The 230,075-nt window shown below is 63.4% G+C and carries 193 protein-coding genes (2 of these 193 running past the window's edge); 90 read left to right on the top strand and 103 right to left on the bottom strand.

The genetic code is table 11. From position 1 onward, the window contains the following. Window positions 1–29 carry the end of a PDR/VanB family oxidoreductase gene (locus ACXZ1M_RS29220; RefSeq protein WP_459051095.1) on the top strand. It extends 910 nt beyond the left edge of the window, so only the last 29 of its 939 coding nucleotides appear in the window; its start codon lies off the left edge, out of view; the stop codon is at window positions 27–29. 10 nt (window positions 30–39) lie between these two features. On the opposite strand, the gene ACXZ1M_RS29215 is transcribed toward ACXZ1M_RS29220, so the two are convergent. The 13 genes from ACXZ1M_RS29215 to ACXZ1M_RS29155 are packed head-to-tail and all read right to left on the bottom strand — an operon-like array spanning window position 40 to window position 14,769. Then, window positions 40–972, bottom strand: a complete 933-nt coding sequence (locus ACXZ1M_RS29215) for an NAD-dependent epimerase/dehydratase family protein (RefSeq protein WP_459051094.1) — start codon at window positions 970–972, stop codon at window positions 40–42. Next, complete coding sequence (locus ACXZ1M_RS29210) at window positions 969–1,949, bottom strand: fumarylacetoacetate hydrolase family protein (protein ID WP_459051093.1); 981 nt, start codon at window positions 1,947–1,949, stop codon at window positions 969–971. The genes ACXZ1M_RS29215 and ACXZ1M_RS29210 overlap by 4 nt, the downstream gene beginning before the upstream one ends. Before the next feature lie 17 nt (window positions 1,950–1,966). Further along, window positions 1,967–2,743 (bottom strand): SDR family NAD(P)-dependent oxidoreductase, encoded by a 777-nt coding sequence (locus tag ACXZ1M_RS29205; RefSeq protein ID WP_459051092.1) that lies wholly within the window; start codon window positions 2,741–2,743, stop codon window positions 1,967–1,969. Beyond that, window positions 2,740–3,318 carry a cupin domain-containing protein gene (locus tag ACXZ1M_RS29200; protein ID WP_459051091.1) on the bottom strand — a complete coding sequence of 193 codons (579 nt, stop codon included), beginning with the start codon at window positions 3,316–3,318 and terminating at the stop codon, window positions 2,740–2,742. The genes ACXZ1M_RS29205 and ACXZ1M_RS29200 overlap by 4 nt, the downstream gene beginning before the upstream one ends. After that, entirely contained in the window at window positions 3,315–4,523 is a 1,209-nt protein-coding gene (locus ACXZ1M_RS29195; RefSeq protein ID WP_459051090.1) for an MFS transporter, read from the bottom strand. The genes ACXZ1M_RS29200 and ACXZ1M_RS29195 overlap by 4 nt, the downstream gene beginning before the upstream one ends. Before the next feature lie 17 nt (window positions 4,524–4,540). Further along, a complete protein-coding gene (locus tag ACXZ1M_RS29190; RefSeq protein ID WP_459051089.1) occupies window positions 4,541–5,671 on the bottom strand; it encodes an FAD-dependent oxidoreductase in 1,131 nt (376 codons plus the stop codon). Window positions 5,672–5,700: 29 nt separating this feature from the next. Next, window positions 5,701–6,039 carry a Rieske (2Fe-2S) protein gene (locus ACXZ1M_RS29185; protein WP_459051088.1) on the bottom strand — a complete coding sequence of 113 codons (339 nt, stop codon included), beginning with the start codon at window positions 6,037–6,039 and terminating at the stop codon, window positions 5,701–5,703. Window positions 6,040–6,049: 10 nt separating this feature from the next. Further along, the gene (locus ACXZ1M_RS29180) at window positions 6,050–6,997 is read right to left on the bottom strand and encodes a VOC family protein (protein WP_459051087.1); all 948 of its coding nucleotides are present in this window, start codon (window positions 6,995–6,997) and stop codon (window positions 6,050–6,052) included. Between the two features lie 18 nt (window positions 6,998–7,015). Beyond that, window positions 7,016–8,176, bottom strand: coding sequence for an alpha/beta hydrolase family protein (locus ACXZ1M_RS29175; RefSeq protein WP_459051086.1), 1,161 nt, complete (start codon window positions 8,174–8,176; stop codon window positions 7,016–7,018). A 15-nt stretch (window positions 8,177–8,191) separates the two neighbouring features. Further along, the gene (locus tag ACXZ1M_RS29170) at window positions 8,192–10,570 is read right to left on the bottom strand and encodes an efflux RND transporter permease subunit (protein ID WP_459051085.1); all 2,379 of its coding nucleotides are present in this window, start codon (window positions 10,568–10,570) and stop codon (window positions 8,192–8,194) included. Next, entirely contained in the window at window positions 10,567–11,754 is a 1,188-nt protein-coding gene (locus ACXZ1M_RS29165; protein WP_459051084.1) for a YCF48-related protein, read from the bottom strand. Before ACXZ1M_RS29165 ends, ACXZ1M_RS29170 begins: the two co-directional genes overlap by 4 nt. Window positions 11,755–11,765: 11 nt before the next feature. Then, window positions 11,766–13,115 carry a DUF1329 domain-containing protein gene (locus ACXZ1M_RS29160; RefSeq protein WP_459051083.1) on the bottom strand — a complete coding sequence of 450 codons (1,350 nt, stop codon included), beginning with the start codon at window positions 13,113–13,115 and terminating at the stop codon, window positions 11,766–11,768. A 10-nt stretch (window positions 13,116–13,125) separates the two neighbouring features. Then, window positions 13,126–14,769: a DUF1302 domain-containing protein gene (locus ACXZ1M_RS29155; protein ID WP_459051082.1), complete on the bottom strand. Its 1,644-nt coding sequence runs from the start codon at window positions 14,767–14,769 to the stop codon at window positions 13,126–13,128. Window positions 14,770–14,895: 126 nt separating this feature from the next. Here ACXZ1M_RS29155 and ACXZ1M_RS29150 point away from each other — a divergent pair, with 126 nt between their 5' ends. Then, window positions 14,896–15,804 (top strand): LysR family transcriptional regulator, encoded by a 909-nt coding sequence (locus ACXZ1M_RS29150; RefSeq protein WP_459051081.1) that lies wholly within the window; start codon window positions 14,896–14,898, stop codon window positions 15,802–15,804. 101 nt (window positions 15,805–15,905) lie between these two features. Next, complete coding sequence (locus ACXZ1M_RS29145) at window positions 15,906–16,697, top strand: cyclase family protein (RefSeq protein ID WP_459051080.1); 792 nt, start codon at window positions 15,906–15,908, stop codon at window positions 16,695–16,697. A gap of 16 nt (window positions 16,698–16,713) precedes the next feature. On the opposite strand, the gene ACXZ1M_RS29140 is transcribed toward ACXZ1M_RS29145, so the two are convergent. From ACXZ1M_RS29140 to ACXZ1M_RS29130, 3 genes are read right to left on the bottom strand one after another with little or no spacing between them, the layout of a single operon-like run. Further along, window positions 16,714–17,928, bottom strand: a complete 1,215-nt coding sequence (locus tag ACXZ1M_RS29140; protein WP_459054090.1) for an ABC transporter substrate-binding protein — start codon at window positions 17,926–17,928, stop codon at window positions 16,714–16,716. A gap of 44 nt (window positions 17,929–17,972) precedes the next feature. Beyond that, complete coding sequence (locus ACXZ1M_RS29135; RefSeq protein ID WP_459051079.1) at window positions 17,973–19,412, bottom strand: sensor histidine kinase; 1,440 nt, start codon at window positions 19,410–19,412, stop codon at window positions 17,973–17,975. A 6-nt stretch (window positions 19,413–19,418) separates the two neighbouring features. Continuing rightward, window positions 19,419–20,102, bottom strand: coding sequence for a response regulator transcription factor (locus ACXZ1M_RS29130; protein WP_373987166.1), 684 nt, complete (start codon window positions 20,100–20,102; stop codon window positions 19,419–19,421). Between the two features lie 197 nt (window positions 20,103–20,299). On the opposite strand from ACXZ1M_RS29130, the gene ACXZ1M_RS29125 reads away from it, so the two are divergent. The 10 genes from ACXZ1M_RS29125 (at window position 20,300) to ACXZ1M_RS29080 (ending at window position 36,054) form a co-directional block, all read left to right on the top strand. Next, complete coding sequence (locus ACXZ1M_RS29125; RefSeq protein ID WP_459051078.1) at window positions 20,300–23,023, top strand: TonB-dependent receptor plug domain-containing protein; 2,724 nt, start codon at window positions 20,300–20,302, stop codon at window positions 23,021–23,023. Window positions 23,024–23,092: 69 nt separating this feature from the next. Continuing rightward, window positions 23,093–25,180 (top strand): bifunctional rhamnulose-1-phosphate aldolase/short-chain dehydrogenase, encoded by a 2,088-nt coding sequence (locus ACXZ1M_RS29120; RefSeq protein ID WP_459051077.1) that lies wholly within the window; start codon window positions 23,093–23,095, stop codon window positions 25,178–25,180. Between the two features lie 9 nt (window positions 25,181–25,189). Continuing rightward, on the top strand, window positions 25,190–26,479 hold the full coding sequence (rhaI, locus tag ACXZ1M_RS29115; protein WP_459051076.1) for an L-rhamnose catabolism isomerase: 1,290 nt from the start codon (window positions 25,190–25,192) through the stop codon (window positions 26,477–26,479). 5 nt (window positions 26,480–26,484) lie between these two features. Further along, a complete protein-coding gene (locus ACXZ1M_RS29110; protein ID WP_459051075.1) occupies window positions 26,485–27,849 on the top strand; it encodes an FGGY-family carbohydrate kinase in 1,365 nt (454 codons plus the stop codon). Between the two features lie 12 nt (window positions 27,850–27,861). Beyond that, complete coding sequence (locus ACXZ1M_RS29105) at window positions 27,862–28,998, top strand: alpha-hydroxy acid oxidase (protein WP_459051074.1); 1,137 nt, start codon at window positions 27,862–27,864, stop codon at window positions 28,996–28,998. Between the two features lies 1 nt (window position 28,999). Beyond that, a complete protein-coding gene (gene tpiA, locus ACXZ1M_RS29100) occupies window positions 29,000–29,740 on the top strand; it encodes a triose-phosphate isomerase (protein WP_459051073.1) in 741 nt (246 codons plus the stop codon). Between the two features lie 119 nt (window positions 29,741–29,859). Next, window positions 29,860–30,615: a DeoR/GlpR family DNA-binding transcription regulator gene (locus ACXZ1M_RS29095; protein ID WP_459051072.1), complete on the top strand. Its 756-nt coding sequence runs from the start codon at window positions 29,860–29,862 to the stop codon at window positions 30,613–30,615. Window positions 30,616–30,626: 11 nt separating this feature from the next. Beyond that, complete coding sequence (locus ACXZ1M_RS29090) at window positions 30,627–32,276, top strand: alpha-L-rhamnosidase-related protein (RefSeq protein WP_459051071.1); 1,650 nt, start codon at window positions 30,627–30,629, stop codon at window positions 32,274–32,276. After that, window positions 32,273–33,529: an MFS transporter gene (locus ACXZ1M_RS29085; protein WP_459051070.1), complete on the top strand. Its 1,257-nt coding sequence runs from the start codon at window positions 32,273–32,275 to the stop codon at window positions 33,527–33,529. Before ACXZ1M_RS29090 ends, ACXZ1M_RS29085 begins: the two co-directional genes overlap by 4 nt. Before the next feature lie 23 nt (window positions 33,530–33,552). Next, window positions 33,553–36,054, top strand: coding sequence for a beta-glucosidase family protein (locus ACXZ1M_RS29080; protein WP_459051069.1), 2,502 nt, complete (start codon window positions 33,553–33,555; stop codon window positions 36,052–36,054). A 129-nt stretch (window positions 36,055–36,183) separates the two neighbouring features. On the opposite strand, the gene ACXZ1M_RS29075 is transcribed toward ACXZ1M_RS29080, so the two are convergent. Together ACXZ1M_RS29075 and ACXZ1M_RS29070 are read right to left on the bottom strand one after the other, a co-directional pair. Further along, window positions 36,184–37,113 (bottom strand): PDR/VanB family oxidoreductase, encoded by a 930-nt coding sequence (locus ACXZ1M_RS29075; protein ID WP_459051068.1) that lies wholly within the window; start codon window positions 37,111–37,113, stop codon window positions 36,184–36,186. Then, entirely contained in the window at window positions 37,110–38,144 is a 1,035-nt protein-coding gene (locus ACXZ1M_RS29070) for a Rieske 2Fe-2S domain-containing protein (RefSeq protein WP_459051067.1), read from the bottom strand. Before ACXZ1M_RS29070 ends, ACXZ1M_RS29075 begins: the two co-directional genes overlap by 4 nt. 100 nt (window positions 38,145–38,244) lie before the next feature. On the opposite strand from ACXZ1M_RS29070, the gene ACXZ1M_RS29065 reads away from it, so the two are divergent. Further along, window positions 38,245–38,862 (top strand): TetR/AcrR family transcriptional regulator, encoded by a 618-nt coding sequence (locus ACXZ1M_RS29065; RefSeq protein ID WP_459051066.1) that lies wholly within the window; start codon window positions 38,245–38,247, stop codon window positions 38,860–38,862. On the opposite strand, the gene ACXZ1M_RS29060 is transcribed toward ACXZ1M_RS29065, so the two are convergent. Further along, the gene (locus ACXZ1M_RS29060; protein ID WP_459051065.1) at window positions 38,816–39,703 is read right to left on the bottom strand and encodes a helix-turn-helix domain-containing protein; all 888 of its coding nucleotides are present in this window, start codon (window positions 39,701–39,703) and stop codon (window positions 38,816–38,818) included. The two genes, ACXZ1M_RS29065 and ACXZ1M_RS29060, sit on opposite strands and share 47 nt — an antisense overlap. 119 nt (window positions 39,704–39,822) lie before the next feature. On the opposite strand from ACXZ1M_RS29060, the gene ACXZ1M_RS29055 reads away from it, so the two are divergent. After that, window positions 39,823–40,992, top strand: coding sequence for a 4-hydroxybenzoate 3-monooxygenase (locus tag ACXZ1M_RS29055; RefSeq protein WP_459051064.1), 1,170 nt, complete (start codon window positions 39,823–39,825; stop codon window positions 40,990–40,992). Here the strand turns inward: ACXZ1M_RS29055 and pcaCD are convergent. The 4 genes from pcaCD to pcaH are packed head-to-tail and all read right to left on the bottom strand — an operon-like array spanning window position 40,989 to window position 44,672. Next, a complete protein-coding gene (gene pcaCD, locus ACXZ1M_RS29050) occupies window positions 40,989–42,251 on the bottom strand; it encodes a bifunctional 4-carboxymuconolactone decarboxylase/3-oxoadipate enol-lactonase PcaCD (RefSeq protein ID WP_459051063.1) in 1,263 nt (420 codons plus the stop codon). The genes ACXZ1M_RS29055 and pcaCD overlap by 4 nt on opposite strands. After that, a complete protein-coding gene (pcaB, locus tag ACXZ1M_RS29045; RefSeq protein ID WP_459051062.1) occupies window positions 42,248–43,459 on the bottom strand; it encodes a 3-carboxy-cis,cis-muconate cycloisomerase in 1,212 nt (403 codons plus the stop codon). Before pcaB ends, pcaCD begins: the two co-directional genes overlap by 4 nt. A gap of 9 nt (window positions 43,460–43,468) precedes the next feature. Beyond that, entirely contained in the window at window positions 43,469–43,969 is a 501-nt protein-coding gene (locus tag ACXZ1M_RS29040) for a peptidase associated/transthyretin-like domain-containing protein (protein WP_459051061.1), read from the bottom strand. A gap of 10 nt (window positions 43,970–43,979) precedes the next feature. Then, window positions 43,980–44,672 carry a protocatechuate 3,4-dioxygenase subunit beta gene (gene pcaH / locus ACXZ1M_RS29035; RefSeq protein WP_459051060.1) on the bottom strand — a complete coding sequence of 231 codons (693 nt, stop codon included), beginning with the start codon at window positions 44,670–44,672 and terminating at the stop codon, window positions 43,980–43,982. A 130-nt stretch (window positions 44,673–44,802) separates the two neighbouring features. On the opposite strand from pcaH, the gene ACXZ1M_RS29030 reads away from it, so the two are divergent. The 5 genes from ACXZ1M_RS29030 (at window position 44,803) to ACXZ1M_RS29010 (ending at window position 50,419) form a co-directional block, all read left to right on the top strand. Continuing rightward, window positions 44,803–45,582 (top strand): IclR family transcriptional regulator domain-containing protein, encoded by a 780-nt coding sequence (locus ACXZ1M_RS29030; RefSeq protein WP_459051059.1) that lies wholly within the window; start codon window positions 44,803–44,805, stop codon window positions 45,580–45,582. 236 nt (window positions 45,583–45,818) lie between these two features. Then, window positions 45,819–46,913, top strand: a complete 1,095-nt coding sequence (locus tag ACXZ1M_RS29025; protein ID WP_459051058.1) for a sialidase family protein — start codon at window positions 45,819–45,821, stop codon at window positions 46,911–46,913. Beyond that, on the top strand, window positions 46,910–47,578 hold the full coding sequence (locus ACXZ1M_RS29020) for a hypothetical protein (protein ID WP_459051057.1): 669 nt from the start codon (window positions 46,910–46,912) through the stop codon (window positions 47,576–47,578). Before ACXZ1M_RS29025 ends, ACXZ1M_RS29020 begins: the two co-directional genes overlap by 4 nt. 34 nt (window positions 47,579–47,612) lie before the next feature. Continuing rightward, window positions 47,613–48,446 (top strand): hypothetical protein, encoded by an 834-nt coding sequence (locus ACXZ1M_RS29015; protein ID WP_459051056.1) that lies wholly within the window; start codon window positions 47,613–47,615, stop codon window positions 48,444–48,446. Beyond that, window positions 48,443–50,419 carry an LTA synthase family protein gene (locus ACXZ1M_RS29010; RefSeq protein ID WP_459051055.1) on the top strand — a complete coding sequence of 659 codons (1,977 nt, stop codon included), beginning with the start codon at window positions 48,443–48,445 and terminating at the stop codon, window positions 50,417–50,419. Before ACXZ1M_RS29015 ends, ACXZ1M_RS29010 begins: the two co-directional genes overlap by 4 nt. 22 nt (window positions 50,420–50,441) lie before the next feature. On the opposite strand, the gene ACXZ1M_RS29005 is transcribed toward ACXZ1M_RS29010, so the two are convergent. From ACXZ1M_RS29005 to ACXZ1M_RS28990, 4 genes are all read right to left on the bottom strand, one after another. Beyond that, window positions 50,442–50,672, bottom strand: coding sequence for a hypothetical protein (locus tag ACXZ1M_RS29005; RefSeq protein WP_459051054.1), 231 nt, complete (start codon window positions 50,670–50,672; stop codon window positions 50,442–50,444). Window positions 50,673–50,766: 94 nt separating this feature from the next. Next, window positions 50,767–51,747, bottom strand: a complete 981-nt coding sequence (locus ACXZ1M_RS29000; protein WP_459051053.1) for a hypothetical protein — start codon at window positions 51,745–51,747, stop codon at window positions 50,767–50,769. A gap of 75 nt (window positions 51,748–51,822) precedes the next feature. Next, window positions 51,823–53,181 carry a hypothetical protein gene (locus tag ACXZ1M_RS28995; protein ID WP_459051052.1) on the bottom strand — a complete coding sequence of 453 codons (1,359 nt, stop codon included), beginning with the start codon at window positions 53,179–53,181 and terminating at the stop codon, window positions 51,823–51,825. Window positions 53,182–53,322: 141 nt separating this feature from the next. Then, window positions 53,323–53,826 (bottom strand): hypothetical protein, encoded by a 504-nt coding sequence (locus tag ACXZ1M_RS28990; RefSeq protein ID WP_459051051.1) that lies wholly within the window; start codon window positions 53,824–53,826, stop codon window positions 53,323–53,325. A 159-nt stretch (window positions 53,827–53,985) separates the two neighbouring features. On the opposite strand from ACXZ1M_RS28990, the gene ACXZ1M_RS28985 reads away from it, so the two are divergent. Continuing rightward, a complete protein-coding gene (locus tag ACXZ1M_RS28985) occupies window positions 53,986–55,518 on the top strand; it encodes a sigma 54-interacting transcriptional regulator (RefSeq protein ID WP_459051050.1) in 1,533 nt (510 codons plus the stop codon). Window positions 55,519–55,526: 8 nt separating this feature from the next. On the opposite strand, the gene ACXZ1M_RS28980 is transcribed toward ACXZ1M_RS28985, so the two are convergent. The 8 genes from ACXZ1M_RS28980 to ACXZ1M_RS28945 form a co-directional block, all read right to left on the bottom strand. Beyond that, a complete protein-coding gene (locus ACXZ1M_RS28980) occupies window positions 55,527–56,075 on the bottom strand; it encodes a hypothetical protein (protein ID WP_459051049.1) in 549 nt (182 codons plus the stop codon). A 24-nt stretch (window positions 56,076–56,099) separates the two neighbouring features. Next, on the bottom strand, window positions 56,100–58,292 hold the full coding sequence (locus ACXZ1M_RS28975) for a protein kinase domain-containing protein (RefSeq protein WP_459051048.1): 2,193 nt from the start codon (window positions 58,290–58,292) through the stop codon (window positions 56,100–56,102). A 154-nt stretch (window positions 58,293–58,446) separates the two neighbouring features. Continuing rightward, the gene (locus tag ACXZ1M_RS28970; protein ID WP_459051047.1) at window positions 58,447–59,823 is read right to left on the bottom strand and encodes an extracellular solute-binding protein; all 1,377 of its coding nucleotides are present in this window, start codon (window positions 59,821–59,823) and stop codon (window positions 58,447–58,449) included. A gap of 12 nt (window positions 59,824–59,835) precedes the next feature. Further along, window positions 59,836–60,672: a carbohydrate ABC transporter permease gene (locus ACXZ1M_RS28965; RefSeq protein ID WP_459051046.1), complete on the bottom strand. Its 837-nt coding sequence runs from the start codon at window positions 60,670–60,672 to the stop codon at window positions 59,836–59,838. Further along, entirely contained in the window at window positions 60,669–61,679 is a 1,011-nt protein-coding gene (locus ACXZ1M_RS28960) for a carbohydrate ABC transporter permease (protein ID WP_459051045.1), read from the bottom strand. Before ACXZ1M_RS28960 ends, ACXZ1M_RS28965 begins: the two co-directional genes overlap by 4 nt. Then, window positions 61,676–62,797: an ABC transporter ATP-binding protein gene (locus tag ACXZ1M_RS28955; RefSeq protein WP_459051044.1), complete on the bottom strand. Its 1,122-nt coding sequence runs from the start codon at window positions 62,795–62,797 to the stop codon at window positions 61,676–61,678. The genes ACXZ1M_RS28960 and ACXZ1M_RS28955 overlap by 4 nt, the downstream gene beginning before the upstream one ends. Further along, a complete protein-coding gene (locus ACXZ1M_RS28950) occupies window positions 62,794–63,888 on the bottom strand; it encodes a glycoside hydrolase 5 family protein (protein ID WP_459051043.1) in 1,095 nt (364 codons plus the stop codon). The genes ACXZ1M_RS28955 and ACXZ1M_RS28950 overlap by 4 nt, the downstream gene beginning before the upstream one ends. Before the next feature lie 32 nt (window positions 63,889–63,920). Then, the gene (locus ACXZ1M_RS28945) at window positions 63,921–65,183 is read right to left on the bottom strand and encodes a sialidase family protein (protein WP_459051042.1); all 1,263 of its coding nucleotides are present in this window, start codon (window positions 65,181–65,183) and stop codon (window positions 63,921–63,923) included. 167 nt (window positions 65,184–65,350) lie between these two features. On the opposite strand from ACXZ1M_RS28945, the gene ACXZ1M_RS28940 reads away from it, so the two are divergent. From ACXZ1M_RS28940 to ACXZ1M_RS28930, 3 genes are all read left to right on the top strand, one after another. Then, window positions 65,351–66,280, top strand: coding sequence for an ArsR/SmtB family transcription factor (locus ACXZ1M_RS28940; protein WP_459051041.1), 930 nt, complete (start codon window positions 65,351–65,353; stop codon window positions 66,278–66,280). Between the two features lie 301 nt (window positions 66,281–66,581). Further along, a complete protein-coding gene (locus tag ACXZ1M_RS28935) occupies window positions 66,582–69,323 on the top strand; it encodes a TonB-dependent receptor (protein WP_459051040.1) in 2,742 nt (913 codons plus the stop codon). An 86-nt stretch (window positions 69,324–69,409) separates the two neighbouring features. Further along, window positions 69,410–70,930, top strand: coding sequence for an RICIN domain-containing protein (locus ACXZ1M_RS28930; RefSeq protein ID WP_459051039.1), 1,521 nt, complete (start codon window positions 69,410–69,412; stop codon window positions 70,928–70,930). A 620-nt stretch (window positions 70,931–71,550) separates the two neighbouring features. Here ACXZ1M_RS28930 and ACXZ1M_RS28925 read toward each other — a convergent pair. The 3 genes from ACXZ1M_RS28925 to ACXZ1M_RS28915 form a co-directional block, all read right to left on the bottom strand. Next, window positions 71,551–72,144, bottom strand: coding sequence for a hypothetical protein (locus tag ACXZ1M_RS28925; RefSeq protein ID WP_459051038.1), 594 nt, complete (start codon window positions 72,142–72,144; stop codon window positions 71,551–71,553). 15 nt (window positions 72,145–72,159) lie between these two features. Beyond that, window positions 72,160–72,627 (bottom strand): DUF3592 domain-containing protein, encoded by a 468-nt coding sequence (locus ACXZ1M_RS28920; protein WP_459051037.1) that lies wholly within the window; start codon window positions 72,625–72,627, stop codon window positions 72,160–72,162. A 259-nt stretch (window positions 72,628–72,886) separates the two neighbouring features. Further along, window positions 72,887–75,565 carry a bifunctional acetate--CoA ligase family protein/GNAT family N-acetyltransferase gene (locus tag ACXZ1M_RS28915; protein WP_459051036.1) on the bottom strand — a complete coding sequence of 893 codons (2,679 nt, stop codon included), beginning with the start codon at window positions 75,563–75,565 and terminating at the stop codon, window positions 72,887–72,889. 105 nt (window positions 75,566–75,670) lie between these two features. On the opposite strand from ACXZ1M_RS28915, the gene ACXZ1M_RS28910 reads away from it, so the two are divergent. From ACXZ1M_RS28910 to ACXZ1M_RS28890, 5 genes are all read left to right on the top strand, one after another. Further along, entirely contained in the window at window positions 75,671–76,810 is a 1,140-nt protein-coding gene (locus ACXZ1M_RS28910; protein WP_459051035.1) for a DUF1624 domain-containing protein, read from the top strand. 86 nt (window positions 76,811–76,896) lie between these two features. Beyond that, window positions 76,897–77,136, top strand: a complete 240-nt coding sequence (locus ACXZ1M_RS28905) for a hypothetical protein (protein WP_459051034.1) — start codon at window positions 76,897–76,899, stop codon at window positions 77,134–77,136. 21 nt (window positions 77,137–77,157) lie between these two features. Beyond that, complete coding sequence (locus tag ACXZ1M_RS28900) at window positions 77,158–77,685, top strand: (2Fe-2S)-binding protein (RefSeq protein ID WP_459051033.1); 528 nt, start codon at window positions 77,158–77,160, stop codon at window positions 77,683–77,685. Continuing rightward, window positions 77,682–78,704 (top strand): FAD binding domain-containing protein, encoded by a 1,023-nt coding sequence (locus ACXZ1M_RS28895; RefSeq protein WP_459051032.1) that lies wholly within the window; start codon window positions 77,682–77,684, stop codon window positions 78,702–78,704. Before ACXZ1M_RS28900 ends, ACXZ1M_RS28895 begins: the two co-directional genes overlap by 4 nt. A gap of 65 nt (window positions 78,705–78,769) precedes the next feature. After that, window positions 78,770–80,995: a xanthine dehydrogenase family protein molybdopterin-binding subunit gene (locus tag ACXZ1M_RS28890; RefSeq protein WP_459054089.1), complete on the top strand. Its 2,226-nt coding sequence runs from the start codon at window positions 78,770–78,772 to the stop codon at window positions 80,993–80,995. Here the strand turns inward: ACXZ1M_RS28890 and ACXZ1M_RS28885 are convergent. Next, window positions 80,988–82,283: a cation:proton antiporter gene (locus ACXZ1M_RS28885; protein ID WP_459051031.1), complete on the bottom strand. Its 1,296-nt coding sequence runs from the start codon at window positions 82,281–82,283 to the stop codon at window positions 80,988–80,990. The two genes, ACXZ1M_RS28890 and ACXZ1M_RS28885, sit on opposite strands and share 8 nt — an antisense overlap. Before the next feature lie 75 nt (window positions 82,284–82,358). On the opposite strand from ACXZ1M_RS28885, the gene ACXZ1M_RS28880 reads away from it, so the two are divergent. Next, on the top strand, window positions 82,359–82,793 hold the full coding sequence (locus ACXZ1M_RS28880; protein ID WP_459051030.1) for a nuclear transport factor 2 family protein: 435 nt from the start codon (window positions 82,359–82,361) through the stop codon (window positions 82,791–82,793). Further along, the gene (locus tag ACXZ1M_RS28875; RefSeq protein ID WP_459051029.1) at window positions 82,793–83,479 is read left to right on the top strand and encodes a pentapeptide repeat-containing protein; all 687 of its coding nucleotides are present in this window, start codon (window positions 82,793–82,795) and stop codon (window positions 83,477–83,479) included. Before ACXZ1M_RS28880 ends, ACXZ1M_RS28875 begins: the two co-directional genes overlap by 1 nt. Before the next feature lie 8 nt (window positions 83,480–83,487). On the opposite strand, the gene ACXZ1M_RS28870 is transcribed toward ACXZ1M_RS28875, so the two are convergent. From ACXZ1M_RS28870 to ACXZ1M_RS28850, 5 genes are all read right to left on the bottom strand, one after another. Then, on the bottom strand, window positions 83,488–85,191 hold the full coding sequence (locus ACXZ1M_RS28870; protein ID WP_459051028.1) for a tannase/feruloyl esterase family alpha/beta hydrolase: 1,704 nt from the start codon (window positions 85,189–85,191) through the stop codon (window positions 83,488–83,490). 88 nt (window positions 85,192–85,279) lie between these two features. Next, window positions 85,280–86,455, bottom strand: coding sequence for an ABC transporter substrate-binding protein (locus ACXZ1M_RS28865; protein ID WP_459051027.1), 1,176 nt, complete (start codon window positions 86,453–86,455; stop codon window positions 85,280–85,282). A gap of 22 nt (window positions 86,456–86,477) precedes the next feature. Then, a complete protein-coding gene (locus ACXZ1M_RS28860; RefSeq protein ID WP_459051026.1) occupies window positions 86,478–88,334 on the bottom strand; it encodes a feruloyl-CoA synthase in 1,857 nt (618 codons plus the stop codon). A gap of 9 nt (window positions 88,335–88,343) precedes the next feature. Next, entirely contained in the window at window positions 88,344–89,789 is a 1,446-nt protein-coding gene (locus ACXZ1M_RS28855; protein ID WP_459051025.1) for an aldehyde dehydrogenase, read from the bottom strand. A 33-nt stretch (window positions 89,790–89,822) separates the two neighbouring features. Beyond that, window positions 89,823–90,656: a p-hydroxycinnamoyl CoA hydratase/lyase gene (locus tag ACXZ1M_RS28850; RefSeq protein WP_459051024.1), complete on the bottom strand. Its 834-nt coding sequence runs from the start codon at window positions 90,654–90,656 to the stop codon at window positions 89,823–89,825. A gap of 91 nt (window positions 90,657–90,747) precedes the next feature. On the opposite strand from ACXZ1M_RS28850, the gene ACXZ1M_RS28845 reads away from it, so the two are divergent. Beyond that, window positions 90,748–91,206: a MarR family winged helix-turn-helix transcriptional regulator gene (locus tag ACXZ1M_RS28845; RefSeq protein ID WP_459051023.1), complete on the top strand. Its 459-nt coding sequence runs from the start codon at window positions 90,748–90,750 to the stop codon at window positions 91,204–91,206. On the opposite strand, the gene ACXZ1M_RS28840 is transcribed toward ACXZ1M_RS28845, so the two are convergent. Next, window positions 91,203–91,745 (bottom strand): thioesterase family protein, encoded by a 543-nt coding sequence (locus tag ACXZ1M_RS28840; RefSeq protein ID WP_459051022.1) that lies wholly within the window; start codon window positions 91,743–91,745, stop codon window positions 91,203–91,205. The genes ACXZ1M_RS28845 and ACXZ1M_RS28840 overlap by 4 nt on opposite strands. Before the next feature lie 93 nt (window positions 91,746–91,838). Here ACXZ1M_RS28840 and ACXZ1M_RS28835 point away from each other — a divergent pair, with 93 nt between their 5' ends. Further along, window positions 91,839–92,810, top strand: a complete 972-nt coding sequence (locus tag ACXZ1M_RS28835) for a GlxA family transcriptional regulator (RefSeq protein WP_459051021.1) — start codon at window positions 91,839–91,841, stop codon at window positions 92,808–92,810. A 7-nt stretch (window positions 92,811–92,817) separates the two neighbouring features. On the opposite strand, the gene ACXZ1M_RS28830 is transcribed toward ACXZ1M_RS28835, so the two are convergent. Beyond that, window positions 92,818–94,209 (bottom strand): amino acid permease, encoded by a 1,392-nt coding sequence (locus ACXZ1M_RS28830; RefSeq protein ID WP_459051020.1) that lies wholly within the window; start codon window positions 94,207–94,209, stop codon window positions 92,818–92,820. A gap of 195 nt (window positions 94,210–94,404) precedes the next feature. On the opposite strand from ACXZ1M_RS28830, the gene ACXZ1M_RS28825 reads away from it, so the two are divergent. Together ACXZ1M_RS28825 and ACXZ1M_RS28820 are read left to right on the top strand one after the other, a co-directional pair. Then, complete coding sequence (locus ACXZ1M_RS28825; RefSeq protein WP_459051019.1) at window positions 94,405–95,559, top strand: glycerate kinase; 1,155 nt, start codon at window positions 94,405–94,407, stop codon at window positions 95,557–95,559. Between the two features lie 38 nt (window positions 95,560–95,597). Beyond that, window positions 95,598–98,054: a response regulator gene (locus ACXZ1M_RS28820; RefSeq protein ID WP_459051018.1), complete on the top strand. Its 2,457-nt coding sequence runs from the start codon at window positions 95,598–95,600 to the stop codon at window positions 98,052–98,054. Here the strand turns inward: ACXZ1M_RS28820 and ACXZ1M_RS28815 are convergent. The 9 genes from ACXZ1M_RS28815 to ACXZ1M_RS28775 all read right to left on the bottom strand — a co-directional run bounded on the left by ACXZ1M_RS28815 (window position 98,051) and on the right by ACXZ1M_RS28775 (window position 114,954). Next, a complete protein-coding gene (locus ACXZ1M_RS28815) occupies window positions 98,051–98,965 on the bottom strand; it encodes a diguanylate cyclase domain-containing protein (protein WP_459051017.1) in 915 nt (304 codons plus the stop codon). The genes ACXZ1M_RS28820 and ACXZ1M_RS28815 overlap by 4 nt on opposite strands. Continuing rightward, the gene (locus ACXZ1M_RS28810) at window positions 98,962–102,084 is read right to left on the bottom strand and encodes a hybrid sensor histidine kinase/response regulator (RefSeq protein WP_459051016.1); all 3,123 of its coding nucleotides are present in this window, start codon (window positions 102,082–102,084) and stop codon (window positions 98,962–98,964) included. The genes ACXZ1M_RS28815 and ACXZ1M_RS28810 overlap by 4 nt, the downstream gene beginning before the upstream one ends. A 4-nt stretch (window positions 102,085–102,088) precedes the next feature. After that, the gene (locus ACXZ1M_RS28805; RefSeq protein WP_459051015.1) at window positions 102,089–104,296 is read right to left on the bottom strand and encodes a TonB-dependent receptor; all 2,208 of its coding nucleotides are present in this window, start codon (window positions 104,294–104,296) and stop codon (window positions 102,089–102,091) included. 169 nt (window positions 104,297–104,465) lie between these two features. Continuing rightward, entirely contained in the window at window positions 104,466–107,495 is a 3,030-nt protein-coding gene (locus ACXZ1M_RS28800; protein WP_459051014.1) for a sensor histidine kinase, read from the bottom strand. 2 nt (window positions 107,496–107,497) lie between these two features. Next, window positions 107,498–110,497 (bottom strand): sensor histidine kinase, encoded by a 3,000-nt coding sequence (locus tag ACXZ1M_RS28795; protein ID WP_459051013.1) that lies wholly within the window; start codon window positions 110,495–110,497, stop codon window positions 107,498–107,500. A 68-nt stretch (window positions 110,498–110,565) separates the two neighbouring features. After that, entirely contained in the window at window positions 110,566–111,900 is a 1,335-nt protein-coding gene (locus ACXZ1M_RS28790) for an amino acid permease (protein WP_459051012.1), read from the bottom strand. A 51-nt stretch (window positions 111,901–111,951) separates the two neighbouring features. Beyond that, complete coding sequence (locus ACXZ1M_RS28785; protein ID WP_459051011.1) at window positions 111,952–113,319, bottom strand: amidohydrolase family protein; 1,368 nt, start codon at window positions 113,317–113,319, stop codon at window positions 111,952–111,954. Between the two features lies 1 nt (window position 113,320). Next, the gene (locus ACXZ1M_RS28780; RefSeq protein ID WP_459051010.1) at window positions 113,321–114,472 is read right to left on the bottom strand and encodes a dipeptidase; all 1,152 of its coding nucleotides are present in this window, start codon (window positions 114,470–114,472) and stop codon (window positions 113,321–113,323) included. Between the two features lie 26 nt (window positions 114,473–114,498). Beyond that, a complete protein-coding gene (locus tag ACXZ1M_RS28775) occupies window positions 114,499–114,954 on the bottom strand; it encodes a RidA family protein (RefSeq protein ID WP_459051009.1) in 456 nt (151 codons plus the stop codon). Window positions 114,955–115,043: 89 nt separating this feature from the next. Here ACXZ1M_RS28775 and ACXZ1M_RS28770 point away from each other — a divergent pair, with 89 nt between their 5' ends. From ACXZ1M_RS28770 to ACXZ1M_RS28755, 4 genes are all read left to right on the top strand, one after another. Further along, window positions 115,044–115,754 (top strand): helix-turn-helix transcriptional regulator, encoded by a 711-nt coding sequence (locus ACXZ1M_RS28770; RefSeq protein WP_459051008.1) that lies wholly within the window; start codon window positions 115,044–115,046, stop codon window positions 115,752–115,754. Window positions 115,755–115,801: 47 nt separating this feature from the next. Continuing rightward, window positions 115,802–117,022, top strand: coding sequence for a cyanophycinase (locus ACXZ1M_RS28765; RefSeq protein WP_459051007.1), 1,221 nt, complete (start codon window positions 115,802–115,804; stop codon window positions 117,020–117,022). Between the two features lie 82 nt (window positions 117,023–117,104). Further along, entirely contained in the window at window positions 117,105–118,004 is a 900-nt protein-coding gene (locus tag ACXZ1M_RS28760; protein WP_459051006.1) for a MurR/RpiR family transcriptional regulator, read from the top strand. 95 nt (window positions 118,005–118,099) lie between these two features. Then, complete coding sequence (locus tag ACXZ1M_RS28755; protein ID WP_459051005.1) at window positions 118,100–120,424, top strand: GH92 family glycosyl hydrolase; 2,325 nt, start codon at window positions 118,100–118,102, stop codon at window positions 120,422–120,424. A 79-nt stretch (window positions 120,425–120,503) separates the two neighbouring features. Here the strand turns inward: ACXZ1M_RS28755 and ACXZ1M_RS28750 are convergent, their stop codons facing one another. From ACXZ1M_RS28750 to ACXZ1M_RS28740, 3 genes are all read right to left on the bottom strand, one after another. Beyond that, the gene (locus tag ACXZ1M_RS28750) at window positions 120,504–120,875 is read right to left on the bottom strand and encodes a VOC family protein (RefSeq protein WP_459051004.1); all 372 of its coding nucleotides are present in this window, start codon (window positions 120,873–120,875) and stop codon (window positions 120,504–120,506) included. Between the two features lie 50 nt (window positions 120,876–120,925). Next, window positions 120,926–121,771, bottom strand: a complete 846-nt coding sequence (gene ppk2 / locus ACXZ1M_RS28745; protein WP_459054088.1) for a polyphosphate kinase 2 — start codon at window positions 121,769–121,771, stop codon at window positions 120,926–120,928. Between the two features lie 343 nt (window positions 121,772–122,114). Continuing rightward, window positions 122,115–123,467, bottom strand: a complete 1,353-nt coding sequence (locus ACXZ1M_RS28740) for an MFS transporter (RefSeq protein WP_459051003.1) — start codon at window positions 123,465–123,467, stop codon at window positions 122,115–122,117. A 131-nt stretch (window positions 123,468–123,598) separates the two neighbouring features. On the opposite strand from ACXZ1M_RS28740, the gene cyoA reads away from it, so the two are divergent. The 9 genes from cyoA (at window position 123,599) to ACXZ1M_RS28695 (ending at window position 131,879) form a co-directional block, all read left to right on the top strand. Next, window positions 123,599–124,597, top strand: a complete 999-nt coding sequence (cyoA, locus tag ACXZ1M_RS28735; protein WP_459051002.1) for a ubiquinol oxidase subunit II — start codon at window positions 123,599–123,601, stop codon at window positions 124,595–124,597. A 2-nt stretch (window positions 124,598–124,599) separates the two neighbouring features. Continuing rightward, window positions 124,600–126,600 carry a cytochrome o ubiquinol oxidase subunit I gene (gene cyoB, locus ACXZ1M_RS28730; RefSeq protein ID WP_459051001.1) on the top strand — a complete coding sequence of 667 codons (2,001 nt, stop codon included), beginning with the start codon at window positions 124,600–124,602 and terminating at the stop codon, window positions 126,598–126,600. Continuing rightward, on the top strand, window positions 126,593–127,222 hold the full coding sequence (gene cyoC, locus ACXZ1M_RS28725) for a cytochrome o ubiquinol oxidase subunit III (protein WP_459051000.1): 630 nt from the start codon (window positions 126,593–126,595) through the stop codon (window positions 127,220–127,222). The genes cyoB and cyoC overlap by 8 nt, the downstream gene beginning before the upstream one ends. Then, window positions 127,219–127,623: a cytochrome o ubiquinol oxidase subunit IV gene (cyoD, locus tag ACXZ1M_RS28720; RefSeq protein WP_459050999.1), complete on the top strand. Its 405-nt coding sequence runs from the start codon at window positions 127,219–127,221 to the stop codon at window positions 127,621–127,623. Before cyoC ends, cyoD begins: the two co-directional genes overlap by 4 nt. Continuing rightward, window positions 127,623–128,426 (top strand): SURF1 family protein, encoded by an 804-nt coding sequence (locus tag ACXZ1M_RS28715; RefSeq protein WP_459050998.1) that lies wholly within the window; start codon window positions 127,623–127,625, stop codon window positions 128,424–128,426. Before cyoD ends, ACXZ1M_RS28715 begins: the two co-directional genes overlap by 1 nt. Window positions 128,427–128,451: 25 nt before the next feature. Then, the gene (locus ACXZ1M_RS28710; RefSeq protein WP_459050997.1) at window positions 128,452–129,771 is read left to right on the top strand and encodes an ATP-binding protein; all 1,320 of its coding nucleotides are present in this window, start codon (window positions 128,452–128,454) and stop codon (window positions 129,769–129,771) included. A gap of 5 nt (window positions 129,772–129,776) precedes the next feature. After that, the gene (locus ACXZ1M_RS28705; protein ID WP_459050996.1) at window positions 129,777–130,316 is read left to right on the top strand and encodes a response regulator transcription factor; all 540 of its coding nucleotides are present in this window, start codon (window positions 129,777–129,779) and stop codon (window positions 130,314–130,316) included. Further along, the gene (locus ACXZ1M_RS28700; protein WP_459050995.1) at window positions 130,313–130,897 is read left to right on the top strand and encodes a 2'-5' RNA ligase family protein; all 585 of its coding nucleotides are present in this window, start codon (window positions 130,313–130,315) and stop codon (window positions 130,895–130,897) included. The genes ACXZ1M_RS28705 and ACXZ1M_RS28700 overlap by 4 nt, the downstream gene beginning before the upstream one ends. A gap of 112 nt (window positions 130,898–131,009) precedes the next feature. Continuing rightward, window positions 131,010–131,879, top strand: coding sequence for a transposase (locus ACXZ1M_RS28695; RefSeq protein WP_459050994.1), 870 nt, complete (start codon window positions 131,010–131,012; stop codon window positions 131,877–131,879). Window positions 131,880–131,931: 52 nt separating this feature from the next. Here ACXZ1M_RS28695 and ACXZ1M_RS28690 read toward each other — a convergent pair whose 3' ends face one another. Further along, a complete protein-coding gene (locus ACXZ1M_RS28690) occupies window positions 131,932–133,623 on the bottom strand; it encodes an MFS transporter (protein WP_459050993.1) in 1,692 nt (563 codons plus the stop codon). 217 nt (window positions 133,624–133,840) lie between these two features. On the opposite strand from ACXZ1M_RS28690, the gene ACXZ1M_RS28685 reads away from it, so the two are divergent. From ACXZ1M_RS28685 to ACXZ1M_RS28660, 6 genes are read left to right on the top strand one after another with little or no spacing between them, the layout of a single operon-like run. Beyond that, on the top strand, window positions 133,841–135,019 hold the full coding sequence (locus tag ACXZ1M_RS28685; RefSeq protein WP_459050992.1) for an acetyl-CoA C-acyltransferase: 1,179 nt from the start codon (window positions 133,841–133,843) through the stop codon (window positions 135,017–135,019). A 5-nt stretch (window positions 135,020–135,024) separates the two neighbouring features. Then, window positions 135,025–136,872 carry an acyl-CoA dehydrogenase gene (locus tag ACXZ1M_RS28680; RefSeq protein ID WP_459050991.1) on the top strand — a complete coding sequence of 616 codons (1,848 nt, stop codon included), beginning with the start codon at window positions 135,025–135,027 and terminating at the stop codon, window positions 136,870–136,872. Window positions 136,873–136,885: 13 nt separating this feature from the next. Then, window positions 136,886–137,665: an SDR family oxidoreductase gene (locus ACXZ1M_RS28675; RefSeq protein WP_459050990.1), complete on the top strand. Its 780-nt coding sequence runs from the start codon at window positions 136,886–136,888 to the stop codon at window positions 137,663–137,665. A gap of 16 nt (window positions 137,666–137,681) precedes the next feature. Next, on the top strand, window positions 137,682–138,680 hold the full coding sequence (locus ACXZ1M_RS28670; protein WP_459054087.1) for an NADP-dependent oxidoreductase: 999 nt from the start codon (window positions 137,682–137,684) through the stop codon (window positions 138,678–138,680). Beyond that, complete coding sequence (locus ACXZ1M_RS28665; RefSeq protein ID WP_459050989.1) at window positions 138,677–139,588, top strand: SDR family oxidoreductase; 912 nt, start codon at window positions 138,677–138,679, stop codon at window positions 139,586–139,588. The genes ACXZ1M_RS28670 and ACXZ1M_RS28665 overlap by 4 nt, the downstream gene beginning before the upstream one ends. Further along, a complete protein-coding gene (locus ACXZ1M_RS28660; protein ID WP_459050988.1) occupies window positions 139,585–139,998 on the top strand; it encodes a GNAT family N-acetyltransferase in 414 nt (137 codons plus the stop codon). The genes ACXZ1M_RS28665 and ACXZ1M_RS28660 overlap by 4 nt, the downstream gene beginning before the upstream one ends. Before the next feature lie 2 nt (window positions 139,999–140,000). On the opposite strand, the gene ACXZ1M_RS28655 is transcribed toward ACXZ1M_RS28660, so the two are convergent. From ACXZ1M_RS28655 to ygfZ, 4 genes are all read right to left on the bottom strand, one after another. After that, window positions 140,001–140,363 carry a flagellar protein FlaG gene (locus ACXZ1M_RS28655; RefSeq protein ID WP_459050987.1) on the bottom strand — a complete coding sequence of 121 codons (363 nt, stop codon included), beginning with the start codon at window positions 140,361–140,363 and terminating at the stop codon, window positions 140,001–140,003. A 74-nt stretch (window positions 140,364–140,437) separates the two neighbouring features. Continuing rightward, window positions 140,438–141,181, bottom strand: a complete 744-nt coding sequence (locus ACXZ1M_RS28650) for an NRDE family protein (RefSeq protein ID WP_459050986.1) — start codon at window positions 141,179–141,181, stop codon at window positions 140,438–140,440. Beyond that, complete coding sequence (locus ACXZ1M_RS28645) at window positions 141,172–141,459, bottom strand: DUF4936 family protein (RefSeq protein WP_459050985.1); 288 nt, start codon at window positions 141,457–141,459, stop codon at window positions 141,172–141,174. The genes ACXZ1M_RS28650 and ACXZ1M_RS28645 overlap by 10 nt, the downstream gene beginning before the upstream one ends. 1 nt (window position 141,460) lies before the next feature. Further along, the gene (ygfZ, locus tag ACXZ1M_RS28640) at window positions 141,461–142,468 is read right to left on the bottom strand and encodes a CAF17-like 4Fe-4S cluster assembly/insertion protein YgfZ (protein WP_459050984.1); all 1,008 of its coding nucleotides are present in this window, start codon (window positions 142,466–142,468) and stop codon (window positions 141,461–141,463) included. Window positions 142,469–142,624: 156 nt separating this feature from the next. Between ygfZ and mltG the strand changes: the two genes are divergently transcribed. From mltG to ACXZ1M_RS28615, 5 genes are read left to right on the top strand one after another with little or no spacing between them, the layout of a single operon-like run. After that, window positions 142,625–143,614 carry an endolytic transglycosylase MltG gene (mltG, locus tag ACXZ1M_RS28635; protein ID WP_459050983.1) on the top strand — a complete coding sequence of 330 codons (990 nt, stop codon included), beginning with the start codon at window positions 142,625–142,627 and terminating at the stop codon, window positions 143,612–143,614. A 19-nt stretch (window positions 143,615–143,633) separates the two neighbouring features. Continuing rightward, window positions 143,634–144,239: a dTMP kinase gene (gene tmk, locus ACXZ1M_RS28630; RefSeq protein ID WP_459050982.1), complete on the top strand. Its 606-nt coding sequence runs from the start codon at window positions 143,634–143,636 to the stop codon at window positions 144,237–144,239. A 16-nt stretch (window positions 144,240–144,255) separates the two neighbouring features. Further along, the gene (locus ACXZ1M_RS28625; RefSeq protein ID WP_459050981.1) at window positions 144,256–145,281 is read left to right on the top strand and encodes a DNA polymerase III subunit delta'; all 1,026 of its coding nucleotides are present in this window, start codon (window positions 144,256–144,258) and stop codon (window positions 145,279–145,281) included. A 10-nt stretch (window positions 145,282–145,291) separates the two neighbouring features. Then, window positions 145,292–145,675, top strand: a complete 384-nt coding sequence (locus ACXZ1M_RS28620; RefSeq protein WP_373987073.1) for a PilZ domain-containing protein — start codon at window positions 145,292–145,294, stop codon at window positions 145,673–145,675. A 16-nt stretch (window positions 145,676–145,691) separates the two neighbouring features. After that, on the top strand, window positions 145,692–146,198 hold the full coding sequence (locus ACXZ1M_RS28615) for a GNAT family N-acetyltransferase (protein WP_459050980.1): 507 nt from the start codon (window positions 145,692–145,694) through the stop codon (window positions 146,196–146,198). Here the strand turns inward: ACXZ1M_RS28615 and ACXZ1M_RS28610 are convergent. Together ACXZ1M_RS28610 and ACXZ1M_RS28605 are read right to left on the bottom strand one after the other, a co-directional pair. Beyond that, on the bottom strand, window positions 146,173–146,727 hold the full coding sequence (locus ACXZ1M_RS28610; protein ID WP_459050979.1) for a DNA-binding protein: 555 nt from the start codon (window positions 146,725–146,727) through the stop codon (window positions 146,173–146,175). The genes ACXZ1M_RS28615 and ACXZ1M_RS28610 overlap by 26 nt on opposite strands. A gap of 19 nt (window positions 146,728–146,746) precedes the next feature. Beyond that, entirely contained in the window at window positions 146,747–147,955 is a 1,209-nt protein-coding gene (locus ACXZ1M_RS28605; protein ID WP_459050978.1) for a cation:proton antiporter, read from the bottom strand. Window positions 147,956–148,097: 142 nt separating this feature from the next. Between ACXZ1M_RS28605 and ACXZ1M_RS28600 the strand changes: the two genes are divergently transcribed. The 6 genes from ACXZ1M_RS28600 (at window position 148,098) to ACXZ1M_RS28575 (ending at window position 152,518) form a co-directional block, all read left to right on the top strand. Then, window positions 148,098–148,877 carry a TatD family hydrolase gene (locus ACXZ1M_RS28600; protein ID WP_459050977.1) on the top strand — a complete coding sequence of 260 codons (780 nt, stop codon included), beginning with the start codon at window positions 148,098–148,100 and terminating at the stop codon, window positions 148,875–148,877. Further along, window positions 148,877–149,560: an ankyrin repeat domain-containing protein gene (locus ACXZ1M_RS28595; protein ID WP_459050976.1), complete on the top strand. Its 684-nt coding sequence runs from the start codon at window positions 148,877–148,879 to the stop codon at window positions 149,558–149,560. The genes ACXZ1M_RS28600 and ACXZ1M_RS28595 overlap by 1 nt, the downstream gene beginning before the upstream one ends. A gap of 213 nt (window positions 149,561–149,773) precedes the next feature. After that, window positions 149,774–150,697 carry a methyltransferase domain-containing protein gene (locus ACXZ1M_RS28590; protein ID WP_459050975.1) on the top strand — a complete coding sequence of 308 codons (924 nt, stop codon included), beginning with the start codon at window positions 149,774–149,776 and terminating at the stop codon, window positions 150,695–150,697. 60 nt (window positions 150,698–150,757) lie between these two features. After that, complete coding sequence (locus ACXZ1M_RS28585; RefSeq protein ID WP_459050974.1) at window positions 150,758–151,006, top strand: hypothetical protein; 249 nt, start codon at window positions 150,758–150,760, stop codon at window positions 151,004–151,006. Between the two features lie 86 nt (window positions 151,007–151,092). Then, window positions 151,093–152,016 carry a LysR family transcriptional regulator gene (locus tag ACXZ1M_RS28580; RefSeq protein ID WP_459050973.1) on the top strand — a complete coding sequence of 308 codons (924 nt, stop codon included), beginning with the start codon at window positions 151,093–151,095 and terminating at the stop codon, window positions 152,014–152,016. Between the two features lie 121 nt (window positions 152,017–152,137). After that, window positions 152,138–152,518: a hypothetical protein gene (locus ACXZ1M_RS28575; RefSeq protein ID WP_459050972.1), complete on the top strand. Its 381-nt coding sequence runs from the start codon at window positions 152,138–152,140 to the stop codon at window positions 152,516–152,518. A gap of 318 nt (window positions 152,519–152,836) precedes the next feature. Here ACXZ1M_RS28575 and ACXZ1M_RS28570 read toward each other — a convergent pair whose 3' ends face one another. Together ACXZ1M_RS28570 and ACXZ1M_RS28565 are read right to left on the bottom strand one after the other, a co-directional pair. Further along, the gene (locus ACXZ1M_RS28570) at window positions 152,837–154,495 is read right to left on the bottom strand and encodes a methyl-accepting chemotaxis protein (protein ID WP_459050971.1); all 1,659 of its coding nucleotides are present in this window, start codon (window positions 154,493–154,495) and stop codon (window positions 152,837–152,839) included. Window positions 154,496–154,680: 185 nt separating this feature from the next. Further along, complete coding sequence (locus tag ACXZ1M_RS28565; protein ID WP_459050970.1) at window positions 154,681–156,405, bottom strand: tetratricopeptide repeat protein; 1,725 nt, start codon at window positions 156,403–156,405, stop codon at window positions 154,681–154,683. Window positions 156,406–156,536: 131 nt separating this feature from the next. Between ACXZ1M_RS28565 and ACXZ1M_RS28560 the strand changes: the two genes are divergently transcribed. After that, the gene (locus ACXZ1M_RS28560; RefSeq protein WP_373987062.1) at window positions 156,537–156,734 is read left to right on the top strand and encodes a hypothetical protein; all 198 of its coding nucleotides are present in this window, start codon (window positions 156,537–156,539) and stop codon (window positions 156,732–156,734) included. Here ACXZ1M_RS28560 and ACXZ1M_RS28555 read toward each other — a convergent pair. Further along, a complete protein-coding gene (locus ACXZ1M_RS28555; protein WP_459050969.1) occupies window positions 156,731–157,747 on the bottom strand; it encodes a phospholipase A in 1,017 nt (338 codons plus the stop codon). The genes ACXZ1M_RS28560 and ACXZ1M_RS28555 overlap by 4 nt on opposite strands. Before the next feature lie 223 nt (window positions 157,748–157,970). Between ACXZ1M_RS28555 and fusA the strand changes: the two genes are divergently transcribed. Continuing rightward, window positions 157,971–160,079 (top strand): elongation factor G, encoded by a 2,109-nt coding sequence (fusA, locus tag ACXZ1M_RS28550; protein WP_459050968.1) that lies wholly within the window; start codon window positions 157,971–157,973, stop codon window positions 160,077–160,079. 6 nt (window positions 160,080–160,085) lie between these two features. Here the strand turns inward: fusA and ACXZ1M_RS28545 are convergent, their stop codons facing one another. From ACXZ1M_RS28545 to ACXZ1M_RS28535, 3 genes are all read right to left on the bottom strand, one after another. Continuing rightward, complete coding sequence (locus ACXZ1M_RS28545; protein WP_459050967.1) at window positions 160,086–160,868, bottom strand: sterol desaturase family protein; 783 nt, start codon at window positions 160,866–160,868, stop codon at window positions 160,086–160,088. A 43-nt stretch (window positions 160,869–160,911) separates the two neighbouring features. Beyond that, complete coding sequence (locus ACXZ1M_RS28540; protein WP_459050966.1) at window positions 160,912–161,631, bottom strand: PEP-CTERM sorting domain-containing protein; 720 nt, start codon at window positions 161,629–161,631, stop codon at window positions 160,912–160,914. A gap of 162 nt (window positions 161,632–161,793) precedes the next feature. After that, on the bottom strand, window positions 161,794–162,282 hold the full coding sequence (locus tag ACXZ1M_RS28535; RefSeq protein ID WP_459050965.1) for a hypothetical protein: 489 nt from the start codon (window positions 162,280–162,282) through the stop codon (window positions 161,794–161,796). A 58-nt stretch (window positions 162,283–162,340) separates the two neighbouring features. Between ACXZ1M_RS28535 and ACXZ1M_RS28530 the strand changes: the two genes are divergently transcribed. Next, a complete protein-coding gene (locus ACXZ1M_RS28530; RefSeq protein ID WP_459050964.1) occupies window positions 162,341–163,570 on the top strand; it encodes a hypothetical protein in 1,230 nt (409 codons plus the stop codon). On the opposite strand, the gene ACXZ1M_RS28525 is transcribed toward ACXZ1M_RS28530, so the two are convergent. The 3 genes from ACXZ1M_RS28525 to ACXZ1M_RS28515 all read right to left on the bottom strand — a co-directional run bounded on the left by ACXZ1M_RS28525 (window position 163,542) and on the right by ACXZ1M_RS28515 (window position 166,369). Continuing rightward, entirely contained in the window at window positions 163,542–164,321 is a 780-nt protein-coding gene (locus ACXZ1M_RS28525; RefSeq protein WP_459050963.1) for a sterol desaturase family protein, read from the bottom strand. The genes ACXZ1M_RS28530 and ACXZ1M_RS28525 overlap by 29 nt on opposite strands. 52 nt (window positions 164,322–164,373) lie before the next feature. Continuing rightward, complete coding sequence (locus ACXZ1M_RS28520; RefSeq protein WP_459050962.1) at window positions 164,374–165,099, bottom strand: PEPxxWA-CTERM sorting domain-containing protein; 726 nt, start codon at window positions 165,097–165,099, stop codon at window positions 164,374–164,376. Between the two features lie 208 nt (window positions 165,100–165,307). Further along, entirely contained in the window at window positions 165,308–166,369 is a 1,062-nt protein-coding gene (locus ACXZ1M_RS28515) for an acyltransferase family protein (RefSeq protein WP_459050961.1), read from the bottom strand. A gap of 124 nt (window positions 166,370–166,493) precedes the next feature. Between ACXZ1M_RS28515 and ACXZ1M_RS28510 the strand changes: the two genes are divergently transcribed. The 3 genes from ACXZ1M_RS28510 to ACXZ1M_RS28500 all read left to right on the top strand — a co-directional run bounded on the left by ACXZ1M_RS28510 (window position 166,494) and on the right by ACXZ1M_RS28500 (window position 171,472). After that, the gene (locus ACXZ1M_RS28510; protein WP_459050960.1) at window positions 166,494–168,221 is read left to right on the top strand and encodes a methyl-accepting chemotaxis protein; all 1,728 of its coding nucleotides are present in this window, start codon (window positions 166,494–166,496) and stop codon (window positions 168,219–168,221) included. 2 nt (window positions 168,222–168,223) lie between these two features. Then, window positions 168,224–170,014 carry a sensor domain-containing phosphodiesterase gene (locus ACXZ1M_RS28505; RefSeq protein ID WP_459050959.1) on the top strand — a complete coding sequence of 597 codons (1,791 nt, stop codon included), beginning with the start codon at window positions 168,224–168,226 and terminating at the stop codon, window positions 170,012–170,014. A gap of 84 nt (window positions 170,015–170,098) precedes the next feature. Continuing rightward, window positions 170,099–171,472: a DUF2799 domain-containing protein gene (locus tag ACXZ1M_RS28500; RefSeq protein WP_459050958.1), complete on the top strand. Its 1,374-nt coding sequence runs from the start codon at window positions 170,099–170,101 to the stop codon at window positions 171,470–171,472. Here ACXZ1M_RS28500 and ACXZ1M_RS28495 read toward each other — a convergent pair whose 3' ends face one another. Next, window positions 171,473–173,677 (bottom strand): TonB-dependent receptor, encoded by a 2,205-nt coding sequence (locus ACXZ1M_RS28495; protein ID WP_459050957.1) that lies wholly within the window; start codon window positions 173,675–173,677, stop codon window positions 171,473–171,475. A 132-nt stretch (window positions 173,678–173,809) separates the two neighbouring features. Between ACXZ1M_RS28495 and ACXZ1M_RS28490 the strand changes: the two genes are divergently transcribed. From ACXZ1M_RS28490 to ACXZ1M_RS28465, 6 genes are read left to right on the top strand one after another with little or no spacing between them, the layout of a single operon-like run. Beyond that, complete coding sequence (locus tag ACXZ1M_RS28490) at window positions 173,810–174,970, top strand: PepSY-associated TM helix domain-containing protein (RefSeq protein ID WP_459050956.1); 1,161 nt, start codon at window positions 173,810–173,812, stop codon at window positions 174,968–174,970. Then, window positions 174,967–175,149, top strand: a complete 183-nt coding sequence (locus ACXZ1M_RS28485) for a hypothetical protein (RefSeq protein WP_459050955.1) — start codon at window positions 174,967–174,969, stop codon at window positions 175,147–175,149. The genes ACXZ1M_RS28490 and ACXZ1M_RS28485 overlap by 4 nt, the downstream gene beginning before the upstream one ends. A gap of 51 nt (window positions 175,150–175,200) precedes the next feature. After that, window positions 175,201–176,142 (top strand): phosphate acetyltransferase, encoded by a 942-nt coding sequence (locus ACXZ1M_RS28480; protein ID WP_459050954.1) that lies wholly within the window; start codon window positions 175,201–175,203, stop codon window positions 176,140–176,142. A gap of 3 nt (window positions 176,143–176,145) precedes the next feature. Further along, window positions 176,146–177,402: an acetate/propionate family kinase gene (locus ACXZ1M_RS28475; RefSeq protein ID WP_459050953.1), complete on the top strand. Its 1,257-nt coding sequence runs from the start codon at window positions 176,146–176,148 to the stop codon at window positions 177,400–177,402. Further along, window positions 177,399–178,175 carry an enoyl-ACP reductase FabI gene (gene fabI / locus ACXZ1M_RS28470; RefSeq protein ID WP_459050952.1) on the top strand — a complete coding sequence of 259 codons (777 nt, stop codon included), beginning with the start codon at window positions 177,399–177,401 and terminating at the stop codon, window positions 178,173–178,175. Before ACXZ1M_RS28475 ends, fabI begins: the two co-directional genes overlap by 4 nt. Window positions 178,176–178,188: 13 nt before the next feature. Continuing rightward, window positions 178,189–178,476, top strand: coding sequence for an RNA-binding protein (locus tag ACXZ1M_RS28465; protein WP_459050951.1), 288 nt, complete (start codon window positions 178,189–178,191; stop codon window positions 178,474–178,476). 3 nt (window positions 178,477–178,479) lie between these two features. Here ACXZ1M_RS28465 and ACXZ1M_RS28460 read toward each other — a convergent pair whose 3' ends face one another. From ACXZ1M_RS28460 to ACXZ1M_RS28430, 7 genes are read right to left on the bottom strand one after another with little or no spacing between them, the layout of a single operon-like run. After that, on the bottom strand, window positions 178,480–180,141 hold the full coding sequence (locus tag ACXZ1M_RS28460) for an FAD-dependent oxidoreductase (RefSeq protein WP_459050950.1): 1,662 nt from the start codon (window positions 180,139–180,141) through the stop codon (window positions 178,480–178,482). Between the two features lie 39 nt (window positions 180,142–180,180). Next, window positions 180,181–181,554 carry an FGGY-family carbohydrate kinase gene (locus ACXZ1M_RS28455; RefSeq protein ID WP_459050949.1) on the bottom strand — a complete coding sequence of 458 codons (1,374 nt, stop codon included), beginning with the start codon at window positions 181,552–181,554 and terminating at the stop codon, window positions 180,181–180,183. Next, on the bottom strand, window positions 181,551–182,549 hold the full coding sequence (locus tag ACXZ1M_RS28450) for an ABC transporter permease (protein WP_459050948.1): 999 nt from the start codon (window positions 182,547–182,549) through the stop codon (window positions 181,551–181,553). Before ACXZ1M_RS28450 ends, ACXZ1M_RS28455 begins: the two co-directional genes overlap by 4 nt. Further along, window positions 182,546–183,541, bottom strand: coding sequence for an ABC transporter permease (locus tag ACXZ1M_RS28445; RefSeq protein WP_459050947.1), 996 nt, complete (start codon window positions 183,539–183,541; stop codon window positions 182,546–182,548). The genes ACXZ1M_RS28450 and ACXZ1M_RS28445 overlap by 4 nt, the downstream gene beginning before the upstream one ends. Beyond that, a complete protein-coding gene (locus ACXZ1M_RS28440; RefSeq protein ID WP_459050946.1) occupies window positions 183,538–185,055 on the bottom strand; it encodes a sugar ABC transporter ATP-binding protein in 1,518 nt (505 codons plus the stop codon). The genes ACXZ1M_RS28445 and ACXZ1M_RS28440 overlap by 4 nt, the downstream gene beginning before the upstream one ends. Window positions 185,056–185,067: 12 nt before the next feature. Beyond that, window positions 185,068–186,075 carry a rhamnose ABC transporter substrate-binding protein gene (gene rhaS, locus ACXZ1M_RS28435; RefSeq protein ID WP_459050945.1) on the bottom strand — a complete coding sequence of 336 codons (1,008 nt, stop codon included), beginning with the start codon at window positions 186,073–186,075 and terminating at the stop codon, window positions 185,068–185,070. Continuing rightward, window positions 186,072–186,941 (bottom strand): DeoR/GlpR family DNA-binding transcription regulator, encoded by an 870-nt coding sequence (locus ACXZ1M_RS28430; RefSeq protein ID WP_459050944.1) that lies wholly within the window; start codon window positions 186,939–186,941, stop codon window positions 186,072–186,074. Before ACXZ1M_RS28430 ends, rhaS begins: the two co-directional genes overlap by 4 nt. A gap of 269 nt (window positions 186,942–187,210) precedes the next feature. Between ACXZ1M_RS28430 and ACXZ1M_RS28425 the strand changes: the two genes are divergently transcribed. The 3 genes from ACXZ1M_RS28425 to ACXZ1M_RS28415 are packed head-to-tail and all read left to right on the top strand — an operon-like array spanning window position 187,211 to window position 190,931. Then, a complete protein-coding gene (locus ACXZ1M_RS28425; RefSeq protein ID WP_459050943.1) occupies window positions 187,211–189,298 on the top strand; it encodes a bifunctional rhamnulose-1-phosphate aldolase/short-chain dehydrogenase in 2,088 nt (695 codons plus the stop codon). 19 nt (window positions 189,299–189,317) lie between these two features. Continuing rightward, window positions 189,318–190,613: an L-rhamnose catabolism isomerase gene (rhaI, locus tag ACXZ1M_RS28420; RefSeq protein ID WP_459050942.1), complete on the top strand. Its 1,296-nt coding sequence runs from the start codon at window positions 189,318–189,320 to the stop codon at window positions 190,611–190,613. Window positions 190,614–190,637: 24 nt separating this feature from the next. Then, window positions 190,638–190,931, top strand: coding sequence for an L-rhamnose mutarotase (locus tag ACXZ1M_RS28415; protein ID WP_459050941.1), 294 nt, complete (start codon window positions 190,638–190,640; stop codon window positions 190,929–190,931). On the opposite strand, the gene ACXZ1M_RS28410 is transcribed toward ACXZ1M_RS28415, so the two are convergent. After that, complete coding sequence (locus ACXZ1M_RS28410) at window positions 190,919–191,836, bottom strand: alpha/beta hydrolase (RefSeq protein ID WP_459050940.1); 918 nt, start codon at window positions 191,834–191,836, stop codon at window positions 190,919–190,921. The genes ACXZ1M_RS28415 and ACXZ1M_RS28410 overlap by 13 nt on opposite strands. Before the next feature lie 10 nt (window positions 191,837–191,846). Between ACXZ1M_RS28410 and ACXZ1M_RS28405 the strand changes: the two genes are divergently transcribed. The 3 genes from ACXZ1M_RS28405 to ACXZ1M_RS28395 all read left to right on the top strand — a co-directional run bounded on the left by ACXZ1M_RS28405 (window position 191,847) and on the right by ACXZ1M_RS28395 (window position 195,817). Next, window positions 191,847–192,479 carry a 3-keto-disaccharide hydrolase gene (locus ACXZ1M_RS28405; protein WP_459050939.1) on the top strand — a complete coding sequence of 211 codons (633 nt, stop codon included), beginning with the start codon at window positions 191,847–191,849 and terminating at the stop codon, window positions 192,477–192,479. 287 nt (window positions 192,480–192,766) lie between these two features. Beyond that, window positions 192,767–195,226, top strand: a complete 2,460-nt coding sequence (locus tag ACXZ1M_RS28400) for a cellulose binding domain-containing protein (protein WP_459050938.1) — start codon at window positions 192,767–192,769, stop codon at window positions 195,224–195,226. Between the two features lie 9 nt (window positions 195,227–195,235). Further along, window positions 195,236–195,817: a PEP-CTERM sorting domain-containing protein gene (locus tag ACXZ1M_RS28395; RefSeq protein ID WP_459050937.1), complete on the top strand. Its 582-nt coding sequence runs from the start codon at window positions 195,236–195,238 to the stop codon at window positions 195,815–195,817. Here the strand turns inward: ACXZ1M_RS28395 and ACXZ1M_RS28390 are convergent. Both ACXZ1M_RS28390 and ACXZ1M_RS28385 read right to left on the bottom strand, forming a co-directional pair. Continuing rightward, the gene (locus ACXZ1M_RS28390; RefSeq protein WP_459050936.1) at window positions 195,806–196,447 is read right to left on the bottom strand and encodes an NrsF family protein; all 642 of its coding nucleotides are present in this window, start codon (window positions 196,445–196,447) and stop codon (window positions 195,806–195,808) included. The genes ACXZ1M_RS28395 and ACXZ1M_RS28390 overlap by 12 nt on opposite strands. Continuing rightward, a complete protein-coding gene (locus tag ACXZ1M_RS28385) occupies window positions 196,444–197,016 on the bottom strand; it encodes a sigma-70 family RNA polymerase sigma factor (RefSeq protein WP_459050935.1) in 573 nt (190 codons plus the stop codon). Before ACXZ1M_RS28385 ends, ACXZ1M_RS28390 begins: the two co-directional genes overlap by 4 nt. 127 nt (window positions 197,017–197,143) lie before the next feature. Here ACXZ1M_RS28385 and ACXZ1M_RS28380 point away from each other — a divergent pair, with 127 nt between their 5' ends. The 3 genes from ACXZ1M_RS28380 to ACXZ1M_RS28370 are packed head-to-tail and all read left to right on the top strand — an operon-like array spanning window position 197,144 to window position 198,822. Continuing rightward, complete coding sequence (locus ACXZ1M_RS28380) at window positions 197,144–197,764, top strand: cytochrome b/b6 domain-containing protein (protein ID WP_459054086.1); 621 nt, start codon at window positions 197,144–197,146, stop codon at window positions 197,762–197,764. Window positions 197,765–197,780: 16 nt separating this feature from the next. Continuing rightward, window positions 197,781–198,545 (top strand): molybdopterin-dependent oxidoreductase, encoded by a 765-nt coding sequence (locus ACXZ1M_RS28375; RefSeq protein ID WP_459050934.1) that lies wholly within the window; start codon window positions 197,781–197,783, stop codon window positions 198,543–198,545. A 34-nt stretch (window positions 198,546–198,579) separates the two neighbouring features. After that, the gene (locus tag ACXZ1M_RS28370; protein ID WP_459050933.1) at window positions 198,580–198,822 is read left to right on the top strand and encodes a pentapeptide MXKDX repeat protein; all 243 of its coding nucleotides are present in this window, start codon (window positions 198,580–198,582) and stop codon (window positions 198,820–198,822) included. A gap of 51 nt (window positions 198,823–198,873) precedes the next feature. Here the strand turns inward: ACXZ1M_RS28370 and ACXZ1M_RS28365 are convergent, their stop codons facing one another. The 5 genes from ACXZ1M_RS28365 to ACXZ1M_RS28345 form a co-directional block, all read right to left on the bottom strand. After that, window positions 198,874–199,620: a PEP-CTERM sorting domain-containing protein gene (locus ACXZ1M_RS28365; RefSeq protein ID WP_459050932.1), complete on the bottom strand. Its 747-nt coding sequence runs from the start codon at window positions 199,618–199,620 to the stop codon at window positions 198,874–198,876. 19 nt (window positions 199,621–199,639) lie between these two features. Then, a complete protein-coding gene (locus ACXZ1M_RS28360; RefSeq protein ID WP_459050931.1) occupies window positions 199,640–202,795 on the bottom strand; it encodes a S8 family serine peptidase in 3,156 nt (1,051 codons plus the stop codon). Then, window positions 202,792–203,511 carry an NF038120 family PEP-CTERM protein gene (locus tag ACXZ1M_RS28355; RefSeq protein ID WP_459050930.1) on the bottom strand — a complete coding sequence of 240 codons (720 nt, stop codon included), beginning with the start codon at window positions 203,509–203,511 and terminating at the stop codon, window positions 202,792–202,794. The genes ACXZ1M_RS28360 and ACXZ1M_RS28355 overlap by 4 nt, the downstream gene beginning before the upstream one ends. A gap of 278 nt (window positions 203,512–203,789) precedes the next feature. Then, window positions 203,790–206,870, bottom strand: coding sequence for a di-heme oxidoredictase family protein (locus tag ACXZ1M_RS28350; protein WP_459050929.1), 3,081 nt, complete (start codon window positions 206,868–206,870; stop codon window positions 203,790–203,792). Between the two features lie 323 nt (window positions 206,871–207,193). Beyond that, window positions 207,194–209,164, bottom strand: a complete 1,971-nt coding sequence (locus tag ACXZ1M_RS28345) for a peptidase U32 family protein (RefSeq protein ID WP_459050928.1) — start codon at window positions 209,162–209,164, stop codon at window positions 207,194–207,196. A gap of 174 nt (window positions 209,165–209,338) precedes the next feature. On the opposite strand from ACXZ1M_RS28345, the gene ACXZ1M_RS28340 reads away from it, so the two are divergent. Further along, a complete protein-coding gene (locus tag ACXZ1M_RS28340; RefSeq protein ID WP_459050927.1) occupies window positions 209,339–210,514 on the top strand; it encodes a tyrosine-type recombinase/integrase in 1,176 nt (391 codons plus the stop codon). Window positions 210,515–211,279: 765 nt separating this feature from the next. On the opposite strand, the gene ACXZ1M_RS28335 is transcribed toward ACXZ1M_RS28340, so the two are convergent. The 8 genes from ACXZ1M_RS28335 to ACXZ1M_RS28300 form a co-directional block, all read right to left on the bottom strand. Next, entirely contained in the window at window positions 211,280–212,173 is an 894-nt protein-coding gene (locus ACXZ1M_RS28335) for a rolling circle replication-associated protein (RefSeq protein WP_459050926.1), read from the bottom strand. Window positions 212,174–212,737: 564 nt separating this feature from the next. After that, window positions 212,738–213,007 (bottom strand): hypothetical protein, encoded by a 270-nt coding sequence (locus tag ACXZ1M_RS28330; protein WP_459050925.1) that lies wholly within the window; start codon window positions 213,005–213,007, stop codon window positions 212,738–212,740. 49 nt (window positions 213,008–213,056) lie between these two features. Then, complete coding sequence (locus tag ACXZ1M_RS28325; protein ID WP_459050924.1) at window positions 213,057–214,169, bottom strand: zonular occludens toxin domain-containing protein; 1,113 nt, start codon at window positions 214,167–214,169, stop codon at window positions 213,057–213,059. 8 nt (window positions 214,170–214,177) lie between these two features. After that, window positions 214,178–214,480, bottom strand: coding sequence for a DUF2523 domain-containing protein (locus ACXZ1M_RS28320; protein ID WP_459050923.1), 303 nt, complete (start codon window positions 214,478–214,480; stop codon window positions 214,178–214,180). A gap of 4 nt (window positions 214,481–214,484) precedes the next feature. Beyond that, complete coding sequence (locus ACXZ1M_RS28315; RefSeq protein ID WP_459050922.1) at window positions 214,485–215,771, bottom strand: virulence factor TspB C-terminal domain-related protein; 1,287 nt, start codon at window positions 215,769–215,771, stop codon at window positions 214,485–214,487. Window positions 215,772–215,958: 187 nt separating this feature from the next. Then, window positions 215,959–216,150 (bottom strand): major capsid protein, encoded by a 192-nt coding sequence (locus tag ACXZ1M_RS28310; RefSeq protein ID WP_459050921.1) that lies wholly within the window; start codon window positions 216,148–216,150, stop codon window positions 215,959–215,961. 369 nt (window positions 216,151–216,519) lie between these two features. Further along, window positions 216,520–216,855, bottom strand: a complete 336-nt coding sequence (locus ACXZ1M_RS28305; RefSeq protein ID WP_459050920.1) for a hypothetical protein — start codon at window positions 216,853–216,855, stop codon at window positions 216,520–216,522. Between the two features lie 61 nt (window positions 216,856–216,916). Further along, window positions 216,917–217,120: a hypothetical protein gene (locus tag ACXZ1M_RS28300; RefSeq protein ID WP_459050919.1), complete on the bottom strand. Its 204-nt coding sequence runs from the start codon at window positions 217,118–217,120 to the stop codon at window positions 216,917–216,919. 264 nt (window positions 217,121–217,384) lie between these two features. Between ACXZ1M_RS28300 and ACXZ1M_RS28295 the strand changes: the two genes are divergently transcribed. The 3 genes from ACXZ1M_RS28295 (at window position 217,385) to ACXZ1M_RS28285 (ending at window position 218,779) form a co-directional block, all read left to right on the top strand. Further along, window positions 217,385–217,882, top strand: coding sequence for a DUF2726 domain-containing protein (locus ACXZ1M_RS28295; protein ID WP_459050918.1), 498 nt, complete (start codon window positions 217,385–217,387; stop codon window positions 217,880–217,882). Between the two features lie 141 nt (window positions 217,883–218,023). Next, window positions 218,024–218,401: a helix-turn-helix domain-containing protein gene (locus ACXZ1M_RS28290; RefSeq protein ID WP_459050917.1), complete on the top strand. Its 378-nt coding sequence runs from the start codon at window positions 218,024–218,026 to the stop codon at window positions 218,399–218,401. 198 nt (window positions 218,402–218,599) lie between these two features. Next, entirely contained in the window at window positions 218,600–218,779 is a 180-nt protein-coding gene (locus tag ACXZ1M_RS28285) for a hypothetical protein (protein ID WP_459050916.1), read from the top strand. Between the two features lie 264 nt (window positions 218,780–219,043). Here the strand turns inward: ACXZ1M_RS28285 and ACXZ1M_RS28280 are convergent, their stop codons facing one another. From ACXZ1M_RS28280 to ACXZ1M_RS28260, 5 genes are all read right to left on the bottom strand, one after another. Further along, the gene (locus ACXZ1M_RS28280; protein ID WP_459050915.1) at window positions 219,044–222,079 is read right to left on the bottom strand and encodes a glycosyl hydrolase family 28-related protein; all 3,036 of its coding nucleotides are present in this window, start codon (window positions 222,077–222,079) and stop codon (window positions 219,044–219,046) included. A 19-nt stretch (window positions 222,080–222,098) separates the two neighbouring features. Beyond that, window positions 222,099–223,406: a GntT/GntP/DsdX family permease gene (locus tag ACXZ1M_RS28275; RefSeq protein ID WP_459050914.1), complete on the bottom strand. Its 1,308-nt coding sequence runs from the start codon at window positions 223,404–223,406 to the stop codon at window positions 222,099–222,101. Window positions 223,407–223,419: 13 nt separating this feature from the next. After that, window positions 223,420–226,371: a TonB-dependent receptor domain-containing protein gene (locus tag ACXZ1M_RS28270; protein ID WP_459050913.1), complete on the bottom strand. Its 2,952-nt coding sequence runs from the start codon at window positions 226,369–226,371 to the stop codon at window positions 223,420–223,422. 125 nt (window positions 226,372–226,496) lie between these two features. Further along, the gene (locus tag ACXZ1M_RS28265) at window positions 226,497–228,971 is read right to left on the bottom strand and encodes a glycoside hydrolase family 95 protein (RefSeq protein ID WP_459050912.1); all 2,475 of its coding nucleotides are present in this window, start codon (window positions 228,969–228,971) and stop codon (window positions 226,497–226,499) included. 145 nt (window positions 228,972–229,116) lie between these two features. Next, a protein-coding gene (locus ACXZ1M_RS28260; protein WP_459050911.1) for an RHS repeat-associated core domain-containing protein crosses the window boundary here: on the bottom strand, window positions 229,117–230,075 show its 3' end. It continues 5,185 nt past the right edge of the window; 959 of the gene's 6,144 nt are visible here — the last part of the coding sequence; the start codon falls outside the window, past its right edge — the gene reads right to left on this strand; its stop codon occupies window positions 229,117–229,119.

Below are 230,075 nucleotides of genomic sequence, written 5' to 3'. Positions count from 1 at the left end.
GGACTGCGGCGCTGGTGCTGGACCTTTAGGACCAGGAGGCTAGGTAGCCTGCAAAGCCGCCACGATCAGGTGATCCGCATCCTTGTCGTGGCGGAATCCGGCGGCCAGCGCCTGCGGTGTGTGCAGCGGAGGCAGGCGGCCGAACAGCGCTTCGATCCGCTCGTCCGGTGCAAAGCTGATCAACTCACGGCGCTGCGGGCCATAGCGCCACGTCAGCGCATCCAGCACTTCGCGCAGGCTCAGATGGAGTACCGGTAGCTGCCACACGCGCGAGGCCGGCGCATCGGCGGTTGGCATGGAGGCCGCGTGCAGCAGGTTGTCGATACAGCACGGCAGCGACATCCACCACGCGGTCGCCTTCGGCCCCACGGGGCAGACATACGGCTGCCCGGCGGCAAGCTTGTGCATTACGAGGCTCATGAAGGCCGAGCCGTGGCCGGACTCCGACGGCGGCCGGGCGACGATGCCGGGCAGGCGCAGGCTCACCGCATCGATCGCGCCGCGCCGGCTCAGGTCCGCCAGTTCGATTTCCGCCATCAGCTTGTGCGCGCCGTAGCTGAGGGCGGGACGGGCTTCCTGGTCCTCGTGCACGTCGCCGGGGCCGAGGGCGCCGTACACCGCCACCGAGCTGGCGAACACCAGCCGGGCCTTTCGTTCCTGCCTGGCCAAACGGTGGGCCAACGTCAGCGTCGCCAGCAGGTTGACCTGATAGCCGAGTTCCGGCTCGCGCTCGGCCAATGCACCTGGAACGCTGGCCAGGTGGAACACGATATCGGCAGGCGTTTCCAGCGCCGCATCGAGCGCGGACTGGTCGCCGAATGAACCGGCGATGCGCCGCGCGCGCGGATCGGCCGCAGCGTCGTCGAAGGACTGGTCGATCAGCGTCAGCGTGTGGCGCGTTTGCGCCAACAAGCGCTTGACCAGGGCGCGGCCGACAAAGCCATTGGCGCCGGTGATGACGATATGACTCACGGCGCCGCCACCACTTTCTGGTCGATCACGCCGAACGGCCCGGTGTCCTGACCGGGCACGCGCGCCTGCATGCGCACACGGTCGCCGAAGCGCATAAAGCCGGTGCGCGCCTCGCCGTGGTCGATCATCTCGATCACGCGCCGCTCGGCGATACAGGCGGAACCCACGGCGCGGCTGGTGTTCGATACCGTGCCGGTGCCGATAATGGTGCCGGCCGTCAGCCGCCGCGTGCGCGCGGCGTGGGCAATCAGGTCGCCGAAGCCGAAGCTCATCTGGCCGCCGTGCGGATGGCCGAAGTGCGCGCCGTTCCATTCCACGTGCAGTTCCATATGCACGCGGCCATCGCGCCAAGCGTCGCCCAGTTCATCGGGCGTGATGGCTACCGGGGCGAAGCTGGTGGACGGCTTGGCTTGTAAAAATCCGAAGCCGGTGCGCATTTCGCGTGGTCCCATGGCGCGCAGGCTCCAGTCGTTCAGCTGCACCAGCAGGCGTACCTGCTTGAGCGCGTCCTGCGGCGTGCTGCGCATCGCCACGCTGTCGAGAACCACGCCGAACTCGCCCTCGAAGTCGATGCCATCGCTTTCGCTGGGCAGCGGCACGTCGTCATGCGGGCCGAGGAAATCGTCGCTGGCGCCCTGGTACATCAGCGGGATGCTTTCGAGATCCGGAATCGGCGGCGTCTTGAACGCCTGCTCCATCAGGTTGGCGTGGTTGAGGAAGGCCGAACCGTCGCACCACTGCGGGCTGCGTGGCAGCGGTGCGCTGCAATGCTGCGGCTCGAAGGACCGGCCGGCGGTCGCGCCGTTGTTCAGGCTATCGTAAAGCTGGCGCAGCGCGCCTTCCACTTCGTCCCAATGCTGGACCGCGTGCAGCAGGGAGGGCGCGATGGCGCTGGCATCCACGCAGCGCGACAGGTCGCGCGAGACGATCAATAGGCGTCCATCCGGAGTTTGATCTTTGAGGGTGGCGAATTTCATGATGTTCCTTTGATTGATTAGTTTCCGTCGCTGATGGTGGTGCCGCCGTCGACCACCAGGGTCTGGCCGGTGATGAATGCGCCAGCGACGCTCGCCAGCATGACGACCACGCCGGCGATTTCGTGCGGTTCGCCGGGCCGTCGCAGCGGTGTTTGCACCATGCGGCGCGCCATGAAGGCGTCGTCGGCCAGCAGGCCGGCCGCCAGCGGCGTGCGGATCAAGCCTGGTGCAATGGCGTTGACCCGCACATTGTGCGGCCCCCATTCGACAGCCAGATTGCGCGCCAGCTGCGCCAGCGCCGCCTTGGACAGTCCGTACAAGCCGATCGCCTTGTTGCCGCGCAGGCCGGCGATGCTGGACATCAGGATCACGCTGCCGCCGCCGGCTTCCGCCATGGCCGGCAACAGCAAGCCGCACAGCGTTGCGGCGCTGCGCAGGTTGATGTCCATGACCGCGTCCCATTGCTGCGCATCGATCGCGTCTAGCGGACCAGCCGGCCCTTGTATGCCAGCGTTGCAGATCAAGACGTCGACGCGGCCATGCAGTTGCAGCGCCGCTGCGGCCAGTTGGCGCACCTGGTCCGGCTGCGACAGGTCGCAAGGCAGGGCATGCGCCTGATGGCCTTGTGCGCGCAGGGTTTGCGCCAACGCTTCGCAGTCGCCGGCGTGGTGGTCGGAGAGCAGGAGCGTGGCGCCATGCGCCGCCATGGCGTGCGCGATCGCCACGCCCAGGCCGCCGGCCGCGCCGGTGAGCAGGACGATGCGGTCGCGCAGATCGAACAGGAACGGCGTCATGCTTTGTTCAGCGCGGCGGCGATGGCCGGGTCGTAGGCACCGTCGATCAGCACGAACAGCATGCGGCAAGGGGCCAGCGAGCGGTTGGCCCAGGCGTGGTTGGTGCCACGCTGGATCACCACGCTGCCCGGCTTGAGCTGGACTTCGGAGTCGTCCAGCACCAGTGTCAGTTCGCCTTCGATCACAATGCCGTAGTCGACTGACTCGGTGCGGTGCATCAGCGGGTGCGGCGAATCGGCTTTCACGGTCGATGCGGCGGTGTCGCCGATTTCGCTGAAGGCGTCCTGCATGCGGGCGGCGCCGTGTGCCAGATAGTCCGCCGTATCGGGCGGGATGTCGACAAAGCGGATGCGCGTGCCGTGCGCCGGCGGCGGCAACACCAGCGGACCGGCGCTCGGGTCGGCGCCGTTGTCGACGCGGACCGGCGTGGCGGCGGTGCTCCACACTTCATGGAACACGGTACCGGGTATGGCCGCCAGTTCGATCACGGTGGGCAGTGCGCCGTTCGAGGTGACAATGGCCTTGCCGGCGGCGTCGTGGCCGGTGACGACGCGGTGGATGGGAGGGAAACTCATGGCAAACTCCTGACGATAAATTGACGGCCGGCGCGGGCGAAGCAAACGACGGCGATGATGGCGATAACCACGGCGGCGGTGCCCAGCATGCCGTAGCCGGCCTGCTGAACCAGCGTGCCACCCAGTACTGGGCCTATCGCCGCGCCGACCATCAGCATGGCCGGTGTGGCGCTTAGTGCGCGGCCGCCGGGTTCTAGCTGCGCCACCAGGCCGAAGGCGAAGGTGTGGGTGAAGATCATCACGGCGGCAAATACCGCGCCGGCGCCGGCATAGCTGGCGAAGCTGCCGCCATGTGCGATGGTCAAGGCCAGTGCGGCTTGTAGCACTGGGCCGGCCAGCACCACCAGGCGTGCAGGCCAGCGCTTTTCCAGCAGTGCGGCCAACGGCGCCGGAAACAGGTTGACGAAGCCCAGGGCGATAAGCACTCCGGTAACGGCGGCCGTGGTGTAGCCGCGATCCGCGCCGATACGCTCCAGGAAGCTGAACATCATGGCCTGCACCAATCCCATGCAGCCGATACCCAGTGCCGCGAACCACACGGCGCTGCTGACAGGCGCGGGCGGCGCGGCGGCGTCGCTGGCACCGGCGCTGGGATGTGGCGATGTGGCGGCCCCGCCGGCGCGGCCAGCGCGGCCCGTGGCGTCGGCGCCGCGCGGGAACATCGCGGCGCTGGTGCACGCTGCCACCAGCATCACCGCCGCCAGCGCGATGAACAGGGCGGTGCCTTCGTTGGCCGCCACAATCCCCGGCAGCGTGCCGAGAAAGACGATGGCAAACACGCCCAGCGCCATGCCGCACAAGGCGAACATGCGGTGCGGATTGGCGCTCAGGCCCGCCGTGCCGTGCGTGACGCTCAATGCGCTGCCGGCCGCGACTCCGGCCAGCCCGTGCAGCCCAGCCATCACCGTATACTCACTGGTGGTCGCCAGGCCGAGAAAGGCCAGCGCGGAAACCGCGAAGCCTGCGGTGGCCACCGCCCGCTTGTCCAGCCGCTGGAAGCGTGGCGCGCAAAACAGGCTGCTGGCGACTGCGCCGAGCAGGAATAGCGTCACCAGCGTGCCGGCCTGCTGCGGCGCCATGCCGTAGCGCGACATCAGCGTGCCGATCCAGACCGGCAGCGCCACCAGATCTACCATGCCTGCGCAGTGGGCGACCATCAGGGCGATGCGCCCACTCCAGTTTTCGTTGGTCTCGCGATTGTTCATGGCGGGGCTCCGGGCACTCAGATCGGTTCAGCCAGCGCGGCCAGCGTGGTGCGCATGATCTGCGCGTGTTCCGCCTTGTCGCCACCGGTGATTTCGATCTCGCCCAGACGGCCCGAGTTCTCAACCACCATGCGGCAGCGTTCCCAGCGGCGCGCGCCGAACTGCGTCAGCGCCTGCTCGACGCTGTCGGCGCGTTCCAGTTCCTCGGTCAGCACCAGCGCATCCTCGATGCCGATACAGGCGCCGGACGCCAGATGCGGCGTGGTGGCGTGCACGGTGTCGCCGATCAGCACTACGCGGCCGCGATGCCATGGCAGCTGCACCAGCAGCGATTCCAACGGGCGGTAGACGATCTGCGCATGGTCGCTGATTTGCTCGCGGCATTGCTGCATCAGCGGCGCGGAGAAGGGCGCCAGCAGTTCCGACAGCATGGGCGCGAACAGCTTGGGATCGACCATCACGTTGTCCACGCGGTCTTCGGTGACGAACAGGTACATCTCGTCCTTGGACACGGGATTGAGGCCGGTCTTGATCTTGGGACCGAGCCACATGCTGGCGCGATCCATGCCCGGTGTGCGCGGCAGCACAGCGCGCCACACGCACTGGCCGCTGTACTTCGGCTTCGCCGCCTCCGGCATGATGGCGGCGCGGGTATTGGAGTACAAGCCGTCGGCGCCGATCACCAGGTCGTACTCCTTGGTGGTGCCATCGGTGAAGGTGACTTCCACGCCGTCGTCGTGCTGGCGCAGCGCCGTGAAGGTGCAGCCCAGGCGCACATTGGCGCCGCTGGCGGTGGTCACTTCCGCCAGGATCTTGGCCAACACCGGCCGCATGATGGCGCCGCCGCCCGGCACGTCGGGACCGGCGATGCGCGGCGTCGGCAAGGAGGCCACCTGCTGCCCATGCGGCAGGAAGATGTCGACGCCGTCGTCTGCCGCGCCGCGTTCGAGGAACTGCGGCAGGATGCCCAAGGTCTTGAAGGCGCGCAGCGTCGCGCCGCCCAGGCTGATGCCAGCGCCATATGAGCGCCAGCCCGGATCGATTTCCACGATGTCGACGTTTAGCTGCTGCTTGCGCAGCTGGATGGCGGCCGCCATGCCTGAAAAGCCGCCACCGATGATGAGGATGTTTTTTGCTGGTGATGCCATTTTTGTCTCCGTTGCTTGTTGGTTCGGACCTACATGAGGTGTACTTCGCCGTCACCGTTGATGGTGATCGGCACCGGGGCCAGCGCCTCGCCAAGGCACGGGCCTTGCAGGCACACGCCGTCCTCGATGCGGAACAGCGCGCCGTGCGCGGCGCAGACGATGCGGCTGCCGTCGGCGTTGAGGTAGGCGTGCCGGCGCCAGGCCATGGGCGTATCGCCGTAGTGCGGGCACTGGTCGCGGTAGGCCAGCAGCCGGCCGCCCTGGCGCACCACGAACAGGCTGTCTTGCCCGCTGCGCTCGGGATCGAAGCCGCGTGCCTCGCCGTCGGGCAGGTCGGCCATACGGCACAGGAAGGTGGATGCCGGCATGGCCGCCTCCTTAGTGCGCCGCGCCCGGTGGCGGCGGGCCGCCCGGCGCCCATTTGTCGCGCGACTGGAACAGGAACAGTTGCGAGGCGTCGGCGCTCATCGGCGCGGTGCGCGCAGTCCATTCGGCGTCGTGCAGGTCCATGTCGGCGTCGTACTCGACGTGGCAGCCCAGGGGGCTGTTGAAGTACCAGAACCAGTTGGAGCCGAACTTGTGGCGGCCCGGCCCCCAGAATGATTGATAGCCTTTGTTGACGAAGCGCGTGCCGGCCTGCATCAGCTCCGTCGGCCCGCCCAGGTGGAAGGTGAAGTGCTCCACGCCCTGCATGAACGGCGGGGTCTGGATCAGGAACAGGGTGTGGTGGTCCAGCGTGCCGGCCGGTTGCAGGAAGGGACCGGCGCCGGCCAGACGGTCGGTGCAGCGGAAGCCGAGGCGTTCGGCGTAGAAGGCTTCGGCCTTGGCGGCATCCGGCACGAAGTACACCACGTGCGACAGCGTACGCGGCACGATGACCGCCGCTTCGTCCACCGCCACCACATTGGCAGCGCGTTGCGCCGGTGCGCCCGGCGCGTTGACGGTTTCGGCGGCGAGGCTGATGGTGCGGCGCACCGTCACCTGGAAGCCAAGCACGAAGCCCGAGTCGTCGCGGGCTTCGAACGAGCCGTCCGGCAGGCGGCGCACGTCGCGGTCCTTGCCCAATTCCGTCGCGATGGCGTCCAGCGTGGCGGCATCGGCCACGCCGTAGACGGTCTTGCGCAGCATGCTGCGGGTTGGCAGCGGCGCCGGCAGCGAAGCGTCGCTCTGATGGGCGATGACGATGGCGGTGCCGTCCAGCGCTTCGAAGCGGCCGCCGGCTGCGGTTACGCCGACCGGCGTCAGGCCGTAGTCGGTCAGGTATTGGGCGCAGGCGGCGACATCGTCAACGCCGAAGATCAGTGCATCTGGTCCGATAATTTTCATGAGTGTTCCTTGTTTGGTTCAGAGGGCGGTACGGCCGCCCAGGTTTTCCGCTACCCAGTCGGCGATGCAGGCGCCGGCGTTGGCCGAGTTGTCGAAGCTGGAGTGCTGCACGCCGCCTTCTCGCTCGGTGAAGATCTTCAGTTCGCGTTTGGGGCTGTTGACCAACTGGTCGTAGGTGCGCTGCGCCCAGTGCAGCGGGATCTGCGAATCCTTCTCGCCATGGGTGACCAGGAACGGCACCTTGATCTTTTCGACCACGCCGTCCAGGTGGACGTTTTCAGCGATGGCCATGAAGTCGTCCATGTCCTTGGCGCCCCATACCCAGCGCACGTGTTCCCAGTAGTGCGGCACCGGGAAGCTGCCTTCCTTCAGCAGTCGCTTCTTCTGTACGTCGCGCCAGTCATGGTTGGCGCCCCACACCACGCCGAGGGCGAAGCGCGGTTCGAATGCCACCGCGCGCGGGCAGTAGTAGCCGCCCAGCGATACGCCTTCCAGGCCGATGCGTTTGGCGTCGACGTCGTCGCGCTGTTCCAGCCAGTCGACCACTTTGCTGGCCCACAGTTCGCTGTTGTAGACGGCGGTCATGCCGTGCAGGCGCAGGGCTTCGCCGGTGCCCGGCTGGTCGATCACCAGCGAGGACACGCCGCGCTGCGCTAGCCAGCGTGGCAGGCCGACGCGGTATTTCATCTCCTTGGTCGAATCGAGGCCGTTGACCTGCACCAGGATAGGCGCGCGGCCGCTCACGCCCTCGGCGCGTACCAGCAGGCCGGAGATGTGGGCGTCGCCATATGGGATCTCGACGCGCTCGCAGTTTTCACCGGCCAGCGTGATGCCTTTGTTGAACACTTCGATGAAGCGCTGGTACAGGGCGGTGCGGCCTGCCGCGCCGTGGGCCTGCAGGCGTTCGGCGGTGAGGTAGTAGGTGGCGGCGCGGCCGTATTTGTCGCCGGCCGAGATCAGGCGGCCCTTGGTTTCGTCTTCTGCTGCCAGGTCGCACAGCTTGTCGGCCATGCGCGCCCAGGTGGCGCGGAAGGCTTGCGTGCCGGCGGCGTCGGGCTGCTTGGCCGCGTCCTGCAGCGGTGCGCACATCTCTTCGATCTCGCCGATGCGGGCGCCCATTTCAATGGCCAGGTCTACGGACAGGTTCCAGACGTAGTTGGTGGGGAAATAGCGAAACATTTGTACTCCTTGTGGTTAATTCGGTTGTTGCGGTGTGTGCGTTTTCAGCAGGAAGTGGCCCAGCGCCGGCACCAGGATCAGCGCGCCGAGCATGTTCCAGATGAACATGAAGGCCAGCAGCAGCCCCATATCGGCCTGGAACTTGATCGGGCTGGCGACCCAGGTGATGACGCCGATGGCGAGCGTGACGCCGGTCAGCATCACCACTTTGCCGGTGAAGAGCAGCGCGCGGTAGTAGGCGGCCGACAGGCTTTCGCCTTGGCGCAGCTGGGCCAGCGTGATGCTGAGGATGTAGAGCGCGTAGTCGACGCCAATGCCGACGCCGAGCGCGATCACCGGCAGCGTGGCGACCTTGACGCCCATGCCGAATGCGACCATCAGCGCTTCCGCCATGACGGAGGTCAGCATCAACGGCAGCACGGCCACCACCACCGCGCGCCATGAGCGGAAGGTGACGAAGCACAGCAGGATCACCGCGCCATACACCAGCAACAGCATGCTGCGCCAGGCTTCGCGCACCACGATGTTGGTGGCGGCCTCGATGCCGGCCGAGCCGGCGGCCAGCAGGAACTGGGTGTCCTTTGTGTTGTTGGCGGCGGCGAAGGCTTCCACGTGGCCGGTGACGCGCGCCAGCGTGTCCGCCTTGTGGTCGCGTAGATAGACGTAGACCGTCAGCAGGTTGCAGCTGTCGTTGTACAAGCCGCGCGGGGCGCCGGCGGTGACGGTGTTGAGCATGTCCTGGTTGGGCAGGAACTCGTACCATTTCGGGTTGCCTTCGTTCAGGCCGGCCAGCACGCGGCGGTTCAGCAGCGACAGGCTGTTGGTGCTCTCGACGCCGTCGATCTGGCGCAGCTGCCATTCCAATGCATCGATCTTGTTCAAGGTGTCGTATTGCGAGCATTGGCCGTCCGGTGTCTTGACCATGATGGCGAGGACGTCGCTGGAGGCGCCGTAGGCTGCGCTGAGCGCCGCCACATCGCGGTTGTAGCGGCTATCGGCGCGCAGCTCCGGTGCGCCGGGATCGAGGTCGCCGATCTTGAGCTGGGTGCTCATCGCATACGCGCCTGCGGCCAGCACCAGTGCGACAGCGATGGCGCCAGTGGCCCAGCGGCGGCTGGTGAAGCGGTCCAGGAAGGCCCACATGGCGTGGCGTTTGCGGCCGGCGGCGTCGCCGGCTTCGGCCTGCAGGCTGCGCGCCGCCGCCGAGGCGCTGACGCCGGTGTAGCTCAGCATGATGGGCAGCAGGATCAGGTTGGTGAAGATCAGCATGGCCACGCCCAGCGAGGCGGCGATGGCCAGTTCGCGGATGACGGCGATGTCGATGGTCGAGAGCACCGCAAAGCCGACGGCGTCCGCCAGCAGCGCGGTGAGGCCGGCCAGGAACAGGCGGCGGAAGGTGAAGCGCGCTGCGACCAGCTTGTGCATGCCGCGTCCGACGTCCTGCATGATGCCGTTCATCTTCTGTGCGCCGTGACTCATGCCGATGGCGAATACCAGGAAGGGGACCAGGATCGAGTACGGGTCCAGCGCGTAGCCGAGCAGCGGCAGCATGCCGAGTTGCCAGACCACCGCCACCAGCGATGCCAGCACCACCAGCGCGGTGGAGCGGGCGCAGCGCGTGTACCAGTAGACCATGGCGGTGGCGATGGCGACGGCGATGGCGAAGAACAGCAGCACCGCGCGCACGCCGTCGATCAGGTCTCCCACTAGTTTGGCGAAGCCGGTGATGTGGAGCTTGACGCCTTGCTGTTCGTATTTGGCGCGCAGGGCTTCCAGTCTTTGAGCGAACTGGCCGTAGTCGAGCGCTTTGCCGTCGCTGTCCTTGACCAGGATGGGAACGTAGATAGCGCTGGAGCTGGCGTCGAAGGCGACCAGTTGGCCGATTTCGCCGGAGCGGGCGATGTTGGCTTTCAGTTGCGCGAGGCTGGCGGCGCCGCCGTCGTAGCCGTCCGGGATGACCGGCCCGCCTTCGAGACCGTCTTCGGTGACGCCGACCCAGCGGGTGCCGGGCGTCCACAGGGATTTCATCTGATTGCGCGCCACGCCGGGGATGAGGAAGACTTCCTCGCTTAGCTTGCGCAGGGTTTCGAGGTAGGCGGCGTCGTAGATGCTGCCTTTGGGATTGTCGACCGCGATGCGTACGGCGTTGCCGAGGCCCGTTAACTCGTTCTGGTATTGCAGGTAGTTGGCGATGTAGGGATGGCTGGCCGGGATGGTTTTTTCGAAGCTGGCGTTGATGGTCAGTTTCGTGGCTTGCCATCCGAGTGCGATGGTGAGCAGGGCGCAGATGATTACCACCAGCAGGCGATGGTTGAACAACAGGCGTTCGATCAATGAGCCGGATTTGGTGTCGAACTGCGACAGTTCGCCGGGGGAGACGTCGTGCAGGTTCATTGCTTGGCTCCTGCGACAGGTTTGATGCCTTGGATGCTCAGCGCGAGCAGGCCTCCGTTATTCAGGGCCAGGATGGCGTTCAGTGGTGGCATCGGGGCGGCGTTGGTCGGCACCAGGGCCTGGTCGCGCACGGTGAGCAGCATGCCGGCTTGGTTGGCCAGGACCAGCGTGCCGTCGGCGCGGGCGGTGGAGGCGGTGATCGAGACTGGCATGGGGCTGGCCAGTTGCTGCCAACTGCGTCCCGCGTCGGTGGAGCGCCAGGCGTTGCCGCGCAAGCCGGCTATCAGCATGTCCGTGGCGCTGGTAAGTTCCGAGGTGAAGAAGCTGCCCTGGTAGGGCACGGTCAACTGGCGGAAGCTGCGGCCGGCGTCGGTGGAGAGCAGGGCCAGACCGCGTTCGCCGGCGAGCAGGATGGTGTCGCCGTTGGCGCGCACGGTGTTCAGGTGCAGGCCTTTTGGATTGCTAATGCGATCCATCCATGGCGTCCAGGTGCGGCCGTTGTCTTCGCTGGCGAGGGCGATGCCGTAGGCGCCGACCGCCAGGATGCGGCCCGCGCCGAGCAGGCAGACGTCCAGCAGCGGTTTGTCGGCGCCGTCGGCCACCAGGCGTTCGGCGTCGCGCAGGGCGAAGGCATCGTTGGATTTCTTGGCTGCCTCCAGCGCCAGCGCCGCCAGGCGTTGGCCGTCCAGCACGCGCTGCCAGTGGGCGCCGCCGTCGCTGGTGGTCAGTACGACGCCGGCGTGGCCGACGGCGACGCCATTGCGGGCGTCGGCGAAGCGGACGGCGGTCAGGGTGACGCTGACCGGGACATCCGCCTGCTGCCAGCGTTGGCCGTTGTCGTCGGTGAGCAGGATGATGCCGCGCTCACCGACGGCAACGACGCGCGATCCGGCATGCGCCGCGCCCAGCATCACCGACTGCGCCGCCTGCCGCGACAGCACGGCCGGCCGCAACTGCGCCGCCACGACTGCCTCCGCCTGGCGCGGTTGCACCGTGGGCTGCGATTGCGCTGGCATCGCTGCTACCGCATCGCGCGGCTGCGCGGCTTGCGTGGTCGCGAGCGCGTTCGGCGCGGCCTCGCGTGGCGTGGTCTGCGCCGCGCCTGCCGCCGTCGCTGCGGCTGGAAGCAGCGATGCCGCCAGCGCGCCGCAGAGCAGGCCGCTACGCAGCCCGCGTATATTCATCGACCGCTGCATCAACGCGCACCTTCCCCGGCCATGGCATCCGGCGTGAACACGCTGTCCTGATAGCGCGGTTTCAACGGATACTGCGCCGCCTTGGCGTTATACAGATTCCCCACAAAGCCCGTTCCCGAAATCAGATCCGCAAAACCAAACGCGCCAATCACGTTGCCCGGCAAATCCGGCGCCACGAAAGTCTGCGACCACAGCGTCTTCCACAGCTGACCATTGGCATCCCAGCGGTCGCCGAGCACGCAGTTCCAGGTGTCTTCGTCGCAGTAGTAGCGGCTCTTCGGCGCCTGATGCCGTTGGCCGGCGCGCAAAGTCGCTTCCACCACCCACACACGGTGACGCTCCCAACGCACATGATCCGGATTCAGATAAGCCTTGCCCATCACCTCCGCATCGGTCTTTGGCTGCAGCAGCTTGTTGCCGTTGTACGGAATCAGCATCTCCTGCTTGCCGATCAGCTTCCAGTCGAAACGGTCGGTGCGGCCGTTCCAGGTTTCGATCTCGTCGAAGCTCATCACGCCCGCCGTCGATGGCGTCGGCGTGTCGCAGCAGGGATTCGGCAGCTTGCGCACGCGACGCTGGCCGGTCAGGTAAACCCAGGCCTGGTCCTTGCTGGTGTCGATATTGGTGCGGCCGACAATCGCCTCGCCGGCGCGGATCGGCGGACCGGAGTTGATCAGGCGCAGAAGCCAGAATTCGTTCGACTTCGCAAACTGCTCCGGCGTGCCGTCCTGCAGGTAGTACGGCATCTGCTGATCGCCGATGCCGCTGGTGGTCAGCACGGCTTTGCCGTCGGCGGTCAGCTGGTACTGGTTGACGTGGAACTGCCACGACGTGCCGCGCCAGCGCAGCATGTGGTTCCACATGACTTCCGCACCGGTCTTCGGCAGCGGGAAGGGAATGCCGCCGTAGGCGCCGGCCGGAATATCGCCATTCAGCTTGGCGCGCGTGGCGTTCTTGAAGGTGTTCTCATACACCCATGCCGGCGCTGCGGCCGTGCGGTGGGTAGGATAGACGTCGAGCCGGAATTCCGGATACTTCTTCAGCAGCGCCTTGGTGCCATCGGTAAGAACGGCAGCGTACTGTTCGGCGTTCTTGGCACTCACCACGTACAGCGGCTTCTCGTCCTTGAACGGATCGCCGCGACGGCCGCCGGCTTTGTCGCCGGCGATGGCGTTGGTGTGGCCGCCGGTCCAGGCGGGAATGCTGCCATCCTTGTTGCCGGCTTTTTCGCCGCCCAGCGGTGTCAGTTCGGATTTCAGTTTCGCCGCTTCTTCAGGCGTCACGCCGGCAAAGGCGGGAAGGGTGGCCAGCAGCGCGGCCAGCATGGCGATGTTCAAACGTGGGTTCATTCTTGTCTCCTTAGAAGGTGCGGCGCACGGACAGTGCGATGTAGTCGCGGTCGGCCAACGGATTGCCGCTGCTGTAGACGGCGTGGCCGCCGGTCAGCAAAGGCTTGTAGTTGACGAACGGTTCGGGCGCACCCAGATATTTGTTGTAGTTGATGCTGAACTGCCATACACCCTGCCAGGTGCCTTCCAGTCCCAGCGTGGCGGTGCCGGTATGCTCGGCGCCCCAACCGAGGCCGGTCACGGACGAATTGCCATCGACGACATAGCGCAAACCCAGCGGCACGTTCACGTCCAGGCCAGGCAGCACCTGGCGATAGCTCGGCGAGAAGATCACCTGCAGCGCAGTGGCGTCGCGCGTGCGCAGCTCGTCCAGCATATGGTCCGGATCATCCTTGGACAGTGCGCGGTTCCAGGCCAGTTCACCGACCAGCGTCGATTCGCGCGCCAGGAAGTTGGGCGCCAATGACGTCAGCCACGAGAGGTTGATGTGCGCCGTGCGGCCGGTGGCGTAACGCGGCGCCGCCTGCACGTTCGGGTAGACGATGTTCGCGTTCGTCAGCGGCATGTTGTTGCGGGCCGAGACTTCCAGCGACAGGTTGGTATTGCCGATCGACTGCGTGGCGCTGAAGCCGGCCGTGGTCACCGCATCCGGGAACACGTAGTACCAGCTACCCGGCGCCGGACTGGTGACGTTCAGCTTCGAATACAGCACGCCCGACTTGTCGTGATAGCGCGCCGCATAGAATCCCAGGTCGGTTTCGTCCAGCCGCCATTTGAGCTGCGCGCCGAACTGGCCGCTGTCGGAAGGCTTGCGTTCGCCGCCGGCCAGCAGCACGCTGGTGGTGATCACCTCCGGCATGCTGGAACCCCAGATCGGATTGGCGGTGCTGAAGTAGCTGCCGGCCGGCGCCATGCGGTCGGCCTCCCAGTGGAACTGGTAGTAGGCGCCGAGCATGACGTCGCGGCTCAGCTGCACTTGTCCGGACAGTTGCGGCACCGGGCGTATGATCTCCTTGAACTGCGCGTTCGGCGAGGATTGCAGCTTCCACACGTCGATCGGTCCCTGCGCGCGGGCGATGCCGTTATCGCCGAAGAACAGGGTTTCGCCGTACACCAGAGCGTGCTGGCCCAGGCGCGCGGTAAGCTTGCGGCCTTCGTCCAGCTGCCAGCCGCCGAAGATGAAGGCGTCCAGCAGCTCGGCCTTGCGGCCGGCCAGCTTGCGGGTGTCTCGCGGGAAGGCGTTGAACGGCGATTGGCCGTTCAGCGTATCGGCGGCGTCGCTGGCGCCGTCATAGGAAAAGTCGTACCAGGCGGCGCCGCTGACGCGCAGGCCGAAGTCCTTGCGGAACACGGCGTCGAATTCGGTCAGCAGGTCCACGCGCTTGGACACCACGCCCTGGTTGCGGAAGTTGTCGTCGCCGGCGTTGAAGTTCAGCGCCTGCGGGAAGGCCGATGCGGGAACGCCGGGCACCAGCAGTCGCGTGCTGTTGACCAGCGCCGGATCGGCATCGTGCAGGCGGTACAGGGTACTGGCCTTGATCGTGTTATCGAAGCGCAGGCTCCAATCGGGATTGTCGATCTCCAGTTCCGTAGCCTGGGCGTAACCGGCGGCCAGCATGGCGGCGGCTGCCCAGGTGAGGTGCAGTTTTCTCATTCACGTCTCCATCAATATTTTTGTAGTTGGAGATCGCAGTTTGCGTCAGCGCGTTATATGTGTAAAATTGATTGCATGCATTCGTAGTATCGATTTTATGGATACATATAAAAAACAGGAGACAGAATGCGTTTCAATAAGCTGGATTTGAACCTGCTGGTGGCGCTGGACGCCATGTTCAGGCTGCGCAGCGTGAGCCGCGCGGCCGAGCAGCTGCACATGAGCCAATCGGCGCTCAGTAGTTCGCTGGCGCGCCTGCGCGAGTATTTCGATGATGAGTTGCTGGTGCAGGTGGGCCGCCAGATGGAGCTGACGCCGCGCGCCGAAGTGCTGCGCGAGGCCGTGCGCGATGTGCTGGTGCGGGTCGACACCACCATCACCGCGATGCCGAGCTTCGATCCCACGCAGTCGGACCGCGAGTTCCGCATCTTCGTATCGGACTTCACGATGGCGGTGCTGATGCCGCATTTGCTGTCGTTGGCGCAGGAGGAGGGCAGCACGGTGCGCTTCCACCTGATGCCGCAAACGCGCCAGCCGCAACGCACGCTGGAGCAGGGCGACGCCGACCTGCTGGTGATCCCGCAGGATTACTGCTCGGCCGACCATCCGACCGAGATGCTGTTTGAAGAAGAGTTCTGCTGCGTGGCGTGGGACCAGAGCCGCTTCGCGCGCGATGGCCTGACGCTCGATCAGTACAAGGCCGCCGGCCACGTGGTGATGCAGCCGCCGGGCATGGACCGCTCGTTCGAAAACCGCTTCATGGATGGTGCAGGCATCTCGCGCCGGGTGGAGGTGACGTCGTACAGCTTCCTCACGGCGGCCTATCTGGTGCTCGGTACGGAACGCGTGGCCACCATCCATCGCCGCCTGGCGGACCTGATCCAGCGCGGGCTGCCCTTGAAGGTGATGCCGCTGCCGGTGAAGATGAATAATATGGCGCAGGTCATGCAATGGCATAAATACCGCACGCAGGACCCAGGCCTGGTATGGCTGCGCGGCCTGCTGCATCAGGCAGTGCTGAGGATGGATGCATGAATCGATGGCGTCGATAACAGCAATCGATATAAATCATTGTACAGCGGAGGAGGCGCTCCTTAGCATGCGTCAGCCTATACGCATCAATGAAAGGAAGTACCATGCCTCGCCGTTTTGTCGATCTGTCGATTTACCTGGAAAACGAAGTGCTGTCCGATCCGCCGATACTGGCGCCGAAGATCGAGTACCAGACCCACAAGGAAACGGTGGGTGAATTCATGCACATGCTGCCGGGGACCAAGGCCAGCGATTTCCCCGACGGCGAAGCCGCCGCCGCCGAGTGGGTGCGCCTTACCACGCACAGCGGCACGCACCTGGACGCGCCTTACCACTTCCACTCGACCATGAACCGTTCGCTGGGCGAGGCGGAACGCTCCATCACCATCGACGAAGTGCCGCTGGAATGGTGCTTCCAGCCGGGCGTGAAGCTGGACTTCCGTCACCTGCCGGACGGCCACGTGGTCAGCGCCGCCGAGGTGGAAGCGGAATTGAAGCGCATCGGCCACACCTTGTCGCCGCTGGAAATCGTGGTGGTGAACACGCGCGCCGGCTCGCGCTACGGTCAATCGGACTATGTCAACTGCGGCTGCGGCATGGGCTACGAAGCCACCATGTACCTGCTCGAACGCGGCGTGCGCCTGACCGGCACCGACGCCTGGAGCTGGGACGCGCCGTTCAGCTACACGGCCAAGAAAATCGCCGAGACGGGTGACGTCAGCCTGATCTGGGAAGGCCACAAGGCCGGGCGCGACATCGGCTACTGTCACCTGGAGAAGATGCACAATCTGGAGTCGCTGCCGCCGACCGGCTTCACCATCAGCTGCTTCCCGCACAAGATCCGCCGCGCCTCGGCCGGCTGGACCCGCGCGGTGGCGATCTTCGAAGACGCCTGATTCTTCGGCGCTTCCCTCAGCGCGCGGCCGGCGCCTGCGCCGCTACTTTGGCCAGGCGCCGCATGGCTTCCTTGGCGCTCATGCTGTCCTGGTTCCAGTACTGGCGGATCACGTCCCAGATCGCCAAGGTCGTAGCGTAGGGCAGTCCCATGCCATGCGTGAAGCTGGGCAGCAGCGTGCCCCGCTTGGCGCTGGCGGCGAAATCCTTGCTGGACTGGCGCGCGCATTCATCGAAACGGTCCATCTTCACGTCCTGTCGTACCGGGATCGATCCCTTGGCCAGATTGAAGGCCTGCTGGAAGTCCTTGCCCATTACCGCTTTCGCCAGGTCCTGTTGCGCGGCCTGATTGGCGGCGCTCACCTTGAACAAGGCCAGCGAATCGATATCGAAGGTGAACGCGCCCGCCGATCCCGGCGCGGGAGTGCACAGGATATCGATGCCGGGCACCTTGCCGGCGGCGGTGATCTCGCTCTTGGCCCAGTCGCCCATCAACTGCATGCCCGCATCGCCTTTGATCAATGCGGCGGTGGCGGCCACCCAGTCGCGATTCTTGTTGTGCGGTTCGGTGTACTGCTTGATGCGCTTGAAGGTCAGCAGCACCTGTTCCATCTGCGGGCTGTCGAGCGCCGCCGGATCGCGCTGCATGAAGGCGCGGCGATAGAAGTCCGCGCCGGCGATGCCGATCACCACGGTCTCGAATGTGCCGAGGTCCAGCCAGGACTGGCCCGAATAAGCCAGCGGCGCAATGCCCGCCTTGCGCATGGACTCGGCCACGGTAAAGAACTCTTCCCAAGTGGCGGGCAGTTTGGCGTTGACCTTCTTCAGCGCGGCGGCGTTCACCCACAGCCAGTTCACGCGGTGTACGTTGAGCGGCGCGGCGACATAGTGGCCATTGAACTTCATAGTGTCGATGACGATCTTCGGCAACAGCGCGTCCCAGTGCTCGGCGCGCGCCAGGGCGTCGATATTGGCCAGCTTGCCGGCGTTGGCCCATTCCTGTATCGACGCGCCCTTGATCTGCGCGGCGGTGGGCGGGTTGCCCGACATGACGCGGGAGCTGAGCAAGGTCATGGCGAGCCCTCCGCCGCCGTCGGCCACGGCGAAATCCTTCCATGCGTGACCCTTGCTACGGATCGAGGTTTTCAGCTGCGCCAGCGCGCTGGCCTCGCCGCCGCTGGTCCAGAAGTGGAGCACTTCGACTTCGCCGGCGTGGCAGTGCGTGGCCAGCATGGCGCATGCGGCTATGTTGACGGCTGCGGGGATGAGCCGGCGCTTCACGGCTGTGCTCCAGCAACCGGCTCGGCCGCCGGGGCCGGCGAAAGCGCGAGCCGCACCACCACGCGCAGGCCATGCGGCTGCAGGTTCTCAAGCGTCACGGCGCCCTGATGACGCTCAACGATCTCCTTGACGATCGCCAGCCCAAGGCCGCAACCATTGCCGCCATAGGTGGCGCGCACGAAGCGTTCAAACACGCGGCCATGTTCCTCGGGCGGGATGCCGGGGCCGTTGTCCTCGACGATCAGCAGGCCGGCGCCATCCTCTTCGCGCACGCGCACTGTCAGTTCGGCGCGCACGCCTGCATACTGGATCGCGTTGTCGACCAGGTTGCTGAGCGCTTCGCGCAACAGCATGGCGTTGGCGAGCACCGTGACGGCCGCTTCGCCTTCATCCAGGCCAAGATCCTGGCCGGCCCGCAGCGCGCGCGGCACCATCTGCGCCACCATGTCGCGCGCCACCAGGCGCAGGTCCACGCGTTCCCGCGCCAGCGTGGCGGCGGCTTCCGGTTCGGCGTGGGCCAGCGCCAGGAGCTGCGACACCAGGTGCGCGCTGCGCGTTGCGCTCTGGTTCACCAGCTCCAGGCGCTTGCGCTGTTCATCATCGGTGGCCGCCGCCAGCGCCAGCTTGGTCTGGCTCTGCAAACCGGCCAACGGCGTGCGCAGTTGATGGGCCGCGTCGCCGATAAAGCGTTTCTGCGCGCCGATCTGCCGCTGCACTGCCGCCAGCAGGTCGTTCAAGGCGCCGGCCAGCGAGCGTAGTTCCACCGGGGCCAGGTCCAGCTTCAGGGGCGTAAGGTCGTTCGGTGCGCGGCTCTCCACCTCATGCCGCAAGCGCGCCAGCGGCGCCAGGCCGGCGCGGATGCCGTAGCCGACGATCATGGTCGTCAACAGCACCAGCACGGACAAGGGCAGCAGCGTGTCGGCCAGGATGGCGCGCGCCAGCTCCTCGCGATTGGCGCTGCTGCGCGCCACTTGCACCAACATGGTTTGCCTTGGCGCGCTGATGTCGCCGAAGCCCACATACAGCGCGACGATGCGCATCGGCTTGGCCGGCCCGCTGGCGCCTTCGGCCGGCGCCACCATGCTGTCGTAGAAGTAGGGCGTGTCGAGCAGGCGCTTGGCCACCGGCGGCGGCGCCGGCAGGTTGTTATTCCCTAGGATGAAACTGCCGGGCGGCGTGCCCACCGTGTACATCAGGCGGTCGTTGGGATCGGCCTCCAGCACGTCCTGCGCGGCGCGCGGGAAATCGATCAGCAATCCCTGGTCGATGGGCTTCAGTTGCCGCAGCAGCGCGCGCGATGCCTGTACCAGGCTGGCGTCGATGGCGCGGTTAGCGTACTTCTCCACCAAACGGTAGGTCGCCAGGCCGCCGGCGAGCCACAACACCAATTGCGGCAGGATGAGCCACAACATCAGCTTGCGCGAGAGGGAGACCATGCCTGCCTAGCCGGCGGAGTTGGATTCTTCGAGCAGGTAGCCCAGGCCGCGCACGGTGCGGATGTCCAGGCCGGAGCCTTCAAGGCGGCGGCGCAGGCGATGGATGTAGACCTCAATGGCGTTGCCGGCGCCGACACCACCGCCGTCGTTGGCCCACACCTGGGTAATCTGGTCCTTGGTGACGACGCTGTCGCGGTGGATCAGTAGCAGTTCCAGCAGCGTGTATTCGCGCGGACTCAGTTCCAGCGCCTGGCCATGCACGGCGGCGCGGCGGTTCTTGGCGTCGAAGATCAGGTGCGCGCAGCTCAGTTCCGCGCTGGCGGTGGCGGCTTTCGCACGGCGCAGCAAAGCGCGCAGGCGCGCTTCCAGTTCCGGGAAGTCGAATGGCTTGGTGATGTAGTCGTCGGCGCCGGCGTTAAGGCCGGCGACGCGACTCTCCAGCGCGTCCTGCGCGGTGAGCACCACCACCGGCATCTGCTGGTTCCCCGCGCGCAGTTCGCGCAGCACGGAGAGGCCGTCGACCATTGGCAGGCCCAGATCAAGGATAGCCAGGTCGAAGTGATGGCGCTGTAACAGGTATTGGGCGACCGGGCCGTTCGGCGCCAGTTCCACCGCGTAGCCAAGGCCGCGCAATTGCGCGCTCAGGGCGTCGGCCAGCATGGTGTCGTCTTCTGCGAGGAGTATTTGCATGGGCAAAGTTTAACAATATATGAACCGGGATACCACAAACATCGATCATGAAACTGATTGTATGTGCAACTTCACATTTTCAAGATTTACATGAGATTAATGCGATGCTATATTTTATTAACGATTGTTAATGTTAAGTTTAAACTGAAAACGATCCGAGCAAAAAACTAATAAATAGACGATCTAGGAGACCCAAGTTGAATAAAACGCCATACAAGCAAAAAGCCCTGGTAGCGGCCATCAGCGCCATCCTGGCTGGTACTTCCGCCTTCGCCAGCGCCCAGAGCGAAGCGCCGCAGGACGCCGCCAACGAAGCCGCCAATCAAGCCGCAGCGAAGCCGGTACCGACCGATAACGTGGTCACCGTGACCGGCACCAGCATCCGCGGCATCGCGCCGGTGGGCGCGGGCCTGACCAAGATGAGCATCGCCGAAATCGCCGCCACCGGCGCCACCACCGGCACCGAAATGCTGCGCGCGCTGCCGCAACTGAACAACTTCAACACCACCGGCAACAACACCGGCAGCAACCAGGCCAACTTTGTCGACCAGCCAGCGGTGCACGGCATCGGCGTCGGCAACGGCGGCGGCGGCCTGACCCTGCTGCTGCTGGACGGCCACCGCTTGCCCGGCGCCGGCATCAACCAGACCGCACCGGACGCCGGCGGCATTCCGCTCTCCGCCCTGCAGCGCGTGGAAGTGATGGCCGATGGTGGTTCCTCGATCTACGGCTCGGACGCGATCGCGGGCGTGGTCAACTTCGTCACCCGCCGCAATTTCAACGGCGCCGAAACGGGCTTCAACACGGGCGCCAGCAGCGGCTACCGCACCACCAATTTCAGCCAGCTGCTCGGCAAAACTTGGGAAGAGGGCGGCTGGCTGCTGTCCTACGAACATACGCACAACACCGCGTTGAACGGCACCCGGCGCGATTACATCGTCAACGACCAGCGTCCTTACGGCGGCGCGGACACCCGTTCGACCAGCTGCGTCCCTGCGAACATCTCGATGAACGGCGCGGCCTACAAGTTGAGCGCGGCCGGCGCCATCACGCCGGGCACCAACACCTGCGAGGCCAATCGCGCCACCGACCTGTATCCGGCGCAGACCCGCGATTCGCTGTTCAGCTCCGTGCGCCAGCGTGCCGGCGAGAGCGTTGAGCTGTACGGCAGCGTGCTGGCTTCGCACCGCGAAGTGAAGAGCGGCGTGGCCGGCGACGGCATCACCAGCGGCGGCACCACGGTGAACGTGCCATCTTCCAGCCCGTTCTACCTGCCGATCAACGGCTCGACCGCGACGCAGTCGGTCACCTACAATCCATCGGGTGACTTCGGCCCGGTCTTCACCAACAACATCAAGACCAAGACGCTGTCGGTGGTGGCGGGCGCCAACGTCGAGCTGTCCGGCGGCTGGAACGCCAAGGTGGAACTGAACTACGGCCTGGAACGCGACGACGTGCGCAACCACGGCATCGACCAAGCGTTGGCCAATACCAGCGCGGCCAACGGCATCTTCAACCCATACGGCGTTGGCGCCGCCACCGACAAGGCCCTGCTGGCCCGCATCGGCAATTATGAAACCCGCTACTACGCCCGCCAGACCTTGAAAGAGGCGCAGGCCAAGCTGGATGGCGGCCTGTTCGCCATTCCCGGCGGCGAAGTGAAACTGGCGGTCGGCGTCGACGTGCGCCAGGAAGGCTTCGACGGCCTGGTGGTCACCGGCCAGCGCGATGCCGGCACGCCTTACAGCGCCGGCGGCACCCGCACCAGCCGCTCGGTATTCGGTGAATTGTTCTTCCCTGTGGTGGGTAGCGCCAATCGCATGGCCGGCGTGCAGAAACTCGACTTGTCGCTGGCCGCGCGCTACGACAACTACAGCGACGTCGGCGCCACCACCAATCCAAAGGCCGGCGTAACCTGGACCGTGGTCGATGGCGCGCAGATCCGCATGAGCGCCGGCCGCTCCTTCCATGCTCCTAGCCTGGCCGATGCCGGCACCGCCATCGACACCCGCGCGATCCGCTTCCCTTGCGTACCGGGCGCCTACATCGGCTGCAACAGCGCCGGCGCGTCCGACTACACGGTGGTGCTGGCAGGCGGTAACAGCAGCCTGAAACCGGAGAAGGCCAAGACTTTCAACGCCGGCTTCGACCTGTCGCCATCGATGCTGAACGGTGTGAAGCTCAGCATGTCCTACTTCCTGATCGACTACAAGGACGTGATCACCTTCCCGACCTTCGGCCCGGTGGTCAATCCGCTCGGCGCCTATGACAAGTACCGTACCACGCGTCCCGCCGGCACCACCGATGCGCAATGGCTGGCGATCATCCAGCCATTGCTGAATGGCTTCCGCCACGACGGCCAGGTGTATCCGGACGTCAGCGGGCTGCCGACCGCCGTGTATGACCTGCGCCGCCAGAACTTTGCCGATGAACGCATCCACGGCATCGACTTCGATATCGGCTACGCCTTCCGCACGGACCTGGGCAAGTGGAACCTGAACCTGGCCGGCACCCGCATGCTGAAGTTCGACCAGATGGTGCCAGGCGTGGCCGACACCATCGACCTGCTGGGCACCAGCTACGCCATCAAGATGAAAGCACGCGCGCAGCTTGGCTGGTCGAGCGGCAACGTGGCCGGCAGCGTGTTCTTGAACCACACCGGCGGCTATCGCAACGCCATCTCCAGTGGCGTGCAGAAGGTCACCTCGTTCAATACGGTGGACACCAACTGGGCCTGGACCCTGCCGAACAACGACGGCTGGTTGAAAGGCCTGAAGCTGACGGCCAACATCAGCAACATCTTCAACCGCAATCCGCCGGTGTTCTACACCAGCGGCACCAACGGCATCATCGGCTATGACGCCAGCGTGGCTTCGGCGCTGGGCCGCGTGGTCTCGGTCGGCGTGCACAAAGACTGGTAAGCAGCACCCACGGCGGGCGCGGTTGGCGCCCGCCGTGTTCCTTTATTTTTACTGATTGAGAGATTAAACGTGATCCCATTTCCGACCTGGAACGATGAAACAACCGCTGGCATGAGCGAGCCGGAACTGCTGCTGTACCGCTCCAACCTGCTGGGTTCCGACCTGCGCATCACCAACTACGGCGGCGGCAACACGGCCGCCAAGGTGACGCTGCCGGACCCGGTGACCAAGGAACCCACACAGGTATTGATGGTGAAAGGCTCCGGCGGCGACCTGGGATCGATGAAGATGGACGGCTTCTCCACGCTGTATATGGACAAGCTGAATGGCTTGAAAAAGCTGTATCGCGGCGCCGAGCATGAAGACGAGATGGTGGCCTACCTGCCGCACTGCACCTTCAACCTGAATCCGCGCGCGGCCAGCATCGACACGCCGCTGCACGCCTACCTGCCGTTCCGTCACACGGACCACATGCACCCGGACGCGCTGATCGCCGTCGCCGCCACCGCCAACAGCGAGCAACTGACGCGCGAGATCTTCGGCGGTGAACTGGGCTGGATGCCATGGCGCCGTCCGGGCTATGAACTGGGCTTGCAGCTGGAAGCCTACACTAAGGCCAATCCCGGCATACGCGGCTTGATCCTGGCCGGCCACGGCCTGTTCACCTGGGGCGACACCGCCCGCAGCTGCTACGAAAATACCGTGGCCGTGATCGAGAAAGCCTCCGCATGGTTGGCGGCCAAAAGCGCCGGCCGTTCGGCCTTCGGCGGCGAGAAGACCGCCAGCCTGGCCGAAGCCGATGCCGACGCGGTATTGGGGCGCGTGCTGCCGGTGCTGCGCGGCCTGGCCTCGGCCAACGGCGTCTATAAGCTGGCGCACGTCGACCTCAGCGCGGTGGTGCGGCAGTTCGTCAATTCGCAGGACCTGGAGCCGCTGGCGGCGCTGGGCACCTCGTGCCCGGACCACTTCCTGCGCACCAAGATCCGCCCGGCCGTGGTGCCGCCTTCGGTATGGTCGCTGGACGAGGCGGAACTGCGCCCGGCGCTGGAGCAATTGCTGGCCGACTACCGCGCCGATTACACGGCCTATTACGAGCGCTGCAAGCGTGACAACAGCCCTGCGGCGCGCGACGCCAACCCGGTGGTGTTCCTGCTGCCGCAGATCGGCATGGTCACGCTGGCCAAGGACAAAGCCACCGCGCGCATCGCCGGTGAGTTCTACGTCAACGCCATCAACGTGATGCGCGACGCCAACCTGGCCGACAAATATGTCGGCCTGCCGGAACAGGAAGCCTTCGATATCGAATACTGGTTGCTGGAGGAAGCCAAGCTGCAACGCATGCCGGCGCCGAAGGCCCTGGCGGGCAAGATCGCGCTGGTGACCGGCGGCGCCGGCGGCATCGGCCGCGCCATCGCGGAGCGCTATCTGAAGGAGGGCGCTTGCGTGGCGGTGGTCGATATCGACGCCAAGGCGCTGGAACAGACCAGCGCCGAACTGGCGAAGAAATACGGCAAGGACGTGGTGCATGGCGCCGTCTGCGACGTAACGCAGGAGGAATCGGTGCGCCTGGCGCTGCGCAGCACCGCGCTGGCGTTCGGCGGCGTCGACCTGCTGGTATCGAATGCCGGCATCGCTTCTTCGGCGCCGATCGAAGACACCAGCCTGGAACTGTGGAACCGCAATCAGGCGATCCTCGCCACGGGCTACTTCCTGGTTGGCCGTGAATCCTTCCGCACCATGAAGGCGCAAGGCGTGGGCGGCGCAATGGTCTTCATCGCCAGCAAAAACGGCCTGGTGGCGTCCAACCAGGCGGCCGCTTACTGCGCCGCCAAGGCGGCCGAGATCCATCTGTCGCGCTGCTTCGCGCTGGAAGGCGCGCCGCTGGGCATCCGCTCCAACGTGGTCAATCCGGACGCGGTGATACGCGGTTCGCGCATCTGGTCCGGCGACTGGAGCAAGGAACGCGCACAGGCCAACAAGATCGAGGAAGACGACCTGGAAGAGTTCTACCGCCAGCGCTCCATGCTGAAGCGCAGCGTGCTACCGGAGGATATCGCCGAAGGCGCCTACTTCTTCGCGGCCGAACACCTGTCCGGCAAATCCACCGGCAACATCCTCAACGTGGATGGCGGCAATCTGATGGCATTCACACGCTAAGGCAAGACCATGACTTTAATTACCACCTCTGTAGTAGAAGCGAGCAATGCGGCGCTGGCGCAAGCCGTGCGCGAGGACTATGCGGCGCTGGGCCAGCAACTGGCCCGCCGCAATCTGGATATCGATGTGATCAAGGCGCAGGCGGGCACGTTCGCCGTGGCGCTCCCCAGCTGGGGTGTCGGTACGGGCGGTACGCGTTTTGCCCGCTTCGCCGGCGTCGGCGAGCCGCGCAATGTGTTCGACAAGATCGCCGATTGCGGCGTGGTGCATCAACTGACACGCGCCACGCCGACGGTGTCGCCGCATCTGCCTTGGGACAAGGCCACCGATTACCGCGAACTGCGCGAGCATGCCGCCAGCTTCGGGCTGGGCTTCGATTGCGTCAATTCGAACACCTTCCAGGACCAGCCGGGCCAGCCGCTGTCGTACAAATTCGGCAGCTTGAGCCACGCCGATGCGGCCACGCGCCAGCAGGCCATCGAACACAATATCGAATGCATCGAGATCGGCAAACAGCTCGGCTCCAAGGCGTTGACGGTATGGGTGGGCGACGGCTCCAACCTGCCGGGCCAGAGCAATTTCACGCGTAGCTTCGAGCGTTACCTGGAAAGCTGCCGCAAGATCTACGCGGCCCTGCCGGGCGATTGGAACGTCTTCCTCGAACATAAAATGTTCGAGCCGGCGTTCTACTCGACGGTGTTGCAGGACTGGGGCAGCAGCTTCCTGGCGGCCAGCACGCTGGGCGACAAGGCGCGCTGCCTGGTCGACCTGGGCCACCATGCGCCGAACGTGAACATCGAGATGATCGTGGCGCGGCTGGTGCAGTTCGGGAAGCTGGCCGGTTTCCACTTCAATGACAGCAAGTACGGCGACGATGATCTGGACAGCGGTTCGATCAATCCTTATCAGCTGTTCCTGATCTTCAATGAGCTGGTGGATGCGGCGGCGCGCGGCGCGGCCAATTTCGAACCGGCCTACATGCTGGACCAGTCGCACAACGTGACCGATCCGATTGAAAGCCTGATGAACAGCGCCATGGAAGTACAGCGCGCCTACACGCAGGCCTTGCTGGTGGACCGCAACGCGCTGCAGCAGTTCCAGGACGGGAACGATGCGCTGTCGGCTACGCGCAAGCTGAAGCAGGCCTACACCACCGACGTCGCGCCTATCCTTGCCATGCTGCGGCTGGAACGCGGTGCGGCCATCGATCCTATCGCCGCCTATCGTGCGGACGGCTATCGCGCCCGCGTGGGGGCGGAACGTCCCGCAGTGCGCAGCTCCGGCGGCGGCATCGTCTGACAGGCATGGTCGAGGTTTATATTGTTCTTGATATTGGCAAAACCAATATCAAGCTGACGGCGCTCGACGATGGCGCGCGCGTGCTGGCGGAGGCGCGTTGCGCCAACACGGCGGTGAACCTGCCGCCATATCGCCAGCATGATGTGGAGCGGATCTGGCACTGGCTGCTGGAGACGCTGGGCGCCTGGGCCGGGCGGTTCGATGTACGCGCCATCGTGCCGGTGACGCATGGCGCAACGGCCGCGCTGGTCGGCGCCGGCGGCCTTGCCTTGCCGGTGCTGGACTACGAAGCGGATCTGCCGGATTCCGGCTATCAGGCCGTGCGTCCGTCGTTTGCCGATACCTGCTCGCCCGCGCTGCCGGCCGGCCTGAATCTGGGCCGCCAGCTGCACCGGCAGCAGCAAGCGCATGGCGACAGTTTTCAGCACGCGCGCCACATCCTGATGTATCCACAATACTGGGCTTGGCGTCTGAGCGGTATCGCCGCCGGCGAGCTGACTTCGCTGGGCTGCCATACGGATCTATGGCAGCCGCACGCACGCCAGTATTCCTCGCTGGTGAGCGCCATGGGCTGGGCGCCGCTCATGCCGCCGTTGCAGCCAGCCGGCGCGGTGCTGGGCGTGCTGTTGCCGGAACTGGCGCAACAGACCGGCATACGTGCGGACTGTCGCATCATCTGCGGCATCCACGACAGCAACGCTTCGCTGCTGCGCCATCTCGATGGCGGCAGGAAGACCGTGCTGTCGACCGGCACCTGGGTGATCGCCGCCGCCATCAACGCACCGCCGCAAACCCTGAACGAAAGCCTGGACATGCTGGCCAACGTCAGCGCGCACGGCACGCCGGTATCCTGCATGCGCTTCATGGGCGGCCGCGAGTTCTCGATGCTGACCGGCGCCGAACAGCAGGTGTGCAAGATCGCCGACCTTGTCCACATCATCGCGCGTGGCACGCTTGCCACGCCGAGCTTCGCCGCCATCGGCGGGCCGTTCGCCGGCCAGCAAGGCCGCTTGCGCGGTCCGCAGCCGCGCACCGCGCCGGAGCGCTACGCACTGGCCACCCTGTACTGCGCGCTGATGACCGACTATTGTCTCGCGCAGCTGGACCCGGATGCACCGGTGGTGGTGGAGGGCAGCTTCACCGCCAATCCCTATTTCGCCGGCGTGCTGGCGGCGCTGCGTCCCGGCCGGGAGGTCACCGTCTCGGAAGACGCCAGCGGCACCACCTCGGGCGGCTGGATGCTGGCGACCGGCAAAGCATTGCCGGCCGCGCCGGAACTCCGGCCGGCAAGCGCGCTGCACCTGCCCGGGCTGGACAACTACGGCCGGCATTGGCGGGCCATCTGCGCCGCGCCTCCCGCAACCCTGTAAGGAAACACACCAATGACAGTCATCACCTGCGTTGAAGACTTGCGACTGCTGGCGCAGCGGCGCGTGCCGCGCATGTTTTACGATTACGCCGATTCCGGTTCCTGGACCGAGTCAACCTACCGCGCCAACAGCGACGATTTCGCAGCCATCAAGCTGCGCCAGCGCGTTGCGGTCAACCTGGAAAATCGCACGCTGGCTTCCACCATGGCCGGACAGGCGGTCAGCATGCCGGTGGCGCTGGCGCCGACCGGTCTCACGGGGATGCAGCACGCAGATGGCGAAATCCTGGCCGCGCGCGCCGCCGAAAAAGCCGGCGTGCCATTCACGCTGTCCACCTTGTCCATCTGCTCGATCGAGGACGTGGCGGCGCATACCAGCGCGCCGTTCTGGATGCAGCTCTACGTCATGAAGGACCGCGACTTCATCCACCGCCTGATCGACCGCGCCAAGGCGGCCAACTGTTCCGCGCTGGTGCTGACGCTGGACCTGCAAATCCTCGGCCAGCGCCACAAGGACATCCGTAACGGCCTTTCGGCGCCGCCGAAGCTGACCATCCCCAACATCCTGAACCTGATGACCAAGCCGCGCTGGTGCGCCGGCATGCTGGGTACGTCGCGGCGCGGCTTCGGCAACGTGGTGGGCCATGCCAAGGGCGTGTCGGACATGTCGTCGCTGTCGGCATGGACTTCGCAGCAGTTCGATCCGGCCTTGTCCTGGGACGATGTCCAGTGGATCAAGCAGCGCTGGGGCGGCAAGTTGATCATCAAAGGGATCATGGATGAGGAGGATGCGCGCCTGGCCGTCGACAGCGGCGCCGACGCGTTGATCGTTTCCAATCACGGCGGCCGCCAGTTGGATGGTGCACCGTCGAGCATCGCGGCGCTGCCGGGCATTGTGGAGGCGGTGGGCAAGCAGATTGAAATTCATATGGATGGCGGCGTGCGTTCGGGCCAGGATGTCATCAAGGCGTTGGCGCTTGGCGCGCAAGGCGTCTATATCGGCCGCGCATTTCTGTATGGCCTGGGCGCCGGCGGTGAGCAGGGTGTCAGCACCTGCCTTGAACTGATCCGCAAGGAGTTGGACCTGACCATGGCATTTTGCGGCCTGCGCGACGTGCGCCGAGTCGACCGTTCTATTCTGCGAGGCTGACATGCTCATCGTCGGCAATTGGAAAATGAATGGCGACCTGGCCGCCAACACGCGCTTGCTGGACGGCTTGCTCGAGGTAGGCGAGCCGCCGTGCGAGATGGCGGTGTGCGCGCCGCACGTGTACCTGTCGCCATGCGCGCGACTGCTGGAGGGCAGCGGCATCGCGCTTGGCGCGCAGGATGTGTCGCAGCACGCGGGCGGCGCCTATACGGGCGAAGTATCGGCCGGCATGCTGGCCGATATCGGCTGCCATTATGTGATTGTGGGGCATTCCGAACGCAGGGCCGGCTATGGCGAATCGCACGCGCAGATCGCCGCCAAGTTGCGGCGCGCGTGGGATGCCGGCCTCACGCCCATCCTTTGCATCGGCGAGACGCTGGCCGAACACCAGGCGGGCCGCAAGCGCGCCGTGCTGCGGGAGCAACTGCGTGGCGCGCTCCCGGACGTCCTGACCGATGCCGCGCAACCGCTGGTGCTGGCCTATGAGCCGGTATGGGCCATCGGCAGCGGGCTGGCCGCCGCGCCGGATGTGGTGCAGGAGGTGCACCGGTTCCTGCGTGACGAACTGTCTTCGCTGGGTGCACCGCGCACGCCCATCCTCTACGGCGGCAGCATGAAGCCGGAAACGGCCAGCGCACTTTTGGCCTTGCCGGACGTCGACGGTGGGCTGGTCGGCGGCGCCTCCCTGAGCGCACGTGACTTCATAGCGATCGCCAATGCGGCCAAACAATCATCCGCATGATTCTTTCGTATTAATACGTTTACGTGACGTTAATGAATAGGTATATTGCATTAACAAATATTAATAATGACCAGAGCAAGGAGGAGACAGCAATGGATCATCAAGACCGGCATAAACGGATGCTGAAACTGATTAGCGAGCGCGGTTCCGCCACGGTGCCGCAGTTGGTGGACTGGCTGGGTGTATCGATCGCCACGGTGCGGCGCGACCTGCGCCTGCTGGACGCCGCCCAGCACCTGCGCCGCACGCGCGGCGGTGCGCGCCGGCTGGAATCGAAAGGCTCGCCGCGCCTGAAAAGCATGTCCTTTCACGGCAACCTGCACCTGAATGTGGAGCGCAAGCGCGCCATCGCCCGCCGCGCGGTTGAAATGTGCGCCGATGGCGACACGGTGCTGATCGGCGGCGGCACCACCACGTTCCAGATGGTGGACTTCATGGCGTACCGGCGCATCCGCGTGATGACCAATTCCTTCGAACTGGCACGCCACGCGCTGGCCAGCAGCGACAACGAAGTGATACTGGCAGGCGGCAAGATCTATCCGGAGCAGGGCGTCATCCTCAGTCCCTTCGAAGGCGAGGATATGCGCTACTGCTACGCCAACCACCTGTTCATGGGCGTGCACTGCATGTCGTCGCTGGGCATGATGGAAGCCGATCCCCTGTTGATACAGGCCGGCCACCGCCTCATGCCGCAAGCGCAGCAAGTCACCGTGCTCGCCGACTCGTCCAAGTTCGCCAACAAGGGCGGCATGTTCCTGTGTGCGCTCGAAAAAATCGCCTGCGTCATCACCGACACCGCCGCGCCCGACGCCGGCGTGCAAATGCTGGAGCGCGCGGGAGTGCGGGTGCTGGTCGTCGCGCCGCATATCAATTAATAGAGGAGTACATGAAACCAAGCCCAGAAGAAATCGCGCGCGCCAACGCTATCGAGGAAGCGAAGCGGATCAATCTGCCGGCCGGCGAACCGGTGCCGGCGTTCCTGCAAAAAGCGCAGGCCCTGATCCCCGCCTTGGTCGAGCGCCGGCTGACGGTGCGCTCGCTGGTCGAAGCCCAGCCGCGCCCGGACCTGCCGCTGCGCTTCGCCATGCGGGCGTTGGCCGATGGCGCCGAATTTCCGCAAAGCGAGTGGCGTGAGGGAGATGCGTTCATCGTCGATTTTGGCGAGCACCTGGCGGGTTATCTGTCGTTTCGCGTCAGCCCGACCGGCAGCGTGGCCGATAGCCCGATCCGCCTGCGGCTGACTTTCGGCGAAGTGCCGACCGATGTCGCCGAGCCGCTGTATCCCTACCATGGCTGGGTGAGTGCGGCCTGGCTGCCGGATGAAGTGATCACCATCGACGACCTGCCGTCGGACTGCCACCTGCCGCGCCGCCACGCTTTCCGCTACGTGAAGGTGGAAGTGCTGGCCGCCTCGCGCCGCTTCGGCGTGCGCTTCGAGCAAATGACCGCGCATGCCGTCACCTCGGCCGCCACCGTGCCGCCGCCACTGCCGGACGGCTACCCGGAATGGATACGCCGCGTGGATGAAGTATCTCAGCACACCCTGCGCGACTGCCTGCAAACCTGCTTCGAGGACGGCCCGCGCCGCGACCGCCGCCTGTGGGTAGGCGACCTGCGCCTGCAAGCACTGGCCAACTACGCCACCTTCGGCGCCAACGACGTCGTCAAGCGCTGCCTGTACCTGTTTGCCGGGCTGCCGCGTTCCGATGGCCTGGTCAACGGCTGCGTCTACGAGCGGCCGGTGCCTACCTATGCCGATACCACAACGCTCGATTACGCCGCCTTGTACTGCGTGACCCTGCAGGAATACGTCGCCGCCACCGGCGACTTGGAATGCGGCCGCGACCTGTGGCCGGTCGCACGCCGCCAGATCGACTGCCTGCTGGCCCGCCTGGACGATAGCCTGATGTTCCATGACAGCGGCGAAACCTGGTGCTTCATCGACTGGGCCTTTGGCCTAGACAAGAGCGCCGCCACGCACGCGGTCATCGTCTTCGCGCTGCGCCGCATGGTGACGCTGGCCGGCGCGCTGGGCCACTCCTCGGAGATAACCCACTACCAGCCGTTGATCGAGAAAATGTGCGCCGCCGCGCGCGAACAGCTGTTCGACGCCGGCCGTGGCGTCTACACCAGCGGCCCGGCGCATCAGGTGTCTTGCGCCACCCAGGCGTGGATGGTGCTGGCCGGGATACCGGAAAACACCGCCGTTGCGCAAGCCGCGCTGCGCAACGCGCTGGCCGATCCGGCCGCCATCCGTCCGATCACGCCCTATGTCTACCACTACCTGGCGGAAGCGATGCTGGCCTGCGGCATGCAGGACGAAGCCCTGCAACTGGTGCGCTCTTATTGGGGCGCCATGCTGGATGCAGGCGCGGACACCTTCTGGGAAGCCTTCGATCCGCTGGACCCACTGACGTCGCCGTACGGCGACATCCACGCCAACAGCTACTGCCATGCGTGGAGCTGTTCGCCGACCTGGCTGTTCCGCGACTGCGGATTGGGCGCACCGGGCGATAATAACTTGGAGACCGCATGAAAGACGTAACGATCACGGAAACGCGGCTCAGCGAGTTGCCGCGCTCCGCCTGGCGCGTGGCCATTTTGGCCGGCATGGCGTCCTACCTGGACGCCGGCGCCATCATCACCAGCGGCGGTGCGCTGGTGCTGTACAAGGAATACTTCGGCCTGACGCTGACGCAGATCGGCCAGCTGTCCGCCGTGCTCACCGGCCTGTTCGCCATCGGCGCCCTGGTCGGCGGGCGTCTCGGCGACCGTTATGGCCGCCGCAAGGTATTCACCGTCACCATGATCGGCCTGGCCGCCGGCACGGCGATGCTGACCTTCGCACCCAGCGTGGCGATGCTGTACGCGGGGACGGCGGTGGTGGGCTTCTGCATCGGCGCCGACCTGCCGGTCTCCATGGCCATGATCGCGGAAGAAGCGCCGCCCGGCTACAAGGGTAGGCTTATCGCCTTCTCGCACGTGCTGTGGATGGCCGCCATCTGCGCCGCCTTCGTGATGCAGGTGCTGGTGGGCGACATGGGCGTGACCGGTGGCCGCATCATGTGGGCGCACATCCTGCTGGTGACGTTGCTGGTGCTGGCGCTGCGTTCGACCCTGCCGGAGTCCCAGGAATGGACCAGGGCGCACGCCCGCCGCAGTAATACGATCGGCAGCGACGACGCGCCAGCCACCGAAGGCCTGCGGCAGCTGTTCAGCCGCCGCTATATCGGTCCCTGTATCGCGCTGTCGCTGTTCTACGGCGTGTTCAATCTGGCGGCAAATACCGGCGGCCAGTTCGGCACCTTGCTGTACACCGAACTGGCGCAGACCTCCGTATCGGTGGCCGGCATGATCAACACCGTGCAGTTCGGGATCTCCTTCTGTTGCGCGGTGCTGTTCATGCGCACCGTGGACCTGCCTTCGCGCATGACATGGTTCCTGCTGGGCGGCCTGCTGGTGATCGCGGGGCAGATTGTGCCCGTGGTATTCGGCGTGAACGTGGTATCGCTGGCCGCATGGCAGATCCTGCAAGGCGTGGGCGGCGCGTTCGCCGGCGAATCGATGTGGAAGGTGTGGAGCCAGGAGCTGTTCCCGACCTTGCTGCGCTCGACCGCGCAAGGCGCGGCAACCTTCTTTACCCGCATGTTGGCCGCCGTCTGCGCGCTCGGCACTCCGTATTTGATCCAGAGCGGTCCTTCAACGCTCTTCATCACATTGACTTTGGCGGTGACATTCACCACCGCCCTGGGCTGGCTGTATATCCGCAGGCTACCTGCGGTACATTAATCATACTAACAAGGAGCGAGACAATGAAGATCAAACAAAGCCTGCGCCGCAGCGCCCTGATGGGAATCTGCGCGGCGGGCATGGCGCAAGCGGCCGATGTGGGCGCCGGAGCTGCCGCTCAGCCGTGGCGCGATGCCACGCAAACGCCGGATGTGCGTGCAGCGCAGCTGCTCAAGGCCATGACGCTGGAGCAGAAAGTAGCGCTGGTCAATGCCACCGATCCCGCCGAATATGCGCCGCTTGCTCCACTGGGCATTCCGCCGTTGACCCGAGTGGATGCTTCGTCCGGCCTGCGCGGCGATCGTGGCGTGACGGCGTTTCCGGTGCCGCTGCAACTGGGCGCCACTTTCGATACCGAGCTGGCGGCCGAATACGGCAAGGCCATCGCGCAGGAAGCGCGCGGCAAGGGCTGGAACGTGATCCTCGGGCCGACGGTGGACGTGGCGCGCGACGGCCTGACCGGCCGCCTGACCGAATCCTTTGGCGAAGACCCGCTGGTCAACGCGCAGATGGGCACCGCCGTAGCCGCCGCCATGCAGGGGCAGGGCGTGATCGCCATGGCCAAGCATTACACGTCCTACCAAACGGAACGCGAACGCCTGACCATGGGCGTGGAAGTATCGCAGCGCGCACTGCGCGAGGTTTACAACCTGCCGTTCTACTATCTGGTCGAGAAGGCGCAAATCGGTTCGCTGATGGGTTCTTATCCTCAGGTGAACGGGAAATTCATGCTGGAGAACGCAGAGCTGATCGCCCACATCAAGCAGCACGGCTTCAAGGGCTACATGGCGACCGACTTCATGGGTGGAAAAGACGGCGTGGCGCAGATCAACGCCGGCATCGATTCATGGTCGCTGCAGCCATTCTTGCGCCAGCCGGCAGCCCTGCGCGATGGCCGCGTGCCGGCCGCGCGCCTGGATGACGCGGTGCGCCGCACGCTGTGGACGGTGTTCTCGACCGGCGTCTTTGATAGCCCTGTGACCGGAACCCCGGCGGCCGTGGTCACCACGCCCGCGCACCAGGCCCTGGCGCTCAAGGTGGCGCAAAGCGGCACGGTGTTGCTGAAGAACGAAGGCGGCGTGCTGCCGCTGAAGCGGAGCGGCCAGATCGCGGTCATCGGCCCGGCGGGCAAGGAAACCGTCACCGGCGTGATGTGGTCCAGCTTTGTCGATCCCGGCCAGTTCACGCCGCCGGTCGATGCGATCGCCGCTACGGCCAACGGCGCCAAGGTGGTGTATGCACAAGGCTCGCTGGGCGACATCGTGCTGCCGGACTTCGCGGCGGATGCGGGCATGTTCTCGCCGCCGGTCAGCCTGACCACGCCGGACGGCAAGCCTGGCTGGCAGGCGCAATACTACGCCACGGAAGACTTCAGCGGCGCCGTCGTTCGCCAGGACATCGTGCGTGAGATCGACGTCAAGGTGAAGCCGGATATGACGCTTCCGGCCAAATGGTCGGCGAAGTGGTCGGCCGATTACACGCCGATGGCCGATGGCCTGGTGCGCCTGGCCGCCTCGCTCAGCGGTGTGGTCAAGGTCACGGTGGACGGCAAGACCGTGATCGACGGCCTGCGTTCGACGGCGGAGGGCTTCCCCGGTTCCGGCCCGTTGACCTATCCGCTGCAAGGCGCGGTACAACTGGCGGCTGGACGCAAGGTGCGCATCGAAGTCGAATACGCGACGCGTGGTTCCTTCACCGGCGCCCGCATGCAGCTCGGCTGGCAGCCAGCATCGCAGATCGCCGAAGCGGCGGCATTGGCCGCCAAGTCCGATGTGGCGGTGGTGTTCGTCAACCAGGCCACCGGCGAGGAAATGGATCGCGACAGCTACGCGCTGCCAGCCGATCAGGACGCGCTGGTGGAAGCGGTGGCTGCCGCCAACCCGAACACGGTGGTGGTGCTCAACACCGGCGGCGCCGTCAAAATGCCTTGGCTGTCGAAAGTCAAAGGCGTGGTGCAGATGTGGTATCCGGGCGCCGCCGCCGGCACCGGTATTGCCAGCGTGCTGTTTGGCGACGCCGAGCCGGGCGGCCGCCTGCCGGTCTCCTTCCTGGCTGACGAAAGCCAGGGCGTGCGTCCCTATCGCGGTGGTGGCGTCATACGCTATGACGAAGGCGTGATGGTCGGCTACCGCTATCTGCAACAGCAGAACCAGAAGCCGCTGTTCCCGTTCGGTTACGGCTTGTCGTATTCGACCTACAGCTACAGCGACATGGTGGTGCGCACCTCGCCGCGCGGCGACGAGGCGGCGCAGGTATCGGTGAAGGTGAAGAACACCGGACCGCGCGCCGGCTCCACCGTGGTACAGGTCTACAACGGCCAGGCGCCGGCGGTAAAGCTGGTTGGCTACGCCCGCGTACAGCTGGGGCAGGGCGAGGAACGCGTGGTGACGGTGCCGGTCGAGCGTCGCCTGCTGTCGACCTGGGACGAGAAAGGGTCGCAGTGGATTGCACCGAAAGGCAAGGTCACCTTCAAGGTCGGGCCGAACAGCGCCGACCTGCCGTTGACCAAAGACGCGCAGTTCTAACGTCAGAGAAATCCACCAAGGACAGCGATTTCTCCGAGCGCCAAGTCGCCGCCGGCTGGAGTGGTTCTTCCAGCCTGGCGTGAAGTTGACTTCCGCCATGTGTCAGACGGCCACGTGGTCAGCGCGACCCTACAGATCGAGTACCAGCAGCCGGGTAAGCGATCGCGAACAACACGGCGTGAGCTGGTCGTTTCGCGCCTTTTCCTCGTCGCTGAAGTAGACGTCGCGGTGATCCGGGATGCCGTCGAGTACACCGGTGATGCAGGTTCCGCATACGCCCTGTTCGCAGGAGACGGGAATCACCACGCCATGCCCGGCCAGAGCCTGCACGATGCTCTCGCCGGTGGCGACGGCATACGTCTTGCCGCTACTGGCAATGCGTACCTCGAAAGCTGCATCGCCCCCTATCCCTGCCTGCGTATTGCCGAAGTATTCGCGGTGCAGGGCTTCGGGCGGCCAGTTCCTGGACATGACAAATTCGATAAAGCCGGCCGGCCCGCAGACGTAGATGTGCGTGCCGGGCGGCGCCGCTGCCAACACCGCGTTCAGGTCGAATTTCCTTTCAGAGTCAAAATGCATGTGCACCCGTTCCTTGTAGGGCGACGAGCGTATCCGCTCGCGGAACGCGGCGTGATCGGGCGAGCGGCTACAGTAGTGCATCTCAAATTGCGCGCCATTGCTCGCCAAATGCTCGGCCATGCTGATGATAGGTGTGACGCCGATGCCGCCTGCAAGCAGCAGGTAGTTTTCCGCCGCCTGCAATGGAAAGTGATTCCGGGGCTCGCTGATGCGGATGATCTGTCCCTCCACAAAATCCTCGTGAACCGCCGTCGAGCCACCGCGTGAGCGCGCATCGCGCAGCACGGCGATCTGGTAGCGGTGCCGCTCCTGCGGGTGATTGCACAGAGAGTACTGGCGTACCAGGCCGGGACGAATTTCCACATCGATGTGCGCGCCGGCCGAAAACGCCGGAAGCGCGCCGCCGTCAACCGGCGCGAGATCGAAGCCGGCGATGTCCTGCGCCTCCAGGCGCCGGCAAATCACCCTCACGTTCATCATGCAGCGGTCTCCTGCTCGATCATTTTATCCAACACGCGGCGCGCCCGTATCGCACCGCCATCGCCCGCCAGCAATACCGGCTTGAGCGACCAGAAATCGGCATCGCCCATCATTTGCTGCTGCGCTTCCAGCATGGGCAGGTCTTCATGAGTGAATGGGATGCTCAGTCCTTGCACCTGTTCCTCGGCGACCTGCATGCCGAATTCGCCCAACGCTTTCGGCATGCAGAAAGCGAACCAATAATGGGTGGACGTCTCGGTTTCCGGGGTGAAGAGGTGCGGCAGCGGGAATGACTTGCCTTCTTCCCTTGGCCGACCGGTGGCTACCGCTCCCGCATCAAGCAGCATATTGGCCGGAGCGTTCCAGCGCACGTCGACCCAGCGGTCGACCGGCAGGCCGTTGGGGAAGCCCATGTTGGTGTAAAGGTAGTCCGGCATGATTTCCGCCACTGTCTGGCGATTGGAATACACCGTGTTTCCGTCCTGCCTGACACTAGTAATGGCATCCGACACGGTGCTGCTGCCCAGCGTACCCGGATGCAGGTACTGGATATGGCTCAGGTCCATGATGTTGTCCGTCTCCAGCACGTAGTTGGCTTTGGCGTGCAGGTAGCGTTTTCCGACATAGAAATGGTCTGGATCCATGCAGGAGAAATCCGGAATTAGCTGTTGATCGGCCATGTCGGCATCGCCCATCCAGATCCAGATGGCGCTGTACTTCTCTGCCACCGGATAGCTTTTGACCGAAGCCGCAGCCGGGATCTTGCCGTCGCCATGCGGATTGCCCATGCATTTGCCGCTGCCGTTGAACTGCAAACCGTGGTACGGGCACTGCACGCCGTTGGCTACGCGCTTGCCCATGTGGAGCGGGGCGAACCGATGCGGGCACCGGTTCGAAATCGCCTGCACCACGCCGTCGTCGTCACGGAAAAATAGTACAGATTCATTCAACAGGGTACGCTGAAACAACGCGTCGACCGGGATCTCGTTGTCCCATGCAGCGACGTACCACGCATTGCGCAGATATGCCATGAAAGTCTCCTTTTGATTATTTGATTGATGTAAGCGGAGCATACATTAAGCAAATGATGGCACAATTGCGCTTATTTGCAAACGGATTTCTACGGGATTTATGGCTACAGAACGCACGTATCACCATGGAGACCTGCGGGCTTCGCTACTCGCCAGCGCGCTGACGGTGGTGGAAGCCGAAGGGTATGAAGCAGTGTCGCTGCGCGGATTGGCGGAGCAGTTGGGCGTGTCGCGCGGTGCGCCGTACCGTCATTATCCGGAGCGCGACAAGTTGCTGGCCGAGTTGGCGGAAGTGGGCTTCAACCGCCTGAACGAGTTTGCGCAGCAGACTTCTGCCAAGGCGCGCGATCCGGTTGCGAGCCTTGTTGGAGCGGCACAACAGTTCCTGCAATTCGTTGATGAGCATCCGCAGCTGTTTCGTCTCATGTACGAATCCGGGCTATTGCAGCGCATCGACGATTTCCCCAGCCTCGCGCAAGCGCAAAGCAGTGTGTATGAACGGATCGCCGCCATGTACGCGGCGGCGGCCGGTGCGAAGAACAAGAATGTGCAAGCGAGGGTGATTGCGTTCTGGTCGACGATCTTCGGCTACGCCAAGATCCGCCAGTCGTCGCTGCTACAGCCGTACATGACGCGTGATCTCTCGGCCAAAGAGATCGAGAAGGAAGTGATCAGGGCCGCGATTGGGCCTGACCTGGCCGGTGGCGGAAGTGTTTAGGCGTTGCGCCTATGCGCTTCTTGAACAGGCGGCTGAAGTAGGCCGGGTCCTGGAAGCCTAGTTCGTAGGCGATGCTCGCAATGCTGGCCGGCAGATAGGTCAGCTTGCGGCAGGCTTCCAGCATCAGGCGGTCCTGCGTCAGGTCGAAGGCCGACTGGCCGGAGAGCTTGAGGCATAGCCGGTTCAGGCGCGTGGGCGTCACGCGCAGCGCTTCGGCGTACTGGCCGACCTGCCATTGTTCCTTGTAGTGCTGTTCCACTTCGGCGCGGAAGCGGCTGAAGAGTTCAAAGTCGCTGCGGCCGGATTGATCGGCCAGCGTGTTCTCCGCTTGCGCGCGCACCAGCAGCAGCAGGGCGCTGCGCGCCAGCCATTCCAGCATCAGCGTGTGGCCGTATTCCGGCCATGCCGCTTCCATGCTCAGGTTCTCCAGCAGCGCCACCAGCCGCTGATGTATCTTATCCAGACCGATCGCCAGCGGCTGCACGAACAGCGGCGAATACAGGTCGCCCTGGCCGTGGGCCGCCGAGAAAATCACGTTCTGGTCGACTGTCAGCACGTAGCCGTGCGCCTCGGGCGAGAAGTCGAAGCCGTGGATCACCGACGGGTGGATGGTGATGGCGACCGGGCCGCTGCGCTGCCAGACGGCATCGCCGATGTTGGCGCGGACTTCGCCGCCGAGTAGAAAAAGTACCTGAAACAGTCCAGGATGCGTGTGGTTGTCGATGTGCCAGTCGTACAGCCGGCTGCGCGTCTCGATCAGCTCTATGTGGACGAACTCCGCATTGGCGTTGCGGGTCTGTTCGCCGTACAGGGCGAATTGCGGGATATCGGTGGTCGGCATGGTGGGATGGTGTAAAGTGGTCTGTCAAAATAGTACAAGTTTTAGCATTTTTCATCCATGTTTTTTGCGCGCCATCGGGGCTACGATGACGTCATACCTACACAACACTGGAGATAAACATGCGTACTCAAGTCGCCATCATCGGCGCCGGTCCTGCGGGCCTGCTGCTGTCCCATCTGCTGCATTTGCAGGGCATTACCTCGGTCGTACTGGATACGCGCTCGCGTGCCGACATCGAGGCCACCATACGCGCCGGCGTGCTGGAACAAGGCACCATGGATGTGCTGAGCGCAGCCGGCGTCGGTGATCGCATGTGCAAGGAAGGCGCGCTGCATCATGGTTTCGAGCTGGCTTTCGGCGGCAAGCGCCATCGCATCGATTTGTTGGGATTGACGGGCAAGTCGATTACCGTCTATCCGCAGCACGAGGTGCTGAAGGATTTGATCGCTGCGCGGCTGGCGGCGCAAGGGCAGATTCTGTTTGAATTGAGCGATGTGGCCTTGCATGAGGTGTCCAGCACCACACCGTATGTCACGTTCACTCACGGCGGCGAGGCGTCGCGCATTGATGCGGATTTCATCGCCGGTTGCGATGGTTACCACGGCGTTTCGCGTCCATCGATGCCGGATCAGGCCAAGCGCCAGGATTATCAGAAGATTTATCCGTTCGGCTGGTTCGGGATTCTGGTGGAGTCGGCGCCGTCGTCGGAAGAGCTGATCTACGCGCAGCATGATCGCGGTTTTGCGCTGGTCAGCACCCGTTCGCCGACGGTGCAACGGCTGTACTTCCAGTGCGATCCGAAGGATAACGTCGATAACTGGTCGGATGACCGTATCTGGGCCGAGCTGCATGGGCGGTTGGAGAACCACGACGGCTGGAAGCTCAAGGAGGGCAAGATCTTCCAAAAGAACATTATCGGCATGAGGAGTTTTGTGTCGACGCCGATGCAGGCCGGGCGTTTGTTCCTGGCTGGTGACGCGGCGCACATTGTGCCACCGACCGGGGCTAAGGGTTTGAATCTGGCGGTGTCGGATGTGAAGGTGCTGGCGCAGGGGCTGGAGCAGTTCTATCGTAGTGGTAGCGAAACGCTGTTGCAGGGTTACGGCGAACAGGCCTTGAAGCGCATCTGGCGTGCGGAGTGCTTCTCGTGGACCATGACGCGTTTGCTGCATACCTTCGCCGACCACACCCCGTTCGAACGCGAGATGCAGCGCGCGGAACTGGAAAACATCGTCAACTCGCCAGCGCTGGCGACAGCGCTGGCCGAAAACTACGTCGGCGCGTTCTAAACCTGCGCCAGGAACTCCTGCACCAGTGCCGCGAATGCCGATGGCTGTTCGATGGCGCTGATGTGGGAGGCTTGCGGTATCACCCGCAGTTGTGCGCGTGGTAGTTGTTTGGCCAGTTCTTCGGCCATCGCCGGCGGCGTGCCTGCATCCAGTTCGCCCGCGATCACCAGCACCGGCACGCCGATGCCCGGCAGGCGCGCAGTCGTGTTGACGCCGCCCACCGCCGCGCAGCAGGCCACATAACCTTCCGTGTCGGTGCTCAGCAGCCGGCGGCGGAAGCGTTCCACCGTGGCCCGTTTCTCGTTGCGGAAGCCTTCGTGGAAGTAGCGCCCCATCACGGCTTCGGCAATCGCCTCGATGCCGCCTTCACGCACGGTTGCGATGCGCTGTTCCCACATCGCCTGCGCCGCCGGTGGATAGGACGAGGTGGTATTGGCCAGGACCAGCGCCGACACCAGCGCCGGATGGCGCAAGGCCAGCTCCTGGCCCACCATGCCGCCCATCGACAAACCTATCCACGTCACCGGACCTGAATCCAGCTCGCGCAGCAGACGCGCGGCGTCGTCGGCCAGATCGGCCATGGCGTATGGGCCGGCCGGCGCGTCCGAACTGCCATGCCCGCGATGGTCGTAGGCGATGACGCGGCTGTCTTCCGACAGCAGATTGGCCAGTTGATCCCACATGGTCAAGTCGCAGCCCAGCGCGTGGCTCAACACCACGGTGCGGCGCGGCGTCTTGCCGTTGCGCGGCTCGCGCAAGCTGTAGTGCAGCGCCGTCAGGCCGGCCGTGCGGCCTTCGCGGCCGATGCCGGGATGCGCGGTGGCGCCGGGAGCCAGTGACTCAAGCTCGTAGCCGATCTGCGGACCGACTTCGCGCAGGATCGCCAGCGCGTGGGTGAAGGCCGTATTCGCGGCCGGCACGCCGGCGTAGATGGCCGACTGGATCAGCACTTCCTTCAATTCGTCCGGCGTCAGGCGGTTGCTGTCTTCGCCCAGCAGCGCGGCGCGCACGTGCAGGTCGTATTCCTCCCAGCGTCCCAGCGCGATGGTGATGGACAGGACGATGGCGCGGCGGGTCTTTTGCTCCAGGCCCGGCCGGCCCCAGATCTCGTTCCACGCAAAACGCGTGATCAGGTTCTGGAATTCGGCATTGAAGTTGTTGGCGTTGTTCAGCGAACGCTCCACCCAGGCGTCGCCGAGGATGGCGCGGCGGTTGTGCAGGCCGCGTTCGAAATCGTGGTCGATGGGATCGTAGCTCATGTTGGTGTCGAGAGATGTGTGATGTCCGCGCGCAGTTGGCGCAGTTGTTGTTCGGCCAGGCGCTGGGCGGGCCGGGCGAGTTGCGCCGCATCCTTGTCGGCGCCTGGGTACATCAGTTCCTTGAAATCGCCGATATTGCGCAGCATGCGCGCGCTGTCGACCTGCAGACCGGCGAAAGCTTCGTTCAGCGCGGACAGGGAGCCGTGAGCGCTGAGGAATAGCGACGGCCATTCCGCCAATTCCGCCTGCCAGTTGCCCAGGCCACGTTCATGCTGCTGGCTCATCGCCGCCAGCAGCGCGGCGGCGTGCTGCGGTGTGCGTGCTGCGGCGGCCAGCGCGATCATGGACGATACCGGATTGCGCTTGTGCGCCATGGCCGACGAACCGCCACGGCCTTCGCCGGACGGTTCCGCCAGTTCGGCGATTTCGCCTTGCGCCATCAGGCTCAGGTCCGTGGCGATCTTGCCCAGGCTACCGGACAGCAGCGCGACTTCGAGGCCGAGGCGCACCCACTCGTCGCGCTGCGTGTGCCAGGCGGCGTCCGGCGCGCGCAGGCCGAGGATGGCGGCCATGTGTTCCGCCACTGCCGGGCCTTGTTCGCCCATCACATCGAGCGTACCGACCGCGCCGCCCAGTTGCAACTGCAGCGCGCGAGCGGACGCATCGCGCAGGCGCGCGCGTGCGCGGACCAGCGGCGCCAGCCAGCCGGCCATCTTGAAGCCCAGCGAGGTGATTTGCGCCGGTTGCATCAGCGTTCGCGCCAGCACTGGCGTGGCGACGTGCTGCTCCGCCAGTTGCAGCAGGCGGCCGGTGAGGTCGTGCAGGCCGTCGTCCAACAGCTGCACGGCTTCGCGCGTGGCCAGCACCATGGCGGTGTCGATCACGTCCTGGCTGGTGCCGCCGAAATGGACCTTGGCGGCGGCCGGCTTGTCGCTGGCGGCCACGGTCTCTTTCAACGCCTTCACCAACGGAATGGCGAGGCTGCCGGCGCGGCGGCTGGCGATAATCAGCGCTTGCACGTCGTAGTGCTGCACGTCGCAGGCGTCGGCGATGGTTTGCGCGGTGGCTTGCGGCAGCAGGCCGACATCGGCCTGCGCTTGCGCCAGCGCTTGTTCGAAGCGCAGCATGGATTGCATGATCGCGGCATCGTCGAATACCGCGATCATGTCGCTGCTGGTGAGGAAGCTGTCGAAAATCGATACGCTCATATATCCTGGTTACTCATAGTCGAAGAACACGGTCTCGCGTTCGCCCTGCATGTGGATGTCCCAGCGGTAGCTGCCGTCGGCGTTGCGCTCGGCCAGCAGCGTGGCGCGGCGCGCGGATGGTACCTGGTCCAGTATAGCGGACTGCGACAGGCCGGCGTCGTCGGCCAGGAACACGGCGGTGAACTGGTGCTTCACCAGGCCGCGCGCGAAAACGGTGATGTAGGCCACCGGCTCGCCCGGCACCTGCTCGCACTTCGAGAGCTGGAAGCGGAAGCCGCCGTCCTCGCCGCTCGGCACGCGGCGGAAGCCTGGGATCTCCTGCGCCGACTCGGCATCGGCGGCGGCGGGCTGCCACGATTCGATCTGGGCGTCGTTGATCGGCACACCGGCGCCATCGTAGATGATGCCGCTGATGGTGATGGCGCCGGCGGCGGTGTTCAAGTCGGTCGCCCACTTCCATGCTTCATGCGAGAACGGGCCGATGGTTTGCGAAGTAGTGATATTGCTCATGCGTGTCTCCTCAGATGCCGAAAGGCGTGGCGTCGCGGCCGCGCAGGACGATGTCGAACTCATAGCCCAGCATCTGGTCGCTCACGGTCTGCTCAAGGCTGAAGCGCGAGATCAGGCGCTGGCGCGCGGCCAGGTCTGGAATGCTCTGGAAGATCGGGTCGTAGTCGAACAGCGGATCGCCGGGGAAGTACATCTGCGTCACCAGGCGCTGCGCGTACACATTCCCGAACAGCGAGAAGTGGATGTGCGCCGGGCGCCAAGCCTTGTCGTGATTGCCCCAAGGGTAAGGACCGGGTTTGATGGTGACGAGTCGATAGCGGCCGTCGTCGTCGGTCATCATCTTGCCCCAGCCGTTGAAGTTGGGATCGAGCGGCGCGTCGTGCTGGTCCTTCTTGTGGCGATAGCGGCCGGCGGCGTTGCACTGCCAGACCTCCAGCAGCGAATTGCGCACCGGTTTGCCGTCTTCATCGACGATGCGGCCGGTGACGACGATTTTCTCGCCGATCGGCTCGGCGTCGCCGTGGACGGTCAGGTCGGCGTCGTTGGGCAGCAGGATGCGCGACGAAGGGGCGATGTTTTGCGATACGGGCACTGGCGCGTCGAGGCGCAGCAGTGGCTGGCGCGGGCCGCGATGGGTGGTCGATTTATAGGGTGGATAAACCAGTTCCGGATACACACCGGGGGCGATGGCGTCGAATTTCACAGCTAGTCTCCTCTGATTGAATGTAATGATGGTACGAAGCGGGCGCAAAGCGGGCAAGATGGTCGCGCCGTGGTATATTCGCTATACGCACATATTGTGCGCATAACGCACAAAATCACATTTATTTGGCATGGATACCGAAGACCAACTCATTGTGCCTGCGCCGCGCGACCTGGTCGCCGGCCTGGAAAAAGGCCTGCAGGTCATCGCCACCTTCGACCAGGAGCGCAGCCGGCTGAGTATCGCCGAGGTGGCCGCGCGCACCGGACTGACGCGGGCGGCGGCGCGGCGTTACCTGATCACGCTGACCCACCTCGGCTACATGCGCCACGAAAACAAGCTGTTCTCGCTGACGCCGATGGTGTTGCGACTTGGGCAATCCTACCTGCACTCCGCGCGCCTGCCGCGTCTGGCGCAGCCGCTGCTGTACCGGCTGGCGTATGCGCAGGGGGAGGCGGCCTCGGTCGGTGTGCTCGATCATGACCAACTGGTATGCGTGGCTGCGGTCAGCGCCGGGCAACTGGTGTCGGTTACCTTGCAGCCGGGCACCCGCGTGCCGGCCTGGTGCACGGCCAACGGCCGCATGCTGCTGGGCAGCCTGCCGCCGGCGCAGCTGGACAGTTATCTGGAGAGGGTGCAGCTGGAGCCGATCACCGAGCACAGCATCATCGACAAAAAGCGCCTGGCCGAAGCCATCCACCGTGCCCGCAGCCAGGGCTACGCCTTGGTCGACCAAGAACTGGAGCTCGGACTGCGCACCATGTCCGTCCCGCTCAAGAACTTCCGTGGCGAAGTGGTGGCCGCGATGAACATCAGCGTGCACGCCGGCCGCATGACGCTGGAACAAATGGTCGACCGCTGCCTGCCGGCGCTGCTCAAGATACAAGTCGAGCTCAACGCAATGTTGTGAACTTATAAATTTGGGGTCAGCTCTGTCATTTGGACATTGCGGAACTTTTGCGCCCTCAATAAGTTCCCGAATGTCCAAATGACAGAGCTGACCCCGAAGTAGAGTTTTTCCTGTAGGATATCGTCTTCCTCCGACTGGGGGCGGTGATGTTTGGAGACGGAATGGGAGTTTTGCGCCCACCAAGGCAACGGCCAGCCAAGCTGGTTGTCGTAGCGTGTATTCTTGTAGTTGCAACCGTGGTGGCCTCGGAGGCGTGGCGCTGGTCGCGCTCGTCGTCGCATCACGCCAAGCCGGCCAGCATCAGCACCGCCAAGCCGGTGCCGGTCACTTTGACCGAGATGTCCCGCACTATTATTCCTATGCCCAAGGGCGTGCCGTCCGCGCATGCCAGCGCGCTGGCGCAGCTGCCGCACGGCGATCTGATTTCCTTCTGGTGGGCCGGTAGCCGCGAAAGCGGCCCCGATGTCCAGGTCTATGCTTCGCGCTGGTCCGACGGCAAGTGGAGCGATAACTGGGTGGTCGCCAGCCGCGAGTCGCTCGGCAAGGCGCTCGGCCACGGCGTGCGCCGCATCGGCAATCCCGTCGCCTGGACCGCCGCCGACGGTACCGTGCACCTGTACGTGGTGGCGACAGGCCTTGGCGGCTGGGCCGCTTCGCGCGTGGTGCAGCTGGAGTCCCACGATCAAGGCAAGAACTTCAAGGTGCGCCGCGTGCTGCCGATGTCGCCCGTGTTTAATACCAGCGTCTTGGTGCGTTCGACCCCGGTCGGCCTGGCCGACGGCGGCTGGTGGCTGCCCGTGTATTTCGAGATCGGCCACAAATACCCGATGCTGGTGTCCTTCGACGCCCACGGCGATCCGCAGCGCCTGAGCCGCATCGGCGTGCGTACCCGCTCGCTGCAGCCTACCCTGGTGCCGGTGTCGCCCACCGAGATCCGCGCCTGGATGCGCGACGCGAACAAGGACCATTCGATGGTCCAGCAGGCCGTCAGCCACGATGCCGGCGCCACCTGGGAAGACCTGGGCCCGACCGCGATCCGCAATCTCGGCACCTCGCTGGCCGTGCTGCGCCTCGATAGCGGCAGCCTGCTGATGCTGGCCAACCAGGGTACCAGCCGCAAGACCGCGCGCAGCACGCTGTCGCTGTCGATTTCGGCCGACGGCCAGACCTGGACGCCGCTCACCGACATCATCGCCGGCCAGCCGGGCGACGAGTTTTCGTATCCCGCCATGTTCCAGGTGGGCGACGAGCTGCACATCACTTATACCCATCAGCGGCAGGCCATCGCGCATCACCGTCTGAAAATCCACGACGGAAAAGACCTGTTATGAGTTTGCCCGATCTTGAACTGCAAATCTGGTATGCGCGCATCGCCTGGGGCCTGGTCGCGGCGTCGATCGTGCTGTCGGTGCTGCCAACGCTACTGCCTAGAATCTTCCCGCAACTGGCGCGGCGCACCAAGGCCATCGTCATCGCCACTGTGGCGGTGATGATGCTGCTGCCCGGCGCGGCGTCGCCTGCGTACTGGCTCACGCTGGTGTTCCAGTATCCTAGCGGCCTGCTGACCGGTTACAGCCTGGTGGCGCTGGCGGCGCGCTGGCGTGAACGGCCAGTGATCTTTTCGCTCAATCCCGTCTTCGCGCTGCTGCTGACCCTCGCCGGCGCGCTGCTGTACCTGGACGCATTCGGCGTGCTGGCGCTGGAAATGTATTATCGCGGTTTCGATTCCGGCGCCGTTGCGCTGCTCAGTTGCGCCGCCGCTGCGGTTGCCGCCATCGCCGTGTTCTTCCGCTATGCCGGCGCCGCCGGTGCGGCCCTGTTGACCAGCGTGCTGCTGTTCTCCGTGCTGCGCCTGCCGACCGGGAATCTGTGGGACGCCGTGCTCGATCCGCTGTTGTGGGCCTGGGCTTTCGGTTCGGTGATCGTGGCCGGGATGCGCATCTACGCGGCGCGCAAGGCGGCGCGGCCGCAGGCCGTCGCGGCGCCCAGCTGGTAGAGTATCAACAATATAATAAACAAGGGAGTAGTACATGGTTGCGACGAAGTGGTACGTTCATCCGGTGATCGCCGTCGGTGTCATCATCAATGTCTTCATACTGGGCCTGGCGTTATTCTGGGCGCACGACCCGCAACCGCTGTGGCGTTTGCTGGTGGAAGACGGCATCGTCGAGTGGATGCAGTTCCTGTGCTTCGTCTTCCTGGCTGGCCTGCTGGGCTTTTTGGCGGTGGAACAATGGCAGCGCGAACCGAAGATCAACCTGCAGCTGCTGGCCTTCGTCGGCCTGACCGCGCTGGTTGCACTGGCCGCGCTGGAGGAAGTGAGCTGGTTCCAGCGCGTACTGCACGTGGTGCCGTCCGAGTTCTTCGCGCAGAATAACCGCCAGGGCGAGACCAATCTGCACAATCTGGCGATGGGCAAGAGCAGCCTGCACAAGGCCGTGCTGTTGAAACTGATCGCCGTCGTCGGCCTGACCCACAACCTGATCCTGCCGCTGTTGGCGCGCAAGCGTCCGGCCGTCCGCACCTTCGTCGAGAAATTTGGCCTGTACCTGCCGCCGCTGTCGGCCTCCATCATTTACATCGTTCTGGTGGCGCTGTCGCACCTGCTGATCGATCATCCACGCAAGGGTGAACTGGGCGAGGTGTTCGGCGCCGTGCACTACCTGGTGACCGTGGTGGCCGCGTACTTCTTCGGCGTCGGCTACGGCAAGAAGCCGGTGTTCGCCGAATCGCGCGACAGCCGCAACATCGCCACGCTGTTCTGTATGGTGCTGGTGTTCATGCTGATGACCGGCTGGATCCTGAGCTCCGGCACCGGCGCCGCCGCCTACATCGCTACCCACCCTGGCTTCGGGGCCGAATGATGCTGCAGCGTTTCGCCTCCCGACTGGAAAAACTGACGCTGTGGGCCGGCCCGTTCGCCGGCGTGCTGCAGTTGCTGCTGCTTGGCCTGATCATCTTTTCGCTGTCGCGCCTCGGCTTGATGGCGTGGCAGTGGGAGCGCGTGAGCGCCACCGGCATTCCCGGCCAGATGATAGTGCAGGGCGTGCGCGCCGACTTGATCATGCTGGGCTACCTGATTGTGCTGCCGCTGGTGCTTGCACCGCTGCTGGCATATAAGAAGACTTTGGGCTTGTGGCGCAATGTGACGGTGGCGTGGGGCACGTTTGCGCTGATCTTCATCGTGTTCATGGAGCTGTCGACGCCGCAGTTCGTGATGCAGTACGACGTGCGTCCGAACCGCCTGTTCATCGAGTACCTGTCGTATCCGGCCGAAGTGATGTCGACCCTGTGGCATGGCTTCCGCATCGCGCTGATTCTGGGCGTGGCGTTCACCATCCTGCTGGGCACCGGCATCTACAAGCTGCTGAAGGCAGCTTCGGCCAACATCGTCACCTGGAAGCCGTGGAAGATGCTGGCCCTGTGGCCACTGTTGGTGCTGCTGGTGGCGTTCCAGATCCGCTCCACCATGGCGCACCGTCCGGCCAATCCGGCGATGTTCGCGCTGACCGGCGACGCCATGGTGAACTCCCTCATCATCAATTCGCCATGGTCGGTGCTCGACGCGTACAACGCCATGAGCCACGAAGCCAATTCGTCCGAGATCTACGGCAAATACCCGCGCGATAAAGTCTTTGAAGTGGTGAAGAGCGCGCCGTGGCTGCGCGACGTGCAGTTCACCAATGCGGAGCTCCCGACGCTGCACAAGCAGGTCGCGGCGATGCAGCGCGAGCGTCCGCTCAACCTGGTTATCGTGCTGGAGGAAAGCCTGGGCGCCACCTTCGTTGAATCGCTGGGCGGCTTGCCGGTGACGCCGGAGCTGGAAAAGCTCAAGAAGGAAGGCTGGTGGTTCGAGCAGCTGTACGCCACCGGCACCCGTTCGGTGCGCGGCATCGAGGCGGTGGTCGCGGGCTATCCGCCGACGCCTGCGCGCAGCGTGGTCAAGCTGTCGCTGTCGCAGCAGAACTTCTATACGCTGGCTGCGGGCTTGGGCAAGCAGGGCTATCACACGGAATTCGTCTACGGCGGCGAAGCGCACTTCGATAATATGCGCAGCTTCTTCTCCGGTAACGGCTTCCAGAAGGTGGTCGACCGCCGCGATATGAATCCGGTATTCGAAGGCAGCTGGGGCGCTTCGGATGAGGACTTGTTCGACAAATCGCTGGAGCGTTTGAAAACGCTGCACGCCAGCGGCAAGCCGTTCTTCAGCCTGATTTTCTCGTCGTCGAATCACGAGCCGTTCCAGTTCCCGGATGGCCGCATCAAGCTGCACGACGCCGAGAAGCAGACCGTCAACAACGCTGTCAAGTACGCCGACTATGCGCTGGGCCGCTTCATCGCCGAGGCCAAGAAGCAGGCCTATTGGAAGGATACGGTATTCCTGATTGTGGCCGACCACGATAACCGCGTGTATGGCGACAGCCTGGTGCCGATCAAGAAGTTCCACATTCCGGGCCTGATCCTGGGTGCGGACGTGCAGCCGAAGCGCATCACCACCATCGCCAGTCAGGTCGACCTGGCGCCGACGCTGTTGTCGATTATCGGCGTATCGAGCGAGCATCCGATGATAGGCCGCGACCTTGTGCGCGACAGCGAAACGCCGGGCCGCGCCTTGATCCAGTTCGATAACTACTTTGCGTGGCTGGAAGGATCGTCGGCGACCATCCTGCGGCCGAACCAGGAGCCGTTGGCCGGCCAGTACGATGCAGCCACCGGCGTGCTGACCACCGGCGGCGTGCCTGATGCGCAACTGGTGGACAAGGCCATGTCGCACGTGGTGCTGCCGTCGATCCTGTACCGCGAGCAGCGCTACAAGCTGCCGCCCGCCGCGAAATAAGCGTTCCGCAGGCGCGGCCCGCTCAGGACATGATGGAGCCGATCGGCACGTTCTGATGGCCGCTGCCATGCGCCGCATCGTAGGTGATGTCGACGCTGGTGGCGCCTTGCAGCGCGGCCAGCGGATTGCTGCACGAGAATTGAATCGCGCCGCCATTCAGGTTGGCGATGTTGATGTTCTGCGGCCGCGCGGTCATCAGGTGAATGCCGTTGGCGTCGTAGGATGCTGCGTGCTTGAGCGTGATGGTGGTCATGATGTTCCTCTTATCGGTGAAGGTTGGAAGTCGTCGACTGGCGCCGTTGGCAGTCCAGTCCTTCCAGAGTAGTGTTTCGCTTCCGCTTCGGCCATTACCGCCGATTACATCGCATTACGCCCGCTCCATACACCGCCGCCGTCACGCCCAGCACATATGGCGCACTGGTGTTGTCGCACAGTGTCAGCAAGTTGCCGCAGGTGCTGACATCGGTGTGTGCACGGTCGAAGCACACGCCCGCAACGCGCAGCGCACCGTCGCCGCCTTGCGTTGCCAGCGCGGCGCAGCGGTCCAGTTGCGTCGGCGGGAGCTGCAACGTGAGCTTGCGCTGCACCGCCACCAGGATTTGTGTGGTGCGCAGATTGAGCATGCCGTCCGGCCCGAACAGCGGCTTGTTGGCGAGCGCGGAAGCCGGGTCGATACGGTCGCTGTAACCGGCGATCATGGCCGAGTCGAACCAGCGTCCCGGCTCCGCCCGGAACACCTGGGCCGACTGCGCCGAAAACTCCAGTTGCGCACAACTCCCGCCGACGTTCAGCTCCACACTGAATTCCAACTGCGGCTGCTTGTTGATCATGCTTTGCAGACTGGCCAGCAGGAAGTCGTTCAATCCCGGCGTGATGCGGTAGGCCGGCCACTGCGTGCCCATGCGGTCGAGTGCGAGCTGGCTGCTGGCGCGGTCCAGCACCCGCCTGTCGCGTGAGGAAGCCTTGAGGGCGTTGATGAAGGCCGAATACTGGCTGTACCAGCTGTTCCCCGGCAGGTAGCTGGCGGAGGAGTAGTCGGGCATGGTGTCCGCCCACTGGTAGATGTTTTCGTAGATGGGCGTACCAGGCGTTCCGCTGCCGGACAGGCCGGTGTAGTTGATGATTTCCCAGTCGGCGATGGAGAGGCCGCTGCTGCTTTTGAAAGCGCCGCAGCCGCCGCCCATCTGCAGCTGGGCCGCCAGCGCGCGCGCATAGGCGGTCCAGCAGTCGGCGTCGGCCGGCGCAGGCGCAGCGTTTGCGCCCAGGCCGCGCAAGGGCGACGCCAGCATGGCCAGCGCAAACATGGTCTGGCGTCTGCGGATATGCATGTGGCGCTGGCCTTCCTTGGCTGAACGGCATCCGCCGCCGGCGCAGTTTCTGTACCGTAGGCGGGACCGTTTGCATCAGGTTTTCGCTTTACCCAGCGAGACCGGCACCACGCCCAGCACTTTAGGCGCATTGGTGTTGTCGGTGATGGTGATCGACGTGCCGTCGGCCGACATGGTGACGTCGCTGGTGAACTTGCTGGCGCCCTGCGCGTGGTTGGCCTGCGCGCTCCAGCAGAAACCGCCCACCGAAATGCTGCTTGCGCTGTTTTGCTGCATCTGCGTGTACAACTGCTGGATGGAGGCCTTGGACGCGGTCAGCGTGACCGATGGTTTCAGTACCACCAGCACCTGGCCGGCGCGCAGGTTCAACATGCCGCCGTCGCCGAACAGAGGCTTGTTGGCCAGCGCGGAGCTGGGCGAGATCTGGTCGTAGAAGTCGGCCACGATGCTGGAGTTGAACCAGGTGCCCGGCGCAATCGTGAACAACTGCGCGGCTTGCGCGGTGTAGGTCATGGTCATGCCTTCGACCAGGTTGGTCAGGTCCTGCGCGCCTTGCGACTGGCTGTAGGAAGCGGCGACCGAACCGCCCCAGAAGAAGGCGTTGTAGCCGCCGCCGGCGCTGACGTTGACGTAGCTGCTGGTTTGCAGGCCGGTGGAGTGCGAGTCATCCAGCGTGATGGTGATGTTGATGGCCGGCGCCGCGCCGCTGCTGAGCGTCTGCAGCGACGACACGTACCAGTCGTTCAAACCCGAGGTGATGCTGTAGCCCGGATACAGCGAGCCGTCCAGGCCCACCAGGCCGTTGCCGCGCGCTGCGGTCAAGGCCACCGCCGCCTGGGCGTTGGCGATGGTCTGGTAGTCGGGACCGCCGACGGCGGCCAGCGCCTGGTTGTACAGCGTGGTCTGAGCCGACAGCTGGTTCTGGTCCAACGTGATGACTTTGTCCCAGCCGTTCTGCGAGTACCATTGCTGGAAGGTGATCTGCGCCGATGGTGGAGCGCTGGCTTGCGCGGTGTTGAAGCTACCCCAGTCGCTATACAGCTTGATGCTGTCGGCGCTCAGCTTTTGCTGCGCCTTGGTGACGTTGATGGCGTAGCCGTCGGCGATTTGCTGCAAGGCCGGATTGCCGCCCTTGAGCGCGATCGAGTACAGGAAGGCACTGTACTGGTCGTAGAAATTCAGCGCCGACGGCGCATACGATGGCGCCCATGCAGGCATGATATTGGCCCATTTTTCCAACGAGGCCACCACCGTGGTGCCGGGAGCGGGACGGCTGGCAGGCGCCGGCAGGCCGGTCACGTCCATCACTTCCCAGTCGGCGTTGGTCAGGCCGCCGGTGGCCAGGAAGGTGGCCGGGTCCAGCCCTTTGCCGACGGTGGTGCCGTTCAGTCCTGCCACGAATTTTTGCCACATTACTTGCGATTGGTTTGCCATGATGCTGCTCCTCGTTGGTTGGGATTCGATGGTCATGCGTGCTTACACCTGCATGCGCCGCGTGGTGTTGGGCGGCGCTGTGATGTGCAGCCATCTTGGGCGCTGGCGTCGCTGCGGTCCATTACGGTTGATTACCGCCGATTACTCTGCATTACAGGCCATTACATCGCCCGGCATCAGCAACAGCGCCGGTTCCCAATCCGCCCGTGCCGGCACAGGCGCCGGCGTGAAATCGCCTTCGACGCAGGAGCCGCGCACGATGCGGAACGGCAGTGCGCCGAAGCGCACTTCACCGCGCCGCCGTTCCAGCAGCATCGCGGCGTCGGCGGACGGCGCCAGCGCGCGTGCCAGGTGCTGGCGCGCGCGGTAGATCTGGATGTTCAGATGTGCCGGGTCCAGGCCCAGCATGCGCGCCAGCTCGTCGACCGCCAGCCAGCCCTGGCTGCTCGGATCGAGTCCGCGCCCGGCGTCTTGCAGGCGTTGGCGCGCCAGCGTCACCAGGCAGTAGTGGTGGGCGCGCTCACCCATGTCGATGCGGCGGCCGCTCGCGGTCTGCACTTGCAGGCAGATGTGCTCCTCATTCAGGCTTACCTGGAAATGCAGCAGCGGCAAGGTGATGGCGCTGTTCAAACGGGGAATGTCCATGGCGTGGTTTTGTCCGGTGGGTGGAAGGCTGGGTGAGGTGATCAAAAAACATGCCATGAAGACCATCCGCGCTATCATGGCTTCCGCGCCGGTGACGCTGTAAAGCGGTGGCCGGCGTTGACACCTGCTTTACACCTTGCTTTACACATGAGGAGTGACATGGCGGCCACGCCCGACGACAACGACTACACCCTGACTTCGCCGCTGGCCGGCGGCGCCGACCTGGGCGCGCCGGTGCTGGCCCTGACCATCATCTGGCACCCGGACCAGGGCCGCATCGGCGCCCAGTACCTGAGCAGCGGCGCGCGCGGCACGGTGGAGGTGGGGCGCTACACGCCGCTGTTCCGCCATCCGGACGAGGAGGGCGTGGCGCTGGGCTTTGGCGGCGTGTCGCGGCTGCCGCTACGCATCGAGAGCGATGGCGAAGGCCGGCTGCAGGTGATTCCGCCCGAGAGCCGCATGGTGGTGGAGCTCAACGGCCAGGAGATCGCCGGGCCGGCCCGGCTGGAGCCGGCGCAGTTGGTGGCCGGCGTGATGATAGGCCTGGGCCGCGCCGTGCTGCTGTGTGTGCATTGGATGCACTGCCTGCCGAGCGTGCACCGGGTCGATGGCCTGATCGGCGTGAGCGGGGCGGCGGTGCGCACCCGCGAGCAGATCCGCGCGGCGGCGGCCACCAGTCTGCCGGTGCTGTTGTTGGGCGAGACCGGCACCGGCAAGGAGGTGGCGGCGCGCGCCATCCATGCGCTCAGCAAGCGTTCGGGCGCGCAGCTGGTGACGGTGAACATGGCGGCGTTGGGCGAGTCGCTGGCGGCGGCCGAGCTGTTTGGATCGGCCAAGGGCGCCTACACGGGCGCGCAGTCGGCCCGCGCCGGCCTGTTCGGCGAGGCCGACGGAGGCACCTTGTTCCTCGACGAAATCGGCGACACGCCGGCGCTGGTGCAGCCGATGCTGTTGCGCGTGCTGGAGAGCGGCGTCTATCGGCCGATCGGCGCGGCGGCGGATCGGCATAGCAGCGCGCGGCTGATCACCGCCACCGACCAGGATCTGTATGGCGCGCAGTTCAACCAGGCGCTGTTGCGGCGGCTGGAAGGGTTCGTGATCGTGCTGCCCCCGCTACGACAGCGGCGCGAGGATATCGGCGTGCTGCTGTGGCACTTGTCCTCGGTGGACCGGGCGCTGAACGGGCCGGCGCCGGAGATCGGTTTCGCGCTGGTGAGCGCGCTGGCCAACCATGATTGGCCGGGCAATGTGCGGCAGTTGGGGCACGTGGTGGGACGCGTCCTGCTGGCGCTGCGGCTGGGCGAGACGCCGTCGCTGGAGATGTTGGGCGCTGGCGCTGCTGGCGTCAGCGCCAGCGCTAACGCCAGTGGCGCGCAGCCGCCGGCGGCCATGGCAGATGCGGCGTCGCCGGCCGCCAGGCCGGCAACCGCCGTCACCGATGCGCTGGACGCGCTGGAAGCCAACGGCTGGTTGATCCAGGGCGCGGCGCGGGCGCTGGGCGTGTCGCGCCCGACCATGTACAAGCTGATTGAATCGCATCCCGCCATCCGCCGTCCGGAGCTGATCGGCGAACCGGAACTGCGCGCCGCGCTGGCGGCCGGCGGCAACGACATCCGCCGCTGCGCCGCCGTGCTCAAGACGCCGGCCGAGGCGCTGCGGCGTCACCTGCGCGCGCTCGGCATGGTGGAGTGAAGCGTCGCTCAGCCGCCGGGTGGGAAGGCGCCGGTGCTGACCTGGCTTTCCGGGTCCAGTACAAATACACGGAAGCGCCGCTCCTTGGCCTTGGTGTTGTCGGTGATGGCTGCCGTCATGTACAGCGAGGTGCCCCAGCGGCCCTGGTTGCGGCATACAAGTTGGCGCGTCGAGGTCCAGGTTTGCATGTGAGGCGTGCCTTCAGTCCTGCCGCGACCGAGGCCGATTGTGCCGCCTTCGCCGCAGTCGGCCTTGGCCGGATCGAAGAACGGCGACGGGTACGGATACAGGCCGGCGGTCTCCGGCCGGTAGTGCGCGTACTGCAGAATCGGCACCGTCACGATATGGCAGTCGATGATATCGGCGGCGACCAGGCGGCCCTTGTAGCTGTTGGCGGTGACCAGGAGCGAGATGTTCCAGTCCTTTTCAAACACGAACATCCCGGTCTCCATGCGCGTGCTCTTGTGCATGGGTTCTCCGTCTTCGAGGAATTCCCAGTTCAGGCGCTTGCCTTCCTGGTCGATGTCGAACGACACATGCAATGTGATATCTCTCATGACTCACTCTCCTTGGTTGCGATGCTAGTGGTAGCGGACGTCGCGGCGCAGCGCCACGAAGTCCGGCTCGTTCTCGATGGCGCTTGCCGGGTAGCCTAGCCGCCTCGCCTGCGCCAACTGGCGCAAGGCCAGTTCCCGCTTACTGAGCAATTCGTATGCCAGCGCCGCGCGAAACGCCACATGGGCGTCGTCCGGTGCGGCGGCCAGTGCACGTGCCAGCAGGTCGAGTGTGCGCGCCTCGTCGCCGGTGCGGGCGGCGTAGACGCCCATGCGCGACAGCAGGGTGGCGTCCTTCGGTGTGCTGATCAGCCTTGGCTCGAGCAGCGCGATCGCTTTGCGGTAGGCGGTGCGCGCTTGCTCCTGTTGGCCGGGCAGCCATTGCAAGGCGTCGCCGAGGTTGGCCCAGGAGACGTAGTTGTTGGGATTGCCGATGGGTGGCGTCACGGCGTGCTGGAAGGCGGCGGCCGCGCCGGTGTAGTCGTTGCGGCCGAACAGGGCGTTGCCCAGGCTGTCGTACAGGGCGGCGGTCGGCCGCACCTGCAGTCCCTGCTGGATCACCTTGAGGGCTTCGTCGCCGCGATTCAGCTTGAGCAGGGCGGCGTTGAGGTTGGCGTAGGCCTGCACCGAATCCGGTTCCAGCGCGATGCTTTTGCGGAAGGCCTGTTCGGCGCCGGCCCAATTGGCTTGCCGGAAGTAGACCACGCCGAGGGCGTCCGCAAATACGCGCTCGTCGGGCAGGCGCTGCATGGCGGTTTGCAGCCAGCTTGCGGCGTCGTCGTAGCGATGCAGTTCGGTCAGGAAGGTGGCTTTGCAGAGATGGGCGAAGTAATCGTCCGGTGCTACGGTGAGGGCTTGTTCGCAGTCGGCGAGGGCGGCTTTGAAGTCGCGCTGGTTGGCTTTCACCCAGGCTTGCGCTACCTGCGCCAATGCGAGGGAGGGCGCCAGGCGCAAGGCTTGCTGTGCGGCGGCGTCGGCGCGCTGGCGCCAGGTGTTGTCCTGGCGCGTGCTGGCGTAGCGGAAGCTGTACACCAGCGACATGCCGGCAACGGCGGCGGCCTGCTCGGGATTGCGCGCCAGTATGGCGTGCAGTTCGGCTTCGGCGGCGTCGAGCCGGTCGGGGCGGTCGAACTGCTTGAGGTGGTTCAGCGTCTGTTCGATGGCGCGCGATTCGGAGTAGGTGGACAGCGCGGGCGGCAGCGGCAGGTAGCTGTCGGCCAGCTTCCATGCCAGAACTCCCGTGGCGGCCAGCGCGGCGGCGAGCAGTGCGAGGCGACGGGCGCGTGGCGGTGCCGGTAGCGTCGGCGCTGCAGTCGCCGTTGCGGTGGCCGCGCTGACCACGACTGCAGCGGTGGCGGGCGCCGCGCCGCTGGCATTCGCGCAAGCCGCGATCAGGCGGGCGGCGGCGGCCATGTCTGGCGGCCGCCGTTCTGGCCGGCGAGCCGCCAGCGCCTGAATCAGGTCCACCACGTGCGCCGGCAACGTGGACGGAAACGCCCACGTATCGGACGACGATTGCATCTGCGCTGCCGCCAACGCCAGGCCCGCCAGCGGCCCATGCGGCCGGCGGCCCGTGCTCAATTCGTACAGAATCACGCCCAGCGCATAGATGTCCGACTGCCGCCCCGGCGGATTTCCAAGAAGGCACTCGGGCGCCATGTAAGCGATAGTGCCCAACTGTTCCAGCGCCATCACCGAAGTCGTGGCCTGCGCGTCATCATGGAAAGACAATCCGAGATCCAGTATGCGCAGCGCCCCCGAAGGCTCGATGATCAGGTTGGAGGGCTTGAGGTCACCGTGCACCAGCGACGAGGCATGCGCCGCCTGCATGGCTTCGGCGAGCTGCAACGTGATCTCCAACGCGCGTTCCAGCGGCAGGGTGCCGGTATCAAGCGTCTGCCGCAAAGTGGGACCGGGAATCAGCTCCATGACGATGGCATGACCATCGCCGTCCGCTTCGAAGGAATAGATCTTCACGAACGCCGGATGTCCGATCGACGCCGCCAGCCTCGCTTCCTTGAGCAGGCTCGCATCCTTGTTCGGGCCCGTCCAGGTTTTTACGCGCTTGATGGCGACGCGCCGTTGCAGGCGGCTGTCCCAGGCGGCGAACACCTCGCCATAGCCACCCTCGCCAAGGCGCTGCTCCAGCCGGAAATGTAGCAGCGCCGCAGGCTCGGCCAAAGTGGCGACATCAGGCACGATATGGTCTGGAGTGCTCAATTTATCCTGCCTGGCAAGAGTTGCTGTCGATAGGAATTAGATTGTGATTTGCATAAACTTGATCATATGGAACTAGCTAAGTCTCGCATAGTGCTCATGCTTTTGCACTATATTTTTCGAGAGGAGGATTTGACGTTGCTTGCGCTTTAAAAGGCTACTTGGCTGCCGCACCCCCTGACGTACCGCCGTTGAATTGGGCGTCGCGCGCCAGCATGCGGTTGATACTGATTTCGGCGCTGGCCAGGGTTTTGTTCACATTGGCGCCGTAGACGATGGCCGCAGTCAGCGCATCGCCCAATGTTTTGCCGACTATCGCCTGCCGCGCCACCTCGATCGGCAACGCCACGCCGTCCCGTGAGATGGTGGCGATTTCGCTGCGCAGCGGCAGTTGGCGGAACGCCGCCGATTCAATCACCGAGCGCCGCGTCGGCAACTGCCCGGTGCGTGCCCACACGCCGCCTTCGTCATACAGGAACTTGAGGAACGACACCGCCGCCGCGCGGCTGCGCGCATCGGCCGTGCCGCCTTTCAGCATCACCATCACATGATTGTCCGCCCACACCGCTCTGGCGGCGTACAACTGCGGGAACGGCGTGGCCGTGTAGCCCTTGTAGGTGGCGCTGTCGGCTTGCTTGGCCTGCTTGAGCAGGTCGCCGGTGATCCACGTGCCGTTCACCATCACCGCACCTTCGCCGGCGGCGAAGCCTTGCAGCGCCACGCCATAGTCCATGCCGCGCGAGGTCAGTCCCTCTTCATACATGGTTTTTAGCAGCTTCACCGTGTCGCGCACAGCGGGGCTGTGCAGGTCGATGTGGAAGTCGTCCTTGGGGAACAGGCTGCCGTTCTGCTGCCGCAGCATCGACAACAGCGTGCGCGGGAAAAACGCCGGGTCGTTGGAAGTGAGCCAGATGAAGTATGGCTTGCCCGTCGCCCGCTTGAAGCGGCGCGCCTGCTCCAGTAGCTGTTGCGGTGAATCCGGCAGCAGCGGCTTGCCGTCGGCTTTCACCAGACCCGCGCGGCGCATCAGGTTGACGTTGACGTGCCACAGCCAGGAGTGCGTGTCGAAGGGCAGGGCGTAGCGCTGGCCGTCCACCGTGACCGCCGTTTCAGCCTGCGGCGTGAAGTCGCCGCTGTCGATGCCGGCCGTGCGGAATTCCTGGTCCAGCGGTGCGATCAGCCCGCGCTTGACGAAGTCGTTCAGCGCGGAGCTGTGCAGGATGGCGACCGCCGGCACGTCGCGCCCGACGATGCGCGCGCCCAGCTGGCTGTAGTAGGAGCCATGCTCCACCACCTGTGTGCGTACCACAATGTCGCCGCGATGCGTCGCGTTGAACTTGTTGACCAGGGCGGTGATGATGCCGCATTCGCCGGTGGCCTGCGATGGATCGGTTACGTTGCCGTAGTCCGCTTCGCAGGAACCGAAGAAGCGCGCGAACGATATTTCAGTTGGCGCGGCGAGCGCGTTGCCGCCGGCCGCCTGCGCGGCGACCAGCAGCAGCGCCAGCGCCGCGCGGAGTGGGGGGAGTCTCATGCTTGATGTACCTTAGCGGACCTTCGCGCCGGCGACGGCGGCGACGATGTATTGTTGGAAGAAGGCGTACAGCACCAGCACCGGCGCCGCCGCGAACACCGCCTGCGCCATCAGGAAGCCCAGGCCTTCGGATTGGGCGAAGTTGGTCTGGGTCGAGGCCAGCCCCAAGGTCAGCGTGTAGTGGTCCGACTGGGTGGCGGAGATCAAGGGCCACAGATAGTCGTTCCAGGAACTGAGGAAGGTGACGATGCCCAGCGTGGCCTGCACCGGCAGCGACAGCGGCAGGATGATGCGCGTGAAGACGGTCCAGCGCGAGGCGTTGTCCAGCAGCGCAGCTTCTTCAAGATCGCGCGGGATGGCCTTGAAGTATTGCGTCATCAGGAATACGCCGAACGGCGCCGCCAGTCCCGGCAGGATCAGGCCCGGGTAGCTGTTGTGCAGGCCCCAGTCGGCGAACATGCGGTGCAGCGGGATCACCACGGCGGTCTGCGGCACCGCCAGGCCGGCCAGCACCAGGCCGTAGATCCACTTCTTGCAGGGGAACTCCGTGCGCGCGAAGCCGTAGCCGGCCAGCGACGATAGCAGCAGCACCAGTATGGTCTGCCCGAACGCCACCACGCAGGAGTTGGCGATCCAGCGGAACACCAGCGAGGTACCGAGGATGTCGCTGTAGTTCTTCAGCGTGTAGGGTGGTGCGAACAGGATGTCGGTGCGCTGCGCCAGCAGCTCGTTCGGCTTGAACGATAGCGCCATCACCCACACCAGCGGTGCGATCCAGGCGATGGCGGCGAGGATGGTGGCGCCGAGGATGGCGCGGTTGCCCCAGCGGTTGCTCAGGTTGGGATTCATGATTGCGCCTTTCCTGCGCGTCGTTCCAGCCAGCCTTGCAGCGACATGCCGGCCAGCATCAGCAGGAACAAAGCCTGTGCGCCGGCGGCTGCGTAGCCGAGCTGCCATTGTTCGAACATGGCTTCGTAGACAAACATCACCAGCGAACGGGTGCTGTTATTCGGGCCGCCTTGGGTAAGCAGCTGTACCTGGCCGAACACCTGCAGCTGCGCGATCATTTGCGTGACCGCCACCAGGATCACGCTGTGGCGAATCGCCGGCAGGGTGATGTGGCGGAAGCTGCGCCAGCGGCTGGTGTTGTCCAGCGCTGCGGCTTCGTAGACGTCCTGCGGGATCTGCTGCAGCGATGCGAGGAACAGCATCATCGGCATGCCGATGCCCCACCAGACGGTGGCCAGCGCCACGGCGGGCAGCGCGAGCCATTCGTTGTTGAGCGGGGCGACGCTGGCCAGGCCCATGCCGTGCATGGCGTTGGCTAGCAGGCCGCGCTCGGGCAGCAGCACCAGCCGCCAGATCAGCGTGACGATGGTGACCGACAGCACGCCTGCGCCGAAGAACACGCCGCGCAGGATGGCGGTGGTGCGGCCGGGGCGGTTGAGCGCCAGCGCCAACGCCAGGCCGGTGATGACCATGACCGGTGTGCACAGGGCCGCGAACAACACGGTGTTGAAGGTGGAGCGCACGAACATTTCGTCTTGCAGCAGGTCGACGAAGTTGGTGGCGCCGACCCAGCGGCCGATGTTGGACAGCAGGTCGATGGCGTGGAAGCTGAGCCAGACGCCGTTCAGCAGCGGCCAGACCAGCAGCGTGAGGTAGCACAGCAGGAAGGGCGCGATGAAGAGCAGGCCGATCCAGCTGGTGGAGAAGCTGCGGCCGGCGGCGGTGCCGGAGCTTGGCCCTGCGCCCGAGCTTCGGCTGGAGCTATCGGCTGCGCCGGGGCTGGAGCCTGCGCCGGTGGCGGCGGGATGCGCGGCGGCCTGCGCGGGAGTGGTCAGGTCGCGCATCATGCTGGATGATGCGCGATGCCGGCCGCGTCGAACAGGTGGGCGCGTTGCAGGTCCATGCGCAGGCGGATCGCGGAGCCGATGGCCGGTTCCGCATCGCGTGGCGGCGCGTCGGCGACCACCAGCAGGCCGTCGGCCAACTGCACGTGCAGCAGCGTGCGGTCGCCTAGGCGTTCGATTACTTCGACCACGCCTTGCAGCTGCCCGTCCTCCGCCGGCGTCAGCGCGTCGGGACGCAGGCCCAGCTCCATGGCGCCATCCGTAGCGGCCGGCGTGGCCGTCGACAATGCGGACGCCGGCACGGCGGTGCGCACGGTCGCGCCGTTCGACAGCACCACCGCGCAGCAGCCCTCATCATCAGCCGCGCGCCGCACCGGCAGGAAGTTCATCGACGGACTGCCGACAAAACCAGCCACAAATCGCGTGGCGGGCCGACGATACAACTCCATGGGCGCGGCAAACTGCTCGATCCGTCCCTGATGCATCACCGCGATACGGTTGGCCAGCGTCATCGCCTCCACCTGGTCGTGCGTGACGAACAACATGGTTGCGCCCAGCCGCTTATGCAGCCGCGCCAACTCCAGCCGCGTGCGTGTGCGCAGCGCCGCATCCAGATTGGACAACGGCTCGTCGAACAGAAAAGCCAGCGGCTCCTTCACCACCGCACGCCCGATCGCCACACGTTGACGCTGCCCGCCGGACAGCTGCACCGGCTTGCGCTCCAACAGCGCTTGCAGCTCCAGCATCTGCGCGGCGGCATCCACACGGCGTGCAATCTCCGCTTCATCCATGCGCACGTTGCGCAACCCGAACGCCATGTTGTCGCGCACCGTCATGTGCGGATACAGGGCGTACTGCTGGAACACCATGGCGATGCCACGCTGCCCCGGCGCCAGGTCGGTCACATCGCGACCACCGATGGCGATGCGGCCGCTGGACACCGGCTCCAGCCCCGCCAGCATGCGCAGCAGGGTCGACTTGCCGCAGCCCGAAGGCCCCAGCAGCGCGATAAACTCGCCGGCCGCAATCGACAGGTTGAAGTTCGGGATCACGGTGTGCTGGCCGTAGCTTTTGCTGACGTCGCGCCACTCGATGCCGCCCAGTTCGTGCGTCATCTTCATACGGCGTTCACGTGCCGCCGCAGCAGCTCGATCTCGTGTGCGCGGTACGGCGTGCCGTCGGTATGCAGCACGTCGTGGAACCAGACCGACGGCGGCGCAAAGGTGTAGGGATTCTTCCACGAGTCCCACGGCATATTGGTCTGGCTCTTGCCGGCCACGAAGCCCCAGTTGATCATGCCGATGCTCTCGGAGCGGGCGATCGGCAAGGTGGTGTCGAAGGTCGAACCCATGCCACGCGCCATGTACTCGGTGCACACCAGCGGACGGCCATAAGCCTGCAACTGGCGCACACGCGCCAGGAATTTCTCCGGCCAGCTGTAGTCGTGGAAGGTGACGATGTCCGACAGGGCCAGCTGCGCCTTCTGCACATCGTTCATCACCGTCGATTCCGGCGACCAGTCGTCACCGAACCATACGCCGCTGGTCAGCGGCTGCGATGGCGCGCAAGCCTGCGCCCAGCCGAACACCTGCGGCAGCAGCTGCGCCACCAGCGCGATCTTGTCTTTTGCTTCGAACTGCTGGTAATACCCCATGCCGCCGCCCTGGTTGTCCGGTTCATTCCACAGATCCCAGCACCACACGCGCTCATCGCGGCCGAAGGTGGTGATGATGTCTTCGACGTAGGCGCGCAGCGCCGGGTAGCTGCCCGCATCGGCCAGTTGCGCCGCGCCGGGACTCTGCACCCAGCCCGAGTTGTGGATGCCGGGCATGGGTGCGCGCTGCGTGCCCAGGGCCGGACGCGGGTCCCAGCACGAATCGAATAATACCAGCATGGTGCGGATCTTATGGCGCTCGGCGATCTCCAGGTAGGTCTCGATGCGCTGCTTGAAACCGGCGGCGTCGCTGGCCCACAACAGATCGTGCAGGAAGACCCGCATGGTGTTCATGCCGAGCGACGCCGCCCAGCCCAATTCCAGGTCGATGCGCTCGACGTCAAAGGTCTCGGCTTGCCACATCTCCAGCTGGTTGATGGCGCTGGCCGGGAGGAAGTTGGCGCCGAGGATGCGCGGCTGAGCCGCATACCAGGCATGCGCGGCCGAAGCGCTCCACGTTGGGGCTTGTGGAGCGGCGGGGGCGATTGCTGTAGTCATCGTAAATCTTTCTTGGTCAGGTTGGGTGAGGTTCAAGGCGCGAGGGCGGCGCTGCCGAAGCGCGTGCGGCAGGTGGTGTCGGCGCCGCCGTCGGTTTGCAGCACGATCAGGCCCTTGTTGTCGGCGGTCGGCAGCAGGGGGCTGGAGTAGTTCTGGCACCAGTTGGTGAGCAATGGCGGCGAGGGCAGGGCCAGCGGCGCGTCGACCATGCGCCATGGACCGCTGCCATCGGCGGTGGTGTTGGTGAACATGACTTTGCCGTTGCCGCTGGCATCCGGCACGCCGTTCTTGTCGACCAGGATCTGGCCGACGGCGATCAGCATGCCGTTCGGCTGTCCGGCCACCGGCACCCAGGTGAAGGTGGGCGCGTGGCGGAAGAACTGGCCGCTCTTCGTTTCGAGGCGGAAGCCGGGATCATTGGCGGCGCCCCAGTTCAAGCCGTCCGGCGAGCGCTTGGCGCGCAGCGCGCAGTCGAGCGGGCCGCCGTAGCAGTTCTCATAGGTCATCAGGTAGGCGCCGGAAGGCAGGCGACGTACAATCGGCATGCCCGGACGCGCGTTGGGATCGTCGCCGGCGACGATGGTTTGCGGCGCGCTCCAGTTGACGGCGTCGCGGCTGGTGACCTGTACCAGGATCTGCGACTTGCCGGCCAGCGTTTCGTCCGAGTAGTAGCAAACCAGTTCGCCCGATTTGGCGATGGCGAATTCCGGTTCCCAGATGCCCGACGGGTCTTTCAGGTTCTTGGCAATGCGGCCCTGGCCGCACAGCGACAGGTAGTTCCAGGTGGCGCCGCCGTCGGCGCTCTGGTAGATGCGGTTTTCCATCGGCGCGGCGCGCTCCTGGCCCACCGAGGCGGCATACAGCAGCGTGCCGGCTGGGAGGGCGCCGATCTTCACCGGCAGTTCAAACAGCGTGCCGCAGCAATGGCCTTGCTTGAGCGCGGGATCGGCAATCGCGCCGATGCGGCTGAAGGTCTTGCCGTCGTCGCTGCTGGCGTAGATGCCGCCGACGGACTGCCCGCCCTCGGTCGAGGACATGCTCGCCACCAGCTTGCCGTTCAGCGCCGCGTTCTGGTGATAGCTCTGGCGGATCAGGCGCGGATAGGCACCGAAGACGTCGGCCAGCAGCGTGCCGCGCGGCGCACCGGCGGTTGGCGGTTGCGTGGTTGCAGGTGGCGTGGTTACAGGTGAAGCGGCGATGGCGCTGCTGCCGCCGCAGGCGCTCAATAAAAGGCTGGCGCAAAGCGCGCTAGCTGTAACGATAGCTGCGGCAAGAATGCCGGTTGGCTGGGTCATGCTGTCTCCTTGGTGGTTGGACTTTGAAAGTCACAATAATTTTTGTTGGATTAATTATCGCAACATTCCTCATTAGTGACAACAATATTTGTTATAAATTTTGCCGCGCTGGGGTTTTCGCCACGCTGTATCATGCGAACTAACAAACTAATTCAGAGGAAAAGGACATGGATGCAGGAAATCGGGCGTTGCTGGTTGAGGGAGATGCCGTACTGCCGCTGGTGAAAGCGCTGTCGTCGGACACGCGGCAAGCGATGCTCGGCCTGTTGACGCACAAGGTGCTCAATCTCTCCGAGCTGGCGGCGGCCATGAACCTGCCGCATTCCACCGTTAGCTTCAACGTCAATCAACTGGAGGCGGTGGGCCTGGTGGTGGTGGAGACCGAGCCGGGCACGCGCGGCATCCAGAAGCTGTGCTCCAAGCGTTACGACGAAGTGCGCATCCGCTTGCCCGGTGCGGCGGTGGAGGCGGAGCAGAACACCGTCACCATCAGCATGCCGATCGGCAGCTACCGCAGCGTCGAAGCCAGCCCCACGTGCGGCCTGGTGAGCGAGACCAAAATCATCGGCATGCTGGATGATCCGCGCTCCTTCTTCGAACCGGAGCACGTCAATGCCCAACTGCTGTGGTTCGGCGCGGGCCATGTGGAATATGCCTTCCCTAATAATGTACCTTACGGCGCGGTGACCACCGAGCTGTCGCTGTCGATGGAGCTGTGCTCCGAAGCGCCCAACTACAATCCGGATTGGCCGTCCGACATCACGCTGTGGATCAACGATGTGGAAGTCGGCACCTGGACCTCGCCCGGAGACTTCGGCGGCAAGGCCGCGCTGCTTACGCCATCGTGGTGGCAGATCGAAGGCACCACCTACGGCGTGCTGAAACAATGGAGCGTCAGTGAGCGCGGCGCCATGATCGACGGCGTATCGCTGGGCGCGACCACCATCGCGGACCTCAAGCTGGCGCAGGCCAATCACATCCGGGTGCGCATCGGCGTCAAGGAAGATGCGCGCAACAAGGGCGGCTTGAACCTGTTCGGCCGCAAGTTCGGCAACTATCCGCAAGACATCGTGATGCGACTTGGCTTCGAAATTTGAAGCGACGTGACGTTTTTCCAACAAGTTTTGTTGTTGCTTAGGCGTGACTGCAGCGTATTTTCATGATTTTTCGCCATTAGTCGCAAATAATCTTGAAATAAAAATGAAATAGCTTCACTATTGCTTCGTTACTAGGAGCACTGTCGCAAATAAGTTTGCGAGATTGCCCGCCCATAACGAATACATATAAAGCGATGACGCGCCGTGCGTGCGCTGGAGGCATCCGGTATCAGTAGCTCGCCAGGGCATACCGGGTCTGCACGGGAGCAGTCGTCCGATATAAATAGTGGAGACAACAGTCATGCAACAGTTCAAAAGAACGCCTATCGCAGCGGCGTTGCTGGGCGCATTAGCAAGCCTTCCGGTGTCGGCGCAACAGGCGCCGGCCGACAGCGCGACCGAGAGCACGACCGTGGTGGTGTCGGGCATCCGCCAGAGCGTGCGCAAGGCCGAGGACATCAAGCGATCCGCCGACCAGGTGGTCGATTCCATCAACGCCGAAGACATCGGCAAATTCCCTGACCGTTCGGTGGGCGAAGCGCTGCAGCGCATCCCCGGCGTGCAGGTCGGCCGCACCGCCAGCGAAGTAAACAGCGTGTTGATTCGCGGCCTGCCGGACCTGGCCACCACCATCAACGGCAACGAGATCTTCACCGCCGACGGCCGCCGCCTGTCGTACCAGGATCTGCGCATCGAAGGTGTGGCCGGCCTGGACGTGTTCAAGTCCTCCACGCCGAACCAACAAGAGGGCGGCATCGCCGGCCTGATGGACGTCCGCCTGCGCAAGCCGTTCGACTTCAAGGGCTTCAGCGCATCCGGCTTTATCGACGGCGTCAACATCCACCCGCGCGGCACCAGCGCCAAGTCGTACACCGATCCATCGCTGGGTGGCCTGCTGTCCAACCGCTGGAAGACCGAGCATGGCGACGTCGGCGTTCTGCTGGACGGCACCTATGTGAAAGACCGCTTCGTCAATCCGGTGCAGTGGTTCGCGGAGCCGGGCGGCCCCGGCCTGTGGTCGGTGCGCGCGGACGGCACGGCCTACCGCAACGATCCCAGTAATCCCAACCTGGCGGCCGAACAGGCCAAGGGTGTGGGCACCGCCACCGGCGTGATGCCTTTCCCCGGCGGCGTGTACAACTCCGGCGAACGCGAACGCCAGCAACTGCACGGCGCACTGCAATGGCGTCCGAATGACAAGCTGGAACTGGACAGTCAATTCATCTACATGGGCTTCCGCAACCGCAGTGCGGAGGACTATCTGTTCGCCGTGGCGCGCGACGGCAACAAGGCCACCAACGTGGTGCTGGTGCCGGACGGCCCATACTGCAACACCAGCCGTGGCAAGGCCTGCCCGATCGCATCGGCCGACGTGCTGGCGGAACCGGATGGCGTAGCGCCTTACACCGCGTCCAGCACGCAGGCTTACCAGCAGAAGACCGACACCGCCTATGGCAGCATCGGCGCCAAGTACAAGGACGGTCCGCTGCAGGCCAGCACCGACCTGGCGTTCACTTACTCGAAGTTCGTCAACGACCGCATCATCGTCGACCAGAGCGTGCCGTTCGCAACGCTGCACGTGGTCGGTCTTGATTCGCAAGGCCACGGCGGCTTCACCGCATCGACGCCAGGCCATGCGAATGCGCTGAGCGATCCAAGCCAGTACGTGTTGCGCGGCTTCTTCCAATCGTGGAACGAGAGCAGCGGCCGTCAGGCGCAGTGGCGCAATGACGTCAGCTACCGTTTGGGCGATGGCTTCATCACCAAGCTGTCCGGCGGCCTGCGTTTGTCCTCGCGTGACGCTGAATACCATGGCGCCGAAGGTGGCGCCGATACGCCTGGCGGCATTCGTCCGATTCCGGTCAGCGTATTCGGCCCTTCGTTCAACGACGTGGTGCCGGGCGTGGCCCGCCTGGGCGGCGCGTTCGCCACGCCAGCCACCGATTTCCTGCTCGATAACCGCGACCAGGTGCGCAAGTACTACGGCCTGTCGGCCGGCCGTTTGCCGGATGATCCGAACCGCCTGTTCAAGCAGACCGAGAAAACCACCACCGTCTACGGCATGGCCAATTACGGCTTCGACGTCGGCTCGGTGAGCGTATCGGGCCTGGGCGGCGTGCGCGTCAGCCGCCTGCAGCGCGACTTGAGCGGCAACAGCCGCATTGGGGATGTCATCAGCAATGTCGACATCAGCACCTCGCACACCGACGTCCTGCCTAGCGTCAGTGCCAAGGTCGACTGGGCCAGCGACTGGATGTCGCACATCGGCTGGGGTAAGACCGTCACCCGTCCGGACTTCGCCTCGCTCAATCCGGCGCTGTCGCTGACGCCACCGTCGATCAATCGTCCAGGTTACGGCAGCGCCGGCAATCCGGAACTGAGCCCGGTGGAATCGAAGTCCTTCGACATCACGCTGGAGCGCTACTTCGACAACAACGGCTACGCTTCGGCTGCCTTCTTCGACCGCCGCATCGACGGCTACCTGCAACCGTTCTCGCAGGTGGAGAGCATCGGCGGCCTGCCGTACACCGTCACCCGTCCGCAGAATGCCGGCAAGGGCAAGTTGCATGGCTACGAGCTGTCGGCGCAGAAGTTCCTCGACTTCCTGCCGGGCGTGTTGTCCGGACTGGGCGTGCAGGCCAACTTCACCTGGATCACCGGCACCACGGAAACCGCCAAGACGCTGAACGGCAGCGACTTCACGGTGACGCCGCTGACCAACGTCGCCAAGAAGAACGCCAACCTGGCGCTGATCTACGAGAAGTTCGGCGTCAGCGGCCGCCTGGCCTACACGCGCCGCGACAGCTATGTGGAGTCGCTCAACAACGGCGGCATCCAGCTGCCGGCGACCAACGTGGTGCGTCCGCGTAACCAGCTCGATTTGTCGATCGGCTACGAGATCAACAAAAACCTCTCCCTGCAATTCAACGCGTGGAACCTGACTCACTCGGCCTACGAGAGCTACAGCGGCTACGAGCAGTTCGCGCGAGACATCCGCTACGACCCGGCAGTGTATTCACTGGGCCTGCGCTTCAAGTTGTAAACGTCGTTTCAACCGTTCCAGTGTAGTACCTTGGCAGGGAGCCCGCTCCCTGCTTTTTTTCGTCCAAAGAAAAAGGAGACATGCACATGAAATCCCGTTTTTACGCTTTGCTGCTGGCGATGTTTTGCTGGCTCGACGCTGGTGTCGCCGGCGCCGCCGTCACACTCGGCAATCAGGCATCCTACTATCCGCGCATGCTGCGGCTGGCGGCGGAAAACCGCCTGATCGCCAGCTTCGACTACGGCAACACGCAAAGCACCATCTGGGAAAGCACCAACAACGGCGCCAGCTGGAGCCAGATCGCCACCATCAACTTGACGGAGCCGGGCCACTGCTGTAGCGGCCTGTATGAAATGCCGCAAGCGGTGGGCGGCACACCGAAAGGCGCGCTGCTGTGGACCACCTCCACCACCAACGGCACCGCGCACACCATCAAGATTTATCGTAGCCTGGATAAGGGCCACACGTGGAGCCTCCTGTCCACGCCCGTCACCGGCAGTACCGGCGTATGGGAAGGGGAGTTCGCGGTCGACAGTAGCGGGCGGCTGGTGCTGTACTACTCCAGCGAAGAGTACAAGGGCAGTGGCTACAACCAGCTGATCGCGCACCGCATCTCCACCGACGGCGGCGTTACGTGGAGCGGTGACACCATCGACGTCGGCGTCAGCGACGGCAACGTGCAGCGTCCCGGCATGCCGCTGGTGGTGCGTCTGCCGAACGGCAGCTATGTGATGACGTATGAAGTATGCGGCGCCTCCAACTGCGAGGCCTTCATCCGCACTTCGGCCAACGGCGTAAGCTGGGGCACGGCGTCGAACATGGGCACGCGCATCGAATCGAGCTCCGGCAACCACTTCACGCAAACGCCGACGGTGCGCTGGTATAACGATGGCAGCGCCAACGGCCGCCTGCTGGTAACGGCCATGGTCCTGCGCCGCAACGGCGACAACAGCATCGCCGCCAACAACGGCCAGGTCTTCATGTACAACACCAACAACGGCAGCGGTGTATGGACCGAAGGCGCTACGCCGCTGAAGGCTGCGACCACGGGCGGCATGGACGTCTGCAACGGCTACACCACGCAGCTGCTGCCATCTTTGGACGGTACGCAGTTGTATGAGCTGGTGAATGTAGGCTGCTCGATCAAGTTCGCATCGGGGCCGATGGACAATCCCGTCGCCAGCGGCATCTACACGCTGATCTCCAAGAACAGCAGCCTGGCACTGGACGTCGCCGCCTGCTCGAACGCCGCCGGCGCCAACGTGCAGCAATGGACGCCGACCGGCGGCAACTGCCAGCGCTGGAATGTGCAGAACAAGGGCAACGGCGACTACGTCCTGACCGCCATGAACAGCGGCCTCGCGCTGGACGTGGATGCCTGCTCCACCGCCAACGGCGCCAACGTCCAGCAATGGACCGTGAACAACGCCGCCTGCCAGGCGTGGCGTCCGGAGCCGGTAGGGGATGGCTACTTCCGGCTGGTGTCGAAGAATAGCGGGCTGGTATTGGACGTCGACGCCTGCTCCACGACCGCCGGTGCCAATGTCCAGCAATGGCAATGGCTGGGCGGCGATTGCCAACGCTGGCGCCTGCAATCGTCGCCGTAAGCCTTAGCCGGTAGCCGCCATCACCGGCGGCTATCGCTCCAAAAGCGGACTGCAAAGACGGGTGGCGGCGCCATGCGAATGCAGGGTAGTCCTAAGTCGTTGGGATGAAGATGTAGGCACCGAGCGCACAGATCAATAAGGCCCAACCTAGTATGAAGGTCCAACGGGCAAACCGCTTGTAGTTGATTTCATTATCCCGCTTATCGTAGTGGTCAACCACGACAGAGCACATGTTGAGCACTGCGGCCAAAGCGGCCGCGCTAAGCAAGATTGCAGCGACTCCATGGAAATGGATCCCTGGGCCTCTCTTACCAGGAAGGTAAATATCATCAACGTAGAGGCCATAGGTCGCGTAGGCAGCAACTAAAGAGGCTTGAAACATGTACTTAACGCGAAGCGCACGCGGTACGTGGTTCGGGCAATGCAATTGGCCGTGTTCGTCAAGTATCCGACGATGTCGACGAGCTTCATCCACGAGCTGAGATAGTTCCTCCTCCGCCGAGCTCTCCGGGCCTAAATGATGCATATCGCTGTCACTACTTATCGCTATTTAAAGAATCGATGAATAAAAAAGCGGCCATAAGCTGCCGTGTTGGTTATGTTGAAGCGGCGGTGTCGATTCACTGTCCTGCAGAAATAACCTCAAACGAGGTAATTTGCATGCCGTACTGCGTGAACACTCCATATGCCCTGATCAATCCGCCTTCACGAAGTTGCTGTGTTTCGCTGTCAGATATCTGGCAAAGTCTAGAAGTCCAGATAGCATTCTCGCCCAGTTGCAGGGTCGCGTTATTTCCGCAACGCCTATGACCTACACTTGCTCTAATCACTGAAATCGTTTTTACTGTATCTACCTTTTCAAGGCTTATATGTGAAATGTAACTCATTATGCCGGAAAAGAATTCAAATGTAATGAACCAGATAATGACCCCAGCAATGATGAAATTCGCGATAGGGCCTGCAATCAAATTGCTGTTTCTTTTCTTTAGCCCGGCCTTCAGTTCCTTAATTTTTTTACGAGCGTAAGAGTGGACGAGACCTGACATCATTAGCAACCAAGTAGGTAGCAGTACCGGCGCTAGCTCTTGCGTTGAAATAAACTCGGGCCGAATCACAGCATAAGCCAAAACGCTAACTGCCATTCCTGCCAAGCATAGTATCGTGGCCGTCGTGATGATGCTTAATTCGTACCTGTCCCTTTGGTTGAAGCTCATTATCTTGCTGTTACTTTAATTGACGACGGATCGAGTATTGGGTTTTCTGGTAAGCCAAGCGCCTCCCAAGAGGGCTATCGCAACGCCCCACATTCCGAACACAACTCCCCAACCCAAGCCGGTACCTGAAGTGGCATTAGAAACGGTCACACTGGAGAAATCCGGTTTCTTCGCGAGAAAGTTCACCGTAACCTTTGTCCCTAGTGGCAATAGACTAGCTTCCGCGCCCGACCCCTGGACGCTTTGCAAGAATGCGTGATTGCGTACTGTATAGCGGATAGACGCAGTGTAGACGGCGCGGTTGTTACGCCTGATGACGTCGTGATCAACGACCTCACCAATTGTCTGACGTCCGTTTTTGAGAAGCTCTTCTTGATCGATCGCCGTTGCGATAAATATAGGAGACCACATCAGGCATCCCAAAACTCCCACCATACCCATCAATGCTAACGGTGTACTTATTTCAGACATAGATTTTCTCATATCACTTCCACTTCAACGCCATACTCTTACCAATCCACAACGCCTAATTTCAGCGCAAGGCGAAAACCCGCATTCCTCACTGTTCTTCCCAGTGAACTGGGAGGGTCCAACTCCTTAGCGAATCAGAAAATTCCCGACGCGTTTTAAAATAAGAGCATGCATTGGACGTCCACGAGCAAAAGTTTACTCCGGCCGATAGACCAGTATTGGCACGGAGAATAACATGTTGCCACTCTTGAAAATACGTGCAATCTCACATCTACAACGCCTTGCTGCATAGCTGGAATTCCGGATCGTCCTCGTAAGGACGCATCTGGAATCCGAGGCTGCTCATCAGCTTGAGCATGCCGCGATTCTTGCGCAGCACCAGGCCGACGATCTCGCTCAATCCACGATCACGCGCCACGTCCATAATCTCCAGCATCAGGCGCGTGCCCAGTCCCTGGCCGCTGAACTTGTCGTCCACCAGCAGCGAGAATTCGCAGCTGCTGCGGTCCGGATTGGCGATGTAGCGCGACACGCCGATGATGCTTTCGCTTTCGTTGAAACTACCGTCATCCTCCACCGTGCGCGTGGTCAGCACCGCCACCAGCGCCATCTCGCGGTCGTAGTCGATCAGCGTATAGCGCGCCAGCATTTGCGCCGACAGCTCGCGCAGCGACGATGCGAAACGGTTGTAGCGCGATTGCTCCGACAAGCCACGCACCAGCGACTGCAGCATCTCGGCATCCGTCGGCTGCACGGGACGCAGCGCGTATTCGCCGCCGCCGCGCATCGGCCACTCGCTGCTGTAGTTGGCCGGGTAGGGCATGATCGCCAGCTGGTCGAAGCGCTGGGCCGACGGCGGCGCGGCGCCCACCACCACGCGCGCATCCACCGCCAGCACGCCGTGCTGGTCGACGATGATCGGGTTGATATCGAGTTCGCGCAGCTGCGGCAGTTCGCACACCATCTCGGACACACGCAGCAGAATGTGTTCTATCGCCTGCAGATCCACCGCCGGCGCGCCGCGCCACTCGCCCAGCGTGGCGGCGACGCGCGCCCGGGCCACCAGCCGCTGCGCCAGGAACTGGTTCATCGGCGGCAGTTCCACCGCACGATCGTTGAGCAGGTCGATCATGGTGCCGCCGGCGCCAAAGCCGATCACCGGTCCAAATAGCGGGTCGCTGGCGACGCCAATGTACAGTTCCCGGCCATCGCGCTTGCCCGCCATGCGCTGTACCGTCACGCCGTTGATGCGCGCGCCCGGCTGCAGGCGCTGCACATTGGCCAGCATGTCGCTGTAGGCGCTGGACAGCGCGGCTGCATCGACAAGGTTGAGCACCACGCCTTGAACTTCCGATTTGTGACTGATGTCGGGCGAGTCGATCTTTAACGCCACCGGATAGCCCAGCTGCGCGGCGATCAGTTGCGCCTCGGCCGCGCTCCGCGCCGGCATGGTCGGCGTGATCGGGATGTGGAAGGCCGCCAGCAAGGCCTTCGATTCCATCTCGGTCAGCACGCTGCGACGCTCGGCCAGCACGCTTTCCACTAGCCGGCGCGCGCCGTCCAGATCGGGCTTGGCCAATTGCGACAAGGGCGGCGGCGTCTGTTGCAGCAGTTGCTGGTTCTGGTAAAACACCGCGATATTGCTGAAGCCATCGACCGCCGCTTCCGGCGTGCGGAAGTTGGCCAGCCCGGATTGTGCGATCAGCTGGCGTGCCGGCGTCACGCGCTCGTCGCCCATCCAGCAGGTCAAAAGCGGCTTGCTCAAGCCGCGTCCCGCCTCGGCCACACCCTGCGCCACGGCCACCGGGTCGCCATCGAGCTTGGGTGAATAGATCACCAACAGGCCGTCGATATTCGGGTTCCGCGCGCAGGAGCGGATGGCGGCGGCGTAGTGCTGCGGGCCGGCTTCCTCGGACAGGTCCAGCAGATCGGTCAGCGTGGCGTGCGGCGGCAGTTCCGGCGCCAGCGCCAGCGCAGCTTCGGCGCCGGGCACGCCCAGTTGCAGGCCAAGCTTGGCCAACCAGTCGGCCGCCAGCACGCCGGGACCGCCACCGTTGCTGATCACCGCCAGGCGCGGTCCCACGGGACGGTAGCGCGAAGCCAGGCATTTGGCGGCCGAGAACAGCTGCACGAAAGTGTTCACGCGCACCGCGCCGGTACGCCGCAGCGCCGCGTCGAACACTTCGTCGCTGCCGATCAGGGTGCCGGAGTGGGTGGCGGCCGCGCGCGAGGCCGCCGCGCCATTGCCGGATTTGATGATCACCACCGGCTTGGTATTGGCTGTGCCGCGCAGCGCCGACAGGAAGCGCCGCGCGTCGGTAATGCCTTCCATGTAGATGACGATGCTTTCGGTGGCCGGATCGGTGGCGAGGAAGTCCAGCGCCTGCGCCAGGTCCACCGCCGTATTGGGGCCGAGCGACACCACGGCCGACAAACCCACCGCGTTGGTGCCGGCCCAGTCCAAAATGGCGGAGGTGAGGGCGCCGGACTGCGAAATCAGCGCCAGGCTGCCGGGCTGCGCCAGCTTGCCGGCCACGCCGGCGTTCAGTCCAAGTCGCGGACGCTGGTAGCCCAGGCTATTGGGGCCAAGCAAATGCATGTCGTGCTTGCGCGCGATGGCGTGCAGTTCGGCCGCCTGCTCCGGCGGCACGCCGGACGACACGATCAGCGCTGTCTTGCACTGAATGCGGCCGGCCACCTCCAGCGCGAACGCCAGTTCGTCGTTCGGCAGGGCGATGATGGCGAGGTCGGCGCGCGAGTGAACCAGATCGGCCAGGGTGCCGGTCATGCCGACGTCAAGGAAGGTCAGCGCGCCCTGGTAGCCGCCCTCGCGCAGCTGTCCGCAGACCGTGCGTCCGAAGGCATTTTGTCGCTCCGGCTGGTCCGGCGGGCCGGCAAACACCACGATGGATTTGGGAGCGAACAGGGGGCTCAGATAGTGCAGGTCCATGACATCCTTTCTCAACAGCGACAGACAAACTACACTATACACCGGCGTGTATTGTGTATCATGCCGCCCATTTGCATTCTGCGCCGCTGGTGATTAAGGAATTTCATGGTTACTAACAAACGGGTCGCCTCCATCGATGTGATGCGCGGACTGGTCATGATGATCATGATGGTCGATCACGTGCGCGAGACCTTTTTCCTGCGCTTTCAGGTCAGTGATCCAATGAACGTGTCCGACACCGATCCCTGGCTTTTCTTCAGCCGCCTTGCCGCTCACTTCTGCGCGCCGATGTTCGTCTTCCTGACCGGTTTATCTGCATGGCTGTATGCGCACCCGGTCGGCGGGCAGCGCTCGCCGGCCGGCTTCCTGTTCAAGCGCGGGCTTTTCTTGATTCTGCTGGAAATCTGTGTGCTCAGCGTGGCGTGGAGTGGCCGCATTCCGCCGCCCACCATCTATCTTCAGGTGATCTGGGTGATCGGCCTGGCGATGATCGCGCTGGCACTGCTATATAGACTGCCACGCGGCATATTGGTCGCGCTAGGTCTGGTCATCGTCTTCGGCCACAACGCGCTCACGCCGATCAGCTTCGTGCCGGGCGAAGCGGGCTATATACCGTGGACCATTCTGCATGACCGTGGCTTCCTGGTGGCCGAAGGCGCGCTGAAGATTAAAGTGAGCTATCCGTTGCTGCCGTGGATAGGCGTGATCGTGCTCGGTTACGTTGCCGGCCCCTGGTACGCTTCCGCCACCGCGCCGGAGCAACGCCGTCGGCTGCTGGCCGGCGCCGGCGCGCTCGCCCTAGTGTTGTTTGCGGTGTTGCGTGGCCTGAATATCTACGGCGAGACGCTGCCTTGGCAGGAGGGGAAAAACGCCCTGCATACAGCGATGTCCGTTCTCAACGTGACCAAGTACCCGCCATCGCTGGCCTTCCTGTTGCTGACATTGGGTATGGGCCTGTTGCTGCTGGCATTACTGGAGCGGCGCGACAACGTCTTCCTGAGGATTTGCGCTACCTTTGGCGGCGCGCCGATGTTCTACTACCTGCTGCACCTGTTCGTGCTGCTGGCGTTGCAGAACGCTGCCGTAGCCTGGCTGGGGACGAACCACGGGGCACGCTATGAGTTCGAAAGCCTGTGGAATGTGTGGGCGATGACATTGCTGCTGATACCGCTGCTGTATTGGCCGTGTCGCGCTTTCGGCAACTTCAAACGGCGCACCAGCATGGAGTGGGTGCGCTACCTTTAATTTGCGCGCGTCCGTGATGTGCCGCACATACGCCCGGCGGCCGCTCGGCGATGCTGGGCCATGTGAACGAACATAGATGGTTGCAAATGGGTGACTGGATCGATCTGCTGCAATGGCCTGCGATGGCGGTGACGGTTGCGGCGGGATTGCTGGTCGGGTCCAAATCGCCGGCGCGTCGCAAGGCCGGCTTTTTTGCATTCTTGCTGAGTAACGCCTTATGGATAGCATGGGGATGGCATGACGAGGCCTGGGCCCTGATTGCATTGCAGCTTTGTCTGGTCGTGACCAATCTACGTGGCGTCCTGAAAAACGAGGATGCCGACTGACCCTAGTTACGAAAGCACGCTATGCAAGATACTTATCCTGTGCGACTGCACATCAACGGCAAACCTCACCAGTTTGAAGTCCAGGCGTGGGTGACGCTGCTCGACCTGCTGCGCGAGCAGGCCGGCCTCACCGGTACCAAAAAGGGCTGCGACCACGGCCAGTGCGGCGCCTGCACCGTGCTGGTGGACGGCGTTCGCATTAATTCCTGCCTGACGCTGGCGGTCATGCGCAACGGCGCAGACATCACCACCGTCGAAGGGCTTGCCGATGGCGCCGACCTGCATCCACTGCAGCAGGCCTTCATCGAGCACGACGCATTCCAGTGCGGTTACTGCACGCCCGGCCAGCTGTGTTCCGCTGTGGGGTTGATGAACGAAGGCCATGCGCACACCGCGGCCGAGGTGCGGGAGCTCATGAGCGGCAATATATGCCGCTGCGGCGCTTATCCAGGCATCGTCGCCGCAGTGACCGAGGTATTGGGCCTCGATCCTGCGCAACGACGCGATAATATCGAGCGGCCCTACACGCCGGGCACGGTGCCGGCATGAATCCATTCTCCTATTTCAGTAGCAGTGATGCCGCCGAAGTCCTGGCTCACGCCGACGCCGGCGCGCGCTTCGTCGCCGGCGGCACTAACCTGATCGACCTGATGAAGGAATTCGTCATGCGTCCGCAGGCGCTGGCCGATGTCAATGGTCTGCCGTGCGCCGACATCACGGCCAACGACGGCGGCGGCCTGCTGCTGGGCGCCACCGCGCGCAATGCGGCTACCGCTTACCATCCGGCGGTGCGAGAGGCTTATCCTTTGCTGACGGCGGCCATCCTGGCTGGTGCTTCGCCGCAGATACGCAATATGGCCAGCAACGGCGGCAACCTGCTGCAACGCACGCGCTGCCACTATTTCTACGACATTGGCACGCCGTGCAACAAGCGCGAACCGGGTAGCGGTTGCTCGGCCATCGGCGGTTTGACGCGGCAGCACGCCATCCTCGGCGCCAGCGCGCATTGCATCGCCACCCATCCATCCGACATGTGCGTGGCGCTGGCCGCGCTGGAGGCGGTGGTCCACGTGCGCTCGTCCAGCGGCGAGCGACGCATCGCCTTTGCCGACTTCCACCGTCTGCCGGAAGACCGGCCCGAGATCGACACCACGCTGATGCCGGGCGAACTGATTACCCATATCGAACTGCCGCCTGCCGCGCAATTCGCCGCCCACTCTTGCTACCTGAAGCTGCGTGACCGCGCTTCATACGCGTTTGCGCTGGTGTCGGTGGCCGCCATGCTCGATATAGGCGATGACGGCGTGGTGCGCGAGGCGCGCATAGCGCTGGGCGGCGTGGCACACAAGCCGTGGCGCGTGCCGCAGGCAGAGGCTTTGCTGGCCGGTCACGCGCCGGAAGCGGCGCGCTTCGCCATGGCGGCGGAGGCGCTGCTCGAAGGCGCTCAGGGCCAGGGCGACAACGACTTCAAGATTTCGCTGGCCCGCCGCGCCATCGTGGGCGCACTCGAACGTGCCGTACAGGGCACGCATGACAACACCAGCAGCGAAGAGGAGCGAGCACCGTGACCGACCTGATTGAAGAACTCCGCACACCATCGGCGGAACCCGGCACCGGTGCGGTCAGCATCGGCATGGCCGTCTCGCGCGTGGACGGCCGCGACAAAGTCACTGGGCAGGCGCGCTACGCGGCCGAGTATCCTGCGGCCGACCTTCTGTACGGCGTGGTCGTCAGCGGCACCATTCCGCGCGGACGCATCACGGCCATACGCGCCGACGCGGCGCTGGCGGTGCCCGGCGTGGTCGAGGTGATTTCGCACCTGAACCGGCCCCGCATCCGCTCCTTCGACATCTTCTACAAGGACATGACGGCCCCCGGCGGGTCGCCATTCCGGCCGCTGTACGACGAAAAAATCGCCTACAGCGGCCAGCCGGTGGCGCTGGTGGTGGCCGAATCGTTCGAAGCGGCTCGCTATGCCGCACGACTGGTGGAAGTGGACTACGAAATCGAACCTCACGCCACCTCGTTGCTGGAAAACCGCGAGCGCTCCTACAAGCCTAGTCGAATGAAGGCGGGATTCACGCCGCCGCCATCTCCCAAGGGACACGCCGATGAAGTGTGGGAAAAGGCCGCTATCAGGATGGAGGGTGAATACTACAGCGGTGTAGAGCATCACAACCCTCTCGAGATGTTCGCCAGCACCGTGATACGCGGCGCCGACGGCCACCTCACCATCTACGATAAAACCCAAAGCTCGCAGAACAGCCGCTGGTATGTGTCGCACGTGTTCGGCCTGGCAAAGGACAAGGTCACGGTGCGTAATCCCTACGTCGGCGGCGCTTTCGGCTCCGGCCTGCGGCCGCAATATCAACTGCCGCTGGCAGTGATGGCTTCGATCAAGTTGAAACGTTCGGTGCGTGTGGTGCTGACGCGCCAGCAGATGTTTACCTTCGGCCACCGGCCCGAAACGCAGCAACGCGTGCGGCTGGCGGCGGAGCCGGACGGCACGCTGAGCGCCATCATTCACGAAGCGGTAGCCGAAACATCGCGCATGGAAGATTATGTTGAAGTAGTGGTCAACTGGTCGGGCGAGCTGTATGCCTGCGAACATGTGCGGCTGGGCTATCACTTGGTCGATCTGGATCACGCCAGCCCGATGGACATGCGCGCCCCCGGCGCCGCCCATGGCGTGTATGCGCTGGAAGTGGCGATGGATGAACTGTCCTATGCGCTGAAGATGGACCCGCTGGCGTTGCGGCTGAAGAATTACGCCGAGATCGATCCCACGCACGGCCTTCCATACTCCACCAAGGAACTGCGTGCCTGTTACCAGCAGGGTGCGGATCGTTTTGGCTGGAACAAGCGTCCGCTGGAGCCAGGCACGATGCGCGAAGGCCGGGAATTGATCGGCTGGGGCATGGCGACCGGCGTGTGGGACGCGATGCAGATGTTCGCGCGCGCCAGCGCCGTGCTGCATGCCGACGGCACGCTGGTGGTCAGTAGCGCTGCTTCCGACATCGGCACCGGCACTTACACGGCGATGAGCATCATTGCGGCCGATGCCATGGGCCTGCCGTTGGAGAACGTGCGCTTCCAGCTGGGCGACTCGACGTTGCCGGTGGCGCCGATCGAAGGCGGTTCCTCGCATGTGGCCACAGTTGGTTCGGCGGTGCAGGGCGCTTGCGAGAAGCTACAAAAAACGCTGTTCAAGCTGGCGCGCAAGATGCCCGAGTCTCCGCTGGCCAAGGCGCGCCTTGCGGACATCGAATTCAAGGGCGGCCGCTTACGGTTGGCCGCGCGCCCGGAAATCTCGGTAGCGCTGGTGGACGTCATTGCCTCCAGCGGCGAACTGCGGTTGGAAGAAAAGTATCTGCTGCTGCCTAATATGCTCAAGCAGATGAAGTACCAGCGCTCCACGCATTCCGCCGTGTTCTGCGAAGTGAGGGTGGACCCTGAATACGGCACCGTGCGCGTCACGCGCGTGGTCAGCGCCATCGCCGCCGGCCGCATCATCAACACCAAGGCGGCGCGCAGCCAGATTATCGGCGGCGTGGTGTGGGGCATCGGCCAGGCGCTGCACGAGGAAACCCTGTGCGACCACAATCTGGGCCGCTTCATGAATCACAATTTAGGCGAGTACCACGTCTCCGTCAATGCCGATATTCACGACATCGACGTCATCTTCGTAGAGGAGGACGACCGCATAGTCAGCCGCATCGGCGCCAAGGGCGTGGGCGAAATCGGCCTGGTAGGCGTGGCGGCGGCGGTCAGCAACGCCATCTATCACGCCACCGGTCGCCGCGTTCGCAGCACGCCGATGACGCCCGATAAGGTGGCGGCCGGCGAGACGTCTATTTAGCGTCGTTGCTGTCGATCAGGGGCTTGACGCTGAAGCCATGCACCAGGATCGACAGCATGATCACACCCAGCGAAATGCCGGTCAGCTCGCGCGCCAGGTTGGGCGGTAGCCCGGCCTCGATGGCGAACACCAGGTAGAAGATAGAGCCGATGCCGCGCACGCCGAACCAGCCGGTGACGCAGCGCATACGCTTGCCGACGCCACTGCCCATCAGCCCCACATACACCGCCAGCGGCCGTGCGACCACGAACAGGAAGGCCGCCACGCCGATGGTCTCGAAGGGCAGGTCACGCAGCGAGATCATGCCGCCCAACAGCAGCACCAGCGTCAGCTCGGACAGGCGTTCCAGGTGCTCCTTGAATACCAGCGATTCCGCGCTGACCACCATGGGCACGCCGTTGGTGTCGTTGTCGTGCGCTGCTTTGGACTTGCTCATGTCCGGCTCCATCAGGCCCTGTCGGTCCTTGGGCGCGCCGGCCAGCTTCAACTCGGTCTGCCGCAGCGCGACGGCGGCAAAGAACACGGCCAGGTAGCCGGACGCTTTGATCATGCTGGCCGCGCCGTACACCACGGCGATCATGCCCAGGCCCACCAGGTCATCCATGATCTCGTGGCGTGGCTTGACGATGCGCAGGCGCCACCCCAGCCGCGCCAGGCCGGCGCCGGCCAGCACGCCCACCGCCACCGCGCCGGCCGTGCCCCAGACCACGTCCACCAGGAACCAGTGCAGATAATTCACCTCCGGCGTTCCGATACCCAGCATGGCAAGGCCGAGCAGCACAAAAGGGAAGGCGCTGCCGTCGTTCATGCCTGCTTCGCAAGTGAGATTGAAACGCAGCGCGTCCTTGTCGCCGGCGTGGCGTACCTGCACGTCGGTGGCCAGCACCGGATCGGTGGGCGCCAGTATCCCGCCCAGCAGCACTGCGGCGCCGGGCGGCATGTGCAGCACGTAGTGGGCAAACAGCGCCACCAGCCCGACGGTCAACGTCATGGAAATCCAGGCCATGCGCAGCGGCGCGTTCCAGCGTGACAGCTTGAAGGGCACGGGCATCTTGATCCCGGCGGAGAACAGGGAGATTAGCAGGGCAATCTGGGTCAGCATCTCCAGCAGCGCAGACTGCTCAAACGGATCGATGTTGAAGAGATTGAAAAAGCTGGGGCCGAGCATCAGCCCGACGCCCAGATAAACGATGGCCGACGTGAAGGGCGAACGCGATATCGTCGTCGCCGCCAGGCCGCGCGCCAGCATCAGCAGGCCGACCAGGAGGAACCATTGATTTGTGCTCATTGTCCCAGACTAAGAGGTTTTCTTCAAATTGTCTGTGGGATGGCCCACGGTGGAGCGGTTATACTCAACCCTACCATGAAAAAAATCCTGATCTCCCTTTTCGGTGCATTGCCCTTGATCTCTTCGGCGGCGCCGTGCCTGCCAGCACCCGCCCTGATCGAGCGCGATTCCCAATACGAAGAAGCGCTGCGCACCGGCGACGTGCCGTTTTTACAATCCCTGCTGGCCGAAGAATATGTGTGGGTGCATTCACTCGGTTCGCAGATTGAAACGCGTCCCGGCCTGCTGGCGCGGCTGGCGAAGCCGGTAGTCTACAAGGCGCGCAGCACCAGCGACGTGCATGTCCACGTGCAGGGCGACACTTCCGTGGTGCGCGGCGTGAGCACCACCGAGCAGTGGAATCCGGATGGCGCCACCTGGCGCACCAACCGCTACCAGTTCATGCGCACCTACGTCAACGTGGCGGGCCAGTGCAAGCTGCTTTCTGTACAAACCATGAATCTGAAGTGATGGAACAATCGCATACCAACGCCGTCTCCGGCGTGGCGCTGTCGCGCGCCGAACTGGAAGACCACCTGTCGCAGGGCGTGCGCCGTTTCGAAAGCTGCGCCTTCGACGACGAGGACTTGTCACGCCTCGACCTGCAGGGCTGCGTGTTCGAGCGCTGCACCTTTGCCGGCACATCGCTGTTCGCCAGCAAGCTGGCGCGTTCGCAGTGGCTGCGCTGCCGTGCCGGCGGTGCGGATCTGGAATCGATCGATGCGGTCGACGCGCGCTTCGAAGGCTGTGACTTGAACAACAGCAAATGGCGCCGCTCCAAATTGGCCTCCGTCGCTTTCCACGGCTGCAAACTGACCGGCGCTTCGTTTGAAGAGGTGGCGCATCTCGGCATCCACTTTGAGGAATGCCTGCTGGTGGGCGCCGACATGCGTGGCTTCACCTTCCGGAAGGCGACGCTCAAGGAGTTGGATTTCTCAGACGCCTACCTGTCCGGCTGCGACTTCCGTGAAGCCGTGTTCGAAGGCGGCAGCTTGCGCAACGCTGTGCTCAAGCTGGCCAAGCTGCAGGGCGCCGACCTGCGCGGCGCCGATATCGAAGGCATCAAGCTCACCGAGGGCGGCTTGTTCAAAGGCGCCATCATCTCGCACGCGCAGGCTGCGGCCTTCCTGCGCGAGCTCGATCTGATCGTCGTCTAAATTCCCGCTTACGACTCGCAGCTGAAGTTGGCGGCGTCCTCGACGCTGCCGCTGCCCTTGTATTTGGCCGTTTTCGGATAAGGGCAGAGCGGCCGCGTGCGCGTCGCGGACCAGTTGGGCGGCAGGTCGGCGTTGACGCCGCCCGCGTTGCCGGCGCCGCGCACGCTCGCTTGCACGCTGTCCGGCGCCTTGCCTCGTTCCACCCATTCCACCAATGGCGTCAGCATGTCGAATTGGTCGGCGGTCGGCCCGCCGGAGCAGTGGTTCATTCCTGGCACGTTGAAGTAGCGCGAGAAGTTGGACGCGTCGCCGCCGTTGGCGGTGCGCAGCGCGTTGTACCACGCCACGGTGTCGTCGGCGGAGAAGATAGGATCGCTGGCGCCGTGATAGACCATGATCTTGGCGCCACGGTTCTTCAGCGTGGACAGGTCGGACGGATTCGGCGGCAGCATGAACGACAGTGCGCTTTCGGTGTAGGTCGCGTTGGTTGCGCCCACCTTGAGCAGCATGCTTGCCAGGTCGCCGGTCAGCGCGAAGTTCGGGCCGTTGAAGGTCGCCGGGTCTTCGGGCGGCGCTTCCCAGATCAGGCCCACCGCGCCGGTATCCAGGATCAGCGAACTGCTGAACTTCCACCACGACCAGCCGTCGGTCGCCAGCCCTGCGTCATAGGGGAAGCTTGAATAGATCTTCGCGCCGTTGGGTATGGTCGCGCCGGCGAAAAGGCCGCCGATGGTGGTCTTCTGCGCCGCGCTCAGGCAGGTGCCGTCACGCGATGCGCTGCAAGTCGGCACATCGCGATTCAGGTCGAAGACGGCCTGGCAGGCTTGCGTGTTCTGCACCAGTCCATCGGCCGCGCCGTCGAGCGCATCGCACTTGGCCAGCACCGCGTTGGAAACCAGCTTGCGTTCGGCCAGCGTGAAGCCGGTCGACAGGTCGCCCGGCGTGGTGGCCAGCGAGTTATACGCCTTGGCGCCCGCGATGTTGGCGATGGCTGCCAGTGGCAGGCGGTAGCCGGGATTCCCGACCAGGAAACCGTCGTACTGGTCGGCATAGCGCGCCGCCGCCACCATGGTGTGGCGGCCGCCGTTGGAGCAGCCGCCGATGTAGGAGCGGTCCGGCTTCTTGCCGTAGGCGGTTTCGATGATGTACTTGGCCATCGGCGTCAGCTTGCCGACCGCCTGGTAGCCGTAGTCCAGCCGCGCCTGCGGATCCAGGCCGAAGAAGGGCGTCGCTGCACTGTGTCCGGCGTCCGAACTGATGACGGCGAAGCCCTGGTTGAGCGCATGGTCCAGCGGTCCGCCGCCGCCCACCGGGCCGGTGGCCGGGACCACGCTGCCGTCCACGCCGCCGTTGGCCTGGTAGAAGAAGCGGCCGTTCCAGTTGTTCGGCAAGCGCATCTCGAAGCCGATGGCGTAGCTCTTGCCATCCACGCTGCTGGTGCGCTTGTACATCTGGCCGGTGACCTGGCAATGCGCGGGCACCGGTTTGCCGGCCACCGTCAGCGTGCCGGCCGCGATGGCGTTTGCGGCGGCGATGGTGGTGTTGGCGAAGTTGATTTTGGCCGCCAGTTCGGCGCAGGACGCCAGCGATGCGCCGGTGGCGGCGCCCAGTTGCGGTAGTCCGCCGGCGTTTGCCTTGACGTTCGATCCGCCACAGGCGGTGAGCAGCAGGGCGGCGCCGGCCGCCGTCACCAGTGAGAGTTGTTTGTTCATAGGGTGTCTCCTCTATAAAGCGATGGACGTGCCGGTCCGCGCAGCCTCTGTGGGCCGCGTCAGACCTGCGTTTGGTAAAGCGGAGGGCTTAGTTCGGCTGCACGTCTTTGAGGACGCCAACTGGCTGGTTAACCAGCTTGCCGTTGACTTTCTTGACTTCGCGGATGTACATGTTCTGGATGATGTCGCGCGTTGCCGGGTCGATGCTGATCGGACCGCGCGGGCTTTCCCACTTCATGTTCGACAGCACCTTCATCGCTGTGTCGCCGGTGACTGTGCCATTCAGCTTGCGGATGGTTTCGTAGATCATGCCCATGGTGTCGTAAGCCACCACGGTAACGAAGGTCGGCGGCAGCGCCTTCGGCAGGGCGGCGGCATAGGCGGCCAGGAAGGCCTTGTTGGCTGGATTGTCCAGCGCCGTCGAGTAGTTCAGCACCGTGATCGCACCCAGGGCGCGCTCGCCCAGCGCTTCCAGCGTTGGCGAATCGCTGGTCATGTCACCCACGCCCAGGAACTTCACTCCGGCCTTGTCCAGCCCCTTGTCGCTGAAGGCTTTCAGCACGGCGGTGCCATCTTCGGCGCCGGGCGCGAAGAAGAACAGCGCGTCCGGTTTTTCATCCTTGATGCGTTGGATGAAAGGCGAGTAGTCCGGATTTGCCAGCGGCACGCGCGCCGAACCGATGACCTTACCACCGCCGGCTGTGAAGCCCTTGGTGAAGCGCGCCTCGGCATCGATGCCGGTGCTGTAGTCGCTGACCAGCGTATAGACTTTGCCGACCTTGTTGGCCGCGCTCCAGGTGCCGAACGGTTCGGTCATCTGCTGCATGGTCATGCTGGTACGCAGCATGTACGGTGATTTCGCCGTGATGCCGGTGGTGACCGCGTTCATCACGATCATCGGGATCTTGGCCTGGGTGGCGATGGGCGCTACCGCCAGCGCGCTTGGCGTCAGCGAGAAGCCGATCAGGAAGCTGACCTTCTCGCGGGTGATCAATTCCTGCGCGGCGCGCTTGGACAGGTCGGCGTTGGAGCCGCCGTCGTCGCGGTAAATGATTTCGATCTTCTTGCCGGCTACCTTGTCGCCATACTGCTGCATATAAGTCTTGATGCCGTCCTCGAACGGCTTGCCGGTGTTGGCGAAAGGTCCGGTCAGCGCGGCGATCACGCCGATGCGGATGGTGTCCTGCGCCTGTGCTTGACCCAAGCCGCCTGCGAACACCATGCCGACCGCTACGCTGATACCTGCCAGTTTTTTCAGTTTCATATTGTCTCCGTTGGTTTTATATTTATGCAGCGATGATGACGTTTGAATCCGTACCTTCATAAAGCGATGAAACGACAGCCGCGCGGCGCGTGAGCACTGCCCCCTGGTTGATGGAGCCCTTGTCGGTCAGCTCGCGGTGGTCGATCGACGGCGGCTCGGCCTGCAGCAGCAGGCGGTCGATGCGCATCGAGGAACCGCTGGCATCCGCGTTCAGGCGGTTCAGCAAATCCTGGAAGTAGACCCGCACCGGCGCGCTGGCCAGAACCTGATCCACGTCGGCCTGCGGCCCGAGACCGGACAGCGGCAGGCAATGCTCCATGCGCGGGAACACCAGCAGGCCGATGGCGTGGCGGTCGATGCCGGTGACCACCGCATCCATCACATACGGCGCCGCCGCGCTGATCACGCGCGCCCGCAGCGGGCCTACGCTGACGAAGGTGCCGGTATTGAGCTTGAAGTCTTCGGCGATGCGGCCGTCGAACATGAAGCCCAGCTCGCGGTGTTCGGAATCGACAAAGCGAAGGGCGTCGCCAGTGCAGTAGTAACCTTCGTCGTCGAAGGCCGCCGCCGTCAGGTCCGGTGCGCGCCAGTAGCCGGGCGTAACGTGCGGGCCGTGGAAGCGTGCTTCCAGCTTGTCGCCGGACGGCACCAGCTTGACCTTGCAGCCCGGCGCCGGCACGCCGACGTAGCCTGCCTTGACGATGTCGCCGGTGCCGAAGGTGCAGGACGGCGCCGTCTCCGTCATCCCCAAACCGGTCATGATGCGGATCGACTCGCCGCAGTGGGCGATGGCGATGGCGTCCAGCCGGTCCCACGCTGCCTGTGTCAGGCCGGCGCCGGCGCAGAAGAACAGCTTCACGCGCGAGAAGAATACCTCGCTCAGCTGCGCATCCTCCTTCAGCGCATCGGTCAGCATTTCCCAGCCCTTCGGAATATTGAAGTAGATGGTCGGTGCGATCTCGCGCAGGTTGTCCAGTGTGACCTGGAAATCGCGCGGCGTTGGCCGGCCGTCGTCCAGGTACAGCGTGCCGCCGTTGTACAACACGATGCCGACGTTATGGCTGCCGCCGAAGGTGTGGTTCCACGGCAGCCAGTCCAGCAGCACCGGCGGTTCGTCCGCCATGAACGGGAAGGTCTGCAGCAGCATCTGCTGATTGCTGCATAACATACCGTGCGTGGTGATGACGGCCTTGGGCTTCTTGGTGGAGCCGGACGTGAACAGGAACTTGGCGATGGTCTGCGCGTTGACGTTGGCGTGCGCCGCTTCCACCGTGGTTGGCGTGGCGTCGAGCAGGGCATTGAAATCGGTCGCACGCTGGCCGGGCACTTCGCCGTGCGCCAGGATCAGTTCCACGCCGGCGGGCAGCACGGCCGTGATGGCGCGGCTGAAGGCATCGCCGTCGGAGGCATACACCGCGCCCGGCGTGAGCTGTTTGACCAGCTCCGCCAGTTTGCCGTAGTCGGTGGCAACCAGCGAATACGAGGGCGACACCGGCGCATACGGAATGCCGGCATACATGGCGCCCAGCGCCAGCTGGAAGTGTTCCAGGTCGTTCCCGGACAGGATCAGCAGCGGGCGCTCGGCCGACAGGCCGCGATCGAGCAGCGACTGGCCGATGCGGCGAGCGCGGTCCAACACGTCGGCGTAGGACAAGCGTATCCACTCGCCGTCCGCACCCCGACGCGCCACCAGCGTGCGTTCCGGATGTTTGGCGGCGCCGGATTCCAGGCGGTCGGTGAAGCGCGGCGGGAAATCGTCCAGCGGCGTGACGGCGTCCACATGCCACAAGCCGCTTTCCTGATAGACCGCGATCTCCGGGTTGCCCAGCTTGACCGCGCGGCACCGCACTTCAGGCACCGCACTCCTTGCTTGGTTCATGCGGCCTCCTTAAATCGGGTAATGGCGCGGCGTGGTCTGGATCGTGATCCAGCGCAGCTCCGTGAATTCTGCGATGGCCGCCTTGCCGCCGAAACGTCCCTGGCCGCTGTGCTTCACGCCGCCGAACGGCATCTGCGCCTCATCATGCACGGTGGGCCCGTTGATGTGGCAGATGCCCGACTCGATGCGCTTGGCGACCGCCATGGCGCGGCCGATATCGCGGCTGAACACCGCCGACGACAGGCCGTACTCGCTGTCGTTGGCGAGGCGTACCGCCTCATCCTCGGTATCGAAGCGCAGCAGCGATACGATGGGACCGAAGGATTCCTCCTGGTAGACCTTCATCTCCGCCGTCACGCCGTCGACGATGGCCGGCTGCATCAGGTTACCCTGCACATCGGACGAGGATTGCAGCACGCGCGCGCCGCGTTCCTGCGCATCGCGCAGCATGCCGCTGACACGCTGGACGGCGCTGGCGTCGATCATGCCGGTCAGGGGCGCGTCGGCGTGCGCCGCTTTCAAGGTGCTGGTCTTGGCTGCGAACTTGTCGAGGAATGCGTCGGCGATTTTGTTGTCGATGATGATGCGGTCGGCCGACATGCAGATCTGGCCCTGGTTGAAGAAGGCGCTGAAGGCCGCAGCTTCAACGGTGGCGTCGATATCGGCGTCATCCAGCACGATGATGGGATTCTTCCCGCCCAGTTCCAGCAGCACCGGCTTCAAATGCGTGGCGCAATGCTGGGCGATGATGCGGCCCACATTGGTGGAGCCGGTGAAGTTCACGCGGCGCACTGCCGGCGCGGCGATCAAGCGTTCCACCACTTGTGGCGCATCCTGCGGCGCATTGGTGATGACGTTGACCACGCCCGGCGGGAAGCCCGCTTCATCGAACACGCTGCCGATCAGGCGGTGCAGGGCAGGGCACAACTCGGAAGCCTTGAGAATCACGGTATTGCCGCAAGCGAGCGGCATGGCCACTGCACGGGTGCCGAGGATGACCGGCGCATTCCACGGCGCGATGCCGACCACCACGCCGCAGGCCTGGCGCATGCCCATGGCCAGCGAGCCCGGTACGTCGGACGGTATGACTTCGCCGCCGATCTGGGTGGTCATGGCGGCCGCTTCGCGCAGCATATTGGCCGCCAGCGTCACATTGAACTGATACCAGACCGGGGCGCCGCCCGCTTCGGCGATGCCGCGTTCGACGAATTCGGCGCGGCGCGATTCCATCACTTCCGCCGCCTTCAGCAACAGCGCGCGGCGTGCGCCCGGCAGCATGGCCGACCAGGCCGGGAAGGCCGCCTGCGCGGCTTGCACTGCGCGGTCCACATCTTCCAGCGTGGCAGCGGCTGCGCGCGTGGCGACCTCGCCGTTGGCCGGATTGCGGCGCTCGAAGACGGCGCCATTGGTGGCAGCGCCGGTGGCGCCGCCGATGAGCAGATCGGTATTGAACATGCTGGTCTCCTTGGATTTTTTTATTGTAGAGGCTTAACCGCGTTTGTAGGTTTGCAGACCGGGTTTGATGGTCTTATCGTCCAGGAACTGCTTGAGGCCCTGGGCGCGGCCCTTTTCAGGATCGCGGTAGTTGGACTGGTCCACCTTGGCGTACAGGTAGTCCTCGTTCTGGTCCCAATTCAGTTCGCGGCAGCGTTTGAAGCCGTTCTTGGCGATGCGCAGCACGGTCGGCGATTTGGCCAGCAGCTTTTCGGCCAGTGCGATGGTCTCCGCGCGTAGCTCGGAACGCGGCACGCTCTTGTTCACCAGGCCCATGGCGGCGGCTTCCGGACCGGTGAAGGTATCGCCGGTCATGATGTAGTGCAGCGCCTGGCGGTGGCCCATGGTGTCGGCGACGGCCTTGCTGACCAGGTTACCGGGCGGGATGCCCCAGTTGATTTCGGACAGGCCGAACACCGCTTCATCGGCGGCAATCGCCAGGTCGCAGGCCACCAGCGGCGAGAAGGCGCCGCCGAAGCACCAGCCGTTGACCATGGCGATGGTCGGCTTGGAGTACATGCGCAGCAGCTTCCACTGCCATTGCGAGCAGTCGCGGCGCAGGCGTTCCTGGAAGATCTCCGGCTTGCCGTCGTTCTCGCGGAAGTACTCCTTCAAATCCATGCCGGCGGTCCAGCTGTCGCCGGCGCCGGTCAGCACGATGACCTGCGCTTCTTCGTCCAGCTCCAGCGTTTCCAGCACGTCGATCATCTCGCGGTTGAGCGTCGGGCTCATGGCGTTGCGCTTTTCCGGACGGTTCAGGGTGATCCAGCCGATGTTGTTTTCGATCTCGACTTTGACGGTATCCCATCGGTCTGCGTATTTGGACATACAATATCTCCTGTGTGTAAGTTTGTTATCAGGCTACCTGATATGTGCCTTATACTATACCCACCTATTACGTTTTACAAGATGATTTTTTATGGTTAAAGCAAATTCGGCGAATTCGGAACACCGGCCTGCGGGGCTGGCCTATCTGGTGGGGCGTCTCGATCACATTTTGAACAAGCGGCTGCGCGACTGCGTGGCGCCGGCCGGGCTGACGGTGCCGCAGTACACGGCGCTGTCGGTGTTCCGCGCGCACGGCGTGCTGTCGAACGCGCAGCTGGCGGTGCGCATCATGACCACGCCGCAGTCGGCGAATGAGATGGTGAAGTCGATGGAGGGCAAGGGCTGGATCGAGCGCACGCCGGACCCGGCGCACGGGCGCATCATCCAGATTCAGTTGACGGCGGACGGTCACGCCATCCTGGGCCAGTGCGATGCGAAAGTACGGGAAGTGGAAATGCAGATGTTCCCCGGCACCACCGAGGAGGAGCGCGCGCTGCTGCACGCGCAGCTCAAGGGCGCGGTGCGCGCCCTGAGCCTGGAAGGGCTTTAAGCTTTCTCTTCGTCGCGCAGCTGGACGCTCATGCCGTCGCAGCTGTCAGACCACGCGGTCAACCATTGCGGCAGTTCCGGCGATTGCTCCGCCATGCCGAGATCCTTGACGATGTCGGCCGGCGGCACCGTGCCTTTGGATGAGCGGAACACGCCGCGCATCACCACCACGCCGGCCACGCGGCCGTCCTTGACGAAGCGGTGCTCCAGGAAGCTCCACTTGTCGTCCCAGCCCAGCATGCGGGTGTGGATTTCAAACGACTCGAACAACTTCAGCTCGCGGCGGAACTTGCCCCATGCATCGCCGACGATGGGCACGGCCTTGTGGCGCAGCGCGGTGCGGAAGGCGCCGGTCTTGAGCACGAAATCCATGCGGCCGATATCGGCCAGCGTGAAATAGCGGCCGTTGGTGACGTGGCGGTTCAAATCCAGGTCCAGCGGCCAGACGCGCATGCGCACCACGGTGTTGGAATAAGGATCGGCGGTCTTGCGCCAAGGGCGATGCAGCAGCATCCAGATCAGTCGAAACCAGAGATTCATGATGTACAGGCCAGTAGAGGATGGCCACCACTATAGGCGAGGCGGATCTGATAAGGTAGGTGCAGAAATGACTTTTTTCATGCGATATATGCCATGCCCGCTCCCATGCACCTGACCATCCTGTTTGCCGACCTGTGTTCGGCCGCCAGCGCCACCACCGCGCTGGAACTACTCACCGCCGCCAACCTGTTTGCCGAGGAACCGGTGTTCGACGTGGTGACCGCCTCGCTGGACGGCAAGCCGGTCACCACGCTGCGCGGCCAGACCTTGCAGCCAGACGTGGCGCTCGCCGACATCAAGCAGACGGACCTGGTGCTCATCCCCGGCTTCCTGTTCACGCTGCGCGAGGCCTTGCCCGGCTTTGGCCGCTACAGCGATTGGCTATGCGCGCAGCACCGGCAAGGCGCGGTACTGGCCACCATGTGCACCGCTACCTTCATGCTGGCGGAAACCGGCCTGCTGTCCGGCGCGCGCGCCACCACCCACTGGGCTTTCGCGGACCTGTTCCGCAAGCGCTATGCCGACGTGCGCATGGATGAAGGCGAAACCCTGTGCGAAGATAATCGCCTCATCACCAGCGGCGGCGCTACGGCGGCCATGGACCTGCTGCTGCATCTGATCCGCCGCTACGGTTCGCTGGACCTGGCGCAGAAGTGCAGCCGCTATCTGCTGATCGATAATGCGCGCAGCGAACAGTCGGTGTATGTGTTGTGGTCCATGCCCAAGAGCCATGGCGACGCCGATATCCTGCGCGTGCAGAACTGGCTGGAGGAGCACTACGACCAGCCGCTGTCGATAGACGAACTGGCGCCGCGCTTCGGTTTCGGCGTGCGAAATTTCATGCGCCGCTTCAAGGAGGCGACCGGTTACACGCCGCTGGCCTACCTGCAAACGCTGCGACTGGAGAAAGCCAAGCACCTGCTGGAGTCAACCCGCATGAGCCTTGACAGCATTACGTTCAAAGTGGGATATGAAGACAGTAACTCGTTCCGCCGTTTGTTCCGGCAGCGGGTGGGACTGCTGCCCGCGTCGTACCGGAAGAAGTTCCAGCCGCGGGCAGCGTAAAGCAGATTTACTTGTTCAGCAGCGAGTGCTTGCGTGCATAGCCGAAATAGACGGCCAGGCCGATCACCAGCCAGATGCCGAAGGCAACCCAGGTGACCCAGCTCAGGTAGCACATCAGCGTCACGCAGAAGATCACGGCCAGCGCCGGCACATAAGGCACGCCTGGGCAGCGGAAGGCGCGCTTCAGGTCCGGACGGGTCTTGCGCAGGATGATGATGGCGATCGACACCAGGCTGAATGCGGCCAGCGTACCGATGTTAACCAGCTCGCTCAACACGTTCAGCGGCACCACGGCGGCCAGCAGGCCGAACACGATACCGACGATCCAGGTGGCCAGGAACGGCGTATGGAAACGTGGATGAACGTTCGACAGGCGTTTCGGCAGCAGGCCGTCGCGCGACATGGCGTAGATGATGCGGGTCTGGCCGTATGCCATCACCAGGATCACGGTGGTCATGCCCAGGATCGCGCCCAGGTCGACGAAGCCGGCGAACCAGTTTTCACCGGCGCGCTGCAATGCCAGCGTCACCGGGTGGTCGATGCCGAGGAATTCCTTGAACGGGACGATGCCGGTCATGATGGCCGAAACGATCACGTACAGCACCGTGCAGCCGGCCAGCGAACCGATGATACCGATCGGCAGATCGCGTTCCGGACGCTTGACTTCCTCGGCCGCCGAGGTCACGGCGTCGAAGCCGATGAAGGCGAAGAACACCAGTGCCGAAGCGCTCAGCATGCCGTTGATCCCGTAAGGCATGAACGGCTGCCAGTTCGACGGCGTCACATGACGCGCACCGACCACGATGAACAGCAGCACCACGGTGATCTTGATGACCACCATGATGTTGTTGACGCGCGCCGATTCACGCACGCCGATGCTCAGCATCGCCGTCAGGATCAGCATGATGCACAGCGCCGGCAGGTTGATGTAGGTGGTCACGCCGGGCAGGGCGCCGGGCGCCGCCGACAGCACCACCGGCAGGTGGATGTCGAAACCGGACAACAGCGACTGGAAGTAACCCGACCAGCCCACCGACACGGCCGACGTGGCCAGGCCGTATTCAAGCAGCAGGTCCCAGCCGATCATCCAGGCGGCCAGCTCGCCCAGGGTGGCGTAGGAGTAGGTGTAGATGGAGCCGGCCACCGGAACGGTGGAGGCGAATTCGGCGTAGCACAGGGCGGCGAAACCGCAGGCGACGGCCGCCACTACAAAGGACAACGTCAGCGCGGGGCCGGCGGTGACGGCGCCGGTACCGGTCAGCACAAAAATACCGGTGCCGACGATGGCGCCGATGCCCATCAAAATCAGGTCGAAAGGCCCGAGTACTTTTGCCAGTCCGCCCGGCTTGCCGGCGTTGGCGATCATCTCATCCAGATTCTTCGTTCTAAAAATGCTCAAAGTCGCTCCTGCTTTTTTGTGTTTTATCGTAGTCCCGGCTGGGCGGCCTTGTGAGCCAAAGTCGGGCAAGCGCAAATAATACAGTATGTTTTCGGCATTTCCGAGCCTGTTGTTTTATGTGTATCAATGTGTATCAAGCCGCTTATTTGCTGGACAACCGTACCGAAATGGCGATAGTCGCCATAGAATAGGCCGATGAAAATAGTCATAGCCCCGGATTCGTTCAAAGAGAGCCTGTCGGCGATGGCCGTCGCCGACGCCATCGAGGCCGGATTCCGCGACATCTTCCCCGATGCGGAATACATTAAACTGCCGGTCGCCGACGGTGGCGAGGGCACGGTGCAGGCCATGATCGACGCCAGCGGCGGCACGCTGGTCGAGCTGCCGGCGCAAGGCCCGCTGGGCGCGGAGGTCGCACCGGTGGCCGCGTTCTACGGCATGATGGGCGACGGCGTCACCGCCGTTATTGAAATGGCGGCCGCCAGCGGACTGGAACTGTTGACGCCAGCGCAGCGCGATCCGCTGCGCACCACCAGCTATGGCACCGGTGAATTGATCAAGCACGCGCTGGACGCCGGCGCGCGCCGCTTCGTCCTGGGCGTGGGCGGCAGCGCCACCAACGACGGCGGCGCCGGCATGCTGCAGGCGCTCGGCGGCCGCCTGCTGGACACCCACGGCGACGACCTTGCGCCGGGCGGCGGCGCGCTCGATGCGCTGGACCGCATCGTCTTGTCCGGCCTGGACGTCCGCATCAAGGATTGCGTGTTCGATGTCGCCTGCGACGTTAGCAACCCGCTGGTCGGCCCGGAGGGCGCCTCCGCCATCTTCGGCCCGCAAAAAGGCGCCACGCCCGACATGGTGGCGCGGCTGGACGACAATCTGCGCCACTACGCCGCCATCATCGCGCGTGACGCCGGCCAACATGTGGCCGATGTGCCGGGCGCCGGCGCCGGCGGCGGCATCGCCGCAGCCATGCTGGCCTTCCTCGGCGGCCGCCTGAGCCCGGGCAGCGAGATTGTCACCGACGCCGTCGGACTGGACGCGGCGGTGGTCGATGCGGACCTGGTCATCACAGGCGAAGGCCGCATCGACGGCCAGACCATCCACGGTAAAACGCCCATCGGCGTGGCGCGCGTGGCGCAGCGCCATGGCAAGCCGGTGATCGCCATTGCCGGATCGCTGGCCACGGGGGCGGCGGCGGTGCACGGTCACGGCATCGATGCGGTATTCGCCGCCGTCAGCGGCGTGTGCACGCTGGAACAGGCGCTGGCCGCCGCAGCGGACAATGTGCGCAGCGCAGCCAGGAACATCGCCGCCACATTGCGGTTGGGAGCGGGACTGGGCTTGTGATAAAGTCATTGCTCATATAAGCAGCGGGAACGACTTTCATGGCGCGAGGCAGACTGCCGTCGATCAAGGTGCAAATCTATACGCTCGTATGGGCTTGCGCCTTGCCGGCCATCGTCGGTTTTTTTCTGCTGACGGCCCACTTCATCGAGCGCGAACGGGAACAGATCAAGTTTGATACGCTGATCGCCGCCCGCGCACTGATACAGGCGGTGGACCGCGATCTGAACACCGGCATCACCGTGGCGCTGGCCCTGTCCCATTCGCCCAGTATCGATAAAGGCGACTTTGCCGCCTTCCATGCGGAAGCCACGCAGGCGCTGCGGCCCGAATTCCCCGGTTTTAATTTCGTCCTCAGCGATCGCGATTCGATGCAGCTGCTGAACACCGCGCGGCCGTATGGCTTGCCGATCCCCGATCCCGGCAGCGCAGAACGCATCCGCAAGGTGTTCGAGACCGGCAAGCCTGTGATTTCCGATGTGTTCATCGGCGGTGCGCTGAAACGGCCGCTGGTCGCCATCCACGCGCCGGTGCTGCGCGATGGTAAAGTCATCTACTGCATATCGACAGCGTTCGTGCCGGAACGCCTGGGGCAAGTGCTGAAGGAACCGCGCCTGCCGCCGGACCGCGTGGTGGCCATCTTCGATTCGCAGGGCACCATCGTCGCCCGTTCACACGATGCGGAACGATTGGTGGGCAAGAAGGGCGCCCCGTCCTTGCTGGTGCAAATGCCTGCGAAGATGGAGGCGGCAGTGGAGGCCACCACGCTGGAAGGGCTGCCGGTGTATTCGATGTACAGCCGTTCGGCGTCCAGCGGTTGGTCGGTGGTGGTCGGCGTGCCGCGCAGCGTGGTGTGGTCGGAGATGCTGGCCTCGATCAAGTGGATCAGCCTTGGCGTGACTGCGCTGCTGCTGGCCGGCTTCTGCGTGGCCTGGATCTACGCCCGCAACATCAGCCGCTCGCTGGAGCAGGCTAACGCCGCCAAGGACGCCTTCGTCGCCAACATGAGCCACGAACTGCGCACGCCGATGAACGCGGTGCTGGGCATGGCGCATTTGCTGGGCACCACCCGGTTGTCGCAGGAGCAGGGCCGCTATCTGGAGATGATCCGCGCCTCGGGCCAGTCGCTGCTCGGCATATTGAACGACATCCTGGACTTCTCCAAGATGCAGGCCGGGAAGGTCGAACTGCATCCGGTACGCTTCGAGCTCGATGACGTGATGCACTCGGTGGCCACCATCATGAGCGTCAACGTGGGCGAAAAGGAACTGGAACTCTGCATGGCGGTGGAGCCGGAAGTGCCGCGCGTGCTGGTGGGCGACGCGCTGCGTCTGCAGCAGGTGCTGGTCAACCTGGCCGGCAACGCCATCAAGTTCACCGAGCGGGGCGAGGTGTCGGTGCTGGTGCAGCGCATGACGCGCTCGCCGCTGACCTTACGCTTCAGCGTGCGCGACACCGGCATCGGCATGAGCCAGGAACAATTGGCGCGTTTGTTCTCGCCGTTCACCCAGGGCGACCTGTCGTTCACGCGCCGCTTCGGCGGCACCGGCCTGGGACTCACCATCACCAAGAACCTGATTGAGCTGCTGGGCGGGACCATCCAGGTGGACAGCGAATCCGGCAAGGGCAGCGAGTTCCGCGTCACGCTGGAGTTCAAGGAAGCCGAGGAGGCGCCAGCCGCGCTGGCCGCGGGTTCATCGCGCAAGCTGCACCTGTTGGTGGTGGACGACAACCGCACCAGTCGCACCTTCATCGGCACCACCATCCGGGGCTGGAACTGGACCAGCGACCGCGCCGCCTCCGGCGACGAAGCGCTGGCGAAGCTACGCGCCGGCACGCACTACGATGTGGTGCTGGTCGACAGCGTGATGCCGGACATGGACGGTATGGCCACCATGCGCGCGATACAGGAACTGTCGCCGGTTCCGGTGATTTGCATGCTCAACGCCTACGCGCGCGGCAAGCTGATGGAGGAAATGGCCGGCTCCAGCGCGGCGGCTTTCCTCACCAAGCCGGTCACCGCATCGAGCCTGTTCGACGCCGTGCAGACCGCGCTGGCGCCCACCGTGCCGGATGGCGGCGTGGCCGACGTGTTGCCCATGCCTGCGCTGGACGGCGTGCGCATCCTGCTGGTGGAGGACAACCCGATCAACCAGAACGTAGCCAGGGGCATACTGGAACAGGCCAACGCCGTGGTATCGGTGGCGGACAACGGCCAGCTGGCGCTCGATCAGTTGAAGGCCGGCGCTTTCGATCTGGTGCTGATGGACGTGCAGATGCCGGTGATGGACGGATTTACCGCCACCCGCAAGATCCGCGAGGAGCTGGGCTTGACGCTGCCCATCATCGCCATGACGGCAGGCGTGATGGAGTCCGAGCGGGAGCAATGCACCAGCGCCGGCATGGACGACTTTATCGCCAAGCCTATCGATGTCGAACAGATGTTCGCCACCCTGGCGCGGCACATCAAGGCCGATTCGGTCGACTCGGTAGATTAAGCCACCGGCCGCCACACCACGCGGTTGCGGCCCGATTTCTTGGCTTCATAGAGCAGGGTGTCGGCGGCGGAAAACAGTTCGGCGCCGCTTTCGGTGGTGGCGGTGTTCAACGTAGCGCCGCCGGCGCTCACCGTCAGCATCGGCGCGACGCCCGAGGCCTCGTGTGGAATCTGCAGCTCTGCGATGGCGCTGCAGATGCTGGCGACCACCTGTTGCGCCTGCGCCGCTTCGGTATCGGGCAGCAGCAGCACCATTTCCTCGCCGCCGTAGCGCGCCGCCAGGTCGGCCGGGCGGCGCAGGCCGGAGGCGGCGGTGCGCGCCACCGCGCGCAGCGCGCGGTCGCCCGCCGGATGGCCGTAGAAATCGTTGTACTGCTTGAAGGCGTCGATATCGAGCAACGCCAGCGACAGCGGACGGCCGCTGCGGCGGCTGCGCTGCCATTCGGCTTCATACACTTCGTCAAAACGGCGGCGGTTGGCCAGCTCGGTCAGGCCGTCCACGTGCGCCAGGTGCTCCAGCATGCGGCGCTGGCGCACCATCTGCAAATGCATGGCCACGCGCGCCATCACCACGGTTTCGTTGAAAGGCTTGGAGATGTAGTCGGCCGCGCCCATCTTCAAGCCATTGGCCTCGTCTTCCGGCCGTCCCAGGCCGGAGATGAAAATCACGGTGATGTGCGCGGTCTGCGCGTCGGCGCGCAGGCGGCGCAGCACTTCGTAGCCGTCCATGTCCGGCATCACCACGTCCAGCAGGATCAGGTCCGGCAGATGGCGGGCGGCGCGCTCTAGCGCCTGCTCGCCGTTCTTCGCCAGCAGCACTGTGTGCTCGGGTTTGAGCAGCTCCGCCAATACCTGGCGGTTGACGATGTCGTCGTCGGCCACCAGGACCTTTTGGGTTCCCGCAAAGTTCATGCGTTTTCTTCCAGTTCGTTGTGCAGGGCGCGCGACAGCACGCCCAGCGGCGCCAGCGCCGCGTGATATTCGATGTCGTCCACGGCCCGCTGGATCAACGACAGCGGCTCCGCATGGCGGCGCACCGCCGGCAGCGCACGCAGTTCGCCCAGTACGTCCTCGGCGCGGGCGTCGTCGCTGCGCAGATAAGCTTCCAGGCGCGTAATCAGCAGGCGCGCGTCGCTGTCGCGGTAGCGCATCTGCGCCGGTTCCTGCTCCAGCTGCGCCAGGCCGTCGACCACCTGTTCAAGGCCCTCGGCCAGTTCGCCCGCGAGTGCGTCGATGCGCTCGCCGCGTTCGGTGCGCATGGCTTGCTCCAGCGCTTGCGCCTGCGCGGCCAGCTGCAACGCCCCGATATAGGCGGCGGTCGATTTCAGGTTGTGCGTGAGGCTGTAGAGCACTTCGTGCCGGCCGCTGGCGACTGCTTCGCGCACGGTACCGGCGGCGTTGCGGTATTCCTGCAGGAAGCCGCGTATGCGTTTGTCCAGGCGGGCACGCTGGCGGTCCGCGCCTTCCAGCGCGACGTGCCAATCCACGCCGGGAATTGGCGGCAGCGGCGACTGAGGCGACTGCGACGTGCCATGGCCGGCATGACTCGCGTAGTCGGCGTGGTCGGCAGATGGCGTCACTTGCAGCGCGGCGCTGGCCTGCGCGCGGCGCGCGGCCAGCCGCGACGTCGGTATCCATTTGATCAGCGCGCGGAACAGCTGCTCCGGCGCGATAGGCTTGGTGAGGTGATCATTCATGCCGGCCGCCAGGCTCTTGTCGCGGTCCCCGGCCATGGCGTAGGCGGTCATGGCGACGATGGGCAGGTGCCGGCAGCGTTCCATGGCTCGGATGCGGCGCGCTGCGGTGAGACCGTCCATTTCGCGCATCTGCACGTCCATCAGCACCAGGTCGTAGTCGGCCTGCTCAAGCATATGCAGCGCCTCGGCGCCATGCTCCGCCACGTCGATCTGCATGCGCGCGGCGGACAGGAAATCCAGCGCCACCTCGCGGTTGTTGGCGTTGTCCTCCACCAGCAGGATGCGGGCGCCGTCCAGCGCGGACAGGTCGCGCAGCGCCAGTCCGGCGTTGTCCGAGCGGCGCAGCGGGCGCGCCGCTTGTGCCGGCTGCGCCGGCGGCTGGTGATGCAGCGGCCAGTCGACCGGCGCGGCGCTCTTTTCGGCGATGCCGAGACGGACGATGAAACTGAAACGGCTGCCGATGCCGGGGGTGCTCATCACCTGGATGTCGCCGCCCATCAGCTGCACCAGCTGGCGCGAGATGCTCAGTCCCAGGCCGGTGCCGCCGTATTTGCGCGAGGTGGTGTCGCCCGCCTGGTTGAAGGACTGGAACAGGTTCTCCAGCTGCGCGGAGCGCATGCCGATGCCGGTGTCGCTGACCGAGAAGCGCAGCGCCACGGTGTCGGCGGTCTTGTCCATCAATTCCACGGCGACGATGATCTCTCCGCGCTCCGTAAATTTGACGGCGTTGCTGGTCAGGTTGATCAGCACCTGCGTCAGCCGCAGCGGATCGCCGGTCAGGCGCGGCGGCACGCTGCCGTCGACGCGCATCTTCAACTCCACGCGCGCGGCGTCGGACTTGATGACGGTCAGGCTGGTCAGGTGGTCCAGCATTTCCTGCAGCTCGAACGGCGCGGACTCCAGCCGCAGCTTGCCCGCCTCGATCTTGGAGAAGTCCAGGATGTCGTTGATCACGGCCAGGAGGTGCTCGCCGGCACCGAGGATCTTGCCCAGGTAGTTCTGCAGCTTGGGATTCGGTTCGGTCATCAGCGCCAGGCGGCTCATGCCGATGATGGCGTTCATCGGCGTGCGGATCTCGTGGCTCATGTGGGCCAGGAATTCGGACTTGGTGCGGGTGGCTTCTTCCGCGCGCAGCATAGCGCTCTGCATGGCCTTGATGCGCAGGCCGAGGATGCGGGTGAACACCAGCATGTCGATCATGTTCCCGAACTGCAGCGCGTGCATAGTCCAGAAATTAGCGCCCACCTTGCCGCTGACAACCTGGCTCAGTATCGCCGACGAAGCGAAACTCACGGCCCAGCCGAACAGAAAGTAGATGCCGACCGCGTCGTCACGGCGCGCGCGCAGGTAGGCGCCGGGCAGTCCAAGCAGCATGGGCATCACGCCCAGCGAACTGACCACGATGACCAGCGTTTCCACGCTCATGATGTCGGTGACGTAGGCGAGGGCGCTGAGTGCGCACAGGGCCGCGCCGCCGTACATCAGGCGGCTGAACATGCGGTCCTTGCCCGGCCGTGCGAGCGCCTGTTCCACGAACAGATAGGCGCCGGCGGACGCCGTCAGCGCGAACAGGCCGCCGGCGTGGATGCTCATCCAGTAGTTGTTCTTCCACAGGTACTGGTTGCCCAGCCCGAAGAATTCGACGGAGAACAGCGTGGTGCCCAGTACCAGCAACGCGAACTTGCCGAACAGCGGCTCGCGCAACGTGACCCATTGCGTGACGCTGTACAGCAGCAGGCACAGACTGAGGCCGGTCAGCACGCCTTGCAGCATCTGTTCGTTGAGCGAGTCGCCGTGGAAGTTGGCCGGCCGCGCAAGGCTGATCGGCAGGATCATGGCGCCGGTATTCTGCACGCGCAGCAGCAGTACATAGTCCGCGCCCGGCGTCAGGTGCAGCAAGGCCGCCGGCACGCGGCCGCGCGAAACGCCTTCCGCATCCGGTTGCAGATTGCCGATGACCGTATGCCGGGCGATGTGGCCCGCGCTGGCCACGTAGACGTCGATGCGGTTCAGCACCGCGTAGTCGATATTCAGTATCCAGTCGCCCCGGCTGCCGGCCGGCAGCGAGACCGGAATGCGCAGCCATACCACGTCCTTTTGCACACCCAGCGTGGCGTAAGCGAAGTTGGGCGCGGCGTAGCGCGCCTCGGCGGCCAGCGCGGCTTCCGGCGTCAGGCTGGCATCGGGATCGAGCATGATTTGGACGGCCGGCCATGCTTCCACATAGTCATGCTGCGCGTCGAGCACCAGCGGACCGGGAGCGGCGTTGACCGCGCATGGGATCAGCGCCAGCGCAAGGATCAGGAGAAGGTAGCGGGTCAGATGTCTCAGCATGGGATCAGAAGCGGTAGTCCAGCCGCACATCGAGCGTGCGTGGATCGCTCGGCGTCAGCATGCCGAAGCTGTCGATGTTGATGGGGTGGACCTTGTTTTCGAGATTCTTCACGCGCGCCATCACGCTCCATGCGGCGCCTTGGGGGCGATAGCGCAGGTTGGCGTCGGTCTGGGTATAGGCCGGCACGCGGTACTGCAGCAGCTGCGACGGCACGGCGATGATGTAGGCCGCACTGCGGCGCGCGCCGAGGCCCGCAGTCAGGTCGCCGAAGGTGCGCTCATAGCCCAGCGAAAGCGTGTTCGATGGCGCGCGGTCCAGCTTATTGCCGGCCCAGTTGTGCAATCCGTCGGGGCTGTAGCGGACATAGTGCGCGTCCAGCAGCGAGACGGCGTAGCTGATGCGGTCCTGCGGCGTCGCCGCCAGCTGGCCTTCGGCCTCCAGTCCCTTGACGCTGGCCGCGCCGGCGTTGGCGGTGACGAAGCGCGGCGCGCCGGCGACGATGGCGACCCCGGAAAGCTGCAGGTTGTTGTAATCGTAGCGGAACACCGATAGATTCAGGCTGGCGCGCTTATCCCAGAAGCGTGTCTTGACGCCCGCTTCGTAGGAACGCACGGTTTCCGGCTGATAGAACAGCGTGTCCGCCGGTACGGCCAGCGCAGCCGGGCAGCTCAGGCCCAGTTGCACCGAGCCGGCCAGGCAGCCGTCATTGAAGCCGCCGGCCTTGTAGCCGGTGGAGACGGCGCCATACAACATCGTCGATGGCGCCAGGTCGTAGTCTGCGCCCAGGCGCCAGGTGGTCTGGTGCGTTTTCATGCTGGCGTCGTTCAGCAGCGCGAAGTCGGTGGCCGGATTGAACACCGGACCTTGCTGGAAATTGGTCGAGCCGAGGCGCGACTTGTCGTCCGCCGTGTAGCGCGCGCCGGCGGTGGCGCGCAGCCGTTCCGTGACGCGGTAGGTGGCCTGGCCGAATATCGCTTTGCTGGTCGAAACGGTCGGGCCGTGTGGGAACACGTAGTACGGCGGCAGCCCGATCAAGGCCAGGTCGCGGAAGGTGTACAGCTGCGACGACTCTTCGCGGAAGTAGTACAGACCTGCCTGCGCGCTGAGCGGGCCGTCGCCGTTGGTGGCCAGGCGCAGCTCGTGCGAGTTCTGCGTGTAGTCGCCACGGAAGTTCTCGCGCACGCCCAACGCCAGCGTCGGCGCCACGCGGTAGTAGAAGTTGGCCAGGGCATCGTGATCATAGTCGCGGTGCGCGCCCAGGTAGTACAGCGTGGCCGGGCCCAGGTCCAGCGTCAGGTCGGCGCTCAGGCCGGAGGTGGTCTTGTGGCTGTAGCCCTGTTCCGGCAAGCCGTTCGGCGGCACGAAGCCGTTGGTCAGCTGCGCGCCGGTGCCGCTGCCATACCAGACCGGATTGCCGCCGGCGACGCCGGTATAAAAATTGGTGTCGGGGACGAAGCTGTCGTTGTTGTCGTCCACCTTGCTGCGGTCGTAGCGCAGCAGCAGGGTGGCGTCGCGCGTGATTTTCAGTTTCGCCGAAAGACGTGCCGACAGGTCGTCGCGGTCCTTGCCCAATGCGTGCGTGGTGTTCTGGCCGTTGGTCAGGTAGCTGTCGTGGCGGTTGAGGTTCAGCGCGGCGCGCAGCGCCAGCATCTCGTTCACCGGCACGTTGAGCATGGCGCTGGCCTTGCGGCTGTTGTAGTTGCCGATTTCGGCGGCCACGCTGGCTTCATAGCGATTGATTGGTGCCTTCGACATCACGCTGACCACGCCGGCCGTGGTGTTGCGGCCGTACAGCGTGCCTTGTGGGCCGCGCAGCACCTCCACGCGTTCAAGGTCGTAGAAGCTCAGGTTCTGGATTTGCGGGCGGGCGATGTAGATCCCGTCGAGCAGGAAGGCGGCCGAGGGATCGCCTTTTTCGGTGGTGTCCGCGCTCGACACGCCGCGCATGGTGATGCGCAGGCCGTCGGGCGCGTTGTCCAGCTCCACGTTGGGCAGGCGCGCACCGATGTCGGCCGGGCTGTCGATGCCGGCGTTGGTCAGCTGCGCGGCGCTCAGCGTGGACATCGAGACCGGCGTTTTAGATTCCAGCGATGGCGCGCGCTGCGCCGTCACCGTCACTTCCTGAATCTGCGCGCGCGCCGAAGCCGCGAACAGCAGCGACAGGGAAAGCAGCAGGAGTTTCGGCGTGGCGGATGGCGGTGCGGTCATCATTGCTATTTTAAAAACGATAGTTGCGTTCGAGATGCAAAGCCGAAGAGTGTATCAGGTTGCCTTGCGAAGGCGTAGCTATCCTGGCAACTATCTGTATAAAAAATTCACACTCCCGGTGGCGCGCCCTGGCGGGATGTCGGCAACGAACAACACTTGGGCCGCGCCGATCTCAGGCGCCGCCGCGCCGCCACCAGCGCTTGGTGTTGGCGTTGGCGTAGGCGGCACGGGCCGGCACCGTGAGTGTGACGCGGGTGCCGCCGCCGGGCGCGGCGTCGATCTCCAGCTTGCCGCCGGCGCGGGCGGCGCGTTCGTGCATGCCGGTCAAGCCGTAGTGCTTTTGCTTGGGCGCGGCGTCCGGCGCCATGCCGGCGCCGTCGTCGACGACCTGCAGGATGAAGTGTTCGCGTTCGTAGCGCACACGCGCCTGCACGCGCGCGGCGCTGGCGTGCTGGAAGGCGTTGCGCAGCGCTTCGCGGGCGATCTCGCAGGCTTCCTCCGCCACCGTGTCGCGCAGTTTGCGGCGCTGGCCGCTCACGGCGATGTCGAACAGCGTCGCCGGATGGTCCGCGTGCAGCTGCCGGCCCGCTTCGCCGGCGGCGCTTTCGACATCGTCCACCCGGCCGGTGCGAAGCTCATAGACCTGGTCGCGACCTTCGACGATGGTGTCGCTGGCCTGGTCCAGTATCGGCTCCAGCTTGCGGCGCGCGTCTTCCGGCAGGCCGGCCGAGACGATATCCAGCCGCAGGATCAGCGCCTGCACGCTTTGCAGGAAGGTGTCGTGCAGGGTGCGGGCGATGCGTTCGCGTTCGGCCATGCGCACGGTCAGCTGTTCGGCCACGCGCCGGGTGGCGGCGCGCAGGCGGTACAGGTAGAGCAAATACAGCAAGGCCGCCGCCGCCAGCCCACACAGCAGCTTGAACCAGATGGTCTGCCAGAAGCGCGGCGCGATCTCGAAGTCGAGCTGCGCCTCTTTCTTGCCCGGCACGCCGTCCTCGTTGAAGGCGCGCACGCGGAAGGTGTAGTGGCCCGGCGCCACATTGGTGTAGTAGGCGGCGCGGCGGTCGCCGGCTTCCTGCCAGTCGTCGTTGATGCCGGAGAGCTGGTACTGGAAGCGCATCGCTTCCGGCTTGCCCAGTCCCGGCGCGGTGAAGCGCAGGCTGAAATTCTGCGATCCGGGCGGCAGGCGCAGTCCCGGCACGGCGTCGTGGTGCACCTCGCCGGCGTCGAGCCCCAGCACGAACGGCGTCGGCGCGATAGTGTTGCGGCGGATGCGGCCAGGCGACAGGCGCAGCACGCCGCCGCTGGTCATGAACCACAGCTGGCCGCCGGAATCCGAGAATACGCTGGGCAGGCGCATTTCAAGCATGGCCTGGCCGGTGTAGCCGTCCAGGATGCCGAACAATTCATAGCGCAGCAGGGTGCCGGGCGTGGAGACGGCGGCCTGCCAGTCGGCCCGCTTCACATGGACCACACCCTGGCCACCGTTGAACCAGCGATCGCCGTCGGCGCTGATGGCCATGCCGGAGATTTTGGCCAGGGCCTCTGGCCGCAGCGCCGGCAGCATGCGGAAGCCGCTGCCGGTGAATACCGCCAGTCCCTGGTCGCCGCCCAGCAGCACGTCTTCGTTCACCGCCACCATGGTCGGCAGTCCGACGCCGCCGGCATTGTAGGTGGTCAGCTTGCCGTTCTGGTTGAAGACCATGGTGCTGTCGCCGGTGGCCATCCAACGCTCGCCCGGCTTGCGGCCGGCGGCCGCCATGAAAATGCGGTCCGGCAGGCTGAAGGCGCTGCGCGGATGCCACTGGCCGTCCAGCAGTCCTATCAGGCCGGTCTGCGCGGTGGCGGCCCACAGCACCTTGCCGTCGTCCTGCATGCCGGCGACGTCGAGATCGGCCGGCTTGCCGTCGCGGCCGGGCGGCAGCGGGATCTGCGTGACAGCGCCCCGGTAGCGGCGTTCGATGCTGCGTTTGTTCGACATCAGCAGCGCGCCGTCACGGTCGTTGGCCAGCACGTCATAGTGTTGCGGCGAGCGCTCCGGCGGGCGGTCCGCATGCAGGCGCCAGGTGACGCGGTTGATGATATCCGACAGCCATACGCCGCCTTCGGTATCGCCGGCCATGCTGAACATGCCGCTCGCCTGCGGCAGCGGCACCGGCGTCAGGCTGTTTTCGCGGTAGCGTTCCAGCCCACTCTGGGTGGCGACCCACAGATTGCCTTCCAAATCCTCGAGCAGCGCGTTGGTCACGCGCGATGGACCGGTGGCTTGCGGCGCCCGGCGCTCATCGGCATCGCGGCGTGAACGCAGCGTGCCCGCAGGACGGCCGCCGGCGCGCGCCACGCGGCACAGCATTTCCGGGCAGAGGCGGGTCCACAGATTGCCGTCGCGGTCGAACAGATTGCGGGCGCGCGATTCGAGCGGCGCATACAGCGCGGGACGCGGCAGCGGGGCGGTGGCGGCGGTCGGCAGGGTTTTCTCCAGCGGCAGCGGCGCAATGCTGTCGCCGTCGGATAGCCACAGGCGGCCGTCCGGCGACTGCACCAGCGCGTCCTGGTTGGCCTGCGCGTGCACCAGCGTGAACTTGCCGCTGGCGCGGTCCAGCCGGTACACGCCGGTCTTGAACGACACCCATAGCTGCTGGTACTGGTCGAGCAGCACGCTGTGCGCGTTATCGTACGGCAGGCCCTGTTCCGGCCCCAGCTTGCGCAACTTGCCCTTGGCTTGCACGAAGAAGCCGCGGTCGGAGGTAATCCACACGCTGCCGTCGCGGTCCACGGCCAACGCCTCGATGCTGCCGGACGGCGAATCGAGCGGGACCACGTGCTCGATGCGGCCGTTCTTGCGCAGCACCGATACGCCGCCGACCGAATAGCTGATCCACAAATCGCCGTTGCTTTCGGCGCGCAGTTCGTTCACGCGGCGGCGTGCCACTTCGCCTTCGGAGGCGGGCGCGTAGCGTTCGAAATGCACGCCGTCGAAGCGGAACAAACCGGTGGAAGTCCCAAGCCACAACCAGCCGTCCGGCGTCTGCGCCATGGTTTTGATTTCGGCAGGCGCGCCTTCGCGTATGCCCCAGGCGGCGTGGTTGTAGTCGCGCAGCGCGACGTCGGGATTGAGGGCGAATGCCGGGCCGGCCAGGCAGAGTGCGAAGAGCGAGGGGGGCAGCGCGCGCAGGCGCCGGCCGTTGTTAAATAACTGCATGCTTACTTTCGGAAGAGACGGCGCCACCATGGAAGAGTCTTGTGCGCGTAGGCGCGATGTGCCGGGAGCGCCATTTTAACGTGGGCGCCCTGATTCGGTGTACTGGCGATTTCCAGCGCCGCGCCGATGCGGGCCGCGCGCTCGCGCATGCCCACCAGCCCCCAGTGTCCCGAAGCCGGCGCCGGCGCCATGCCCTTGCCGTCGTCGCGCACCAGCAGCGTGAATTGCTGCGCTTCGTAGCCGAGCCGCACGTCGATGTGCGCGGCCTGGGCGTGCTGGTAGGCGTTGCGTATCGCCTCGCGCCCGATTTCGCTGATTTCGTCGATCACGCCGGGGCGCAGCGCGCGATGTTCACCTTCCACAGTCAGCGTGAAGGCCAGGCCGGGATAGCTGGCCGCCAGCAGGGCGGCGACCTCGCGCAGGCCGCTCTCCACTTCATCGGCCGGCGTAGAGCGCAGTTCCTGGACTTGCGCGCGGCCTTCGTTGATGCTGGCGCGCGCGCTGTGCAGCACCGGCGCCAGCGATCTGCGGGCCGCGCTGTCGTCCGGCAGGGAATCGACCGCCGCGTCGAGCCGCAGCACCATGCCCTGCACGGTTTGCAGGAAGGTGTCGTGCAGCGCGCGGGCGATGCGTTCGCGTTCGGACAGCCGCACTTCCAGCCGCTCCTCCAGCCGTGCGGTGACCACCCGCATGCGGTACAGGTAGAGCAGGTACAGCGCGATGCCGACCGCCAGCGCGCAGGCGGCCTTGAACCAGGCCGTTTGCGTGAACGTGGCGGGAATCTCGAAGTCCACGGCTGCCGGTTGCGCGCTCCACACGCCGTCCTCATTGGCGGCGCGCACCTGGAAGCGGTAGGCGCCGGGGCCCATATTGGTGTAATAGGCGGCGCGGCGCGGGCCGGCGTCCTGCCAGTCGCTGTCGGCACCTTCGAGCCGGTACTGGAAGCGCACAGCTTCCGGCTGGCGCAGGCTGGCGGCGGTGTAGCTGATGTTGAGATTCGTCGAACCGGGCGGGAGCCGCAATCCGGAGTCGCCCTTGTAGCTGGCCGTGCCGGCGTTCACCGCCAGCACGCCGGCCACCGGCGCCACGTCGTTGCGGACCACGTTGCGCGTATCGAAGCGCAGCACGCCGGCGGTGCTGACCAGCCATAACTGTCCATCCTTATCCAGCTTTGCGCTCGGATGGCGGCTGACCAGCATGGCCTTGCCGACGTAGCCATCGTTCATGCCGAACAATTCATAGCGCAGCCGTAGTTCCGGGTTGGCCACGCTGGCCTTCCAGTCGGCGCTGCGCACATGGACCAAGCCCTTGCCGCCGTTCAGCCAGCGATCGCCGTCGGGCGTGACGGCCAGGCCGGAGATGTCCAGCAGGACTTCGGCGTCGGCGGCGTGCAACTGGCGGAAGGCGCCGTCGACGAACACCGCCAGCCCGCGGTCGCCGCTGGCGACGACCTCGTCGCCGACGTAGATGCCGGTGGCCAGGCCGATCATGGCGGCCGGGTAGTGCATGCGCTTGTCGTTCTCGTCGAGCAGCGCGATGGTGGCGTCGCCGCAGGCGATCCAGAGCTGGCCGGCCTTCCTGCCCGGCACGCCCATCACGATATTGGGCGGCAGGTTGAACTTGGCGCGCGGCAGCCACTGGCCGTCACGCCGCCCCATCAGCCCCGTTTGCGCGGAGACCATCCACAGGCGCTTGCCGTCGTCGGTCACTCCCGCCACCATCAGATCCTGCGGCTTGCCGTTCGGGCCGGGAAGCTCGGGCAGGGCGATCTTCTCGGTCTTGCCGCGATAACGGCGCTCGATCTCGCGCGGGCCGCCCAGCAGCAGGGCGCCGTCGAAACCTGCGCTCACCACGAAGGCGTTGACCGGATCGCGTTCGGGCTCCGCGCCCGCCTTCAGGCGCCAGATGGCGCCGTTGAAGGGATCGGCGGCCCACGCCTGGCCTTCGCCGTCGGTGATCATGGAATAGGCGGTGCGGCTGCTGGACAGGCGGATATGCTGCAGGCGGTTGTCGCGGTAGCGGTCCACGCCGTCAATGGTGGCCACCCAGATATTGTGCTCGCGGTCTTCGATGATGACGTTGCCGGCCGGGTTGTTCGCGCCCGGTGCAGGCTTGAGCTGGTCCGGCGCCTGCGGCGGCACGGCGATGGTGTCGGTGGCGGCGACCACCTGGGCCGGTGTCACGCACAAGTCGTTCGGGCACTTGAGTTGCCACAGGTTGCCGTCGCGGTCGAAACGTCCCACCCAGTCGGAGCCGAAGCCGGGCGCGCTCGCGGCATTCGGCGCCGCCATGCGGGCGGCGGGATCGGCCGGCGCGGGCAGGGCCTGGATCTGCTGGTAGTTGGCGGTCCAGATCCGGCCATCGGGCGATTCGATCAGCGCGGAGCGCATGGGCACCGGCCGCACCTGCACGAACTTACCGGTGGCGCGGTCGTACAGGTGCAGCATGCTGGCGCTGACGGCCCACAGGCGGCCGTAGCGGTCGATGCGCACGTCGAGAATATCCTTCGGCAGGCCCTGGTCCGCACCGAAAAGCTGGAGTTTGCCCTGGCGGATGCGGAACAGGCCCGCAATGCTGGAGGCCCAGATATCGCCGTTGTCATCGAAGGCCAACTGCGAGAAGGGCGACATCTTGTCGGCCGGGATGATGTGTTCGAGCTTGCCGTCCGGGTGCAGCACGGACAGGCCGCCGCCAAATCCATACGACAGCAACAGGTCACCGTTGGGGTGGGCGCGCACAAAGACGATGCGCCGGCGTACCTGCGCCTCGCTGTCCGGCAGCGGATATTTTTCGAAGCGCACGCCGTCGAAGCGGTACAGGCCTGCGGGTCCGGCCATCCACAGCCAGCCATCCCTGGTCTGCGCCATGCTGTGGATTTCTGGCGGTGCGCCATCTTTGGTGGTCCAGCTGGCGCGGTTGTAGTCGCGCAGCGGCGTCAAAGGGTTGAGCGCGTGCGCGCTGATAGGCAGCAGGGCAAGCAGCAGGAGAAATCGAGATAACATAAAAAATCCCGGAAGGCCGGCACGCGCCGGAGCATCCGGGATTTTAGCTTGAAATCGATATCAAGCGATCAAGCTTTTTTCACTCCCACCTTGTAGCCGATGGCCAGTGCGGCCAGCCATGCCGGGATCAGATATACCGAAAGTTGCAGGTCCGGCGTCAGGTACATCACCACCAGGATGCCGGCCAAAAAGGCCAGGCACAGGTAGTTGGTCAGCGGGTAGCCCAGGCTCTGGAATTGCGTGACCAGGCCGGCGGCCTTCTTCTGCGCGCGGAAGCGCAGGTGGATCCAGCTGATCAAGCCCCAGTTGATGATCAGCGCCGACACCACGAGGCCCATCAGGAAGCCGAAGGCCTTGGCCGGCATGAAGTAGTTGACCGCCACGCAGATGCCGGTGGCCAGCGCCGACACGCCCAGCGCCGTCAGCGGCACGCCGCGCGCGTTGACTTTCAGTAGCGCCTTGGGCGCGTTGCCTTGCTTGGCAAGACCATACAACATGCGGGTATTGGCGTACACGCCGCTGTTGTAGACCGACAGCGCGGCCGTCAGCACCACCACGTTCAGCACGTGCGCAACCATATTGCTGTTCAGCGCATGGAAGATCAGCACGAACGGGCTGCCGCTGGTGACCACTTTCTGCCAAGGATAGAGCGACAGCAGGATGGCCAGCGCGCCGATGTAGAAGATCAGGATGCGGTAGATGGCCTGGTTGGTGGCCTTGGGAATGGAGTGCGACGGGTTGTCCGCTTCGGCGGCGGTGATGCCGATCAGTTCCAGCCCGCCGAAGGAGAACATGATGACGGCCATCGCCATCACCAGGCCGCTGACCCCGTTGGGGAAGAAGCCGCCGTGCTGCCACAGGTTGGCGACCGAGGCCTGCGGGCCGGCGTCGCCGGAGATCAGCAGGTAGGCGCCAAATAGGATCATGCCGACGATGGCCAGCACCTTGATGATGGAGAACCAGAATTCCATCTCGCCGAAGGCCTTGACGTTGAACAGGCTGATGGCGTTGATGATGACGAAGAAGGCCAGCGCCGACATCCAGGTCGGTACCGCCGGCCACCAGTACTGCACATAGATGCCCACCGCCGACAGTTCGGCCATGCTGACCAGGACATACAGCACCCAGTAATTCCAGCCCGCCGTAAAGCCGGCCCACTGGCCGCAGTATTTGTCGGCGAAGTGGCTGAACGAGCCGGCCACCGGTTCGTCCACCACCATCTCGCCGAGCTGGCGCATGATGAAGAAGGCGATCAGCCCGGCCACGCCATAACCAAGCAGCACGGACGGACCGGCCATTTGTATCGTCTGGGCGATGCCGAGAAACAGGCCGGTGCCGATGGCGCCGCCCAGCGCGATTAACTGAATGTGCCGGCTTTTCAGGCCGCGCTTAAGTTCACTCATCTGCTTCCTTGTGCGAGATTATCGAAAAATTCGAATTAATTCTCGCACAACTCAGTCTTCATGGACAGGCAAAGGGGTGAACTTGTAGTCGGCGCGCGCAAACTCGTGGCCGCGCTTGACGGTCAATACAACGGAACGCAGGTTGCCGATATCCTGCAGCGGGTCGCGCTGCACGAACACCATGTTGGCCAGCTTGCCCGCTTCCAGCGTGCCGAACTCCTTCTGCTTGCCGAGCGCCTCGGCGGCGTTGGCGGTGGCGGCGATGATGGCTTCCTGCGGCGTGAAACCGGCGTACTTCACCAGCTTTTCCAGCTCGTGGTCCACCACCGGGAACGGATCTTCACCGGTGTTGTCGGTGTCGGTGCCGGCGATGATCTTGATGCCCGCCTTGTGCATGGCGCGGGTGATGTCGCCGGCCAGCTCGATGCGACAGCGCGGGCCTTCGGTCTTGTACACGCTCAGGGTGGCGTCCATGATGGTGCCGGACTTCGCCAGCGCGGCGATGTACTTCTTGATGCCCGGATCTGCGGCGGTCAGTCCTTCATACGAGGGCTCGCCGCCATGGCCGTAGGCCGCCTTGTCCGACTCGCGCACATAGCGGGCGATCATGCAGACGTGGGAAATGGCGGTGGCGCCCAGCGAATCGTAAGGCGAGGCCGGATACACCTGCATGTGGGTCCAGACCGGGAAGTTCTGCGCCTTGCTTTCGGCGATCAGCTTGCGCACCAGGGTGCCGGGCAGGTTGGCGTAGATCTTCATGCCGGTGGCGCCGGTGCCGCGCGCCTGGGCGATCGCCAGCGGCATTTTCGTTTTGTCGTCGATGGCGTACAGCCACGGCACGGTGCCCGGCTGCGTGCCCAGCGCCGCCACCACGGTGCGCGGGTCCTTGAAGAAGCTCGGACCGGCCACCAGCGAGGCGTAGAACACGTCCGGCGAAGGAATGCGGTTCAGCAGCGCCTCGCGCGACAGGCCGGCCAGTTCACGGGCGTCGCCCGCCATGTCGCGCACGCCGGTGACGCCGCCGTAGATATTGCGCTTCAGCTCAGCCTCGGCGTAGGGCCGGTCCGGATTGGTGGCGTAGTGCACGTGCGAGTCGATCAGGCCGGGCAGCACATACTGGCCCGTCACGTCGACCATGCGGGCGTTGGCCTTCTGCGCCTCGCTCAGCTGAGCGCTGGGCAGCACGGCTTCGATGCGGTCGTCGCTGACGATGATGCTCATGCCGGTGCGCGGCGCGGCGTTGGTCCCATCGATCAGGGTGGCGCCGCTGTAGATCACGCGGCCCAGGGCCTTGCCGTTGAGTTTATTCAGGCGGTCTTGTTGGACGTTGGCCTTCGGTTTTTCTTCCGCCGCATGGACGGAGGCCACGGCGCAGGCGTTGGCGACGACGAGGGCGATTGCTGCATACTTCAAGGTCATATTATCTCCATACTCCATCGGCCACGCGCAGGAAGTTCGTGCCGAGGATTTTCTCAATGCGGCTGCTGCTGTGGCCACGCTTGGCCAGCAGGTCGGCCAGTTTCCAGAATTTCTCGCGGCCCGTCAGGTCGGGCAGGAAGGGCACGATGTCCGGCCGTTCGCCCGGCGCGCTGATGCCGGCGGCGCGGCGCTGGCGCACTTCCTCTTCCAGTCCTTTCATGTAGGCGGCCATGTCGTCGATCTGTGGCACGGTGCCGTCGGTGCCGATGCCCACGTGGTCTTCGCCGCAGATGTTGATGGCGTGCTCGATGTGGGTGACCAGGTCGGCCGCCATCGGCTGCCGGCCCACGGCCAGGAAGGGCATGAAGTAGATGCCGACAAAGCCGCCTTTTTCCGCCACCAGGCGCAGTTCCTTGTCGGTCTTGTTGCGCGGCAGGTCGGCCACGGCGCGGCAGCCGGTGTGACTGATGATGATGGGCGCGGTGGACGCGGCGGCGGCGTCGAGGCAGATTTGCTCGCCGCTATGGCTCAGGTCCACCAGCACGCTGTTGCGGTTCAGTTGCGCCACCACGTCGCGGCCGAAATCGGACAAGCCCTTATTGGTGGGGACCATGGAACCGTCGCCCAGTTGATTCGGTCCGTTGTAAGTCAGCTGGATCACGCGCACGCCTGCCTTGGCAAAGCCCTCCACGCGGCGTGCGTCCTTGCCCATCATGGCCGCGTTCTGAAAGCCGAGGATGACGCCGAGGCGGCCGTCGGCCTGGGCGCGCTTGATGTCTGCGGTGCTGCGCACCAGCAGGAAGTCGGCGGAACGCCTTTTGATAAAGGCGTTCCAGGCGTGGACGTCGGATACCGTCTTCTCATACGGATCGCCGTCGCCGAAGACGTGGCCGATGGTCATGTTGAACGCATTCAGGCCGGAGGCTTTGGCGTCGGCCAGCGCGCGGGCGTCGATGCCGAAGTCGTTGGCGGCGCTGTCGTGGCCCACGCCGCGCAGGTTGATGTTGTCGATACCGCCCAGCGCATCGATGATGAGCGGTCGTTTGTCGCGCAAGGCCGCGGTGCTTGTCGCGGGCTTGCCGAGTACGGGCAGGCCGATGGCGGCAAGGCTGGCGGCGGCTGCGCCGTGCAGGAAGATGCGGCGATTAGTCATGCGTTCCCCATTTGATGTGCGCCCCGTTATTTGCCGGCCGGCGCGTAGGCCAGACATTCGATTTCGATTTCCCCGCCCAGCGCCAGGCCATTCACGCCGAAGGCGCTGCGTGCAGGCAGACGGCCCGGTTTGAAGTAGGTGACATAGACCTTGTTAAAGTCCGGCCATTTGTTCATGTCGGCGATCATGACGGTGCACTTGACCACGCTGTCCATGCCCAGGCCCATGCCCTTCAGGATGTCGGCGATGTTGTCCATGGCCTTGCGCGACTGCGCTTCAAAGCCGCCCGGCACCAGGCCTTTGTCGTCCGTGCCCATCTGACCGGACAGGTGAATGAAATCGCCGGTGCGCACGGCCAGCGAGAACGGGCGGCCCGGCGGGTTGCCCTTGTTGTAGAACTCCGGCTCGGCGGCGCCGGCGGGGTTCACCAGGCTGGCGCCGGCCAGCAGCGCCATTGCGGCGGGGATGTGTTTAAAAGTCATGGCGATCTCCTTTAAGTGCAAAAAATTATAAACAGTTTGTTTAAAAAATGGGAAAATATACGCATCAATCAACAAAATGTCAGATTTCAATGAAAGCTGTTTCATTGGCCGCCGAGCGCGCGGCCGTCATCAACGCCCTGCGGCCGGTGGTTCCCATGCTGGCGGCGATGGCCGGGCCGCATCTGGAGGTGGTACTGCATGACGTCAGCAAGCCGGAGAACTCGGTGGTCGCCATCGCCAACGGCCATATTTCAGGCCGCAGCGTGGGCAGTTCGGTGCTGGAGGGACCGCAGAACGATCGCGGATTTGCGGCGGCCACGCGCATCAAGTCCAAGGACGGCGCGGTGCACAGCCTGGTGGAGGATTATGTAACGGTGACGGCCGACGGCCGCGAACTGCGCTCGGCCTCGGCGATTTTCCGCGACGCCAGCGGCGAACCGTTCGCCACGCTGTGCCTGAACGCCGACCTGTCGGGCTTCCAGGCGGCGCACGGCTGGCTGTCGCAGATGCTGAAGCCGATGGTGCAGGCCGCCGTGCCGGCGATGGCCGCACCGGTCGCCGCACCGCCCGAGTCGCAGATGGACACCCTGATGCAGGAGATCATCAACGAAGCGGTCAGCCCCGGCGGTAGCGCCGACGCCATCACGCGCGAGGAAAAAATCCAGGCGGTGGGCGCCATGCAGCGGCGTGGCCTGTTCATCGTCAAGGGCGGCGTGGAGCGGGCGGCGGCGGCGCTCGGTGTTTCGCGCTTCACCGTCTATAACTACATGGAGCAGCTGCGTCGCCGCGAACAGGAATAAGCGGTATCATTCCATCTCAGTACCTTTCTTGAGACAGGAATGAACGTATGACGATTTTGGTAAAAGCGGTGCGCGCCATCAGCATCTCCCTGGTGGCCTTTTGCATGCAGGTTTCCATGGCGGCCGAAGCGCCGCCGCAAGGCAACCTGCTGATCGCCGGCGGCGCGGTGCGCGCCGATAACACGATCATCTGGCAGCGCATGGTGCAACTGGCCGGCGGGCAGGGCGCCCGCATCGCGGTGATGCCCAGCGCGGCCGGCAATCCGGAGCGCTCCGGCGCCAACCTGGCCGCCACGCTGAATAAATACGGCGCCTCGGCCTTCGTGGTGCCGGTGGCCGTGCGGCTGAAAAACAGCGACTACGCGCGCGCGGCCGAGGATGAAACACTGGCGCGCTCGATCCGCGAAGCGGGCGGCGTCTACTTCGCCGGCGGCGACCAGGGTTACATCACCAAGGCGTTGGTGAGGCCGGACGGCTCGCGCACCGCCGTGTTGCAGGCCATCTGGGACGTCTACAACAAGGGCGGCGTGATCGGCGGCAGCAGCGCCGGCGCGGCCATCATGAGCAGCACCATGTATTACGAAGCCAAGACCGTGATCGGCACGCTGGCCGCCGGTGTCAACGACGGCCTCGAACTGGCGCCGGGCCTGGGCTTCGTCGGCACCGACGTCTTCGTCGACCAGCATCTGCTGGCGCGCGGCCGCTTCGCCCGCATGCTGCCGGCCATGCTGAAGAAGAATTACAAGCTGGGACTGGGTATCGACGAAAACACGGCAATGATCATCAACGCCAAGCGCGAGGTCGAGATCATCGGCTACCAGGGCGCGCTGCTGCTGGACCTGACGCAGGCCAAGACCAACGGCGACATCAAGGAATTCAACCTGACCAACGCCCGCATCAGCTACCTCGATCGCGGCGACCGCTACAACCTTGTCACCGGCCAGTACACGCCATCGGCCGACAAGGCGGACGGCAAGCTCGATCCAGCCAAGCCGTACTTGAATGAGCAAGTGTATTCGGCCGACGCGTTGGGCCACAACACCGTGCTGGTGATGATGGAAAAGCTGATCAACAACAGCCGCAGCGAAGCGATCGGCATCGCCACCGCGCCACCGGGCGAGCCGCGTGAGGACTTGGGCTTCGAGTTCAAGCTGACCCGCGACGCCGCCAGCGTCGGTTATGAATCCGCCACCTCGGACGCCTACACCATCCTGAACCTGCGGCTGGACGTGCGGCCGCTGAAGATCACGCGGCCCTGGTACCAATAAAACCCGGCTACGGGTTAATACGTAGTTCACAGTTGCCTGTAATGTACGTATGCTTACACCTTTTTAAGAAGTTGAGAGCGGTATGACGGCAGGTAATGCGGTTTCGGCGGACGTGGCATTTGTACAATCGGCGCTGGGCAAGGTACTGGCCGGCGTGCGCGCCGAAGGTTCCGCCTCCCATCGCAGCATCGCCGATTACCTGATGCGTAATCCGATGCGCGGCACCGCGCTGAAGATCGAGGAGATGGCCGAGGGCTGCAAGGTATCCACCGCCACCATCAGCCGCTTCTCGCGCGACATCGGCTTCTCCAGCTACGGCGCCATGCGCAGCGCGCTGGCCGAAACACTGCACACGGCCATGCAACCGGTGGAAAAGCTGCGTTCCTCCATCGCACGCCGCAAGGCCGCGCAATCTCCCGGCGAGGCGAGCATGGAATACGCCAAGGCCAACCTGGCCTCCGCCCACGAGGTGCTGGCGTCCAAGGTGATGGAGACGGTGGCGCAAAAAATCAGCAAGGCGCGCACGGTCTACGTGCTGGGACTGGGCATGTCTTCCAGCCTGGCGTCGATGCTGGCGCTGCATCTGCAGCCGTTCTGCCGCAACGTGGTGGAGATGGCCGGCAGCGGTGGCACCGAGATCGCCGCCGGCCACCTGGTCCACGTTGGCCGAGGCGACTTGCTGGTGGTGATGTCCTTCCCGCGCTACACCAGCGATGCGATGCGGCTGGCGGAGTTCGCGCGCGGCCGCAAGGCCACGGTGGTGGCGATTACCGATGCGCCGACGGCGCCGATGGTGCCCTTGTCCGATCACGTGCTGTACGCCAGCGCCGCGCATGGCGTGCTGCCCAGCAGCGCGGTGGCGGCGGTGGCCGTGATCGAGGCGCTGGTGGTGTCGCTGATGGTGTCGAACAAGGCCAACGTCCGCAAGGCGGCCCGCCTGAGCGAGGTGATTGAAGAATATACCGTCACCACCGCTGTTTAGCGGATTTACTAAACTTCGCCCCTTATTTGTTTCGTGGATTGACCGTCACCGGGGCAAGCGCTATAAAGTCGGATCGTCTTGATAGCGGGTGATGAATGAACGCGACTAAACTTCTTTCGGCCGGCGCCATGGCGCTGGTCCTGGCATTCCCGGCGATCTCCATCGCCCAATCCACGCCGGCGGCGGCGGTCGATGTCTTCATCGGCACCGGCGGCGACGGCCATACCTTCCCGGGCGCCACGCGCCCCTTCGGCATGGTGCAGCTCAGTCCCGACACGCAGGTGCGGCCGTTCCGCCAAAGCTATCCGTGGGCGGCCGGCTACCGCTATGACGACGACAGCATCCTCGGTTTTTCGCACACCCACTTTTCCGGCAGCGGCCACTCCGACCTCGGCGACCTGCTGCTGATGCCTTACAGCGCGGAGACCAAATGGGAGCCTGGCTACCCCGAGCGGCCTTTCAGCGGCTACCGCTCGCGCTTCAGCCACAAGAACGAGCGCGCGGAGCCGGGCTACTACGCGGTCAAACTGGCCGACAATGAAGTCGATGTCGAACTCACCGCCAGCGAGCGCGTGGGCCTGCACCGCTACCGCTACGCCAAGGGCGCGGAGGCCAAGGTGATGCTGGACCTGCGCGCCAGCATCTACGACTACGCCGCCAAGAACCTGTGGTCACGCCTGCGCGTGCGCGACAACACGCTGATCACCGGCATGCGCGAGACGCGCGGCTGGGCGGCCGGTCGCCAGCTGTATTTCGCCATCCAGTTCTCGCATCCGCTGACATCGCGCTCCCTGCGCAATATGGAGCGCGATGTCGAGTACAAGGGCTTCGCCGGTCCGGGCAGCGGCCCGGGCGACAAGGCCGTCGTCGAGGGCAAGGCGCTGGTCGGCTCGCTGGAGTTCGGCGTGCCGGCCGACGGCCAGCTGCAAGTGAAAGTGGCGATATCGGCGGTGAGCGAGGAGGGCGCGATCGCCAACCTGGCCGAGATGCCGGGCTGGGACTTCGACGCTGAACGCGCCAAGGCGTCGGCCGCGTGGAACGAGGCGCTGGGCGCGGTCGCCATCGAAGCCGAGCCGGAAATGCGCAAGATGGTGTACACCGCGCTGTATCACAGCATGCTGGCGCCTAGCCTGTTCATGGACCGCGACGGCCGCTATCGCGGGCCGGACAACGAGGTGCACCAGGCCACCGGCTTCCGCTACCACTCCACCTTCTCGCTGTGGGACACCTACCGTGCGCTGCATCCCTTGCTGACGCTGATCCAGCCGGAGCAACGCAACGTCGATTTCGTGCGTTCGCTGGTCGAGTCGCAGAAGGCTAGCCCGTACGGCATCCTGCCGGTGTGGTCCTTCCACGGCCTGGAAACCTGGTGCATGATCGGCTACCACGCGGTGCCGGTGATCGCCGACGCCTACATGAAGGGCTTGAAGGGCTTCGATGCCGAAGAGGCGCTGAGAGCGATGACCAGCAGCGCGGAATACGGCCCGTACGGCGGCCTGCAGCACTATATGAAGCTCGGCTACGTGCCGATCGACCTGGAGCCGGAAGCGGCGTCGAAGACGGTGGAATACGCGTTCGACGACTGGACCATCGCGCGCATGGCGGAAAAGATGGGCAAGAAGGACATCGCCGCGCGCTACTACAAGCGGGCGCAGAACTACCGCAATTCCTTCGACGTGAAGACCGGCTTCCTGCGGGCGAAAAAGTCCGACGGTACCTTCCGCGAGCCGTTCAGCCCGGTGCAGTCGAACTTCGGCAGCGACTACACCGAGGGCAGCGCCTGGCAATACTCCTGGTATATGCCGCACGATAACGCGGGCCTGATCAAGATGCTGGGCGGCGATGCCGGCCTGCAGAACAAGATCGACATGGTGTTCGACGCCAAGGTGGACGATAACGTCTACGCGCACATGGAGGACATCTCCGGCCTGATCGGCCATTACGCGCACGGCAACGAACCGTCGCACCATGTGGCCTACCTGTACAACTACGCCGGTGCGCCGTGGAAGACGCAGAAGCGCTTGAGCCAGGTGGTGTCGTCGCAGTACAACACGACGCCGGCCGGTTTGTCGGGCAACGACGACCTGGGGCAGATGTCAGCCTGGCTGGCGTTCACGGCGCTGGGTTTCTACCCGGTGGCTCCCGGCAGCAATGAATACGTGATCGGCCGTCCGTTCCTGGACCAGGCGGTGTTGAACCTGCCCAACGGCAAACGCTTCACCATCCGCGCGGTCGGGCTGAGCAAGGAGAACGCCTATGTGGCGGGCGTGACGCTGAACGGCAAGCCGCTGGCGCAGACCTATTTGCGGCACGACCAGATCACCGCCGGCGGTGAACTGGTGTTCACCATGTCGCGCGAACCCAACAAGGAATGGGGCAAGTTGCCCGCCAGCCGCCCGTACACCCAGACTGCCTACTAGCTGTAGGTCATGTGGAGATTTCGGGCTCGCGGTTGTAGAAGGTGGGGCGATTGCTGGTGCCCAGGCTCATGGCGCGGCCTCAAACATGCTGGTCGAACAGCACCGGATTGCCGTCCGGGTCGACGACGATGAAGCTGGCCGGGCCGGTGGTGCTGTCGTCCGCTTCCATCTCCAGCGCCAGGCCTTGCGCCTTGAGCTGACGCTGGATTTCGCGCACGTCGGTGAAACCGTCGAGCGGCTGGGCGTTCTGGTCCCAGCCGGGATTGAAGGTCAGCATATTCTTCGGGAACATGCCCTGGAACAGGCCGATCACATGACTGCCATTCTTCATGATGAGCCAGTTCTGTTCGGCATGGCCGCCGAACTGCGTAAAGCCCAGCGTCTCGTAAAACGCGCGCGAGGCGGCCAGATCCTTGACCGCCAGGCTGACGGAAAATGCGCCAAGTAGCATGACAAACTCCCAAGCGTGAGTGATTGTCAACTCTAGCACAGCACCTGCGCTCAGTACACTTCGGGCACGATGATTTCGGCCGGCACCGGACGGCGCACGTAATCGTCGTGGTATTCGCGCTCTGGCAGTTCGATGGCCGGATGCGTCACCTCTTCGTACGGCATTTGACCGAGCAAGTGATGGATGCAATTGAGGCGCGCTTTTTTCTTGTCCACGCCTTGCACCACCCACCATGGCGCTTCGGGAATATGGGTACGTTCCAGCATCACTTCCTTCGCGCGGGTGTATTCCTCCCAGCGGCGGCGCGACTCCAGATCCATCGGGCTCAGCTTCCACTGCTTGAGCGGATCGTGGATGCGGCCGAGGAAGCGGGCGTTCTGTTCTTCGTCGGAAATCGAGAACCAGTATTTGATGACCTGGATGCCGGAGCGCACCAGCATGCGTTCGAACTCGGGCACGGTCTGGAAGAACTCCTCGTACTGGTCATCGGTGCAGAAGCCCATCACGCGCTCGACGCCGGCGCGGTTGTACCAGCTGCGGTCGAACAGCACGATCTCGCCGGCGGCCGGCAGATGCGAGACGTAGCGCTGGAAGTACCATTGCGTGCGTTCGCGGTTGTTGGGAGCGGGCAGGGCGGCGACGCGGCACACGCGCGGATTCAGACGCTGGACGATGCGCTTGATGACACCGCCCTTGCCGGCGGCGTCGCGGCCTTCGAACAGGATCACGACCTTGTGGCCGGTGTGGACCACCCAGTCCTGCAGCTTGACCAGTTCGGCCTGCAGGCGGAACAGTTCGCGGAAGTAGAGGCGGCGTTCCTCCTTGGCCTCGGCGCTGCGTTCGCGCTCCACCACTTCGCGGGTGTGCGGATCGATCTCGCGGTCTTCGAGCTCCATTTCGAGCTCTTCGTCATAGCTGTCGGTCAGCTCGCGCTGGACGCGGTCCAACAGTTCGTGCTCGTTCAAGTTCACGCAATACTCCTCATTGTGGAATGAGGGTAGCTTAGCGGACGATTATTACGCCGTCATGACCGCAGGTAGGGTTGCTTTCGCGCAGCGATAACGTGCGGGCGGGGGAAATGCCGACGGCACCGTTCGGGGTGCTTTTTAGTGCGCATGAGGTGCGTTCCGGGTGCTCAACATGTTACCCCATTGCTGCTCCGCAGCAACGTTGATAAATGCTCAAAACAACAACGGCCGCGAGGGCGGCCGTTGTTGTTTTTCTGTTGCAGGATCGGTACTAGTTGTCGCGAATGCTCCAGGCGCGGTTGATGCTCAGCGCCGCCAGCGAGCTGACTGCGCCCGACAGCAGGTACAGCCCCGCATACGCCAGGCCGAAGTGCGACGAGACGCCCAGCGCCACCAGCGGTGCGAAACCGGCCCCTACCAGCCAGGCCAGATCCGAAGTCAGCGCTGCACCGGTATAGCGGTACTGCTGCGGGAAGTTGGAGGTCACCGCACCGGCGGCCTGGCCGTACGACAGGCCCAGCAGCGAGAAGCCGATCAGGATGAAGGCGTCCTGCCCAGCCTCGCCGCCGTCGATCAGGAACGGCACGAACAGGCTGAAGATGCCGATCAGCGTGGCCAGGGTGCCTAGCGTGCGGCGACGGCCGACACGGTCAGCCACGAAGCCGGAGATGATGATGCCGACCGCCATCAGCGCCACGCCCACCATCTGCACCTGCAGGAAGCCCGCCAGCGAGCGTTGCGAGGTGAGGGTGATCCACGACAGCGGGAATACCGTCACCAGGTGGAACAGCGCGTAGCTGGCCAGCGCGGCCAGCGCGCCGATGATGACGTTGCGCGATTGCGAACGCATCAGTTCGCCCACCGGCACCGGGTCGAGCTGGTGCTCGTCCAGCAGGTGCGAGTATTCATGCGTGGTCACCAGGCGCAGGCGGGCGAACAGCGCCACCACGTTGATGGCGAACGCCACGTAGAACGGATAGCGCCAGCCCCAGTCGAGGAAGTCCAGCGAGCTCAGGTTGGTCAGCATGTAGGCGAACAGGCCGGCGGCGATGACGAAGCCGATCGGCGCACCGAGCTGGCCCAGCATGGCGTACCAGCCGCGCTTGTGCTCCGGCGCGTTCAGCGCCAGCAGCGACGGCAGGCCGTCCCACGATCCGCCCTGGGCGATGCCTTGCCCGATGCGCAAGATGGACAGGATGACAATCGACCACGTACCCAGGCTGGCGTAGTCGGGCAGGAAGGCGATGCCGGCGGTGGACACGCCCATCACCATCAGCGCCAGGGTCAGCTTGGCTTCCCGCGTGAACCGGTGTTGTACTGCCATAAATGCCACAGTTCCTATCGGACGGGCAATAAATGCGAGCGCGAAAATCGCAAAAGCGTATAGTGTTCCGTCAAGCCGGCTCTCGTAGGGGAAGAAGACCGACGGGAAGACCAGCGCCGAAGCGATGGCGTAGACAAAGAAGTCGAAATATTCGGAGGCGCGCCCGATGACCACGCCAATCGCTATTTCCCCGGGAGAGATATGTCCGTCCCTGGCGTTGATGTTGCGTGCACCAGGGCTTGTTTGAGGATGTTCGTGGACGCCAGCTTGGACGCCACTGATAGAAGTCGTGTTAGCCATAGTCTCTTGTCTCGTGTTAGTTGTTATCACAAGGGCTGTTCCGGCGGGTAGGACAAAGTGTCCAATAGCAAGAACAGTCCTTAGTGAGTACAGTAGCATGTTCCCAATATTCTGTAACGTACATTACTCGCATGATTCCTCCTATCGTTCGTCGTGGATTGCTCCTCGCACCGTTAATGTGGCTCGCTGGCTGCGATACGGTCGTGCTCAATCCTTCCGGAGATATCGCAGCGCAGCAGGCACACCTTGTGGTTGTGTCAACATTGCTGATGCTGTTGATTATCGTACCTGTCATGTTCCTCATCTGTCTGTTCGCTTGGCGCTATAGGAAGTCAAATACCGCCGCCGAATACAAACCAGATTGGGACCATTCCACCAAGCTCGAACTGCTGATCTGGGGCGCGCCGCTGCTGATCATCATCGTTCTGGGCCTGATTACCTGGATTTACACCCACTTGCTGGACCCGTACCGTCCGCTGAGCCGCATCGACGAAAACCGTCCGATCGCCGCCGGCATCAAGCCGCTGGAAATCCAGGTGGTGTCGATGGACTGGAAGTGGATGTTCATTTATCCGGAGCAGGGCATCGCCACCGTGAACGAACTGGTGACCCCGATCGACGTGCCGGTACGCTTCCACATGACTTCGAGCACCGTCATGAACGCGTTCTACATTCCTGCGCTGGCCGGTATGGTCTACACCATGCCGAGCATGGAGACGCAGCTGAACGCGGTCATGAACAAGGTGGGCGTGTACGACGGCTTCTCGGCCAACTACAGCGGCGCCGGCTTCTCGGACATGCGCTTCAAATACCACGGCGTGAAACAGGCTGACTTCGACGCCTGGGTCGCCAAGACCAAGGCCACCACCACGGCGCTGACCCGCGCCGAGTTCCTGGCGCTGGACAAGCCGTCCATCAAGCATCCGATCATGCACTTCGGTAGCGTGGACAAGGGCTTGTACGACCGCGTGCTGAACCGTTGCGTGGCGGAAGACGCCGTCTGCATGAACACGATGATGCATCAGGACGCCACCCGCATCAAAGCGGCTGCAGCGGCCAAGAAACTGCCAGAAGACGTGTGCGAGCCGACCACGGTCGCCGCCACTGCTCAACCTATCCGTAAAGAATGACCATGTCTGATCTCAACTTGACCAACCTGATCTTTGGGCGGCTGTCGCTGGATTCCATTCCATACCACGAGCCCATCCTGATCGGCACCTTCGCCATGGTGGCGATCGGCGGCCTCGCGCTGCTGGCCGCCATGTTCAAATTCCGCCTGTGGGGCCCGCTGTGGCGCGACTGGATCACCTCCATCGACCACAAGAAAATCGGCATCATGTACATGATCCTGGGCATCATCATGCTGTTGCGCGGCTTCGCCGATGCACTGATGATGCGCGCCCAGCAGGCCATGGCCTTCGGCGACAATCCGGGCTTCCTGCCGCCGCACCACTACGACCAGGTGTTCACCGCCCACGGCACGATCATGATTTTCTTCGTCGCCATGCCGCTGGTTACCGGCCTGATGAACTACGTGGTGCCGCTGCAGATCGGCGCGCGCGACGTCTCGTTCCCGTTCCTGAACAACTTCTCGTTCTGGATGACCACCTTCGGCGCCATGCTGACGATGGTGTCGCTGTTCATCGGCGAATTCGCCAAGACCGGCTGGCTGGCGTTCCCGCCGCTGTCGGGCATCGGCGCCTCGCCGGACGTGGGGGTCGACTACTACATCTGGTCATTGCAGATTGCCGGTGTCGGTACCACGCTATCCGGGGTCAACCTGATCGCCACCATCGTTAAAATGCGCGCGCCTGGCATGTCGATGATGAAGATGCCGGTGTTCACCTGGACCGCGCTGTGCACCAACGCGCTGATCGTTGCTACTTTCCCGATCCTGACCATCACCCTGGCGCTGCTGTCGCTGGACCGTATCGCCGGCTTCAACTTCTTCACCGCTGAACTGGGCGGCAACCCGATGTTGTACGTCAACCTGATCTGGATCTGGGGCCACCCTGAGGTGTACATCCTTATCCTGCCGGTGTTCGGCGTGTTCTCGGAAATCGTTTCGACCTTCTCGGCCAAGCGTTTGTTCGGCTACACTTCGATGGTGTATGCGACCGTCGTGATCACCGTGCTGTCCTACCTGGTATGGCTGCACCACTTCTTCACCATGGGCTCCGGCGCGAGTGTCAACTCGTTCTTCGGCATCACCACTATGATTATCTCGATCCCGACGGGCGCGAAGATTTTCAACTGGCTGTTCACCATGTACAAGGGCCGCATCCGCTTCACCGTGCCGATGCTGTGGACCGTGGGCTTCATGCTGACCTTCGTCATCGGCGGCATGACCGGCGTGATGCTGGCCGTTCCACCAGCCGACTTCGTGCTGCACAACTCGCTGTTCCTGATCGCCCACTTCCACAACGTGATTATCGGCGGCGTGGTGTTCGGTCTGTTCGCAGGTATCAACTACTGGTTCCCGAAAGCCTTCGGCTACACGCTGAACGAATTCTGGGGCAAGGTTTGCTTCTGGTGCTGGCTGGTCGGCTTCTGGGTTGCCTTCACGCCGCTGTACATCATGGGCTTCATGGGCGTTACCCGCCGCATGAACCACTTCGACGATCCGTCGCTGCAGATCTACTTCATCGTCGCTGCCTTCGGCGCGCTGATCATTGCCGGCGGTATTGGCGCCTTCCTGCTGCAGCTGTATGTCAGCTTCCGCGACCGCGCCAAACTGCGCGACGTCACCGGCGACCCATGGGAAGGCCGTACCCTGGAGTGGGCGACCTCGTCGCCACCACCGGACTACAACTTCGCGTTCACCCCTGTTGTGCATGAGAGCGACAGCTGGGCCGACATGAAGGCCAATCACTACCAGCGTCCGCTCAAAGGCTTCGTGGACATCCACATGCCGAAGAACACCGGCGCCGGCTTCGTGATCTCGGCCCTGTCGTTCGGCTTTGGCTTCGCCATGGTCTGGCAGATGTGGATTCCGGCCGTCCTGGGCTTCGCCGCCATGATCGCCGCGATCGTCATCCACACCTTTAACTACAAGCGCGACTACTACATCAAAGCCGATGAAGTAACTCGTACCGAAGATGCGCACACTCGTTTGCTGGAAAGCCATGTCTGAAATTACCGCTAATGGCGCCGTGAGCGCCGATCCAAGCGCGCGTTACTACGTGCGTGACCACCATCCTGAAAACGGCACCCTGCTGGGCTTCTGGATCTACCTGATGAGCGACTGCCTGCTGTTCGCAGGCCTGTTCGCCGCTTACGCAGTCCTGGGCCGCAGCTATGCGGGCGGCCCGTCGGGCGCGGAACTGTTCGACCTGTCGCTGGTGGCCATCAATACCGGCTTCCTTCTGCTGTCGTCGATCACCTATGGCTTCGCCATGATCGCCTCGCAGCGCAAGAACCTGAAGGCCACCATCATCTGGCTGCTGATCACCGGCGTATTCGGCCTGGCGTTCCTGTACCTGGAAATGTACGAGTTCCTGCACCTGATCCACGAAGGCGCCGGTCCGCAACGCAGCGCGTTCCTGAGCTCGTTCTTCGCGCTGGTCGGCACCCACGGTCTGCACGTGACCTTCGGTACGCTGTGGCTGATCACGCTGGTGTTCCAGCTGAAGAAGCACGGCCTGACGCCTGAAAACAACCGTCGCCTGATGTGCCTGTCGATGTTCTGGCACTTCCTGGACGTGATCTGGATCGGCGTGTTTACCTTTGTTTATCTGATGGGAGTTCTGCCATGAGCGCACCACACAACCACTCTGAGCACGGCCACCACGACGATCATGGCCACGGTGACGACGGCCACCACGGCAGCCTGAAGGACTACGCGATCGGCTTCGTGCTGTCGGTGATCCTGACCGCGATTCCATTCTGGCTGGTGATGACCCATGCGTTCGACAAGTCGAGCACCACCGCCATCGTGGTGCTGGCGTTTGCCGCGATCCAGGTGATCGTGCACATGGTCTACTTCCTGCACATGAACGGCAAGGCCGAAGGCGGCTGGTCGATGTTGGCCACCGTGTTCACGGTCGTGCTGCTGGTCATCGTACTGGCTGGTTCGATCTGGGTCATGTACCACATGAACGCGAACATGATGCCTTCCATGGGCAACGACGTTCACAACATGCAAGACATGCAATGATGACGGGCGCGACTCAGCGCCAACGTCCCCGCGCCCTGCGCGTCATCCTGGCCCTCGTGGCCGGGGTGATGTTCGCAGGGTTTTTTGCTTTAGGGACGTGGCAGGTAAGCAGGCTGCAATGGAAACTGGCGCTGATCGAGCGCGTCAACCAGCGCGTGCACGGCGCGCCGGTGCCCGCGCCATCGATGGCGCAATGGCCGCAACTCAACGCTGAAGCCGACGACTACCGCCCGGTGCAGCTGAGCGGCGTGCTGCTCGACGGCGCCAGCACGCAGGTGATGGCCTCGCTTGAACGCGGCATTGGCTACTGGGTGGTGACGCCGTTGTGCACGGCCGACGGCGGGATCGTCATGATCAACCGCGGCTTCATCGCCGCCGGCCTGGGTGGCTGGAAGCCGCAACCGGCGCCGCCGGCCGCCGCAGCCGATGCCTGCAAGACGGCGACGGCACCGGCGGTATCGATCACCGGCCTGCTGCGCCTGAGCGAGATCGCCGGCAAGCTGCGCGCCAACGAACCGGCGCGCAACTACTGGTACACGCGTGACGTGCAGGCCATCGCGCGCGCGCGCGGCTTGTCGGATGCGCCGGTGGCGCCGTACTTTGTCGATGCCGACGCGGCCAGCGCCAAGGTGGCGGGTCCGGTGACGGTGGCAAGCGATGCGGTGCAACCGGCAGGCGGATTGACAGTTATTTCCTTCGTGAACAACCACTTGGTTTATGCTGTCACCTGGTACGCGCTGGCCCTGATGGTGGCCGCTGCGACCGTATGGGTAATCCGAGATGCGCGCAAACAAAAATCCTAATCCTTATGATCGTGGCCGGCCGGGTATGCCGGTAGTCGAACCGCTGGCGGCGGTGAACGCCTCCGCCAACACCATTACCTCGGCGGCCGGGCACAAGAACATGCAGCAGCTGATCCAGCTGCGCTGGATCGCGGTGATCGGCCAGATCACCACCATCGCCACGGCGTCGATCCTGCTCGGCGTGCAGCTGCCGATGCCGGCCATGCTGAACGTGCTGGCGTGCCTGATCGCGTTCAACGTCGCCAGCATCCTGCGCTGGCAGGAAAACCAGGTGGTGTCCAACAGCGAACTGCTGCTGGCGCTGACGGTGGACGTGGCCAGCCTGACGGCGCAGCTCTACCTGAGCGGCGGCGCCACCAATCCCTTCGTATTCCTGTACCTGCTGCATGTGATCCTGGGCGCGGTGCTGCTGGAGACGTGGTCGACCTGGACCATCGTCATCGTCACTGGTGCCTGTATCGCCGGGCTGGCGCTGTTCTCCGAACCGCTGCCGCTGCCGCAGGACCACGCGCTGGGCATCTTCAGCCTGTACGTGCAGGGCATGCTGATCTGCTTCATTCTGGATGCGGCGTTGCTGGTGATTTTCATCACGCGCATCACTCAGAACATGCGCGGCAGCGCGGCCAAGCTCGCGGATTTGCGCCAGCGGGCGGCCGAGGAGGAGCACATCGTGCGCATGGGTTTGCTGGCCTCGGGCGCCGCGCACGAGCTGGGCACGCCGCTGGCGACGCTGGCGGTGATCCTCGGCGACTGGAAGCATATGCCTGAATTCAAAGGCAATCCTGTGCTGCTGGAAGAGATAGCGGAGATGCAGACGCAGCTCAAGCGCTGCAAATCCATCGTCAGCGGCATCCTGCTGTCGGCTGGCGAGGCACGCGGCGAATCATCGGCGGCCACTACCATCAACACCTTCCTGTACGAAGTGACGGAAGAGTGGCGCGTGGGGCGTCCGGTGATCGAGTTCGAGTTCTACAACCGGATCACGCCGGACCATCCGGTGGTATCGGACTCCACGCTCAAGCAAATGATCTGCAACGTGCTCGACAACGCGCTGGAAGCGTCGCCGCAATGGCTGCGCATGGAAGCGGTGGTGGAGGGCGACACGCTGGTGCTGCAGGTAACGGACCAGGGCGCGGGCTTCGATCCATCTATACTGGCGCAGTTCGGCAAGCCGTACAACTCCAGCAAGGGCCGCCCCGGTGGTGGACTGGGCTTGTTCCTGGTGGTGAACGTGGCGCGCACGCTGGGCGGCGAAGTCACGGCGACCAACCTGGAGCAGGGCGGTGCGATGGTGCGGCTGACGCTGCCCTTGTCCGCCATCGAAATCAAATCGGAACATCAATAAACGACATGAGAACAGAAGAGCGCGTATTGCTGCTGGTGGAAGACGACGCGGCCTTTGCCCGTACCTTGGGGCGTTCTTTCGAGCGTCGCGGCTACAAGGTGCTGCTGGCAGAAAACGTGGACGAAGCCAGCGCGATGCTGGTCGACCACACGCCGGGCTATGCGGTGGTGGACTTGAAACTGAAGGGCAACTCATCCGGCCTGGCCTGCGTGCAGATGCTGCACGAGCATGATCCGGAAATGCTGATTGTGGTGCTGACCGGTTTCGCCAGCATCAACACGGCGGTGGAAGCGATCAAGTTGGGTGCGTGCCAATACCTGGCCAAGCCGTCTAACACCGACGACATCGAAGCCGCGTTCGAACACGTGGCGGGAGCGGCGGAGCTGGAACTGACCACGCGCGCCACGTCGGTGAAAACGTTGGAATGGGAGCACATCCACGCGGTGCTGGCGGAGACCGACTTCAACATCTCGGAAGCCGCACGGCGACTGGGCATGCACCGCCGCACGCTGGCGCGCAAGCTGGAAAAGCAGAGGGTCAAATGAGCGGGCAGGGATCGTTATTCGACTTTGAACCACCGCCGAAGCTGACGGACCGGATCTTCTTCGCCATCGCACCGGACGCCGGGGCGATAGGACGGATCAACGCGTTGACGGCGCAACTGAAGTCGGAGCACGGCATGCAAGGCCGTCCGATCGCCGACGCCAAGTTGCATTGCACCTTGTGCAACCTGGGCGACTTTCCCGGCATGCCGGATGCGCTGTTGGCCCGCGCCTCGCAGGCGGCAGCGCTGGTGGCGGCAGGCACGCAGCCGTTCACTGCGGGATTCGACGTGGCGCAAACCTTCATCAACCGCGCGCGCAACCGGCCATATGTACTGACCGGCGGCGAAGGGGTTGTGGGGGTAGCGGCGCTCTACCGCAACCTGGCAAGCGCGCTATTGAAAGCAGGCATCACAGGCAACCCGCCCAGCTGCACGCCGCACATCACGCTGCTCTACGACGACATCACAGCCGCCCCGCAAAGCGTGGAGCCGATAGAGTGGAAAGTAGGGGAACTGCTGCTCCTGCACAGCCACATAGGCCAGGCGCGTCCATACAACATCTTGGGACGCTGGCGTTTCTAAACCGGGGTCAGTTCTGCCAATCGCACACGACCTCGTCAGTTACTGGGCATTTCGCAGGCCAAGCGCTGATTAAAGTCATGGTGAAGCATCTCGGTTGATGTAAGTTGCTCGAATGAGCCGCCCACTAAGACTTCAGTTTGCTGGTGCTGTCTATCACGTCACTTCAAGGGGCGATAGGCAGCAGTTGATCTACCTCGACGATACCGATCGTCTGGCGTGGATGGAGATGCTCGCCAGTACTTGCGCACGATTCAACTTTGCAGTTCATAGTTTCTGCCAAATGACGAACCATTACCATTTGGTGATAGAGACTGGCGATGCGAATTTATCCCGGGGAATGCGCCAGCTTAACGCGTTGTATGCACAGTATTTTAATCGGAGGCATCAGCGCGTCGGTCATGTCTTCCAAGGCCGGTACCACGCGATTTTGATTCAAAAAGAAGCGCATTTGCGGGAGGTTGCACGCTACGTCGTGTTGAATCCGATACGCGCCCGGATGGTGACGACGTTGGAAGACTGGCCTTGGAGCAGCTACCATCTGATGACGCGGGCGGCGGAACCCCCGGGCTGGTTGCAAACCGACTGGATGCTTGGCTTGTTCGGCGAGCATCAACAAGAAGCCATCGATGCATTTCGATTGTTTGTTGCTGCCGGGGTCGATGCCAGCAATCCTATCAAGAATGCGCGTCATCAACTTCTGCTTGGTGATGACGTCTTTGTTGCTCGCCATCGAGATTCACACGCTGCTGCTGTTCTGAATGAGGTAACGAAAGAGCATCGACAGGCACTCGCATTGTCGCTTGCAGAATATCAGGCCAAGTTCCGAGACCGGGACGAGGCGATTTCTGCTGCCTATTACAGCACCGCTTATACAATGGCGCAGATCGCCGCCCATTTTAAAATATCGTATCGCACCGTCAGCCGTATTATCCGCAGGATGGATGCTGCAACAGCTGTGGTCGTGTGCGATTGGCAGAACTGACCCCGGATGAAAAAAGCCGCCCGGAGGCGGCTTGGTTGTTGCCAGCGGGGGCTTAGTCCGCTGCGTAGATGTTGTTGTCCTTGGTTTCACCCACGAACAGGACACCAATTACGGCAGTGATCAGCGCGATGATGATCGGATACCACAGGCCGTAGTAAATGTCGCCCTTGAACGCCACCAGCGCGAACGAGATCGTCGGCAGCAGGCCGCCGAACCAGCCGTTACCGATGTGATACGGCAGCGACATCGAGGTGTAGCGGATGCGGGTCGGGAACATTTCCACCAGCATGGCGGCGATCGGGCCGTACACCATGGTCACATACAGCACCAGGATGAACAGGATCAAGACCATCATCGGTTTGTTGATCTGCGCTTCGTCCGCTTTGGCTGGGTAGCCGGCCGCTTTCACTGCGCCTGCAACTTCTTTCTTCAGCGCCGCATCAGCATCCTTGGAGGCTTTGTCGAAGGCCAGGCCGTCCGCAGTCAGCACCGCGTTGAAGGCGTTGATTTCCTTTTCACCCACTTTGATCTTGGCTACGCTGCCGGCCGGCGCGTCCTGCTTGCTGTAAGCCACCGAAGCGTTGGACAGGATGCTGGTCGCGATGTCGCACGAGGTCGTGAATTTCTTCTGGCCCGTTGGGTTGAACTGGAAGTTGCACGATGCAGGATCGGCATACACCACCACCGGCGAGTTTTTCAGCGCTGCTTCCAGCTGCGGGTTACCGTAGTGGGTCAGGGCGGCGAACAGCGGGAAGTAGGTGAGGGCGGCAATCACGCAGCCGCCCAGGATGATGTATTTGCGGCCGATCTTGTCCGACAGCATACCGAAGATCACGAAGAACGGCGTCGCCAGAATCAGCGACAGCGCGGTCATGACGTTGGCGCTGGCGCCGTCGATCTTGAGCACCTGGGTCATGAAGAACAGGGCGTAGAACTGGCCGGTGTACCACACCACCGCCTGGCCCATGGTCAGGCCGACCAGCGCCAGGATCACGATCTTCAGGTTTTTCCATTGACCGAAGGCTTCGGTCAGCGGCGCTTTCGAGGTTTTGCCTTCGGCTTTCATCTTGGCGAAGGCCGGCGATTCATTCATCGACAGGCGAATCCACACCGAAATACCCAGCAGCAGTACCGAGACCAGGAACGGCACGCGCCAGCCCCAGGCCTGGAACGCTTCCTCGCCGATGGCGGTACGGGTGCCCAGGATCACCAGCAGCGACAGGAACAGGCCCAGGGTCGCGGTGGTTTGAATCCAGGACGTGAACGAGCCGCGCTTGCCGTGCGGCGCATGTTCCGCCACATAGGTTGCTGCACCGCCGTATTCGCCGCCCAGCGCCAGCCCCTGCAAGATCCGAAGCGAGACGAGGATGATGGGCGCCGCGATGCCGATGGCCGCGTACCCGGGTAGTAAGCCGACCACAAAGGTGGACGCACCCATGATCAGGATGGTGATCAGGAAGGTGTATTTACGGCCGATCATGTCGCCGAGGCGGCCGAAGACCACCGCGCCGAACGGACGCACGATGAAACCGGCGGCAAACGCCAGCAGTGCGAAAATGAAGGTGGTGTTAGGGTCGCCGATAAAGAACTGCTTGGCGATGATCGGTGCGAGCGAACCGTATAGATAGAAATCGTACCATTCGAAGACGGTACCGAGCGAGGATGCAAAGATAACCTTGCGTTCCTCGGCGGTGATTGGCGCCTTGGCCGCAGTGCGCGGGTCGGCTGTTCCTGTATTTGCCATAATATGTGTCTCCTTTTGATTTTGTAGGATGTTTTTTCCCCAGCCGAGATAGTTACTACTTCGTCAGCTTGAGCCCAGTCTGTACCCTTAACCTTACGGCATTCTTGCACCAAACTTACGCGAAACTTACGCCGCAACGCCGCAAATATTTGCGAACGACCGTACTAAAAATATGCTATTCTGGTTTGAATAACACCACATTCCATAGGAGACTCTCATGATCGACGCCGTCATTGTATCTACCGCCCGCACGGGTCTGGCCAAGTCCTGGAAGGGCGCGTTCAACATGACGCACGGCGCCACCCTGGGCGGCCATGTGCTGCAAGCGGCCATCGCCCGCGCCGGCATCGAGGCTGGCGAAGTCGAGGACGTGCTGGTCGGCTGCGCCAATCCCGAAGGCGCCACCGGCGGCAATATCGCCCGCCAGATCGCCATACGCGGCGGCTGCCCGGTGACCACCGCCGGCATGACCATCAACCGTTTCTGCTCCTCCGGCCTGCAGACCATCGCCACCGCCGCCCAGCGCATCATCGCGGGTGAGGGCGATATCTATGCCGCCGGCGGCGTCGAATCGATCTCCTGCGTGCAGCAGGAAATGAATATGCACATGTACAAGGAAGTCTGGCTGTCGCAGCACAAGCCGGAAATCTATTGGCCTATGCTGCAAACCGCCGAGACCGTCGCCAAGCGCTACAGCATCAGCCGCGAGCGCCAGGATGAGTACGGCGTGCAGAGCCAGCAGCGCGCCGCCGCAGCCCAGGCCGCCGGTCTGTTCGACGCGGAAATCGTGCCGATGACCACCGTGATGGGCGTGGCCGACAAGGCGTCCGGCCAGCTGCTGTCGCGCGAAGTAACGATTTCGGCCGACGAAGGCATTCGCGCCGATACCACGTATGAAGGCGTATCGAAGATTCGCACCGCCGTGCCGGGCGGCGTGATCAGCGCCGGCAACGCCAGCCAATTCTCGGACGGCGGTTCGATGTCCATCGTGATGAGCGCGGACGTCGCCGCCGCCAAGGGCTTGCAACCGCTGGGCGTGTTCCGTGGTTTCGCCGTGGCCGGTTGCGAACCGGATGAAATGGGCATCGGCCCGGTGTTCGCCATTCCCAAGCTATTAAAGAAAGCCGGCCTGAAGGTGGAAGACATCGGCCTGTGGGAGCTGAACGAAGCCTTCGCCGTGCAGGTGCTGTATTGCGCCGACAAGCTGGGCATCCCGATGGACCGCCTGAACGTGAACGGCGGCGCCATCGCCGTCGGCCACCCTTACGGCGTATCGGGCGCGCGCCTGGTCGGCCATGCGCTGATTGAAGGCAAACGACGCGGCGTGAAATATGTGGTGGTCACCATGTGTATCGGTGGCGGCCAGGGAGCGGCGGGCCTGTTCGAAGTGGTGTAAGCCGCATGGACTCGACCATTCTGTCGCGCCGCGACCTGGCTTTCATGCTGTACGAATGGCTGGACGCGGAGGCGCTGACACGGCGCGACCGCTTCCAGGACCACAACCGTGAGACCTTCGACGCCGCCATCGACACGGCCGAGCGTCTCGCGACCGACCTGTTCGCCACGCACAACAAGAAGGCCGACAGCAACGAGCCGCACGTGGTGGACGGCAAGGTCCGCATCATCCCGGAGGTGAAGACGGCGCTGGACGCCTTCAGCGCCGCCGGCCTGATGGCGGCCGGGCAGGACTACGAACGCGGCGGCATGCAGCTGCCGGTGGTGGTGGAGAAGGTGCTGGCGGCGTACTTCACGGCCTCCAACGTCAGCACTTCGGCCTATACCTTCCTGACGATGAGCAACGCCAACACCTTGCTCAAGTGCGGCACGCCGGACCAGATCAAGCGCTTCGTCAATCCGATGCTGGAAGGGCGCTTCTTCGGCACCATGTGCCTGTCCGAGCCGCAAGCCGGCTCCAGCCTGTCGGACATCACCACCCGCGCCGTGCCGGACGGCGAACACCAGTACCGCCTGATCGGCAACAAGATGTGGATCTCGGCCGGCGAGCATGAGCTGGCGGAGAACATCGTCCACCTGGTGCTGGCCAAGATTCCCGGCGAGGACGGCAAGCTGATTCCTGGCGTGAAAGGCATTTCGCTGTTCATCGTGCCCAAATTCCTGGTCAACGACGACGGCAGCCTGGGCGAGCGCAACGACGTCGCGCTGGCCGGCCTGAATCACAAGATGGGCAATCGCGGCACCACCAATTGCCTGCTGAACTTCGGCGAGAAAGGCGGCGCCATCGGCTACCTGGTCGGCAAGCCGCATCAGGGCCTAGCCAATATGTTCCACATGATGAACGAGGCGCGCATTGGCGTCGGCCTCGGCGCGGCGGTGCTCGGCTACACCGGCTATCTGCACGCGCTGGACTATGCGCGCAACCGGCCGCAGGGCCGTCATCCGGCGCAGAAGGACCCCGCGCAGCCCCAGCTGCCCATCATCGAACACACAGATGTACGGCGCATGCTGCTGGCGCAGAAGGCTTACGTGGAAGGCGCGCTTGGCCTTGTGCTGTATAGCGCCCGCCTGGTCGACGAGCAGCACAGCGCGGAAACGCCGGAAGCGCGCGAACATGCGGCGCGGCTGCTGGACTTCCTGACGCCGATCACCAAGTCGTGGCCGTCGCAGTGGGCGGTGGAGGCCAACAGCCTGGCGATCCAGGTGCACGGCGGTTACGGCTACACGCGCGAGTACAACGTCGAGCAGTTCTATCGGGACAACCGGCTGAACGCGATTCACGAAGGAACGCACGGCATCCACGGGCTGGACCTGCTGGGACGCAAGGTGTCGATGCAGGACGGCGCCTTGTTCAAGGCGTTTGGCGCGGAAGTGCGCAAGACGGTGCGCAAGGTGCGCGGCAGCGTTGGCGCACCGGAGACTGCACCGGATGGCATGGCGGAGATCAGCCGGGAACTACTGGCGCACGCCGGCGAGCTGGAAGGCGCGTGGGCGGCCTTGGAACAAGTGACGCAGAAGCTGTATGCTGTCGGCGACATGAACAAGACGCTGGCCAACGCCAGCATCTATCTGGAAGCATGCGGTCACGTGGTGGTCGCCTGGATCTGGCTGCAGCAGGCGCTGCTGGCTGCAGCGTCGTTGGAACAGGCCGGCGCGGATCAGGATTTCTATCGGGGCAAGCTGCAGGCCTGTCGTTATTTCTTCCGCTGGGAGCTGCCGAAAGTCGGGCCGCAGCTGGAGCTGCTGGCCAGCATAGACACCACCACGCTCGATATGCGCGACGCGTGGTTTTAAAAAAGGAGACAAGATGCGTACTACCCAAGAACTGTTTTCGCTGGCCGGCAAGACCGCGCTGGTTACCGGCGGCTCGCGCGGCCTGGGCTTGCAGATGGCCCTGGCCCTCGGCGAGCAAGGCGCCAGGATTGTCGTCTCGGCGCGCAAGCAGTCGGACCTCGATGAAGCCGTCGCCTTCCTGTCGCAACGCGGCATCAGCGCCCACGCCATCGCCGCCGACCTGTCGCAGGACGAGCAGGCGGCGCAACTGGTGGACGGCGCCATTGCCCACCTCGGTCACATCGACATCCTGATCAACAACGCCGGCGCCAGCTGGGGCGCCCCGGCCGAAGACCATCCGGTCGAAGCCTGGGACAAGGTCATGGACCTGAATATCCGCAGCATCTTCGTGGTCTCGCAACTGGTCGGCAAGCGCACCATGATCCCGCGCGGTTACGGCCGCATCATCAACATCGCTTCGATCGCAGGATTGGCCGGCAATCCGCCGGGCACCATGCAGACCATCGCCTACAACACCTCGAAAGGCGCGCTGGTCAACTTCACCCGCACGCTGGCCGGCGAATGGGGCCGTCACGGCATCACCGTCAACGCGCTGGCGCCGGGCTTCTTCCCGTCGAAAATGACCAAGGGCCTGCTTTCGCAGATGGGCGACGAACTCATCAGCCATGCGCCGCTGAATCGCCTAGGCGACGACGAAGACCTGAAGGGCGCAGCGGTGCTGTTCGCCTCGGATGCAGGCAAACACATCACCGGCCAGATCCTGGCGGTGGACGGTGGCGTATCGGCGGTTTAGGCATAGCATGATCGAGATTCCCGAGCATTACCGGCGCATTGTGCTGGCGGCGCGTCCGCGCGGCCCGGTCGCGCCGCACAACTTCCGTATCGAAACCGTGCCTGTGCCGCAGCTGGCCGACGGTGAAGTGCTGATTCGCAATCACTACCTGTCGCTGGACCCGTACATGCGCGGCCGCATGAGCAAGAACGCCGGCTATGCCGCCTCGCAAGCGCTGGACGAGACCATGATCGGCGGTACCGTCGGCCAGGTGGTGGCGACACGCAATGAGTTCTTCAAGGTCGGCGACCATGTCAACGGCACGCTGGGCTGGGCGGAAATGGCAGTCTCCGACGGCTTGCTGCTGCGCAAGCTCGATACCACGCGCATACCGCTGTCGGCCTTCCTCGGCGTGGTCGGCATGCCGGGCATGGCGGCGTGGTACGGCTTCAACCAGATCATGGAGGCGGCCGCCGGTGAAACGGTGGTGGTGTCGGCCGCCAGCGGCGCAGTCGGCAGTGTGGTCGGACAGTTGGCGCGGCTGCGCGGTTGCCGCGTGGTTGGCATTGCCGGCGGTCCTGAAAAATGCGCCTACGTGGTCGATGAACTGGGCTTCGACGCCTGCGTCGATTACAAGGCCGGCAACCTGGAGGCCGACCTGGCCGCTGCCACGCCGGATGGTGTGGATGCCATCTTTGAAAACGTCGGCGGCGTGTGTTTCGACGCCGCGCTGGGCCGCACCAACGCCTTCGCCCGCGTTGCGCTGTGCGGATTGATCGGCGGCTTCAACGGCGCCGACATGGCCATCAAGAATACGCGCGCGCTGCTGCTGAACCGCCTGACCTTGCGCGGCTTCATCATCACCGAGCACATGGAGTATTGGCAGCAGGGCTTGCAGGAACTGGCCGTGCTGGTCGCCAATCGTCAAATCAAGTACCGCGAGTCGGTGGCGGAGGGGCTGGATGCCGCGCCGGAAGCGTTTATCGGCCTGCTACACGGGCGTAATTTTGGCAAACAACTGGTGAAGCTCATATGAAAACTATTCGAGACAAAGTCGCCGTCATCACCGGCGGAGCAAGTGGTTTGGGTCGTCAATTCGCCAACGTGGCCGCACGCGAGGGCATGAAGCTGGTGCTGGCCGATGTGCAGACGGACGCGCTGGACCGCGCCGTCGAGGAATTGCGCGCGCAGGGGGCCAGCGTGATCGGCCGCCTGTGCGACGTGCGCAAGGGCGAGCAAGTGCAGGCGCTGGCCGATGCGGCCGTGGCCGAGTTCGGCGCCGTGCACCTGGTGTTCAATAACGCCGGTGTTGGCTCCGGCGGCCTGATCTGGGAAAACACCGAGGCCGATTGGGAATGGGTGATGGGCGTGAACGTTTGGGGCGTGATTCACGGCGTGCGCATCTTCACCAAGCTGATGTTGGCGGCGGCCGAGAAAGATCCATCGTTCGAGGGCCACATCGTTAATACCGCGTCGATGGCCGGGCTGCTGAATGCGCCGGCGATGGGCGTCTACAACGTCTCCAAGCATGCGGTGGTGTCGTTGACGGAGACGCTGTACCAGGACCTGCAGCTGGTGGGGGCGCCGATCGGTGCTTCGGTCTTGTGCCCGTACTTTGTACCGACCGGCATCAGCCAGTCGCACCGCAATCGTCCCAAGGACGTGCGCATGTCGGCCGGGCCGACCGCCAGCCAGTTGGCGGCGCAGGCCATGACCGACAAGGCGGTGACGTCTGGTAAAGTATCGGCGGAAGACGTGGCCGAGATCACGTTCAAGGCCATCGCCGATGGCCAATTCTATATTTACTCGCATCCGGACGCGCTGGCCGGCGTGCGCGAGCGCATGGAGCACATCGTTGCCGGCACCAATCCCGCCGATCCTTACGCCGCCGCACCGCAACTGCGCGAATCGCTGCGGGCCAAGATCAAGGGAAGCAAGCAATGATTAAACTGGGAGACTGGACCACGCTGAGCGAAGATGCCAAGCTGGTCCGCTTCGAAGTGTTTGTGCAGGAGCAGAACGTTCCGGCCGAGCTGGAAATGGATAGCATGGATGCGGTGTGCCTGCACGCCGTGGCCTACGATGCGGATGGTACGCCGGTTGGCACCGGCCGTTTGCTGCCGGATGGTCATATCGGCCGCATGGCGGTGCGCAAGCCTGGTCGCGGCAGTGGTGTCGGCGGGGCGCTGTTGCAGGCGCTGATGGCGCAGGCCAAGGCGCGCGGCGACAAGGTGGTGATGCTGAGTGCGCAAACCCATGCGGCACCGTTCTACGAGCGCCACGGTTTCCGCATCGAGGGAGATGAGTTCTTCGAGGCAGGCATCGCGCATATCAATATGCACTACTCCTTTTAAGGTCAGGCTTCGCTGTCGATCAGCAGGCCTTTGAGGTTGCCGAGGTTTTTACCGATTTCCAGCGACTGTTCGGAAGGGAACTGGCGTAATACTTTTTTGGTTTCGGTATCGACCACCTTGACGACGGACCGGCCGCTGTCCTCGTCGATGCTGAATCGGACTTCGCTGTTGTCCTGCAGGAAGCGGTTGATGGCGTCCACGGAGTTCTTGATATCTTCCTTGGTGGGCGCGCGGGGAGTGGCGGCGTCCTTGGGCTTGACGGTGTCTGTCGCCACAGGTGGCGCGGACGCGGGCACAGGCGCCGGTCCGGCCTGGGCGGCGGTAGCGGGCGGCAAGCCCGGGCGATTAATGCTGCTCGTGTCCATAATGACCGTTTTCCTTCTTGTAATCGGGATACATCATCCCGCTACAGGTCATAACGGCAGCTTTGGCGAAAAGTTTAATGAATCAGCATCTCATGCAGCGTGGCTGGCGCGTTGGCGTAGAGTTTGACCACGGTCGAGGTGCGGGTGCCGTATTCCGGGCTTTCGATCCGCACAGCCGATAACATGCGCTCCACTTCCAGCGGCACACCCGTCTCCGGCAACCGCAGGTCCGGTGCTTGCGTGGTGTCGGACAGCATTTCGAAAAACGCGTCTTCCGGTGCGCCCAGGCACAGCAGGCTGGCGAATTGGGCCTTGGTTTTCAGCACTTTTGGCCACGGCGCATCCAGCAACGCGTTAGACAGTCCATACACCCCGGGCTCCAGCGGCTTGCCGTTGCGCGGGTCGCTGTCGCCTTTGTTGGAATACCAGATCAGCGTGTCACGGTCGCCCAGCACCAGGTTGAAGCCGTTGTACTCGTGGGCGTTGGCGCGGATCGATTCCACGTATTCCTGCGGCGTCATGCTGCCGGCCAGGTAGTCGGATACCAGCTGCCCACGCGACGGCGCATCGTCCCTGTGCTCGGACGGCGCGCGGATGTTGGTGATGGCGGCAAAACGCGACGGTCCGCCGTCCTCGCCCGGCTGCGTGACGCCCATCCAGCTGCCGCCGGCCTTCAAGTCGCGCCCGGCATAAATCTGCGGATGCTCCGGCCATGCGGCGGCCGGCGCAGTGGCGCGCTGATAAAACTCGTCACGGTTGGCTGCTGCGATCAGCGGCACCGAAGGCACGACCTGCCATGCGAAAACGATCAGGCACATGGCGCGACATCCATAAAGACTTCGGTGTGGCGCTCGCCAGCGATCCAGGTGGACAGGCCGGCCTGCGCAGCCGCTTCATCGAGCGCCGCCGAAAAGGAATCAGGCGCGGACGGATACACTTCCATCCACGTCTGCATGCCGTCCTTGCCTTCCGGCCGGCGTTTCAGTTGGCCGGCAACGCCGTGGCGCTGCGCTAGCGTGGCTTGCATGGCGGCGGCAGCCGTCCGCAAGGAAGCCGCGTCGGCGTCCTTGACCTTGTAGTAAATATAGAGATCCATGCTAGAGGTCGAGTGGTTCCAGCACGTATGGCATGTCGAGGAAGGTCAGCGCCACGCCTTCGGCCGAGCCGAGACGTACCGAGCCCGCTTCGATGGCGGCCAGCTTCATTTCCACCAGCGCATCCACGCCGCCGTTGCCGTTAGGCGCGGCGTTGACGATCATGCCGCATGGCTGCTCAGGGTCCGCCGTGGCAAAGACTTCCATGCCGGCCGCCGCCGTCGCGTCCGGAATGCTGACCAGGGTGGTGCGGCGCTTGAGCTTGCCCAGATACTGGCTGCGCGCGACGATTTCCTGGCCGGGGTAGCAGCCTTTCTTGAAGTTGACGCCGCCTAGCAGTTCGTAATTCACCATCTGCGGCACGAATTGCTCCTGCGTCGCCTTGGCGATTTGCGGGATGCCGGCGTGGATTTCGGACAGGTGCCAGGCATCGGTGGTGCCGGCGGCCAGCTTGGCGGCCAGCGCGGCGACCACGGTTTCCGCAGTCTCGGCCGACATTAACCACTGGTAGCGCGGCGCACCGAAGGCATCGGCTACGCGAATCAGGCTGCCCAGTGCGTGATCGATTTTAGTGAACGGTTGCGCCGGCAGGGTGTCGAACCAGGTTTGCAGCGTGGCCGGCGCGGCGCCGCCGCCCAGGCCGAACACCACCTGGTTGGCAGGCGCCTCGGTGGCGTCGCTCAGCTTGGTCTTGGCGCGCAGCACGAACATGGACAGGCGCTTCTGCACCGGCGCCTGAATGTCGCGCGGCAGTTGCAGGTAAATAGTCGAGGCGCTGCGCCACATCAGGAACGAGGCCAGCAGGCGGCCCTTGGGCGAGCAGTAGCCGGCCAGGCGCGCTTCGCCCAGGCCCAGGTGCTCGACGTCGTTGGTGAGCTGGTTGTGCAGGAAGCTGGCCGACTCCTCGCCGTCCAGCGCAATCAGCCCCAGATCGGTGATCGGGGCGAAAAATCCCGCAGCAATCTGCGTGGTATTCAGCGGTTGGGCGTTCAGTTCGTTCAAAGCAGGCATAATTTTCAATATTTTAGCGGTGGAAGCATTATCATTACGGGCTCATTATAGTGATGTCGCGGAGATCGCGTCGGAAGCCGCGCAAAACACGGCACTGGCGAACAGCGCCAAGAACTGGCAAGCTGTGCGACTTGACCCAACAATACGGCTTTAACAATGGCTTTTATCAAAAAAATAATCGGTCTGTGTGTCCTGTTCGTCATCCTCGGTGGTGCTTATTTCATGTACTGGTCGCAAAAGCCGATTATTCCGGAGGATGCCGAAGCCATTGAATTCAGCATTACGCCGGGCAGCGGCGCCCACGCCGCCGGCCAGCAGATAGCGGCGGCCGGCGTGCCGATCCAGCCTTTGCTGTTCAACCTGCTGGCGCGCGCGACCGGCAAGAGCGGCCGCCTGAAGGCCGGTTCGTACGAGCTCAAGCCAGGCTCCACGCCGCTGCGCCTGATCGACCAGCTGGCGCGCGGCGAGTACGCGCAGGAGCAGCTGACCATCATCGAAGGCTGGAACTTCCGCCAGATGCGGGCAGCCATCGCCGCCCACAAGGGCCTGAAGCACGACACCGTGGCCATGAGCGACCAGGAAGTGATGAGCGCCATTTCGTCCGAATACACGCAGGCGGAAGGGCTGTTCTTTCCCGATACCTATTTGTTCGCCAAGGGCGCCAGCGACCTGCAGATCTACAAGCAGGCCCACGCGATGATGCTGGCACGCCTGGCCACCGCCTGGGAAAAGCGCGATCCGGCGCTGCCGTACAAAAAACCATATGAGGCGCTGATCATGGCGTCCATCGTGGAAAAGGAAACCGGCCACAAGTCCGAGCGCGCCATGATCGCCGGCGTGTTCGTCAACCGCCTGAAGATCGGCATGATGCTGCAAACCGATCCGACCGTGATCTACGGCATCGGCCCCAAGTTCGACGGCAACATCCGCAAGAAGGATCTGGAAACCGATACGCCGTACAACACCTACACCCGGTCCGGCCTGCCGCCGACGCCGATCGCCTTGCCGGGCGTGCAGTCGTTGACGGCGGCGCTTGCGCCGGCCAAGACGGGCGCGCTGTATTTCGTCGCCAAGGGTAATGGCACCAGCCAGTTCTCCGACAACCTGAACGACCACAATCGGGCAGTCAATCAGTATCAAAGATAAGTAGTCAGAAAAATAACACATGGGTAAATTCATCACCTTTGAAGGCATCGATGGCGCGGGCAAATCCACGCACATCGCCTTCGTCAGCGAATACATCAAGGCGCGCGGCGTCGAACTGGTCAGCTCGCGCGAGCCGGGCGGCACGCCGCTGGGCGAGAAGCTGCGCGAAATCGTGCTGCACGAGAAGATGCACCTGGAAACCGAGGCCCTGCTGGTGTTCGCCAGCCGCCGCGAGCATATCGCCCAGGTGATCGCACCGGCGCTGGCGCGCGGCGCCTGGGTCATTTCGGACCGTTTCACCGATTCCACCTTCGCCTACCAGGGCGGCGGACGCGGCACCAGCCTGGAAAAGCTGGAAGTGCTGGAGCAGTGGGTGCATCCCGAGCTGCAGCCCGACCTGACGCTGTTGTTCGACGTGCCGCTGGACGTGGCCCGTGCGCGCCTGGACGCCACCCGCGACCTCGATAAATTCGAGCAGGAAAAGGCCGATTTCTTCGCCGCCACCCGCAACGAGTACCTGCGCCGCGCTGCCCAGTTCCCGCAACGCTTCCGCGTGATCGACTCGACCCAGGGCATCGCCGCGATTCAGCTGGAAATCGCCGCCATCCTCGATGCGTGCTTTTGAAATAGAATACTGAATAATGAGTAATTCCATCTACCCGTGGCAGGAATCGTCGTGGCAGCAGCTGCAAGCGCTGCGCCCGCGCATGCCGCACGCCATCCTGTTCCATGGCGCCGCCGGGATAGGCAAGTCCGACTTCATCGAGGCGTTTGCGCAGGGACTGCTGTGCGAGGCCGTGCTGCCGGACGGCCATGCCTGCGGCCAGTGCGCGTCCTGCGGCTGGTTCTCGCAGCACAACCATCCGGACTACCGCCGCGTGCGGCCGGAATCGATGGAAGACGAGATCGCCGACGAAGAGGGCGATGGCGAGTCGAAAAAGGCCGCCAAGACCAAGACGCCGTCCAAGGAAATCAAGATCGAGCAGATCCGCAATCTGGCGGATTTCATGAATATCTCCACCCACCGCCAGGGCTTGCGCGTGGTGGTGCTGTATCCGGCCGAGGCGCTGAACATGCCGGCCTCCAACGCCTTGCTGAAGACGCTGGAAGAGCCGCCGCCGGGCACCGTGTTCCTGGTCGCCTCCAACAGCCTGGACCGGGTGCTGCCGACCATTTTGTCGCGCTGCCGCAAGTTCGCGCTGCCGATGCCCAGCCACGCCGAAGCGCTGGCCTGGCTGAAGGCGCAGGGCGTGGCCGATGCCGACAGCTGGCTGCGCGAGCAGGGCGGTGCGCCGCTGGCCGCCATGGCCCAGGCCGAAACCGGCAGCCGCGAGGAACTGGAAACGCTGTTGCAGCTGCTGGCCCATCCGAGCATCGAAGGCGCCCTGAAAGTGGCGGACAAGTTGCAGAAAGTGCCGCTCAACCAGCCCGTTTCATGGTTGCAGCGCTGGCTTTATGATGTGTTTTCCTACAAACTGGCAGGCAACATCCGTTACTATCCTCGCTACCAGAAAGAGCTGGCCGGCCTGGCGGACAAGATCCACGTCAGCCGCTTGCTGGCTGCGATCAAGGGCGCCAACGAACGGCGTGCGACGGCGGACCATCCGCTGTCGCCGAAGCTGTTCCTGGAGGATATGCTGCTTGAGTACACCAACTGCTGCGCCTGAAAGGGAGTTCATGTCCGCTGCCAGCCCGCTCGATCCGAACACCGTGCCGTTGACGCCACGGCCGACGGTGTTGTCGCTGGCGATCAAGGAAAAGGCTGCGCTGTATGCGGCCTACATGCCTTTCCTGAAGAATGGCGGCATGTTCGTGCCGACCCAGAAACCGTACAAGCTCGGCGATGAGATCTACCTGATCCTGGCGCTGATGGACGACACCAATAAATACCCGATCGCAGGCAAAGTCGCCTGGATCACGCCGCCCGGCGCGCACAACAACAAGGCGCAGGGCATCGGCGTGCATTTCCCGGACGACGAGAGCGGCCAGCGCGCCCGCCTGCGCATCGAAGAAATCCTCGGCGCCGCGTTGCGTTCATCGCGCGCCACTCACACCCTGTAACCTCGCTTTCCTCCACATGACTTTTCGCCATCGCTTAGCCACGCTCGACGACCTGCCAACCATCGTTGCCATTTACAACACCACCATCGCCTCGCGCGAAGTGACCGCCGATACCGAACCGGTGTCGGTCGAGTCGCGCCTGCAGTGGTATCACGACCATACGCCCGAAAAACGGCCGCTGTGGATTATCGAATCGGAAGAGACGGGCAGCGAGATCCTGGGCTGGATGTCGTATTCGAACTTCTATGGCCGTCCGGCGTATTCGGGCACGTCGGAGATTTCGATCTACATCGCCGAAGACTGGCGCGGCAAGGGCATAGGCCGTTACTGCATCGAGCAGGCGATTGCCTTCGCGCCGCAGATCAAGGTGCATACGCTGCTGGGATTCATTTTCGGCCACAACAAGCCGAGCCTCGGCCTGTTCGCGAAGTTCGGCTTTGAAACCTGGGCGCATCTGCCCAAGGTGGCCAATCTGGACGGCGTGGAACGCGACCTGATTATCCTTGGAAAACGCGTGGCGTAAGCTGGATTTGCGGGCTGTCGAAGTCGACCACCGCTGAGCGGCCGCCGTTCATCAACATGCTGAACGGCGTGTTGTCGTTCAAGCCGCAGCGCAGGCTGGACTGCAGGTGGGAGAAATGGCCGAAGCCGTGATCGTGCGGCTGGCTGGCATAGGCATCCACTTCCAGTTCCTGCACGCGCTCGCTCAGTTGGGCGACCTTGCGGCGCAGCTGGATCAGTTCCAGCTCCTTCTGTTCCAGCTGTTCTTCATATTCCGCGCACAGTGCCTGGAAGCGCTGCTCGGCGTCCAGGTGTAACCGGTCGGACAGTTGCTCGACCAGCGTTTGCAGGCTGCGCGCGGTGTCGTCGCGCTTGAGACCGGGGCCGTTGCCTTCCTCCGCCAGTTCCTTCAGGTACTTGTGGATGGTCGACTTGGAACCGGTGTCGCCGAGCGCATGGCGCACCGCATCAACGGAGGGATAGCGCCCCTCAGCCAGCAACTGGTCCCGCGTTGTTCTGACTTGTGATTTCGTTAATCCGGTACGCGCCATGTTTCTATCCTTTTAAAGCTCAGGAGCTGGCTTGACCCACCAGTCCACGATTCTGTGCACGATTGAGTTTAGGGTGCACAACAGGAATCGTCAACATGGTACTGCCGATTGCCATCAGCAGCAGGGCCGTGAAGGTCTCGCTGGTGATGATTTGCTTGTCCAGCAGGATGTTGGCGAAGATGATTTCGATCAGGCCCTTCGATTGCAGCAGCCAGCCGATGATCGAGGCTTCACCGTCTTTCCATTTCAGGATCTTGCCGGCCAGGTGGGCGCCGGCCAGTTTGCCGCCGACCGAGGCGAACAGCAGCAGGCCACCGACGAAGAACACCGAAGCGCCGCCCATGTCCCACTTGGTGCGCAGGCCGGTGCTCAGGAAGAACACCGGCATCAGCACCAGCAGCACATTCTTGAACAGCGCGTCCAGTTCTTCCTGGCCGAACCATTCAGCATCCATCACCACGCCGGCCAGGAAGGCGCCGACCATGTAGTGCAGGCCGGCCCAGTCCGCCGTGAAGGCGCAGGCGATCAGCCAGATCATGGCGGCGGCCCAGCGGTCGTTCTTTTGCAGGCGTACCATCAGCTTGCGGAAGACGTAGGTCAGCAGGGCGAAGCCGACCAGGAAGGCTGCTTGGCGGCCGACGCGTTCCCAATCGAGCATGATCAGCGCCAGCACGCCCCAGATGGCGACGTCGTCCAGGCTGGCGTAACGCAGAATGCGCTGGCCCATGGGCTGGCGCAGGATGTCCAGTTTTTCCAGCAGCAGCACCAACACCGGCAGCGCGGTGACGGCGCAGGCCATGCCGGTGCCGACCATGAATTGCCATTTGGCCGCTTTCACGCCCATCCAGCCTTCGTAGTTCATCAGCAGCAGGGCGGCGGCGCAGCCGAAAATCAGCGGTGCGCACAGCGACAGGCCGGCCGTGGTGATGCTTTCGCGGCGATATTGCCAGGTCTTTTTCAGGTCCAGCTCGATGCCGGCCAGCATCACGAACAGCATGACGCCCCACATGGCGATGCCGCTCAAGGTTTTCACGACGTCAGGATTGAAGACGAATTTATGGTATTCGGGAAACAGGTTGCCCATCACGCCTGGGCCCAGCACGATGCCCATGATGATCTGCACGATGACCAGCGGGGCGAAGTAGTCGGTCTTGAACAGGCGCCAGATCAAGTAGGGGACGACGAAGATCAGCAGCATCTCCAGCAGGAAAATTTCGGTAGTACTCATGGGCCTCCTTTTTTATCGTAACGTTATTACGTAATGCATAACGAATACTAACCTGACAATTGGCAAGTTGAAAAGCTTTTTGCGCGCGGCGTCGCATCGCTTCCACAGGGAAGCAGGCGGCGGGATCGCTTATAATTCCCGCATGTATATCGACTCTCATTGCCACATCAATTTTCCTGAGCTGGCCGCTCGCATGCCCGAAATCCTCGCCAAGATGGCTGACAACAAGGTGACCCATGCCTTGTGCGTGTCGGTCGACCTGCCGGATTTCCCGCAGGTGCTGGCGCTGGCCCATCAGTATCCGCACATCTACGCCTCGGTCGGCGTGCATCCGGACTATGAAGACACGCCCGAACCGTCGGTGGAGCAGCTGGTGCAGCTGGCCGACGATCCGAAGATCATCGCCATCGGCGAGACCGGGCTGGACTACTTCCGCCTGCAGGGCGACCTGAAATGGCAGCGCGAGCGCTTCCGCACGCACATCAAGGCGTCGCGCATTACGCGCAAGCCGCTGATTATCCATACTCGTGCCGCCAGCGAAGATACGATACGTATCATGCGCGAGGAGGGCGCCGGCACCGAGGCGGGCGGCGTGGCGGGCGTGATGCACTGCTTTACCGAATCGCTGGAAGTGGCGCGCGCGGCCATCGAAATGGGCTTTTATATCTCCTTCTCCGGCATCGTGACCTTCAAAAGCGCCAAGGATCTGCAGGCGGTGGCGCTGGAGCTGCCGCTGGACCGCATCCTGATTGAAACCGATTCGCCGTACCTGGCGCCGATGCCGCATCGCGGCAAGATGAACGAGCCGGGCTTTGTAGCGCATGTGGCCGAGTACATCGCCAAGCTCAAGGGCGTCACCGTGGAGGAAGTGGCCGCGCAGACCACGGCCAACTTCCGTCGCCTGTTCAACGTGGCGGCCTGATGCGGGCCGCGCGGCGTCTTGCGGTGTTGGCGTTCGGCTTCGGCCTGGCCTCTCTGACTACGCCGGCGCTGGCCGACAAAGCAGCCGAACAGCTGCGCGATGAAACAGTAGAGTTCTTCCGCGCCGCTCAACTGGACGGCGCCAGCCGCGTGGCGCAAGCGATTGCGCGCGGCGTCAATCCCAACGTGCGCGACGCCAACGGCGAAACCGGCCTGATCGTCGCCATGCGCTACGAAGCGCCGAAGGTCGCCAAACTACTCATGAATCAACCCGGCATCGACCTCGAAGCCAAGGCGCCGAACGGCAACACGGCCTTGATGATGGCAGCCTTCCGCCAGAACAAGGCGGCGCTGCTGGAACTGATCAAGCGCGGCGCCCAGGTCAATCAGAAAGGCTGGACCGCATTACATTACGCGGCCGCCGCTGGCAGCGTGGAAATCACCACCATCCTGCTCGACAAGCACGCCTACATCGACGCCGAAACACCGTCCGGCATGACGCCGCTGATGATCGCCGCCCGCGAAGGCCAGGAAGACGTGGTCGCACTTCTGCTCGACCAGGGCGCCGACGCCACGCTGAAAGACGGCGGCTTCCACCTCACCGCCGCCGAATTCGCCACCAAGGCCGACAAGCCCTGGATCGCCAAAACCATCAATGCCTTCCTGGCCAAAAAAGCACGCTAGGCGCGAGATAGCAAGACGATGTACTGCAGGTAGGCAAAGCTACGATTCTTGCGCTGTCCGCCCCTTTAATACGCAGATTCATATTAATGGTTTCTTTAATATCATCAAGCTTCGCAACGGAATGAATTGGCGGGTGTTTTGTGTGCAGTTCCTCGCATGGTGCATCAACAATATTAACGATAATGGTCCCAGAGCACTCACCAAGGGACGACCATGCTGAACGAACGCGAAATTGAAAGCTGCTATCTGGGGCAGTTTATTCCAGTCCACTACCATCACAATATGCTGATGGACCAAAACCGCATGCACGGCTTTAAGTCGGCCATCGACTACGCCGTCAAGCCGGGCGCGAAGGTGCTGGAGCTGGGCGGCGGCACCGGTGTGCTGTCGTGGTTCGCGGCGGCCAAGGCGGCCAAGGTGTATTGCGTCGAGTTCAATCCGGACATGGTCAAGGAAGCCCGCAAGTTCCTGGCCAAGAATCCGAACGGCGAAAAAGTCGAAGTGGTCCACGCCGACGCCTTCGAATACCTGCCGCCCGAGCCGGTCGATGTCGTCATCTGCGAGATGATCCACGTCGGCATGCTGCGCGAAAAACAAGTGGAGGTGATCGAATCGTTCAAGCGCCGCTATCTGGAACGCTTCGGCGGCCCGCTGCCGGTGTTCCTGCCGGAAGCGGTCATCATGGCCGTCCAGCCCCTGCAGCAGGAATACGACTTCGAAGGCTTCTACGCCCCAATCGTGCAATTCCAGGAAACCACGGTGATCTATCCCGGCACGGTGGAGATGGCGCAGCCGGCCGTCTACAGCATCATCGACTTCAACCAGCAGAACGAGCTGGTCTACACCTGGCAGGGTAAGTTCGTGGTGGAACGCAACGGCGAAATCAACGCCATGCGCTTCGTGACCAAGAATATCCTCGCCGTGGTGCAGGAGCGCTCGACCACCATCGACTGGCTCAACCATTACATGACGCTGCCGCTGGCCACCCCGGTCAAGGCGCGCGAAGGCGATGTGTTGCAGGTCAGCTTCCAGTACCGCGCGGGCGGCTCGATTCCGTCGCTGCAAGCGTCGCTGAAGGCCGAAATCCTGTACGAAGCCGTGCTGCAGGCGGCCCCGCAAGTGCCGGCATTCGCGTAAAAAACCCTTCACGAAGGTCGTTCTTGAGCGTATATTTCGCCTTTTACGTGCGAGAAATGTATGTCCGAGATCGACCAACGCTACCTTATCCAGCAAAACAAGATTGCCGACGGCGAGAGCAAGCCGCCGGTGTTCGCCAAAGTCATGCGCAGTAAAGAGGGCGTGTTTGAAGGCGTTTCCTTCATCAAGTCCAAGGAAAAAGCGTCCGTGCTGACTATCGACGAGGCCAACGAGGCTGTTGCCTGGGCGACCAAGAAGAAGCCGAACGCCAAGGAATACGTCACCAAGATTATTTGCGTCGGCCAATGACGAAACGCCTACACTCGAAAGAGTAGCGCACGGAAACAATTTTGGCGGCATCCTATCCGATGAACATTGGATAAGACTATTCAGCCATGCTATCTGAAGACGAACTGGCACTGATCGAAGCAATCCGCAAATGCGGCAGCCTGTCGCGCGCCGCAGTCAAACTGGGCAAAGCGCCGTCCACCGTCTCCTACGCCGCGCGGCAGCTTGAAGAACGCTTCGACGCGCTGCTCTTCGACCGCCGCCACTATCGCCTTGAACTCACCCCGGCGGGCTGCCTGCTGGCCAACGAGGCGGCGCGCGTGATGCAGGAATCTTGCCGCATCACGCAGCGCGTCAAACAAATCGCCAGCGGCTGGGAAGAACGGCTGTGGATTGTCAGCGATGAAATCTTCGACTTTGAGCTGATCGCGCCCTTGATCGGACAATTCGACTGCCTGCAGTCCGGCGTCGACCTGCGCTTCACCACCGAGGTGCTGGGCGGCACTTGGGAGGCGCTGCGCGACGGACGGGCCACGCTCATCATCGGCGCCACCAACGAGCCCAGCGGCATTTCGGATCTGCGCTGGTTCGAGATGGGGCAAATGGACTGGGTGTTCGCCGTGGCCCGCAATCATCCCTTGGCCCGCGTGCAGGGCGCGCTGCCGCGTGAAGCCATACAGGCGCACCGGGCCGTGGTGGTGGCCGATTCCTCACGGGACACTCAAGGGCGAATATACGGCACGCTGAATGGGCAGCGCACCCTGGCGGTACCGAGCATGCGCGCGAAGATCCACGCCCAGAGTCTCGGCCTTGGCGTCGGCTGGCTGCCGCGCAAACGGGTGGCGAGCTTGCTCGCGCGCGGAGAAATGATCGAGAAGTGCACCGTCGACCCGCGCGAGCCCAACGTCATGTATGTGGCCTGGCGCGGCGACCGCGAGGGGCGGGCGCTGGCGTGGTGGCTGGACCGCCTGCGCGACCCGAAACTGGCGGCGGCGCTGCTGGACGGCCGCGATGTCTGCGCTCCCGACTGAACAATCGGTAGTGCCCGCACACAGGATGCTGGACATGCCGGCATAGGCGTATTGCCGCATGATGCCGGCGTGCGTGCCATCCTTGCGCATAGATGCGCACGCCGTCCGCCAACGGTCGGCGGTGATCGGATCCAGGTTGCGCGGCGCCGCCAGATACTGTTCCATCTTCTGCAATACCGCGCCGCTGCGCAACGCCTCGACCTTGCCGCCGGTGCGGCGCTGCTCGAAAGTGGCGATGCTCCACGCTGTGATCCAGACGTCGATGCGGCCCAGCGCCAGCTTGCGGGCATTGCTGCCGGACTCGGAGACGGTTTCGATGTGCGCAAATCCCAGCCGCCTGGCCAGCGCTTCGGCCGGGCCGCCCAGCAGGACGCCGACGCGCAGCTGCCTGGCTGCCTCGGCGCTGGAGATGTCCAGCTTGCTGTCGGCGCGGGCAATCAAGACTACCTGGTCGTCCGCCAGCTTGCACAACCACTGGTATGACGATTCGATCTCAGGATAGCGGGCAAAGGTGGCCATGGTGTCGGGCTGGCTCAGCGCCATCTGCTGGGCGCGACGCAGCGGCACGGGGATGACGCCGCCGGCGTTGCCGGTCCGGCGATTCAGTTCGGTCAGCATGTCATACAGCAGCCCGCGATAGGCGCCGTTTTCCTGATAGGCGAACGGCGCCACGCCGTTGACGTACACGCGGGTGGCGGCGCTGGCGTCGCCCGCCACGGCGGCACAGGCAAATGCGGTCGCCGTGGCGAGGGTGGCGGCACAGGCAGCGGCGTCGCGGGCTGCGGTTGCGCAGGCCGATGGGCAAAGGCGGCGCATGATGTCACGCTGCGGCGATGGCTTGCAAGCCCAGTGCGGGACGCGCGGCCGGCTTGGCCGCCGGCATCCGTTGACGCCCGATGGCGGCCGTGGTGGCGGATTTTGCCGGCGCGGCTGCGGCCAACTTGAAGATGCTGACCGCCGCCACCAGGGACATGGCCTGTTCACGCATGCTTTCGGCAGCGGCGGCCGCTTCTTCCACCAGCGCGGCGTTTTGCTGGGTGGTGTTGTCCATTTCCAGCACGGCGGTGTTGATCTGGTCAATGCCGTCGCTTTGCTCACGGCTGGCGGCGGCGATCTCGTTCATGATCAGGGTTACCTGTTGCACGCTGTCGACCACTTCCTTCATGGTCAGCCCGGCGCGGTCGGCCAACTGGCTGCCTTGCGCCACTTGCGATACCGAGTCGTTGATCAGTTCCTTGATTTCCTTGGCGGCCGCCGCACTGCGGTGGGCCAGATTGCGTACTTCGGTGGCGACGACGGCAAAGCCGCGTCCCTGCTCTCCGGCACGGGCCGCTTCCACCGCCGCGTTCAGGGCCAGGATGTTGGTCTGGAAGGCGATAGCGTCGATGGTGCCGATGATTTCCGAGATCTGACGCGAGCTGTGGAGGATGCCGTTCATGCGCTGGACCATGTCGCCCACCACGGCGCCGCCCCGGCCGGCAACCGCGCTGGCTTCCAATGCCAGGGCGTTGGCTTGGCGGGCGTGATCGGCGGTCTGACGCACGGTGCTGGTCAGTTCTTCCATCGAGCTGGCGGTTTCTTCCAGTGCGCCGGCCTGGTTTTCGGTACGGGTCGACAGATCGGCGTTGCCGACGGCGATTTCGCAGGAGGCGGTGCCGATGGCGTCGGAAGCGCTGCGCACGCCGCTTACCAAGGAAGCCAGCCGGCCGCTCATGTCGCCGAGCGCGGTCAGCAGCTGGCCGGTTTCGTCCTTCGCACTCGTGTGGATGACGGTGCTCAGGTCGCCTTCGGCCACCCGGCGGGCCAGCTGCACGGCGTGGGTCAAGGGCTTGGTGATCGATTGCGAGATGAGCCAGGCGCATACCACCACGAACAGCACCATCAGCACGGTCAGCAATATCATCAGTTGGCGGCTGCTGTCATAAGTCTGCTGGATGCCGGCGGCCATTTCGGTGATATGGTCGCGCTGCTCCTGTTGCAGCTCCTGCAGCTTGTTGCCGTAGGCCTCGGCCAGCGGGGCGAAGCGGCTGGCGAACAGGGCTTCGGACTCGGCCGTTTTACCTTGCTTTTTCAGCTGGATGGCCTGGTCGCGCACGCTCACATAGTCCTTGCGGGCCACCATCGCTTGGTCCCACAGCACGCGTTCGCGCGGCGTGTCGATGTGTTTCTCGATCTGCTTTTGCAGCGCCAGCGCCTGGCGCGTGGAGTCGGCCACCTCTTCGGCGAAATACTCGGCCAGGGTGCCGTCGTTGTTCTTGACGATGGCGAGGTTGCGGCGGATGCCGGCATAGATGACGCGATACCAGTCGCTGACCAGGCGCTCGGTGGCCAGCGGTTCTTCCAGCAGCTCGCGGCTGGCGTCGGCGACGGCGCCGAGGCGTGATAGCGATGTGCCGACGGCGATCAGTGCGCACAAAAGAATCAGTGCAAAACCCAGCAGCAGACGTTTTCCAATATTCATCCGGTTCAAAATCGACATCTCGTTCTCCTCGTTGATTGGGTGGCTAACGGGATCAAGTTAACACGCCCAGCGGAGACGAAAATGAACAAACGGACAAGATTACTGCGGCGACCCTAGGCGCTCCCTCTGGCGCGCGCGAGGGGGCGGGAAAGTCGTTCGATACGTTCGAAGGTTTGCGGCGGAACAGTGGAACGTCCGGAAAATCAGCGCCTACCGAATGTCGATCCCAAGGCCTGGTCCGGATTGACGGGATTCACGCCTTGCTGGTCGAGGTGGCCGCGGGCGTTCTGCAAGCCGGCGTTGTATTCCACCTCCCGCATGACCAAGGCGTTGGCGATGGTCCATTCGCGGAAGGCCGTACCGGCCGCCGGTTGCACGCGCATTTCGGCCAGCAGCTCGTCCTGGGAGACGCCGGTGCTCAATTTGCCCAGCCAGGTTTTGGCCCAGGCCGCCAGTTGCGGCTCGCGGATGTTGTGCGCCATCAGTTTGAGGGCGTTGCGGGCGCGTGGCGTGTCGCCCGCATAGGCATAGGCCAATGCCGCCGACCGGGCCAGTGTGTTGACCTCGCGCGCGTTCTTGAAGGCGTTGATCGCCGCCTGCAGCGTGGCTTCGTCAGGCGCCGCACTCGCTTGCAGGCCGGCCTGGAACAGGGCATAGGCGGCTTCGGCCGATTTCGGTTCCAGGCCCAGGGACTGCGCCAGATAGCCGCGCGCCTGGTCCGGCTGCGACAGCTTCAAGTGCGCCTGGCCCAGCAGGTAGAGCACTTCCGCATCAGGTTTCTTGGCCGCCGCATTCAGGTAGGACAGCGCGTCCTGGGGATTGCCCCAGTCCACCTGCGCGCGGCTCAGCACGCGCTGGGCGTAGTCGTTGGAGGGATAGCGCTTCGCCGCTTCGGCCGTCTGGCGCAGCAGCTTTTCGCCGGCCTTGGGCTCCGGGCAGGATTTGAGCGCGGCTTCCGCCAGCACGAATTCGCCCGAGGATTGCGGCAGCTTGTTGAACTCCATGGTCGCCACCGGCAAATCGGCGACGTCGACCTTGAGTACCTTGATCGACTGCAGGCGATAGCGCCACAGCGTCGTGCCGAGGTCGCCGACCTTGATGCCGTAGGCCTGTTCGAAGGCACCGGTGATCGGCGTGTCGCGGTAGACCGCGCTCAGGTAGTTGACCATGCGCTTGCGCGTGTCTTCCGTCGACAGCATGTAGTGCATCAGCACCCAGGAGCGCGCCGCGAATTCCAGCTTGATGCCGCGCGTGGAGGCGTAGTTGACGCCGCGCGAGTCGTTCTGCTCCAGCACGTCCTTGTAGTCCAGGCTGTAGCGGTGGCCCTCGTCGAGGAAGCCCAGGTAGCGGCCGACGTTGAGCGGGGTTTTACCGATCGACATCTGGGTATCGGTGAAGCGCACGCTGGCGAAGTAATGGGCCAGGCCGTCGATGTACGACAGCGGCGCGCGGATATCGGTGTAGCGGTAGACGAAGTGGCGGGTGTAGGCCTCGTACAGATAGGTCAAGCCTTCGTCGGTGCTGTCGTCGAGCTGCACGCCGAAGCCTTGCACGCCGGCGCTGCAGCTGTTGTACAGGCCGATGGCGTCGGCCGGCTGGTTGAGCGCCAGCGCGTTCAGCGCCACCGCGCCGTCATGGTAGTAAAAGGTCAGCTTGGGTTCGGCGCCGCTGGACTTCATGAAAGGCTGGGTGTAAATCCGCAGCATGAAATCGAGCTTTTCCAGCTGGTTCAGCAGGGTGGCCACGGCGTCGTTGCTGGTGTTGGAGTAGACCACGAAGTGCTGGCTCTCGACGCGGAACCATTCCGAAGCGTTGCGCTGGCCGGCCACCACCACGCTGGGCGCGGCCGGCTCTGGGGATTGCGCTTGGGCGTTCATCAGGCAGGCGCTGCCGAGCAGTACCGCCGCGTACCAGGATTGCTTCATCATTTTCCGTTCGTCCCCGAAAACCGGCGCTTGATCGCCGTTATCCGCAGCTGGTCGCACGGGGATTGCCCCCGGCCCGCCACTCTATTAGAGTGACATTATAGACAATAAATCAACCGCGTCGGGAGCGTCTTATGCTGAGTTTTATCCTTTGGCTGGGCTTGCTGTTCCTCTGTTGGCCGCTGGCCTTGCTGGCGCTGCTGCTCTATCCGCTTTTATGGCTGATCACCTTGCCATTCCGCCTGATTGGCATCGGCGTCGAGGGCGTATTCGAGCTGCTGCGCGCCATCGTTATGCTGCCGGCGCGCATCCTCGGCGGTAATCCACGTTAAAAGTCGACCAGGAAGCCGGCGCCGATGGATTTCTGGCCGTAGTTGTAGTCGATCAGGCTTTGGCCGTAGCCGGTGAAGCCTTGCACGTAGCCTTTCAGATTGGCCGCCACCGGGAAGGCCCAGCCGACCCGAAGCGCGCCGTGGCTGGTGCTGAAATTGCGCCGCGCCATCAGCGACAGCTCGTGGCCGTCGAAGCGGTAGCTCGCCGTCAGGTCGCCGTGGCCGAGGAAGTCGGTGATGTCGATGTTGTCGTTGTCCGAACGCGCGTTGTCGAGCCGCTTCCACAGCCGGAACGACACGGCGAACTTGCCTTTCTCCGCCCCCATCTCCGCATAAACCCGGTTCCAGCTGCGCGACAGGTTGGACGTCTGGCCGTTGGACTGGTGGTTCAGGCCCAACGTCAGGTAGCGCACGTCGAGGATGCCCAGGTCCAGGCTTAGCGGTGTGGTCAACATCATTTCCGGTTGATAGTTGGTCTCGCGGAAGGGGCTGGAGGCGGCCCGGTTGTAGGCTTGCCAGAAGCTGTTCTGCGTGTAGCCGAACCACAGGTCCACCGGAGTGCTCAGCAACTGCTCGATCAGCTTCATCTTGAAGCTGATCTGGTAGGTCAATTCCACGTGTTTTGATTTCAGGCCGGCAGGCGTAGTGTCGCGAAAAGGCGCATCATTGGAGCTGGTGCTGTAATTGGCCAGAAGCAGATAGGTATCCTTGTGCGGGCGGAAGTTGAACACGCCGCGCTTGGCGGAACGGTCGAGCTCCCACTCCTGGACCATGCGCGAGACGCTGGCCTCGGGCTTGATGGTGGTTAGCTCCGCCACCTTGGCCGGGACCTTCGGTTCGGCCGGCGGCGCCGAAGGCTGGGTGCGCGCGGGCTCGCTGCCGGCGGCCGGCGCCACGATGGCGTTTTCGCCCGCTGCCTTGACCGCAGGCGTGGTCTTGGAAAGGCCATCGTAGCAAGCCAGCCGTGCACTGGCGTCGCCCAGCACGGCGCAGCGCTCCAGCCGCAGTTCCATGTCGGAAGCCTGGGCCAAAGCAAGAGCTGGAGCCATGCCTAAGGATAGGAAGAGGGTGGTTTTGACGTGCGCTCGCATGCGGATGGTTCCATTCAGAGGTAAAGTTAAGCAAGAGGTTACATTAATTGCCACTAGTCATGTCGCACACTTAGCAAGCTCTTGAATTCAGGCGAACACGCCGCACCTGAGAGCTCCCATAGCAGTCTGTACAAGGAGATCTGTGATGACCCGCAAGACCCCAATTGAGCGTTACCGCAATATCGGCATCAGCGCCCACATCGACGCCGGTAAAACCACGACCACGGAACGCATTCTGTTTTACACCGGTGTAAACCATAAGATCGGCGAAGTGCACAACGGCGCCGCCACCATGGACTGGATGGAACAGGAGCAGGAACGCGGGATCACCATCACCTCGGCCGCCACAACCGCGTTCTGGAAGGGCATGGCCGGGAACTTTGCCGAGCACCGCATCAACATCATCGATACGCCGGGCCACGTCGACTTTACCATTGAAGTGGAGCGTTCGATGCGCGTGCTCGACGGCGCCGTCATGGTGTACGACGCCGTGGGCGGCGTGCAGCCGCAATCGGAGACCGTCTGGCGCCAGGCCAATAAATACCATGTGCCGCGCATCGCCTTCGTCAACAAGATGGACCGCGTCGGCGCGGACTTCTTCCGCGTGCGCGATCAGATTGCCAATCGCCTGAAGGGCGTGGCCGTGCCGATCCAGATTCCGCTCGGTGCGGAAGACAACTTCCATGGCGTGGTCGATCTGGTCAAGATGCGGGCCATTAACTGGGACGACGAGTCGCTGGGCGTTAAGTTCACCTATGAAGACATCCCGGCCAATCTGCAAGGACTGGCGCAGGAGTGGCGCGACAAGATGGTGGAGGCGGCCGCCGAAGGCACGCCCGAGCTGCTGGAAAAATACCTGGACGGCGGCGTGCTGACCGAAGAGGAAATCAAGACCGGCCTGCGCCTGCGCACGGTGCGCAACGAAATCGTGCCGATGCTGGCCGGTAGCGCCTTCAAGAATCGCGGCGTGCAGGCCATGCTGGACGCGGTGATCGAATACCTGCCGTCGCCGCTGGACGTGCCGGCGATCGCCGGCCACGATGAGGACGACAACCCGATCGAACGCCATCCGAACGACAGCGATCCGTTCTCCGCGCTGGCGTTCAAGATCATGACCGATCCGTTTGTCGGCCAGCTGACCTTCTTCCGCGTGTATTCGGGCGTGGTGAATTCCGGCGACACCGTGTACAACCCGACCAAGTCGCAGAAGGAGCGGCTGGGCCGCATCCTGCAGATGCACGCCAACGAGCGCAAGGAGATCAAGGAAGTCTACGCCGGCGACATCGCGGCGGCGGTGGGCCTGAAAGGCGTGACCACGGGCGATACCTTAAGCTCGCCGGACCACGTGATCGTGCTGGAGAAGATGATCTTCCCCGAGCCGGTGATCTCGCAGGCGGTGGAGCCGAAGACCAAGGCCGACCAGGAAAAGATGGGCATCGCCCTGAATCGCCTGGCGCAGGAAGACCCGTCGTTCCGCGTGCATACGGACGAGGAATCGGGCCAGACCATCATGTCCGGCATGGGTGAGCTGCACCTGGAAATCCTGGTGGACCGCATGCGGCGCGAATTCGGCGTCGAGGCGACGGTGGGCAAGCCGCAAGTGGCCTACCGCGAAACCATCACCAAGAGCGCCACCGATGTGGAAGGCAAATTCGTCAAGCAGTCCGGCGGCCGGGGGCAATACGGCCACGTGGTGCTGACGCTGGAGCCGATGGAGGCGGGCGGCAAGGGCTATGAATTCGTCGATGCGATCAAGGGCGGCGTGGTGCCGCGCGAATTCATCCCGGCGGTGGACAAGGGCATCCAGGAGACGCTGCGTTCGGGCGTGCTGGCCGGCTATCCGGTGGTGGATGTGCGTGCGACGCTGACCTTCGGCTCGTACCACGACGTGGACTCGAACGAAAACGCCTTCCGCATGGCCGGTTCGATGGCCTTCAAGGAGGGCATGAAGCGCGCGGGTCCGGTGCTGCTGGAGCCGGTGATGCAGGTGGAAGTGGAAACGCCCGAGGAGTTCATGGGCAACGCCATGGGCGACCTGACGTCGCGGCGCGGCATGGTGCAAGGGATGGATGAAATCCCGGGCGGCGGCGGCAAGATCATTCGCGCCGCCGTGCCGCTGGCCGAGATGTTCGGCTACTCGACCACCCTGCGTTCATTGACGCAGGGCCGGGCCACCTACACGATGGAGTTCAAGCACTACGCCGAGGTGCCGAAACACATTCTGGAGCAAATCGCTGTGAGCAAGGCGCGTTAAGTCAAGTTAGGTTGGCGCGCAGCCGTAGTCCTGTGGCCAGGACTGCGGCAGATGCCAGGTGCCGAAGAGCATATCGAGCACCGGCAGTGTTGACGAGAAGTTGCGGTTCAGTGGTGCGCTTTTGCTGTGGTGCCAGTGGTGAAAGGCCGGCGTGGCGACCAGCCATTCCAGTGGCCCCAGCCGCACCCGCAGATTGGCGTGGATGAAGAAGCCCCAGATGGTGCCGACGATAATCGCTAACACCGGCGTGGCGCTGCCTGCCGCGCCGGTGCCGGCCAAGCCGAGGCAATACAGCGGCGTCATGCCGCACAGCCGGGTCACGATCATGTCGACCGGATGGGCATGGGTGTTGACCAGGAAATACAAGTGTTCCGGCTGGTGGTGCACCGCGTGGTAGCGCCATAGCCAAGGCAACTGGTGGCTCAGCCGATGGCCCCAGTAGAATCCAAGTTCGGCGATCAGCAAGGCAAGCGTCAGCCGTGCCGCCAGCGGCAAGGCCGCGAGGGCGGCTGGAATGGCGGCGGGCAGCAGCATGCGTGCGCCGGCCGCCACCGCCGACATCAGCACGCCGAGTATGGCCGCAGGCAGCAGGCTGTTGACGAAATACATGGCAAGATCGACCGCCAATGCGCGACGCGTCAGCCTGTCCTTGCGTACCGCGAGCCAGCGCTCAAGCGGAATAAACAGCAGCGACAGCAGCATCAGCCAAACGCCGAGGCGGGCGATGTCGATCACCAGCGCCGGCCAGTGGGAGAGGGGGGCAGGAGCGTGTTCATGAGCAGGATTCAAAAGACAAAAAGACGGCGCCAGGCGCCTGACGCCGTCAAGCCGATTAGGCTGCGCCAGCCTTACGGCGGCGGGCGGTGAAACCCAGCACGCCCAGGCCCAGGGCCAGCATGGCCCAGGTCGACGGCTCGGGTACGGCGGCGGTCATCGAGACACCGTCCAGCAGCGAGAACGGCGGTACGCCGGCAGGCGTACCGATGGCCAGGAAACTCAGCGCTTCGCTGGTATTGGCGGCGGTGAAGGTCATGGTCTCCTTTTGCCAGCCGGTGAAGCCATGGTTCAGATTGTCCCGGACGGCGGTTTCCTGGAAATTGCTGCCGAAGCCGACCACCCATTTTTCCGTGGTTGGGCCATCGAAGCCGTATTGCTGTGCGCCGGCCCAGTAGAAACTCAGCGTGTATTGCTGGCCGGGCACCAGGCCGTTGACCATTTGCGAGATCGGCCCGATCTGGAAGCCGCCGTCGGCGGCGATGAAGCTGCCGCCGGCCGGGCTGGCCGTCAGGCCGTTGTTGGCGCCGTTGCCGGGTCCCCAGAGCTTGAGCGGTCCATATTCGCTGGTCGTGCCTGTCGTGTCGGCGCCGGTGGCGTTGAACAGGAAGTTATAGCTGTTGCCGTTGTACCAGCCGGGTACGCTGGCGTTGTAACCGAGTTGGCCGACGGTGCCGTTTTCAAAACCGCCGTTGGTGATCAACTCGCCTGCTTGGGCGGCACCGGCGGCAAGCATTGCCGCCGTGGACAGTGCCAGTAAGGTAGATTTAATATTCATGCATTCTCCAGATTAAACTGTGAATCGTCAGGCATTTCGCCTGACGAACCGAAGAAAGCACGGATGCGCGCGCATTCCAGACTTTCGATCCGGATGTTAACACATCAATGTGGCAATTAATACATCATTATTTCTCAGATAATTAATGTGTCTTAATGACACTTAAAATGGTCGCAGTTTCAGCTGTATGGAGATGGCGCCGTACAGGCGATCCTTGTACGACGGCACGATGGCGACGTTGACGCCGACGCGTTCGTATTCAAAACTGGCGGTCGGAATCACGGCCGGGAACCAGCCGCCGTTGCGCATCTTGGGATAGCCGTCGAAGGCGCCGGCGACGGCGCCCAGGCGCACCGGCCCGACCTTGAACGGCTGGTAGTAGACCCCCGCGTAATTGGAATAGGCGCGGTCGCTGTTGTAGAAGCGACCGACCGTGGCCGAGGCCACCGTTGAAAAACGCCATTCGGCGCCGAGGCCTGGATTGCTGTCGTTCAGGCCTTTGTAGCGCTGGAAGTGATACGAGTAGAAGCCGCCGTTCAGCCAGACTTCATTCAGCGGCGCGTTGTCGATGGTCTCGAAGGTGTCGGCCATGGCCGCGCCGGACATGCAGGCCAGCAGCACCAGGGCGCCATTACGCAAACTGTTCATCATCCGAAGCTTTCTTCGTCGTTGGTTGAGAGGGGCGATTATAGCCGTGTATGATGCTGGAATGAAATTGCTAACTACTCCATTGATACTGGCGCTGGCCGTCGCTGCGGGCGACGCGCAGGCGGTTGAGTGGCGCGGATTACTGGACGTGCGCGCCGTCGATTCCAACGCCGAACGCAGTTTTCTGGACAGCGGCTTGGGCAAGACCCGCTACGACGCCGATTCGCCGCGCCTGAGCATCGGCCAGGCCGTGCTGCGCGGCGACGCCGACCTGAGCGACAGCATAGCCGCCAGCGTCGAACTGAGCGCGGACCAGCAGCATCGCGGTGTGGTCGACGTGCGCGAAGCCTTCCTGGTCTGGAACCCGGTGCCGGAAGGCGCTTGGAAAACCCGCGTGCGCGCCGGTTTCTTCTTCGCGCCCACCAGCGTGGAACTCGATTACGACAGCGTCGGCTGGGTGCCCAAGCACACCATTTCCAGTTCCGCCATCAACAGCTGGATCGGCGAAGAGCTGCGCACCAACGGCATCGAATGGAGCGCGCGGCGGCTGGGCCGATACAGCGGCGACGCCTTCGACGTCGGTGTACTGGTGGCCGCCTATACAGGCAACGATCCGACCGGCACGCTGTTGACCTGGCGCGGCTGGTCCATCAGCGACCGCATCGCCGGCCGCGCCGACACGGTGAAACTGGCCGATTTACCGGTGTACCGGGCGCCCAACGGACGCTTGCTGAAGCAGTCGCGCGACATGCACGCCTTCCGTGAATTGGACGGAAAGCTGGGCTACTACGCGGGCGCCAATCTGAACTTCGGCTCGCGGCTGGAATTCGCCGCGCTGCACTACGATAACCTGACCGACCCGCAGGTGGTGAAGGATGGCCAGTACGGCTGGCGCACGCGTTTCGACCACATCAGCGCGGTGTGGCGTCCGCAGGGCACATGGGAACTGTCGATGCAATCCATGCGCGGCGATACGTATATGGGGCGGAACGGCGCCGGCGTCGATTTCCAGTCTTGGTTCGTGCTGGCCAGCCATCCGCTCGGTCCCGGCACGGCGGCGGTGCGCTACGACCGCTTCAGCGTCACCGAGCACGATAATATTCCGTCCGATCCGAATGGCGAAACAGGCTACGGCGTGGCGCTGGCCTATGACTGGCCGCTGGCCGAGCAGCTGTCGCTGATGACGGAGGCGCTGCTGGTGCGCAGCGACCGTCCGGCGCGCGTGCTGATCGGCGAGACGCAGCTGCAGAAGGAGCGCAGTCTCACCGTGTCGTTGCGTTGGCGCTTTTAAGCACGGTTTCCTGATCGGCGATGCCGTAGTTCTGCGGCCAGCTGGCGGGCAGATGCCAGGTGCCGAACACCAGGTCCATGAGCGGCAGCGTCGAGGCGAAATTGCGGTTCAGCGGCGCGCTTTTCGTGTGATGCCAGTGATGGAAAGCCGGCGTGGCGACCAGCCATTCCAGAGGGCCCAGGCGCACGCGCAGGTTGGAATGAATAAAGAATCCCCAGACCGTACCGATGAGCACCACCAGCACCGGCGTGACGCCGCCGTTGAGGCCCAGGCAATACAGCGGCGTCATGCCACACAAGCGGGTGAAGATCATGTCCACCGGGTGGGCGTGGGTATTGACCATGTAGTACAGATGCTCCGGCGCGTGATGCACGGAGTGGAAACGCCACAGCCAGGGCAGGCGGTGACTGAGCCGGTGCCCCCAGTAAAATCCGGTTTCCGCGATCAGCAACGCCAACACCAGCCGCGCCGCCAGCGGCAGGGCGGTCAGTGTGGCCGGCACGGCGGCCGGTATCACCAGGCGGGCGCCGGCCGCCACGGCCGACATCAACACGCCCAGGATGGCGGCGGGCAGCATGCTGTTGACGAAATACATGGCGAGGTCCACCGTCATTTCGCGGCGCGACAGCCGGGTGCGGTGCACCGCGAACCAGCGCTCAAGCGGAATGAACAACAGGGACAGCAATATCAGCCACAGCGCGAGCCGGGCGATATCAACCATGAGGGTGCTCCAGTGGGAAATTGCGTTCATGCGATACTCAAAAAAAAGACGGCGCCGGTACGCCGTCGGTTACGCTAGTCGCTTAGGCTGCTTGTGCTGCCTTGGCCTTGCGGCGGCGGGCGACGCATCCCAGCAAACCCATGCCGAGCGCCATCATCGCCCAAGTATCGGGCTCCGGTACGGCGGCTGCCATCGTCACTCCGTCCAGCAAGGAGAACGGCGGCACGCCAGCCGGCGTACCCACGGCCAGGAAGCTCAGCAATTCACTGCTGCCGCCGGCGGTGAAGGTCATGGTTTCTTTCTGCCAGCCGGTGAAGCCGTGCTCGGCATTATTGAGGATGGCTGTCGACTTGGTGTCGTTGCCCAGGCTGACGATCCACTGCTCGGTGGTGGGGCCGTTGTAACCGTACTGCTGCGCGCCGCCCCAGTAGAAGCTGAGCGTGTACTGCTGACCGGCGACCAGGCCATTGACCTGCTGCGAGATGGGAGCGACGCCGCTGCCGCCGTCGTTGGCGACGAAGCTGCCGCCGTTCGGGCTGGCGGTCAGGCCGTTGTTGGAGCCGTTGGCTGGCCCCCAGAGCGAAACGTTGCCCCACAAGCCGGTCGCGCCAGGGCTGTCGGCGCCGGTGGCGTTGTACAGGAAGTTGTAGCCATCGGTGAACCAGCCGGGCACCGAGGCATTGATGCCGAGTTGACCGACGTTGCCGCCTTCGAAGCCGCCGTTGACGATCAGCTCGTTAGCGTGGGCTACGCCCGTAGCCAGCAGGGCCGTAGCGGACAGGGCCAGTAATGTAGATTTGATGTTCATGTATAAGCTCCAGATTAATGATGAGAACGGTAGATAGCGTGTCTAGCGGGATACGAGAAAAGCGCAGAGGCCTGGGCTTCTGCGAATTCCGATGTTGATCGTAGCACATCATTATGGTAATTTATACATCATTATTATTCAGGCAGTTAAGCTGCTTTAATGACAATTAAGTAGCCCTGGAAGCAACAGCCAGTTTGGCGTGTTCGGCCTAGATCGACACGCGCCAGCCTCGCTGGTACGCGTAACGCATCGCTAGCCAGAATGCCGCGGTGAAGCAGACGGCGAACGCCATCGATGCGAACTCGGGGCCGAACAATGGCGCCAGCGGCGCGCGGAACACATTTTCATACAGAGGGTGCATCACACCGGTGGCGACCAGCGCGCAACTGGCCAGCCACGATCCGGCGTAGGCGGTGATGGCATTCACGCCCATGGCGCGTCCAACCGCCGGCCAGCCTTGCACATCAATCAGCTGGTGGGCAAGGGCGAGGGCAAGCATGCCGAAACCACCAGTCCACAGCACGAAAGACGAAGTCCACAGCTGCTTGTTCAGCGGCAGGGCCAGCGACCACAGGCCGCCGATCAGCATCGCCAGCACGCCGGCGATGGCGAGGTCGCCGATGCGGCCCTTGCGCAGCCAATCCCCCGCGCGCATGCCAAGAAGGACGGTGGCCAGCGAAGGCAGCGTGCTTAAGACCCCTTCCGGTTCGTGCGCCAGGCCGCTGGCCGCGTCATATTGGTAGGACAGGCTGCCCAGCACTGCGGTGTCGATGCGGTCCGCGAGATTCAGGTGCGGTTCAACGCCGCCACCGCCGGCCAGCAGCGCCCAATAGCCAAGCAGGATCGCCGACAACAGGACCCATTGCGCGCGGGCGCCCTGGATGTAGATCGCGATCAGTCCCGCCGCCGCGAAGCAGATGCCGGTGCGTTGCAGGACGCCCAGCAAGCGGAAGCCGTGGCCGTCCATGGCCAGCATCGAGACCACATTCAGGGCCACGCCGAGCAGCACGATGCGCACGCCGCGCAGCACCACGGTGCTGGCCATCGGGCCGCGCGGCGAGAACATCTCCAGCTGCCGGCCCATCGCCAGTTGCAGCGACACGCCAACAATCAGCATGAACACGGGGAAGATGAAGTCGGCCGGCGTGCAGCCATGCCACGTTGCGTGCTCCAGCCAGGGATAGATATGGGACCAGTCGCCGGCATCGTTCACCAGCAGCATGGCGGCCACGGTCAGGCCGCGCACGGCATCGACGGAAGTTATTCGCATAGCGTTTTTTATATTGTTTTTCCAGCGCGAACAGTAGCACACCATCTCTCCTTAGAGAGGTGTTTTACCTGCCTTCAGGTAGTAAAGTTTCAACCAGTTTCACAAATTGGTCTAAGGAGCTGCAATGGAAGTCAATAAAAACGAGATCAGCGTCGCCGCCAGGCTAGGCATCGGCTTCGGCATCATTCTCGCGATGATGCTGGTGCTGTCGGTGATGAGCGTGTTCAAGGTGAACGCCATCGACAACAGCTTGCTGCACATCAGCGAAGTCAATAACGTCAAGCAGCGCTATGCGATCAATTTTCGCGGCAGCGTGCACGACCGCGCCATCGCTTTGCGCGACGTGACGCTGGTCGGCGATGGCGACCTGGCCGGCGTGACGGCCTTGATCGACAAGCTGGATCAGGACTACCAGCAGTCCGCCAAGCCGATGGAGGTGTTCTTCAATGGCGCCAAGGCCAAGATCACACCGGCGGAACGCGGTTGGCTCGACAAGATCAAGCAGAGCGAAGCCCGCACCGTGCCGCTGATTAAAAAGATCATCGAAGCGCGCCGCGCCGGCGATACCGAAGGCGCGCGCAAGATGATGCTGGAGCAGGCCAAGCCGGCGTTCGTCGATTGGCTGGCCAGCATCAACGGCTTTATCGATCAGGAAGAAGACATGACCGAGGCCGAATCCGCACTGGCGCGGCATGGCGCGCACAACTTCCAGTCGCTCACGCTGCTGGCGGTGGCGATTGCGGTCGCTATCGGTGCGGTGGTGGCTTGGCGCGTGACGCAATATCTGCTGCGCGCGCTGGGCGCCGAGCCGGCCGAGGTGAAGGCCTTGGCCAATGCGGTCGATCGCGGTGAGCTGTATCACGAGGTGGCGCTGCGCGACAAGGACCAGGACAGCATCATGGCGGTATTGGTGAAGATGAGCCACAACCTGCGCCACACGGTGACCGAGGTGCATGACGCGGCCGTGGCAGTCGGCAGCATCAGCGACCAGATCTCCGAGCAAAACCAGAATCTGTCCAGCCGCACCGAAGACCAGGCCAGCTCGCTGGAGGAAACCGCGTCGGCCATGGAGGAGCTGACCGCCACGGTGCAGCAGAACGCCGCCAGTGCGCGCGACGCCAACTCGCTGGCGCAGAACGCGTCCGACATCGCCAGCAAGGGCGGCGAGATTGTCGGCGAAGTGGTGCAGACCATGAATGCCATCGACGAATCCTCGCGCAAGATTGAGGTGATTATCAGCGTGATCGACGGTATCGCCTTCCAGACCAATATCCTGGCACTGAACGCCGCTGTCGAAGCGGCGCGCGCCGGCGAGCAGGGACGCGGCTTCGCCGTGGTGGCGACGGAAGTGCGCAACCTGGCGCAGCGCAGCTCGACCGCCGCGCGCGAGGTGAAGTCGCTGATCGATGAATCGGTGGCCAAGATCCACGCCGGCACGCGGCTGGTGGAACACGCCGGCAGCACCATGCGCGACATCGTCGATAGCGTGAAGCAGGTCAGCGACATGGTCGGCGCCATCACGATGGCGAGCGATGAACAGCGCCAGGGCATCGAGGAGGTCAACCGTGCGATCTCGCAGATGGACCAGGTGACGCAACAGAATGCGACGCTGGTGGAGCATGCGGCCGGTGAAGTGGAGGTGCTACAGGATCAGGCGGCGCAACTAAATCAGGCGGTCAGCGTGTTCAAGACGCAGCCCGACGAGTGGAGCGCGCAGACAGCGCACGGTTCATCGCGCGTCGCGTCGCACGGTTCGGCGTCGGCGTCGGCGTCACGCGCTGCCGGCGGCCCGGGTGCGGGAACCGGCGCGCGCGCCTCGGAGCGTCTGCTGCCCGCACCGGCGGGAGCATGATAATGCGGGACATACTGCTAAAACACTCCGAGCCTGAGCGCCTGCAAGCGCTCAAGCAGCTCGGCATCCTGAACACCAACACCAGCGAATACTTCGACGCCATCACGCGGCTGACGATGGACATGTTCGGCGTCGCCGGCTCGTACATCTCCCTGATGGACAGCGACCGCCAGTGGCTGAAATCCACCGTCGGCTTCTGCCCACCCAACACGCAGCGCGACCAGACCTTCTGCAACTACACCATCCAGCAAGCCAGCGTCCTGGTGGTCGAAGATACCTTGTTGGATGCGCGCTTTGCCGACAACCCGATGGTCACCGGCCCGCAATCCGTGCGCTTCTATGCCGGCGCGCCGCTGATTACGCAGGACGGCTACGCCATCGGCGCGCTGTGCGTCATCCACACGCAGCCACACAGCCTGACCGCCTCCGAACAAGGCACGCTGGCCAACCTGGCCGGCATGGTGATGTCGCACATCACGCTGGGCCGCGCGGTCGGCCACGTCGACGCCGTCAGCGGCATGCCGAACAAATACCAACTGTTCGAAGACCTGACCGAGCAAGCCCGCGCCAACAGCGGCGAGCACCGCGTGCTGGCGGACATCGACATGCCGGATTCCGCCAAGGCCTTCGAGATCATCCGCGTGCTCGGCGCATCGATGTATGATGAACTGATGCGCGAAGTCGGCGCACGCCTGGTTGGACTGTTCGAGGGCAGGGCGCAGGTCTATCACCTGACCGACGCCCGCTTCGCAATCCTCTCCCAGGACAAGGACAACGATGGCTTCATCAGCTACCTGCATAGCCTGGAGCCGGAGCTGCAAGCGCCGTTCAACAGCCTGAATATTCCGATGGTACTGCCCAGCTTCGGCGGCATCGTCCAATTCAACTTGTGCACCAACTCGGCCAAGGATGCGCCACGCAAGGCCGCTGCCGCCGTCAACCAGTCGCTGGTCAACCAGCAGCGCTGGAGCTGCTACAGCAACGCGGAAGACGAAAAGCAGCAGCGCGCCTTCCGCTTGCTGAACGACGTGCGCCATGCCATCGCCAACGACCAGTTCGAACTGTTCTACCAGCCCAAGCATGAGCTGTGCAACGGCGCCTGCCTGGCCGCCGAGGCGCTACTGCGCTGGACGCACGCGGAGCTGGGGCCGGTGTCGCCGGCGGAATTCATTCCGCTGATCGAAAAGACGGCGTTGATCGGCCCACTGAGCCACTGGGTGATCCACACCGCCATCAAGCAGATCGCGGAATGGCACGCGGCCGGCCATCCGATCAAAGTGGCGATCAATCTCTCCGCTTACAACTTTGAAGAGGAAGACATCGTGGAACGGCTGCACGCGACCTGCCGCCAGTTTTCCGTCGATCCGCGCTACGTGGAAATCGAATGCACGGAAGGCATCTGGATGGAAGGCCCCGGCATCCTGAAGGCGCTGCACGGCATCCGCGACCTGGGCATGAGCCTCGCGCTGGACGATTTCGGCACCGGCTACAGCAACTTCGCGTACTTGCAGAAGGTGCCGGCCACCGTGGTCAAGGTCGACCAGTCGCTGATCCGCAATGTGGACGCCAATCCGCGCGACCAGCGCATCGTGCGCTCGCTGATCGCGTTGGCGCGCGAGCTGGATTACCAGGTGGTGGCGGAGGGCGTGGAGACCGAACAGTCACTTGGCCTGATCCGCGACTGGGGCTGCGATCTCGCACAAGGCTATCACTTCGCCAAACCGCTGACCGCGACCGCCTTCCTGGCCCACGCCATTCAGCATCGCGATAGCCACATGGCGATCGCCGCCTGAGCCACACAGCACGGTTACGATCGGTTACCAAGCTTACCGCCGATCGCTGGCCCGGATTATAAAACTGGCACTATAATCCGGGTCATGAAAACCTCATTGCGCCTGATTCCTCTCCTACTATTGCTGGCCGGCTGCCAGTCCCACATGCAGCGCGTGGCCGACTGCAAGGTCGGCGACTGGACCGCCATCGGCCACAAAGACGGCAAGTCCGGCGAGCCGGCCAACTACGCGGAGCGCAAGGACTTCTGCGATGACCACGCCGACAAGCCGGCCATAGCCGACGCTTCCTCGCGCTACACCGCCGGCTGGGCGCAAGGTAATTGGGACCTGTGGTACGCGTTGGGCGGCAAGGACGGCGAGCAGGGCGCACAGCCGCAGTACGCCAGGCACGCGGCCAGCGAAGACGTCCGCAAACACAAGACGCCACTCAATCCCAACGCCTACGACGCCGGCTGGACCACCGGGAACTCCACCTACTGGAGCGACACCGGCAAGCGCGAAGGCACGGCCGGCCTGCCGCTGACACAAAAGGAAGCCAGTCGCAGCAAGGCCGACTCCACGCAGTTGCGCTTTGACGACCAGGCCTACACCAACGGCTGGCGCGCGGGCAACCGCACCTTCTGGTCGGACGCCGGCTACAGCGACGCCCGCAACGGCACGCCCGACAGCGAATTCCGCAACCGCGCCGCCGCCGCGCGCAGCGCCGGCGTCGATGTGCAGGAAGACTCCTACCGTTCGGCATGGAACGTGGAGATCGTCAACTACTGGCGCAATCTGGGCACCACCGACGCCACCAACGGCAGGGAGTTCGGCACGCGCGGCCGCGAAGCCAAGGCCAAGGGCCTGAAGATCCACGAGCAGGAGTACCGCCAGGCGTGGGAAGCGCGGCTAGTCGCCTATTGGCGCGACACCGGCGCGGCCGACGGCTACGGCCAACCCTTCATGCTGGAACAGCGCATGAACAACGCCAGCCGCGACAAGGTGTTCGTGATTCCGGAAACGCGCGACGCCTACACCAACGCATGGCGCCAGGAGAACGCGCGCTATTGCACGCCGGAGAACGCTTTTGAACGTGGTCGCGCCAGCACCGGCATGGCGGTGGAAGTGTGCGCGCCGGCTGCGCAGAACCAGTTAAAACACGCCTACGTCAGCGGTCAGGATTTTGAGGTGGTCGCGGCCAAGCAGCAGCATGCGGTAGCGGAAGCGAATGAACTGGCGAACCGCGTGCGTGATGCGCGCGGGCGCCTGGGACGGTTGGAGCGCGAGATCCGCTCCAATCTGGAAGCGAAAGACCGTCCCGTCAACGACGAAACGGCCAAGCAGGATCGTCGCCGCGAGCAAGAGCGGCGCGAACTGGTCGACTATCTTCAACGGCTGGAGCGTCAGCTGGATGACGCTCGCCGTTGGGTCGAGCGTCATGACCAGCAGATGCAGCGCCTGCGCCGCGAGATCTATTAATTAGAAGTCGACGCTGGCCGATACCGAAGCCGTGCGCGGTGCGCCCAGGATCAGGTAGTTCGCATTCGGATAGCCGCCGGCCGAAGCCCAGTAGCTCTTGTCGGTGACGTTGTCGATGCGCGCGCGGAAGGTGACGTTGCGGTCCATGATGCGGGCCACGTAGTTGGCGCCGATATCGAGGCGGGTCCAGGCCGGCAGTTCCTGCTTGTTGGCGCCGTCCGCATATTGCGACGAGGTGTAGACGGTGCGCGCGTTCAGGCTCAGGCCGCGCACGCCCGGCACATCCCATTCCGCGCCGAGGTTCAGCTGCGTATCCGGTACGCCGATGACGTCCTTGCCTTGGTTTGTGCCGCTTTTCGTCACGCTCTGGCTGGCGTCCAGTAGCGTCAGGCCGCCCAGCAAACGCAGGCCGCGCGCCGGCATGCCGTACACCGTCAGCTCCATGCCCTGGTTGCGCTGTTCGCCGTACACGCCGAAGATACCGTTTTCGACATAAGCCGATGGCTGCTTGGTGCGGAACAGCGCGGCGGTCGCGCCCAGCGTGCCGTGTTCATACTTCACGCCGACTTCCTTCTGCTTCGACACGTAGGGCGCGAAAATCGCGTTAGGATTGAGCACGCCCTGACCACCGGCGACAGGGCCTTGCTGCAGGCCTTCGATGAAGTTGGCGTAAAGCGAAACGCCTTTCACCGGCTTGTAGACAATTGCGGCTACGGGCGTCACTTTGCTTTCGTTGTAATGGGCATCGGAGACGCCGGTGTCGTAGTTGTAGCCCTCGGACCTGATGGTCTGGTGGCGCGCGCCGACGGTCAGCAGGACTTTATCGTCCAACATGGACAGGGTGTCGGAGATGGCGTAGCTGGTCAGGATGCTTTTGCTGGTGACGCGTGGATCGCTCAACACGCCGCCGGTGAAGAAGTTCGCCACTGGCGCGGCCACGTCAACCGGGTGATAGATGTTGGTACCGATGCCGCCGAACAGGCTGAATGCATAGGCGTTCTTCGATTCCAGCCAGTAGCCCGATGCGTTGGCGCTAATGGTGTGACCGACGCTGCCGGTGCGCAGCTTGGTGCGCACGCCGACTTCGCCGCTGCGTACATTGTCGTGGCGGACGTTGTCGAAGCGGTAGGCGGTGGCGCTGCCATCGGCCTTGTTCACGCTCGGCTCGGACAGGATGTTGTCTTCATCGCCGCTGCGCGCGCCGAAGGCGGCCCATGCCACGGTGTCCTTGTTCAGATCCCATTCGCCGCGCAGGGTGCCGAAGGTGTTGCGTTCATTCGAGTGCGTCCAGTCCTGCGCCCAAGTGCTGTCGCTGTCCGGTGCTGCCGGCAGCGCGATGTCGGCGCCTGGCGTAACGGCCGGACGAGGGCTGGTCAATTTGTGGTCCTGATAGCCGATATCGGCGGACAGGCGGAAGCCGCGGCCCTGGAAGTCCAGGCCGACCGAGGCCACATTCAGTTCGCGATGTTCTTTATCGACGCCGGTGTCGCCGTCGCGGCGCGCGGCGTTGACGCGGATGCCGGTGTTGCCGTCGGTGCCGAAGCGGCGCGCGATGTCGACCGCAGCGTAACCCTGGCCGCCGGTTTCAACGCCGACCGTCACGCGCGTCAGCGGCGTGCCGCCGGCGCGTTTTGGCAGCAGGTTGATCGAGCCGCCGATGCCGCCACCACCAGGCGCCGCGCCATTCAGGAAGGAGTTCGCGCCACGGAAGACTTCCACGCGTTCCAGCAGTTCCGACGCCACGAACTGGCGCGGCAGCACGCCGTACAAGCCGTTGTAGGCCAGGTCGTCCGAGCTCACGGCGAAACCGCGAATCATGTACAGCTCCTGGAAATTGCCGAAGCCACGCGCCACGCGCACCGATGGATCGTTTTGCAGCACGTCGCCGACGCTGCGCGCCTGCTGGTCCTGGATCAATTCCGAGGTGAAGTTCAGCGTGTTGAAAGGGGAGTCCATGATATCGACATTGCCCAGCAGGCCCGCGCGACCGCCGCGCGCCACTTGGCCGCCGGCGAAGTTCTTGGACAAGCCTTCGGCCGAAGCGTCGGCGGAGGCGCTGACGACGACCGTCTGAACGCTCGAATCGGCGCTATCGGTGGCAGCTGCGGCCTGGCTTTGCGCTTCTACGGCGGTAGCAGCAGTGGCCGCAACCAACAGCATGGCTGCGAGGGCGAGCGGGGACAGTTTCAGATGCGGTTTTTGCATGGCGATTTGCTAAGTAGATGAGAATGATTCCTAATTATAGCGTTTTCCGCCATTTTTTGGCTCTGAATGAGAGTAATTTGCATTATCATTGAGACCTGAGTACCGATCTGGGTACGGCAACTGGACCACAACATGACACCTAACACCGTTCGCCGCTGGGCATGGATACACAAATGGAGCAGCTTGGTCTGCACCGTGTTCATGTTGCTGCTGTGCGTAACCGGCCTGCCGCTGATCTATCACCACGAAATCGATCACGCGCTGGGCAACGCCATCGAAGCGCCGGCGATGCCGGCCAATACGCCCAAAGCCAGCCTGGACGACGTGATCGCCGCCGGCAAGGCGCTGTATCCGAACAAGATCGCCATGTACCTGTCGCAGGAAGCGGACGATCCGGCGATCTGGTTCCTGACCATGGGCGACCATCCGACCGATGAAAAATTCAAGTCCATCGCCGTCGATGCGCGCACCGCCAAGGTGTTGGGCGAGCCGAGTTTCGAAGGCAGCTTCCTTGGTGTGATGTTCCACCTGCACGTGGATTTGTACGCGGGCTTGTGGGGCAAGCTGTTCCTCGGTTTCATGGGATTGCTGCTGGTGGTCGCCATCATTTCCGGCGTGGTGCTGTATGCGCCGTTCATGCGCAAGCTTGAATTCGGCGAAGTGCGGCGCGAACGTGGACCGCGCGTGAAATGGCTGGACCTGCACAATATGCTGGGCATCGTCACGATGACCTGGGCGCTGGTGGTGGGCGCCACCGGCATGATCAACACCTGGGCCGATCTGATGCTGAAGTATTGGCAGGTGACCGAGATGTCGCAAATGATCGCGCCATATAAAGGCCTGCCGCCACCGGCGCAACTGGGCTCGATGCAGAAATCGCTGGAACACGCGGTGGCTGCGGAACCGGGCATGAAGATCGGCTTTGTCGCCTTCCCGGGCACGGCGTTCTCCAGTCCTCACCACTACGGCATCTTCATGCGCGGCGACGAGGCGCTGACTTCGCGCCTCTATAAGCCAGTGCTGATCGATGCGCAGACCACCGAGATCACCGACCGCCGCGAACTGCCGTGGTATCTCACCGGTTTGCTGATTTCGCAGCCACTGCACTTTGGTGACTACGGCGGCGCGTGGATGCAGTTCCTGTGGGCGGCGCTCGACGTCATTACCATCTTCGTGCTGGGCAGCGGCCTGTATCTGTGGCTGAAGCGCGGCGTGACCGCACCTGCGCGCAGCGCCGCCGCTAAGGATGAAGCGCAGGGCGTGCCGGTGCTGGCCAAGGAGTTGGCACGATGAGCACTCCATTCATGCGCATGTGGGCCGCGCCTATCGTCTTGGCGATCCTGACGCTGGTCGGGCTGATTTCGGCTTTGGTGGGCGATGGCGTATGGGACCTCGTGTCCGCGTTCGCTCTAGGCGTGCCGGTGGCGCTGTGCCTTTGGTTTGGTTTGCGGCGTCGCACAAGAAACAATTGATTTATTTGCATTAGTTGCTATGATTCCTGTGCCGTCCACCAAGGAGATCGCATGGAAGTCTTGCAGCCGCATTACGATAGATTGATTGCCGCAGCGCGGCAAGTGGGGCCGGTGACAGTCGCCGTGGCTCATCCCTGTGACCGCAATGCGCTGGAAGCCGCGCTCGATGCGGCCGCGCTGGGTTTGATCACGCCGATACTGGTCGGTCCGAAAGCGCGCATCGCGCGTGCGGCAGATGAAGCGCAGCTCGATATCTCGGCGCTGACGCTGATCGATACGGAACACAGTCATGCCTCGGCGGCACGTGCCGTGCAGCTGGTGCGCGAAGGCCAGGCCGCCGCACTGATGAAGGGCAGCCTGCATACCGACGAGTTGATGGGCGCCGTGGTGTCCACCGCCACCGGCCTGCGCACCGCGCGCCGGCTTAGCCACTGCTTCGTGATGGATGTGCCGGGCCGCGCCGAGCCGCTCATCATCACCGATGCAGCCGTCAACATCAATCCCACGCTCGATGACAAGGTCGATATCGTGCAAAACGCGATCGACCTGGCGCAGGTGCTGCGCTTTGATCCCGTGAAAGTCGCCATCCTCGCCGCCGTGGAAACGGTCAGCTCCAAAATGCCTTCCACCATCGACGCCGCCGCCCTGTGCAAGATGGCCGATCGCGGCCAGATCACCGGTGCGCTGGTCGATGGTCCGCTGGCGATGGACAATGCCATCGATCCAGGCGCCGCCGCCATCAAGCATCTGGTGTCGCCGGTGGCGGGACAGGCCAATGTATTGCTGGCGCCGGACCTGGAGGCGGGCAATATGCTGGCCAAGAGCCTGACCTTTATGGCCGGTGCCAGTGCGGCCGGCATCGTGCTCGGCGCGCGTGTACCGGTGATACTCACCAGCCGTGCCGATACTGTACAGGCACGCCTGGCGTCGTGTGCGGTGGCTGTACTGGTGGCGCACAGCAAACTGTCCGGTGCGCGTATTCTCGGGAGCTGAACCATGCACGCCAACGACAGCATCATCGTCATCAACGCAGGATCGTCGAGCATCAAGTTCTCGATGTTCAGCGGCCCGGCGCTGGATTTGACCTTGCGCGGCAAGATCGAGAATCTGTATTCAGGCGTTGCGCGCTTCATTGCGCAGGACGCGCAAGATAATGCCGTGGCCGAGCGCGAATGGCGCGACGGGCCGCTGAACCATGAAGGCGGCATGCGCTTCCTGTTCGACTTCGCGCACACGCATCTGGACGGGCACCGGGTGCTGGCGGTAGGCCACCGGATTGTGCACGGCGGCGTCGCCTACAGCGGGCCGCAGCTGTTGGATGCCGCGATGCTCGATGCGCTGGACAAGCTGGTGCCGCTGGCGCCGCTGCACTTGCCGCACAACCTGGCGCCGGCGCGGTCGCTGATGGCGATGGCGCCGCACGTGCCGCAGGTGGCGTGCTTCGATACCGCGTTCCACGTCGGCCAGCCGGCGGAGGCGCAGGAATTTGCGCTGCCGTCGCGCATCACGGATCTGGGCGTGCGGAGGTATGGCTTCCACGGCCTGTCATATGAATATATCGCCAGCGTTCTGCCGCAGATGGATGCCGAACTGGCCGGCGCGCGCGTGGTGGCTGCGCACCTGGGCAACGGCGCCAGCATGTGCGCCATCGACGCCGGCCGCAGCGCGGCGAGCACCATGGGCTTCACGGCCGTCGACGGCCTGCCGATGGGCACGCGCTGCGGCGCGCTCGATCCGGGTGTGGTGCTGTACCTCATGCAGGAGTTGAGTATGGATGTGGCGGCGGTGCAGAAACTGATGTACCAGGAATCCGGGCTGCTGGGCGTTTCCGGCATTTCGTCGGACATGCGCACACTGGAGCAGAGCAGCGATCCGCGTGCGCGCAAGGCTATCGATTTAATGATCTATCGGATAGGCCGCGAGCTTGGTTCGTTGGCCGCTGCGCTGGGCGGGCTGGATGCCCTGGTGTTCTCGGGCGGCATAGGCGAAAACAGCGTCGCCCTGCGCGCCGCAGTCTGCCGGGATGCCGCGTGGCTGGGCGTGCAACTGGACGACGCCGCCAACGCGGCCGCAGTCGGCGGGCTTGGCGGAGCCGGTGCGACTCGCCGGACGGGCAAGCCGGGCGAGGGCGCCGCTGGCATCGCGCGCATCAGCGCCGCCGGCAGCAAGGTGGCGGTGTGGGTGGTGCCGGCCAACGAGGAGCTGATGATCGCGCGCCATGCGCTGGAACTGGTAGTGAAGGAGGCCACATGAACACCGAAACGATCTATCCCATCCTGACCGGCAAGCGCGCGCTGGTGGTCGGCGTCGCCAACGACCATTCCATTGCCTGGGGCTGCGCGCTGGCCTTCCGCAAGCTCGGCGCCGAAGTCGTGCTCACCTATTTGAACGACAAGGCGCTGCCGCACGTCGCCCCGCTGGCCGCCGAAATCGACGCGCAGCTGCTGCGGCTGGACGTCACGCAGCCAGGCCAGCTGGAAGCCGTATTCGCCGCGCTGGCCGGGAAGGGCGCGCTCGACATCCTGGTCCACTCCATCGCCTTCGCGCCGAAAGCCGATTTGCAGGGCGGCCTGCTGGACTGCTCGGCCGAAGGCTTCCTGCAAGCCATGGACGTCTCGTGCCACTCCTTCATCCGCATGGCCAAGCTGGCAGCGCCCTTGATGACCGCAGGCGGCAGCATGTTCGCCATGAGCTACCACGGCGCGGAAAAGGTGGTCCCAAACTACAACGTCATGGGACCGGTAAAAGCCGCGCTGGAAGCCTCGTGCCGTTATCTGGCGTATGAACTCGGGCCACGCAAGATCCGCGTCCACGCCATTTCGCCGGGACCGCTGCAGACGCGCGCCGCCTCCGGCCTGAAAGACTTCGACCACCTGCTGGCGGACGCCGTGGCCCGCGCCCCGCTTGGTGAACTGGTGGACATCATCGACGTCGGCAACACCTGCGCATATCTGGCCTCGCCATACGCCAAACACCTTACCGGCAGCACCGTGTACGTGGACGGCGGCCTGAATATCATCGCTTGAAAGGAGCACGCATATGCAAGTAATCCTGACCGGTTTACATGGCGACGCCAGCGAAACCAGCGTGGCCGAAGGCCTGGCGCGCTTCTTTCACGTGAAGCACGTGAGCATGGTGCGCGAAGGAATAGGCGACAATCCCTGGGCGTTGATCGAAGTGGACGATTCATACGAACGGGTATGGAACGTCTGCAACCAGCTGCGCGGCGTATTCCATCGCGGTAAAGTCCTGCATCTCTACATACCGCTGCACCAGGAAGGCGTGTTCCACGACCTGGAACCGCACCAGCGCATTGACATTACCTAGCCTCTAGCGCTGGCTGGCGAGGAAGGCGTGAATTTGCGCCACCACCGCCGCGCCTTCGCCCACGGCTGCCGCCACGCGCTTGGTGGAGTTGGCGCGCACGTCGCCGATGGCGAACACGCCCGGCACGCTGGTTTCCAGTCCGGTGCGCGCAACGGTGCAATCGCCCGAGGTGTCGGAGCCGGTAAGGATGAAGCCTTTGTCATCCACCTCCACGCCGCAATCGCCCAACCAGCCGGTGTTGGGATCGGCGCCGATAAACAGGAAAACACGGCAGATGTCGTAGTCGGTTTCCAGACGCGAGCGATTGTCGCGCACACGGACCTGCTGCAGGCCGTCGTCATCGTTGCCCTCAAGCGCAATGATCTCGGAGTGTGTATGTAGCTCGATGTTGGGCGTGGCCGCGATGCGTTCGATCAGATAGCTGGACATGGTGGACGCCAGGCTGTCCTTGCGGATCAGCATATGCACCTTGGCTGCATGGGCGGCGAGGTACACCGCCGCTTGGCCGGCCGAGTTGCCGCCGCCGACCAAAATCACTTCTTCGCTGGCGCACATGCCGGCTTCCAGCGGCGAGGCCCAGTAGTACACGCCCCGGCCTTCGAACAATTTCAGGTTGGCCAGCGCAGGGCGGCGGTAGCGCGCGCCGCAGGCCAGCACCACGCTGCGCGCCTGCAGTAGCGTCAAGCTGCCGCACATTTCGACTTGCAGCGGGTGGCTGCCGCAGAGCAGACGGCCGGCCGGCGCGGGAATCGCCAGCTTGACGCCGAATTTCTGCGACTGCACGAAGGCGCGGCCGGCCAGCGCGCCGCCCGAAATACCGGTCGGGAAGCCAAGGTAGTTTTCAATCCGCGCGCTGGCTGCGGCCTGGCCGCCGTAGGCGCGGGTTTCGAGCGCCAGTACCGACAGGCCCTCCGAGGCCGCATACACGGCGGCGGCCAGGCCGGCGGGGCCGGCGCCCACCACGATGATGTCCCACACCGCGTCCGGGCTCAATGGCGGCAGCGTGCCGAGGCAGCGCCCCAGATCGACCGTGGTCGGATTTTTTCGCACGCTGCCATCCGGGCAAACGGCCAGCGGCCAGTCGTGGGCTTGCGGCTGGTAGCGCTCCACCAGCGCAACCGCCTGCGGGTCCAGCGACGGATCGAGCAGTCGATGAGGCAGGCCATTACTGTTCAACCATCCCTGCAAGGCATGCAGGCGTGGATGTCCTGGCGCAGCCACCAGCACCACGCCGCCATCCTTGTTGCTCAGCTGTTCGACGCGACGCAGGATGTAGGCGCGCACGATGCGTTCGCCCAGCTCTGCGTCGGAGATCAGCAGTGCACGCAGTTCTTCGGTGCTTAGCGCCAGCACTTCAACCTCGCCGAGGGCGTGCACGTTCACCAGCGGCGGCGCATCGGCCAACTGGCTGATTTCGCCGATAAACTCGCCGGGATCATGTTCGGTGATGACGGAGCTGTTGCCCAGTCCATCGCAGCGGCTGACGCGCACGCGGCCTTTCAGCAGGACGTACATGCCAAATTTGCTGTGGCCCGCCTCGACCAGCCGGTCGCCGTCGCGGAAGCAGACCTTGTTGCCGAAGCGGTGGATGCGTTTGATCTCGGCTGGCGTCAACGTTGGCAGCGCCTGCTCCGTGCGGGTTTTATAGGTGTCAAAGAGGGTCATACCTTAGTCTAGCGCGGTTCTTTCCTCTTTTACCAGCTTCTAAAGTAAGACCTTCAGCCAGTTCTCCCGATATTCCTGCCAACCGCTTAGCGTGGCCGGCGCGGCGCGTTGCGTAGCGCCGGCCGGCGCACGTTCCCTGTGGTGCAGTAGCCACGCGCCGCAAGCGGTACCGCTGCTGTCATCGGTGCTGCTGATTTGCTGGTGCGGTCGCAGCGCGGCAAGCAGCGGCGCGAACCACGGATTGCCGGTGAAGCTGCCTTCCACCACGATAGCCGCATCCGGCGCGCTAACGCCCAGCGCATCGAGGCAGTAGTCGCTCATCAGCACGCAGTACAGTGTGGCCAGGGCGTAGCGTTGGGCGGCGTCGCGCGGTGGCGGCCCCTCGATGCTGCCGGTGCGGCCCGCGAACGGGCCGGTGGCGCCGGCAAAACTGGGCAGCGCCAACGTGCCTTGGTCGATCAGCGCTTGCAGGTCGCCGATGGCGCAGGCGACGGCGTCGCTGCCCGCCAGCTCACCAAATTCGCGTCCGCCCATGAAGCGCATGCAGGCGACGGCCTGGCCCAGGGCGCTGCTGTTGGCGAGCATGTCGGCCTGTTCACGCAAGCCGTCCAGCGGTGCGCCCGGCGCGGCGGCGATGACCCAGGTGCCGGTCGATAGCACCGCAGGCGGCGTACTCGCGTGCAGGTGGCGCAATAGCGACGCGTTGCTGTCGTGGATGCCGCACAGGATGCGGCATTCGGCCGGCAGGCCGGTTCGCAGCGCCAGTTCGGGCTTAATCGTTGCTAGCGGCGCCCAGGCCGGACGGATAGGCGCGAACAGCCGGCCCCACCCCATGCGTTCCACCAGCGATGAATATTGTTGGAGTGCCGGTTGCCACAGGTCGGTGTGGCAGCCCAGCGAGGTCACTTCGCTGGCCGGCGCGCCGCATAGCCGCCAGGCCCAGTATTGCGGATACATGAGAATGTGCCGCGCACGCGCGAACTGCTCGGGGAAGGCCTGTGCCTGCCATGCCAGTTGACGGCCGAGGTTCAGTCCCGCCGGCAGCAGCGGCGAATAGGTGGAGAAGAAAGGCGGGCGTTCGGCTTCATAAGGTGCATGCGGCGATTCCGGCATCTCGTATTCGTAGTCCAGCACCGGCAGCACCAGGCCCTCATCGTCCACCAGCGCGGCGGTGGCGCCGTGAGTGACGGGAACTATGGCGCCGACGTGCGCCTGCATGGCGAACGTGCGCATCCCATGCAGCATCCACGCCCAGATGCGTTCCGTGTCGTGGTGCGGATAGGGCCCGTCTTGCACGATGGTGTTCAGGCTGCGCAGCTCGGACAACACGATGCCGTCGGCATCAAGCAGCACCAGCTTGACGTTGGTTTTGCCGATGTCCAGAACGATGGTGGCGTCCTGCGCTTGCGTCATTTCTTCCGTCCTCGCAGCAGGCGTGGCAGGGCGATGGTCGCCAGCAGCAGGATGCCGATCACGATGGTCATGTAGATGCCGGGCACATTCGCCAGCGACAGTCCATAGGTGACGGTGCCCAGCGTCAGCACGGCCAGCATGACGCCGGCGATGGTGCCCGCGCCGCCGGCGATACTCACGCCGCCCAGTATCACCATGGTGATAATCTCCAGCTCCCAGCCCATGGCGATGTTGGGCCGCGTGCTGCCGATGCGGCCCGTCAGCAGGTAGCCCGCCAGTCCAGCCATGGCGCCGGTGAGCATGAACAGCGCGAGGCGATAGCGATCCACAGCGATGCCGGAGAAGCGCGCCGCCACCGGATTGTTGCCGATGGCGTAAATGCGTCGTCCCCAACTGGTGGCGTGCAGCATGACCGCGAACAGGGCAGCGAAAGCCAGTAGGATGACGAATTCGCGCGGGATGCTGTCGAAGAAGTAGCCCTGGCCCCAGTCGGCCATCACCTGCGGATAGCCGGTATAGGCCTGGTCGCCCAGCACCACGCTGGACAGGCCGCGGAACACCGATACCGTGCCGATGGTGACGACGATGGACGGCAGGCCGTAACGCGTCACCAGCACGCCGTTCAGGCAGCCGCACAGGGTGCCGGTGGCGATGGCGATCGGCAGCAGCGCTTCCGGTGGAGCGCCATTGGCGTTGGCCCAGCCCATGGCGACCGAGGACAGGGCCAGAATGCCGGAGACGGAGATGTCGATTTCGCGGCAGATAATCAGCAGCACCATCGGCAGCGCAATCAGCGCTTTTTCGCTGAAGTTGAAGGTGCCGTCGGCCAGATTGTCGAGGTCGAGGAAGTTAGGCAGCAGGATGCTGTTGGCGATGAAGGCCGCCAGCAGCAGCATCGCCAGCAGGCTTTCGCGCCGCGCCAGCGCCGCGCGGATGCGGAAGCCCTGGCGGTCGGCGATGGCGTAGCGGGTGGTTGGCATGGTTGTGGTGTTCACGCTGCGGGTCCGGTTGGGTTGAGTCCATGCAGCGGCAGGATCTGCCGGCCGCCTTGCTTGCCGTTGCGGGCGTTGATCAGCACCGCCGTCAGGATCACGATGCCTGTAAGCGCGCTTTGCCAGAATGGCGATACCTTCACCACCGGCAGCGCATTGCCGATCACGGCCAGGAATAAGCCGCCCAGCACCGCGCCGGCCACGCTGCCGCAGCCGCCGGCGATGCTGATGCCGCCGATGACGCAGGCAGCGATCACGGTGAATTCAAAGCCGTAGGCGATCTCGGTGTAGGCCACGGCGTAGCGGGCCACCCAAAGGTAGCCGCACAAGCCGGCCATGGCGCCCGACAAGCCGTAAGTCCACAACAGCCGCCGCGCAATTGGAATGCCGACATAGCGCGCCGACGACGGCTCGTTGCCGATGGCGTACAGGTCGCGGCCGAAGCGGCTGTGTCGCGCCACGTACCACGCGGCCAGCACCGTCAGCGCCGCGATCCAGACCAGATGCGTCATGCCGAGCAGCCGCGCCAGCGGGAAGGCGACAAACTCCGGCGGCATCTGGTGCGAGGACACCCAGGCGCCGCCGGACAGCACGAACACCATGCCGCGATACACGCTCATGGTGCCCAGCGTGACCACGATGGGCGGCAAGTCCAGGTAGCCGATCAGGTAGCCGTTGACGAGGCCCAGCACCAGGCCGATGCCCAGCGCCGCCAGCACCACCACGATCAGCGGCAGGGCAGGGAAACGCGACGCCAGCAACGCCGACATCATGCCCGCCAGCGCCAAGGTCGAGGCCATCGATAAATCCACGCCGCGCGTGACAATCACCAGCATCTGCGCCAGCGCCAGCATGATCAGCAGCGTGCTGTCGGTCAGCAGGTTGGCCAGGCTGCCCGGCGTCACGAACACCGGCGCGCGTGCGCCCACCAGCGCAATCAGGCCGACGATGCACAGCGCCAGTTGGGTCTCGCGCATTTTCAACAGCGCTTTCATACGCATTCCTCCAGCGGCAGCGCGCAACCGGAGGCTGCGGCGACGATCAATTCCGGCGTGGCGTTGGCCCGCAAGTATTCGTTTTCAATACGGCCCTGGTGCATGACGACGATGCGGTCGGCCAGGCCCATCACTTCCGGCAGCTCGGACGACACCAGGATCACGGACAGGCCCTTGGACACCAGCTCGCCGATGAAGCGGTGCACGGCGGCCTTGGAGCCGATGTCGATGCCTTTGGTCGGCTCGTCGAGGATGATGACCTTGGGATCGGTCGCCAGCCACTTGCCCAGCACGACCTTCTGCTGGTTGCCGCCCGAAAGTTCGGACACGTGCTGCGTCAGGTGCGCGGCCTTGAGTTCCAACTGTTCCGCATAGTGCCGTGCAATGGCCATTTCCTGCGCACGCCGTCCGCGCAGGAAGAAGCCAACGCGCGACAGAATCGGCAGCGTGATGTTGTGCAGGATGGGCAGCGTCAGGTGCGCGCCCTGGTGCTGGCGGTCTTCCGGCACATAGGCGATGCCGTGGGCGATAGCATCGGCCGCCGAATGGATGGCGACCGGCTTGCCGTGCATGGACACCGCGCCCGTCACGCCGCCGGTGAGGCCGAACAGCGCCTGCATCACCTCGGAGCGGCCGGCGCCCACCAGGCCATAGAATCCTAGAATCTCGCCCTGGCGCAGCGAGAAGCTGACGTTATCGAATTCCGTCGGATGGCAGAAGTTGCGCACTTCCAGCACCACGTCGCCCGGCGTGACGGCGGCTTTGGGATAGGCTTCCTTCACGGCGCGGCCCACCATCAGCGCCACCAGTTCAGGCTCGGTGATGTCGGCTAGCGCGCCTTCGGCGATGAACTGGCCGTCGCGCAGCACCGTGTAGCGGTCGGCCACGGCGAAGATTTCGTCGAATTTGTGGGAGATGAAAATCACCGCAGTGCCGGCTGCGCGCAGCTGGCCGATGATGCGGTAAAGCTCTTGTATCTCGCGCTGCGACAGCGAGGCGGTCGGCTCGTCGAGGATCACCACGCGCGCATCCTGCGACAAGGCACGTGCGATTTCCACGAAATGGCGTTGCGCCACGCTCAGGTCTTTCACCCGCGCGCGCACCGGCAGCGACACTTCCAGCCGCTCGAACAGCTTCTCGGCTTCCGCCTCGATGCGCTTCCAGTCGATGCGCGCGCCGCGCACCGGCTGGCGGCCGACGTAGATGTTTTCCGCCACCGTCAGTTCATCGAACATCACGGTTTCCTGGTGCACCGCCGTAATCCCGGCGCGCATGGCGTCCTGCGCGTCGGCAAACGCCACCAGCTGGCCGGCCAGCGTGATGCTGCCTTCGTCCGGCTGATAGATGCCGGTCAGGGTTTTCACCAATGTCGATTTACCGGCGCCATTCTCGCCGATCAGCGCCATCACTTCACCGGCGCGCACCGTCAACGCGACTTGATTAAGCGCGACGATGCCCGCAAATCGCTTGCAGATCCCGGTCAGCTGCAGGACCGGGCTTGTATTCGTGGTCATAGGACTTCCAGCTCAGAAGATCTTGGAGAATTTGTCGACGTTGCTCTTGTCATAGGTGAATGGCGGCGCCATCGCGCCTTCACCCTTGTCGTCGATGGCGATGCTGCCCATGCGGCCGGCGGAGATGCTGCCGCCGGGACGCGCGGTCGGCTGGTTCTTCACGAAATCGTAGGCCGCATAGGTGGCGGCGTAACCAAGATCGATAGGATTCCAGATCGCGAATTCGCGCACCGCGCCGCTCTTCACATGGCCTGCCATTTCGGACGGCAGTCCCAGGCCGGTGACGAACACCTTGCCCACCAAGTGCTCATCGACCACCGCCTTGCTGGCAGCGTTGATGCCCACCGTGGTCGGCGCGATGATGGCTTTCAGCTTCGGATTACTGCGCAGCAAACCGATGGCCTCGCGGTAGCTCTTGTCCGACTGGTCGTCGCCGTAGACGGTGGCGACCAGTTTCATCTTATTGAACTCCGGCTTCTCCAGCACCTTCTTCATCACGCTGATCCAGATATTCTGGTTGGTGGCCTGCGCCGATGCGGACAGGATGGCGATTTCGCCTTCACCGCCGATGGCGTCGGACGCCATCTGGATCTGCTTCAAGCCGATCAAGTCGGCGTTGGAAGGATTCAGCTGCATCAACCGTCCTTCCGGCGCCAGGCCGCTGTCGAAGGAAATCACCTTGATGCCGCGTGCCATGGCCTTCTTGGTGATCGGCACCAGCGCATTCGGATCGTTGGCCGAAATGACGATGGCGTTCACCTTCTGGCTGATGAGCGAGTTGATGATCTCGATCTGGCCTTCCGCGCTGGGCGTGGTGGGACCGGTGTAGATGATCTCGACGTTCTTCAACTCCTTGGCCGCGTCCTTGGCGCCGTTGTGCGCGGCGTCGAAGAAGCCGTTGCCGAGGTTTTTCACCACCATGGCAATGCGGATCTGGTCGGGCGCTTTCTCCTTGCAGCCGGCGACGGCCAGCAGCAGGCCGGCGGCAACGGCCGCCAATACGATCTTATTGAGCTTCAATGCGCGGCCTCCGACTGGAACATGCCCACGGCTTCAAAGCCGTAGGGCGCGTTGAAGGAGGAAGCCTGTTCGATCTGCGTCGGCATCGCTTCGCGCTCGACGGTCACCACGCGCACGCCGGAGTGCTCCAGCAGCTGCACGGCGGCGTCGGAGGCCTCGGTGTCCGTAATGACGGTCGATACGCGATTCAGGCCGCACAGGATCAGGCCCGCCTTCTTGGCGAACTTGGAGCTGTCGGCCAGCACGATCAATTCCTCGGCTTGCGAAATCAGGCGCTTCTCGGCCTGGATCAGCAGCGGATCGGCTTCCATCAGCCCAAGCAGCGACAGGCCGTAAACGCTCATGAACATCTTGGCGGCATAGTGGTGCTGGGTGATGTCGTTGTCGAAGGGGCTGAGGATGACGTTCTGCTCGCGGTACACCTTACCGCCGGGGACAATGATCTCGTTCTCGCTGGAGACCAGCAGGCGCTCGGCCATCAGGAAGGAATTGGTGAGAATCTTGAGGTGATGGTCGACCAGGAATTCAGCCATCATGAAGGTGGTGGTGCCACCGTTGATGATGATGGTCTCGCCCTCGTTGCACATGCTGGCGGCGTAGCGCGCAATCGCGCGTTTGTGCTCGGCGCGGCACTGGATATTGTTCTGGAAGGTCTCGCTGCTGAGCGTAAAGCCGCGCTTTTTCTGCTCAAGATTGGCGGCGCCGCCGCGTGTGCGGGTGAGCAGACTGCGGGCGGCCAGCCAGCTGATGTCGCGCCGCACGGTGGCCGGGGAGGCGTTCAGCCAGTCGACCAGTTGCGGCACGCTGGCCGTATTATGTTCGGCAAGCAGTTTCAACAAACGCTTGCGACGCTTGTGATTTACCATTTGAGTCTCCTTTTATTCTGAGCTACTCCCGTCACATGTGCGGCGTGCTCGTTTATTAACGATAAAGGCTAAACACTTCCCAATCGGCCGTCAATCACTCTTCAATCAATTAAGTGATTGTTTTGTTGAGCGCTACCATTTCTGATCACCTTTTGATCATTCAGGTGATTATTTGGTTCTTGCTCACCATCTTGATTGCTTCCGCATTGACACCCATGGCGCGCTGATTTCTACTGAATAAAGTAAAAACACAACAACGGAGATCAGCAATGAAAGAACCCCCGATCGCTTCCTTGTGGGACGATGCCGCCGCAGCAAGCATGAGCGAACCAGAACTGCTGCTGTACCGTTCCAATCTGCTTGGATCAGATCTGCGCATCACCAATTTCGGCGGCGGCAATACCTCGGCCAAGGTGATGATGGACGATCCACTCACCGGCGCGAAGGTGGAAGTGCTGTGGGTGAAAGGCTCCGGCGGTGACCTGGGCAGTATCAAGATCGACGGCTTCTCCACGCTGTACATGGAAAAGCTGAACGCGCTCAAGGGCCGCTATCGCGGACTGGCGCACGAGGATGAGATGGTGGCGTACCTGCCGCATTGCACCTTCAACCTGAATCCGCGCGCAGCCAGCATCGACACGCCGCTGCACGCCTACATCGCCCGCAAGCATGTGGATCACATGCATCCGGATTCGGTGATCGCGATCGCCGCCTGCGCCAGCAGCGAGGCGCTGACGCAGAAGATTTTTGAAGGCGAACTGGGTTGGCTGCCGTGGCAGCGTCCCGGCTACGACCTGGGACTGAAGCTGGAAACGCTGTCGCAATCGCAGCCGCAGCTGAAGGGCATCATCCTCGAAGGCCATGGCCTGTTCACCTGGGGCGATACCGCCAAGTCCTGCTACGAAACCACGCTGGCCATTATCAAGCGCGCCGAGGAATGGCTGGCTGCGAATGTGAAGCAGCCGGTATTCGGCGGCGCCGCGATCGCACCGCTGCCGGCTGAGGAACGCAGCGCCTTCGCCGCGCGCCTGATGCCGCTGCTGCGCGGGAAAATCAGCCGCGAAGAGTACAAGCTGGGTCACTTCGACGACAGCGCGGCCGTGCTGGAATTCGTCTGCAGCCATGATCTGCAGCCGCTGGCGGCGCTGGGCACGTCCTGCCCGGACCACTTCCTGCGCACCAAAATCCGTCCGTTCGTGGTCGATTTCGATCCGGCCGCGCAGGACTTCGACAAGCTGGTGGCCGGCCTGGATGCGGCGCTGGAAGCCTACCGCGCCGATTACAAGGCCTACCACGCGCGCTGCAAGCGCGATAACAGCCCGGCCGTGCGCGACGCCAATCCGATCGTCTACCTGATACCCGGCGTCGGCATGCTGTCCTTCGCCAAGGACAAGGCCACGGCGCGCATCGCCGGCGAGTTTTACGTCAACGCCATCAACGTGATGCGCGGCGCGAACGGCGTCGATACCTATGTCGGCCTGCCGGAACAGGAAGCCTTCGACATCGAATACTGGTTGCTGGAAGAAGCCAAGCTGCAGCGCATGCCCAAGCCGAAAAGCCTGGCCGGCCGCATCGCGCTGGTGACCGGCGGCGCCGGCGGCATCGGCCAGGCGGTGGCGAAGCAGCTGTTGCAGGAAGGCGCGTGCGTCATGCTGACCGATATCGATCCGGAAGCGCTGGAACTGGCGCACAAGGATCTGGCCAAAGCCGGCGGCAAGGACAATGTCGGCAGTGTGGTCGCCAACATCACCAGCGAAGAAGAAGTGCAGAACGTGCTGAAGTCCGTGGCGCTGCGCTTCGGCGGTGTCGATCTGCTGGTCTCCAACGCCGGCATTGCCTCGTCGGCGCCGCTGGAAGACACCACGCTCGACGTCTGGGACCGCAATCAGGACATCCTGGTGAAGGGCTACTTCCTCGCCAGCCGCGAAGCCTTCCGCATCATGAAGCAGCAGAAGCTGGGCGGCAGCATGGTGTTCGTCGCCAGCAAAAACGGCCTGGTGGCGTCGGCCGGCGCGTCGGCCTACTGTACGGCCAAGGCGGCGGAGATCCATCTGGCGCGCTGCGTGGCGCTGGAAGGGGCGCCGCACGGCATCCGCGTCAACGTCGTCAATCCGGACGCGGTGATACGCGGTTCGCGCATCTGGGACGGCAAGTGGAAGCAGGAGCGCGCGCAGTCCAACAAGATCGGCGAGGACGACGTGGAAGCCTTCTACCGCGACCGCAGCATGCTGAAGCTGAGCGTACTGCCGGAAGATATCGCCGAGGCGGTGTACTTCCTTTGCAGCGACAAAGCCGCCAAGAGCACTGGTAATATCCTGAACGTGGACGCGGGCAACGCCGGCGCCTTCACGCGATAAAAAGCATCAAGGAGACAATGTGAGCACCATCATCGACAGCGGCCGCGTGGCAGAGCATAACGCTCAACTGCGCGCCGGACTGAATGCGGATTACGAAGCGCTGGGCGGCATGCTGGCCCGGCGCGGCGTGGACATCGAAAAGCTGACCGCTGCGGCGCAAAGCTTCTCGGTGGCCTTGCCCAGCTGGGGCGTCGGAACCGGCGGCACGCGCTTTGCGCGCTTTCCCGGCCGCGGCGAACCGCGCAATGTGTTTGAAAAGCTGGACGACTGCGCCGTCATTCACCAGCTGACCTGCGCCACACCGGGCGTTTCGCTGCACTTCCCGTGGGATAAAACCACCGACCCGATCGCGCTGCGCCAGCAGGCAGAGAGCCACGGCCTGTACTTCGACGCTGTCAATTCCAATACCTTCCAGGACCAGGCCGGCCAGGAGCACACCTACAAATATGGCAGCCTGACCGCCAACAACGCCGCGACACGCGCGCAGGCGGTGGCACACAATATCGAATGCATCGAGTTGGGCCGGGCGCTTGGTTCGAAGGCGCTGACGGTGTGGGTGGGCGACGGCGCCAACTTCCCCGGCCAGCACAATCTGCGTGGCGCTTTGGAGCGCTACCTGGGCAGCATGCGCGAGATCTATGCGGCCTTGCCGGCGGACTGGCTGATGTTCATCGAGCACAAGCTGTTTGAGCCGGCGTTCTACGCCACCACCATCGCCGATTGGGGCACCAGCTTCGCCTGCGCGCAGACTCTGGGCGACAAGGCGCGCTGCCTGGTCGACCTGGGTCACCACGCACCGAACACCAACATTGAGATGATCGTCGCGCGGCTGGCGCAGTTCGGCAAGCTGGGTGGCTTCCACTTCAACGACAGCAAATACGGCGACGACGATCTGGATTCGGGCAGCATCAATCCCTTCCAGCTGTTCCTGGTGTTTAACGAGCTGGCCGATGCGGCCGAACGCGAGGGCGCGGCCTTCAAACCGGCCTATATGCTGGACCAGTCGCACAACGTGACCGATCCGATCGAAAGCCTGATGAACAGCGCGGTGGAAGTGCAGCGCGCCTTCGTCCAGGCGCAGTTGGTGGACCGTGCGGCCTTGTGTGGACATCAGGAAGCCAACGATGCGCTGCAATCGGCGCAGGCGCTCAAGCATGCCTACCGCACTGATGTCAGCGCCATCCTGGCGATGGCGCGGTTGCGTTCCGGCGGCGCCATCGATCCGGTGGCCTGCTACCGCGACAGCGGCTATCGCGCGCAGACGGCGGAGGCGCGTCCGGCCAAGGCGGGCGCCAGCGGCAGCGGCATCGTCTAGGCCGTGCTGACCCGCGCCTTCAGGATGCAGCTCAAGCACGGCGCCGTGGCCGAGTACAAGCGGCGTCACGATGAGCTGTGGCCGCACCTCGGCAAGGCGCTGCGCGACGCCGGCATCTATGACTACTCGATCTTTCTGGACGAAGAGAGCTTGCAGCTGTTCGCTGTGCTCAAACTCTGGCCCGACCACAAGATCGAGGACTTGCCCTTGAAGCCCGTCATGCAGCGCTGGTGGGACTACATGGCGGACCTGATGGAAGTGGAGCCGGGCAACCGGCCCCGCGAATGGCCGCTACAGCAGGTGTTTCACTTCGCCTGAGCCGTGGCCGCACTCAGCAAACCACGATCGCGCAGCCATTCCTCTGCGCGGCGCGGCCACATCGACGAGGTTCCCAGCCCGTCGCGCATGCCCATGCCATGGCCGCCATGCTCCAGCAGATACATCTCCGCCGGTACCTTGGCTTTGGTCAGCGCCTGGTAGAACAGGATGCTGTTCTCAACCGGGACGGAGGTATCGGCCTGGGTGTGGATCAGCAGCGTGGGCGGGGTGGCGGACGTGACCTGTTTTTCCAGCGACATCAGATTCAGCATGTCTGCCGACGGCGTTGCGCCCAGCAGCGCCTTGCGCGAACCCGCGTGCGCGGCCGGGTCCTGCATGGTGATCACCGGGTACATCAACATCAGAAAGTCCGGCCGGGCGCTGACGCTGTCCAGCGCCGCACCGGTGCGTCCGATCGGATTGTCAAACAAGGTGCCGGCGCTGGCCGCAAGATGGCCGCCGGCCGAACTGCCCATCACGCCGATGCGGTCAGGCCGTATGCCGAATTCCGCCGCCCGCGTACGCAAGGTGCGCACCGCGCGGAGCACGTCCTGCAAAGGCGCTGGATGTCCAAACTCCTGCATGCGATACTTGAGCACGAAACTGGTCACGCCCAGGCTACTAAACCAGTTGGCATACTGGTCGCCTTCGCGCGCTGTGGCCATGCGCACGTAGCCGCCACCGGGACAGATGATGACCGCAGTGCCGTTGGAACGGTCCACCGCCGGCCCCACGATGGTCAGCATAGGCTCGCTGACGTTGGAGGTGTAGCCGTCGCCGACTTTCTCGGGGCCGATGTCGCGCTTGCCCGGCACGCCCTCCGGCCAAAGCTGGATGGTGGCGGAGGGGGCGGCGCCGGCCAGGCCTGCGGCGGTCAGCATCAGGATAAGCAGAATTTTTTTCATGGGAGACGAGATGGTGAAGAAGTTGTTGGGTGGCGTAATACTAACCGTGTTCGCGCAGGGCGCGGGCGCGGCTGACTTGTTCAACGGCCGCGATTTCAGCGGTTGGGAATTGCAAACCACGCCGGCCGCCGCTATCGCGGACGTGTTCCGCGTGCTGCCGGACGGCGTGATCGCCTCGGCCGGCAAGCCGTCCGGCTTCCTGGCGACGCAGGAGAACTACCGCAACTACAAGCTGCACGTGGAATGGCGCTGGACCGGCAAGCCTGGCAACGGCGGCGTGCTGCTGCACATCAGCCCCGGCCAGTTCGACCGCGTGTGGCCGGTCAGCCTGCAGGTGCAGACCAAATTCGGCAACGCCGGCGACGTGCTGCCGATGGCGGCGGCCAGCTTTGAAGAAGCCCTCACCAGCGCGCCCGGCGCGGAAACCCGCATCAAGGCGCATACGGCGGCCGACAGCGAAAAACCGGCAGGCGAGTGGAACGCGTGCGATATCGTCAGCCGCGACGGCGTGGTGGAAGTGACCTTGAATGGCGTGCTGCAAAATCGCGTGTCGCATGTATCGCCTGCATCGGGACGGATCGGCTTCCAGCTGGAAGGCACGCCCTACGAATTGCGCCGCGTGGAGCTGACGCCCCTGGAATGAGAAAACCCTGCCGGCGAAGGAGACGAGGGAGAGTGTAACCGGCAGGGAAGGAGTGCAGATCCAGTATCGGGATTTGCGCTGAGCGTGTCAACGGCGTGCGCGATCTAATCATTTTTATGATCGCCTGCCGCCGGCCGGTTTGCCAAATAACGTTCCCGCAGTTGGTTGTTTTCATAATTGCATCGATCTGAAACCAGTCGCAGAATGGTTTTACACGTGCTAACACGTGATAACTATAAATCGACGGAGACGAAAAATTGAAAACAACAGCCAGCTTGGCGCTGCTTATGGCAGGCCTATGGATGCCGCTCGCCGGTACAGCGGAAAACTACCACTGGGACTCGGTGGCCATCGGGGGAGGTGGTTTCGTATCGGGCATCATCCCCAGTAAATCGGAGCGCGGCGTGGTGTATGCCCGCACCGATGTCGGCGGCGCCTATCGCTGGGACCAGAACAGCGCGCGCTGGATCGCCCTCAACGACTGGGTCAGCGAACCCGATATCGGCCTGCTCGGCATCGAGTCGCTGGCGGTGGACCCGCACAACGCCGCCAATGTCTATCTGCTGGCCGGCACCAGCTACTTCAGCAACGGCAAAACCGCCATCCTGCGCTCCAGCGACTACGGCAAGACTTTTGCCGTCACCGATGTCAGCGCGCAGTTCAAGGCCCACGGCAACGGCATGGGGCGCCAGAACGGCGAGAAGCTGCAGGTCGATCCCGGCGCCGGTAATGTGCTGTATGTCGGCACCCGCCGCAATGGCCTGTTCCGCAGCGTGGACTCGGGCACGACCTGGGGGCGTCTTGCCGCGCTGGATGTGAGCACCACCCCCAATGACAACGGCATCAGCTTCGTGCTGCTGGACCCTTCCAGTGCAAGCAGCGGCATCGCCAAGCGGATCTTTGTCGGCGTATCGCGTTCCAATTCGGCCGGCCCGAATCTGTATTTCAGCGCCGATTCCGGTGCGACCTTCACTGCGGTCAAAGGCGGGCCTGGCGCGGGGCTGATGCCGCAGCGCGCGGCCATTTCCTCCAAGGGCAAGCTGTATATCACTTACGCCAACGGCGCCGGCCCGCATCCGGGCACGGATGAACCGATGGACAACGGCCAGGTCTGGGAATACAACGCGGTCGGCGGCAACTGGGTCAACATCACGCCGGCGGGACTGGCGCGGCCGTTCGGCGGCATCAGCGTGGACCCGGCCAATCCCAAGCATCTGGTCACCTCCACCATCAACACCTGGATGCAGCAGACCGGCAACGCCTATGGCGACCGGATCCTGACTTCCAACGACGCCGGCCGTAGCTGGAGCGACGTGGTGGCGCGCGGCTTTGCGCTCGATAGCGCAGGCGCCAGCTGGATCAACAACGGCGCCTCCATCCATTGGGCCGGCTCGATCGAGTTCGATCCCTTCGACGCGAAGGCGGCGTGGGTCGGCTCGGGCAATGGCCTGTTCAAGACCGCCGACATCGATGCACCGACCACCACCTGGCGCTTCAATGTCGAGGGTCTGGAAGAAACCGTGCCGTTCAACTTCGAGACGGTGCCGGGCGGGCCGCTGGTGTCGACCATCGGCGATTTCGATGGCTTCATCAACGCCGATCCCGCGCAGTACGGTGCCCAGCACAGTCCTCAGATGGGCACCACCAGGGGCCTGGCGATCGCGCCGCAGGATGGCCGCATCATGGCGCGTGCCGGTTCGTCGATCTTTTATTCGACCAATGGTGGCGCCAGCTGGAACAAATCGGCTGTCATCAACGGCGCGCAGGGGCAACTGGCTTTGTCGGCCGACGGTTACGCGTTGCTGCATAGCCCGGACAATTCGTCCATAAGCTACCGCTCCACCAACTACGGCGGCAGCTGGAGCTCCATCACGGGCCTAGCGGTCAACAACGCGCGCCCGGTGGCGGATCCGGTCAATCCGAACAAGTTCTACGCCTACGACGGCAACGGCCTGTTCGCCAGCGTGGACGGCGGCACCAGTTTCGCGCCCAAGGGCAATCCGGGCGCTGGAGGTTCCAACATCATCCGGTTGGCGCCGGGACGGGAAGGCGACTTGTGGGTGTGCCTGAACGGCGGCGGCTTGACCCGCTCCACCGATTCCGGCGTCAGCTTCGCCAAGGTCGCCAGCGTGAACGAGTGCGGCTCAATCGGTTTCGGCAAGGCGGCGCCGGATGCAGCCTATCCGACGCTGTACATGCTGGGCACCGTGGGCACAACGCGCGGCGTGCTGCGCTCCACCGATGCCGGCACGACCTGGGTGCGGGTCAATGACGAGGCCCACCAGTACGGCGGCAGCGGCAATGCGCACATGATCAACGGCGACTTGAATGTGTATGGCCGCGTGTACATGAGCACCGCAGGGCGCGGCATCGCCTACGGCAGCGTGGCGGCGGACGGCGAGGTGATCGCCACGCCGGTTGTTGGCGGCCCACCGGCTGGCAATCAGCCGGTCAACCAGTGCACTTACGTGGTGACGGCTTCCTGGCAAGGCGGCTACAACGCGGCGGTACGCATCACCAACAACCGCAGCACAATGCTCAGCGGCTGGTCGGTCACCTGGACCTATACAGACAACTCAGTGGTGCAAGGGTACTGGAACGCCGCCGTTACAGGCAGCAGCCCGACCTATACAGCTACGCCCAACCAGAGCTGGAACCACGACATTTATCCGGGCAGCACAGTGGAATTCGGCATGACGGTCAGCGGCTCGGCCCTGCCTGTCGTCACCGGCGACGTTTGCAACTAAGGAAAAATCATGAACAAATTTCTGATCGGTTTATTTGTCAGCGCCGGCTTGCTGCTGGCCAGCCAGGCCCAATCGGCAACGGTGGATTTTGAAGACCTGCTGGCGGACGGTGATCTTGCGGCAATCACCAGTCCCTACGCGGGCCTGAACTGGGCGGAGGACTGGTATTACGGCGACACTGCGGTGGAAGGCTACGACAACGGCGCCCATTCCGGCGCGTCATTCGTCACCAATGGCTATGGCGTGGACAATCTGGCCGTGAGCAGCGCCACGACGTTTAACTTCAGCGGCGCCTGGTTTGCCGCGCCCAATACCAACGGTGCGGTGGCCAGCTGGATCAATATCACCGCCTACAACACTGCCGGTGATGTAATCGGCAGCACTGGCAATGTAGCGATAAGCCAGAGCTACCGATGGGTGTCGGCGAACTTCGCCAACGTCGCGCGCCTGAGCATTGCGCGCGACGATGGCTGGTTCGTCATGGATGACTTCACGGTGCAAAGCGCCGTGCCGGAGCCGTCCACCTTCCTGATGTTGGGGGCGGGCCTGGCGATGCTGGCGGTGGCGTCGCGCCGGCGCTTACCAGGCTAGCACGCGCGGCCCGATCAGCGCGCCCAGCGCGGTGGGAATCAATATGCCCAGCAGATACCAGAAGCCGACAAAGGCGATACTGAGCTCGGGGCAATGCAGGCAGTACACCGTTGCGGCGGTGGCGCCTGCCGCGAAGCCCGCCGCGCCGCCCGCCAGACGCAGACGGGTGGGCGCGCGATTGCGAATGATGTGCAGCACCGCCGCGAAGATCGGTAGTGAGATCAGCGCGATCAGCAAGGGGCAGTAGCGCCAGGTGCGGCCCCAGAATAGTTCCGCGCGCAGCTCGGGCGCGGCGTTCGCCAGCAGCACGGCAGCGCCGCACCACGCCAGCAGAATCGGGCCGCCGAGGTAGAGCGGCAACTGCCCGGTTGCCGCGCCGGGCGTCGACAGGCGCTTGACGGCCAGCCAGCCTGCAGCGGACAACGCCAGCGAAAACAGCAGCTTGCTCCAGAATGCGCCCCAACTCAGTTCCTCCAACAAGTTGGAACGCACGCCCAGCAGCATCAGCATGAGGGCGACGCTGGCCAGCAAGCCACCTGCCAAGGGAAGCATTGTGGCGCGCGCAGCCAGGGGCGGCGTGCCGGCATCCGGTCCGCTGGAGAGCATGTCGATCAAATCATCCGTTTTCATATCGTTTCCCGCAATGTGCTTGCCAATGTCTTCAGGCCGCGATGGACCGATACCTTTACCGCCGCTTCCGACATGTCCAACCGTTCCGCCGCCTCACGCACCGACAAGCCATCGAGCTTGGTGTAGATGATGGCGTCGCGCTGCTTGTCCGGCAGCGTGGACAGCAGCTTCATCACGTCACGCTGGACGTCGCCGGCTTCGTGGTCGGCGGACGAGAACAGCGCGTCCTCGTCGTCCAGCGGCTGGAGCAGGCTGTCCTGGCGCGCATGGCGGCGCAGCCAGTCGATCAGCTTGTACCTGGCGATGGCATAAATCCAGGCGGTCAGGGGCAGGCCGCTGTCGTACGTCAGGCGCTGGTTGTGGATCGCCAGCAGCGATTCTTGCACCAGATCCTCCACCTGGTCCGGCCACCCGCCCAGCCGGCGACGCAGGAACGCGCGCAGATAAGGCGTGGTCGCCTGCAGAAAACGCCGGTAGGCCTGGGCGTCGCCGTCCAGTCCCTGCAGGAATAGCGCATGCAGCCGCAACTCCGTGTGGCGCAGAGGGTTCTGCTCTGTTATTCGTTCCATGGACGCCTTTGGTAACAGTTTCATCGAAATATATTTTTAGGCGACGCTGTAACCTTGTCGCGGATCGCAGCGAATTACCTGTCACTGTTCCCAACAATGCAGGTGATATGCGATGAAACTCCTGTCTATGCGTCGGCATGATATGCCGACTAGCGCCACCGAGTCAAAAACGGTGCATCCGGCCTGGCTGCGCTGCACGCACTGGCTGAACGCGCTGGCTGTCGTGCTGCTGGTGACCAGCGGCTGGCGCATCTACAACGCCACCGCCTTTCTCGGCTTCGATATCCCGCGCGGCCTGACGATCGGCGGCTGGCTGGGTGGCGCGCTGCAATGGCATTTCGCCGCCATGTGGCTGCTGGTCGCCAACGGCGTGCTGTATTTGCTAATTAACCTGGGGTCTGGCCGCCTGCGGCGCCAGTTCTTCCCGATTTCGCCGCGCCAGCTGCTGCAGGACGTGGGCGCCGCGCTGCGCGGCAAGCTGTCGCACGCCGATCCGCGCCACTATAACAGCGTGCAGCGGCTGGCTTACCTGTTCGTGATGATCGACAGCGTGCTGCTGGTTCTTTCCGGCCTGGTGCTGTGGAAGTCTGTGCAGTTTCCCATACTGCGTGAGCTGCTGGGCGGTTACGAGGCGGCGCGCTACATCCATTTCTATGCCATGGCGGCGCTGTGCGCCTTCATTGTGGTGCACGTGGTGATGGTGGCGCTGGTGCCGCGCACCTTGCTGGCCATGCTGCGTGGCCGTTAATCATCCGGGACCGACCATGAAGATCATTAAGAACCTCACCGGCGAGTTGATGCTGAAGGATGCCATCGCCCGCGTCCCCCAACCGTCGCGCCGCGCGTTCCTGCAGCGTGGCCTGACACTCGGCGGCTTAAGCCTGCTGACCGGGTGCGCCACCGATGACCAGGACAGCATCGAGCAGGCATTGACCAGCATATCGCGCTTCAACGACCGCGCCCAGGCGCTGCTGTTCGATCCCAAGCGCCTGGCGCCGACTTACCCGGCCAGCATGATAACGCGGCCGTTTCCGTTCAATGCCTACTACGGCGAAGAGGAAGTCCGTATCGTTGACGGCGACGCATGGCGGCTGGAACTGAGCGGCTTGATCGCCGACCGCAAGCCATGGTCCTTGGCCGCCTTGCGTGCGTTGCCGCAGCAGTCGCAGATCACGCGCCACATCTGTGTCGAGGGCTGGAGCGCCATCGGGCGGTGGGGCGGGGTGCCGTTTGCGCATTTCCTGCGCCACGTCGGCGCGGACCTGAGCGCGAAGTATGTCGGCTTCAAATGCGCGGACGATTATTTCACCAGCATCGACATGGCCACTGCGCTGCATCCGCAAACCATCATGGCGCTGACGTACGACGGTGCGCCTTTGCCGCCGCGTTACGGCTTCCCGATGAAGCTGCGCATGCCGACCAAGCTCGGTTACAAGAATCCCAAGCACGTACAAGCCATTTTCGTCACCAATACCTACTCTGGCGGCTACTGGGAAGACCAGGGGTATAACTGGTTCGGCGGCAGCTGAACCTACTTTTTCTATCACTCACCAAGGAACCATCATGAAAAAAATCGCCATCGCACTGATCACCACCGTCCTGTCCATGTCCGGTGCCGCTTACGCGCAGGATGCCATGAAGAAGGAAGACAAGGCCATGCACAAGGATGAAATGAAGAAGGACGCCATGAAGAAAGACGGCATGAAAAAGGATGAAATGAAAAAGGACGAAATGAAAAAAGACGAGATGAAGAAGGATGCGATGAAAAAAGACGAGATGATGAAAAAAGACGAAATGAAGAAGTAAGCAAAGCAAAAACCTGAGGCGGAAACCATCCGCCTCAGGCTCGCATCAAACTCAGGCTGCGCGTTTGCGACGACGCGCCAGCAGTGCCAGCAGACCCAGGCCGGCGCCAAACATCATCGTCTCACTCGGTTCCGGCACCGCGCTGATAGTGATGTTATCCAGCGCGACGTCGAAGTACACGAAGTCCGACACCATCCCCGGCATGGCGGTCGAGAACACCATCTGGTCGACCGAGGCCAGGATGTTCTTGAACGTGCGGTCGCTTGGCAGCTCGGGTTGCAGGTCTTCCGTCATCGCGCCATAACCCTTCCATCCAGCAGGCAGGCCCTTGGACTTGGTGTCGGCTATCGTCACCGAGAAGTGCTGCAACGGCCTGCTCGCATCCAGGTCACCCAGGTAGTACCACACGCTGGAGTAGTTCAAGCCCGGCGGCGGCGTGTCGAAGTCGCGCAGCTCGACGATCAACGGGCGCGTGGTTTCGCCGAAGTTGAAGTAGTTAACGTGCTCGGTGAAGACGTCCAGGCTGATGGTCACGGTCTTGCTGGTGCCATAGTTGCCGGTGAAGTTGGCATCCTTGCTGCCGAAGATCAGGAATTGATTTTCCATGGAGGTATGCAAGGCCTTGGTGGGACTGATCACGTCATCGATCTTGGTGCCGCCGGCGCCGTTGGACGCCTGCATGCCTTCCCAGCCATGCGGATTGCCGGAGAAGTCGACGGTGGTGGTTTTCGGATTGGCCAGGGCGGCGCTGCAAGCGATGCTTGCCAGGACCGCGATCAGGGTTTTAACAGTTTTCATAGAATTGGCTTTCATCAGATTATTTGCGGTTGTCGCGCTTCGGTGCGCGGGCTAGTGCGGCGGGCGGCGGCACGGTGTCGTCCGTGTCGACGTGAATCACCGTGCTGGTGGCGCGGCGCACGCCTTGCTCCAGCAAGTCCATCGCGCCGAGGTAGCGGGTGCCGGCGGTGAGGCCGGACCAGGTCAGCGCGACGGTGGCGTTGCTGCGGTTTTTCACCGTCGTCGGCACGGCCGCGTCAAGATTGCCGCCCTTGTCGTTGACCGTGACGTGCGCGGTCGAGAGCTGGAACTCGCTCGACACGCCATTCGCCACTTTGTAGCCCAACACGCAAACGCGGTAATTGCCGGCCACCGGATCGCGCAGCAGGATGGTTTCGTTGGAACCGTCGTGCAGCGCGATGCCGGCGATGGCGCCGTTGCTGTCGAGGACCGCCAGATCGAGATCGTCCTTGCCCTTGCCGCTGGTGTCGCGGTCGAACAGCTCGAAGCGCGCGGCCAGGGTATCGGCCGGGATCACATACGGCGTGACCGAAACGCCCTGGCTGCTGCTGTTGCAGGCCGCCGCCACTTGCAACGCGGTGTCGACGCTGTCCTCGCCGGCTTGATGCACCGTGAGCGTGGTTTTGGTCACCGGCTTCAGGCCGCCCGCCGCCACACCCAGCTTGCCGCTGTAGTCGGTGCCGATGCCGAGCAGCCTGGTGTCGGTGGTGCGCGAGCTGCGCACCGTCGGCGGCGCCGTCAACGAGGTGGCCGAGGAAGCGACGATGGGACTACGCACCGTGTGCACGCCATCGCTCCAGGTCAGCGAGCCGAATTGCCATGTGCGGTTCGGTGCGGTGGTGCGCTTCAGCGTCAAGCTGAAAGCGGCGCTGGCGCCCGGCGCGATGGTCAGGCTGGCCGGTTGCACGGTGGCCTCGTAGCCCTGCATGGTGACGCTGGCGTTGTAGGTCGCGGTCTGGCTGCCGACGTTGGTGACGCTGCGCCGTATCGTCGCCGCCGTCAGCACATTGCCGATGGCGATCGAGGCCTGATTGAGATTCCAGGCCTCGCTCATGCCGTAGCCGCACTGGTCGGCCTGTCCGCGTCCGCACATATACTTCTTGAAGTCGATCGCGCCCGCATCGTAGACCAGGCCCGGATCGTACGCGCGGTTGGGTTGCACGTGGCCGGCACCCTGGCCCCATGGCAGCTTGCCCGCCGTTTCATCCTTAAAGCCGTCGGACAGCGTATCGCCGGCGCTGGTCATCAGCGCCGACTTGATCGCCGCCGGCGTCCAGGTCGGATGCTGTTGGCGCAGCAGGGCGGCCAGGCCGGCGACGTGCGGCGTCGCCATCGAGGTGCCGTCCATGAAGGCCCAGGCCTGCTGGCCCGGCAGGGTGCCGGCGACGACTTCGCTGCGCTGTTCCGGCGTCAGCTCGGGCGATACGCCGGCCAGGATGCTGACGCCGGGTGCTGCCATGTCGGGCTTCATGATGCTTGTGTCGGAACCGCTCGGGCCACGCGACGAGAAGCCTGCAACCACCGGCGCCGAACCGGGAACGGTGGCGATGATGAACGGCGAGATGGCGGCCTTGCCGCGACCATTGGCCGCGTAGTCCTGGATCAGCAAGCCGTCGGCGTTGCTGACGTGGACCGTGGGCACCGAGTGCACTTCGGCCGTGAGGCCGCCGCCATTGTCGACCATGACCATGCCGACGCCGCCGGCTTCCTTGACCGCCTTGCTCTTGTCCACGCGGTCGTTGATGCCGCGTTCGCAGATGACGATCTTGCTCGCCACCTTGGCCGGATCGAGTATGGGCGATCCCATATTCCACTCGATGCTTGGGCATAGCGGCGCCGCCAGGGGATCGGTGCCGGCCAACACCGCATCCTGCGCGCGGATCATGGCGGTTTGCGGCAAGCCGTCCTTGGCCATCGACGCGCCCCTGAAGCTGCGGCCATCGGCCAGGCTCAGTGTCGATTGCAGCTGGCGGTCGTGGGTCGACGCCGCCACCGTCGTCAGCCAGGGGCTGATGTGCGACAACGTCATATTCGACGGGCCTTCGTTGCCGGCCGCCGCCGCGACGAACACGCCGGCGTTGGTGGCGTTGAGGAAGGCTTGCTCCACCGGGTCTTCGATATCGGCGCCGCCGCTGATCGAGTAGTTGATGACGTGGACGCCATCGGATACCGCCTTTTCGATCGCCGCCACGCTGTCCGACACGTAGCAGCCGTTGACGCCGCGCGGATCGTCCACGGTCTCGGCGCTCCAGCACACCTTGTACATGGCGACCCGCGCGCGTGGCGCGATGCCACCGGCTTTGCCCATCGGCAGACCGTCGACTATCGTGGCAACGCCGTGGTTGCCGGCCGCCGTGGACGAGGTGTGGGTGCCGTGGCCGCCGTGACCGGCGTTGCCGCCGATGCTATCGCGCGCCGAATTGAACTCGCTCCAGTGCAAGACATAGCCGTCGTTGAGGAAGCCCTGGTTGAAATACTGGGCGCCGATCAGCTTGTTGTTGCACAGGCCGGCATCAAAGCCTTCGCCTGGCTGGCAGCCGCCTTTCCATGCGGCCGGCGGCGCGCCGTAGGCCAGGGCCGCGCTGCTGTCCAGCGTCGGTGCGCCATTGCTGTCGACACGGTCGGTAAAGGCCAGGTTCTCCGGCCAGATGCCGCTGTCGATCACGCCGACGATGATGTCCTCACCGGCGCCGGCCACGCCGCCGGCCTTGCTCCACAAGCCGCCCGGCTGGTCCAGTCCGAGGAAGGTGGGCGTGTAGCTGGTGAGCAGGCGGCGCGGTTGGTCCGGCGTGATGCTGGCCACGCCGCTGTTGGCGCGCAGCGCGCGCACTTCGGCATCGGTCAGCAGGGCGGTGAAGCCGTTCAGCACCACGCTGTACTTGTGCAGCACAGGCGCCGACGCGACCAGCGCGGTCACGCTGGCCTGTTTCTGTTGCAGATAGGCGCCGTATTGCTGGACGGCCGGCGAGTCGAGGTTGAGGCGCTTGCCGTTGGCCGGCTGGGTCGCCGACAGTCCGCTGACGCCGCCCGAGTAGGACGAAATCGGCTTGTCGCCCAGCTGCACCACATAGGCGCGGCGAACGTCATCGGCATGGGCCTGCAGGCTGGCCAACATCAGCAGGACGCCGGCGCTGGTCAGGCGCAGGGCCAGGTTGGGGATGCGGCCGGCGCTCATGCTGCGCCTCCCACAGCAGTTGCAACAGCGGCAGCTGCCTGGCGTCGGCGCGACAGCCAGCCCATGCCCAGCAGACCGGCGCCCAGCATCATCCAGCTCGACGGTTCAGGAACGGCCGATACCTCGATATTGTCGATGGCGAACTGGCCCTTGAGATTTTCAAACGCCGAGCAATTGCCGTCGGAGTTGCAGGAGAAGCCGAAGAAGTCGATGGCGACAAACTGCTGCGAGCCGAATTCCTGGCTGGTGAGGAAATGGGCGAAATCAAAGCCGGGCGTGTTGAAGTCGCGCCCCTGCAGTTCGAAGTCCTGCCAGATGGTCGAGTTGTCGGCGCGGAAGCCTTGCACCCGCAGCACGCCGGCCACCGGCTGGTTCAAGCCTTCGTAGATATTGCCGATGAAACTGGCGTCGAACGATTGCAGCGTGAAGGCCTTGCCAGCGGTGCCGTGCTCGATTTCAATGATGCCGTCGTTCAACGCGGCATAGTAGCTGGTGGGATTGCCGGTGCCGCAGGCCAGCGCAATACAGGCGCCGCTGTTGCTGGCGCCATCGATGATGGCGCCAACCAGCGAACCCGGCGATGGGTCCAGGGCATAGCCATGCACCAGGTAGTCGCCCTGGGCGAAACCTTCGGCGTCCTTGATGATGCCGGAGAGGGGATTGCCGTTGGCGTCTTCGAACGCCAGCGTGTCTGCCATGGCGGGGAGTGCGGCCATCAAGGCCATGCCAAGCAGGGTGTTAAGGGATGTTCGGCTACGATACAAGTGTTTCATTGTCGACCTTTTCTTTTCACGTTTATCCCACTGCCGGCCGCTCATGACAGCCGGCAATCTTTTGGCCCGAGCTCACCGGGTTGCGAAAAAAGATAGCAAATATCCTATTATCTTAACTACTACTTAAGTGTAAAAGTTTACTTACAATTAGTCTTCAAACGCAAAAAGCCCGGTGCGAACACCGGGCTTTTTGCTGCCGCCGACGCAGCCGTGAACTGAATTTACAGCGACTTCAGGAAGGCCAGCAAAGCCTCGCGGTCACTCTTGGACAGGGCCTCGAAGCGCTGCCGCGACTTGGCCGCTTCGCCGTCATGCCACATGACGGCTTCGGTCAGATTGCGGGCGCGGCCATCGTGCAGGTAACCCACTTTGGTGCTGTCACCCATCACCTTGTCGGTGTAGCCAATACCCCACAGTGGCGCGGTACGCCACATATTGCCTTTGGCTTGGCCTTCGCCGAACTTGTCGGCCAGGCCGGCGCCCATGTCGTGCAGCAACAGGTCCGAGTACGGACGGATGGTCTGGTTGCGCAGTTCCGCAAACAGATGGCCGTTACCGGTTTTCATCTCCGCCGTATGGCAGGCGGCGCAGCGCATGCCCTGGAATACCTTGGCGCCGGCGGCGATTTTGGCAGGGTCGACATCCAGTTCGGCGATCGGCGCCACGCCTTTCGGGAAGCCGCTGGACACGCTGCGCTGTGCCGGCACCGCCACCAGCGCCAGGTAACGCGACAGCGATTGCAGGTCCGCCTCGCTGATGCCTTTCTGTGCTGCGGCCGATGCGCAGCCGGCCGGATCGCTATTGCACGAACGGTTGCGGTACACCGGCGACGTCACCGCCATGTCCTGTACCAGTGCGGACGCGGCTTGCTGGCGCAGCGTCGCCTTCGATGCCTTCCAGCCGAAGCGGCCCAGGCGCACCGCGCCGCTTTCCGGATCGAAGACGTAGTTGGCCACGCCTTTCACGCCGTCGACGTCGGCCGTGCCGGAGGCGCGGGCCAGGATGTCGGCTTCCGCCACCGCTTCCAGCAAACCGGCGCCGATGATCGGCTGCGCGGCGCGCAGCGACACCGTATCCGGCACCGGCCCCTCGAACGCCAGCTTGGGCTTGCGCAGTTCGACGGTGGTGCCGTCGGCCAGCTTCTTGCTGGTGCTCTCGAAACCGGCCACGCGCACACCGGTGCCCCAGTTCTGCGGCGCGCCGGACGTGGAGACGGCGTTCATCTGCACCGTGGTGCCGTACACCGGGTGCGGCAACTGCTGGCCGTTGGCGTTGGTCGTCGCCACCCGCACCGACATGGAGTCGAGGCGCTGGTTCAAGGCCTTCGGTGCCACGCTGCGGCCGTTGTTGACGTGACAGGCGAAGCACGAGGACTGGTTGAAGTGCGCGCCCTGCAAAGCCACCGCGCCATCGTAGCGGTCATTGCCTTGCTCGTTGTGATCGCCGGTGGTGAAGTTGGTGTGGAACAGGCGGCGACCTTCCACAAAGCGCTGCATGTTCTGCATGCCGATGTTGGTGTGCGGCTGCTGGAACATGAACGACGCCTCGTCCGAATAGTTGTAGCCCACCGAACCGATGCCGCCGGATAGCGTCTCGGCCGGCAACGGCACCGAATTCAGGCGCGGCTGCACGCCGTACCACGGCTTCAGTCCCTGGCCGACCACGTAGACCCACTCATACGAGTAGTAGCGGATGCCGCCGTTGTCGCCCTTGGCCTGCATGGACTCGGTGGTGGAGAACATCGATGGCGACACTTCGATCACGTCGCCTTGCACCAGCGCGCGCGCCTTGATGTCCTTGCCCGGAATCGGGAAGCCATTGGCGTCCAGCGCCGTCATGCCCGGATACTCGCGGACCTGCAAGGTGCAGGCGCCGTTGATGCCATTGGCGCTGGCCAGCTTGTAGTTGGCAGGGAAGGGCACGGGCTTGCAGACCTTCACGCTATCGTCCACCAATTGGCCCGGCGCCATCCAGCCGTAGCCGGTCACCCCCGGCCGATCAATGGCGCGGAAGAAGGCCACGCCACCTTGCAGGAAGTCGACGGTGCTGTACTGGTTGACGATCAGCTGCGGCTTGGTCACGCCGGGCACCTTGCTGTTGTCGATGATCTCCATGCCCCAGGTACGGTTCTTGAAGTATTGCGGCACGAAGCTCAGGTAGTTGCCCGGACCTTTGTCGACCGCCAGGCCGGTGACCGGGTCGATGGTTTCGTTCGGGCCGTAGCCGATTTCGTTCCACTCTTCGCCGCGCTCGCGGCCGTGACGCGCCAGGCCGCGCGCACCGAAGCGCGTGACCAGCGTGCCGTCGGCCAGCGTGAACTGCAGCGATTCGATGGCGTCGGAAGCAGGCAAGGGCGCCCAGCCGGCGCCGCTGGCAGGGAACTTGAACGCGGAAGTGGACGAGCTGCCCAGGGTGTTGTCGCTGCCCGGCGTCTTGAACTCGACTTCAAACAGCGAGTAGCCGTAGTTGGTGGCGCGCGCCACGCCTTGCAGGCGGATGAAGCGCGCGTTCACGCCGAGGTTGAAGAATTCCTCGGTGCCGCCGCGCCCATTGGTGACGCTGCGGAACTGCGTCCAGTTCTGGCCGTCGTCCGAAACCAGCAGGTTGTATTGCTTGCCGTAGGCGTTTTCCCACAGCAGTTTCATGTAGCCGACTTGCGTCTTGACGCCGAAGTCGAACTGGATCCAGGCGCCGTCGTCGAAGGCGCTGGCCCAGCGGGTGCCGGTCTTGCCGTCGATGGCGTTGGCGGCCGAGTTGCCCTGGTTTTCCACCAGCGATGACGTCGCCTGCACCGGCTTGATCGCCACGCCGGGCTTGGTGGTGTCGACCGGCACCGGGTCCGGCGTCGGCACGGTCGGCTCGGTGGGAGCGCTTCCGCCGGCGCCGCCAGAAAAGGCCTGGATCTCGAAGATCGAGTAGCCGTAGTTGGTCGAACGCTTCACGCCCTGCATGCGCAGGTAGCGACCGTTGGCTGCCAGCCCGGTCCAGTCTTCGACGCCGCCCTGGCTGTTGTCCACGGTCTTGACGGTGCGCCAGGTAGCGTTATCATCGGAGACCTGCAGAAGATACTGGGTCGCGCGGGCGTTTTCCCATTCGATGTGGACGCGGTTGATCGGCTTGGATACGCCGAAATCGAGCGTCAGGTACTGGTCATCGCTGAACAAGCTGCCCCAGCGGGTGGTCTGGTTGCGGTCGATGGCGGCGGCGGCGGACAAGTCGCCGCGTTCGGCACCGCTGGAAGTCGCGGCAACCGGGGTGAGTGCCACTTCGGGCTCGGCCGCCGTGGCGCCGCCCATGCGCATGGCGCTGGCGGTACGGTTTCCGGCCTCCGGCGCGCTGTCGCTGCCGCCACCGCAGGCGACAAGCGCAAGACTCAGAGCTAGCGGGAGCCCTGTTGTTTTTAATCTATGAAACGTTTCCAACGATCGCTGTCGATATGGAAGATTCTTCATGCTATCCCCTTGGCTTGTGGCTGGAAGTGAACTGCTGGCAATTGCCGCACGGAAATTCACATGAAGATAGCTGTTGTTTTGTTGTCTGTCAAGCTAGTTGGTCTATCGTGCAAGACTAAATCTGACGAACATGAATGCGCGCGATGTAGCACCGCGCGCAACATGAAAATGACTCAAGCGCGAGGGCGCTGGCGGTGGAAGGTGAGGGGAGTGTAAGTGACGTTCGATGGCGGCGCCGACTTCAAAATGTTCGGACGCATGGCGCCGACCACGTGCATTTCGCATGGCTTGCAGTCGAAGCGCAAGGTGTAGGTGTCGTCGCCGCTGACCAGGGTCATCGGTTCCGCACGCACCTGGCCTTGAACGCCTTGCACGCCCTTGGCCTGTTTCGGGCACAGGTTGAACGAGAAGCGCAGGCAGTGCTTGGTGATCATCAGCGGCACTTCGCCGGCTTCTTCGTGCGATTCATACGCGGCGGCGATCAGTTGCACGCCGTGCTTGGTGTAGAACGCGCGCGCCTTCTCGTTGTAGACGTTGGCCAGGTAGCTGAGCTGGGTGTCTGGATAGATGGCCGGCGGTTCGACCGGGGCCTTGCGCTCCGGACGGTCCCAGGCCGCCAGACGCACGGCTTCGTGCGCTTCGATCGCATCGCGGCGCAGGGCGTTGATGGCCGACGACGGAATGAACCACGGCTTGGCCAGCTTCAGTTCCACGCTCTCGGCCGAGAACATGGTGGCGCCCAATTTGGCCAGACTGGCGCGCAGCGACGCGTCCGCCTGCTCAGCCTGCTGCGCGGGCTGGTAGGCGATAGCGGCGTCGGTGTCGCTGGTCAGGCCGTCTTCGTCGCACAGCGACAGGCGCAGGCCATCCCCTTGCTCGCTCAGGGTCAGGTGGACGCCGACCTTGCGCTCGGAAGACTTCTTGTTCAACGCGCCTTCCCAGTGATGATCGCGGTTGCGCATCAGCGTGAGGCCAACCTTCAGACCGGGCAGGGCGCTGACTTGTTCATTCGGGTACACGCGCCATTGCTCGCCGTCTTCGCTTTCGCCCAGTTTCTTCACCGTGTTGGCCTGGATGCCGAAGGTCTCGCGCTTGTGCATGTAGTTCAGGCCGTCACCGTTGGCCATCGGCGCGTTGGTCGTCACGTCGATATGGTCGGTGGCGATGCGGGTGATGGTGCCCAGTTCCACGCCCACATATTTCGGGCTGTCGAAAGCGCCGATGTCGTCCAGGCGGCCGTTGGCGAAGTAATCGGTGTGGCCGCGGTGGAAGGTCTTGTCGACGTCCGGCGTGAACAGGATGCTGGTGCGGCCGCTGGCGGCGCGCGTGAATTCGGTGCGGCGCTCCATGATTTCGTCCAGCAGCAGACGGTAGTGGGCCGTGATGTTTTTCACGTAGCCCATGTCCTTGTAGCGGCCTTCGATCTTGAACGAACGAATGCCGGCATCGACCAGCGCTTCCAGGTTATTGGTCTGGTCGTTGTCCTTCATCGACAGCAGGTGCTTTTCATAAGCGACCACGCGGCCCTTGTTGTCGCTCAGCGTGTACGGCAGGCGGCAGTTCTGCGAGCAGTCGCCGCGATTGGCGCTGCGGCCGGTGTCGGCGTGCGAGATGTAGCATTGGCCGGAGTAGGCCACGCACAGCGCGCCGTGGATGAAGTATTCAAGCGGCGTATCGACTTCAGCGCGAATCGCGCGGATCTGTTCGATGGTCAGCTCTCGCGCCAACACCAGCTGCGAGAAGCCGACGTCGCCGAGGAACTTGGCTTTTTCCTTGGTGCGGATGTCGCACTGGGTACTGGCGTGCAGCTGGATAGGGGGCAGGTCCATTTCCAGCAGGCCCATGTCCTGCACGATGAGGGCGTCGACGCCGGCTTCGTACAACTGCCAGATTTGCTTGCGTGCGGCTTCCAGTTCGGCGTCGTGCAGGATGGTGTTGATGGTGACGAAAATGCGCGAGCGGTAGCGGTGCGCGAACTCCACCAGACTGGAGATTTCCTCGATCGTATTGCTGGCGTTGTGGCGCGCGCCAAACGCCGGGCCGCCGATATAGACGGCGTCGGCGCCGTGCAAAATGGCTTCGCGGCCGATTTCAGCGGTTTTGGCGGGCGACAGCAGTTCGAGCTGGTGGGCTAGCAGAGTCATGGCGATTCCTTACTTATGAAGGCGGGAATTATAACGAAATCAAGGCCTTAAGTCACTATAACTCGTCAAAGCGCCCTTTCAATATACTCGACATTACTACCTATATTGTCGATTAATAATACTGTATGCAATACTGTATAATCCACTATATATTCATACAGTTTCCAGCCTTAAATGCCCGAAAAGAAATTCGACATTATCAATCTCGATCCATTCCCAGCCCGCAGCGACGGCGCGGTGCAACGCCGGCAACGCGATATCGACGCCCTGCGCAGCATCGCCGAAGACGCCATCACCGATGCCCGGACCGATAGCGAAATTGCACGGGAATTCATCAGTCACGGCGAATTAGGTCCAAAATCGATCGCCAACACCCAAAAAGAGCTTTTCAGGTTTTTGACCTGGTGCCGGGAAGAGGCGGGCAAAACGCTGCGCCAGCTGAACGTGGCCGACCTGAACGGCTACAAGGAGTTCCTGAAAGATCCGCCCAAGGACTGGGTTTCGACCACCAAATGGCCGCGCAGCGATCCACGTTATCGACCGTTCAGCGGGCCGTTGTCGGACGCCAGCCGGCGCCAGGCGATGATCGCCGTCAAAGGCTTGTTCGCATACGCCGCGCAAACCGGCTATCTGCGCCGCGATCCGGCCGCGCTGGTGAAGCACGTTAAAACCGCCAGTGCCAGCCGCATCACGCGCTACCTGACGTCCGACGCGCTCAAGCTGGCCCTGGCCACAGTCGCCACGCGTGAGGCGTTGACGCCGGCGGCCGTACGCCGACGCGAGCGCGATCATTTCCTGTTGACGGCCTACATCCACACCGGCGCGCGCCTGAACGAAATCGTCAGCGCCAACATGGGCGCGTTCTACAGCGAAGGCAACGGTCGCTGGTGGCTCGACGTCCTCGGCAAAGGCAACAAGCCGCGCCGTTTGCCGGTGCCGCCGGAAATGCTGGCCGCGTACCGCCAATACCGCGCCGCATTCGATTTGCTGCCACACACCGTGCGCAACGACGACACGCCGCTGGTATTGTCGAGCCGTGGCGGCGCGCTGGTGCGGATCACAGACGAAGCGGCGTCCGATGCGCTCAAGACCATCTTTGCCGCAGCGGCCGGCGCAGCCGACGCAATGGGCGACGCCGACATGGCGGCGACATTACGCCAAGCGTCGGCGCACTGGCTACGGCACAGCATGCTAACCAATCACGCAAACAACGGCGTGCAGCTGAAGACGCTGCAAGAGACGGCCGGGCACGCAAGCATAGCCACAACAGCGGCGTATCTACACAAGACCGATAACGAGCGGCACGATGAGATTCTGGCCTCCGCCAGCGGTTCCAAGGAATCCCTATAACTTCGCATAATTTATATTATGTCAAATTGGCTGCTTACTTTACGCAACCTATTCCGGACAAAATTTGCATGGTTTAAACGGATGTTTGGTCCTACTGCACTTCGACCGGCAACAACGTAAAAGATCAAGGATTTCCCGCTTTGAGACGCCTGCCATGAGCAGGCGTTTTTTTTGTGCCGCTACCAGCCTGTAGTGTCGCCTCGCCCTTGCTTCACCCCATCGAGCACCACGAAGATTTCGTAAGTGCCAATAGCTGTTACGAATCGCCCTGTAGATCAAAGCTAAGTCACCCGGCATCAACGGATCAAATGGAAATAGTTCTAATTGCATGAATGCAACTATAGCCTCGCATCAACAATTGTGACAAGCCAAATTGAAAACCCAACTATCCAAAATGGTTTTCTCACGAACATGATCAGATCCACACTGCAATGATTTGCACCAAATATGCCACTCGTTATAATTGGCTGTAGATGCGTTTTTCAGAATTATTGCGATGACATACCAAGCGAATCCGATTCAAAAATTCACCTATCGATTTCACTATATCGAGGTAAGTCCAATTTTTATTAGCGGAAAATGGTATCCGCTATTTCGTATACTTACGGCACAACACCTTGTATCGCACCCTTGGCAAGTCCCGGCAGTACATGGAACGGACGACGCAAATCTTGCGGCCGAAAAAGCTATCGCGATAGCCGAGGAACTCATTGACGAGGATATTCACGGTGGAGACCCTTTCAAAACATTTTTGTCTGATGACAACTAGAACGGGCAATCAGTTTGATCGTTAATGCGGGGCGCGGTAGACAACCACACTACCCCAAGGCCATTGTTGCACCAGCTTTGCATACCGCCGTAACCAAACGGAGCGATGATGCTAAATGCGGACTGGACCGCACCAAGCATCGAGGTGCACTTAAGCCTGATCGTATTCACTTCGGGCAGCACGATACCCTTTGAGCGGAAATATCGCTTCTGATCAAGCGCCCTGGCATTCATTTCTTTACTGCAGTATTTGGCGATGTAGCTGGCCAGCTTGTGTGCACCGTTCTGCCCAAAGCCAAAGCGATGAGGATCGCGCACGTTCACTTGGCCCATTTGCTCACCACTGGCGCCCAGGCCAAGCACGCTTTGCCAGATAGATCGAAGCAAGGCGTAGTGCTGGCGGCCGCGCACAGCGACATGGAAGTGCAGCGCACCGCGTTCCTGTTCTTCAATGACCGCCACGTAGTGGAATTTATTCACGCGGCCAAGGCGGCGACAAAATGCCTTCCAGTGCTTAAGCGCCACCTCACGGTCACACATGTTCTCTCGATACGTGAGCGTCACCATACGATCCGCGCCAATCTGTTTGCAGCACATCCGGACGTTCTTCTTGGCACGGCGGCCGGCATCATCATCATTGGCCTCGCGATTCTCAGACTCACCACGCTTAGCATGAGGCTTGCGCTTGATCGCAGGGCCTACAAAGTGACGTTCCTTGGTGACCGACACTTCGCACTGCCCATCCGGGAAAACTCGCTGGCGAGCCACGTAGGCATCATTCCAGCCGTTCTTATCATCGGTCCAATGATCCGGCCTATGTTCAACGGTATCAACGCAAAGGGGGGATAAAGCAATTGACTCAGCATCCAAACTACGGTTCAATATCGACATCGGTTTTCCTGTTGTGGCAGGTTGATCGAGGCCCGGAGTGTTTCGACCACTACCGGGCTTTTTTATTTCTACTTCACACCTTCAACTGCTGGCACTACCCGATAGAAGAACCAGCGCTCAGAACTGTTCAGCCGCTTTACAAGCGCCACCGCTTGCTCAATAGGCCCCGCCAAGTAAGGCGATGAAAACCAAGTAGACGAAGAACGAAGACGAAATTCAATCTCGTAAATACCCGTCTTAGAAACACCTGCAACGACCATTTCCACCCTTTCAAATTTGCACTTCACTGTGCTGTGTTCTTAAGTGTCCCTAATACAAGTTTAGGCGGCGCTTCGCGCCGCCCTCGCTAGCTGCGCAACGCTTCGGGCAGCGCCCGCTTGCCTTCACATCCGACGGTCACCTCAATGGGCCGCACACACTAACGCGCTACGCTTGTTTGCGATCCAATTTGCGAGCAAATTGAAACGCCTAAATCAGCGATCGCCCGAATAATATTTGCGCCGGCACCAAAAATATCGACAACCAGGTTGCGATTTTCTTCCTACAGCGGCGAAGTAAATTCGGTCAACGTTTCCGCATCAATCGATCACGCAAAATGCGGTCGACCACATCGCCCTTGGTCTCAGGCTTGAATTTTACGAACGCATCGAGCGCCTCGATAACATCCTTAGACACCTCGACCGTCAAGACGCCCCTCCCCTCCTTTGCCAACCGCTCACGCCGTGCAGCTTGCCGTTCAGCAGCCGACATCGCGACGCCCGTTGGTGGCCGCCCTCGTTGTCGATTCGCACCGGCCACCAGATCCAGCTGGCGGCGGTCTTCTGCGTACTTCATAAAGCCCCCTTTTATTTGCGTGACAAGTCACGTGAATTGGCAGCCGCGATCACATACCGACCGAAGGCTTACGAGGCGCATCCTGCGGCGGGTTTCCGAACACAGCCACCTGCGACGACTGACGCTCACCACCATGAGAGGCCACTTGCTCTACACCACGGCCCTCTAGCACTCTGACCGATTCGGCAGTACGAACACTGTCACGGCGGTCCCGCTCAGGATCGAACTCTTGAAAGAATCCATTGCGCGCAAACTCGATGCACATGCTGTACTTCACGTCGAGCGATGTACCCTGTTGCGAAAAGCAACGGCATTTGTCCGCGACCTGGATGCATGCAGCCGGCACCGGCACTCGCGTAGGCTTCGTTAGCTCATCGTATTTCGGAGCCGTTTGCGGCAGGCCTTCGATGCGTGGCGTGCTCATTTGCACATACCGCTGCATATCCTGCTTTGGATCGAATTTATCAGGCACAGGTGCACGGTCAACCGCGTCAGTTTTGCCGACAGAAGAAGAAGGAGAAGCTCCAGACGCAAGGAGCTGGTCGGGATGGGTGCGCTCTTCAATGCGATTCTTCATATAGAACCCTACCCCAATTAACACGACGACACACCCGGCAAGGAGCTTAACCCGACCGGGAATTGTGCGCTTCATCGTATGCACGTCGGCGGACTTGTAGTACTGATAGACCGATTTATCAAAGGCCCATTTGGTCTTTTCGGAATCAGTGCGCGACTTATCGGGATTGTCTTTGACTGCATCCCATTTGTGCACTGTGGACACCGCCATACCCCAAACACGAACCATGTGCCGGTGGCGGCCAGCAAGGCGTCTAATGGCTGGGTCAATGAGCGACGGATGCTGTGTCAACAAAAACAGATCAATGCCTAGATGCCTATGTGTCTCTAAGTCAGTGACGTGCTTACCGGGCTGAGTGCCAAGGGAACGATTACGAAATATTTTTTGCGCTTCATCAATCACGATGATCGAATTAGGAGGCGCTTCCATCCACTTCGTTGGATCAATTGGTATCCAATCCAACGTCAGTTCCGGGATACCAGCGTAGTACACCGCCCTATTCTCTGACTCGGCAATTTTCTTGACGGTCGAAATGGTATAAAGAGTTTTACCATTTCCGGGAAGACCCGTAATTAGCTCAATCATGCATCACCTCAAGGGGCCTTAGTGATCAGCTTAGTAAGCGAACTACCACCAGCTAACTTGACGAAAATAGATGCCGTATAAGCTGAAAACAACATACTGATAGCCTTATCGACCCAAAGCCAAGCCATGAAAGACACAATTTCAGAAGGCATTGCCGCGATGTTGTTTTTAACCTGATCCAGCAACCAAGTGATAGCAAGATCGAACCCTGTGTACGTGACATACGACATACCAAGAGCCAACAACACTCGCCCCACCATCGAACTTGCGATAGTAAGCAATCCACCTAACAACGCAGTAAGCAGCGGCATAGAATTACCCCCTCAAAATTGCACCAGAGACCATCTTGAACGACGACAAAGCAGCAACGATCATGATGGCGTAACGAAAAACTATTAGCGCAGAACACGCCCTAGAAAACGGGATAACAATTTGCTTGCCCATCACAGATATGCTCTTATCAGCAAAACAATCGCCGCCGCCAAGCCAACCGGACGCATCCAGCGACGGCATCGAGATACGGTCGCCATTGCCAGGAGTAGGCAGCTTGTCCGCATCAGGATCATTACCATCCAAAACGCCCTTACCCAACTTGCCGATACCCGAACCATCAGCAGCGGCCTCATCGGCGGCGATTTTGCAGTTGGCCTCATGAACCTCGCGCAACGTGGCGCACTGAATAGCGTCACCAGTACACGCGAAATTAGCGCAGCTACCAGATACGCCGGAATTCAAGCAGATAAGAGACTGAGGATGTTTCCCACAAAAATCGGAGCCAGTGCCGCCGCCAGTGCCGCCACCACCAGTACCGGGATCAGTACCACCGCCACCAGTACCGGGATCAGTTCCGCCGCCACCGGATCCCGGATCAGTACCGCCACCACCAGTGCCTGGATCCGTTCCGCCGCCACCAGTGCCGGGCGGCGTACATGTTGGATAGTCAGTACCGCCGTTTGAGCACGTGGGCGGCGTTGGAGGCGTACATGTCGGATAGTCGGTAGCACCATTTGTGCAAGACGGCGGCGGCGCAGTGTAATCAGGGATAGAAGCATCCGGATTGGAGTCGACGCCCGCCTTGACGCCGGTAATCTGCGATTGGTAATAGCAAGAGGCAGCATGCACACCGGCTGGAGCATTTCCGCCACCAGCTGCAACGCAGTTGATCGGTGTGACCTCAGATGATATGACCATCTCACACCCGTCTTTAGCGAACTTCTCGCCGACAGGATCGGGGAATAACTGAACCACCTTTCCAGTGGAGTCGGATACGTAACCCATCGGAATTAAATAAGTACCGCCAGCACCAGCAGTACAAGTGCCAGACGATGAAACTGTTGCGGTCTGAGTAGGCCAAACACCGGTTACGGAAAAATGGAACTGCCCGGGAGTCTGCTTCATAGCGGCGTCCAATTCAGCGCTATTGCAATTAACCTTCGAAGCATTACTACCAAACACTGCGGCAACTCCAGCACAGGAAGCAGGTGTAAAAGCGTATGGGCCGTAACCTGGATAGCTGAAAGTAAACGTCCTAGCCGCATAAGCTGGCAGGGCGAACAACGCACAGACGAGAAGCAGCGAAATCACAAAGAGGCGCTTAATCATGGAACAGAATCCACCAAGCACCACATGCGGCGATTAGAAAAACCAGACCCATAGCAACTCCCAAAGATTCGAACTCAAAAAAAAGGGGCCGAAGCCCCTGCCCTACACGATGCAGACACTAACGCGCTACGCTTGTTTGCGATCCAATTTGCGAGCAAATTGAAACGCCAAAGTAGCGAGCAAGTACTTACAGCGCCTGACGGATGAACTTGTACGCCTTAATGCCGACGATCACGACCAGCACAGCAGCCCCAACCACAGCGGCATCAGTGCCAGCAGTCGCGATTGCGGTAGTCACGGACGCATCGACAGCAGCCGAAGCAGCACCAGCGGACATGCCAGCGACCGCCAGCAGAGCAATTTTCAGACCTTTATTCATCTTGATTCCTTTCAGATATAGACAGAGATTTAACGACTTGCTTGATACCCCATGCAATGGCCCACACAAGGCAAACCTTCCACGAGATAACTTGCGCATCAGCGATGCTCATATTCCCCAGCTCTAACCAGTTCTGGGGCGTAGGAGTTTGGACAGTTCCGGAGGAACTGGAAATTGAAGCCTGAAGCTGTACCCACTCAGTGCCACTGATCGACACGGCATAGCACTTTGAAAGGTCAGTAATAGTTGGATCAGGCACCGCAACTACAGCTTGAGGTATGTCCGGGAAAGCTACCTCAGGTGCCTTCATAGCGAGCCAAGTGCGCGTTGAATCGCCGACGTAAGCCTTACGCAGACATGCAGGCATGATTAAGCCGCAGCCTTACCAGCAGAAGGAGCAGCGACAGCCGGCGCAACGGGAGCGGCGGCACGGGCAGCGCCCACAGGGGTGATAGATGCGACCTGTGCGCCGATGCGCTTTGCGTTGTCGATCGCCACTTCGAACTCGACTTCGTAAGTTCCAGGAGGCGTATCCTTGAAGCGCTCAGGCAGCACCAGTTCACCTATCAGAGGTTCAACTGCGCCGTTATCACGATTGATCTTTTGCACGATGCACTGCGCCATACGCATGTCGTAATCGTTGCCAGTCTTCTTCGACCGACCAGCGACTTGCACGACGTTGATAATCTGGATCGTATTTTTCATGGTGCACTTCCCTTTAGAAATTTCGCTCGCTAGAGCGATTAGTGAACGCCAGATGGCGCGGTTATAAATCCAGTAAGTGTTTGTTGGCCTTGTCGCACAAGGCAGAGAAGACCCGGCGAGCAGCGCTCAGCGACGGCGTCCACAGTTCAGGCTGATGATCCTCACGCACCTTGAATTCAAGCGTGGCGATTTCAACGAGGAGCGCAGCCTTGACCACGCGAACCTCAGCGGCAGTCAACGACAGCGGCAACGTCCAATCACCCATGCGACACCAGCACAGCGCGATATACGATGCCCTCAGCAACGCGGTTCAACCCGGTCACATGAAACGCCGCCAATGCGGAAGACATCGGGAAAGAAAGCTCAGTGCTATCAGCCCAAATCGGTTCACCGACCAAGCGCAATTGAATCTTGTAGACGTCATGAGGAAGCGACATATTCATAGTCCGACTTTGAAGAATTAGCGTTACAAATCACGAGAATTGCCGAAGAGCAAAAGAGTAAAATCACCTAGACCCGCCAACAACTGATGGAAACGATGAAACTTCACCACCTTCTAATCCTCACTTTTATTGCTCTATTTGCCGTCTTATTACTTACGTCATTTGCAACGACCAAGGGTGATACACGGATCAAGCTAGCCCTAGGGGAGCTAAAACTAACTGCGCGCAGACCCCTAAGCCCTTTCGAAGAAAAGATGTTCTTAACCCTCACCTCCGCGCTACCGGAATGCACCGTCTTAGCTCAAGTTTCCCTACAGGCCTTACTGGAGACAGAGTCAATGTCAGATCGAAATCGCTTCAACAGGAAATACGCAGACTTCGTAATTTGCTCAAAGCTCTTGACGCCGATAGCCGTCATAGAACTCGACGACGCCAGTCACAACCGCAAAACCGCCGAAGACGCTGACCGTGACGCAATGCTCCAAAACGCCGGATATCAAACACTGAGGTACCGACAAATCCCAACAGCAGAACAACTACAAGCAGACATCGAAACCGCTCTACGTAAGCTCACTGTTAATTAGCGTTACTTGTCACGTAAACTCGTAGGCACAAAAATGCGGGTGTGCTATCGTTTACTTACGCAAAAAAGCCAAATGATTAGGCTAAATTGCATAACTAAGAGTATTACGCAAAATAGCCTAAGTTGCTAATTGGAAATAGCTATGAACTATGAAGAAATGATTGCTAAAGCCTTAAAAGGCCGCTCAGTTAACTCGATGGCGAAAGCATGGGGTATTCCACAGACACGGCTTGACCGATATGTGAAGGGCATCCACATGCCGGACTACACGACCGGCTTGAAATTGGCTAAGGAGGCTGGAATCAGCCCCGGAGAAGCGTTTGAGATACTGGCAAACGAAGAACAGCATCACAAAGCGAAGAACTTTAAATTGCAGATGGGTTTTGCACGATCAGGCTTCCTGGCTGTTATAGGGGCAATAGCCATGGTTGTCACTTTATTTTTGACACCGGGAAAAGCAGAAGCCCGTACCTACAGCCCTACTTTCGACAAGGCAATTAGTTGTTTTTATATTATGTAAAATACTGGGCGCCATCGCCGCGTAGAGAGTTTGCTTGCTATCCGGATTGCCCCGTCCTCCTAGACTACAAACCTCCCCTCTAACTTCGCAATCAATCCATTCGAAATACCCATACCACGTATTTAGCAATTCAATTTTACCTGTGGCGAAGTGAGGGGCACACTGTCTTTTAACAAAAGCACTATCACGGAGACAAACATGAAAACTTCTCGCCTTGTTAAGTTGGCAGTGATGGCATTGGGTATGCTCGCAGCGGCTGCCGTGATGCATGGTCCAAATGCATACGACCATGAGCTGGTACCACCGGCACCAGGCTACGCCCAGGCGGCACCTCCGGTGGTAGACATGGGACGCATCTTCGCCGCCGCGCCGCGTTGACCAGCTACAGCGCTTGCCGCGATCAGCAGCGCGCGAGGAAATTACCGCGCGTACCCGCACGAAGACGGGGCGCGCGCCATCGTCACGCAGGAGGTGTACAAGTCCTGCTATCGAAGGAAATACTGCCTGCCGCCGATCTGGCTATGCCAGGACGTCTGCTTAAAGTTCAACAACGAGCCCGTCTACAGCAAATTTTACAAGTGCGGTTGGTGCCTGATAGGAATACCAGGCACCGATATCGGACTAGGCTGGTTCGACTGATGGTCAGATGCGGGTCGAGTACAGCGCGTGGTGGGTCAGGATGTACAGCGTGCGCCGATCCGGTCCGCCGAAGATCAGCTGCAGCGGTCGCGCCGGAACATCGATGCGACCGCCCTGCTTGCCATCCGGCCCGTAAATAAAGATCTGCCCGTTCGCCACGTAGACGTTGCCGTCCGGCCCCACCGCCGCGCTTTCGCCGCCACGGTCGGCTACCTGCTTCAGGTCCGTGATGGCGCCGCCCTCGCCCACCAGGCCGCTGAACGTCAGGTTCTGCGAGCTGTTGGTGAATACCACGCGCTGGCCGCGCTGGCCATAGACGAAGCCATGCGTGTCCAGAGTGTCCGACCAGCGGTAGCCCAGATGATCGAGCGAGCCGTGGCGCGTGACGCGGAATGCCGGCAACACCAGGCTGCCGTCCGGCGAGACGTATTCCTGCGCTTTCGGCTTAGCCGCCTCGCGCGCAAACATTTCCGCCAGCGTGGTGAACTCGTAGGTATCCAGGTTCAGCTGATCCTGGAATTCACCGTTGGCCCAGTAGTTCACCGGCAAGGCCATGCGCGCATTGGCACGCGCCGCCAGCGGCGTCGGCTTGATGAGCGCAACCTGGGCGCCCGGCACGCCTGGCTTGAGCGAGTACACGGTGCCCTGTTTGCCGCTGGATGACAGCACCATCAGGTTGTCGCTGCCGTCCACCGCCAGGTTCACCGGGTCGAGCGGGTAGTCGTTGACGGTCTTCAAACCTTCGCCTTGCAGGTAGCTGAAGATGCGCTGGAAGTGGCGGTCGATGAAGTACAGGCGCCCTTTCGAGTCGACCGCGCCGCCGGCGATGGAATAGAAGCCATCTTCCAGATTGTCGACTTTCGCGTTGCCTGGTGCGGCGGGCGCGCTGGTTTGCTTGCCGCTGTAGTCGAGCACCGTGAACATGCGTTCGCGCACTTGCAAGCCATTGGTCACGTCCGTGATGGCGTTCTCATAGGGATACTTCGAGGCGCGCACGTCGGCCACGCAGCCGTTCTCGTCGCAAGTCGGGAAGCCGCTTTCGCCGTTGACCGCGACGTTGCGGAAACGAATGTCGCTCGAATTGGTGATCTGCACGGCCGTCGGCGCCGGTTTCATCGAGCGCGTCACGCGGTAGGCGTGGTAGTTGGCCAGCAGGATATTCTTCGAGTTGCGGATGTCGAGCGAGACGGAATCGGCGCCGTCGCGTACTTCCTCCTCGGTCTGCGGCGCGTAGAACGACCAGTTTTCCACGCCGTCGAGCACGATTTCATTGCGGATATGGTGTTCTGCCGACAGTTCGTACACGCGGCCCGGCGTCCTGGTGTTGGTCACGTAGAAGCCCGCCTGCGCATGGCCGGCCGGCGTCCACAAGCCGGTGAAGGTGCCGCCACCGCCATCGGTCACCCAAATACTCGGGTACTGGCGATCCCACCAGGTCGAGGTGTCGAAGCGCGGGCTCTTTTGGTATGGGTCGGTGGTCGAGCCATAGCCCCACTGGATGCGGATGTCGTCCAGCAGCGATTTCTCGCCGGCACGCCACAACACGCCCACCGCGCGCGGATTGACTTCGCCGGTGGCGATGCCGATGCCGGTCACGATGGCGTCGCCGCCGCGCGCGCTTTCCAGCAGGGCCTTCGGCGTGTCCGTACCCTGATACAGCGGCGAGCCGTTCGGCAGCACTAGCCGGGTCAGGCCCGGATGCAGGCCGATCAGCACGGTATCCGGCTTCATGCGGATCGTGTCGTTGACGGCATAGAAGCCCAGCGGCAGATAGACCACACGGTGGCTGTCGATCGCTTTCTGGATCGCGGCCGTGTCGTCGCTGACGCCATCGCCCTTGGCGCCGAAGCTGCGGGCGCTGGCCCATTCGGCGGTCGGCGGCAAGGCGCGCATCACGCGCTCGACATTGGCTTTGGCCGGCAGTGCGACGGTACGGTAGTTGGTGTCGAACTGACCCGGCTCGCCGAGGCCTGCCAGTTTCAGGCCGTGGTTGAATTCCGCCACCTGATAGTTGCGGCCTGGCGCCGCCAGCTTCTTGCCGCTGTCGCGGAACTGCGCAAACACCGGCACGTTGCGCGCGCTGAGGCGTTCGAAACTCACCTGCGTGTAGGCGTTGTTTTCATTGCTGATGATGACGCCAGCCTTCGATACATTCTCGAAACGTACGTCATGGCCCCACAGCCAGTCGCCGTAACCACGATTGATCTCGATGCCCACCGGGGTGTTGCGGATGTCGGTGTTGGCCAGCGTGAGGGCGGCCTCGTGCTCGCGGATGGCGGCGTCGCGCTGACCGTCGAACTGCGAGTCCAGCAGCGTGAACTGCCACGCCGGCGAAGTTTTCTCGGCCAGAATGCCGTAACGGCCGCCGAAGAAACGCAGGTTGTAGGCGATATTGCCGACCTGGTACACGCCGGCCAGCCCGGAACCCATGCGGAAATCGATGTGCGACAAGTTCGAGTGCTGGGCCGTGTGCATGCGCACGCCGCTGGCGGCCGGATTGCCGTCGCCGACTTCAAAGTCCACATTCGACAAAGCCGAGTAGAAGGTCGACGAATTGGCGTCGCGCACGGCCTTGCCTTGTTCGGTGCTGAACGGCACGGCGCTCGGCACCGGCATTGCCACCTTGCCGATATTGTAGGTGTCGGTGCCGGTGAAGATCACCATATTGCCGACACCTTTCTGGAAGCCCGGCGTATTGGCGCCCAGCACCAGCACCGGCCGCGTCTTGCCCACGCCGTACATGCGAACCGCAATTGGAATCAGCAGGCTGCGGCTGATGCGATAACGGCCGGACGGCAGGAATACCAGGCCGCCATCGCCCTTGTTGGCGGCGCTGTCGATGGCGCGCTGGATGGCGTCGCTATCGTCGGCGACGCCGTCGCCCTTGGCGCGGACGGTCACGGCGCGCGGATCGTCCGGCATGCTTTGGTAGGCGGACACGGATGCGGGGAACGCTGGCGCTGCCAGCACTCCGCCGCCCTGCCCGGCCAGCGTGACGAACAACATCAACGCCGGCATTGGAATCAGTCGGTGTTTCAACTATGTCTCCTTGAATTTTTTATACGAATAGCGACAGCAGCATGACGAAAATGATGCCGAACACGCCGACCAGCGTTTCCATCATGGTCCAGGAGCGGAAGGTGTCTTTCAGCGACAGGCCGAAATATTCCTTGAACATCCAGAACGCCGAGTCGTTCACGTGGCTGAACATCAGGCTGCCAGCGCCAACGGCCAGCACCATCAGGTTGGGATCGACGCCCGAGGTCAGCGCCAATGGGCCGACAACACCTGCAGCGGTCACGCCGGCCACCGTGGCCGAGCCCAGGCAGACGCGGATCAGCGTCGCCACCGCCCAGCCGAGCAGCAGCGGCGGCACCGGCAAGCTGGCCAGCTGCGTGCCAAGCTCGGCGCTGACGCCGGATTCGGTCAACACCTGCTTCAGTCCGCCAGCGCCCGCGATGATCAGCAAGATTGGCGCGATTTCACGCAAGGCTTCCTGCGCCGAACCCATCACCTTGGGCAAGGTCATGCCCCGGCCGATGCCCAGCGTGAAGATGCCCACAACATACGAGGCCAGCATCACCACCATCGGGTTGGAATAGAAGGCCAGCGCTTTCGTCAGCTCAGGCCGCAGCAAAGTGACCAGCGTCAACGCTCCCAGCAAGACCACCGGCAACAGCGCGGTGAAGAAGCTGGCGAAGGTGCTTGGCAGCTCATGGTCGGGCTTGGGCTCACCACGGAAAATGGCGGCAGGCTCGGCACGGATGTTCTTGAGCGTCATGGCGAAGATCGGACCGGCGATAATCAGCGTCGGAATCGCCACCAGCATGCCGTACAACAGCGTCTTGCCCATGTCCGCGTGCACCGCCGCCACCAGCGCGGTGGGCGACGGATGCGGCGGCAGGAAGCCGTGCGCAATCGACAGGCCGGCCAGCAAGGGCATGCCGAGCGCGACCGCCGGCCGGCCCGACTGGTACACCAGCGAGAAAATCAGCGGAATCATCAGCACGAAGCCGACGTTGTAGTAGAGCGGCAGGCCGACCACGAAACCGGTGATGGTCATGGCGACCGGCATGCGGTTCGGCCCCATCGCATCGATCAGGCTGACGGCGATGCGCCGGGCGGCGCCGCTGTCGGCGATCAGCTTGCCGAACACGGCGCCCACGCAAATCACCACCACCAACGAGCCGAGCAAATCACCGATGCCCTTCTCGATAACGCCGGGAATTTTCGCCAGCGGCATGCCCAGCATCAGGGCGGCGACCATGGCGGCCACCACGAAGGCCAGGAGCGGTTGAACCTTGCCCCAGGCGATCATGATGGTCAACAGGCCGACCGCCAGCAGTACGGAAAATAAACTCCACACGGCTGGCGCCTCCTTAGTAGTTCATGCGGAGGCCAACGCGGTAAGTACGGCCAACCGAGTCATACACTGCAGGATTCAGGGCCAGGCTCAAGTTGGTCTGCGGTACCAGCACCGGTGCGCGGTCCGCCAGATTGTCGACCTTGAAGTAAGCCGTTACCTGTTTCGAGAAGTTGTACGTGCCGCCCAGGTCGAAATAGACCGCGCCCGGCATGTGGTTGTCGAAGATGGTTGGATGCGCTGCGGTTGGCAGCGGGCAGGCGGTCTGGCATTCGATATATTCGTTGTTGAATTTACCGGCGCCAATCCAGCGTTCCGTCAGCGTCAGGCCGAGCTTGCCGCCGGCCAGGCCGTCCCACGACTGCGATACCAGTGCTTTCCACTTCGGCGTCGCACCCGTCATGGCGCCCGCGCCTTCGATCGGCGTGGTGCCAGGCACGCCTGGATCGGAGATCGAGTGGATCATGCGCGAGGCCAGGCCACGCAGCGTCACGTTGCCAGGCAGGCCGTAGTCCGCCATGTTCTTGCGATAAGCCAGTTCGAAATCGACGCCGCGCGTATGCAGGGACGCGAAGTTGAAGCTTTGCGCCAGCACGTAGTTGGTGCCCGCAGGACCGGTGATCGATACCGCCGAGCAAACCTGCTGGTTGCCGCCGTAGCACAGATCGACTTCCTGTTGCGGATTCAGCGAGCTGATCACGTTCTTCACCTTGATGTCGTAGTAGTCGACCGACACGTTGAAGTTACGCGCCCAGCTCGGCTGGCTCAGCACCAGGCCGACGGAGTTGTTGCGTGCTTCCTCCGGCTTCAGCGCTGGATTGCCAACGTTGCGCTGCTGGATCTGCACGGACTGGCCCTGGTTGTTGTTGACGGCCTGATTGGTGACCGTCATGGCGGCGAACAGTTCCGACAAGTTCGGAGCACGCACGTCGGCCGAGCTGACGGCACGAACGCGCAGGCCATCGATCGGGGTCGACCAGGTGGCGCCGAGCTTCCATGCGCGCGCCTTGCCGGCGGTGCTGTACTTCTCTTCGCGGTCGGCGATGTTCAGGTTGGCTTCGCCCCAGGTGGCCGATTTCAGGAATGGAATGTTCAGCTCAACATACGCTTCCTTGACGTTGAACGCGCCCTTGCCGTTGTGGTAGTTACCCGCGAACCAGTTGTCGCCGGTGGTCGACAGGGTCGGATCGGCAGGATAAGTGGCGCTGTATGGCGAGGTCAATTCCACGCCGGCGCCATACGGATCACCGCGCACCGAGTAGTCTTCCCGACGCCATTCCGCACCAAACGCGATGGCGATCGGACCGGCCCAGCCCTGCATCAATTCACCGTTGATGTTAGCGCTAACAACGTTTTGAGTCGAATCCGTGTGTTGCATCGGTCCGCTGCTAGGCGCGATGTAGTTCCAGCCCGCCATGTTGATAGGCACCTGGCCGAAGATGTTGATCGGCTGGCAGCCGGCGGCGCGTGCGGCTGCGCTGCGGCAGACGATCTGGCCGGTGGTCGGGTCCTTGATCGCGTCGATGGCGAAGTTGTAGCGCGGATTGAGCGTGATGTCCTTCACGTTGATGATGGTCTTGTTTTCGCCATGCTCGGCGTACGCATCATAGGACCATTCCTTGCCGAACATCTGGAACTTGCCGTCGGCGCCGACGACCACACGACGCTGGGTCCGGGTCGGATGCACATTGATGTTGGCCGGGAATTCACCGTTGGCCGTACCTACCGACATCACGCCGGTCGGGTAGCCGGAGGCGCAACCAGCGGCAACCGAAGCCGGCAGGTAAGCGTTATCGCACTTGATCGACAGGTTGCCCTGCTTGGCCGCGCCAGGATTCGGCGAGAACACGGAGGTTACTTGCGCCCAGTTGCCGGTGACGTAGATTTCGTTGTCGGCGTCCAGGTCCCACGAAACGCGGGTGTATGCCACCTGGCGCTTGAAGTTCATCGCCAGATTGGTGCCGGCGCCCACACTGCCCGAACGGTCGCCGCCGATACAGAAGTTACCGACGCAATCGGTGCCGTATTGGAACGGATATGGCGTGCCGCCAGGACCGAAAGCCGTGCCTTTGAGCGGGCCGTTGGTGATCAGGCCGTACTTGGCGTACTGGATGTGCTGGGCGTTGGTGATGCTCTTGAAGCGCGGCGCACCGGCGGCCTGCATGTCCTTGGTCGATTCCTGCAGCGCTGGATTGTTGTACCAGGTGCGGCCGCCCGCGCCCACCTGACCGAAGCCTGGGGAGTCGATGCCGTTCTGTTTAGTGAACTCGCCGCTGACGGTTACATGCAGGCGGTCGTCGGCGAAGCCACGGCCCCACGCAGCCTGCAGGGTGCCGCTCTTGTCGTCGTGGTACTGGGTCATGCCGCCCGCGACGTTGGCCTTGAAGCCGGTGAATTTCTTGTCGGTGATGAAGTTGACCACGCCGCCGATGGCGTCCGAACCGTAAGAAGCCGAAGCGCCGCCGGTGACCACGTCCACGCGCTTGACCAGCAGTTGCGGGAACTGGCTGACGTCGGTCACGCCGGTGACGTTGGCGCCGACCACGCGCTGGCCATCGAGCAGGGTCAGCGTGCGCAGCGTACCCAGGCCGCGCAGCGACAGCGAGGACAAGCCCTGGATGCCGCTGGAGGTGCTGAAGGTATTGGTGGTGCGGCCGGTGCTGCCCTGCAGTGCCGGCAGTTCGATCAGCGATTCAAAGATATTTGGTTTGGCTGCCTTGTCGAGCTCGGCGGACGACAGGGTGGTGGTCGGGGTCGGTTGCGAGAAGCCGCGTGCGGCGATGCGCGAACCCGATACGACAACGGTTTTGGTGCCTTCTTCAGCTCCCGGCGTGGCCGAAGCAGCTGGCGCGGCGCCAGGAGCGGTTGGTTCGGCTGGCGCTTGTTGGGCCTGGGCGTGCAGCGCAATCATGCCGCAGGCACTGGCCACGGCGAGGTTGATCATTGTGCGTCGTACTGGTGTCTTCATGGTTATCTCCTTTTATTTTTAATGAATGGCGTCATCCGTTTTACCTACCGGCGCGCCTGTGTTTCTTAAACCACTATTTGTTTACCTTTCCCTCCCTGCTTTGGTAGCGTTATCAAATGATCTCACTAAATTGCGTTTTGAAGGTTGCCGTTCAACCACAGGTTGCCACTAGAATTAAACTTGGCATCCACAATATGATTGCCGTGCCGCAACCTCAAGCGCGCATCAGGCGGACCGCGCAAAGCCAATCGCTGCGGTTTCCCTGCTTTCCAATCAAGATCCAGCTCAATTCCACCGCGCACCCGCAGGCCGCGCACCACGCCGTCCGGCCAGGCGCGCGGCAGTGCCGGCAGCAGGTGGATTTCGCCACCCCAGGACTGCACCAGCATTTCGAGTATCCCGGCCGTGCCGCCGAAATTGCCATCGATCTGGAACGGCGGATGGGCGTCGAACATGTTCGGATAGGTGCGCTCCGGTCCCAGCAGCCCGCGCAGGATGGCCAGCGCCCGCTCGCCCTCGCCCATCCGCGCCCACAACGCCAGGCGCCAGGCCGTAGCCCAGCCGGTGGAACGGTCGCCGCGCGCATTCAGCGTAACCTTGGCGGCGTTGATCAAGGCCGGCGTGTCGCGCACGTTGATCTGTTCGCTCGGGTAGACGCCGTACAGATGCGACACGTGGCGGTGCTGCGGTTCCGGCGCAGCGGCGTCCCAGTCCTCCAGCCACTCCTGCAACTGGCCTTGCGCGCCGATGCGGTCCGGCGCCAGACGGGAGCGTGTGATCTCCAGCGCTTGCGTGAATGCGGTGTCCGGATCGGCCAGCTTTTGCTGAGCCACCAGCGTCCAGCCCAGCAGATCGCGCACTATCTGGCGGTCCATGGCCGGTCCGGCGCACAGGGCAAAGCCCGGGTGGTGCTCGTTTTCCGGCGAGATCGATGGCGAGGTCAGCAGCCCGCGTCCCTGCGGGTCCGCCACCAGCGTGTCGATGAAGAACAGCGATGCCCCCTTCAACAACGGGTGGATGCGCCGCAGCCAGGCCAGGTCGCGCCCGTAGTCCCAGTGATCCCACAGGATCTGGCACAGCCAGGCGCCGCCGCATGGCCACATGCCCCAGTTGGGACCGTCGATGGGTGCGCTGGCACGCCACAGGTCGGTATTGTGGTGGGCCACCCAGCCCCGCGCGCCGTACATGGTGCGCGCGGTCACGGCGCCGCTGATGGCCAGTTCCTCCACCATGGTCAGCACCGGCGCGACGCAAGCGGCCAGGTTGGCCGACTGCGCCGGCCAGTAATTCATCTCGGTGTTGATGTTGATGGTGTACTTGGAACCCCAGGGCGGATTGGTTCCCTCGTTCCAGATTCCCTGCAGATTAGCCGGTTGGCCACCGGCGCGCGAACTGGACAACAACAGGTAGCGAGCGTACTGCACGTACAGCGCCGCCATCGCCGCCAACTCGGATTCACTTGCCTGTTCAGCCTTGGAAATCCGGGCATCGGTCGGTCCAAAAGTACGCCCGACATCGCGGGTAGCGCTACCAATTTCGAGCGAAAACCGACCGAACAAAGCCTTGTGCGAGGCCACGTGCACGGCACGCAACACGGCGTGTGATTTCTTGGCCGCAGCCATGCCGGCGGTGCGAACCAGCACCACCGGATCGCCACCGACATCGATGCTGTTGACATGGCTGGTGGCGGCCGCGATGATCAAGGTCACTTTGGTGGCCCCGCGCACGCGCAGCCGATCGCCTGCAGTGTTGATGCGGCCATCGCCGACCGCGCCCACGCGCACAGCGTAGCGCAATGCCGCAGCGATGCTCGCGACGGCCACGTTCCGGCCTTGAATCAACAGCGCGCCGGCACCATCGGCGGCGACGCTCAAGGTGGCGGGACGGGGCTGCGTATCCGGCGCTTCGGCGTAGTCCCAGGCGGCGCCAACCGGTAGCCGGTCGCCATAGCGAGTCTCACGCGGGTGGCGATATGAGACGTCGAAGTCCAGCGTGCCACCTTCCGCCGTCAGGTGCATGACCAGCACGCCATCCGGAACGCTGGCAAACACTTCGCGGCGATGGCGCACGCCATTGCTGGAAAACTCGGTGATGGTGGTGGCCGTATCCAGATCCAGCGAACGGCGGTAACCGCGCGCGCCGGACATGCCTTGAAAATCGAGCAGCAGGTCGCCGGCCGCGCCATAGGGCATTTGCGTTGCCGGTTTGGCAATCACGTCGCTGGAGACCAACTCGGTTGCTTCGCGGTAGCGCCCTTGCGCCAGTAGTTCGCGCACGCGCGGCAACGCGGCTGCGGCGGCTGGATTATTGGGATTGTAAGGACCGCCCGCAAACAGGCTGCCTTCGTTCAATTGCAGGCGTTCCTGGCGAACGCGTCCGAACACCATGGCGCCCGCCCGACCATTCCCGACCGGCAGCGCTTCGACCCAGGCTCCGGCCGGGGCTTCGTACCACAGCGAAAGCCGCTGCCGTCCGCCGTCCGGCTGCGTGCGCAGCGCGGCGCCCGCCAGGCCGGGCAACGCTGCGGCCAAACCCGCCGACAGCAGCAGGAGCCGGCGCCCCGGACTGAACTCGCCCGGCGCTTCGTTATTGTTCTGCATGTTAGTCTCCGTGTTAGCCAGTCTAAAAATGTTTGCGATACCATTTTTTAGCAGGCTGATGGCAATGTAGTCCATGCATTATCAATCCACCAATAACTTTTTTGTGGATTGCGATACCGCTTTCGATATCGCAGTGCGGGCGTGCCTAGCGCGTCCGTGGCAGCACAAACGGTTTCGGCGTCAGCAAATTGATGCGGACGTTCGTGGAATCGAAATACACGAGCTTGCCCGCATGCTGCTCGGCTACGAAGGCGCCCCGTTTGATCAAGACCATGTCGTTCAGCACGACGCCGGCGCCCACGCGCATGCCCAGACTTTCGCCATCCTGGTTAATATATTCCTCGGCAAAATGATGGACCAGCTCCACGTCTTTGGACATGGCGTAGGCGATGACCTCGGGACTAACGGTGACACCGGCCGTGGTCACCAGATGGATGGCCGATGGCAGTGGCGCCTTGGTGTCCTTGGTGGCCTCCATCTCCGAGGCGGCGTCGATCATCCCCTTGATTTGCGATTCGCTGTCGCCCAGATTGATGACCGTGCCTTCCCTGTAGGCCTTGAATTCCCAGAATGAGCTGTCTTTGTATGTTTTGCCGCCGATATCGGCCAGGGTGAAGGCCAGATATTCGACGCCGCGCACGAACTGCGTCGCCGACGTATCCGCCTTGTAATAACGCTGGTCGGACACCGCATCGGGCTGGACCCTGCTTCTGGTTTCCTCGGTGGCCAGGTCGCGCGTCAACGAGCCGAACGTCCGTCCATTTTCGGTCAGCCCGAACGAGCGCAATAGCTTGTTCTGGAACCACCGCCCGACCTCCCGGTTCTGGCTCACGCCGGACATTCCGCGCCCGACGCCGCGCGTACTGGCGATGAAGTCCACCCTGGCTTTCGTCATCGGAGAATAGGATTGCAGTCCGAGCGGATCGTACAGGTCTACCGGGTTGTTCCGCGCATAGCTATAGCGATTCGGGCCGTCGGGGATGCCGGCAGGGTCTTGCTGCAGGAAGCGGCCCAGCGCCGGCAGGTAGCTGCGATGCACACTGTGCAACAGCGATGAGCCGGGGAAACGCAGCATCCCGGCGAAGTCCTGGATGCCGCCCGCAG

The sequence above is a fragment of the Duganella paludis genome, from assembly GCF_054461335.1.
This window is presented reverse-complemented; position numbering and strand designations above follow the sequence as displayed.

Bases quoted from the DNA above. Each gene is read 5' to 3' on its own strand.
- ACXZ1M_RS28380 (WP_459054086.1), top strand. From the start codon at position 197,144: ATGCGTCGGCATGATATGCCGACTAGCGCCACCGAGTCAAAAACGGTG.
- ACXZ1M_RS28300 (WP_459050919.1), bottom strand. From the start codon at position 217,120: ATGGGTGATTGGACGTTGCCGCTGTCGTTGACTGCCGCTGAGGTTCGC.
- ACXZ1M_RS28515 (WP_459050961.1), bottom strand. From the start codon at position 166,369: ATGCGAATAACTTCCGTCGATGCCGTGCGCGGCCTGACCGTGGCCGCC.
- ACXZ1M_RS29000 (WP_459051053.1), bottom strand. From the start codon at position 51,747: ATGCATATCCGCAGACGCCAGACCATGTTTGCGCTGGCCATGCTGGCG.
- ACXZ1M_RS28880 (WP_459051030.1), top strand. From the start codon at position 82,359: ATGAAAAAAATCCTGATCTCCCTTTTCGGTGCATTGCCCTTGATCTCT.
- ACXZ1M_RS29005 (WP_459051054.1), bottom strand. From the start codon at position 50,672: ATGACCACCATCACGCTCAAGCACGCAGCATCCTACGACGCCAACGGC.
- ACXZ1M_RS29200 (WP_459051091.1), bottom strand. From the start codon at position 3,318: ATGAGTTTCCCTCCCATCCACCGCGTCGTCACCGGCCACGACGCCGCC.
- ACXZ1M_RS28935 (WP_459051040.1), top strand. From the start codon at position 66,582: ATGCAACAGTTCAAAAGAACGCCTATCGCAGCGGCGTTGCTGGGCGCA.
- ACXZ1M_RS28335 (WP_459050926.1), bottom strand. From the start codon at position 212,173: ATGTCGATATTGAACCGTAGTTTGGATGCTGAGTCAATTGCTTTATCC.
- ACXZ1M_RS28460 (WP_459050950.1), bottom strand. From the start codon at position 180,141: ATGACCCTCTTTGACACCTATAAAACCCGCACGGAGCAGGCGCTGCCA.
- ACXZ1M_RS28875 (WP_459051029.1), top strand. From the start codon at position 82,793: ATGGAACAATCGCATACCAACGCCGTCTCCGGCGTGGCGCTGTCGCGC.
- ACXZ1M_RS28995 (WP_459051052.1), bottom strand. From the start codon at position 53,181: ATGGCAAACCAATCGCAAGTAATGTGGCAAAAATTCGTGGCAGGACTG.
- ACXZ1M_RS28320 (WP_459050923.1), bottom strand. From the start codon at position 214,480: ATGCCGCTGCTTACTGCGTTGTTAGGTGGATTGCTTACTATCGCAAGT.
- ACXZ1M_RS28820 (WP_459051018.1), top strand. From the start codon at position 95,598: ATGGCGCGAGGCAGACTGCCGTCGATCAAGGTGCAAATCTATACGCTC.
- ACXZ1M_RS29095 (WP_459051072.1), top strand. From the start codon at position 29,860: ATGCTGAAACTGATTAGCGAGCGCGGTTCCGCCACGGTGCCGCAGTTG.
- ACXZ1M_RS28370 (WP_459050933.1), top strand. From the start codon at position 198,580: ATGAAAAAAATCGCCATCGCACTGATCACCACCGTCCTGTCCATGTCC.
- ACXZ1M_RS28795 (WP_459051013.1), bottom strand. From the start codon at position 110,497: ATGTTATCTCGATTTCTCCTGCTGCTTGCCCTGCTGCCTATCAGCGCG.
- ACXZ1M_RS28345 (WP_459050928.1), bottom strand. From the start codon at position 209,164: ATGACTCTGCTAGCCCACCAGCTCGAACTGCTGTCGCCCGCCAAAACC.
- ACXZ1M_RS28780 (WP_459051010.1), bottom strand. From the start codon at position 114,472: ATGACTAATCGCCGCATCTTCCTGCACGGCGCAGCCGCCGCCAGCCTT.
- ACXZ1M_RS29055 (WP_459051064.1), top strand. From the start codon at position 39,823: ATGCGTACTCAAGTCGCCATCATCGGCGCCGGTCCTGCGGGCCTGCTG.
- ACXZ1M_RS28325 (WP_459050924.1), bottom strand. From the start codon at position 214,169: ATGATTGAGCTAATTACGGGTCTTCCCGGAAATGGTAAAACTCTTTAT.
- ACXZ1M_RS29175 (WP_459051086.1), bottom strand. From the start codon at position 8,176: ATGTTTCGCTATTTCCCCACCAACTACGTCTGGAACCTGTCCGTAGAC.
- ACXZ1M_RS29195 (WP_459051090.1), bottom strand. From the start codon at position 4,523: ATGAACAATCGCGAGACCAACGAAAACTGGAGTGGGCGCATCGCCCTG.
- ACXZ1M_RS28600 (WP_459050977.1), top strand. From the start codon at position 148,098: ATGTATATCGACTCTCATTGCCACATCAATTTTCCTGAGCTGGCCGCT.
- ACXZ1M_RS28430 (WP_459050944.1), bottom strand. From the start codon at position 186,941: ATGGTAAATCACAAGCGTCGCAAGCGTTTGTTGAAACTGCTTGCCGAA.
- ACXZ1M_RS28565 (WP_459050970.1), bottom strand. From the start codon at position 156,405: ATGATGAAGCAATCCTGGTACGCGGCGGTACTGCTCGGCAGCGCCTGC.
- ACXZ1M_RS29010 (WP_459051055.1), top strand. From the start codon at position 48,443: ATGATGCTGCAGCGTTTCGCCTCCCGACTGGAAAAACTGACGCTGTGG.
- cyoB (WP_459051001.1), top strand. From the start codon at position 124,600: ATGTCTGATCTCAACTTGACCAACCTGATCTTTGGGCGGCTGTCGCTG.
- cyoD (WP_459050999.1), top strand. From the start codon at position 127,219: ATGAGCGCACCACACAACCACTCTGAGCACGGCCACCACGACGATCAT.
- tmk (WP_459050982.1), top strand. From the start codon at position 143,634: ATGGGTAAATTCATCACCTTTGAAGGCATCGATGGCGCGGGCAAATCC.
- ACXZ1M_RS29070 (WP_459051067.1), bottom strand. From the start codon at position 38,144: ATGGCATATCTGCGCAATGCGTGGTACGTCGCTGCATGGGACAACGAG.
- ACXZ1M_RS28295 (WP_459050918.1), top strand. From the start codon at position 217,385: ATGGAAACGATGAAACTTCACCACCTTCTAATCCTCACTTTTATTGCT.
- ACXZ1M_RS28650 (WP_459050986.1), bottom strand. From the start codon at position 141,181: ATGTGCCTGATCGTTTTCGCATGGCAGGTCGTGCCTTCGGTGCCGCTG.
- ACXZ1M_RS29170 (WP_459051085.1), bottom strand. From the start codon at position 10,570: ATGAACCTGCACGACGTCTCCCCCGGCGAACTGTCGCAGTTCGACACC.
- ppk2 (WP_459054088.1), bottom strand. From the start codon at position 121,771: ATGGAGCTCGAAGACCGCGAGATCGATCCGCACACCCGCGAAGTGGTG.
- ACXZ1M_RS28625 (WP_459050981.1), top strand. From the start codon at position 144,256: ATGAGTAATTCCATCTACCCGTGGCAGGAATCGTCGTGGCAGCAGCTG.
- ACXZ1M_RS28755 (WP_459051005.1), top strand. From the start codon at position 118,100: ATGAACGCGACTAAACTTCTTTCGGCCGGCGCCATGGCGCTGGTCCTG.
- ACXZ1M_RS29065 (WP_459051066.1), top strand. From the start codon at position 38,245: ATGGCTACAGAACGCACGTATCACCATGGAGACCTGCGGGCTTCGCTA.
- ACXZ1M_RS28615 (WP_459050980.1), top strand. From the start codon at position 145,692: ATGACTTTTCGCCATCGCTTAGCCACGCTCGACGACCTGCCAACCATC.
- ACXZ1M_RS28980 (WP_459051049.1), bottom strand. From the start codon at position 56,075: ATGAGAGATATCACATTGCATGTGTCGTTCGACATCGACCAGGAAGGC.
- ACXZ1M_RS29150 (WP_459051081.1), top strand. From the start codon at position 14,896: ATGCGTTTCAATAAGCTGGATTTGAACCTGCTGGTGGCGCTGGACGCC.
- ACXZ1M_RS28680 (WP_459050991.1), top strand. From the start codon at position 135,025: ATGGACTCGACCATTCTGTCGCGCCGCGACCTGGCTTTCATGCTGTAC.
- ACXZ1M_RS29105 (WP_459051074.1), top strand. From the start codon at position 27,862: ATGACAGTCATCACCTGCGTTGAAGACTTGCGACTGCTGGCGCAGCGG.
- ACXZ1M_RS28930 (WP_459051039.1), top strand. From the start codon at position 69,410: ATGAAATCCCGTTTTTACGCTTTGCTGCTGGCGATGTTTTGCTGGCTC.
- ACXZ1M_RS28945 (WP_459051042.1), bottom strand. From the start codon at position 65,183: ATGACCCAGCCAACCGGCATTCTTGCCGCAGCTATCGTTACAGCTAGC.
- ACXZ1M_RS28805 (WP_459051015.1), bottom strand. From the start codon at position 104,296: ATGATGACCGCACCGCCATCCGCCACGCCGAAACTCCTGCTGCTTTCC.
- ACXZ1M_RS28960 (WP_459051045.1), bottom strand. From the start codon at position 61,679: ATGATGCGCGACCTGACCACTCCCGCGCAGGCCGCCGCGCATCCCGCC.
- ACXZ1M_RS28490 (WP_459050956.1), top strand. From the start codon at position 173,810: ATGACACCTAACACCGTTCGCCGCTGGGCATGGATACACAAATGGAGC.
- ACXZ1M_RS28865 (WP_459051027.1), bottom strand. From the start codon at position 86,455: ATGAAACTGAAAAAACTGGCAGGTATCAGCGTAGCGGTCGGCATGGTG.
- ACXZ1M_RS28900 (WP_459051033.1), top strand. From the start codon at position 77,158: ATGCAAGATACTTATCCTGTGCGACTGCACATCAACGGCAAACCTCAC.
- ACXZ1M_RS28825 (WP_459051019.1), top strand. From the start codon at position 94,405: ATGAAAATAGTCATAGCCCCGGATTCGTTCAAAGAGAGCCTGTCGGCG.
- mltG (WP_459050983.1), top strand. From the start codon at position 142,625: ATGGCTTTTATCAAAAAAATAATCGGTCTGTGTGTCCTGTTCGTCATC.
- ACXZ1M_RS28425 (WP_459050943.1), top strand. From the start codon at position 187,211: ATGAAAGAACCCCCGATCGCTTCCTTGTGGGACGATGCCGCCGCAGCA.
- ACXZ1M_RS28265 (WP_459050912.1), bottom strand. From the start codon at position 228,971: ATGCAGAACAATAACGAAGCGCCGGGCGAGTTCAGTCCGGGGCGCCGG.
- ACXZ1M_RS28410 (WP_459050940.1), bottom strand. From the start codon at position 191,836: ATGAAAAAAATTCTGCTTATCCTGATGCTGACCGCCGCAGGCCTGGCC.
- ACXZ1M_RS28560 (WP_373987062.1), top strand. From the start codon at position 156,537: ATGCTGAGTTTTATCCTTTGGCTGGGCTTGCTGTTCCTCTGTTGGCCG.
- ACXZ1M_RS28350 (WP_459050929.1), bottom strand. From the start codon at position 206,870: ATGCGCATGGGCGGCGCCACGGCGGCCGAGCCCGAAGTGGCACTCACC.
- ACXZ1M_RS29145 (WP_459051080.1), top strand. From the start codon at position 15,906: ATGCCTCGCCGTTTTGTCGATCTGTCGATTTACCTGGAAAACGAAGTG.
- ACXZ1M_RS28285 (WP_459050916.1), top strand. From the start codon at position 218,600: ATGAAAACTTCTCGCCTTGTTAAGTTGGCAGTGATGGCATTGGGTATG.
- ACXZ1M_RS28790 (WP_459051012.1), bottom strand. From the start codon at position 111,900: ATGAGTGAACTTAAGCGCGGCCTGAAAAGCCGGCACATTCAGTTAATC.
- cyoA (WP_459051002.1), top strand. From the start codon at position 123,599: ATGATTCCTCCTATCGTTCGTCGTGGATTGCTCCTCGCACCGTTAATG.
- ACXZ1M_RS28270 (WP_459050913.1), bottom strand. From the start codon at position 226,371: ATGAAGACACCAGTACGACGCACAATGATCAACCTCGCCGTGGCCAGT.
- ACXZ1M_RS29075 (WP_459051068.1), bottom strand. From the start codon at position 37,113: ATGATGAACGTGAGGGTGATTTGCCGGCGCCTGGAGGCGCAGGACATC.
- ACXZ1M_RS28715 (WP_459050998.1), top strand. From the start codon at position 127,623: ATGACGGGCGCGACTCAGCGCCAACGTCCCCGCGCCCTGCGCGTCATC.
- ACXZ1M_RS28815 (WP_459051017.1), bottom strand. From the start codon at position 98,965: ATGAACTTTGCGGGAACCCAAAAGGTCCTGGTGGCCGACGACGACATC.
- rhaI (WP_459051076.1), top strand. From the start codon at position 25,190: ATGACTTTAATTACCACCTCTGTAGTAGAAGCGAGCAATGCGGCGCTG.
- ACXZ1M_RS29135 (WP_459051079.1), bottom strand. From the start codon at position 19,412: ATGGTCTCCCTCTCGCGCAAGCTGATGTTGTGGCTCATCCTGCCGCAA.
- ACXZ1M_RS28375 (WP_459050934.1), top strand. From the start codon at position 197,781: ATGAAGATCATTAAGAACCTCACCGGCGAGTTGATGCTGAAGGATGCC.
- ACXZ1M_RS28480 (WP_459050954.1), top strand. From the start codon at position 175,201: ATGGAAGTCTTGCAGCCGCATTACGATAGATTGATTGCCGCAGCGCGG.
- ACXZ1M_RS28885 (WP_459051031.1), bottom strand. From the start codon at position 82,283: ATGAGCACAAATCAATGGTTCCTCCTGGTCGGCCTGCTGATGCTGGCG.
- ACXZ1M_RS28645 (WP_459050985.1), bottom strand. From the start codon at position 141,459: ATGGATCTCTATATTTACTACAAGGTCAAGGACGCCGACGCGGCTTCC.
- ACXZ1M_RS28655 (WP_459050987.1), bottom strand. From the start codon at position 140,363: ATGGACACGAGCAGCATTAATCGCCCGGGCTTGCCGCCCGCTACCGCC.
- ACXZ1M_RS28985 (WP_459051050.1), top strand. From the start codon at position 53,986: ATGGCGGCCACGCCCGACGACAACGACTACACCCTGACTTCGCCGCTG.
- ACXZ1M_RS28855 (WP_459051025.1), bottom strand. From the start codon at position 89,789: ATGTTCAATACCGATCTGCTCATCGGCGGCGCCACCGGCGCTGCCACC.
- ACXZ1M_RS28395 (WP_459050937.1), top strand. From the start codon at position 195,236: ATGAACAAATTTCTGATCGGTTTATTTGTCAGCGCCGGCTTGCTGCTG.
- ACXZ1M_RS28835 (WP_459051021.1), top strand. From the start codon at position 91,839: ATGCCCGCTCCCATGCACCTGACCATCCTGTTTGCCGACCTGTGTTCG.
- ACXZ1M_RS29060 (WP_459051065.1), bottom strand. From the start codon at position 39,703: ATGCCGACCACCGATATCCCGCAATTCGCCCTGTACGGCGAACAGACC.
- cyoC (WP_459051000.1), top strand. From the start codon at position 126,593: ATGTCTGAAATTACCGCTAATGGCGCCGTGAGCGCCGATCCAAGCGCG.
- ACXZ1M_RS28965 (WP_459051046.1), bottom strand. From the start codon at position 60,672: ATGAATCCCAACCTGAGCAACCGCTGGGGCAACCGCGCCATCCTCGGC.
- ACXZ1M_RS28520 (WP_459050962.1), bottom strand. From the start codon at position 165,099: ATGAACATCAAATCTACATTACTGGCCCTGTCCGCTACGGCCCTGCTG.
- ACXZ1M_RS29180 (WP_459051087.1), bottom strand. From the start codon at position 6,997: ATGAAAATTATCGGACCAGATGCACTGATCTTCGGCGTTGACGATGTC.
- ACXZ1M_RS28760 (WP_459051006.1), top strand. From the start codon at position 117,105: ATGACGGCAGGTAATGCGGTTTCGGCGGACGTGGCATTTGTACAATCG.
- ACXZ1M_RS28475 (WP_459050953.1), top strand. From the start codon at position 176,146: ATGCACGCCAACGACAGCATCATCGTCATCAACGCAGGATCGTCGAGC.
- ACXZ1M_RS28455 (WP_459050949.1), bottom strand. From the start codon at position 181,554: ATGACGCAAGCGCAGGACGCCACCATCGTTCTGGACATCGGCAAAACC.
- ACXZ1M_RS28925 (WP_459051038.1), bottom strand. From the start codon at position 72,144: ATGAGCTTCAACCAAAGGGACAGGTACGAATTAAGCATCATCACGACG.
- ACXZ1M_RS28385 (WP_459050935.1), bottom strand. From the start codon at position 197,016: ATGGAACGAATAACAGAGCAGAACCCTCTGCGCCACACGGAGTTGCGG.
- ACXZ1M_RS28685 (WP_459050992.1), top strand. From the start codon at position 133,841: ATGATCGACGCCGTCATTGTATCTACCGCCCGCACGGGTCTGGCCAAG.
- ACXZ1M_RS28940 (WP_459051041.1), top strand. From the start codon at position 65,351: ATGGATGCAGGAAATCGGGCGTTGCTGGTTGAGGGAGATGCCGTACTG.
- ACXZ1M_RS28290 (WP_459050917.1), top strand. From the start codon at position 218,024: ATGAACTATGAAGAAATGATTGCTAAAGCCTTAAAAGGCCGCTCAGTT.
- ACXZ1M_RS28355 (WP_459050930.1), bottom strand. From the start codon at position 203,511: ATGGCCGCACTCCCCGCCATGGCAGACACGCTGGCGTTCGAAGACGCC.
- ACXZ1M_RS28590 (WP_459050975.1), top strand. From the start codon at position 149,774: ATGCTGAACGAACGCGAAATTGAAAGCTGCTATCTGGGGCAGTTTATT.
- ACXZ1M_RS28910 (WP_459051035.1), top strand. From the start codon at position 75,671: ATGGTTACTAACAAACGGGTCGCCTCCATCGATGTGATGCGCGGACTG.
- ACXZ1M_RS28405 (WP_459050939.1), top strand. From the start codon at position 191,847: ATGGTGAAGAAGTTGTTGGGTGGCGTAATACTAACCGTGTTCGCGCAG.
- ACXZ1M_RS28870 (WP_459051028.1), bottom strand. From the start codon at position 85,191: ATGAACAAACAACTCTCACTGGTGACGGCGGCCGGCGCCGCCCTGCTG.
- fusA (WP_459050968.1), top strand. From the start codon at position 157,971: ATGACCCGCAAGACCCCAATTGAGCGTTACCGCAATATCGGCATCAGC.
- ACXZ1M_RS28915 (WP_459051036.1), bottom strand. From the start codon at position 75,565: ATGGACCTGCACTATCTGAGCCCCCTGTTCGCTCCCAAATCCATCGTG.
- ACXZ1M_RS28530 (WP_459050964.1), top strand. From the start codon at position 162,341: ATGAAATTGCTAACTACTCCATTGATACTGGCGCTGGCCGTCGCTGCG.
- ACXZ1M_RS28845 (WP_459051023.1), top strand. From the start codon at position 90,748: ATGGTTAAAGCAAATTCGGCGAATTCGGAACACCGGCCTGCGGGGCTG.
- ACXZ1M_RS29130 (WP_373987166.1), bottom strand. From the start codon at position 20,102: ATGCAAATACTCCTCGCAGAAGACGACACCATGCTGGCCGACGCCCTG.
- ACXZ1M_RS29165 (WP_459051084.1), bottom strand. From the start codon at position 11,754: ATGAATATACGCGGGCTGCGTAGCGGCCTGCTCTGCGGCGCGCTGGCG.
- ACXZ1M_RS28595 (WP_459050976.1), top strand. From the start codon at position 148,877: ATGCGGGCCGCGCGGCGTCTTGCGGTGTTGGCGTTCGGCTTCGGCCTG.
- ACXZ1M_RS29110 (WP_459051075.1), top strand. From the start codon at position 26,485: ATGGTCGAGGTTTATATTGTTCTTGATATTGGCAAAACCAATATCAAG.
- ACXZ1M_RS29190 (WP_459051089.1), bottom strand. From the start codon at position 5,671: ATGGCATCACCAGCAAAAAACATCCTCATCATCGGTGGCGGCTTTTCA.
- ACXZ1M_RS28920 (WP_459051037.1), bottom strand. From the start codon at position 72,627: ATGAGAAAATCTATGTCTGAAATAAGTACACCGTTAGCATTGATGGGT.
- ACXZ1M_RS28535 (WP_459050965.1), bottom strand. From the start codon at position 162,282: ATGATGAACAGTTTGCGTAATGGCGCCCTGGTGCTGCTGGCCTGCATG.
- ACXZ1M_RS28340 (WP_459050927.1), top strand. From the start codon at position 209,339: ATGCCCGAAAAGAAATTCGACATTATCAATCTCGATCCATTCCCAGCC.
- ACXZ1M_RS28750 (WP_459051004.1), bottom strand. From the start codon at position 120,875: ATGCTACTTGGCGCATTTTCCGTCAGCCTGGCGGTCAAGGATCTGGCC.
- ACXZ1M_RS28665 (WP_459050989.1), top strand. From the start codon at position 138,677: ATGAAAACTATTCGAGACAAAGTCGCCGTCATCACCGGCGGAGCAAGT.
- ACXZ1M_RS28415 (WP_459050941.1), top strand. From the start codon at position 190,638: ATGCAGCTCAAGCACGGCGCCGTGGCCGAGTACAAGCGGCGTCACGAT.
- ACXZ1M_RS28525 (WP_459050963.1), bottom strand. From the start codon at position 164,321: ATGAACGCAATTTCCCACTGGAGCACCCTCATGGTTGATATCGCCCGG.
- ACXZ1M_RS28890 (WP_459054089.1), top strand. From the start codon at position 78,770: ATGGCCGTCTCGCGCGTGGACGGCCGCGACAAAGTCACTGGGCAGGCG.
- ACXZ1M_RS28510 (WP_459050960.1), top strand. From the start codon at position 166,494: ATGGAAGTCAATAAAAACGAGATCAGCGTCGCCGCCAGGCTAGGCATC.
- ACXZ1M_RS29155 (WP_459051082.1), bottom strand. From the start codon at position 14,769: ATGAGAAAACTGCACCTCACCTGGGCAGCCGCCGCCATGCTGGCCGCC.
- ACXZ1M_RS28445 (WP_459050947.1), bottom strand. From the start codon at position 183,541: ATGAAAGCGCTGTTGAAAATGCGCGAGACCCAACTGGCGCTGTGCATC.
- ACXZ1M_RS28810 (WP_459051016.1), bottom strand. From the start codon at position 102,084: ATGCTGAGACATCTGACCCGCTACCTTCTCCTGATCCTTGCGCTGGCG.
- ACXZ1M_RS29090 (WP_459051071.1), top strand. From the start codon at position 30,627: ATGAAACCAAGCCCAGAAGAAATCGCGCGCGCCAACGCTATCGAGGAA.
- ACXZ1M_RS28660 (WP_459050988.1), top strand. From the start codon at position 139,585: ATGATTAAACTGGGAGACTGGACCACGCTGAGCGAAGATGCCAAGCTG.
- ACXZ1M_RS28895 (WP_459051032.1), top strand. From the start codon at position 77,682: ATGAATCCATTCTCCTATTTCAGTAGCAGTGATGCCGCCGAAGTCCTG.
- ACXZ1M_RS28310 (WP_459050921.1), bottom strand. From the start codon at position 216,150: ATGAATAAAGGTCTGAAAATTGCTCTGCTGGCGGTCGCTGGCATGTCC.
- ygfZ (WP_459050984.1), bottom strand. From the start codon at position 142,468: ATGCCTGCTTTGAACGAACTGAACGCCCAACCGCTGAATACCACGCAG.
- ACXZ1M_RS28705 (WP_459050996.1), top strand. From the start codon at position 129,777: ATGAGAACAGAAGAGCGCGTATTGCTGCTGGTGGAAGACGACGCGGCC.
- ACXZ1M_RS29030 (WP_459051059.1), top strand. From the start codon at position 44,803: ATGGATACCGAAGACCAACTCATTGTGCCTGCGCCGCGCGACCTGGTC.
- pcaB (WP_459051062.1), bottom strand. From the start codon at position 43,459: ATGAGCGTATCGATTTTCGACAGCTTCCTCACCAGCAGCGACATGATC.
- ACXZ1M_RS28495 (WP_459050957.1), bottom strand. From the start codon at position 173,677: ATGCAAAAACCGCATCTGAAACTGTCCCCGCTCGCCCTCGCAGCCATG.
- ACXZ1M_RS28555 (WP_459050969.1), bottom strand. From the start codon at position 157,747: ATGGAACTGCGGCTGGAGCGCTGCGCCGTGCTGGGCGACGCCAGTGCA.
- ACXZ1M_RS28465 (WP_459050951.1), top strand. From the start codon at position 178,189: ATGCAAGTAATCCTGACCGGTTTACATGGCGACGCCAGCGAAACCAGC.
- ACXZ1M_RS28770 (WP_459051008.1), top strand. From the start codon at position 115,044: ATGAAAGCTGTTTCATTGGCCGCCGAGCGCGCGGCCGTCATCAACGCC.
- ACXZ1M_RS29040 (WP_459051061.1), bottom strand. From the start codon at position 43,969: ATGAGCAATATCACTACTTCGCAAACCATCGGCCCGTTCTCGCATGAA.
- ACXZ1M_RS29205 (WP_459051092.1), bottom strand. From the start codon at position 2,743: ATGACGCCGTTCCTGTTCGATCTGCGCGACCGCATCGTCCTGCTCACC.
- pcaCD (WP_459051063.1), bottom strand. From the start codon at position 42,251: ATGAGCTACGATCCCATCGACCACGATTTCGAACGCGGCCTGCACAAC.
- ACXZ1M_RS29080 (WP_459051069.1), top strand. From the start codon at position 33,553: ATGAAGATCAAACAAAGCCTGCGCCGCAGCGCCCTGATGGGAATCTGC.
- ACXZ1M_RS28485 (WP_459050955.1), top strand. From the start codon at position 174,967: ATGAGCACTCCATTCATGCGCATGTGGGCCGCGCCTATCGTCTTGGCG.
- ACXZ1M_RS28710 (WP_459050997.1), top strand. From the start codon at position 128,452: ATGCCGGTAGTCGAACCGCTGGCGGCGGTGAACGCCTCCGCCAACACC.
- ACXZ1M_RS28580 (WP_459050973.1), top strand. From the start codon at position 151,093: ATGCTATCTGAAGACGAACTGGCACTGATCGAAGCAATCCGCAAATGC.
- ACXZ1M_RS29160 (WP_459051083.1), bottom strand. From the start codon at position 13,115: ATGAACCCACGTTTGAACATCGCCATGCTGGCCGCGCTGCTGGCCACC.
- ACXZ1M_RS28950 (WP_459051043.1), bottom strand. From the start codon at position 63,888: ATGACTACAGCAATCGCCCCCGCCGCTCCACAAGCCCCAACGTGGAGC.
- ACXZ1M_RS29210 (WP_459051093.1), bottom strand. From the start codon at position 1,949: ATGAAATTCGCCACCCTCAAAGATCAAACTCCGGATGGACGCCTATTG.
- ACXZ1M_RS28850 (WP_459051024.1), bottom strand. From the start codon at position 90,656: ATGTCCAAATACGCAGACCGATGGGATACCGTCAAAGTCGAGATCGAA.
- ACXZ1M_RS28955 (WP_459051044.1), bottom strand. From the start codon at position 62,797: ATGAAGATGACGCACGAACTGGGCGGCATCGAGTGGCGCGACGTCAGC.
- ACXZ1M_RS28775 (WP_459051009.1), bottom strand. From the start codon at position 114,954: ATGACTTTTAAACACATCCCCGCCGCAATGGCGCTGCTGGCCGGCGCC.
- ACXZ1M_RS28700 (WP_459050995.1), top strand. From the start codon at position 130,313: ATGAGCGGGCAGGGATCGTTATTCGACTTTGAACCACCGCCGAAGCTG.
- ACXZ1M_RS28860 (WP_459051026.1), bottom strand. From the start codon at position 88,334: ATGAACCAAGCAAGGAGTGCGGTGCCTGAAGTGCGGTGCCGCGCGGTC.
- ACXZ1M_RS28840 (WP_459051022.1), bottom strand. From the start codon at position 91,745: ATGAATCTCTGGTTTCGACTGATCTGGATGCTGCTGCATCGCCCTTGG.
- ACXZ1M_RS28695 (WP_459050994.1), top strand. From the start codon at position 131,010: ATGAGCCGCCCACTAAGACTTCAGTTTGCTGGTGCTGTCTATCACGTC.
- ACXZ1M_RS28400 (WP_459050938.1), top strand. From the start codon at position 192,767: ATGGCAGGCCTATGGATGCCGCTCGCCGGTACAGCGGAAAACTACCAC.
- ACXZ1M_RS29185 (WP_459051088.1), bottom strand. From the start codon at position 6,039: ATGCCGGCATCCACCTTCCTGTGCCGTATGGCCGACCTGCCCGACGGC.
- ACXZ1M_RS28315 (WP_459050922.1), bottom strand. From the start codon at position 215,771: ATGATTAAGCGCCTCTTTGTGATTTCGCTGCTTCTCGTCTGTGCGTTG.
- ACXZ1M_RS28605 (WP_459050978.1), bottom strand. From the start codon at position 147,955: ATGAGTACTACCGAAATTTTCCTGCTGGAGATGCTGCTGATCTTCGTC.
- ACXZ1M_RS28360 (WP_459050931.1), bottom strand. From the start codon at position 202,795: ATGAGCGCCGGCCGCATCCCCAACCTGGCCCTGCGCCTGACCAGCGCC.
- ACXZ1M_RS28990 (WP_459051051.1), bottom strand. From the start codon at position 53,826: ATGGACATTCCCCGTTTGAACAGCGCCATCACCTTGCCGCTGCTGCAT.
- ACXZ1M_RS29140 (WP_459054090.1), bottom strand. From the start codon at position 17,928: ATGCTGGCCACGCACTGCCACGCCGGCGAAGTCGAAGTGCTCCACTTC.
- ACXZ1M_RS28505 (WP_459050959.1), top strand. From the start codon at position 168,224: ATGCGGGACATACTGCTAAAACACTCCGAGCCTGAGCGCCTGCAAGCG.
- ACXZ1M_RS29085 (WP_459051070.1), top strand. From the start codon at position 32,273: ATGAAAGACGTAACGATCACGGAAACGCGGCTCAGCGAGTTGCCGCGC.
- ACXZ1M_RS28785 (WP_459051011.1), bottom strand. From the start codon at position 113,319: ATGACCTTGAAGTATGCAGCAATCGCCCTCGTCGTCGCCAACGCCTGC.
- tpiA (WP_459051073.1), top strand. From the start codon at position 29,000: ATGCTCATCGTCGGCAATTGGAAAATGAATGGCGACCTGGCCGCCAAC.
- ACXZ1M_RS28740 (WP_459051003.1), bottom strand. From the start codon at position 123,467: ATGGCTAACACGACTTCTATCAGTGGCGTCCAAGCTGGCGTCCACGAA.
- ACXZ1M_RS28765 (WP_459051007.1), top strand. From the start codon at position 115,802: ATGACGATTTTGGTAAAAGCGGTGCGCGCCATCAGCATCTCCCTGGTG.
- ACXZ1M_RS28540 (WP_459050966.1), bottom strand. From the start codon at position 161,631: ATGAATATTAAATCTACCTTACTGGCACTGTCCACGGCGGCAATGCTT.
- ACXZ1M_RS28500 (WP_459050958.1), top strand. From the start codon at position 170,099: ATGAAAACCTCATTGCGCCTGATTCCTCTCCTACTATTGCTGGCCGGC.
- ACXZ1M_RS28365 (WP_459050932.1), bottom strand. From the start codon at position 199,620: ATGAAAACTGTTAAAACCCTGATCGCGGTCCTGGCAAGCATCGCTTGC.
- ACXZ1M_RS28390 (WP_459050936.1), bottom strand. From the start codon at position 196,447: ATGAAAACGGATGATTTGATCGACATGCTCTCCAGCGGACCGGATGCC.
- ACXZ1M_RS28675 (WP_459050990.1), top strand. From the start codon at position 136,886: ATGCGTACTACCCAAGAACTGTTTTCGCTGGCCGGCAAGACCGCGCTG.
- ACXZ1M_RS28440 (WP_459050946.1), bottom strand. From the start codon at position 185,055: ATGACCACGAATACAAGCCCGGTCCTGCAGCTGACCGGGATCTGCAAG.
- ACXZ1M_RS28800 (WP_459051014.1), bottom strand. From the start codon at position 107,495: ATGCAGTTATTTAACAACGGCCGGCGCCTGCGCGCGCTGCCCCCCTCG.
- ACXZ1M_RS29020 (WP_459051057.1), top strand. From the start codon at position 46,910: ATGAGTTTGCCCGATCTTGAACTGCAAATCTGGTATGCGCGCATCGCC.
- ACXZ1M_RS29015 (WP_459051056.1), top strand. From the start codon at position 47,613: ATGGTTGCGACGAAGTGGTACGTTCATCCGGTGATCGCCGTCGGTGTC.
- ACXZ1M_RS28585 (WP_459050974.1), top strand. From the start codon at position 150,758: ATGTCCGAGATCGACCAACGCTACCTTATCCAGCAAAACAAGATTGCC.
- ACXZ1M_RS28570 (WP_459050971.1), bottom strand. From the start codon at position 154,495: ATGTCGATTTTGAACCGGATGAATATTGGAAAACGTCTGCTGCTGGGT.
- ACXZ1M_RS28970 (WP_459051047.1), bottom strand. From the start codon at position 59,823: ATGAGACTCCCCCCACTCCGCGCGGCGCTGGCGCTGCTGCTGGTCGCC.
- ACXZ1M_RS28690 (WP_459050993.1), bottom strand. From the start codon at position 133,623: ATGGCAAATACAGGAACAGCCGACCCGCGCACTGCGGCCAAGGCGCCA.
- ACXZ1M_RS28330 (WP_459050925.1), bottom strand. From the start codon at position 213,007: ATGAAGTACGCAGAAGACCGCCGCCAGCTGGATCTGGTGGCCGGTGCG.
- ACXZ1M_RS28610 (WP_459050979.1), bottom strand. From the start codon at position 146,727: ATGGCGCGTACCGGATTAACGAAATCACAAGTCAGAACAACGCGGGAC.
- ACXZ1M_RS28620 (WP_373987073.1), top strand. From the start codon at position 145,292: ATGTCCGCTGCCAGCCCGCTCGATCCGAACACCGTGCCGTTGACGCCA.
- ACXZ1M_RS28305 (WP_459050920.1), bottom strand. From the start codon at position 216,855: ATGAAAAATACGATCCAGATTATCAACGTCGTGCAAGTCGCTGGTCGG.
- ACXZ1M_RS28905 (WP_459051034.1), top strand. From the start codon at position 76,897: ATGGGTGACTGGATCGATCTGCTGCAATGGCCTGCGATGGCGGTGACG.
- fabI (WP_459050952.1), top strand. From the start codon at position 177,399: ATGAACACCGAAACGATCTATCCCATCCTGACCGGCAAGCGCGCGCTG.